Below are 171,369 nucleotides of genomic sequence, written 5' to 3' on the forward strand. Positions count from 1 at the left end.
CGGCACCCGCCGGCGGCTTCCGCGGCGGCGGCCCCGGGGGAGGTGGCTTCCGCGGTCGTCCCGGCGGCGGTGGCCGTCCCGGTCAGCGCGGGGGCGCGGCCGGCGCCTTCGGCCGTCCGGGCGGTGCGCCCAAGCGCGGTCGCAAGTCGAAGCGGCAGAAGCGCCAGGAATACGACTCGATGCAGGCCCCGGTCGTCGGTGGCGTGCGGTTGCCGCACGGCAACGGCGAGACGATCCGGCTGGCTCGCGGCGCGTCGCTGAGCGACTTCGCCGAGAAGATCAACGCCAACCCGGCCGCGCTGGTCCAGGCGCTGTTCAACCTCGGCGAGATGGTCACCGCGACGCAGTCCGTCGGCGATGACACCCTCGAGCTGCTCGGCAGCGAGATGAACTACAAGGTTCAGGTCGTCAGCCCCGAGGACGAGGACCGCGAACTGCTCGAGTCCTTCGACCTCACCTACGGCGAGGACGACGGCGACGAATCCGACCTCGTGAGCCGTCCGCCGGTGGTGACCGTGATGGGTCACGTCGACCACGGCAAGACCCGCCTGCTGGACACCATCCGTAAGGCCAACGTCGGCGAGGAGGAGGCCGGCGGCATCACCCAGCACATCGGCGCCTACCAGGTCAGCGTCGAGCACGAGGGTGAGGAACGGCTGATCACCTTCATCGACACCCCGGGTCACGAGGCGTTCACCGCGATGCGTGCCCGAGGCGCGAAGGCCACCGACATCGCCATCCTGGTGGTCGCCGCCGACGACGGCGTCATGCCGCAGACGGTGGAGGCCATCAACCACGCGCAGGCCGCCGACGTGCCGATCGTGGTGGCGGTCAACAAGATCGACAAGGAAGGTGCCGACCCGGCCAAGATCCGTGCCCAGCTGACCGAATACGGTTTGGTGGCCGAGGATTTCGGCGGCGACACCATGTTCGTCGACATCTCGGCCAAGCAGGGCACCAACATCGATCAGCTGCTCGAGGCCGTGCTGCTGACCGCCGACGCCGCACTGGATCTGCGGGCCAACCCCGACATGGAGGCCCAGGGCGTGGCGATCGAGGCACACCTGGACCGCGGCCGCGGCCCGGTGGCGACCGTGCTCGTGCAGCGCGGCACGCTACGGGTCGGCGACTCGATCGTCGCCGGCGACGCGTACGGCCGCGTGCGCCGGATGGTCGACGAGCACGGCGAGGACGTCACCGAGGCCCTTCCGTCGCGGCCGGTGCAGGTCATCGGCTTCACGTCGGTGCCAGGCGCCGGTGACAACCTGCTGGTCGTCGACGAGGACCGCATCGCCCGCCAGATCGCCGACCGGCGCAACGCGCGCAAACGCAACGCGCTGGCCGCGCGTTCGCGCAAGCGCATCAGCCTGGAGGACCTGGACAAGGCGCTGAAGGAAACCAGCCAGCTGAACCTGATCCTCAAGGGCGACAACGCCGGTACGGTCGAAGCCCTCGAGGAGGCCCTGATGGGCATCGAGGTGGACGACGAGGTGCAGCTGCGCGTCATCGACCGCGGTGTCGGCGGCATCACCGAGACCAACGTCAACCTGGCGTCGGCCTCGGACGCGATCATCCTCGGGTTCAACGTGCGCGCCGAGGGCAAAGCGACCGAGCTGGCCAACCGCGAAGGTGTGGAGATCCGCTACTACTCGGTGATCTACCAGGCGATCGACGACATCGAGAAGGCCCTCAAGGGCATGCTCAAGCCGGTCTACGAGGAGCGCGAGCTCGGTCGTGCCGAGATCCGCGCGATCTTCCGGTCGTCGAAGGTCGGCAACATCGCCGGCTGCCTGGTCACCTCGGGCGTCGTGCGCCGCAACGCCAAGGCGCGGTTGCTGCGTGACAACGTCGTGGTCGCGGAGAACCTCACGGTGTCCTCGCTGCGTCGGGAGAAGGACGACGTCACCGAGGTCCGCGAGGGCTACGAATGCGGCCTGACGTTGACGTACTCCGACATCAAGGAGGGCGACGTCATCGAGACATACGAGCTGGTCGAAAAAGAGAGGTCCTAGATGGCCGACCCGGCACGAGCACGCCGGCTGGCCAAACGAATCTTGACCATCGTCGCTTCGGCGATCGAGTACGAGATCAAGGATCCACGGCTGGCCGGGGTCACGATCACCGACGCCAAGGTCACCAACGACCTGCATGACGCCACGCTGTATTACACGGTGATGGGTCGCGCCATCGACGACGAGCCCGACTATGCCGGCGCCGCCGCGGCGCTGGACAAGGCCAAGGGGGTGCTGCGGAGCAAGGTCGGAACCGCCACCGGTGTGCGGTTCACCCCGACGCTGACCTTCGAGCGCGATACGGTGCCAGACACGGCGGTGCGCATGGCCGAGCTCCTCGAGCGGGCACGTGCTGCCGACGAGGATTTGGCGCGGGTTCGCGAAGGCGCCAAGCATGCAGGAGATGCGGACCCGTACCGTATCCCTGGGGTGGAAGACAGTGGGAGCCCGCAGGACCCTGAGGACACCGGTGACCGCGACCGACAAGATGACTGACGCCGTCGTCGCGGCGCGGCCGCTCGTCGACGCGCGGGAAGCCGCGGATCTGCTGTCGGCCGCCGGCAGCGTCAGCGTGGTCTGCCACGTCTATCCCGACGCCGACACGATGGGCGCGGGGCTGGCCCTCGCGCTCGTGCTGGACCAGACGGGCAAGGACGTCGAAGTCAGCTTCGCCGCCCCGGCCGAGTTGCCCGAGTCGCTGCAGACGCTGCCCGGCGGGCATTTACTGGTGAGCCCGGACGCGATGCGCCGCGACGCCGACCTGGTGGTCACCGTCGACATCCCGAGCGTGAACCGCCTCGGCGCATTGGCCGAGCTGGCCAAACCGGACCGCGAGGTGCTGGTCATCGACCACCACGCCTCCAATCGGCTGTTCGGCAGCGCCAACTACGTCGACGCGACGGCCGACTCGACCACCATGCTGGTGGCCGACCTGTTCGACGTCTGGGGTAAGCCGATCGACATCGGCGTCGCGCACTGCCTGTACGCGGGGTTGACCACCGACACCGGCTCGTTCCGCTGGGCCACCCCACGCGCCCACCGGCTGGCCGCCCGGCTGGTCGAGCTGGGCGTCGACAACGCGGCGATCAGCCGGGCCCTGTTCGACACACATCCGTTCGCGTGGCTGCCGATGCTGTCGCGGGTGTTGGGTTCGGCGCGCCTGGAGCCGGACGCGCTGAGCGGGCGCGGCCTGGTGTATGCCGTTGTGCCCTACCGGGAATGGGCCAACGCCCGACCGGAGGAAGTGGAAAGCATCGTCGACATCGTGCGGACCACCCAAGAGGCCGAGATCGCCGCGGTGTTAAAGGAGATCGAACCGGCGCACTGGTCGGTGTCGATGCGAGCGAAGACCTTCGATCTTTCTCCTGTCGCGAGCGCGTTCGGCGGCGGCGGACACCGGTTCGCCGCGGGCTATTCGGCCAACGGCACCGTGGACGAGGTCATCGCGGCGCTGCTCGCGGCAGTTGGCTGAGCCCGAAGGCGATCTGCCGGTCGCCGCCGCCTCCGGTCGCCGGATCGCGGCGCTGGCGCTGCCCGCGCTCGGTGTGTTGGCCGCAGAGCCCATCTATCTGCTGTTCGACCTCGCCGTGGTGGGCCGGTTGGGCGCACTGGCGTTGGCCGGGTTGGCGATCGGTGGGCTGATCCTGACGACCCTGAGCTCCCAGATGACGTTCCTGGCCTACGGCACCACCGCGCGCTCGGCCCGCTTCTTCGGCGCCGGCGACCGCGCCGCGGCGGTCGGCGAGGGGGTGCAGGCGACGTGGCTCGCGCTCGGCCTGGGCACGGTCATCGTCGCGGTGGTGCAGGTGTTCGCGGTGCCATTGGTGTCGGTACTGGCCGGGACTTCCGACGGCGGAGAGATAGCCGACGAAGCGCTGTCGTGGGTGCGCATCGCGATTGCCGGTGTGCCCGCGATCCTGGTGTCGGCGGCGGGCAATGGGTGGATGCGTGGGGTGCAGGACACCGTGCGGCCGCTGAAGTTCGTCGTGTTCGGGTTCGCGGTATCGGCGGTGCTGTGCCCGCTGCTGGTGTACGGCTGGCTCGGCATGCCGCGGCTGGAACTGGCCGGATCCGCTGTCGCCAACGTGGTGGGCCAGTGGTTGGCGGCGTTGTTGTTCTTCCGTGCGCTGCTGGTCGAGAAGGTGCCGTTGGGGATTCAGCCCGCGGTACTGCGCGCCCAGATCGTGATGGGCCGCGACCTCATCCTGCGCACGATGGCGTTTCAGGCCTGCTTCGTCTCCGCGGGCGCCGTGGCCGCCCGGTTCGGCGCCGCCGCGGTGGCCGCGCACCAGGTGGTGCTGCAGCTGTGGAATTTCCTTGCCCTGGTGCTGGATTCACTGGCCATCGCGGCGCAGTCGTTGGTGGGTGCCGCGCTCGGGGCGGGTCAACTCGCGCACGCGAAATCGGTGGCGTGGCGGGTGACGATCTTCTCCACGCTGGCGGCGTCGGTGCTTTCCATCGTGTTCGCCGTCGGCGCGTCGGTGTTTCCCGCGGTGTTCACCGACGACCGGTCGGTGCTCGACGCGATCGGGGTGCCGTGGTGGTTCATGGTGGCCCAATTGCCGGTTGCCGGAATCGTCTTCGCGCTCGACGGCGTGTTGTTGGGCGCCGGTGACGCGAAGTTCATGCGCAACGCGACGTTGACCAGCGCGCTGGTCGGGTTTCTGCCGTTGATCTGGCTGTCGCTGGCGTTCGGTTGGGGTCTGCTGGGCATCTGGGCGGGCCTGTCGACGTTCATGGTGCTGAGGCTGGCGTTCGTCGGCTGGCGCGCGTTCTCCGGCCGCTGGTTGATCCCCGGCACGGCGTAGCTTTTCGGCGCCGCCCCCTTTTTCGGCGAGCGTGCGTGTCTGCGGGCGACACGCCGGGTTCTTTCGCGAGTTTACGCACGCTCGCAGCGCCTGCGGGATCAGGGGATCCGGGCGATCGCGGCCCAGCCGAACTCGGTCGTCTTCACCGAGACGTCCCCGAACCCGGCCGCGCCCAACCGATCCGGCAGCGTCGTCGGATCCACCGGGTTGTACGTGTCGCCCTCGTGCGCGGCGGCCAGCTCGTCGCTGCCGAGGCTGTCGCTGGCGACCAGTGCCGCCCCGGGCCGCAGCACACGGGCGACCTCGGCGAACAGCCGGTCCTGCAGCTCGGCGGTGGGCATATGGTGAAGCATCGTGAAACATGCTGCGCCGGTGAAGGTTTGGTCGGCAAAGGCCAGCTGCGTCGCGTCGCCGTTGATGATCTTCACCGACGGGGTGTCGGCGAAGCGGTCGGTGAGCATCGCGGCGAGCTTGTCGTCGATCTCCACCGACGTCACCCGGGCGGCGACCTGGCCGAGGACGTCGGTGGTGGCGCCGTAACCCGGGCCGACCTCGAGCACGTTGTCACCGAGGTCGGTTTCGCCAAGCGCCCACGGCAGGATCACCTCGCGGATCAGCTGTCGCCATTCGTCGCTGCCGCAGTACTCGTGCAGTTCGTTCACGACCGCAGCCTACGAGCGTGCGCGAAATCGCGAAAGAACTCGGCGTGTCGCCCTCAGACGCGCACGCTCGCGCCGAATCCAAATGGGGAAAACATCAGCGGACTTGGGAGCGGCCTCGCTGCAGCACGGCGTCGCGGTTGGCGGCGATGTCGTCGCCGCTGGCCGTGCGCATCCACTCCCGCGCCGAGGCCGCCTCGATCCACAACCCCTCGTTCGTCTGCGCCTCGTCGATTCGGTGGTACGACGCCAGCAGCGCCCGCACCGCCCGCTGGTTGTTGCCGACGATCGACGCCGCCACCCGCCGCGCGGTCGGCAGCAACTCGTCGTGCGGCACCACCTCGGTGACCAGCCCCGCGCGCAGCGCGTCGGCGGCCGAGAGGTAGTCACCGGTCAGGCTCATCCGCCGGGCCATCCCGACCCCGACCTTCTGCGGCAGCCGCACCGACAGCCCCCAGGTCGGCAGCAGCCCGACGCGGGCGTGGGTGTCGGCGAAGCGGGCCTGGTCGGAGGCGACCAGGATGTCGCAGTACAGCGCGATCTCCAGGCCACCGGTCACCGCGGCGCCGTTGATCGCGCCGATCACCGGCTTGGTCATCGCCGGCCACTTCGGCGAGATGTCGGGCAGGTCCGTGGTTCCGCCGAGCTCCTTGAGATCGAGGCCCGCGCAGAACACCGGATCGGCGCCGGTGACGATCACGACGTCGACGTCGTCGTCGGCCTCGGCGTCACCCAGCGCGCCGAAGAAGCGTTTGCGCAGCTCAGCCGACAGTGCGTTGCGGGACTGCGGCCGGTTGAGCGTCAACGTGCGCACGCGGTCCACGGTGTCGATGAGCAAGATGTCCGGCGTTTCTGAGGTGACCATGCCGCTGAACATATCGTGGAGCCATGTGCCGAAACATCACCGAGCTACGCGGCCTGCAGCCGGCCGCGACCGCCGAGGAGATCGAGGCGGCCGCGCGCCAGTACATCCGCAAGGTCAGCGGCATCACCCGGCCCACCGCGGCCAATGCCGACGCCTTTGAGGCCGCGGTCGCCGAGGTCGCCGAAACCACCACGCGGCTGCTGGCGGGGCTGCCGCCGCGACGCCAACCGCCCAAGACCGTGCCGCCGCTGCGCAGGCCCGAGGTGCGGGCGCGCCTCGCCGCCAAGGCGCCGTGACCCGGCCCGCGCTCAAGGAGTGGAGCGCGGCGGTGCACGCGTTGCTCGACGGCAGGCAGACCGTGCTGCTGCGCAAGGGCGGCATCCACGAAAAGCGGTTCGCGGTCACCGCGTCGCGGTTCCTGCTGTTCCCGACCGTCGCGCACAGCCACGCCGAACGGGTGCGGTCCGAGCATCGCGAACTGCTCGACGCCGCGGCCGCCGACAGCACCGAGGACTCGGTGGTGATCCGCGCCGGCGCCCGCGTCGTCGCGGCGGTCGAAGTCAACCAGCCCGAAGCGCTGGAAGACATTGCGCCACTGCATATCTGGACCGACGAATCGGTGCGCGCCGATCGGCTCGACTTTCGGCCCAAGCATCGCCTCACGGTCCTGGTGGTGCAAGCGAGCCCGCTGGCCGAGCCGCTGCGGCTGCCCCGCACACCCGACTACGCCGGTTGCATCAGCTGGGTGTCACTGCCGGTCGACACGAGCTGGGCCGAGCCGGTACACGACGACGCCACGCTGGCCGAGGTGGCCGAGCGTGTGCGCCGCTCAGTCGGCTGACGGCGGCCGTGATCCGGCGGGCAGCACCAGCCGCGACGCGCCGTCCCCGAGGTGCACCGTATGGGTGGCTGGTACCAGTCGGCGGCTCGACAGGACCGGCTCGTCGGTGCCCAGGTTGCGCACGAAACGCGGATGCGATCCACCCGCGACCAGCACCCGGATGCGTGATCCGGCGCGGAACCGATGCGCGATCGCATCGAGCTCGATGCGCACCGTCGCGGAATCCGGTGCGCCCCTGACGTATCCGTCGCTGACGTTTCGGGACCGACCCTTGGCGTCGACCTCGCTGATCCGGACGAACAGATCGTTGTGCGGGTTGTCGCAGCTGTGGGCCAGCTCGAGGACCGGCGTGCCGGCGACGTACAGGTCGGCGGGCAGCCGGTCACCGGTGAAGCTGAGCACGTCGGGGCGCTGCGCCAGCCTGTCGTCCCTGCGGTAGCCGCCTTCGGGTGCGAGCAGCCGCCCGCCGATGGTCGGGGTCGGGTCGGCGGGATCGTAGGTGAACGTCGACGGCGACGCGGTTTCCGGTGGCACCGTGTCGCCGAGCCGGCCGCCGGGCTGCAGATATCGCACCACCTCGGGCATGGCCGGCGGCCACTGCGGCAGGTCGGTCCAGCCCGCACCGTTGACGTGGATGCGCACCGGTTGGGGCCGGGTGCTGGGGCGGCCCGCGAGATGGCTGCCGAGCCAGTCCAGCGATTCGCGGATGACGGTCGGGGCCGCCTTGGTCGTCAGGTGCGTGTGCGTCCACGGCCCGAGGGTCAGCCCGACCTCGACGCCGCGCTCGTGCAGGCGCTGATACTGCGTCATCGTCTGCTCGAGAAACAGGTCCTGCCAGCCGCTGATGAGCAGCACCGGAATCTCGGCGCGCTCCAGCGCCTGATGCAGCCGCATCGACGACCAGTACGGGTCGTTCGGCTCGGTGTGCGCCAACCAGTCCTCGAACCACGACGCGCCCGTGCCCAGCAGCTTGCGGGCGGCGTCGCCGAGCGGCAGTCCGCTAGTGGCGCGCGCCAGCGCGCGGCGGGCGTTGAGCTGCCTGATGAGCAGCCGGATCCGGGCCGGGTCCTGCTGACGGGCGACCAGGTCGCTCCAGCCGAGAAAGTCGTTGAGGCCGAACGAACCCGGCCCCCAACGCGGTCCGCTGGTGTCGTGCGGCCCGACGGTGATGACGGCGGCCTTCATCTCCGGTGGCGGGTCGACCAGCAGCGCCCACTGGGTGAAACCCAGATACGACAGCCCGATGGTGCCGAACGAACCGGTGAACCAAGGCTGTTCGCGCAGCCACGCCACGGTGTCGGCGCCGTCGGTGATCTCGTGCGACATCGGGGTGAACTCGCCCCCAGAGCCGTAGGTGCCGCGCACGCTCTGGAGGAGCACGTGATAGCCGCGGGCGGCATACACCCCCGCGAACAGTGCCGAGAACGGAAAGCCCCGGCCGTAAGGACACCGGACCAGCAGGGTACCGGCCGGGTCGGGCGTCGCGGGCGCATAGTGGTCGGCCACCAACTCCACCCCGTCGCGCATCGGCACCCGCACCCGGGTCACGGTGAAATCCGCCGTGTGCGGCGGCAGGCGCAGCAGGCGCGCCGCCGTGCGTCCGGCCAGCCGGCTGGCTTTCGAGCGGGGTTTAGCGATTGCTGGGGAGGAGACTACGGTCACTCCACAGAGGTTATACAGGGGTCAGCGTCGTCAGGCTGAATCGCCTTCACCACCTGGGCCATCAGCCACTCGATCGCGCCGGTGGCGTCCTCCCCGCGCAACCCCCACCCGCCGACGAGCCGTTCGTAGGACGCCGGACTCCACAGCACGTCGAGCAACCCGGCCATCGTGTTCCGCTGCGCGTCCGGCAGTTCGGGGGCCGCCTCCGACACCACGCGCCGCAGCGCCTCGCGTCGGCGCTCATCTGAGCTGACGAACGCCGAATCGCGGGGTGTCGGAAGCGATTCCCGGACCGAGAACCGCTGCAGGGACGCGAAGACGCGCCGGGTCACCTCGCCGAGATTGGCGAGGGTGACGTCCTCGTAGCGCACGCCCGCCTCGGCCTCGAGTCGCGCCATCACCGCGTCGTGCAGATGGCGTTCGGTGGGGAAGTGCCGGTACACCGTGCGCTCGCCCACGCCCGCGCGCTCGGCCACCGCGCGGAACGTCAGCCCGCGCCAGTCCCAGCTCTCGAACTCGTGCACCAACTCGCTGCCCGCGGCGACGATGCGTTCGCGGGTCTGGGCGGCCTTCTGTGCGCGGGCCCGGTTGTCGTAGGCGCGGCGCGGGACCGTTGACGAATCGACCATAATCGTGACAGTGTACTGTCACGAATTCGTGGGAGGTCACTGTGGCATCAGCGAAGGAGCTGATGGCGGCAGCCGTCAGCCGCACCGGCTGCGACGACTTCGGTGACGGCGCCTTCCGCGAGGGGCTGGAGCTACTCACCGGTGCGCTGCGGGACGAGGCCCGGCTCAACCCGCGCGGAGAAGGGTTCATCTACCAACGCATCGGGCTGCACCTGTGTCAGCGGCTGCAGGTGGAGCACTGGTATCGCCGGCATCCCGAGATCGACGACGAGCGCATCGTCGCGCCGCTGTTCGGGCTCGGTCTGCCGCGCACCGGCTCCACCGCGCTGTCGTTTCTGCTCGCCCAGGACCCGCAGGTGCGGTATCTGCGCAGCTGGGAGTCCGCGCAGCCGTGCCCGCCGCCGTCGACCGTCACCGGCGACGACCCGCGCATCCCGCCCGACCAGCGCGCGCCGATCGCCGGCAGCCGCCGCCACGTCCCCAACGACGTGCACGGGCCGATGGAATGCCTGGAGTTGATGGCGCTCGACTTCAAGTCACAGATCTTCCAGGCCTACGCACAGATCCCGTCCTATTCCGAATGGCTGGTCGACCAAGCCGATTTCACGTCCACCTACCGCTACCAACTGCGCGTGCTCAAGCTGCTGCAGTGGGGCCAGCGCACCCGGCGGTGGCGGTTGAAGTCGCCTGCGCACGTGCTCTCGCTGCCCTATCTGAACGGGGTGTTCCCCGACGCCCGGTTCGTGATGACGCACCGCGACCCCACCGACGTGATGCTGTCGGTGGCCGACGTGTACGCCGACATCGCCGGCGGGTTCACCGATCACCTCGACACCCGCTACCTCGGCCGGCTCAACGTCGCCCAGTGGTCGACGGGCATGCGGCGGGTCATGGCGTTTCGTGCCGGCGGTGCCGAAGACCGCTTCTACGACATCGACTTTCGCGCGATGCAGGACGACCCCGTCGGCGAAGTGACCAGACTGTACGCGTGGCTCGGTGAACCGGTCTCCGAGGAGTTCACCGCACGGATGCGGGCGTGGTGGGCGGAGAACGCCGAGAAACGCGAACCTCATCCGAAGTCGGATCCCGAGGTGTTCGGGTTGGACGCCGACGCGATCCGGCCGTTGTTCGCCGACTACGTCAACCGCCACGTGCCCGCGGAAGGGGAACGCGCATGACGACTCCCAGTGCCGGCGACCTGAGCGGCGGCATCGACCCCGCCCGTGAGTTCGTGTTCGCCACCCGCCCGGACAACCCGGAGATGCGGGATTCGGTGAGCTTCTGGGTGTTTGACGACGGTGGCGAGGTCGGACTGCCCCGCATCGGGATCGAGGCGGTCGCGTCGAGCTGGGAATCGCACAGCGTGCAAGTCAATGTCGCGTTCGCCGACGGCACGGTGTACCGGTTGCGCGACGACGCCGCGAGCAGGCCGGTCGAGGGCGCGACGGGTGAGCCGACGGTGCTGGGTGCCGGTCCGCTCGCCTTCGAATGCGTGGCTCCGTTCGACGTGTGGACCATGACCTTCGACGGGCAGGCGGTGCAGACGTCGTCGGCCGAGCTGGCCGCGGGACGCAAGGACGGTCCGCTCGTCGATCTTCGGTTCGAGGTCGAGGCCACGATGGCGGTGCCGCCGTGGGTTCAGGGCGCGATGCACGCCGCTGCCGAAAAGCAGTTGAGGACGACGGTCGTCGGTGACCTCATGGGCGGCGCGCGCTACGAACAGCTCTTCCGGGCGACGGGCACGGTAACCGTGGCCGGCCGGCGGCACGCGATCTCCGGCAGCGGGTTGCGGATCCGGCGCCAGGGGGTGCGACGGCTGGAAGGTTTCTGGGGGCACTGCTGGCAGTCGGCGGTGTTCGACAGCGGCCGGGCGTTCGGCTACATCGCCTATCCGCCGCGACCCGACGGCCAGCCGAACTACAACGAGGGCTACCTGTACCTCGGCGCCGAGGCGGGCGACGGCAAGCTCATTCCCGCGCGCGTCGTCGAGGCGCCGTGGCTCCGCCGGTTGCAGGCCCGCGGCGAGGACGTCTCCGTGGTGCTGGAAACCGACCGCGGCACCGTGCGGATCGAGGGCGAAACCGTGTTATCCACCCACGACATCACCGATCCCAGCGAGATCCCCGCCGAGCACCTCGCCAAGATGGCCGACTGGAGCTTCCCGGCGCTGCAGCAGGCGGGCGCGCGGTACCGCTGGGACGGTGAGGAGACGATCGGCATGCTTGAGCGCTCCAGCCCCACCGACCAGCTGGACGACCGCTAGAACACGTAGTGCGGCACCAGTTCGTGGGCGCGCTGCAGGTTGGTCTGCATGCAGTCCGGATCGGGCTCGGAGTAGATCGGCGAGTAGAACAGCGACTGCTGCAGCACGCCGTAGCTGGTGTCGAACGCGATCATGCAGGTGATCCACCAGCGGTTGTTCCAGTCCGTGGGCTTCATGATCCACCACTGCGCGGCGCGGTGCCCGTCGATGTCCAGCTCGACCGCGTCGGGCGGCAGGGTCTCCTCGTAGGTGCGCCAGACGATCGCCTCGACGGCCATCTGGTAGTTCCCGGCGTCGTACTTGCAGCGCAGCTGATCCTCCGGAACCGGCGGGGTGAAGGCCAGACCCAGGCCCTGCACCACGTCGAGCGGAATCTCGGTGCACGGATTGAACGGCGACGGATCGATCGTCTCGACAACCGGCCACTTGATCGTGGTGGTGACGTTCGTCATCGGCAGGTCCGCCGAGCGCACCTGGGTCGGCCGGCCGGACGGGTTGGTCTGCCAGACCACGATCACCGCCGCGAACAGCGCACATGCCGCCGCGGCAAGGCGCAGTTTGGCGACCATCACACCTCCTGCTCGTCGAGGCGGCCACGTCGCCGCCCGCTGTCCGACCTTGCCGGGAGTGTAGCGGTGCCCGCTGCGCCCCCGACGGATAAACAAGAACATGTTCTAGTTGCCGGACGGGCGCGGCACCCGCGGGCGAACAGCGGCCGCGACCGCGCAAGTAGGCTGGTCGGCTGTGACCCGCGATGGCCGACGACCCACCCTCTGGGCGATCAGCGACCTTCACACCGGTCACACGGGCAACAAACCGGTGACCGAGGCGCTGCACCCGGCGACCCCCGACGACTGGCTGATCGTCGCGGGCGACGTCGCTGAGCGCACCGACGAGATCCGGTGGGCACTGGATCTGCTGCGTAAGCGGTTCGCCAAGGTCATCTGGATCCCGGGCAACCACGAGCTGTGGATCACCAACCGCGACCCGATGCAGATCTTCGGCAAGGCCCGCTACGACTACCTCGTCAACATGTGCGACGAGATGGGCATCATCACCCCCGAGCATCCGTATCCGGTGTGGACGGAGGGCGGCGGCCCGGCCACCATCGTGCCGATGTTCCTGCTGTACGACTACACGTTCCTACCGGCCGGTGCGGCCACCAAGGCCGAGGGCCTGGCCGTCGCGCGCGAACGCAACGTGGTCGGCACCGACGAGTTCCTGTTGTCGGCCGAGCCCTACGCCACCCGCGACGCGTGGTGCCGCGAGCGGGTGGCCTACACCCGCAAGCGACTCGAGGACCTCGACTGGATGACGCCGACGGTGCTGGTCAACCACTTCCCGCTGGTCCGCGAACCGTGCGAGGCGATGTTCTATCCGGAGTTCTCGCTGTGGTGCGGCACCACCGCCACCGCCGACTGGCACACCCGCTACAACGCGATCTGCTCGGTGTACGGGCACCTGCACATCCCGCGCACCACCTGGTATGACGGCGTCCGCTTCGAGGAGGTGTCGGTCGGCTACCCGCGGGAGTGGCGGCGCCGCAAGCCGTATCGCTGGACCCCGCGTATCCGGCCGGCTACCTCAACGAGTTCGGCGGCCACTTCGAGATCACCCAGGAGATGCGCGACAACGCCGCCAAGATCGGCCAGCGCATCAGGGCGAGGCGGTCATGACGACGACGGCCACCTTGTTGTCGGGTGTGCTGCCCGCGTCCATCCCCGAACTCGCCGCCGCCGAACGGTACGACGACCCGGCCGAGATCGCGCCGCTGCCGGAAGAGGAGCCGCTGATCGCGCGGTCGGTGCCCAAGCGGCGCAACGAGTTCATCACCGTGCGCCACTGCGCCCGCCAGGCGCTCAGCCAGCTCGGTGTGGGCCCGGTCCCGATCCTCAAGGGGGACAAGGGCGAGCCGCGCTGGCCCGACGGCGTGGTCGGCAGCCTGACCCATTGCGAGGGGTTCCGCGGTGCTGCCGTCGCCAGACAGGGCGCGGTGCGCTCGGTGGGCATCGACGCCGAACCGCACGGGGTGCTGCCCGACGGCGTGCTCGACGCGATCAGCCTTCCGGCCGAGCGAGCCGAACTGGCCGAGCTGCCCGCCGGTCTGCACTGGGATCGAATCCTGTTCTGCGCCAAGGAGGCGACCTACAAGGCCTGGTTTCCGGTGACCCGCCGGTGGCTCGGGTTCGAAGATGCGCACATCGTCTTCGACGTCGACGCGAGCGGCAGCGCGGGCCGATTCGTCTCGCGGATCCTCATCGACCCGGCCGCGCTGAGCGGCCCGCCGCTGGAGATGCTGTCGGGCCGCTGGTCGGTGCGGGACGGTCTGACGCTCACCGCCATCGTCTTATGACCGAGGCGGGTCTTGTCATCGTCGACAAGCCGGCGGGAATGACCAGCCACGATGTGGTCGGCCGCTGCCGGCGCATCTTCGGCACCCGCAAGGTCGGGCACGCCGGGACTCTCGATCCGATGGCGACCGGCGTGCTGGTCGTCGGCATCGCGCGCGCCACCAAGATCCTCGGCCTGCTGACGACCACCGACAAGTCGTATGCGGCCACGATCCGGCTGGGCCAGACGACGTCCACCGAGGACGCCGAAGGTGAAGTGCTGCAGACGGTTTCGGCAGCCGACGTCAGCGACGCCCGGATCGAGGCCGCGGTGGCGGCGCTGCGCGGTGAGATCGAGCAGATCCCGTCAGCGGTCAGCGCGGTCAAGGTCGGCGGGCAGCGGGCCTACAAGCTCGCCCGCGAAGGACAGCCCGTCGAGTTGGCCCCGCGCAAGGTCAGGATCGACCGGTTCGACGTGCTCGAAATCCGCCGCCAAGACGGGCTCGTCGACGTCGATGTGGAGGTGACCTGCTCCAGCGGCACCTACATCCGGGCGCTCGCCCGTGACGTCGGCGCCGCGCTGGGCGTCGGCGGCCACCTCGCCGCGCTGCGCCGCACCCGGGTCGGCAAATTCGGGTTGGACCAGGCGCGCAGCCTCGACGCCCTCGCCGATGAACCGCGGCTGTCGTACTCGCTCGACGAAGCGTGCCTGCTGTCGTTTCCGCGCCGCGACCTCACAGCCGAGGAGGCCGAGTCCGCCAGCCACGGCCGGGCCCTGGCCCCCGCCGGCATTGACGGCATCTACGCGGCCACCGCCCCCGACGGACGCGTCATCGCGTTGTTGCAGGACCGGTCGGCACGCACGAAATCCGTCGTCGTGCTGCGCCCCGCGACCCTGTAGAGCACGGGACACTTCGGCATTCGCGGGCGGGAACAGGCTTACGGGCGCATACTGACGCCGCCTGCTACAGACGGGAGCCGAGATGGCCTCTCCATACAAGCTGCTGCAGATCGCACTCGGCGTGTTCGGCGTGGTGGCGATCGCCCTGTACCCGCTGGCCGCACTGTGGCCGTCGGGGTGGGCGTGGCATCACGGCCCGCCTCACCATTCCGATTACTTCATGATGATTGTCGGCCTGTACGTGACGCTCGGGGTGTTCGCGTTGTGGGCGGCCCGAAATCCACGCGCGCACGTCAGCCTGATCTGGTTCGTGGTGTGGTCCAGTGCCGTTCACGCGGCGATCATGGCCGTGCAGTCGGTGCGGGGCGAGCAGGACATGGGACATCTGGTGGGCGATGTGCCCGCACTGGCCTTGGCCGCGATCGTCCTGGCGGTGCTGGTGCGGGCCGCAGGTCTGCGGGTCGGTGACGACTGGGCTCCGCACGTCGGCGCGGCTACGGACGAGGCTCGCCCGTGAGCTGCTGATCCAGCCAGCTCTGCAACTGCGCGAGCGGCACAGCGCCGGTCAGTCGGCCGATCTCGCGGCCGTCGCGGTGCAGGATCAGCAGCGGAATGCCCTGAACGCCGAAGCGGGAGGCCACTGTGGGCGCCTCGTCCACGTTCAGCTTGACCACCTTGAGCCGGCCGGCGCGTTGACGGGCGAGCTGTTCGAGGGCGGGCGCCACGGCACGACACGGGCCACACCACGGCGCCCAGAAGTCCACCAGCACCGGCACCGACGACTGCAACTCGGCATCGAAGGTCTCAGCACCGGCCTCGACCAGCCACGGCAACGGCTTTCGGCAGTTTCCGCAGCGAGGCGTCCCGCGCGGCGTCGGGCGCACCCGGTTGCCCTTTCCGCAGTCGGGGCAGGTGATGATCGAAACCGCCTGTGCCGTGGGGCCGGTCGCGTTGCCGCTCATCGCCGCCCGCTTCGCCGCAACGCCCACTGCAGCTCACCGATGCTCGGTTGCACCACCAGCTCACCACCGATGTCGACCACCGGGTTGACCACTCGGCCCCCGGTCATCCACGCCAGCTGGGAATGGACCTCGGGGTGCTGGTCGAGATCGACGTAGCGGTAGGGGATTGCGCTGCGGTCGAGGTAGCGGCGCACCATCTGGGTCAGCGCACACCAGCGTCGGCCGTAGACGACGACGGGACGGAGCGCCGGTGCCGCCATGCGACCGCGCGGAGCAACCGTGGAAAGCATCGTCATTGCCTCATACCTCCTTTCACGCCGTCAGCCGCTCGGGTCGGTCGGCGCGGGCGGCATCGACGGCATCCAGTAATTCATAGATGTCCGGGACGTGGTGCAGGTACGGCGAGATGTGGCTGTAGGAGATATGCCCCTGCGGGTCGATCACGTAGATCGCGCGCTCGCTGAAGCCGTCGCGGTCGCGCCAGACGTGGTAGCGGCGCGCCACCTCCCCCTTGGGGTGGAAGTCCGACAGCAGCGGGATCGACAATCCGCGGGTGGCGGCCCACGCGCCATGACTGTAGATGCTGTCGACCGAGATGCCGAGGACCTGCGCATCCCTGGCCTCGAACTCATCGATTTCCTGCTGGTAGAGGTCGAGTTGCTGGCTGCATCCCGGGCTCCAGTCCAGCGGGTAGAACACCAGCACGACGGGCCGGCCGCGGTGGTCGCTGAGCCGAATCACGTTGCCGGACGCGTCCGGCAGCGCGAAGTCGGGTGCCGGGGTGCCGACCGGCAGCGGCTGGTTGACGGCCTCACCCTCCATCGGGGGCGCGTCCTGCCACAGGTCCGCGATGTCGTGGGCCGTCACTGCGGTGGCCATGCCGGTGGCTGACGCACGGTCACGCCGGATGCTGCGCCACATCCCATGACGATGCCGTGCAGGACCGACAACGCCTTTTTCTCCGCACCCTCGGGTATCTCGGATGCCAAATGAGCGAACTGCTGCTTGAGTTCGCCCAACGCTTGAGGAAAACCGTTGCTACGCAAGCTCATCACCTCCCTCGCAGTGGTCATGAACTTCAAAAGTCGTGTGGCGGTTGGTGCGCCGACGCTTGAGTCGGCCAACCCATCGACTGTTGACGGAATCCGGCAGGGGAGTATTCCCCGGCAGCGGCCGCCTTGGTCGAGATAACCTGCGGCACTCGGAATTACACGATGTACACGATGCGTTTTGCTTGACGAGGCTTCATTGGTTCAGGAAGGGGGACGTCGACGTGGCTGAAGACCGCCCCGCTGCTCGGTTTGCCGACGGGACAGGCGGGCCTGTTCTGACGCACCCGCCGGTGGCGCGACGCATCGCGCGGACCGCGTGGATCGGCTAACCGATCACCCAGATCGCCTCTGCGGCGGGGCTGCCCAGATCCACCGTGGTGCCGGGATCGTTCTCGCCGGCGTCGGCGGGCTTGACGGCCACCGAGATCATGCCCGCGAAATCGAGGCGGGCCAGCACCTGCAACCGTGAGTCCAAACTGATGCCGACGCTGTCGAAGTAGCGCAGCATCTCCGGGTCCGCGTCGGAGATGCGGGCCACGGTGCCGGTGTCCCCGTCGTCGCAGACCGACAACTGCCGCGCAGGCGGCGTCGGCACCCGCCCGTCGGGGGCGGGAATCGGGTCGCCGTGCGGATCGCGGGTGGGATACCCGAGCTTGGCGTCGATGCGGTCGAGCATCCGGTCCGAGACCGCATGCTCGAGCACCTCGGCCTCGTCGTGCACCTCGTCCCAGCTGTAGCCGAGTTCACGCACGAGGAAGGTCTCCATGAGCCGATGCCTGCGCACCATCGCCAGCGCCGCCGCGCGGCCGGCGTCGGTCAACGTCACCGCGCCGTACTTCTCGTGGTTGACCAGCCCCTGGTCGGCCAGTTTGCGAATCGACTCCGACGCGGTGCTCGCCGATACGCCGAGGCGCTCGGCCAACAGCTTGGTGCTGACCTTTTCCAGCGACCACTCCTGGACGGTCCAGATGACCTTCAAATAGTCCTGGGCAACCGTCGTCAGGTCACGCGCATCGCCGGCGACACTCACAGTCAGAAAGTTTAGGCAATCATCACCTCATCTGGGGATCTCGCGAAGCCGGGCGGCATGGCGGGCCGTAGGCTTGCCACTGTGCAGCGCTGGCGCGGACAGGAGGATATCCCCACCGACTGGGGCCGATGCGTCATCACGATCGGTGTGTTCGACGGTGTGCATCGAGGGCACCAGGAGCTGATCAAGCATGCGGTCAAGGCCGGTCGCGCCCGCGGCGTGCCGACCGTGTTGATGACGTTCGATCCCCATCCGATGGAGGTCGTGTTCCCGGGCAGCCATCCGGCGCAGCTGACCACGCTGACCCGGCGTGCCGAACTGGTCGAGGAACTCGGCATCGACGTGTTTCTGGTGATGCCGTTCACCGCCGACTTCATGAAGTTGACCCCGGAGCGCTACGTCCACGAGCTGCTGGTCGAGCGTTTGCACGTGGTCGAGGTGGTGGTTGGAGAGAACTTCACGTTCGGCAAGAAGGCCGCGGGCAACGTCGCGCTGCTGCGCAAGGCCGGCGAGCGGTTCGGCTTCGCGGTCGAAAGCATGTCGCTGGTCTCGGAGGTGACCGAACACGACGGCGACGAGGTCGTCACGTTCTCGTCGACCTACATCCGCTCGTGTGTGGACGCCGGTGACGTCGTCGCCGCCGCCGAGGCGCTCGGCAGGCCGCACCGCGTCGAGGGAGTGGTGGTCCGCGGTGACGGGCGCGGAAAGGTACTCGGCTTTCCCACGGCCAACGTGGCACCGCCGATGTACGCGGCCATCCCCGCCGACGGCGTGTACGCCGCATGGTTCACCGTGCTGGGCCACGGCCCGATCGCCGGCTCGGTGATCCCGGGGGAGCGGTATCAGGCCGCGGTGTCGGTGGGCACCAATCCCACGTTCTCCGGACGGACGCGCACGGTGGAGGCATTCGTGCTCGACACCAACGCCGACCTGTACGGCCAGCACGTCGCGCTGGACTTCGTCGCGCGCATCCGCGGCCAGGAGAAGTTCGACAATGTCGAGGATCTGGTCGAAGCGATGGGCGCCGACACCGAGCGGGCCCGCTCGATCCTGGCAGCGCACTAGCGTCTCTGTCTCGGTCGTGGCGACGGCACCCCACTGTCCGTCGCGAGTTTCCTGTCGCGAGATGTACACCATGGTCGTGATCTGGCGCTGATAGCAGCCCTGTTGTACGTTTCGCGAGCGTGTCGCCGCGCTCGGCGGATTTCGCCGGCATAACCGCCCGCTGCTAAACTCCACAGCCGACCCGGCGTGCGCTGCAGTTCGCGGTGGCCACCCGGAAGAGACCTGTCGCGGACCGATGGATATGGAGTTACTTCGTGGCGCTCACCGCCGAACAGAAAAAAGAGATTCTCAGCCAGTACGGCCTGCATGAGACCGACACCGGCTCACCGGAAGCCCAGGTCGCGCTGCTGACCAAGCGGATCACCGACCTGACCGAGCATCTGAAGGTGCACAAGCACGACCACCACTCCCGGCGGGGCCTGCTGCTGCTGGTCGGCCGCAGGCGCCGGCTGCTGAAGTACGTCGCCCAGGTCGACGTGGAGCGGTACCGCTCGCTGATCGAGCGGCTCGGCCTGCGTCGCTGACCTCCCACCGGCCACATTGGCCGCCCAATTGGCCGCCCATACTTCGCCGTACCTGCGGCAATGTAGGATGGATGAGTTCACAAAGCCATCCGGCTCGAACGTCAGGGTGCGGTTTTCGCAGTTCCGCGCAAACCGCTCCCGCGCGTCATATCGCGAACCCGCCTGATCGCGCGGTCTTCGGTAGTGGCTGCCGGGTTCCCCAATCCGGGGTAGACCGGCAGCTTCGACTGATGGCCGTAGCCGCATCCAGGCCGATGGTTTTCACGCTGTGATGTCGCGAAACAGCTGAAAAGAATCCAGAGAGGCCATACGGACGCATATGTCTGTAGTTGAAATCGAAGACGGCGTGTACGAATCGACCGCCGTGATCGACAACGGGAGCTTCGGCACCCGCACCATCCGTTTCGAAACCGGTCGGCTGGCCCAGCAGGCCGCCGGCTCCGCCGTCGCCTACCTCGACGACGAAACCATGCTGTTGTCGGCGACCACCGCCAGCAAGAGCCCGAAGGAGCACTTCGACTTCTTCCCGTTGACGGTCGACGTCGAAGAGCGCATGTACGCCGCGGGCCGTATCCCCGGCTCGTTCTTCCGCCGCGAGGGCCGCCCGTCCACCGACGCGATCCTCACCTGCCGGCTGATCGACCGCCCGCTGCGCCCGTCGTTCGTCGACGGCCTGCGCAACGAGATCCAGATCGTCGTCACCGTGATGTCGCTGGACCCCAACCAGCTCTACGACGTGGTGGCGATCAACGCCGCGTCGATGTCCACGCAAATCGCCGGGCTGCCGTTCTCCGGCCCCATCGGCGCTGTGCGGGTGGCGCTGGTCGAGGGCACCTGGGTGGCGTTTCCCACCGTCGAGCAGCTCGAGCGCGCGGTGTTCGACATGGTCGTAGCCGGCCGCGTCATCGCGGGCGCCGGCGAGCAGGATGGCGAGGTCGCGATCATGATGGTCGAGGCCGAGGCCACCGACAACGTCATCGAGTTGATCGAGGGTGGCGCCCAGGCGCCGACGGAATCCGTTGTCGCCGAAGGGCTCGAGGCCGCCAAACCGTTCATCAGGACGCTGGTGCGCGCCCAGCAGGAGCTGGCCGAGCGCGCCGCCAAGCCCGTCGGTGAGTACCCGGTGTTCCCCGAGTACGCCGACGACGTCTACGACTCCGTCGCCGCGGTGGCCCACGACGCGTTGGCGGAGGCGCTGACCATCCCCGGTAAGAAGGAGCGCAACGACCGCACCGACGAGATCAAGGCCGAGGTGCTCGAGCGGCTGGCCGAACAGTATGCGGGCCGCGAGAAGGAGATCGGCGCCGCGTTTCGGTCGTTGACCAAGAAGCTTGTGCGCCAACGCATCTTGACCGACCATTTCCGTATCGACGGCCGGGGTGTCACCGATATCCGCGCGCTGAGCGCAGAGGTGGCCGTGGTGCCGCGCGCACACGGCAGCGCCCTGTTCGAGCGGGGTGAGACGCAGATTCTCGGTATCACGACGCTGGACATGATGAAGATGGCCCAGCAGATCGACTCGCTGGGGCCGGAAACCACCAAGCGCTACATGCATCACTACAACTTCCCGCCGTACTCGACCGGCGAGACCGGTCGGGTCGGCTCACCCAAGCGGCGCGAGATCGGCCACGGCGCGCTGGCCGAGCGGGCGTTGGTGCCGGTGCTGCCCAGCATCGAGGAGTTCCCGTACTCGATCCGTCAGGTGTCGGAGGCGTTGGGCTCCAACGGCTCGACGTCGATGGGCTCGGTGTGTGCGTCGACGCTGGCGCTGTTCAACGCCGGCGTGCCACTGAAGGCGCCGGTCGCTGGCATCGCGATGGGTCTGGTGTCCGACGACGTCGAGGTGGAGGGGCCCTCGGGCACCATCATCGAACGCCGCTTCGTGGCGCTGACCGACATCCTCGGCGCCGAGGACGCGTTCGGCGACATGGACTTCAAGGTGGCGGGCACCAAGGATTTCGTCACCGCGCTGCAGCTGGACACCAAGCTCGACGGCATCCCCTCGCAGGTGCTGGCCGGCGCGCTGGATCAGGCCAAGGACGCCCGGCTGACGATCCTCGAGGTGATGAACGAGGCGATCGACGGGCCCGACGAGATGAGCCCGTACGCGCCGCGGATCACCACGATCAAGGTGCCGGTCGACAAGATCGGCGAGGTGATCGGGCCCAAGGGCAAGGTCATCAACCAGATCACCGAGGAAACCGGTGCGCAGATCTCCATCGAGGACGACGGCACCGTGTTCGTCGGGGCCACCGACGGCCCGTCGGCGCAGGCCGCCATCGACAAGATCAACGCGATCGCCAACCCGCAGCTGCCCAAGGTCCACGAGCGGTTCCTCGGCACGGTGGTGAAGACCACTGACTTTGGTGCGTTCGTCTCGTTGCTGCCCGGCCGTGACGGGCTGGTGCACATCTCCAAGCTCGGCAGGGGCAAGCGCATCGCGAAGGTCGAGGATGTGGTCAAGGTCGGCGACAAGCTGCGCGTGGAGATCGCCGACATCGACACCCGGGGCAAGATCTCGCTGATCCTCGTCGAAGAAGACTCGGAGGGATCCGACTCGGAGACCACGCCGGCAGATGCCACCACGGGCAGCAGCTAGGGCGTTGCGCCGGGTCGGAGACGACGAGGAGTCATCGGCCCGGCACCTCTCCACCGTCCGCCGCACCCTCCTGCCCGGTGGGTTGCGCGTGGTCACCGAGTACCTCCCGTCCGTGCATTCGGCCTCGATCGGGGTGTGGGTCGACGTCGGGTCCCGAGACGAGGGGCCCACCGTCGCCGGCGCCGCGCACTTTCTGGAGCATCTGCTGTTCAAGTCGACCCCGACGCGCACGGCCGTCGACATCGCCCAGGCCATGGACGCTGTCGGCGGTGAGCTCAACGCGTTCACGGCCAGGGAGCACACCTGCTACTACGCGCACGTGCTCAACACCGACCTGGAACTGGCCGTCGACCTGGTCGCCGACGTGGTACTGCGCGGCCGCTGCGCGCAGGACGACGTCGAGGTCGAACGCGACGTCGTGCTCGAGGAGATCGCGATGCGCGACGACGACCCGGAGGACACGCTCGGCGACGTCTTCCTGTCGGCGATGTTCGGCACGCATCCGGTCGGCCGGCCCGTGATCGGCAGCGTCGCCTCCGTCTCGGCGATGACCCGCGCGCAACTGCATTCGTTCCACGTGCGCCGCTACACCCCGCAGCGGATGGTGGTGGCGGTCGCCGGAAACGTCGACCACGACGACGTCGTCGCGTTGGTGCGCAACTACTTCGGGCCTCGGCTGGTGCGCGGCCGAAACCCGGTGCCGCCGCGCAAGGGCACCGGCCGGGTCGGCGGGCAGCCCAGCCTGCGACTGGTCAGCCGCGACGCCGAGCAGACCCATCTGTCGCTGGGGGTGCGGACCCCGGGACGGCACTGGGAGCACCGCTGGGCGCTGGCGGTGCTCAACAACGCGCTGGGCGGCGGCCTCAGTTCGCGCCTGTTTCAGGAGATCCGCGAGAGCCGCGGGCTGGCGTATTCGGTGTATTCGACCGTCGACACGTTCTCCGACAGCGGGGCGCTGTCCGTGTACACCGCGTGCCTGCCCGAGCGTTTCGACGACGTGGTCCAGGTGACCACCGACGTGCTGCAGAAGGTGGCGCGCGACGGCATCACCGAAGCCGAGTGCCGGATCGCGAAGGGCTCGCTGCGCGGCGGGCTCGTTCTCGGGCTCGAGGACTCGGGCTCGCGGATGAACCGCATCGGCCGCAACGAGCTGAACTTCGGCGAACACCGCACCATCGAACAGACCCTCGCCAAGATCGACGCCGTCACCGTCGACGAGGTGAACGCGGTGGCCCGCCGGCTCCTGACCCGGCCTTCCGGGGCGGCCGTGCTGGGCCCGCAACGGTCGAAAAGATCGTTGCCGCAGCCGCTTCGGGCGATCGTGGGCTGATCGCCTAGGCTGGGGCCGATGACACGAGTCTCTCGGCGCCGCGTGCTGATCGGCGGAATGACGCTCATGGCGACTGCGGCCACTGCCCCCAAACTCGTGGTGGCCGACCCGGTCCCGACCGTCGAGGCCCGGATCGCGGCGCTGGAACGTCAGCACGGCGCGTTGATCGGTGTCTACGCCTCGAACCTGGATCTCCAACGGACGGTGGCGCACCGGGCGCAGGAGCGGTTCGCGATGTGCTCGACGTTCAAGACCTACGCGGCCGCCCGGGTACTGCAGATGGCCGAACGCGGCGAATTGTCGCTGGAGCAGTCGCTGTTCGTCGACCCGGCCGACATTCTGATCAACTCTCCGATCACCGAGGCACGGGCCGGCGGGGAGTTGACGCTCGCCGAACTGTGTCAGGCGGCGTTGCAGCGCAGCGACAACACCGCGGCAAACATGCTGTTGGCGACGCTGGGCGGTCCGCAGGCCATCACCGCGTTCGCACGCAGCATCGGGGATTCGGAGTCCCGGCTGGACCGCTGGGAGACCGCGTTGAACTCGGCGATCCCTGGTGACCCACGCGACACCAGCACCCCGCAGGCGCTCGGCTCGGGCTACCGCAACCTGCTTGCCGGCGACGCCCTCGCCCCGCCGCAACGCAGCCGCCTCGAGGACTGGATGCGGGCGAACCAGACGTCGAGCATGCGGGCGGGTCTTCCGGACGGCTGGACCAGCGCGGACAAGACCGGCGGCGGCGATTACGGCAGCACCAACGACGTGGGCATCGTGTACGGACCCGACGGTCAGCGGGTACTGCTGGCCCTGATGACCCGTTCGCAGACAAGCGATCCGAACGCCCCAGGTCTGCGCCCGCTGATCGGCGAGCTGACGAGTCTGGTTCTGCCGGCGCTGTTGGCCTGACGAAACCAGCGCCGCCCGGCCTCCCCTCCTGGCCGGGGGCGAACTGGTTTGAGCGGCTGTCCCCCCATACGCGGATCAACGCGTCAGCCGCTGACACCAACGTTATGACAGGCGCGGCTTGGAGGAATCGGGCAAAACCCTACATTTCTGAGCCGTTGACCCTTACGTCAGCAAAGTCACGGCCGGCGGATCGGGCCTAGACCAGTACAGATGCCGGATCGGTGTGCGGCATGGCGAGGGCCTCGGCGACCTCCTCGGAAAGCAGCGCACCGTCGTGCACGGCCAGTCCTCTGGCCAGGGCGGGATCGGCCCGGCAGGCCGCCCGCCAACCCGAGCCGGCCAGCCGGAGGACATAGGGCACGGTGGCGTTGGTCAGCGCGAACGTCGCCGTGCGCGGCAGCGCGCCGGGCATGTTGGCCACGCAGTAGAAGACGGTGTCGTGGACCGCGTACGTGGGGTTGTCATGGGTGGTCGGCCGCGAGTCCTCGAAGCACCCGCCCTGGTCGATGGCGATGTCGACGAGCACGGCGCCGGGCTTCATCCGCGCGACGGTGGAGTTCGTGACCAGCTTGGGCGCCCTGGCCCCGGGGACCAGCACCGCGCCGATCACCAGGTCGGCGCGTCGGACCGCGTCTTCGAGGTCGAATGTCGACGAGTGCCGGGTCTGGATGCGGCCGCCGAACTCGGCGTCCAGCGCGCGCAACCTGTTCAGGTCGACGTCGAAGACGGTGACCTGCGCGCCCATCCCGGCGGCGACGCGGGCGGCGCTGTAACCCGCTGTGCCCGCACCGATCACGACAACGTCGGCCGGCGCGACCCCGGGCACACCGCCCATCAGCACGCCGCGGCCGCCGTGGCTGCGCATCAGGTGATAGGAGCCGACCTGCGCGCTCATCCGTCCGGCGACCTCGCTCATGGGCGCCAGCAGCGGCAGGGCGCCGTCGGCCGTCTGCACGGTTTCGTAGGCGATCGCGGTGACCCCGGAGGCCAGCAGGACCTCGGTCAACGTCTTCGACGCCGCCAGGTGCAGGAAGGTGAACAGTGTCTGGCCGCGGCGGATCCGGTGGAACTCGGGCTCGACCGGCTCCTTGACCTTCAGCATCAGGTCCGCCGCGGCCCACACCCCGTCCGCACTGTTGATCAGTTGAGCCCCGGCGTCTTTGAAGTCCGCATCGGAGATCGCCGAACCTTCGCCCGCACCGGCCTGCACGAGCACCTCATGGCCGCTGCGGACCAACTCGGCGACCCCGGCCGGGGTGATGGCGACCCGGAATTCGTTGTTCTTGATCTCGGTGGGCACCCCGACGCGCATGACCGCTCCTTCGACCGCTCGCTGAGGACAAGTATGAAGAAACTGCGAAATAGCAGCAACAAATCCGATGATATTTCCATAAACTACGGCTATGAGCGTCGAGAATTCGAGCAGCACGGCGCAGCGGCGGCGTCAGCCGAAGAATCTTCAGCCCGCGGCGATCGACGACATCGACCGCCGGATTCTGACCGCGCTGCACACCGACGCACGGATGTCCAACAACGCGCTGGCCGAGCAGGTCGGGATCGCTCCGTCGACCTGTCACGGCCGGGTACGGCGCCTGCAGGAGATGGGGGTGATCCGCGGCTTCCACGCTGACATCGATCCGGCATCGATCGGTCTTCCGCTGCAGGCGATGATCTCGGTCAGCCTGCAATCCAACGCGCGGGGCAAGATCCACAGCTTCATCGAGCAGATCCGTCTCATGCCGCAGGTGATGGACGTCTACTTTCTGGCCGGCGCAGACGATTTCATCCTCCATGTCGCCGCGCGCGACATCGAGGACCTTCGGTCGTTCGTGGTGGAGAACCTCAACGCCGACGCCGACGTCGCCGGCACTCAGACGTCGCTGATCTTCGAGCACCTGCGCGGTGCCTCGCCGTTGTAGTTCGCCGAATGCCTTATGCGCCGGTGAGTTCGGGATGGAACGCGGTCACCATCCGGCGTAGGCCGTCGCGCCAGTCGACCGTCGTCCTGGCGCCGGTGAGCTCTTGTAACTTCGTGATGTCGACCGGGTTGCCGCGCAGCGCCTGCTCGCTCTCCTCGAAGATCGGCTCACGGCCGACCAGTGAGCCCAGGTAGGTGCACCACTCCTGAAGGCTGACCAGCTGGTCACCGGCCCAATTCAGCGTGGTCGCCGGGACAGACGCGACCTCGAGCAGTTTCGGGATGGTGGCGATGATGTCGTCTTCGTGGATCGGGTTGTACTGCGCCGCCTCACCCGGTGGGACGGGGATCGGCATCCCGGCGAGGATCATCTCCATGTGGAAGAAGGGCCAGCCGCCGTTGTCGCCGTACGGGACGTTGAGCCGTGCGATGGTGGTGGGCACGCCGAGCGCACGGGCCATCGACCGGGCGACGACTTCGCCGGCGATCTTGGAGATGGAATACGTTGGGAACAACGCCTTGTGGTTGTCGCCGAGCGCGGCCCCCTCGCTGCGCGGCTCGTCGTCGGGCGGGTCGTAGACCGCCGCCGACGAGCAATGCAGAAACGCTTCGGCATCTGGGCAGTGCGCCATGAGCAGACCGACCGATTCGGCGTTGGCGGCCAGGTCTTTATCCCATCTGCCGCTTTTGGCGACGGCGAAGTTCAGGACGTAGTCGAAATCCGAGGGCACCTCGGTGAAATCGCCGGCGGCCAGGTTCACCGTCACGCATCGCACGCCCGCCAGCTCGAGGCGGTCCCGCGCCGCGGGATCGGTGAACCGGGCGATGCCCCAGACCTGGTTGTCCGCCGAAAGCGCTTGGGCGACCGGGGCCGCCACCTGACCGGTGACACCCGAGACCAGAATCTTGGCGTCGCGCATGCGGTGATGGTAGAGCGACCGGTCCGTCCGCGCCCCGGAAAAGGCCGGCGTCCCCACCGAAACCTCGGTGGGGACGCCGATTGTGGGGTGGGCTAGCCGTTCGAACCGCCGCCGCCATCGGAACTGCCGCCGCCGCCCGAGCCGCTACCGCCGTCGCCGCCGGCACCGCCTCCGCCGCCGAGGCCCCCGGAGCCGCCGTCGCCGCCGTTGCCACCGTTGCCGGGTCCGGTGCCGGTGCTGCCGCTGCCGCCCGCGCCGCCGGCTCCGCCGTTGCTCACCAGACCGCCGCCGTCACCTCCGCTGCCGCCGTTGCCGCCGGTGCTGTCGCCGGCATTTCTCGAGGAGGCGTCGCCGCCGTCGCCGCCGGTGCCGCCCCCACCGAGCAGGCCGCCGCCGCTGCCGGCGTCACCGCCGTCACCGGCTGAGGAGTCGCTGGCCGCCCCGGTGCCGGTGCTGGTCGCGTCGCCGCCTTCACCACCGTCACCGCCGGTGCCGAGCAGGCCGGTATGGCCGCCGTCGCCGCCGTCGCCGCCATTGGTCGCGCCGATCGAGGTGGCGTCACCACCAGTGCCGCCGTCGCCGCCGCTGCCCAGCACACCGGTGTTCGCGCCGTCGCCGCCGTTGCCGCCGGTGGCGGTGCCGGTGGTGCTCGTCGCGCTGCCGCCGTCGCCGCCATTGCCCGACGGGCCGAGCACGATCGAACCGTCGCCCGCGTTGCCGCCGTTGCCGCCCGTGGCGTTGTTGAAGTTGGTGCCGGCGTCGCCACCGTCACCGCCGTCGCCGCCGGTGCCGAGCAGGCCGGTGTGGCCACCGTCGCCGCCGTTGCCACCCGTGGCGGGCCCGACGATCACGCCGTTGCTGTCGCCACCGTCGCCGCCGTCGCCCGCGTTGCCGAAGACGATGCCCGAGTTTCCGCCGTCGCCGCCGTCACCACCTGGGCCCAGCAGCCCGGCGCTGCCCGAGCCGCCGTCGCCACCGCTGCCGAGCAGGATGCCGCCGTTTCCGCCGTCGCCGCCGCCGCTGCCTGGGGCCAGCGGGTTTCCGGCACCGCCGTCGCCGCCGTTGCCGATCAGGCCGGCATTGCCGCCGTCGCCGTCGAACAGCGAGCTGCCGCCGCTGCCGAGGAGCAGGCCGCCGTTGCCGCCGTCGCCCGCGAGTGAGATGCCGCCGTTGCCGATGAGGACGGCGCCGTTACCGCCCGTCCCGGTGCCCGACGCCCCGCCCTGCCCGAGCAGCAGGCCGCCGTTGCCGCCGTCGCCGTTGACCGACGATCCGCCGCTGCCGAACAGCAGGCCGCCGTTGCCGCCGTTGCCGTTCACCGATGACCCGCCGCTGCCGATCAGCAGCCCGGCATTGCCGCCGTCGCCGTCGACCGACGATGCGCCGTTGCCGATCAGCGGCTTGAGCAGATTCTTGAGCAGGCTGCCCAGGAAGACCAGTTCGACATCACCTTGCGAGGTGGCGATGGTGGCGGGCGCGGCGATCGGCGTCGCGGGCGCGGTCAGCGCGGCGGTCAGTCCGGCGGCGCCCCCACCGGCAAGGACGCCGGCCGCAAGGGTGGCGGTCACCATCGTCCTCCTGGTGCTTGTCCTTGCGGTCTTGTTCCTGCCCTGTCTGGCCATCGGCTCTGGTCCTTTCGTTGCCCCGGCTGCGAAACGAACAGCTAACTGATTTCAGGAAGCGAGCAATATATTGCCATGCTTTCAGCGAAGTACCTAGCAAAACTCATTACGAGGTTGTCGGACTCGAATAATCGAACGCAACAAATGCGCCTGCAATCCTCGTATGGTGCTGACATACGGGTTGTTTCAACAGTTGTCACGGAATAAATAGCAATCGCCGTCAATTATCCGGCAACGGCGTCTTTCGTTATCCGGATCGCGCAGGCGGGTTCTCGATCCAGATCATGCTGCCATCAGGCAATCGCAAAGCAAACATTGTTTGACACTGTGGCAACGTTCGTTCCGGTATGGATCTGGGTGTGTCCACTCGGTGCTCCGGCCACCGACTGCCGCGTCGATAAGGTGTCTGCATGCGAGTCGGAGTGCTGGGAGCCAAAGGCAAGGTCGGTGCCACGATGGTTCAGGCGGTCCAGACCGCCGAGGACCTGACGTTCACCGCGGGCGTCGATGCCGGCGACCCACTGAGCCGACTCGTCGACACCGACACCGACGTGGTGATCGACTTCACCCATCCCGACGTGGTGATGGACAATCTGAAGTTCTTGATAGACAACGGTATTCACGCGGTCGTCGGCACCACCGGCTTCACCGACGAGCGGCTGGCCCAGGTGAGGACCTGGTTGGCCGAGAAACCGGACGTCGCGGTGCTGATCGCACCCAACTTCGCGATCGGCGCGGTGCTGTCGATGCACTTCGCGCGCCAGGCGGCCCGCTTCTTCGAATCCGTCGAGGTCATCGAGCTTCACCATCCGCACAAGGCCGACGCGCCGTCGGGTACCGCCGTGCGCACGGCCCGGCTGATCGCCGAGGCCCGAAAGGGCTTGCCGCCCAACCCCGATGCCACCAGCACCGCCCTCGACGGTGCGCGCGGCGCCGACGTCGACGGCATTCCGGTGCACTCGGTGCGGCTCGCCGGGCTGGTCGCGCACCAGGAGGTGCTGTTCGGCACGCAGGGGGAGACGCTCACGATCAGGCACGACAGCATCGACCGGACGTCATTCGTGCCCGGAGTGCTGCTGGCGGCACGCCAGGTGGCCGACCGCCCCGGGCTGACGATCGGCATCGAACCGCTGCTCGACCTGGAATGACCGAGGGTGGGCGCGTCCTGCGCATGCAGCTGCTCATCGGCTTCATGTGCCTGGCGCTGGTCGTCTACTTCCTGTTGCTCGGCCGCATCTCGATGGCGTTCATCGGCACGGGGGAGACCGCGGCCATCGGCCTCGGCCTTGCGCTGATGGCGTTTCCGATGATCGGGTTGTGGGCCATGGTCAGCACACTGCGCAGCGGACTGGCGCATCAGCGACTGGCGCGCATCGTCCATGACGAAGGAATGGAACTCGACGTCAGCTCGCTGCCGCGGATGCCCTCGGGACGGATCCAGCGCGAGGCGGCCGACGAATTGTTCGTCACCGTGCGCCGGGAACTGGAGAACGACCCGGACGACTGGAGGCGCTGGTATCGGCTGGCGCGCGCGTACGACTATGCGGGTGACCGCCGCCGCGCGCGGGAGACGATGCGGAAGGCGGTCGACATGGAGGCGCGCTCAACGTGACCAAGACTTTGCTCGTCGTGCACCACACCCCGTCGCCGGGCACCCGCGAACTGCTGGAGGCCGTCCTCGACGGCGCCAAGGACCCCGACATCACCGGCGTCGACGTCGAGGTCCGCCCCGCATTGGCCGCGACGCTGCCCGACATGCTCGACGCCGACGGCTACCTGTTCGGCACCACCGCCAATTTCGGATACATGAGCGGCGCGCTCAAACACTTCTTCGACACCGTCTACTACCCGAGCCTCGATCACGTCGCCGGCCGGCCGTACGGACTGTGGGTACACGGCAATAACGACACGGCGGGTGCGGTCAACGCGGTAGAAAAGCTTGCGACCGGGCTGGCGCTGGCCAAGTCCGCCGATGCGCTCGAGGTCGTCGGTGCCATCGACCGCGGGGTGCGCGAGCGCGCCTACGAGCTCGGCGGCACGCTGGCCGCGACGCTGATGGAAGGGTAGACATGCCGGGAATCGCCGAATTGGCCTTGGGCGCAGCACCTATCGCCGGCGGTGCCATGCTGGGCGTGATCGCGGGCAATCTCAAACCCCCCGACGTGCGCGGGCAGATCATGAAGGACTTCGACCTGCTGGAACGCATCCCGGCGGACCAGGTGGAGCGGCGCGCCCGGCTACAGGCCAGCATCGATGAGCGCATCGACGACCTGATCTCGGCCGGGGAGCGCAGCCGCGAACTCCGCGAAGCGGCGTTGTCGTACAAGGGCAACTGGCGCGACATCGTGGTGTTCCTCTGCGCGGTGCTGTTCACCATCGTGTGGTGGAACGTCAGCCACGACCGGTCCAACTGGCTGGTGATGTTCATCGCGATGATCGTGCTGTCTGTCGCGGCAGGCATCTACGCCGGACGAGGGGTGTTGCGCGCGGTGCGCACGTTCCTGCACAGGCCGGACGGCGACGATCAGTAGTGGTAGGTGTCCGACGGCGCCGGAATGTGTGCGGGGTCGTCGATGTCGTCGAACTCGGACACCTCGATACCGTAGGCGCGGGCCAGATCCAGGATCTTGTTCGCCCGGGCGATGCGGGGCAGGTCCGAGCCGTTGCGGATCTCGCCGCCGTCGCGCTCGAACTCGATGAAAAACTCCTTGGCCCAGGCGATTTCATCCGGCGACGGCGAAAGACCCTCGTTTACCGTCAAGCACTGCTCCGGGGTGAGACAGATCTTGCCGGTCATGCCGAACTCGACTGACACCGCCGTCGCCTCGCTGAGCACCAGCGCGCTGTGCCCGACGGTCGGCCCGTCGATCGCACTCGGCAGGTGTGCGGCCTTGGCGGCGATGGTGAATCGCGACCTGGCGTAGGCGAGCGTGGTGGGGTTCTCGCCGAAACCGGTGTCCCGGCGGAAGTCGCCGATACCGAACGCGAGCCGGAAGGTGCCCTTGGCCGCGGCGATCTCGGTGATGCGCTCCAGCCCGCGCGCGGTCTCCACCAGTGCGACGATCGGCACGTTGGGCAATCGATTGGCGGTTTCGGTGACATGGTCGACGGATTCGACCATCGCCAGCATCACGCCGCCGACCGACGTCCCGGCCAGCATCTCCAGATCGTCGGCCCACCACGGTGTGCCGAAACCGTTGATCCGTACCCAGTCACTGTGGCCCTCCGACAGCCACCGGACCACGTTGTGGCGGGCGGTCACCTTGTCCTTGGGGGCGACCGCGTCCTCGATGTCGAGGACGACGATGTCGGCGCGCGACTTCGCCGCGGGTTCGAACCGCTCGTACTGTGCGCCGTTCACCAGCAGCCAGCTGCGGGCGAGCACCGGATCGATGCGGTACCCGACCTCACTGCCGGCCGGTTGGTCAGGCGTTTCCTGGTCGTGCATCTGCTAATCGTCGCGTATCGCTCGGGCGCGATCGCGTCAGGGTCGGCCGAAGGGTCAGTTCGGCAGCGCCGTCTTGAACAGGTCCTGCAGCGCGACCCAGTGCCGTTCGGCGGCCTCGGGGTCGTACGGGGCGTTGTCGGGAACGGCGAAACCGTGGCCCGCCGGGTAGAACTCGACGGTGTGGGTGACGTTCGCGTCGGTCAGCGCCTGGTCCAGGATCTCGGCGTGGCGGGGCGTGAAGCCCTGGTCATTGGCGGCTCCGGCGACGTACACCGTGGCCTTGATCCGGTCGGCGAGCAGGTGCGGGCTGGTGGGCTCGTCGGTGACCAGGCCGCTGGCGTGGAAGGACCCGGCGGCGGCGACCCGGTCGGGCACCCGGCCGGCCACGATGATCGACGCGCGTCCACCCATGCAGTAACCGCACACGCCGAACGCGTCGCCCTTGACCTCGGGGCGCGCGGCCAGGAAATCGAAGAACGCGGTCGCGTCGGCGGCCATCATGTCGGGCGTGATGCTGCCGATCATCCGGAACAGCCGTGAGCGCTCCTTGGGGTCGTTGAATACCGTCTTCATGTCGAACGGCGCCCAGTCGCCGTGGCGGTAGTACACGTCGGGCAGCAACACCGCGTGGCCGAAACCGGCGAGCCGGGCCGCCATGTCCTGGAAGACGTCGCGCACCCCGCCGGCGTCGACGTACATGACGACGCCCGTCCACGGGCCGCTGCCGTTGGGGGTGTGCAGGGTGACGGGGCAGGTGCCGTCAGCAGTGGTGATGGTCGTGGAGATACTCGGCATGGCTTCCGTTCTACTCGTTCGTTTCGGACTAGGCTGGCGGACGTGCCGATCGCAACGCCCTATGAGGATCTTCTGCGCCTGGTGCTCGAGCACGGCACGCCGAAATCCGACCGCACCGGCACCGGCACCCGCAGCGTGTTCGGCCATCAGATGCGCTACGACCTGGCCGCCGGGTTCCCGCTGATCACCACCAAGAAGGTGCACACCAAGTCGGTGATCTACGAGCTGCTGTGGTTTCTGCGCGGCGACTCCAACGTCCGGTGGCTACAGGAGCACGGCGTCACCATCTGGGACGAATGGGCAAGTGAGACAGGTGATCTCGGGCCAATCTATGGCGTTCAGTGGCGGTCGTGGCCGACCCCGTCGGGTGAGCACATCGACCAGATCAGTGCCGCGCTGGACCTGCTCAGGACCGACCCCGATTCGCGTCGCATCATCGTCTCGGCGTGGAATGTCGGCCAGATCGCCCAGATGGCGCTGCCGCCATGCCACGCGTTCTTCCAGTTCTACGTCGCCGACGGCAGGCTGAGCTGCCAGCTCTACCAGCGCAGCGCCGACCTGTTCCTCGGTGTGCCGTTCAACATCGCCAGCTACGCGCTGCTGACCCACATGATGGCGGCGCAGGCCGGGCTGGAGGTGGGCGAGTTCATCTGGACCGGCGGCGACTGCCACATCTACGACAACCACGTCGAGCAGGTGCGGCTGCAGCTCAGTCGCGACCCGCGCCCGTATCCGGAACTCGTTCTGGCGCCGCGGGATTCGATCTTCGACTACACCTACGAGGACATCGCGATCCTCAACTACGATCCGCACCCGGCGATCAAGGCCCCGGTTGCGGTATGAGGCCTGCTTGCAGGGCCGAATGAGGTCGTCTGACGTCGGCCTGATCTGGGCCCAGTCGACTTCCGGGGTCATCGGCCGCGACGGCGGCATCCCGTGGCGGCTGCCCGAGGACCAGGCCAGGTTCAAAGAGCTGACGATCGGTCACACGGTGGTGATGGGGCGGTTGACCTGGGAGTCGCTTCCGGCGAAGGTGCGTCCGCTGCCGGGACGTCGCAACGTTGTTCTCACCCGGCGCGCCGACTATGTGGCCGACGGCGCCGACGTGGTCGCCGGCCTCGACGCCGCGCTCACCGGCGAGACTTCCTGGGTGATCGGCGGGGCGGAGGTGTACGCGGCCGCGCTGCCGCTGGCCACGCGCTGCGAGGTCACCGAGGTGGAGATCGACCTTCCGCGTCGCGACGGCGACGCGGTGGCGCCGGTGCTCGACGAGGGATGGGTCGGCGAGACCGGGGAGTGGCAGACCAGCAGGTCGGGGCTGCGCTACCGGTTCTACAGCTACCGGCGCGCGTAACCGTCGCCAGCGGTGTCGGTGGCGTCCTGCAGGATGGCGACGTGGCGACCAAACTCACGGCTGCCCAGGCGCGCCGCATCGCCGTCGCGGCGCAGGGCTTCGCCGAGCCCAGACCGCAAGGCCCGGTCAGCCGCGCCCACCTGCGCCTGCTGATCTCCCGCATCCAGGTGCTGCAGCTGGATTCGGTGTCGGTGGCGGTGCGCGCACATTACGCGCCGGTGTTCAGCCGGCTCGGGCCCTACGACCGCGATGTGCTGGACCGGGCGGCGTGGCGCCACACCGGCCGCTCGCCGCGGCTGCTCGTCGAGTACTGGGCGCACGAGGCCGCGCTGATGGCCGTCGAGGACTGGCCGTTGCTGCGGTGGCGGATGCGCGAGTACACCCACGGCCGGTGGGGGACGCACATCGTCAAGAAGAACCTGCGGCTGGCGGAGAAGGTCCTCGCGGCCGTCGAGGAGCTCGGTCCCTCGACGGCCGGGCAGATCGAGGCGCACCTGGGGGCCGAACAGCGCGGCCGCAAGGGGCCCTGGTGGGACCGCAGCGACACGAAGTGGGTGACCGAGGCGCTGTTCGCCTCGGGGCAGTTGACGACGGCCACCAGGGTGGGCTTCGCGCGGCACTACGACCTCACCGAACGAGTGCTGCCGCCGGAGGTGGTCGCCCGCCAGGTCGCCGACGACGACGCGGTGCGGCAGCTGGTGTTGCGCGCGGCCGGCGCGCTGGGCGTGGCCACCGAGGCCGACCTCCGCGACTATTTCCGGCTCTCGCCGCGGCAGTCCAAACCGGCGGTCGCCGAGCTGGTGGCCGCCGGTGAACTGGAGGCTGTCGAGGTGGAGGGGTGGCAGGCTCCGGCGTATCTGCGGGCCGGTCAGAAAGTGCCGCGGCAAGACCGGGGCACGGCGTTGCTATGCCCGTTCGACCCGTTGATCTTCTTCCGGCCGCGGGTTGAGCGGCTGTTCGACGGATTTCGGTACCGCATCGAGATTTATACGCCGGCGGCCAAGCGCCAGTACGGGTACTACGTGTGGCCGTTTCTGCTCGACGGGATGTTGGTGGGCCGCGTCGACCTGAAAGCCGACCGCGCCAACGACGCGTTGCACGTCGTCGGCGCGTTCACCGAACCGCAGCAGAGGTCATCGCGGATGGCCGGGCCGCTGGCAGGTGAGCTGCGCACGATGGCGACCTGGCTGAACCTGTCGGAGGTCACCGTGGGGGCCAAGGGCGAGCTGGCGGCGCCGCTCGCCGCGGCCCTGCGGTGAAGCTCAGACGCAGTCCGCGCAGATGGTCTGACCGCCGGTCTTCAGCGCGAGCCGGCTTCGGTGCTGCACCAGGAAGCAGCTCGAGCAGGTGAACTCGTCGGCCTGCTTCGGCAGCACGCGGACGGTCAGCTCCTCACCCGAGAGGTCGGCGCCGGGCAGGTCGATCGAATCGACGGGATCGCCGTCGTCGACGTCCAGCACTGCAACATCGACCTGGCGCCGCCGCGCTGCGATTTCCTGAACCGACTCATCGGCGACGTCGTCGGTTTCCTTGACGCGAGGTGCGTCGTAATCCGTGGACATTCGTCACGCTCCTCATCGCTGTTGCGAACAGTGCTTGATTAACACCGGCTGGGATCCGCTTTGTTCCCCGTCCGGCGCGGGTTGAAACCCGACTCGGCAGAACCACTGCCCGAGCAGGGCAAAGCCGCCACGTTAGGGTGTGCGCGTGGCCGAGACCACGCCGCTACGCGTGCAACTGATCGCCAAGACGGAGTTCCTGGCGCCCCCCGACGTGTCCTGGAGCACCGACGCCGAGGGCGGGCCGGCGCTGGTGGAGTTCGCCGGCCGGGCCTGCTACCAGAGCTGGTCCAAGCCCAATCCGCGCACCGCCACCAACGCCGCCTACGTGCGGCACATCATCGACGTCGGGCACTTCTCGGTGCTCGAGCACGCGTCGGTGTCGTTCTACATCACCGGCATCTCCCGGTCGTGCACCCACGAGTTGATCCGACACCGCCACTTCTCCTACTCGCAGCTGTCCCAGCGCTACGTCCCCGAGCACGACTCGCAGGTGGTGGTCCCGCCGGGCATGGAGGACGATCCCGAGCTGCTGGAGATCTTCACCGCCGCCGCCGATGCCAGCCGTGCGGCCTACGTGGAGCTGCTGAGCAGGCTCGAGGAGAAGTTCAAGGGCGACCACCCAGGGGAGAACCTCGGGGCGCTGCGGCGCAAACAGGCCCGTCAGGCGGCGCGCGCGGTGCTGCCGAACGCGACCGAGACACGCATCGTGGTCACCGGGAATTACCGCGCCTGGCGGCATTTCATCGCGGTGCGCGCCAGCGAGCACGCCGACGTGGAGATTCGCCGGCTCGCCGTCGAATGCCTGCGCCAGCTGATCGATGTGGCGCCCCAGGTGTTCGCCGATTTCGAGATCACCACATTGGCGGACGGGTCAGAGGTGGCCACTTCGCCGCTAGCCACGGAGGCGTAGCCGGAGCCGGCCCGACTTCAGCCACGGAGGCGTAGCCGGAGCTGGCCCGACTTCAGCCACGGAGGCGTAGCCGGAGCCGGCCCGACTTCAGCCACGGAGGCGTAGCCGGAGCTGGCCCGACTTCAGCCACGGAGGCGTGGGTAGCTATCGGCTGAAGTTTGAGGTCGAGCGAGTATCTTAGTGCCGTGAGCACCAGCGCATTAGACGTCACCGGCCAGGTGGGTACCGTGCTGACCGCGATGGTGACTCCGTTCAAGCCCGACGGATCCCTGGACACCGACACCGCCGCGCGGCTGGCGACCCGCCTGGTCGACGCCGGCTGTGACGGGCTGGTGTTGTCGGGCACCACCGGTGAGTCCCCGACGACGACCGACGACGAGAAGGTCGCGCTGGTGCGTACCGTGCTGGAGGCCGTCGGTGACCGGGCCCGGATCATCGCCGGGGTGGGCACCTATGACACCGCGCACACTGTGCGGCTGGCGAAGGCCTGCGCCGCCGAGGGAGCGCACGGGCTGCTGGTGGTGACGCCGTACTACTCTCGGCCGCCGCAGTCGGGTCTGGTGGCGCACTTCACCGCCGTGGCCGACGCGACGCCACTGCCCGTGGTGCTCTACGACATTCCGCCGCGGTCCATCGTGCCGATCACCTGGGACACGCTGCGTACGCTGGCCCAACATCCCAACATCGTCGCGGTCAAGGACGCCAAGGGCGATCTGCACGGCGGCGGACAGATCATGGCCGAGACCGGCCTCGCCTACTACTCGGGCGACGACGCGCTGAACCTGCCGTGGCTGGCGATGGGCGCGGTCGGTTTCATCAGCGTGTGGGGCCACATGGCCGCGAGCCAACTCCGAGACATGCTGACCGCGTTCAACTCTGGTGACGTGGCCACCGCGCGCAAGATCAGCGTCGCCCTCGGGCCGCTCAACAGCGCCCAGACCAGGCTCGGTGGCGTGACCTTGGCCAAGGCGGGGTTACGGTTGCTGGGCTTTGAGGCAGGCGATCCGCGGCTGCCACAGATGCCCGCCACCGCCGCGCAACTCGAGGAGCTGGCCGCCGACATGCGGGCGGCTGCGGTGCTGCGGTAGTGAACGAAGAACTTCAGCCACCGGGGCCGCTGGCCCCAGGCGCGCTGCGGGTGACCGCGCTGGGCGGGATCAGCGAAATCGGCCGCAACATGACGGTTTTCGAGCATCTGGGCCGGCTGTTGATCGTCGACTGCGGAGTGTTGTTCCCCAACCACGACGAACCGGGCGTCGACCTGATCCTGCCCGACCTGCGCCTCATCGAGGACCGGCTGGACGAGGTGGAGGCGCTGGTGCTGACCCACGCCCACGAGGACCACGTCGGCGCGATCCCGTTTCTGCTCAAGCTGCGGCCCGACATTCCGATCGTGGGGTCGAAGTTCACGCTCGCGCTGGTCGCCGAGAAGTGCCGGGAGCACCGCATCAAGCCGGTGCTGGTCGAAGTGGCTGCCGGACAACGCAGTACACACGGCGTGTTCGAATGCCAGTACTTTCACGTCAACCACTCGATACCCGGGTGTCTGGCGATCGCGATCCACACGGGCGCGGGCACCGTGCTGCACACCGGCGACATCAAGCTCGACCAGCTGCCGCTGGACGACCAGCCGACGGACTTACCCGGCTTGTCGCGGCTCGGCGATGCCGGGGTGGATCTGTTCCTCTGCGACTCGACGAACTCCGAGATCCCCGGGGTGGGGCCGTCGGAGAGCGAGGTCGGCCCGACACTGCACCGGTTGATCCGGGGTGCGACCGGCCGGGTGATCGTGGCCTGCTTCGCGTCGAACGTCGATCGGGTGCAACAGATCATCGACGCGGCGGTGGCGCTGGGCAGGCAGGTGTCGTTCGTCGGGCGCTCGATGGTGCGCAACATGGGCATCGCGCGCGAGCTGGGCTATCTGCGCGTCGACGACAAGGACGTGCTCGACATCGGCGCGGCCGAGATGATGCCGCCGGAGCGGGTCGTGCTCATCACCACCGGAACACAGGGCGAGCCGATGTCGGCGCTGTCGCGGATGTCGCGTGGCGAACACCGCAGCATCACGCTGACCGCGGGCGATCTGATCATCCTGTCGTCGTCGCTGATTCCCGGCAATGAGGAGGCTGTCTACGGGGTGATCGACGCGCTGGCGAAGATCGGCGCTCGTGTCGTGACCAATCAGCAAGTGCGCGTGCATGTTTCTGGACACGCCTACTCCGGCGAGCTGCTGTTTCTGTACAACGCGGTGCGGCCGCGCAACGTGATGCCGGTGCACGGCACGTGGCGGATGATGCGCGCCAACGCGGCGCTGGCGGTGCGCACCGGCGTCGACCCCGACGCGGTCATGCTCGCGGAGAACGGTGTCAGCGTCGACCTGGTGGGCGGCCGGGCGTCCATCGCCGGGGCGGTGCCGACCGGAAAGATGTTCGTCGACGGGTTGGTCACCGGCGATGTCGGCGACGCCACGCTGGGTGAGCGGCTCATCCTGTCCTCGGGTTTCGTCGCGGTGACGGTGGTGGTGCACCGGGGCACGGGGCGTGCGGCCGCGCCGGCGCATCTGCACTCGCGAGGGTTTTCCGAGGACCCCAAGGCGTTGGAGCCCGTGGCGCGCAAGGTCGAGGAGGAGCTGGAAGCACTTGCCGCCGACAACGTCACCGATGTCGCGCGGATCGCTCAGGCGGTGCGTCGCACGGTCGGCAAGTGGGTGGGGGAGACGTACCGGCGTCAGCCGATGATCGTGCCGACCGTCATCGAGGTCTGATTCTTCTCTGCGCCCCTCTCTGCGCCGAAATAGCATTCCGGGTCGTCGTATCGACTAAATCGCGACCGTGGCTGCTATTTCGGCGCAGAGGCCGCCGCGCAGAAACCTTTCGGCGCAGAGGCCGTCGCTCAGCGCTTGTTGACCGAGCCGGCGTCCACCGGCAACGCCACCCCGGTCACATAACGCGCCGCGTCGGAGACCAGCCACGCCACCGCGTTGGCGATGTCCTCGGCCTGCAGCACCTGCACCGGCAATGCGTTACCCATGTCCTGGGGCGTCTTCTCGGCGATGCTGCCCAACCACTGCCGCGTGGCCTCGTTGTTGATCATCGGGGTGTCCACGCCGGCCGGATGTATCGAGTTGACCCGGATACTGTGTTGGGCAAGCAGATTGGCATAGAGCCGCATCAACCCGACGATGCCGTGCTTGGCCGCCACGTACCCGATCGCGCCGGGATCGTCGCTGCCGACGCCGATCAGCCCGGCCACCGAACTGGTGAGCACGATCGACCCGCCGTCGGCCTGCTGCACCAGCGTCGGGATCGCGACCTCGACGGTGTGGTGCACGCCGGTGAGGTTGACGTCGATGACGTCGCGCCAGCCGTCGGCGCCGGACTGCATGGGTGCGATGCCGGCGTTGGCGACCACGATGTCAAGCCGGCCGAGCGCGTCGACCCCGGACTGCAGCGCTGAGGCCAGCCCGGTCTGGTCGCGAACGTCGGCCTCGCGCGCCACGATTCGCGCGCCGGTGTCCTCGACGAGCTTGACGGTCAGCGCGAGATCGTCAGCTGTGGCAAGGGGATAGGGCACCGACGTGATCTGGTCGCAGATGTCGACCGCGATGATGTCGGCGCCTTCGGACGCCAGCTTGACCGCCTCCGCGCGGCCCTGCCCGCGAGCCGCGCCCGTGATGAACGCGACCTTCCCGTCGAGGGAGCCCATCAGCTGCGCAGCTGGCCCTTGGCGGGATCTCCAGCGACGACCGGTTGCAGCATCTTGATGTCGGGCGCGCCGTCCAGATGTTCGCCGACCGTGCCGAACAGTGTCGCGACCGCGGGCGCGGCGCTGTGGGCCTGCAGCGCATCGGCATCGGCCCACTGTTCGACGAACACGAACGTCCCGTCGGCCTCGTGCAACGCATACAGCTCGCAGCCGGGTTCCTGATGCACCGCCTCGACGGCCTTCTTGCAGGCATCGCGCACGGTGTCCACGGACTCCGGCTTGGCGGTCATGGTTGCGACGATGACGATCGGCATGGGCGATGAACTCCTCGATGAGTGCTGCTGGACGAGTGCACAGCCTACTGCCCGTCGTTCAGAGCACGTCCACCCAGATCGTGAAGGCGGCCACCGCCACCGCCAGCACCACCAGCCCGACGGTGTCCGTCGTCGCCAGTCGGCTGGGTTCCGTGCGGCTCAGCCGCACCTCGCGGGCGATGAGGAACAACGGAAACGCCACGCTGATCGCGATCAGAAATCCGCCGACGATGTAGGCCCAGACGTACTTCACGCCGTGCTTGCGGGCCTCGGCCACCATGAGGACCGCGGCTGCGAGCAGGAACAGCGCGATGTCGGCGGTGATCGACCGCGACGCGGGGTTGGCCTTGGTGTCCTCCCAGAACACCCGCAGCAGGTCGGCGCCGTGGCCGGAGTAGGCCAGGTTCTGGCTCCAGGTCGCGATCAGGGCGGCGACGGCGATAGCGGCGTAAACAGCGCAAAGTGCCTTGCTGGAGGTGGGCATACCGGCCCGGATATCGCTGGCGGTCATGGTTCGGCACGGTATGCCTGCTCGGTGCCGAACAGATACCCTTTTGTGACCAGTGTGGCAGATGTTGTATCTGGGACTAGTGCGACTAGGCTTGCATGCATGGCTAGTAAGACCGTCGCGCGCTCTGGCACCCGTTCGACCAGGTCAAAGGCCGGTTCACGGAGCGGGTCGCGGTCGACGCCGCGGCGCAAGCCGGCGCCCCGCCGCAATCCGTCACCGATCGCGACGGCCGGCGCCGCGGTGGGTCGCGGCGTCCGGGCGGGCTGGCTGATGCTGGCCAAGGGGGTCGGGTCGACGGCCCGGTCGGTCGGCCGGGCGCGTGAGCTGGAGCCCGGCCACCGTCGCGACGGGATCGCGCTGGCCCTGCTGGGCATCGCGGTGGTGATCGTCGCGAGTTCCTGGTTCGACGCCGCCCGACCTGTGGGGGAGTGGATCGACACCTTCCTGCGGGTGCTCGTCGGTTCCGCGGTGGTGGTGCTGCCGATCGTGCTGGTGGCGGTGGCGGTGCTGCTGATGCGCAGCGAACCGGACCCCGACACCCGGCCCCGGCTGGTGCTCGGCGCGGCGATGATCGCGCTGCCCGCGCTGGGGTTGTGGCACCTGTGGGCCGGCTCGCCCGCCGATCCCGCGGCCCGTCAGCACGCCGCCGGGTTCTTCGGGTTCGCCATCGGCGGCCCGCTCTCCGACGGGCTCACGGCGTGGATCGCGGCGCCGCTGTTGTTCATGGGCGTGTTGTTCGGCGTGCTGCTGGTCACCGGCACCACCATCCGTGAGGTGCCGTCGACGTTGCAGATGATGTTCTCCACGCGCGGATTCCGCGACGAGCATGACGACGAGTACGACGACGACATCGACCTCGCCGAGCAGCCCGAGGACTTCTCCGACGGCTACTACGACGATCCCGCCGGCTACAGCGACGACGGGGCACAGCCGTGGCCGGCCGGCACGCCCATGGACAACTACCCGATCGACGACGAAGCGCCCACCGTTCCGGAGCCGACCGTCCGCACCCGCAAGAAGAAGCCCGCCAGGAAACAGGCGCTGTCCCTGGACCGCGTGGTCGACGGCCCCTACACGCTGCCGTCGCTGGACCTGCTGGTCGTGGGCGATCCGCCCAAGCGGCGCAGCGCGGCCAACGACCGGATGGTGGACGCCATCAACGAGGTCCTTCAGCAGTTCAAGGTGAACGCCTCGGTCACCGGCTGCACCCGCGGCCCGACCGTGACCCGGTACGAGGTCGAGCTGGGCCCCGGCGTCAAGGTCGAGAAGATCACAGCGCTGCACCGCAATATCGCCTACGCGGTCGCCACGGAGAGCGTGCGCATGCTCGCGCCGATCCCGGGCAAATCGGCGGTGGGCATCGAGGTGCCCAACACCGACCGGGAGATGGTGCGCCTGGCCGACGTGCTGACCGATCCGTCGACCCGCGCCGACCATCACCCGTTGGTGATCGGGCTGGGCAAAGACATTGAGGGCGAATATATTTCGGCTAATCTCGCCAAGATGCCGCACCTGCTCGTCGCCGGCTCCACCGGCTCGGGCAAGTCGAGTTTCGTCAACTCGATGCTGGTTTCGCTGCTCGCGCGGGCGACACCCGAAGAGGTCAGGATGATCCTGATCGACCCCAAGATGGTGGAACTCACGCCCTACGAAGGCATTCCGCACCTGATCACGCCGATCATCACCCAGCCGAAGAAGGCCGCCGCCGCGTTGGCGTGGCTGGTCGAGGAGATGGAGCAGCGCTACCAGGACATGCAGGCCTCGCGGGTGCGCCACATCGACGACTTCAACAAGAAGGTGCGTTCGGGCGAGATCACCACCCCGCTGGGCAGCCAGCGCGAGTACAAGCCGTATCCGTACGTGGTGGCGATCGTCGACGAGCTGGCGGACCTGATGATGACCGCTCCGCGTGACGTCGAAGACGCCATCGTGCGCATCACGCAGAAGGCCCGCGCGGCGGGCATCCATCTGGTGCTGGCCACCCAACGGCCGTCGGTCGACGTGGTCACCGGCCTGATCAAGACGAACGTCCCGTCCCGGCTGGCGTTCGCGACGTCGTCGTTGACCGACAGCCGCGTGATCCTCGACCAGCAGGGCGCCGAGAAGCTGATCGGCATGGGCGACGGCCTGTTCTTGCCGATGGGCGCCAACAAGCCGATCCGGTTGCAGGGGGCCTTCGTCGGCGACGACGAGATCCACGCCGTGGTCACCGCCTGCAAGGAACAGGCCGAGCCCGAGTACACCGAGGGTGTCACCACCGCCAAGACCACCAGCGAGCGCACCGACGTCGACCCCGACATCGGTGACGACATGGACATCTTCCTGCAGGCCGTCGAGCTGGTGGTGTCCAGCCAGTTCGGCTCGACGTCGATGTTGCAGCGCAAGCTGCGTGTCGGGTTCGCCAAGGCCGGGCGGTTGATGGACCTGATGGAGACCCGCAACATCGTCGGGCCCAGCGAGGGCTCCAAGGCCCGCGAGGTGCTGGTCAAGCCCGACGAGCTGGCGGCCACGTTGGCGTCGATCCGCGGGACCGACGCCGGCGACGACGACACCGACTGACGCCGCCGGACGCCGAGATCGACGTTCTGGTGGATTCCACTCGCTTTTTCCCGCCCGTTCGTCCCTTTGGGCGTCAAAGTCAACAGTCAGAGCGTCAGCAGCATGCGCGTGTTGCCCAGGATGTTCGGCTTCACATAGGAGAGATCGAGAAACTCCGCGACACCGGTGTCGTAGGACCGGCACATCTCCTCGAAGACCTCCGCGGTCACCGGGGTGCCGTCGATCTCGGTGAACCCGTGCTTGCTGAAGAACTCCACCTCGAAGGTCAGCACGAAGATGCGCTTCAGACGCAACTCCCGGGCCACCTCGAGCAGCCGATCGACGATCGCGTGCCCGATGCCGCGGCCGAGGGCCTTCGGATGTACCGCCACGGTGCGCACCTCGCCGAGGTCAGACCACATCACGTGCAGGGCCCCGCAGCCGATCACCTCGTCGTCGATCTCGGCCACCCAGAACTCCTGGACCGCCTCGTAGAGCGTCACCAGGTTCTTCTCCAGCAGGATTTTGCCGGCGTAGATGTCCACCAACGCTTTTATCGCGGGCACGTCCGACGCCCGGGCCCGCCGCACAACGACCCGACCGGAATCTGCGCTCACAGGTGGAGAGTATCGGTTTGAGCAACCGATATTCTGTGGCGGTGTCGGGCCAACCTCATACTGATCCGCTGGTTCCGCGCGCCCGAGTGGCCAACGTCGCCAACGTGCTCACCGGTGTGCGCATGGTGTTGGTTCCGGTGTTCCTGGTTTTGCTGTTCGTCGGCGACGGTCATGAAACCTTCTGGCGGATAGCTGCATTCGTGGTGTTCACCATCGCGGTGATCACCGACCGGTTCGACGGCGCGTTGGCGCGCAGCTACGGCATGGTCACCGAGTTCGGCACGCTGGCCGATCCCATCGCCGACAAGGCCCTGATCGGCGCCGCGCTCATCGGGCTATCGCTCCTCGGCGATCTGCCGTGGTGGATCACCGTGGTCATCCTGGCGCGTGAGGTCGGCATCACGGTGCTGCGCTTCGCCGTGCTGCGTCACGGCGTCATCCCGGCCAGCCGCGGCGGCAAGCTGAAGACGCTGGTGCAGGGCGTGGCGATCGGCCTGTTCATCCTGCCGCTCTCGGGTCCCTGGCTGGCCGGCGCGTGGGTGGTGATGTGGGCCGCGATCGTGTTGACCGTGCTCACCGGGGTCGACTACGTCATCTCCGCGGCCAGGGATTCCCGAGCCCGGGCCTGATTTCACGACCGATTTCGCGCCGTTCGGGAACCAACCCGGCGGTGCATAGCGTTGCTTAGTAGGACCCCCCGGCCTGAGCTGATAAGGAGAGCACGATGACGGCATTGCTGCGCGAGGTGATCGGCGAGGTGCTGCGTCGTGCCCGCATCGAACAGGGGCGCACGCTTCGCGAGGTCTCCGACGCCGCCCGGGTCAGCCTCGGCTATCTGTCCGAGGTGGAACGCGGCCGCAAGGAAGCCTCCAGTGAACTGCTCAACGCCATCTGCGGCGCCCTGGACATCCCGTTGTCGCGGGTGCTGGCGGACGCCGGCGAGGAGATGGAGCGCGCCGAGCTGGCCGCGATGGCAGGTGCCGGCGCCGCCCACATCGACGAGAGCACCAAAGTCGTCATTCCTCAGGTCGTGTCGATGGCTGTGGCCTGAGCGGGTTCCGACGACTGTCTGGGTGTGGCGATCGGTGCCGACCCGATAGATTGGGCAGCACGGTGACCCGAGGCGCCGGCGAGTCCGAGACAACCACAGACATGAAGGCGGAATGATCCATGGCCAATCCGTTCGTCAAGGCGTGGCGCTACCTGATGGCGCTGTTCAGCTCCAAGGTCGACGAGTACGCCGATCCGAAGGTGCAGATCCAGCAGGCCATCGAGGAGGCGCAACGCCAGCACCAGGCCCTGACGCAGCAGGCCGCCCAGGTCATCGGGAACCAACGGCAGCTGGAGATGCGGCTCAACCGCCAGCTCGCCGACATCGAGAAACTGCAGGTGAATGTGCGGCAGGCGCTGACGCTGGCCGATCAGGCCACCGCGGCCGGTGACGCCGCCAAGGCCACCGAGTACAACAACGCCGCCGAGGCGTTCGCCGCCCAGCTGGTGACCGCCGAGCAGAGCGTCGAGGACCTCAAGGCCCTGCACGACCAGGCGCTTCAGGCGGCCGGTCAGGCCAAGAAGGCCGTCGAGCAGAACGCGATGATGCTGCAGCAGAAGATCAGCGAGCGCACCAAGCTGCTGTCGCAGCTCGAGCAGGCCAAGATGCAGGAGCAGGTCAGCGCGTCGCTGCAGTCGATGAGCGAGCTCGCCGCGCCCGGCGCCACCCCCAGCCTCGACGAGGTGCGCCAGAAGATCGAACGCCGCTACGCCAACGCCATGGGTTCGGCCGAACTGGCGCAGAACTCGGTGCAGGGCCGGATGCTCGAGGTGCAGCAGGCCAGCGTGCAGATGGCCGGCCATTCGCGGCTGGAGCAGATCCGCGCGTCGATGCGCGGCGAGCAGCTGCCTGCCGGCGGCACCGCGACGCCCGCACCGGCGCAACCGGCCGCCGATCAGCAGGCGAAGCCGGAAAATCCGCTGTCACAATAGTTTTCGTAAGGAAGCACAGTGAGCCAACGCGCGAGTCGACCGGAGGCTTGGCGGTCGCTGGTGCAGCGCGGCGTCGACACCGCCGCCGAGTGGTCCGATGTGCTGGCCGAAAAGCTCAACGCCGCATCTGATCCGCGCGCCAAGCTGCTGCGCAAGCGGCGCTGGGCGTTGCGCCTGACGGTGTTCTTCACCGTGTCGTGCGTGTTCTGGATCGGGGTCACGGCACTGCTGGCGTCGTGGAGCACGCCGTTCTGGGTGCTGTTCATCCCGGCGCCCATCGCCGCGGGCGCGGCGTTCCTGGCCACCCTGTCGTTCCTGAGGTATCGCTGGCTGCGCCGCGAGCCGTTGCCGCCACGGCGATCTCGCGCCGCGCGCCGGCTGCCGCCGTGGGGCTCGGCGGCGCGGCAGCCGATGGCCGCGCTGGCCGCCTCCGAACGCGGTCTGTTCTCGCTGCTGGGCGTCATGGAGCGGGGCCGCATGCTGCCGCCCGACGAACTGCGCGAGCTGACCGCCGCCGCCGATCAGACGGCCGCGACCATGGCGGCCACCGCCACCGAGGTGGTGTCGATGGAGCGGGCCGTGCGGTCGGCGCCGCAGTCGCGTGCGCACCTGGCTCCCACGATCCAGGCGTTCACTGCGCAACTGCACCAAGGCGCGCGGCAGTACAGCGAGATGGTCAACGCCGCAGCGCAATTGGTCTCCGCGGTGAACGCCGGACCGATGTCGAGCTCACCGATGTCACAACAGCGGTACCGCGACGAACTGTCCAACGCCACCGACCGGCTGATCGGATGGGCGCAGGCGTTCGACGAACTGGGTCAACTGCGCGGCGCGTAGCCGCTCAGATGTCGTGTGAGCTCGGCGGTCCCGAACGCGGGCCGTAGCGTTCGATGTACGCCTGATGCATGTGGGCTTTCTTGCGGCGCGAGATCTCGTCGACGAGGCCGGGATCCAGGCCGTGCTTGGCCAGCATGTGCCGGCGCCACACCTTGTTGAGGGCGTGCGAGAAGTAGACGAACGGGATCAGGATCGGCAACGTCATCGACAGGTGCACGACGAACGTCGTCGGGATCAACCAGAACGGCGCCAGCACCAGAAACGCGGGGATGAAGACGCGGATCATCATGCGGCGCGTCGCACCCTCGCCGGCCAGGTCGTTGCGGACCCAGTCGCGCATCGAGTCGGGCAGACGCCGGCCGTAGCTGTAGCCGATGTACTCCCAGAGGTTGGGCCGCACGCGGGGGGTGGTGGTACTCATGTCGACCACCGATGCTACCGGCCCGCCCTCACATGCTCGGACGCAGTGACGGGAACACCGCGGCGACCAGGCCGCGGACCGTGCCCTTGAGGAAGTCCAGCGTGTCGAAGTAGTCGCGCCACAGTGTGATGCGCCCGCCGTGCACCTCGAACACACCGCACACCCAGAACTGGATCCGGATCGGGCCGAACTCCAGCGCGTCGGTGCGCTCGGTCAGCACCGCGTTGCCTTCCGCGGCGATGCGGTGGATCTTCACCTCGAAGCCGATACGGCCGTGACCGCGCCGCAGCAGGCCGATGATGCGCTGCCGACCGCGGATCGTGGGATACCCGACGTTCTGCCACTCGATTCCGTCGGCGAGCAACCGGTCTAAGGTGTCGAAGTCCTCGTCTTGCAGCGCGTAGAGAAAGGTCTCCACCGTGCGCACGTTGTCGAGGTCAGCTCTGAGTTCGGCGGCCTGGTCGGTCATGCTGCCAGCCTAATGCGAACGGCCTGTGGCACGGTAGGGCAATGCGCGTCGCCGTGGTTGCCGGACCCGATCCCGGCCATGCCTTCCCGGCCATCGCGTTGTGCCTGCGCTTTCTGGCCGGCGGAGACGCGCCGACGCTGCTGACCGGCAAAGAATGGCTGGACACCGCGCGGGCCGTCGGGGTAGACGCCGTGGAGCTGCTCGGACTTGACCCGACCGGTCTGGACGACGACACCGACGCCGGTGCCAAGATCAATCAGCGCGCGGCCCGCATGGCGGTGGAGAACGCGCCGCAGGTGCGTGCGCTCGGGCCGGATCTGGTGGTGTCGGACGCGATCACGGTCGCCGGCGGGTTCTGCGCCGAACTTCTGGGCCTGCCGTGGATCGAGTTGAACCCCCACCCGTTGTACCGGCCGTCGAAGGGGCTGCCGCCGGTGGGCAGCGGGCTGGCGCCCGGGGTGGGCGTCCGTGGCCGGTTGCGCGACGCGGTGATGCGCGCGCTGAGCGCCCGGTCCTGGCAAAAGGGGCTACGGCAACGAGCGGCGGCCCGCGTCGAGATCGGCTTGCCCCCAGAGGATTCCGGGCCACTGCGACGGCTCATCGCGACACTTCCGGCGTTGGAGGTGCCGCGGCCCGATTGGCCTGCCGAGGCGGTGGTGGTCGGCCCGCTGCACTTCGAGCCGACGTCCTCGGTGCTGACGGTGCCGCCCGGGGCGGGCCCGGTGGTGGTCGTCGCACCGTCCACCGCGACGACGGGCACGCGTGGCCTGGCCGAGGTGGCGCTGCAGGCGTTGACGCCGGGGGAGGGGCTCCCGGAGGGGGCACGCGTGGTGGTCTCGCGGCTGACGGGGCCCGACGTGACGGTGCCCCCGTGGGCGGTCGTCGGCCTGGGACGCCAGGACGAGTTGCTCGCGAATGCCGACCTGGTGATCTGCGGCGGCGGTCACGGCATGGTGTCCAAGGCGCTGTTGGCCGGGGTGCCGCTGGTGACGGTGCCCGGCGGCGGTGATCAGTGGGAGATCGCCAATCGTGTTGTGCGACAGGGCAGTGGACAGCTGGTGCGGCCCCTGACCGCGGAGGCGCTGACATCAGCGGTCAACGAGGTGTTGTCAACGCCGCGCTATCGGGGGGCCGCGCGTCACGCCGGTGCCTCGATCTCCGAGGTCGAGGATCCGGTACGTGTGTGCCAGAACGCTCTCACGTAAGTTGGATTCGTGCGGTTGACGGAATTCCACGAGCTGGTCGAGGGACAGTTCGGCCCGGTCCGGGGCGCGTCGATCATCGTCGACCACGTGCTCAGCCAGTTGGGTGGACGCACCGCGGCGCAGGCCATCGAGGACGGCGTCGACCCGCGGGAGGTCTGGCGCGCGCTGTGCGCGGACTTCGACGTCCCGAAAAACCAGTGGTGACGGGACAGCCGCGAGTGTGCGGATTCATACGCGTGCCTCGGCGTGTCGCGGATGAAACCGCACACTCGGCCTAGCTATTCCGACCCCTTGCGGCCCTCGTACGGCGGCACCTCCGGCTCGACATCGCGCGGCGGCTCGTTGGTGAAGCTCGTTTCGAAGTCGGGCTTCTCGTCGCTTCCGTAGCTGGGAACGGACTCGTCACCTTGGTATTCACCCGACGGGCGATCTGCGGGCCCTCCCGACGGCACATCCGAACCGGTGTCTCGTGATCCCTTGTCCTCCGGCTCTGTCATGACCATTACTCCTCACCCTTCGCCGCATGGGCTGCGGCGATGCTCTCGATGGGTTCTCGCTAGCCGCGGCGGCCCAGCACCAGCGCTGTCTCGCGGTGTAGCCGGCCGAAGTTGTAGTAGGCGGCGCAGGCGCCCTCGGCGGACACCATGCAGGTGCCGATCGGCGTCTCCGGGGTGCAGGCCGTGCCGAACACCTTGCACTCCCACGGCTTGATCACGCCCTTGAGGACCTCGCCGCACTGGCACGCCTTGGGGTCGGCGACGCGCACGCCGGGCATCTCGAACGTCGCCTCGGCGTCGAACTGCGCGTAGTCGCGGTGAATCTTGAGCGCGCTCTGCGAGATGAACCCCAGACCGCGCCATTCGAAGTGTGGCCGCAGTTCGAACGTCTCGGCCATCAGCTTCAACGCCTGCGTATTGCCTTCGGGGCGCACCACCCGGGTGTACTGGTTCTCGACCTCGCAACGGTCCTCCCGGATCTGCTGCAGCAGCATGTGCACCGAGGCGAGGATGTCGAGCGGTTCGAACCCGGCGACCACGATCGGCTTGCCGTACACGTCGGGCACGAAGCGGTACGGGCGCAGACCCACCACCGTCGACACGTGCCCCGGCCCGAGGAAACCCGACAGCCGCAGATCGGGCGATTCGAGGATGGCTTTGATCGGCGGAACGATCGTGACGTGGTTGCAGAAGACGCTGAAGTTCGTCACGCCCAGCGCGCGTGCGCGCACCAGCGTCACGGCGGTCGACGGCGCGGTGGTTTCAAAGCCGACGGCGAAGAACACCACGTGGCGGTCGGGGTTGTCGACGGCCACCTTGAGCGCATCGAGCGGGGAGTAGACGAACCGTACGTCGGCGCCGCGGGCCTTGGCCGCGATGAGGGTGCCGTTGGATCCCGGCACCCGCATCATGTCGCCGAACGTCGTGAAGATGACGCCGGGCTGATCGGCCAGCCACATCGCGTCGTCGATCCGGCCCATCGGGATGACACACACCGGACATCCCGGTCCGTGCACCAGCTCGACGGATTCGGGCAGCAGGTGCTCGATGCCGTGCCGGTAGATGGTGTGGGTGTGCCCGCCGCACACCTCCATGAACTTGAACTCGTCGCCCCCGGCGAGCTCGGTGATCGATTTGACCAAGGCGCGGGCCGCTGCCGGGTCCCGGAATTCGTCGACGAACCTCATGTCAAGCCTCCCAGCCGATTTCGGACGAGGTGAACGCTTCGATCTCGGTCACGTAGTCGGCACCCATCCTCTGCACCTGGTCGAGGGTGATCTCGGCCTCGCGTTCGTCGATCTTGGCCATCGCGAACCCGACGTGTACCAGCACCCAGTCACCGACGCGCAGGTTGTCGTCGGCCAGCAGCCGCACGCTGATGTTCCGCCGCACGCCGTTGACGTCGACCTTGGCCAGGGACTGCTCGGCGTCGACGATGTCGACCACCTGGCCGGGAATGCCCAGGCACATCAGCTTCTCCCTCCAATTTCGGTTCAGCAGATTCGCGGCAGCGGATCGCCGACGAGCATGTCGACGATCCGGCTGCCGCCGAAAGAGGTTCGCAGAGCCACGATTCCGGGTGGCTCGGGCACGATCTCGCCGACGACGGCGGCGTCGGCCCCCCGGGGGTGGGCGCGTAACGCGGCGACGGCGGTCTCGGCTTCCTCCGCGGGTACGACGGCGACGAACTTGCCCTCGTTGGCCACGTACAGCGGGTCGATGCCGAGCATGTCGCACGCGCCGAGCACCTGCGGTGCGACGGGGATTGTGTCCTCGTCGAGGATCAGCGCGAACGGGCGGTCTTTGACCAGTTCGTTGGCCACGGTGCCGACCCCGCCGCGGGTGGCGTCACGCATCCACCGGGTCGACGGCGCCGCCGCCAACAGGATCTCCACCAGTTCGTGCACCGGCGCGGTGTCGGAGTCGATGTCGGCGTCGATGGCCAGATCGCCGCGGGCGAGCATCACCGCCATGCCGTGTTCCCCGATGGTCCCCGAAAGCAGCACGCGGTCACCGGGTTGCACCAGTTCACGCGAAAGCCTCCTGTGCGCGGGGATCACGCCGACCCCGGCCGTGCAGACGTAGACGCCGTCGGCGGCGCCCCTGCCGACCACCTTGGTGTCACCGGTGACGATCTGCACACCGGCCGCCGCAGCCGCTTCGCTCATGTCGGCGACGATTTCGCGCAGTTCGGCGATCGGGAAGCCCTCTTCGATGACGAAGGCCGCGGACAGCCACTGGGGCCGCGCGCCCGACACCGCGAGGTCGTTGATCGTGCCGTGTACGGCGACGTGACCGATCGAGCCGCCCGGAAAGCGCCGCGGCGAAACGACATACGAATCGGTGGAGAACGCCAGCCGCTCACCCGATGCGCTACGCAGCGTGGCCGCGTCGCCGAGCTGTTCGAGTTCCTCGTTGCGAAACGCCTCGAGGAACACCGCGTCGACCAGCGTCGCCGACGACTTGCCGCCCGCGCCGTGCGCCAGCGTCACCACGTCGTCGAGCAGGCGCGGCCGGCGCTGCCGCTGTCGGTCGATGCGTTCGAGCGCGCGGTCTTCACGTTCGGCCGCGCTCGCCGCCCTGTTGACTGTGCCGGTCATGTCGCGTGCGCTCCGTTGCGGGGACGGGCCATGTGTTCCTGGGCGACCGACCAGAGGCGGTAGCCGAGCATGGCGTGGCTTTCCTGGATGCGGTGGATGCTCTGTGAATGCACGGTGAAGCAGTGGTTGAGATCCTCGGCCTCGGCCATCCGCCCGCCGTCGTGGCCGGAGAACCCGATGGTCAGCAGACCGCGCTGGCTGGCCTCGGTGATGGCGGTCATCAAATCCTCCGAATTGCCCGAAGTCGACAGCGCGATCGCGATGTCGTGGCTGCGGGCGTGTGCGATGATCTGGCGCTTGAAGATCAGCTCGAAGCCGACGTCGTTGCCCAGCGCGGTGACCACGGCGTTGTCGGCGGCAAGCGACCACGCCGCGACCGGACGCCCCCGGGCCGGCCGGCTGAACAGCGATGCCAGCGTCGCGGCGTCGGTGGAGCTGCCACCGTTTCCGAAGGTGTAGAGCCGTCCGCCGCGGCGGAACCGGTCGGCCATCTCGGTGCCCGCCGCGGTCAGTGCGCGGTCGTATTCGTCCAGCGACGCGCGTTGCAGGCGGGCGCTTTCGGCGGCCTTGCCGCGCGCCGAGGCGCTCAGATCGTCCAGCAGGCTGGTGGCGTCGGTCTCTTCGGATTCGATGAACGGATACAGGAAGCCGGTGCTTTCAGGCTCGGTCATCGGGTCACCTCCTGGCCGATGTCGTCGAGGCGGGCGATGGCCGCCCCGGCGTGGACGAGCACGAGGTCGTTGACCGCGACGCCGCCGAGCAGCGTGACGTCCACCCATTCCTCGCCCTCGGCGGTGCGCACGAGGGCTTGATCGGTCGCGGTGATGGGTTCGAGAGACACCTCGGCGACCCGGCCCTGATCGCTGCAGGTGATGCAGACGTCGTCGGTGCAGTCGGTGGGTTTCAGCAGCCCGGGATGTTCGAAGCAGACGTGGGTGAGTTCCCAGAGCAGGTGATACATCAACACGAACGTTCCGGTGGCCGGCAGCATCGGATCGTCCGAGTCGATCCACAGAATGTGGTTGGCGGCACCGGCTTTCGGGCGTGGGCCGGAGCCGATCCACAGGGTCAGCACGCCCCAAGCCCGCGCGCGCCGCATCGCGTCGACGACGGCGGGTTCGTCGGCGGACGCGACCGCGATCAGCAGGTCACCCGGTCGGCTGGCGACCCGCGCCTGCGCCACCGGATCGGGTTCGACGAGCGCGACCGACGGCAGCGCCCGCTTGCCCATGATCACCGGATGGACGAACTCGACGGCGACGTGATGGGCGTGCGGTTCCCACTGCGGTGAGATGACCCAGAGGGTGGCGCCCTGGTGGAATCGCCGGGCCATGTCCAGCGCGGCCGCGGCAATGTCGGCGGACAGCGCGGCGTCGATGTATGACCCGCCCGGTAGCGTGGTGACGGTCATCGATCAACCCCCTTCTCCACAAGCGAATTGACGAGTTTCAGCGTGGTACCGGTGGCGGCTTCCAGTGCCGCGCATTCGGTTTCGGTCAGGGTTGCGCACACCCAGTCCCAGTGCGCCGAGACGACCGTGCCCGGCATCGGCGCGGAGGTCAGCGACACGCCGCCCTTCGCCCAGTGCACGGTTTCGCTCTCCGGAGCGCCGAGCACCAGCCTGCCGTCGTCGAACCGCAGGGGCCGTGACGAGATCACCGCGTGCTGGTCGTCGACGGATTCGACGGTGCCCCACCGGATACGGCAGCTCTGCATGACGGACACGGCGGTGCTCGCCTCGCGGCCGAGGAAACGCACCCAGGGGTAGACCACGAAGACGTGGAAGCTGTGATGCGCCAACACGTCCGCGCTGGGAGAGATCGCGTCGAGCAGGCCGGTGATCTGGCCCGTGAACGCCGAACGCAGCCGGGAGAGCAGTTCGGCGGGGTCCACCTTGTACAGGGCCGGACCGCCGACCCAGTAGCTGTCGACCACCGTGTCGTCCAGCGCATCGGATCCCAGCACGTCGGCGATGGCCCGCAGATACGGCCAGGCGCCGTCGAACTCGGCGGCGCGCGAGGCCAGCCCGGAGGTGCCGCCGCCGTCTGTCGGCCCGCAGTAGCCCAGTTCGTTCGGCGGGTAGGCATACCGACCGAACAGTGTCTGGCCCGCCGTCAACCCAGTCATCCGCAGGTACCCACCAGCAGTTGGCCCAGCGCGATGCCGCCGTCGTTCGGCGGCACCCGGTGATGGGTGATGGCTTCGAAACCGTTGTCCTGCAGTCCCTGCAGCGCGAGCCTCAACAGTGTCGCGTTCTGGAACACCCCGCCCGACAACACCACCGTCGGCGACACCTCCCGATGAGTGGACGCCAGACGCACGATCACCTCCGCGACGGCGCGGTGGAACCGCGCGCCGATGATCGCGGCGGGAACCGCGGCGCGCTGGTCGGCCACCACCGCCCGAAGCACCGGCGTCGGGTCGATCACGCCGTCGTTCAGGGCGAACGCGTAACACCCGGTGCCGCAGCCGACGCCGCGAGAGAGCCCTTCCAGCTCGATCGCCGCCTGCGCTTCGTAGGCGACCACCTGGCGCACCCCGGCCAGCGCCGACACCGCGTCGAACAGGCGACCGAAGCTGGACGTGGAGACGCAGCCGAAGCCGGTGACGACCTGACGGGCCAGGACGTCGCGTTCGTCGGGCGGGCACGCGGCGACGGGTGCCAGGTCGTCATCCCAGGCGATACCCGCGGCCCACAGGTGGGCGAGCGCCATGCGGTACGGGCGTCGCACGCTGATGTCGCCGCCGGCCATGGGCACGTATTTGAGGTGGGCGAGGCGTTGGAAGCCCTTGTAGCCGGCGAGCAGTACCTCTCCGCCCCACACCGCGCCGTCGGTGCCGTAACCCGTTCCGTCGAATGCGAAGCCGAGCACCTGCGCGGAATCGTCGAGCCCGTGTTCGGCCATCACCGCGGCGATGTGCGCGTGATGGTGTTGGACGGTGTGGACGGGCCGGTCTGCGGCGTTGCGCTCGGCCCACTGCGTCGACCGGTACAGCGGGTGGGCGTCGGCGACCAAAACCTGTGGCGTGACCGCGGTGAGCGCCTGCAGGTGCCGCCGGGCCGAATCGAACACCGACAACGTCGCCAGATCGTCCATGTCGCCGATGTGCTGGCTCAGCCACGCGTACCTGCCGTCGGCGACCGCCATCGTGTTCTTCAGGTCGGCGCCGACGGCCAGGGTGGGCGGCACCGGCACGGGCAGCGCGATCGGCAGCGGCGCATATCCGCGTGAGCGCCGCATCGGCACCTCGCGGCCTGCCACCACGCGGATGACGGAGTCGTCGCACGGCACCAGGATCGCACGGTCATGCATCAGCCAACCGTCGGCGAGATGCGAAAGCCGGTCGAGCGCGTCCTCGTCGGTGAAACAGATCGGCTCTCCGGTCAGGTTTCCGGACGTCATCACCAGCACGGCCGGTCCGGGTGGGTCGCCGGGCAGCCCGAACAGCAACGGGTGCAACGGCGCGTAGGCCAGCATTACGCCCAGGTCCGGGTTGTGCGGGGCGACCGCCTCGGCCACGGCGGCCTCGGGCCGCCGCGGCATCAGCACGATCGGGCGTTGGGGACCCGACAGCAGCCGCGCCGATGCGTCGTCCACCTCCGCGATGGCGCGGGCGGTGGCCAGGTCGGGCACCATGACGGCAAACGGCTTGTCGCCGCGGCGTTTCCGCAGCCGCAGCTCGGCGACCGCGTCGGCGTTTCCCGCGTCACAGGCGAGGTGGTAGCCGCCGATGCCCTTGACCGCCAGCACGCCGCCGTCGCGCAGCAGTTCCCGGGCCGCCCGCAGCCCGGCCTCACCGCTCAACGACCTGCCGGACCCGTCGCGGTAGGTCAGCGTGGGCCCGCAGTCCGGGCAGCAGATCGGCTGGGCATGGAACCTGCGGTCGCCGGGATCGTGGTATTCGTGGGCACATTCCGCGCACATCTCGAAGGCGGCCATCGTGGTGGACGCGCGGTCGTACGGCAGCGAGCCGATGATCGTGAAGCGGGGTCCGCAGTTGGTGCAGTTGATGAACGGGTGCCGGTAGCGCCGGTCGGCGGGGTCGGCTTGCTCGGCGGCGCACTGCGCGCACATGGCGACGTCAGGTGATGTCAGGGTCCGGCCGCCGTCGCTGCGCGACGTGTCGGAGATGACGAACCCGGTGCCGCCGACCAGCGCCACCGGCCTGGTTTCGACGGATTCGATCACCGCCAGCGGGGGCGGCCGGTCACGCAGCCGGCGCAGGAAGTTCTCGACGTCGTCGGCGTCGCCCTCGACTTCGATGACCGCGCCGGAGCTGTCGTTGCGCACACAGCCGGCCAGGTTCAGCGCCGCCGCGCACGAGTACACGAACGGCCGGAAGCCCACCCCCTGCACCACGCCGTGCACGTCGACACGCAACCTCACCCTGCCGGTCATGGCGGGTCCTCGGTGTCCTGCCCCCTGCCCATCAGCTGCAGGCCCGACATCGCCGCGTCCGCACCGGCCTTGTCGGTCTTCTCGACGACGAAGCCCATGTGGATGATCACCCAGTCGCCGGGGTGAAACGTCTCCTCCGGCAGCATCCCGACGTTGACCTTGCGCTGCTCGCCTGCGACGTCGACGAGGGCCAGTTGATCGCCGTAGCCGGCCAGCATGTGCACGACCTGTCCCGGTATTCCCAGGCACATGGTTCAGCCTCCCCTCACGGCGGAGCGCGCGGAGAGGTCGGCGACCGCGTCGATCACGGCCTGTATAGCGCCGGGAACGGCGGCCTCGACCGCGTCGGACAGGCCGATGCCCTCCTCGAGGCTGGCTGCCTCGCAGCCGATCACCACCGTGTCGGGCGGGGTGCCGCCCAACGCGGTCAGGGTGGCGAACACCGCTTGCGGATCCATCGCGTGCCCGTCCAGACCCGAAGCGGCGGTGAGGCTTTCGTGGTCGGCGGCAAAGACGTGCAACGTACCGGGCGCGCCTCGGCTCGGAATGGCGTCGACGAGCACCAGGGCGGCACATCCGTCCAGCAGGTCATACGCCAGGTGCACGCCGCGGATTCCGTAGTCGACGATGCGAACTCCCGGCGCTGCGACGTGCTCGGGAACACGGCGGATCACCTCGGAGCCGAACCCGTCGTCGCCGAGGAAGATGTTGCCGATCCCGGCAACCAATATCCCCAGGGGTGCCGACACCTGGTTACATCCGGCGCATCTTGAGGTAGCGCTGTGCATCTGGGATCGACCTGATGCCCAGCACGACCGCGACGAGCACGACGGCGGCGGCGAGACCGACGGCGACCCAACCCACTACTTCCATTTCGGACTCCCTTCGAGCGGTTCGACTTCATCGGGGGCGAAGTACAGGGACCGGCCGTACCAGTCGTGCATGTCGGCGGCCGGATCGTCGTCCAGCACGACGCCGATGTGCTGAGCGCCGTCGACGTCCTCGTGCACCGAGGTGACATGCGCGATCCGGTTGGCGTAGAACAGATCCTGTGCGTCGGCCCGACGCGACGGCCGCAGCCGTACCCGGCTGCCGCGCGCCACCGGTACGCCGTTCACCAGCACCGCATCTGTTTCCGGGCGCACAGCGGTATCGGCTGACGGGTCCCACCAGTTCACGCCCGCGGGCACCTCGGGAACCAGGTCGGCATGCGGATCACGCAGCACGCCATGCAGATTCAGCATCGCCTCGGGCGACATCGAGTCGCAGCGGTCGATGATCTGGGCGGCCAGCGGATCGGTGGCGCGGGCTTGCGCCTTTTCCTCATCGGTCATCGTCATGACCCGAAGCGTGAGGATCTCGTCGATCTCGGTGGAGTCGTAGAGCGCGCCGGCGCTCTGTTCGGCGATCTGCGGATGGTCGTAGAGGATGATCGGCGACGCGAGCATGAGATGCCCGCTGCCCGGAGGTCCGGCGAGCACCGGAAAGCACCGGTGCTGACGCAGCCGCGCCACCGCGTCGGCGGCCGCATCGGGCGGGTCCAGCAACGAGATGAACTCGCCGCCGCTGACCTCGATGAGCAGGTGCGTGCCGATCAGTGAGGTGGCGATGGCCTGGTCCTTGTCGGCGACGGGAGTTGCGGTGTTGCGTACGTCGAACGTGAGCCGCAGCAAGTCACCATCGGGCTCGGCGGATATCGAGAGCAGACCGCGCAGCTGCCTGCGGGTGCGCACCAGCCGGCCGCCGTCGACGATTTCCACTTCGTTGCCTGCGGGGACGGCGATTTCGACAGTCCGGGGCAGGCTCGGAGCTCCGAACCGGTCGATGGGGATCTCGTGCTCGACGGCCTCGTCCCAGCGCAGCCACGTCTGTGCGCCCGCGGTGAGCTCCTCGACCGGCGCGAAACGGCCGTCACCGAGATCGCGTTCGGTGCCGCGGTGTTGCAGCTGCAGGAACCGAACCGCGCCCGAGATCCACGGCAGGCCGTGTGGGCGCAGCAGCACCTGGGCGGACAGCGAACTGTCCTCACCGACGCCGGTGTCGGCGGCCCCGGGTGGTCCGAGCACGCCGAACTGCCAGCGCGACTGATTCTTTCGCGAGCCGGCCCGATACGGGTAGAGCAGGTACCCCTCGTAGAGCACCGCATCGGCGACGGCGCGGGCCTGGCGCCACACCTGTGCCATGTCGGTGCTCACCGCGCACTCCTTGCCGAATTCTGCTCCAGTAGGGAGGTTATCGCCTCGTCGAGCCCGAGCAGTCCGCGCGACGTCCGATAGGCCGCCAGCGCGTCGATGGTGTCGTGGTCCAGCCGCAGCCACCCCGTGTTGGGGAAGTGCTGGCGGATCAGGTCGTGCCACACGGTCACCGGCATGTCGTAGCGCTCGTCGCGGTCCCACGGCACCTGGTGGACCACGAATCCTCGGTTGCCCGCAGTGAAAACCGTTCCGCTAAACAGGAACTGGAGCGGAACGGTGCCGTCGTGCAGCGCATGGAGGTACTTGGCGGCCGCCACTTCGAAGTCATACGTGCAGTAAATCGGCAACTGTATCTGGGTGGTGCCGGTGAAGCCCGGCACCATGGCGGTGGCGTGCTGCCACAGGAAGGTGTGCTGGGTGGCGGGCCACTGCTCTCGGGGCCCGAACAACTCCACGAGCGCGCCGGCTTCGTCGTCGGCGTACGTCCGGCGCGACGGTTCGATGCGCACCTGGCATTTCAGCGCGATCGCATGCACCGGTCCTTCGGCGACGGACGCGATGCCGATGCGGGCCATCAGGATCGGCGTCACCGAGTAGGGCTCCGGTGCGACGTCGAGGACGGCGAAACTGACGTCGCTCATGGCCGCTTCACCCGCCGGCTGCGCGCGTCGAGCAGCTCGAAGAACTCGTCGATGTAGGAGCGCACGTCCTGCCCACCGTCGAAGCCGCGCCACAATATGCGCAGCCGGCCGACGAACTCGTAGCAGGCATCGATCGGAAGCAGATAAGCCCGCGGCGCGCTGTCGTCTGCGGCTATCCGCACCAACAGCGCCTCGGTGTCTTCGGCCGGCATGTCCACCCGGGGGTCGGCCGCCTTCAGGTCGCTCCAGGCCGACAGATCCAACTCCGATTCGGTCGCACCGGCCGGTCCCGGATAGAACGCGACCGTGCGGCCCATCGCCGAGTTGTGAAAGAAGAACGCGAGACCGACCGGGATCTGCAGTGCGTCCCAGAGCGGTCGTTCCAACGAGAAGTCGTCGAACGCCAGGTAGCGGTCGGGAACGGCCCGGTAACGAAGCTCGGCCTCGGTGTCGGTGAACAGCAGATAGCAGCCGCGGCAGACGCACATCAACTGGCGGCCTTCCACGTTCACCACATGCTGGTGCTCATCGGCGATGGGTTCCGCGCACATTTCGCAGCGTTCGCCTGCCTGCGCCGGTGCCGGGCGACCGGCCCGGATCCGGGCCAGGACGTCGGTGACGCTGCCGGCGCCGTCCATCACGCCACCTCCTGCGGCACGGCCATCGACAGCACACCGTCGCGCACCAGCACCGGTACCGGCTCCAGGTAACTGTCGCCGCCGATGCCCGCGCCGGCGTGCACGGCGTCGAAACCGGCGCCGCACGCCGGGCATCTCAGCACGGCGCCGGAAAGGCGAGCACCCGTCAAAGTGGCGGTGCAACTAGGACATCGGTCCCGGTAGGCGTAGATGTTTCCGCCGAGCCGGCAGGCCAGCATCGTCACGCCCGCCACCAGGAACCCGCCGACTTCGCCGTCGGCCAATCCGCTCAGCTCGGGAACCGGCTGCCACGCGGTCGGCCGGTGCAGGCGGCTGATCAGCGCCTCGGCCGGAATCAGGTCCGGCCCGGAATCCGCCTCGGCGGCAATCACTTCGATCGAGGAGACCTCCGGCGCGGCCGCGCGCACCGAGTCCTCGACAGCCAATTCCAGGGTGACCGCGGAGGAGGGACAACTCCTGCAGCTGCCCTGGAACTGTAGCCGCACCGTGTAGCCGTCTGCGCCGGTGTCGATTCCGAGCAATGTGACGTCGCCGCCGTGCGAACCCAGGTATGGGCGCACGCCGTCCAGCGCCCGGGCCACCCGGTGCTCGACATCGTGGGGGTGCAAGCCGTGCACCAACAACAGGCTGGCGATAAGGTCGTCGGCCGCGAACCGGTCGGCGAGTTCCGGATAGGCGACCATCACCGCGTCCATCATGCGCTCGAACGCGGCCCCGTAGAGGTCGGTGACCTCACGGACCAACTGTTCGGCACGTTCCCGCGCCGCCGCACCGCCCGAAGACGCTGCGTCGAGCAGGGTTTGGATACGATCGCCCGCCGTGCGCCACTGCGCGTCGTCCTGGATTCCGTCCGGGCCTGGCAGTGTCGGCGCGGCCATGTCCTATTCCCCGGTGACGGACTGGGTGGGGGAGTGCAGGAGGTCCAGGCTCTTCCCCTTGCCCAGGTACATGTGCACACCGCACGGCAGGCACGGGTCGAAGCTGCGGACCGTGCGCATGATGTCGATGCCCTTGAAGTGCTCCCTGTCGTTCTCCTCGAAGATGGGTTGGCCCTGCACCGCGTCTTCGTACGGGCCTGGCGTGCCGTAGCTGTCGCGCGGGCTGGCGTTCCACGGGGTCGGCGGATACGGGTGGTAGTTGGCGATCTTGCCGTCGCGGATCACCATGTGGTGGCTCAGCACTCCGCGCACGGCCTCGGTGAAGCCGCAGCCGATACCCTCGTCGGGCACCTCGAACTTCTCACAGGTCTTGGTGCGTCCCGCGCGGATCTCCACCAGTGCCTTCTCGGCGAAGTGCAGTGCGCAGGCCGCCGCGTAGGCCTGGAAATAGGTGCGCGCGCGGTTGCGCTCGAGGGTGTTGCTGCCGTGCTGCGGGATCTTCCATTCGAGCTCGACGGGCCCCTTCAGGGCCGTCTTGGGCAGGTTGATCTGCACGCTGTTGCCGGTGGCCTTCACGTAGCCGATGTCCACCAGTCCTGCCAGCGCGGTCGACCACAGCCGCGCCAGCGGGCCGCCGCCGGTGTCCAGCGCCAGGTGGTCCGTGCCGTCGAACCAGCGCGGTGACATCACCCAGCTGTATTTGCCGTCGAAGTCACGCTTCTGGGGTTCCGGGTTGGTGTGCTGATTCCATGGGTGACGCCGGTCGATCGGGTTGCCCAACGGATCGGTCTTGACGAACATCGCCTGATCGGTCCAGTCGTCGTAGTACGAGTGGCCCAACAGGATTCGGATGCCGAGATTGATGTCCACCAGCGAGTGGGTGTGCAGCTTGCCGTCGATCACCACACCGGGCGTGACGAACATGGCGTCGCCCCAGCGCTCCATGTCCTTGTACTCGAAATTGCACACCTCGGGGTCCTGGAAGGAACCCCAGCAGCCCAACAAGGTGCGGCGCAGGCCCACCTGGTCGTAGCCGGGAAGGGCGTCGTAGAAGAAGTCGAAGAGGTCGTCGTGCATGGGCACGACCCGCTTCATGAATTCCACGTAACGCATCAGCCGCGTCATGTAGTCGGTCATCAGCTGGACCGTCGCGGTGACGCCGATGCCGCCGGGATAGAGCGTGGACGGATGGACGTGCCGACCTTCCATGAGGCAGAACATCTCTCGTGTCCACCGGCTGACCTGCAGCGCCTCCCGGTAGAACTCGCCGGTGAAGGGGTTGAGCGCACGCATGATGTCGGCGATCGTGCGGTACCCGTGCATGCCGGCGTGCGGCGCTTGGGTGTTCTCGGCCTTGGCCAGCACGCTGGGGTTGGTCTCCGAGACCATCTTCTCGCAGTAGTCCACGCCGACCAAGTTCTCCTGGAAGATGTTGTGGTCGAACATGTACTCGGCGGCCTCACCGAGGTTGATCAACCATTCACCCAGATGGGGCGGCCGCACGCCGTACGCCATGTTCTGGGTGTAGCAGGAGCACGTCGCGTGGTTGTCACCGCAGATGCCGCAGATGCGGCTGGTGATGAAGTGCGCGTCGCGAGGATCCTTGCCCTTCATGAAGATCGAATAGCCACGGAAGATCGACGACGTGCTGTGGCATTCGACGACTTCGCGGTTGTCGAAGTCGATCTTGGTGTAGATGCCGAGGCTGCCGACGATGCGCGTGATGGGATCCCACGCCATCTCCACGAGCTGGCCGGGTTCCCGCTTGACGTGTGATGGCTCGGGGATGGTCGTTGTCATCGAACTGTCTCTTTCGTTGATGAGATGCGCTGCGAAGCTTTCGACGAGGCAAGTGCCCGTGGGCGCCCCGCGGGGATCCGCACCTACCAGGTGCGGGTCGCCCCGGTGGTGAGTTGCGTGCCGGGCCGGCGCCACTTCGGTTCCTTGTCGACCGTGCGGCCCGTGATGTGGCGCAGGTTGCGAATCACCGAGCCGTACAGCCCCGACGCCGCGGTCGACACCTTGCCGCCTGGCGGCTCGTCCATGAACGGCATGAACTTGTCCGGGAAGCCGGGCATGGTGCAGCCGATGCAGATGCCGCCGACGTTCGGGCAGCCACCGATCCCGTTGATCCAGCCGCGCTTGGGCACATTGCACTTGACGACCGGGCCCCAACAACCCAGCTTGACAATGCATTTCGGCGAGCCGTACTCGGTGGCGAAGTCACCCTGCTCGTAGTAGCCGGCCCGGTCGCAGCCTTCGTGCACGGTCGCACCGAACAACCACTTCGGCCGAAGCCCGTCGTCCAGCGGGATCATCGGCGCCTGGTCGGTGGCCATGTACAGCAGATAGGTCAGGGTCTCGGCCATGTTGTCCGGGTGGGCCGGGCAGCCGGGCACGCACACGATCGGAATGCCGGCCTTGCTCTTCCAGTCCCACCCGAGATAGTCGGGCACGCCCATCGCGCCGGTGGGATTGCCCGCCATCGCATGGATACCGCCGTAGGTGGCGCAGGTCCCCACCGCGACCACCGCGGTCGCCTGGGGTGCGAGCCGGTCGAGCCATTCGCTTGTCGTTATCGGCTGGTTGGTCGTCGGGTCGTTGCCGAACCCGCACCAGTAGCCTTCGTTCTTGATCTTTTCGTTCGGTATCGACCCCTCGACGACCAGAACGAACGGTTCCAGCTCTCCTCTGTCCGCCTTGAAGAACCACTCGAGAAAATCGTCAGCGCCCCCGTTCGGTCCGCATTCGAAATCGATGAGGGGCCAATGGACGGCGATTTTCGGCAGACCGGGGAGCGCGCCGAGAGCGATCTCCTCGATCGTGGGTTGCGTGGCGGCAGTCAGCGCCACCGAATCGCCGTCACAACTCAATCCGGCATTGATCCAGAGAACGTGAATCAGCGCCTCTTCCGCTTTGACTGCTGCCTCGATCGGCATGTGCCACAGCTTTCTGGGGGCCGGGCTGGGGCCCTCACGACCGGGAGCCGGGCTGGGGCTCCCCTCGTCACAGCGACCTGCGCCCGACTTCTTGAGCGCTAACTTCTGGGTCTACTCCCGGGGTCAACCGTTGTCAACGGGTGATGGATGCATGACGACGTTTGTGCGATTGTCGATCCATCGGAACCACTGCGCGGTACCATCACCCCTAGTCGCCGACATCGGCAGGATCTCCACGCCCGGATTCACGGATCGCACGTAGCCGCAACAATTTTCAAGATCAAAGTCTACGTACGGAAGTAAGTCGATCTTGTTGACGATCACGAGCCCGGCAGCGGCGAACATGTGTGGATACTTCAGCGGTTTGTCGGTGCCTTCGGTCACCGAGATGACGACGACCTTGCTGTGCTCACCGAGATCGAACAGCGCCGGGCAGACGAGGTTGCCGACGTTTTCGATGAAGAGGATCGACCCCGGTTCGGGGTCGAGGGTCTGCAGAGCCCGGTGCACCATCGCGGCATCGAGGTGACAGCCGGCGCCCGTGTTCACCTGAACGGCACGCGCCCCGGTGGCTCTGATGCGCTCGGCGTCCAGCAGCGTCTCCTGGTCGCCTTCGATGACGGCCACCGGGTGATCGCGGTTGAGCTCGCGAACCGTGCGTTCCAGCAGCGTCGTCTTGCCCGCACCCGGCGAGCTGGTCAGGTTGAGGGCAAGGATGTCGCGTTCGGCCAGCCAGGCGCGGTTGTCCTCGGCCAACCGGTCGTTCTTCGCCAGCACCTTCTGCTCCAGGGAGACGGTCTCGGTGTGCACATGACCGTGCGGATGGGGGTGCTCGTGCGGATGGGGGTGCTCGTGCGGATGGGGGTGGTCCGCCAGGGTGATGGTCGGGCTCTCCTCGCCGCAGCCACATGTCGCGCACATGTTCAGCTCACCTCCATCGACAGGATCTTCAGGTCGCGGCCCGCGACCACCTCGACATCCGCACTGCCGCAGGGGCACAACAGGATCAAGTCGGGCAGTACGAAGTTCTCGCCGCAGGTGCGACAGCGCGCCGACCCGGGCTGGACGTCGAGGTCCAGCCGGGCGCCGTCGGCGACGGTGCCCTCGGTGGCCAGTTCGAAGCAGAACTGCATCGCATCGGGAACGACGGCGCACAGCGCGCCGACTTCCAGCCTGACGCTGTGCACTCGACGGCCCGCGGCGTGTTCACACACCGCGTCGACGACACTCTGCGTTATCGCCATTTCGTGCATGCGGGCCCCGTCCGGCCGGGATGACCCCACGATAGGCCGCGGGAACCGCCCAGGGCGAGCCGTCGACCACGGCGCCTTCTCAGGCGACGGCGTGTCACGCTTGAATCGAACAGGTGTTCGTCTATCGTGGGCAGTGTTCGACGGCTAGATGCTGGTCAGGCCGACTTGTCGGTGGCCGCCTCTAGCGTCATGGCCACCTGATCGAAACCGATCGCCGAACACCGGAACATCTAGAGGGACGGAGACCCACCCATGACGCAGGCACCTGACCGCGAGAAAGCCCTGGAGCTGGCGCTCGCGCAGATTGAGAAGAGCCACGGTAAAGGCTCGGTGATGCGCCTCGGCGAAGAGGTGCGCCAGCCGATATCGGTCATCCCCACCGGGTCGATCGCCCTGGACGTGGCGCTCGGCATCGGCGGGCTGCCGCGCGGCCGGGTCGTGGAGATCTACGGCCCCGAATCCTCGGGCAAGACCACGGTCGCGTTGCACGCCGTGGCCAACGCCCAGGCCGCCGGCGGCATCGCGGCGTTCATCGACGCCGAACACGCACTTGATCCGGAGTACGCCAAGAAACTCGGCGTGGACACCGACTCGCTGCTGGTGAGCCAGCCCGATACCGGTGAGCAGGCCCTGGAGATCGCCGACATGCTGATCCGGTCGGGCGCGCTGGACATCCTGGTCATCGACTCGGTGGCCGCGCTGGTGCCGCGGGCGGAGATCGAAGGCGAGATGGGCGACAGCCACGTCGGCCTACAGGCCCGGCTGATGAGCCAGGCGTTGCGCAAAATCACTGGTGCACTGAGCAACTCGGGTACCACGGCGATCTTCATCAACCAGCTGCGGGAAAAGATCGGAGTCTTCTTCGGTTCTCCTGAAACGACTACGGGCGGAAAGGCGTTGAAGTTCTACGCCTCGGTCCGCCTGGATGTCCGACGGATCGAGACCCTCAAGGACGGCACCGACGCGGTCGGCAACCGCACCCGCGTCAAGGTCGTCAAGAACAAGGTGTCGCCGCCCTTCAAACAGGCCGAGTTCGACATCCTGTACGGCAAGGGCATCAGCAAGGAAGGCTCGCTCATCGACATGGGTGTCGAGCAGGGCTTCATCCGCAAATCCGGTTCCTGGTTCACCTACGAGGGTGAGCAGCTGGGTCAGGGTAAGGAGAACGCCCGGTCGTTCCTGATGGAAAACGTCGACGTCGCCAACGAGATCGAGAAGAAGATCAAGGAAAAGCTCGGCATTGGTGCCGTGGTGACCGCTGATTTGGCCGATGACGAAGTCCTGCCCGCCCCAGTCGACTTCTGAGGTCTCCCGCGAGGAGCAGGCGCACAACGTCTGTCTGCGCCTGCTCACCGTGCGCGCACGTACCCGCGCCGAGTTGGCGGGGCAGCTGACCAAACGGGGTTATCCCGAGGACGTCACCGACCGGGTACTGGATCGCCTCGCGCACGTCGGTCTGGTCGACGACGCCGACTTCGCCGAGCAGTGGGTCCGGTCCCGGCGGCGTAACGCCGGAAAAGGTAAGCGGGCGTTGGCCGCCGAGCTGCGCAACAAGGGCGTGGACAACGAGGTGATCACCGCCGCGTTGGCCGACATCGACTCCGGAGCGGAGCGGGAGCGGGCCGAGGAGTTGGTGCGGGCGAGGCTGCGACGGGAGAAACTCGACGACGGCGATGACATCAAGGTGATGCGCCGACTCGTCGGGATGCTGGCGCGTCGTGGATACCACCAGACGCTGGCCGTCGACGTCGTCAACGCGGAGTTGGCCGCCGAACACGAGCGACGCCGGGTTTAGCATTCCGGCATGCTGCTCTCGGTGAAGCTGGCGCCGACCTTCGACTACCCCACGCTCGAGCAGTTCTGGCGTGCCGCCGACGGTCTCGGGTTTCCGGCGGTGTGGAATTACGACCATTTCTACGGTCTGGTCGACCCCGTCGGCCCCACGCTGGAGGGTTGGACCACGCTGGCGGCGATGGCCGTGGTGGTCAAGCGCGCCCGGGTGGGATGTCTGGTCAGCGGCGTGACCTACCGCAACCCTGCGGTGCTGGCCAAGATGGCGGTAACCGTTGACCACATCTCCGGAGGCCGAATGGATTTCGGCCTCGGTGCGGGGTGGCACGAAGCCGAACACCGCGGCTATGGAATCGACTTTCCCCGCCCCGGCGCCCGGGTGGAGATGCTCGATGAGGCACTCACCGTGATTCGACGGCTCTGGACCGAGGAGTCGGTCACGTTCATGGGACGGTTCTTCACGCTCACCGACGCGCGGTGCGAACCGAAGCCCGTCCAACGGCCCCATCCGCCGATCATCGTCGGTGCCGCGCAGCCCAGGATGCTGCTGGTGGCGGCACGCCATGCCGACGAATGGAACATGCCGTCGACCTCGCCGCAGGAATGGACCGCTGCCAACGATCACCTCGACGACGCATGCGCCGAACTGGGTCGCGAGCCGTCGTCGATCCGCCGAGGCGCGCAGTTGTTCTTGTACCCCGACCGTCCCGAACAGGTGGACGCGCAACTGAACAGCATCGCCGACTACGCCCAGGCCGGCTGCGAGCATATCGTGTTGTCGTTCTATCAGCCGCCGGGAGATGAGCTGCTGCGCCGCTGCGCCGAGCTGCTGTAGACACGAAAGCTCAACGGCAGCATGGTTATTCGCTGTCGCCCCCGTCGCCCCCGCCACCTCCGTCCTCGCGGTCGTGGCCGCCGTCGTCCCCGTCGGACTTGGCGTCGGACTTGGTGTCGGGTGTGTCGGCGGAGGCGTCGCTGTCCTCGCTCCGCGCTGACGGGCCGGAGAGGGCCTCGCGCACCTCGGCTATCGACCTCGGCACCCGGGGTTGTCTCGTCGTGGCGGTTGTGGCGGTGACGGGCGAGTCCTCGGTCGGTTCTTCGGCTTCGCCGCTGCTGTCTTCGGACGTCTCCTCATCGGAAGTCCCGTCAGCGGAGGGCTCTGTTGTCTCGGCGGGGGAGACGTCCACGTCCACGGACTTTCCAGTTTCGTCGGCGGCCGGCTGCGGTTCGACGGTGCGCAACAACGCCGGTTTCGCACTCGGTTGCGGGGTCGTTTCCGCAGCGACGACGGCCGACGCCGGCGCGGGAGCCTCAGCATCCTCGCCGAGGACGTCCCCGACGACGGTTTCGGCCACCGTGATGACGGCATGGGAGAACGCGACGACGCCCTCGACGATCAGGGACGCCACATCGAGGGCAGCGTTGACCAGTTGACCGAAAGGCCCATCTGCGATGACGTCAGGCAACCCGGCGACCAGATCGCGCATGAACTGAATCTGGAAGTTGGCCCAGTCCTCGGCGAACCCGACCAGCTCGCGGCCGGCCTCGAACTCGACGTCGGCGAAGTCACGCAGCGCGCGGCTGAGAGCGGTCGGCAGCGGCGTGCCGTTCCCGATGTCCTGCAGCAGGGCCCCGGCGATCGGGGGAATTCGCCCGAACAGTTCCGCACCTGTCACAAGGAAATCGGTGAGCAGCTCGATATGGAAGGTCGCCTGGCGATCGATGAGTACCAGCGGCGACGTGAGGGCATCGACGGCCGGCGGTGGCAGCAGTTGGGACTGTGCCGTGAGCGCGACGGCGCGGTGGTCGGGCTCGTCGAGTTCGGGCGGTGATATCGCCGCGGTCGACACGAGCCCGCTGACACCGATCACCGCGACCGCTGATGAGAGACACGAACGAATAGGCGCATTCATGGCAACTCCCCGGCGAGCACGGCAACCACTCTTGGGGCACGTACGAACCGGCTCGACGGTTCAATCACAGGGCCGAACGTTTTGAAGTTACGGGGCTGCCGGGCCCGGAACGACTTCCTGCTCGACGGCCTCGCTGTCGAGCGGCGCCGTCCCGCGGCGTGACCGGCGCATCCGGCCCTCCACCCAGGTCGCCAACCACGACAGGGTGAAGTTCACGCTGATCATCAGCACCGCGACGACCATCAAAGCGGGGATGTAGTTGCCATACGCCGCGCCGACCTGGGTGCCCTGGCGGACCAACTCGACGAAGGTGATGACGAAGCCGATCGAGGAGTCCTTGAGCACCACGACCAACTGTGAGATCAGCACCGGCAGCATCGACGTGATCGCCTGCGGCAACAGCACCGAGCGCATCGTCTGTCCCGAGGTGAGGCCCAACGCCGACGCGGCTTCCTTCTGTCCGCGAGGCAGCGCCGCGACACCGGCCCGCACGATCTCGGCGATCACCGCGCCGTTATACAGCGTGAGTCCGGTGATCACACCCGCCAGCGCCAGGTGCTCCCCGGGGAAGACGCCGTACAACGCGAACAGGAAGTAGGCGAAGATCATCATGATCAGCACCGGTACCGCGCGGAAGAACTCCACGATCACCGAGCACACCCACCGCACCGGAAGCGCGTGAGACATCCGGCCCACCCCGAGCACCAATCCCAGTACCAGCGCGAGCACGATCGACACGCCCGCGGCCGTAAGCGTGCCTTCGACGCCGGGCATGATGTAGGTCGTCCACAGGTTCGCCGTCAGGAACGGCTTCCACTTCTCGGCGCTGAGCTGGCCCTTGGCCTCCAGCTTCGTGTACACCACCCACAGCGCCAGCAGGGTGAGCACCACTGTGAGCACCGTGACGACGTGGTTGCGAATCCGCGCCCGCGGGCCGGGCGCGTCGAACAGCACCGAGCCGCTCACCGCACCACCGCCATCCGCTTTCCGAGCCACCCGAACACCAATCCCAGCGGCAGGGTCAGGATGACGAACCCGGCGGCGAAGATGGTGCCGATCACCAGCAGCGCCGCCTCGTTCTCGATCATCTCCTTCATCAACAGCGCCGCTTCCGCGACGCCGATCGCCGACGCGATGGTGGTGTTCTTGGTCAACGCGATCAGCACCGAACCCAACGGGATGATCACCGCCCGAAACGCCTGCGGTAACAGGATGATCCGCAGATTCTGCCCGAACGACAACCCCAGCGACCGGGCCGCCTCAGCCTGGCCCAGCGGCACGGTGTTCACTCCGGAGCGCAGCGTCTCGCAGACGAAAGAGGCGGTGTAGACCGTCAATCCGAGCACCGCGAGCCGAAAGTTACTGTCCTCGATCGACGTCAGCGAATTGGGATCCACCAGCGTGATGCCCAGCGTCTGCGATATCCCGAACGAACAGAACAGGATGATCAGCGTCAGCGGGGTGTTGCGCACCACGTTGACGTAAGTCGCACCGAGCCAGTTCAGCACCGGCACCGGGGCCAGCCGCATCGCGGCCAGCGCCGTGCCGAGCACAAGTGCCCCGACGGCCGAATAGACCGTCAACTGGATCGTGGTCCAGAACGCCTCGAAGATCTGGGCCTGGTACCTGGTGAAGATCTCCACGTGCGGCGAGGTGCGCTAGGCCTGGTCGATCGCCGGCGGTTGGGGAGCCGGCAGGCCCGACGCGCCAAGGTTCTTGTCCCAGGCCGCCTTCCACGCGCCGTCCTGCTCCATCTTCACCAGCGCGTCGTTGATCTTCGTTTGAAGCTCGGTGTCGCCCTTCTTCAGGCCGATGCCGTAGCGCTCCTCGGAGAAAGTGCCACCCACGAGCTTGAACGTGCCCGGGCTCTGGGCGGCATAGCCCGCCAGGATCACCTCGTCGGTGGTCACCGCGTCGACCGCGCCGTTCTTCAGCGCCTCGATGCACGCCGAATAAGTGTCGTACTGCTGCAACTGCACACCCGGATACTTGTCCTTGATGTTCTGCGCCGGAGTCGAACCCGTCACCGAGCACAGTTTCTTGTTGTTCTCCAACGACTCCGCGCCGACGATGTCGGTGTTGTCACTGCGCACCAGAAGGCTCTGGCCCGTGATCAGGTACGGCCCTGCGAACGACACCCTCTCCTTGCGGGAGTCGGTGATCGAGTACGTCGCCGCGATGTAATCGACCTGACCGTTGGCGATCAGCGTCTCGCGCTGCGCCGACGGGGCTTCCTTCCACTGGATCTGATCCTCGCTGTAACCGAGTTGCTCGGCGACATACCTGGCGACGTCGACATCGAATCCGGTCATCGAGCCGTCCGGGTTCTTCAGGCCCAGCCCCGGCTGATCGAACTTGGTCCCGATGACGATCTTGTCACCACCGCCACCACCGCAGGCCGCCAGCGGCAGCGCTACGGCGAGCACGACGGCCGCGACGACGCGCCTCGGAATGGATCGCATGGGTGAATCCTTTCGACTAGTGGTGCAGGATCTTGCCGAGGAAGTCTTTGGCCCGGTCGCTCTTGGGATCGGTGAAGAACTCCGATGGCGGGGCTGACTCGACGATGGCCCCGTCGCACATGAACACCACCCGGTCGGCCGCGCCCCGGGCGAACCCCATCTCATGGGTGACCACCAGCATCGTCATGCCCTCGGCCGCCAGCGAGGTCATCACGTTGAGCACCTCGTTGATCATCTCGGGGTCCAACGCGCTGGTCGGCTCGTCGAACAGCATCACCTTGGGGTTCATCGCCAACGACCGCGCGATGGCCACGCGCTGCTGCTGGCCGCCGGAAAGCTGCGCGGGATACTTGTCGGCCTGGTTGGCCACGCCGACGCGCTCCAGCAGGGCCATCGCCTTCTCGCGCGCCTCCCCTTTGGACGCCTTACGCACCTTTCGCGGCGCCAGCGTGACGTTCTCCAGGATTGTCTTGTGCGCGAACAGGTTGAACGACTGAAAGACCATGCCCACGTCGGAGCGCAGCTGGGCCAGTTTGCGGCCTTCTTCCGGAAGCACTTCGCCGTCGATGGCGATGGTGCCCGAATCGATGGACTCCAGCCGGTTGATCGTGCGGCACAACGTCGACTTGCCCGAGCCGGACGGCCCCAGCACCACGATCACCTGCCCACGCGCGACCTCCAGATCGATGTCCCTGAGCACATGCAGGTCGCCGAAGTATTTGTTGACGGACTGCATCGAGATCATCGGCACGTCGGATCGGATCGGATCGACCTCTTTCACATCCGACCCCGTGGATTCCATGGGTGCAGACCTTACCGAGGGAAGGCCCAGCATGCCCGGAAGTCGTCAATCCGCCCACGTCGCCGCGCAAGCCGGTCCGTACCATGGGGCCGTGACTTCGGTGGTTACCCAACACGCGACGACGGCCACGTCGGCGCGCGCGCACACGTCGGCGTCTCGCCGCGACGTGCGCACCTACCAGGTCCGCACCTACGGATGCCAGATGAACGTGCACGACTCGGAGCGGTTGGCGGGCCTGCTGGAAGCGGCCGGATACCGCAGGGCCGCCGCCGACGAGGACGCCGACGTGGTGGTGTTCAACACCTGTGCGGTGCGGGAGAACGCCGACAACAAGCTGTACGGAAACCTCAGCCATCTCGCGCCGCGCAAGCAGGCCGACCCCGACATGCAGATCGCCGTCGGCGGATGCCTGGCGCAGAAGGACCGTGACACGGTGCTGCAGCGGGCGCCGTGGGTCGACGTGGTGTTCGGCACGCACAACATCGGGTCGCTGCCCGTGCTGCTCGAGCGTGCCCGGCACAACAAGGCCGCCCAGGTCGAGATCGTCGAGGCGTTGGAGGAGTTCCCCTCCGCGCTGCCCGCCGCACGCGAATCCGCCTACGCTGCATGGGTATCGGTGAGCGTGGGCTGCAACAACACCTGCACGTTCTGCATCGTGCCCGCGCTGCGCGGCAAAGAAGTCGACCGCAGGCCCGGCGACGTGCTCGCCGAGGTGCAGTCGCTGGTGGATCAGGGTGTGCTGGAGGTGACGCTGCTCGGCCAGAACGTCAACGCCTACGGTGTGTCGTTCGCCGACCCTGAACAACCGCGTGACCGTGGGGCGTTCGCCAAGTTGCTGCGCGCGTGCGGCCGCATCGACGGCCTGGAACGGGTGCGGTTCACCTCGCCCCACCCGGCCGAGTTCACCGACGACGTGATCGAGGCCATGGCGGAGACCGCCAACGTGTGCCCCACGCTGCACATGCCGCTGCAGTCCGGCTCGGATCGTGTGCTGCGGGCGATGCGCCGCTCCTATCGCGCCGAGCGTTTCCTCGGCATCATCGACCGGGTCCGCGCCGCGATCCCGCACGCGGCGATCACCACCGACATCATCGTGGGTTTTCCCGGCGAGACCGAGGAGGACTTTCAGGCCACCCTCGACGTGGTGGCGCAGGCCCGGTTCGCCAGCGCGTTCACGTTCCAGTACTCCAAGCGGCCGGGCACGCCTGCGGCGCAGTTCGCCGATCAGATCCCCAAATCGGTTGTCAGCGAACGCTATCAGCGTCTGATCGAGCTTCAGGAGAAGATCTCGTTGGAGGAGAACCGGGCGCAGGTGGGCCGCAGCGTCGAGGTGCTGGTCGCCACGGGGGAGGGCCGCAAGGACGCCAGCACCGCGCGGATGTCGGGCCGCGCCCGCGACGGCCGGCTCGTGCATTTCAATCCGGCCGGCTACGAGATCCGGCCCGGTGACGTGGTCATCACGACGGTCACCGGAGCCGCACCGCACCATCTGATCGCCGATGCGCCGATCAGCACCCACCGGCGCACGCGCGCCGGTGATGCGCACGCCGCAGGGCGACGGCCCCGCACGGGCGTCGGCCTCGGGATGCCGGGCATCGGCGCGCCGACGCAACCCGCGACATCGACCGGGTGCGGCCGATGAGTACTCCCGACAACGGCAACTTCGATCAGTTCAAGGAGGACATCGAAGCCGCCGAACGCCGCATCGCGGGCGAAATCGACCCCGGGCCGCGGGCTTTGGTGATCGCCATCGCGGTCTTCGTGGTGCTGCTGTCCTTCGTGCTGCCGCACACCGGCGGCGCAGAGGGCTGGGACGTGCTCGCCAGTAGCGACGCCGCGACCGAGGCGGCCGTGTCGCTGCCGTCGCGCGCGTTCATCTGGGTCACCCTGGTGTTCGGGGTCGGCTTCTCGATGCTGGCGCTGTTGACCCGGCGCTGGGCGCTGGCGTGGGTCGCGCTGGCGGGGTCGTCGGTGGCGTGCGTGCTGGGCATGCTCGCGGTGTGGTCGCGGCAGACCGCCGCCGAACCGTACCCGGGGCCCGGGATCGGGCTCATCGTCGCGTGGCTGGCGGTGATCGTGTTGACCTACCACTGGGCGCGTGCCGTCTGGGCCCGCACCGCTGTGCAACTCGCCGCCGAGGAAGCGCGGCGCCAAGAGGCCGCCAGACGGCAGCAGAAAGGCCTGCTGGAGCGGTTCGACGACGACGGGAACGGTAACGGCAAGCCGACGAGCTAACGGGGTGGATGTGAAGCGCATCGGTATCGCCGTGACGGGTGCGACTCTGCTCATCGCGGGGTGCGCGGATCGGGGCGCTCAACCGCCGGCGGCGTCTCCGCCTCCGCCGAGTCCCGCCGCGACGGCGCCTGCCAGCACGCCAAACGCACCATTCGACATCAGTGTGGGCTTCGCCGATGTGGTCGAGCGCCTCAGCCCGAGCGTGGTGACCGTGCAGCGCGACGACGGCGCCGGCAGCGGTGTGGTGCTGCGTCCCGACGTGGTCGTGACGAACGCGCACGTGGTGGGTCAATCACGCACTGTGACAATACTTTTGGCCGACGGAGAAAGCTCGGCGGGCCAGGTGATCGGCACCGACAGGGTGACCGACCTGGCGGTGGTGCGCACCGAGCGCAAGGAACTGCCGGTGCCCGAGTTCCGCACCGACCTGCCGCGCCCGGGGGAGATCGCGGTGGCGATCGGCAGCCCGTTGGGCTTTCAGAACTCCGTCACCGCCGGCGTCATCTCCGGCCTGCACCGGGACATCCCCGGTTCGGCGGCGCAGACCCAGTCGTTGGTCGATCTGATCCAGACCGACGCGCCGATCTCGCCGGGAAACTCGGGTGGCGCCCTGCTCGACGCCGGCGGCCGGGTGGTCGGGATCAACGAGGCCTACATTCCGCCCGAGGTGGGCGCGGTGTCGTTGGGGTTCGCGATCCCCGCGGCCACCGTGCTCGACGTCACCAACCAACTGCTCGCCGACGGCCAGGCCACCCACCCGTATCTGGGTATCTCCACCAGCCAGGTCACCCCCGCCATCCAGCGCAGGTTCGGTGTGGACACCGAGCAGGGCGCGTTGGTCGTCGGTGTCGACCCCGGCGCGCCGGCCGCGGCCGCTGGGCTACGCCCCGGCGACGTGATCGTCGAACTCGCGGGCGAGCCCGTCGAAACCGTCGAGGACCTGCTTTCCGTGTTGCGTCAGACCCAGCCGGGCGCCGAAGAACCGGTGGTGTTCGTGCGCGGCGGCGACCGCATGGAGACGACGGTGACGATCGGCGCGCGCACCGGCTGAGCCGGCGGTAGGTTCTAGCGTCCCTTGCCCAGGGCTTCGGCGGCCGCATCGGCCCACTGGCGCCACTGCTCGGCGTTGGCCCGCGCCTCCGCGGCGTCCTTCTCCCGGCCCGCCGCCGCGGCCTTCTCCGCCTGGCGCTCGAATTGCTCTGCGCGAGCACGGAATTGGTCGGCGCGGGCCTGGGCCTCGGGGTCCACCCCGCGGGTCGGCGCATCACGGATCTTCTTCTCCACCGCGCGCAGTCGACGCTCCAGTTCGGCCGCACGCTCGCGGGGCACCTTGCCGATCGCGTCCCATTTCTCGCCGATCGCGCGCAGCGCGGCCCTGGCGGCGTCGAGGTCGGAGGTGTCGAGCTTCTCCGCCTCGGCCAGCAGCTTCTCCTTGGCCTCGGCGTTGGCGCGGAATTCGGCGTCGCGCTCGGCCGTCGCGGCGTTGCGTGCGGCGAAGAAGACGTCCTGGGCCGCCTTGAACCGCTGCCAGAGCGCGTCGTCGACGTCCTTGGCCGCCCGTCCGGCGGCCTTCCACTCGGCGAGCAACTCGCGGAACGCGGCGCTGGTCGGGCCCCAGTCGGTGGAGCTGGACAGTTCCTCGGCGCGCTCACACAGCGCTTCCTTGGCCTGGCGCGCGCTCGCCCGTTCCCGGTCGAGTTCGGCGAAATGCGATCCGCGCCTGCGGTTGAACGTCTCACGGGCCGCCGAGTAGCGCTTCCACAACGCGTCGTCGGTCTTGCGGTCCAGCCCCGTGATCGTGCGCCACTCCTCGAGGATTTCGCGCAGCCGGTCGCCGGCGGCCTTCCACTGCGTCGAGTTCGCGGCCAGATCCTCGGCCTCGGCGGCCAGCGCCTCCTTGCGGGCGGTCTGGGCGGCGCGGTACTCCTCGCGCCTGGCCTTCTCGGCCTGGGCGGCCTCGTCGGCGTGGTTGATGATCGCGGACAACCGGGCCGCCAGTGCGTCGACGTCGCCGAGCACATGTGCGGTCGGCAGCGACTCGGCGAGCGCGGTCGCCGCCGCCTTGATCTTGCGGGCGTCGCCGCTGCCCGACTCCAGCCGGGTCTCCATCAGGGCGACCTCGGTGTGCAGATCATCGAAACGCCGACCGAAATGGGCGAACGCCGCCTCGGTGTCGCCTGCCTGCCACGACCCGATGATCCGTTCACCCGAGCCCGTGATCAGCCACACCGTGCCGTCGGGGTCGACGCGGCCGAACCGGTGCGGATCGCTCGCTGGGGGCGCGACCACGGTCGGCGCCGGCCGGCCGGGCCGCGGCCCACCCGGTCGGGCGGTGGGCTTGGGCGGGAGAGAACCCGGGGTGGGTTTGGGCGGGAGAGAACCCGGCGTGGGTTTGGGCGGGGCAGAACCGGAGGCGGTCTCGGGCGAGGGGGTCTGGCCCCCCGGCTGGCTCGTCGTCATGTCCGTTTCCTCGTACCCTCCGCGCGTCACCGCGCACCTGCCGCGCAACGCGGCGCCTCATCGCTTCACCGCTATTCAAACAGGTTGCCGCGCCGCGTGCGCACGGCTTCGAGATGCACGCTCTAGCCTCTTCTGGACGACAACGACGAGGAGGGCGATGGTCGGCATCAGCGAGCCGAGCGATGTCGCCGCCCTGCTGGCCATCGGCGCCGCGGTGTTCATCGCGATCGGCGACGTCGTCCACCAGCGTCAAGCCCAGGAGGTGACCGACGAACCGGTCGGTCACACCGAGCTGTTCCTGCGGTTACTGCGCGATCGCCGGTGGTGGCTGGGCAGCCTGGTGGCCGCCGTCGGGTTCGGCCTGCAGGCCGCCGCGCTGGGTCTGGGTTCGGTGCTTCTGGTGCAGGCGCTGCTGGTGACCTCGCTGCTGTTCGCGCTGCCGTTGTCGGCGCGGCAGGCACATCGGCGGGTGACCCGCTGGGAGTGGACCTGGGCGGTGCTGCTCGCGGTCTCCGTTGCGGTCATCATCACCGTCGGCAACCCGACCGCGGGGCACGCCCGCGGATCGGTCGAGGTCTGGACCGCGGTGCTGGCGGTGCTCGGCCCGGCGCTGGTGCTGTGCGTGGTCGGCGCCAGGGTCCTGACGGGACCCGCGAGCGCGGTGCTGTTAGCCCTGGCCTCCGGTGCGCTGTGGGGGCTGTTCGCGGTGCTGACCAAGGGCGTCGTCCACCAGCTCGACTTCGGCAGCTGGGCCGGCGTGCTGGCGCTGCTGCGCGCGCCCGAGCTGTATGCGTGGGCGTCGGTGGCCATCGCGGGCACCGTGTTGCAGCAGGCGTCGTTTCGGGCCGGCGCGCTGACCGCGTCGCTGCCGACGATGACCGTGGCCGAGCCGGTGGTGGCGTCGGTGCTCGGCGTCGTCATCCTCGGGGAGTCGTTGCGCCGAGACGACGCCGGCTGGCTGGCCCTGGTCGTCGCCGTCGGCGTCATGGTGGTCGCGACGGCCGCCCTGGCCCGCGGCGAGGCGGCCAGCGTCGAGCGACCCGCTGTGCCGCATTAGCGTGGGGGCGTGTTGAGCGCGATCGCCATCGTTCCGTCGGCACCGGTCATGGTTCCGCAACTCGCTGCCGGCGCCGCCGCGGAGCTGGCGGATCTGCGCCAGGCGGCGATCACGGCAGCGGCCGCCCTGCCGACCCGCTGGATCGGGGTCGGGGTGGACCGCGCCGACGCCGTCGTCGCGCCGCACCGGCCCGGGACCTTCGCCGGCTACGGCGTCGACGTCCGCGTCACGCTGGCCCCCGACGTCGACGGGGAACCCGCTTGGCTGCCGTTGTGCGGGTTGATCACCGGGTGGCTGCGCGGTCAGGCCAACCCCGACGCGCACGCCGAGGTGCGGGTCTACGCCGAAGACCTCGGGGTCGACGCCGCGCTGGACCGGGGCCGAGCGCTGCGCGCCGAGATCGACGCCGCAACCGAACCCGTCGGCGTGCTCGTCGTCGCCGACGGCGCGCACACGCTGACCCCCAGCGCGCCGGGCGGATACGACCCGGATTCACTGCTCGTTCAGGCCGCGCTCGACGACGCGCTGGCCGGCGGGGACGCCGCCGCCCTGACCCGGCTGTCCGACGGCGTCGTCGGGCGGGTCGGCTATCAGGTGCTCGCGGGGCTGGCCGAGCCCGGCCCGGCCACCGCCACCGAGCTGTACCGCGGAGCGCCCTACGGGGTCGGCTACTTCGCCGGCGTCTGGCACTCATGACGCGACCGATCGCGATCGTCGGCCCGACCGGCACCGGGAAGTCGGACCTGGCGCTCACGCTGGCCGAGCGCGTCGGTGGCGAGATCGTGAACGCCGACGCCATGCAGCTGTACCGCGGGATGGACATCGGCACCGCCAAGCTGTCGGTGGCCCAGCGTCGCGGCATCCCACACCATCAGCTCGACGTGCTCGAGGTGACCGAGACCGCCAGCGTGGCGCGCTACCAGCAGGCCGCGGCCGCCGACGTCGAGGCCATCGCGGCCCGCGGTGCGGTGCCGATCGTGGTCGGCGGGTCGATGATGTACGTCCAGTCCCTGCTCGACGACTGGACGTTCCCGGCCACCGACCCGGCGGTGCGGGCGAAATGGGAACAGCGGCTCGCCGAGGTCGGTGTGGGCGCCCTGCACGCCGAACTGGAGCAGGTGGACCCCGCCGCGGCGGCGTCGATTCTGCCGACCGACGGCCGCCGCATCGTGCGGGCGCTGGAGGTGATCGAGCTGACCGGCCAGCCGTTCGCGGCGTCGTTCCCGGAGATCGGCGCACCGCGCTGGGACACCGCCATCATCGGATTGGATTGGGACACAGTCGTTCTCGATGAACGCCTGAAACGTCGCACCGACAAGATGTTCGCCGACGGCCTGGTCGACGAGGTGCTGACGCTGCTGGGTCGCGGGCTGCGCGACGGCGTCACCGCGTCACGCGCGCTGGGCTACGCCCAGGTCATCGCCGACCTCGACAGCGGCGGCGACGGCACGGGGGCCCGCGAGCCGACGTTCGTCGGCACCCGCCGCTACGTGCGTCGGCAACGGTCGTGGTTTCGCCGCGACCACCGCATCACCTGGCTCGACGGGGCCGCGACGGACAACGTCGACGCGGTTCTGCGGGTGTGGCGGCACGTATCCTGAGCTGGTGAGGTTCGCCAAGGGGCACGGCACACAGAACGACTTCGTGCTGCTCGAAGACCCCGACGCCGAGCTGGAGCTGACCCCAGCCGGGGTGACGGCGCTCTGCGACCGCCGCCAGGGTCTGGGCGCCGACGGCGTGCTGCGAGTCACCAGGGCGGGCGCCGCACAGCGCGCAGGCGTGCTCGACCGGCCACCCGAGGGCGTCGACGCCGACGACTGGTACATGGACTACCGCAACGCCGACGGCTCGATCGCGCAGATGTGCGGCAACGGGGTGCGGGTGTTCGCCCACTTCCTGCGCGCCGGCGGGCTGGAGACGCGCGACGAATTCGTCGTCGGCTCGCTGGCCGGGCCGCGTCCCGTGGTGCTGCACGAGTGGGACGGCACCACCGCGGACGTCACCGTGGAAATGGGCAAGGCCAACCACTTCGGCACGGGGGAGGCGATCGTGGGGGGCCGGCCGTTCGCGGGCCTGGCGATCGACGTGGGCAACCCCCATCTGGCCTGTGTGGACCCCGATCTGACGCTCGACGAGTTGTCCGCCCTCGATGTCGCGGCGCCCGTGTCCTTCGACAGCGCACAGTTCCCCGAAGGGGTGAACGTCGAGGTGTTGACCGCACCGGTCGATGGGACGATCTCGATGCGCGTGCACGAACGCGGCGTCGGCGAAACCCGTTCCTGCGGCACCGGAACCGTCGCGGCCGCCGTCGCCGCGCTGGCGTTCTCCGGCGCCACCACCGGGACACTGCGCGTGCGCATCCCCGGCGGCGAGGTGACCGTCACCGTCACCGACACCAGCAGTTACCTGCGCGGTCCGTCGGTGCTGGTGGCCCACGGTGAGATTTCGGGGGAATGGTGGCGCGCGTCGCAACGTTAATTGAGGTGCATGAAAAGTGATCTCCGTGCGAACCTTGATTCGCCTATGACGTATCCCGAATTTCCCGTCCACGACACCCCCAGCACGGGTGAGCTCGCGCTCGAAGACCGCACGGCGCTGCGCCGCGTGGCCGGATTGTCGACCGAACTGACCGATGTCTCCGAGGTCGAGTACCGCCAGCTGCGGCTGGAACGCGTTGTGCTGGTCGGCGTGTGGACCGAGGGCAGCGCGGCCGACGCCGAGGCCAGCCTCGCCGAACTGGCGGCGTTGGCCGAGACCGCAGGCTCCGAAGTGCTCGAAGGGCTGATTCAGCGCCGCGACAAGCCCGATCCCGCGACCTACATCGGCTCCGGCAAGGCGCAGGAGCTGCGCGAGGTCGTGCTGGCCACCGGCGCCGACACCGTCATCTGCGACGGTGAGCTCAGCCCCGCGCAGCTCACCGCGCTGGAAAAGGCGGTCAAGGTCAAGGTGATCGACCGCACCGCGCTGATCCTGGACATCTTCGCCCAGCACGCGACCAGCCGGGAGGGCAAGGCGCAGGTCTCGCTCGCGCAGATGGAGTACATGCTGCCGCGGCTGCGTGGTTGGGGTGAGTCGATGTCACGGCAGGCCGGTGGCCGCGCCGGCGGTGCCGGCGGCGGTGTGGGCCTGCGCGGTCCGGGTGAGACGAAGATCGAGACCGACCGCCGCCGTATCCGTGAGCGGATGGCCAGGCTGCGGCGCGACATCAAGGACATGAAGAAGGTCCGCGACACCCAGCGCAGTGGCCGCCGGCGCAGCGAGATTCCGTCGATTGCGATCGTCGGATATACCAACGCGGGTAAGTCCAGCCTGCTCAACGCGCTGACCGGTGCGGGTGTGCTGGTCGAGGACGCGTTGTTCGCCACGCTCGAACCCACAACGCGCCGTGGGGAATTCGCCGACGGTCGCCCGTTCGTGCTGACCGACACCGTCGGGTTCGTGCGGCACCTGCCCACCCAGTTGGTGGAGGCGTTCCGCTCCACGCTGGAAGAGGTGGTCGACGCCGATCTGTTGGTGCACGTCGTCGACGGCTCCGATGTCAACCCGCTGGCGCAGATCAACGCCGTGCGCGAAGTCGTCAACGAGGTGATCGCCGAGCGCAACGGAAAGGCTGCGCCGGAGTTGTTGGTGGTCAACAAGATCGACATCGCAGGTGATCTGGCGCTCGCCCAGCTGCGGCGCGCACTTCCGGATGCGGTGTTCGTCTCCGCGCACACCGGTGACGGGCTGGAGCGGCTGCAGCAGCGGATGGCCGAGCTGATCGCTCCGACCGACACTGTCGTCGACGTGACAATTCCTTATGACCGAGGTGATCTCGTGAACAAGGTGCACGCCGACGGCCGGATCGACGCCACCGAGCACACCGAATTCGGCACGAGAATCAAAGCGCGCGTGCCGGTTTCGTTGGCGGCCAGCTTGCGCGAATACGCCACGGCCTGACGGCGGATTCCGCGCACGAAAAGGGACGCGAAGGGCTCTGGCCCCGCGCGTCCCTTTCCCGTATGTCAGGCGATGACCGCTAGCGCTGCTCGGCCTCTTGGCGCTTCTCGGCGGTTTTGGCTGCGGCGCGAGCGCTTTCGGCTTCGGCTTCCTTCTGCGCGGCGTTGCGCTGTGCGTCGGCCTTGTCCTGCTGCGCCTGGCCTTCCTTGTACAGATCGTCGCGGCCGGTGACCGCGCCAGCGACCTCTTTGGCCTTGCCCTTGACGCCTTCGACAACCCCTTTGATGGCTTCCTCGGGGCCGCTGTTGTTCTTGTCCGACATGCTGTTCTTCCTCCCGGTGGGCTTGGACGTGACGGGTTATTTCCCGTTTTCCGCCAGCGGCTAAACCCGTCGTGTGCGACATCACCTCGCCCGGCTGTATTGCGCCGATTGCTGCGCGAGGGTCGTGGATCGTCGCGCAGCCATGTTGCAGATCTCGGAGGGTTGGGGGCCTCCAAAGGCGCATTTGCGACCAACCAGCTGGTCGGGTCGGCTAAATTGACGAAACGGAAAATTGTGCCCGGAGGTGTCCATGGCCGGCGTCGTGCAGTACGACCGAACCCTCTTCGAGCCCGAACATGACCTCTTTCGCGAGTCATACCGGGCGTTTCTGGAGCGTCACGTCGCACCGCATCACGAGCAGTGGGAGAAGGGCAAGATCGTCGACCGCGGCGTGTGGCTGGAGGCCGGCAAGCAGGGCTTCCTCGGGATGGCCGTGCCCGAGGAGTACGGGGGAGGCGGCAACCCCGACTACCGCTACAACATGGTCGTCGTCGAGGAGACCACCGCGGGCGGCTACAGCGGTCTGGGTTTCGGCCTGCACAACGACGTGGTGGCCCCGTACCTGATCAAACTCACCAACGAGGAGCAGAAACAGCGGTGGCTGCCGCAGTTCTGCACCGGTGAGCTGATCACCGCGATCGCCATGACCGAACCGGGCACCGGAAGCGACCTGCAGGGCATCAAGACGCGCGCCGTTCGAGACGGTGACCACTACATCCTCAACGGCGCCAAGACGTTCATCACCAACGGCATCAACGCCGATCTGGTGATCGTGGCCGCATGCACCGATCCGGACAAGGGCGCCCAGGGATTCTCGTTGCTGGTCGTCGAGCGCGGCATGGCGGGATTCGAGCGTGGCCGCAAACTCGACAAAATCGGGTTGGACGCCCAAGACACCGCGGAATTGTCGTTCACCGACGTGCGGGTGCCGGTGGAGAACCTGCTCGGTGAGGAAGGTCAGGGCTTCGTCTACCTGATGCAGAACCTGCCGCAGGAGCGGATCGGGATCGCCGTGATCGCCGCTGCGGCGATGGAGTCGACACTGGCGCTCACTCTGCAATATGCCAAGGAGCGCAAGGCATTCGGGCGTCCGATCGGCAGCCTGCAGAACAGCAGGTTCCTGCTCGCCGAACTCGCGACCGAAGCCACGGCGGTGCGGATCATGGTCGACGAGTTCGTCCAACTTCATCTGTCCGGCAAGCTGACTGCCGAGCAGGCCGCGATGGCGAAATGGTATTCGACCGAGAAGCAGGTGTATTTGGTCGACCGGTGCCTGCAATTGCACGGCGGATACGGCTATATGCGGGAATATCCGGTTGCTCGTGCGTATCTGGACTCTCGGGTGCAGACCATTTACGGCGGCACGACCGAGATCATGAAGGAAATCATCGGCCGCAGCCTCGGCGTCTGACCAGCGCGGATCGGGGCTGGGGCCTCGGCGATGGCGGTGATGACCGCGTCGAACGGATGATTCTTCGGCGGTCTTCGATCGGACACGACTTGCGAGGTGTTCGGAACTTTCGCGCCCCGGCAGGTATTTTCTCTCGAAGGTCAGCTTGTTTTTTGGTTGTTGACGCCAATTGAGGGCGCGGTACCGAATCAAGAATTACGCGCCGACCGCGGGAGGATCGGATGAGCGGGCACGGGACCCGGCGTATGAGACGGATCGGCCCCTTGGTCGTCGGGCTGTTGTCGGTGACGGCGATGGTGCTGACGGCCCCGGTCGCATTTGCCCAGCCGGAGGTGGAAGCCAACGACGCGATCACCGCGGCGTGGGAGGCCAACGGCGGCGACGGCGGTGCGCTCGGGCCGAGGCAGGGCGAGGTCTATGCCGTCGGCGACGGTTTCGCCCAGGACTTCGTCGCCGGCAAGATGTTCTTCACCCCGGACACCGGCGCGCACTTCATGCAGGGCGCGATCCTGGAGAAATACGAGTCGCTGGGTGGCCCGGCCGACAGCGACCTGGGTTTCCCCACCATCGACGAGGGACCCGGACGCGCGCCCGGCAGCCGCAACTCGACGTTCAGCGCCAGCGACAACCCAGTGATCTTCTGGACCCCCGACACCGGCGCCAGGGTGGTTCGCGGCCCGATCAACGCCGCGTGGGACAGACTCGGCGGATCGTCCGGAGCTCTCGGGGTGCCCGCCGAGGACGAGCGGTACCAGGGCGACGTCGTCAGCCAGAGATTCACCGGCGGCGAGCTGTCCTACAACACCAAGACCAAGACCTTCACCACCGTGCCGCCGGAACTGGCCGGCCAATTGGAAGGCCTGGAGGTTCCGGATGACCCGGTCGCGTCCATCAACGCGGCCAGGCGCGCCGCGGGTGGAGCGATGGGACCGCTGGGTGCCGCGGAGGGGCCGCCCTACCAGATCGGGGCGGACGGGCTCGGCCAGAACTTCGCCGGTGGCAAGATCTTCTACTCCCCGGACACGGGTGCCAACGTTCTCACCGGCCAGGTGCTCGACAAGTACGAGAGCGTCGGCGGACCCGAGGGCGATCTCGGGTTCCCGGTCACCGGTGAGGTCGACGGCGGGATCACCAACAGCCGGATGAGCACGTTCGCCGCCGAGGACAAGCCGGTGATCTTCTGGACGCCCGACTACGGCGCGGTCATCGTGCGCGGAGCGATGAACGCGGCGTGGGACAAACTCGGCGGCGGGCAGGGACCGCTCGGGGCGCCCATGTCCGACCAGACCGAGAATGGCGACGTCGTCTCCCAGCGGTTCAGCGGTGGCGTCATCTCGTGGAACCGGTCGACGAACTCCTTCAAGACCGAGCCGGCCAACCTGGCGTCGGAGCTGGCCGGCCTGCAGGTGCCCGGCCAGGACGCGCCCGCGGCGCCCGGACCGCAGGCCGCCGACGGCAAGGGTTTTCAGTGGAGTTGGTGGTGGCTGCTCGCCATCGTGCCCGCCCTGATCCTGATCGGGCTGGTGGTCTTCGCGGCGCTGCGCAATCGGCGGGGCCGTGACGACCAATTCGCGCCGGGCCCCGGCGGGTTCGAGGACGGCGGGCACGACGGCCGCTACGACGACGGCCGCTACGACGACGAGGCGCGGATTGGCGCCGAGGAGGACGCTGCCCCCGCCTACGGTGCCGCCGCGAGCGCCCCGCAGCCTGGGGTGTTCGGCGACGACTACGACGCGGCCCTGTTCGGGGACCGGTACACGCGTGAGGGTCTGGGTTCGCTGTCCTCGACACCTGAGCAGGCGTCCACCTCCGAGCCCGCGTCGAGCCCGTGGGAGGCGCCGCTGCCCGCGGAGGTCGGCGTCGAACCCGAGGCCGAGCCAGAGGTCGAGGCCGAACAGGGCGAGCAGCCGGCGGCAGAACTCGATGAAGAAGAAGATCCCGACAACGTCGACACCGCGCCGACCCCGGTACCCACCGCGGCCGAACGCAGCTCCCTGACCGACACCGGCAGGCACGCCCGCATCGATCCCGACGAACCCGAACCGGCGCAGCCGGCGTTTCGTCTTTCGCTCGACAGCTCGGGCGACGCCCCGGAGGGATATCCGATCAAGGCGGACACCAAGTCAGGACGCTACTGGCTGCCCGACAGCGCCCACTACGACGAGGCTGAGGCCGAAATCTGGTTCACCAGCGAGGAATTCGCTCGCGCCAACGGGTTCGTACCCGGGGATTAGGACGGTCCGTCAGACCTTGCGGATCACGGTGACGACCTTGCCGAGCACGGCCGCCTCGTTGCCGGGGATCGGGTCGAACGCCGGGTTGTGCGGCATCAGCCACACCTGACCGCCGGTGCGCTTGAACGTCTTGACCGTGGCCTCCCCGTCGATCATCGCCGCGACGATGTCCCCGTTCTCGGCGACGTTCTGCTGACGCACCACCACCCAGTCGCCGTCGCAGATCGCCGCGTCGACCATCGACTCGCCGACGACTTTGAGCAGGAACAGCGATCCCTCGCCGACGAGCTCGCGCGGCAACGGGAACACGTCCTCGACGGCCTCCTCGGCCAGGATCGGGCCGCCGGCCGCGATACGGCCCAGCACCGGAACGAACGTCGGCTCCGGTAGCGCGTCGGACCCCGCCACGTCGGTGACCGGATGCGTCACGTTGTCGTCGGCGCCGCGCACGTCGACCGCCCTGGGCCGGTTGGGATCGCGGCGCAGGTACCCCTTGCGCTCCAGCGTCCGCAGCTGGTGAGCCACCGACGACGTGGACGTCAAGCCGACCGCATCACCGATCTCCCTGATGCTCGGGGGGTAACCGCGGCTGGTGACCGACGCGCGGATGACCTCCAGGATGGTGCGCTGACGCTCGGTCAAACCCGTGTCCGGGTGTCGGCGCCCGCCGGTGCTTTCCGTCCCGCCCGGGGAATCGCTGCTGGAATCCATGGCGCCGAATGTAACGCGCCGGCGCCGAATAATCAAACATGTGTTCGACGCGTGTCGCGCCGGAGGCCGACGACTTTTCCGCCGCCGAGAAATGTCAGAGGGTCCCGATATCGTTTGCAACAGTTCGATCACACGTTCTATTAATCGAACACCTGATCGACTATCTTCGAACACAAGAGCGAAACGTGCGGACCGGAAGGCAGGAAGATGACGATCATCGAGACCCGGAAGATTCAGGCGGAACCCGTGGTCAGGCCGGGAACCCGGCCGTCCGGTGCGCGCCGCAGGCCGGCGACGCGGCGGCCGCGGATCAGATACCGGGGCACCGGCGTCGTGATGTCGCGGGCGCCGCACCGGCGTCGCCCGATCACCCCGGCCACCACGGTCCTGCTTTCCCTGGTGGCAGCGGCCATCACGGTGTGGCTGGGCCTGGTCGCCCAGTTCGGCGGCGTGGTCGGGAACCCCGACGCCGTGCCGGAGCGGCTCGCCGTGGTCCAGGTGCACACCGGGGAGACGCTGAACACGGTGGCCAAGCGGGTCGCCCCCGACGCCCCCGTCGCCGCGGTGGCGGAGCGGATCCGCGAGCTCAACGAACTCGACTCGGCTGCGCTGTACGCCGGTCAGACACTCATCGCGCCGATCGGCTGACCGCGCCGTGTGCGGGGAAATGCCGTGTGGCACATCGACGTTCATCGACGTCGCGGCACGGTACGCCAAGATCGCCCCGATTCTGGGCTGTCGGGGTATGACGCAGGTACGCTCAATGTCGTCCCAGGTAGTCGTGTATTGGCGTGGCGAAGGAGCGGTGATGCACTGTCCGTTCTGTCGTCACCCCGACTCGCGGGTGGTCGATTCCCGTGAGACCGATGAAGGCCAGGCCATTCGGCGCCGCCGCTCGTGCCCGGAGTGCGGCAGGCGGTTCACCACGGTGGAGACCGCCGTGCTCGCGGTGGTCAAGCGCAGCGGTGTCACCGAGCCGTTCAGCCGGGAAAAGGTCATCAGTGGTGTCCGGCGTGCGTGTCAGGGCCGCCAGGTCGACGACGACGCGTTGAACCTGCTTGCGCAGCAGGTCGAGGACACCGTCCGGGCGGCCGGGTCACCCGAGGTGCCCAGCCACGACGTCGGGCTGGCCATCCTCGGCCCGCTGCGAGAACTCGACGAGGTGGCGTACCTGCGGTTCGCCTCCGTCTACCGCGGCTTCAGTTCGGCAGAGGACTTCGAACGCGAGATCGAGGCGCTGCGCGCGCACCGCAAGGCTCCGCAGCACTCCGCCGGCTGACGCCCCGGGGCGCCGCTCAGTCGATTTCGCGGGTGCCGTCGTAGACGACGCGCCCGGCGATGCGCACCCAGCCCTCAGCGCTCCATCGGGTGAAGATCTCCGAACCCTTGCCCTGCACGATCGTCAGGTCGCGGCTGAGGTAGTCGGTCATGCGCACCGCGGCCGATCCGGTGGCCTCGTCCTCCGGCACGCCGAGGTCGGTCGCGAACATTCGCGACCGCACCACTCCCTTCTCCCGGTCCACCCATGCCCACAGGTAGTGGTTGACGTCGTCGGGGTAGTCCGAAGGGTCGGCGGCCAGCACCTCCTCGGTCGAGGTGAGGTCGTGGATGGCGAACTCCGGAGCCCACTCCGAGCGGGCGCTGACGGCGGTGAGACCGTCCTCATGGGCCACCTGGACGATGCCGGCCGGCACCTGCAGAGTGTGCACCGGTGTGCCCTGCTCGCGCAGCCACCACGCGGCGCCGACAGTCGGATGCCCCGCGAAGGCCAACTCGCTGGCCGGTGTGTAGATGCGCGCGTGCGTGGTGTTGGTTCCCGGCTGCGGGCGATCGACGAACACCGTCTCGCTGTAACCCAATTGGGTCGCGATCCGTTGCCGATCGCCCGGGTCCACGGTGCTGGCGTCGACGACACCGAGCGGATTTCCGTGCTTGCCGTCCTGGTCGGTGAAAACGCGCAACACCGTCACGTCGATGGCCATGCGCCGATGCTACTTTGTGTCGGCCGCGCGTCCGCGCCGCGTCGACTCAGGTGGCGCTGCGCTCGTCGGTGTCCATCGCGTCGAGCACCGCGGTGCGGGTGTCGGCCGAGCCGGAGATGGTGTGCTCGCTGGCGCCGGCCCGCAACAGACCGCGCAGGAACTCCGGGTCATACACCGGCGGTTCCGTGGAATCGATGAACGTCTCGACGGCCTCGACGAAGCGGTCGGGGTCGTCGTGGAACGGGAAATGGCTGGAGCCTTCGAAGATCTCCAACACCGAACCGGGCATCGCGGCGTGGGCGAGCAGGGCGTGGCTCACCGGGATCACTGAATCGTCTGTGCCCCAGATCAATTGCACCGGAACCGACTGGGTGAGATAACAGCGGTCGAGCATGGTGACGACCTGGCCGCGCCAGTCGACCACCGCGCGCAGCGTGCGGGTGAACGCCGACGACGCCGTCGGCTCGGGTAGATCGGCCAGGATGCGCAGCATGTTGGGGATGTCGCGGCCCAGCCCGGTCGAGCCGAACAGCGCCCCCGCCGCCCGGCCCATCGCCTGGATCGTGGGCAGCACCAGGGGCAGGCGAAGCAACCCAAGCGCCTCGCCGGCCATCGGCAGGGACGCGAACCGCAGCGCCAGGTTGACGTCCTTGGTGACCCCGCCGCCGGCGACGAGGATCAGCCGGTCGACGAGTTGGGGGTACTGGTAGGCGAACTGCATCGCCACCCCGCCGCCGAGCGAGTGCCCGATCACGGTCACCCGTTCGATGTCGAGCACGCTGAGCAGGTCGCGCATGCCGTTGGCGTAGGCGGCCACCGAGTAGTCCGCGCGCGGCTTGTCGGATCTGCCGTGCCCCAGCAGATCAGGGGCGATGACGGTGAACCGCTGCGCAAGCTTGGACTGCACCGCGCTCCACGTGGTTGAGTTGTCGCCGATGCCGTGGATCAGCAGGATCGCCGGTCCCGACCCGGCGATCCGGAAGGCCCGCCGATATCCGTGGATCGTGCGGTATTTCAGCGATGGCGTCAGGTCCCGCACCGAGCGCAGGTTGGGCTTTCGAGCGGCCATTGCGACAACTTAACCGGCCGCTGGCGACCGCGCTATCGGAGGTCGTCGCCGTCGCGGAACGGGTCCTTGGATTTGTCGCCGGCCTGTTGGGCCAGGAATCGTTCGAACTCGGCGCCGAGCTCGTCGCCGCTGGGCAGATCCTCGTCGTGCGCCAGCAGCGACCGGTTCTCCTGGGCCGCGACGAACGCGTCGTACTGGCGCTCCAATGCGCTGACCACCTGCGCGACCTCGGCACTGCCTTCGACTTGCTCGTTGATCTTGTCGAGCACCTCGGCGCCCGCCTTGGCCAGGGCGTCCAGCGGGATCTGCAGCGAGCCGCTTCTGGCGGCCTCGGCCAGCAGCGCCTCGGCGGCCGGGGGATAGGCGGTCTGCGCCAGGTAGTGCGGGACGTGCACGGTGAACCCGACCGCCTCGTGGCCGTGCTGGGACATCCGGAACTCCAGCAGGTTCGACACACTGGCCGGCACATGCACCTCGCCCACCCACGGCTGGTGGTCGGCGATCAGCTCCTTGTCGCTGGAGTGTGCGGTGAGCGTGATCGGCCGCGTGTGGGGGACGGCCATCGGGATGGTGCCCAGCCCGATCACCCGGCGCACCCCGAGCCGCTCGGCCAGCAGCCGCACCGCGGTGATGAACCGCTCCCAGCGCAGGTCCGGTTCCAGCCCGGCGAGCAGCAGGAACGGGGTGCCGACGCTGTCGTGCAGCGCGTAGAGGTTGAGCTCCGGGTCCTCGTAGTTGGTGAAGTGGTCGGTCTTGAAGGTCATCAGCGGACGGCGGGAGCGGTAGTCGAGCAGCTCATCGATCGCGAACGACGCCACCAACTCGGTGTCGAGGGTGTTCTTGAGATGCTGGGCGGCCAGCCGGATGGCGTGCCCGGCGTCGGAGAAGCCTTCCAGCGCGTGAATCATCACCGGACCACGGCCGTCCGCAGAGGACAGCTTGGGCGCCGGGAACTCCAGCTCGTACATGCCGGTCTGCTCGGGCTGGTACTGCTGTTCGGGACTCCCTTGACTCTCTGTCATGCTTTCGTCTCCTCACCGCGGTGCCAAGACATTAACGCTTCCTATCGTGACAACTAACTTCTGCCACCTTGCGTTCCCGCCGCGTGCCGTTCCCATTCATCTGCGGAAGTGGTTCAACGCCCACAGCTTGTTCATCACGTCCAGGGCGGCGACCTTGTAGGCCTCCGAGAACGTCGGATAGTTGAACACCGCGTCCACGAGGTATTCCACCGTGCCGCCGCAGCCCATCACCGCCTGGCCGATGTGCACCATCTCGGTGGCGCTGGTGCCGAAGATGTGCACCCCGAGCAGCTTGAGGTCATCGGTGGACACCAGCAGCTTGAGCATGCCGTAGGAGTCGCCGGCGATCTGCCCGCGCGCCAACTCGCGGTACCGTGCCACCCCGACCTCGTACGGCACCGCCTTGTTCGTCAGTTCCACCTCGGTGGCCCCGACGTAGGACACCTCCGGAATGCAGTAGATGCCGATCGGCTGCAGATCGGTCATGCCCTTGGCGGGCTCGCCGAACGCGTGATAGGCGGCCAGCCTGCCTTGGTCCATCGAGGTGGCGGCCAGCGCCGGGAACCCGATCACGTCGCCGACGGCGTAGATGTGGTCGACCTTGGTCTGGTAGTTGCTGTCGACGTGGATGCGGCCGCGGTCGTCGGTCTGAAGCCCCGCGTTGCCCAGATCGAGGTGATCGGTCTGGCCCTGTCTGCCCGCGGAGTACATCACCGTCTCGGCCGGGATCTGCTTGCCGCTGGCCAGGGTGGTGACGGTGCCCGCGGAGCCGACGTCGACGGCGGTCACCTCCTCGCCGAACCGGAACGTCACCGCGAGATCGCGCAGGTGAAACTTCAGCGCCTCCACGATCTCGGGGTCGCAGAAGTCCAGCATGCTGCCGCGCTTCTCGACGACAGTGACCTTGGTGCCCAGCGCGGCGAACATCGACGCGTACTCGAGGCCGATCACCCCGGCGCCGACCACCACCATCGTGGACGGCAGCGATTTGAGGTCCAGGATGCCGTCGGAGTCCAGCACCCGCTCCTCGTCGAACTCCACGCCGGTCGGGCGGGCCGGTTTGGTGCCCGTCGCGATGACGATGTAGTCGCCGCGGACCGTGGTGCGTTCCCCGCGGGTCGGTTCCTCGACCAGCACGGTGTGCGCGTCGACGAAGCGGCCGTGGCCCTGGATCAGGTCGATGCGGTTGCGCATCAGCTGGGAACGGACGACGTCTTGTTCCTTGCCGATCACGTGGGTGGTGCGGGCCAGCAGGTCGGCGGGGGTGATCTTCTCCTTGACGCGGTAACTGCTTCCGTACAGCTCGCGCTGGCTCAGCCCGGTGAGGTAGATGACGGCCTCGCGCAGCGTCTTGGACGGGATCGTGCCGGTGTTGACGCAAACCCCGCCCAGCATTCGGCCTCGTTCGACGACTGCGACCGCCTTGCCCAGCTTCGCCGCGGCGATGGCGGCCTTCTGGCCGCCGGGACCGGAACCGATGACGACGAGGTCGTACTCCAGCATTGAACCCACGGCACCCATAGCAAAAGGTGTACGCGGGTCGTGCGGATCTTGCACGGTGACTCGCGTGAATTCATGATCTCTTCAGCCGCGGCGGTGGCGCGCGCCTTTTGGCCGGCCGGCCGCGGCGATGAGACGATGACCGCGATGATCAACACGCGGGCGTGGTGGGTGTACGGATGTGCGCTGGTCATGGCGTCGACGGTGCTCACAGGCTGCGGTCGGGTGGTGGTCGGGACCGCGCGTCTCGCCGATTCCGCGCCGGTGCCGATCGACGAGCTGTTGATCGAACCGGCGCGCTTTCCCGCGCAGTATCCGGCCGCGGTGCTCGACGGCACCGCGGTGTATCGGGCGCTGAACGACATCGACGGCGTCGCGCCCGGGTCGGTGGTCACGCCGGCGGATTGCGCGCCCCCGCCGCTGGAGTCGCACCGCAGCGTGGCCGCCGAAGGCATCGACAGCGCGACGGCCAGCAGCCTGATCGTCGCGGTCACCCGTCCGGCGGCGGACCTGCGGGCACGAGGTGAGCAGCTGCGCAGGTGCGCGTCGTTCACCACCGCGCATCACGGCGTCACCTCCGACGTGACGGTGACGATGCTGCCCAGCCCGCCGGTCGATGCCGACGACAGCTTCGCCGTCGACCAGACCGTCACGCCACAGTCGGACGGCCCGGTGCGCCGGACGCTGACGTTCACCGCGCAGATCGGCGACACCCGGGTCAGCGCCACCTGGCTGCACCAGGGTGACGCCCAGGACCCCGACACCGTGTCGCTGCACACGCTCTTCAACGACGCGGTGTTGAAGGTGCGGCGCAGCGTCTAGGTCGACGCTCGTTCATCCCCAACCGCGAATTCATCCCCAGCCGGCCCGCTGCGACGCCCCGAACCGGCGGAACCCGTCGGTTTTCTGGCGACGGTGGGCATATGACCACATCGCAATCACCCGATTTCCACCTCAACCGACCCGGCGTGCTGATCGCCGCCCTGCCCGCCGTGCTCGGCTTCGTGCCGGAGAAATCTCTCGTGCTGGTGACCGTCGAACGCGGCGCGTTGGGCTGCGTCATGAGGGTTGATCTGTCAGACGAGTTGCCCGTCGAACACATCGCCGAGGTGGCCGCCGCGGCGCGGCCGGACGCGGCGATCGTGGTGGTGGTCGACGAGCAAGGCGCGAACTGCCGCCTGTGCAACGACGATTACCGCGAGTTGGTCGGTGAGCTGGCGACCGCGCTCGCCGGGCAGGGCATCGAACTGCTCGCCGCGCATGTGGTCGACCGCGTGGCTGCCGGCGGTCGGTGGCACTGCGTCGACGGCTGCGGCAGCGCCGGGGTCATCGAGGACCCGTCGGCCTCGCCGCTGGCGGCCGCGGCCGTGCTGGACGGGCGCAGGCTCTACGCGCGCCGGGCGGAACTGCAGGACGTCATCGCGATCCGCGATCCCGCGCGCGCCGCGGCGCTGGCCGGGGTCATTCGCCACGACAGCCGCCGCACCGACGCGAAAGCCCGAAGCGACGTCGAGGCCGCCATCGAAGCGGCCGCAAAGGTCGCCGACGGAGACGACCTGTCCGACGCGACCCTGGCGCGGCTGGCAGCGGCGCTGACCGATACCACCGTGCGCGACACGCTCTACGCGTTGGCGGTGGGGGAGAGCGCCGGTCAGGCCGAGTCGTTGTGGGCCGAACTGTCGCGGCGGCTTCCCGAACCCTGGCGGGTCGAGGCGCTGGTGCTGCTGGCCTATTCGGCGTACGTGCGCGGCGACGGCCCGCTGGCGGGGGTGTCGCTGGAGGCCGCGCTGCGCTGCGACGCCACCCACCGAATGGCGGGAATGCTCGACACGGCGCTGCAGTCGGGGATGCGGCCCGAACAGATCCGCGAGCTCGCCGCCACGGGGTTACGGCTGGCCGACCGCCTGGGCGTGCAGTTACCGCCCAGACGCGTGTTCGGGCAGCGGGCCGGTTAGACCTTCTCGACCTTCACGGCATGGGCCATCTGGTGGGGCAGTTCCACCTGCTCATGGCCGGGGATCACGATCATGACCCCGCCGTTGCCGCTGGTCTGCGCGGTGACGCGCGCGTTGGGCACCACGCCGGCGTCCTTGAGCCGGCCGATCAGGTCGGCGTCGCCCTGGACGTGCTCGGTCAGTCGGCGCACGACGACGGCGACGGGCATCCCGGCCGGAAGCTCGGTGAGCCGGACCAGGTTGGCCTGCTCGGCGGAGGTCGATCCGGTCAGGCCCAGCTCGGACAGACCGGGGATCGGGTTGCCGAACGGCGAGGTGGTCGGGTTGTTGAGCACCCGCACGAGCCGGCGCTCGACGTCCTCGCTCATCACGTGTTCCCAGCGACACGCCTCGGCGTGGACCTCTTCCCACGGAAGGCCGATCACGTCGACGAGCAGCCGCTCGGCCAGCCGGTGCTTGCGCATCACGGCCACGGCCAGCTGGCGGCCCTTCTCGGACAGTTCCAGATGCCGATCACCGGCGACCTGCAGCAGGCCGTCGCGTTCCATCCGCGAGACCGTCTGGCTCACCGTCGGGCCGCTTTGCTCGAGACGCTCCGCGATGCGCGCACGCAGCGGCACCACGCCCTCTTCCTCGAGGTCGTAGATCGTCCGCAGGTACATCTCAGTGGTATCGACAAGATCGTTCATGGCACCCTCCGTTACGGCGAGTCTACCGGCTTAGCTGGAGAAACTGGGGTCTTACAGGCCGCCGCGACGGGCCTGGCCCCAGACGAGACAAGCCCGCCGAAATAATCGGCGGGCTTGTCTGCGGGGTGGCTAACTGGCGTAGGAGCGCAACCGGTCGGCGCGTTCGCCGTGCCGCAGCTTGGCCATGACCTCACGCTCGATCTGGCGCACCCGCTCACGCGACAGGCCGAACAGCTTGCCGATCTGGTCCAGCGTGCGCGGCTGACCGTCGTCGAGCCCGAAGCGCAGCCGGATCACCTGCTGCTCGCGCTCGTCGAGGGTGGCCAGCACGTGCCGGATGTCGGTGTGCAGCAGTTCGGAGATCACCGCGTTCTCGGCCGACATGGCCTCGGCGTCCTCGATGAAGTCGCCCAGCGGGGCTTCCTCGTCGGTGCCGACCGGCATGTCCAGGCTCACCGGGTCGCGGCTGTGCTCGAGCAGGTCGGTGATCTTCTCCACCGGGATGCCGGATTCGGCGGCCAGTTCCTCGTCGGTGGCCTCGCGGCCCAGGCTCTGGTGCAGCTCACGCTTGATCCGGGCCAGCTTGTTGACCTGCTCGACCAGATGGACCGGCAGCCGGATGGTGCGGCTCTGGTCGGCCATGCCGCGGGTGATGGCCTGACGGATCCACCACGTGGCGTACGTCGAGAACTTGAATCCCTTGGCGTAGTCGAACTTCTCCATCGCGCGGATCAGACCGAGGTTGCCCTCCTGGATGAGGTCCAGCAGGGGCATACCGCGGCCCGTGTAACGCTTCGCCAGCGACACCACGAGGCGCAGGTTGGCCTCGAGCAGATGCCGGCGTGCTGCCTCACCGTCGCGGACCACGGCGGCAAGATCACGTTTGCGGTTCTCGCCCAAGCGCTTCCGTGTTTCGAGCAGGTGCTTGGCGTAAAGCCCTGCCTCGATACGCTTTGCGAGTTCGACCTCATCGGCGGCATTGAGCAAGGCCGTTTTGCCGATGCCGTTGAGGTACACGCGCACGAGATCAGCGGCCGGACTCTGGGCGTCCAGGTCCTGGTCAACGCGGCTTGAGGTGGCATTTGCCATGACGGCCTCCTGATCGGGTCGAACTGTCATGAGCTACAACGCCCACGTGTTCGAAAGAGTTCCCGGCGTTCGGCCGGTTCACACGCGTTGATCAGCGGTTTGTCTGCGGCGACCTGAGAATGTGCTGAGAATCAGCCCAGCAGCTGATCAGCCGGGAACATCCCCTCGGCGGTCGTCGCCGTTCGCTTGCGGTGCCGGGTGGGGCGATGACCATTCGCCGCTTTCGATGGCGGGCCGTTCCGCCGACGGAAACGCCTCCGAGTGGGGCGGGGTCGGGCTGTATCGGCGTGGCTCGTCGGCGCGGCGCGGCGGCCGGTCGTTGGCGATCAGCACCGCCATCCACGGCAGCGGGATCGAGATCACAATGATCGCCAACGAAATCAACCCGTTGTGCCAGATGCCGTATGCGACCGCGGCCAACACCAATGCCGGTATGCGAACCGACATCAGCGTGAGGTACTTCCGCACACGCTGCCGGTGCTGTTCCTCGTAGGCGGGGGCGGCTCGGGTGATCAAGACGGGCCGACCGTCGTCGTCGAAACTCAGCTCGTGGCCGTGTTTCATACCTCCACTGTTTCACACCTCTCGTCTGTTGTACGGGTTGGATCTGGAGAAGGCAGAATGGATATATGCGAACCCAGACCATTGAACGCACCGACACCGAAGAACGCGTCGACGACGGCACCGGAGACGACACCCCGAAGTACTTCCACTACGTCAAGAAGGACAAGATCGCCGAGAGTGCGGTCATGGGTACGCACGTGGTCGCGCTGTGCGGTGAGGTCTTTCCCGTGACGAAGTCGGCCAAGCCGGGCTCTCCCGTCTGCCCGGAGTGCAAGCGGATCTACGAGAAGCTCAAGACGTAGGCCGGTCGGCGACCGGTTCCGGGTCCGCGTCGACGGCCGGTGGGCCGGCTGGTCTCTCGCCGGCGCCGTTGAGCGCCTCGGCCTTGGCCGCCAGCCACCACCGGAAACGTTTGGCGTGGGTGTCCGGCGCCGGCCATTCCTCCTGGACCGCGGCGTTGAGTTCGGCGCCGATCATGATCGCGAAGCCGAGGAAGAACGCGAACAGCAGGAAGGCGATCGGCGTGGCGAGGGCGCCGTACGTGTAGCCGGTCGCGGTGATCCACGTCAGATAGAACCGCAGCCCGAAGGTGGCCAGCAGGAAAACCACCGTCGCGAGCAGCGAGCCCAGTAGCAACCGGTGTGACGGCAGCGGCCTGGGCAGCGACACCCGGTACAGGATGGTCATCCCGACGATCAGCCCGAGCACCAGCGCGGGGTAGTAGCCGAACCGCAGCGCATGGTCCCAGTTGTCGGGAAGGAACTCGGCGATCTTGCGCGGCCCCAGCGCGATGAACGGGGCCATGATGATCGCCGCGACCAGCATCACCACGTAGAGGCCGAGCGCGTAGAACCGCTGGCGCACCGGATGGCGAAGCGGCGTCTGATCGTGGGCCTCGGTGATCGAGTCGACGAACGAGGAGATGGCCGAGGACCCGGCCCACAGCGAGATCACGAAGCCGAGGGACACCACCTCGCCGCGGGCCCCTTGGACGATGTCGCGCACGGTCGGCTCGATGATCTCGGCGACGACGTTCGACGAGAAGAACCTGGCCGCCGTGTCGATGATCTGGGCTTCGATGGTGGGCAGTGTCTCCGGGCCGAACAGCGGCGCGACGTAGGCCAAGCTGCCGAGCATCCCCAGCAGCAGAGGCGGCAACGACAGCGCGCTCCAGAACGCCGCCTCTGCCGACTCCGAGAAGATCGAGTCATCCCAGCTTTTCGCAAGCGTGCGCTTGACGACATGCCAGATGTGGTGACGCGAGGGCCGTACTGGGAGAGGCTGGTCATCTTTCATGACCAGTCCAGCATTGCTGACGACGGCTGATCGTGGCCAACACGGCAGAAGCCGTGTCGTGGGATCAGACCTCCACCGGGCTCTTTTCAAGCACGGCGGCCAACTCGATCAGCTTCGATTCATGCTTGTTGGCGTGGTGCTGGCAGAACAGCAGCTCGGCACCAGATGGAAGCTTCGCGCGCACCCGCGCAGCGGCGCCACACCGGTCGCAGCGGTCAGCCCGGGTCAACTCGGGGCTGGTGAGCGTTGCGTTCATGGCGACCTCCGTATTGCTTCGCGTGGCTTCCACTGTCTCAGACGTTTCGGCTTCCGGCGTTGTTCCCTAATGGTTACCGGTGTGTCGCGTCTCACCGTTACGCCGCGCCGTTGAGACGGCAGGCTGACCATATGCCATCGCAGCCCGATGCGCTTGTTCACCTCTGCGGCGCCGACGACTGGCGGGCGGCCCAGACCGCGGGCGAGCTGCGGCCGGCCTCGCTGGAGACGTCCGGGTTCGTGCATCTCTCGAAACCCGAGCAGGTGCATCTGCCGGCCAACCGGCTCTACCGCGGTCGCACCGATCTGGTGCTGCTGCGCGTCGACCCCGCACGTCTGTCCTCTCCGGTTCGCTGGGAACCCGGCGTTCCCGCTGATCCGATGGGGATGGAGTTCCCACATTTGTACGGTCCATTGCCTGTCGAGGCTGTGATCAGCGTCACGCCGTATCTGCCGGATGCCGCCGGGCGGTTTGCCGCGCTCGGGCCGTAGGGACCGGCACACCCCCGCTACGTACACTTACAAATCGTGGGCATTTTGTTAGGCCTGGCGCCGTGGATCGTCTACTGGGTTCTCGTCGGCAATGTGCCGTTCGCCGTCGCCGTGCTGATCGCGCTGGCGGTGGCCGTCGCGGCTTTCGCCGTCGGGCAGATGCGCGGAGGACCGGGCCGCGAGCTCGAAATAGGTGCTCTCACAACGTTTCTCGTGCTGACCGTGGTGACGTTCGTGGTCAGTGAGACGTTCACGCAGAAGTGGATGCTGCCGTTGAGCATCCTCGGGGCCCTCATCACGGCGCTCGTCGGCGCGCTGATCGGCAAGCCGTTCGTGCGTGGGTTCGCCGAGGCGGGGCAGCAGCCGCACGTCGTCAAGAGCGATCTGTTCGCGAAGGTCACCACCACGCTGACGTGGATCTGGGTCGGGGTGTTCGCGAGCATGACGGTCTCGGCGGCGATCCCGCCGATCGTCACCGGTGACGCGTCGATCCTCGATCGCGGCGCCCCGCTCTCGTACGTCTGCTACTGGGTCGTCCCGGCCGTCTTGTTGGCAGGCGCCGCGTTCGCGACCCGGGTGCTGCCCGACCGCATCGCCTCAGGCGCCGACGACATCGTCCGCAAGACCACCTTCGTCGCGTTCGCCGAATCCGAGATCGATCAGTTGATGTATCTGGCCACCGAGCACGCCAACCGCGAGGCGGGGCCGGGCAAAGAGGCCTACGACATCAAGATCGGCAGCAAGGGCACCCCGTTGACGGGCGACGAGACCCGCGAATCGTGGCCGTCGACGTACAAGGTGCGCGACAAGAGGCGCTGAGTCCGCGGGAGGCCGGCGCCCCGTCGCAGTGCGCGAAGACGGCTAGTCCAGGTAGTCGCGCAGCACCTGCGAACGGCTCGGGTGGCGCAGCTTGCTCATGGTCTTGGACTCGATCTGGCGGATGCGCTCGCGGGTGACGCCGTAGACCTGGCCGATCTCGTCGAGCGTGCGGGGCTGGCCGTCGGTGAGGCCGAACCGCAGCCGCACCACTCCCGCCTCGCGCTCGGACAGCGTCTCCAGCACCGACTGCAGCTGGTCCTGCAGCAGCGTGAAGCTCACGGCGTCGACGGCCACGACCGCCTCGGAGTCCTCGATGAAATCGCCCAGCTGCGAATCGCCTTCGTCGCCGATGGTCTGGTCCAGCGAGATCGGCTCACGCGCGTACTGCTGGATCTCCAGCACCTTCTCCGGCGTGATGTCCATCTCCTTGGCCAGCTCTTCGGGCGTGGGCTCGCGGCCCAGGTCCTGCAGCAGCTCGCGCTGGATGCGGCCGAGCTTGTTGATCACCTCGACCATGTGCACCGGAATGCGGATGGTGCGGGCCTGGTCGGCCATCGCGCGGGTGATCGCCTGGCGGATCCACCACGTGGCATAGGTGGAGAACTTGTAGCCCTTGGTGTAGTCGAACTTCTCCACTGCACGGATCAACCCGAGGTTGCCCTCCTGGATCAGGTCCAGGAACGCCATGCCGCGACCGGTGTAGCGCTTGGCCAGCGACACCACCAGACGCAGGTTCGCTTCCAGCAGATGGTTTTTCGCGCGGTCACCGTCGCGGCAGATCCACATCATGTCGCGGCGCTGGGCGGTGGTGAGCTTCTCGCCCTTCTCGGCGTACTCGGTCATCAGCTGGGTGGCGTACAAACCCGCCTCGATGCGCTTGGCGAGCTCGACCTCTTCCTCCGCGTTGAGCAGCGCGACCTTGCCGATCTGCTTGAGGTAGGCACGCACCGAGTCCGCCGAGGCAGTCAGCTCGGCATCCTTACGCGCTTGCCGCAGCGCCTCGGATTCCTCTTCGTCCCAGACGAAGTCGCCCGATGCCTTGTCCTTCTCCGAGGGCTCGGCGATCTCTTCGTCGTCCTCGTCTTCGTCGGCGGCGCCCTCTTGGGCGGTGGCGGCAGCCGGCGCGGCTTCCTCGGTGTCGTCGGCGTCGAGGTCCTCGAGCTCGAGATCGGCGGCGTCGACCTCTACGTCGAGGTCCTCGCCGGGCTCGACGTCAAGGTCTTCGGTGGTCTCGACGTCCTCGGTGGCGACGTCGTCGACTTTGGTCTCGGCCGCGGTGGCCTTCTTGGCGCGGCCACGAGTGGTCGCCGCGCCGGACTTGGGCTTGGCCGACCGCGACGCCGGCTTCGCCTTGGCGGCGGCCTTGGCGGGGGCGGTTTTGGCGGGGGCGGCCTTGGCCGCTTTGGCCGTCCGGCCCTTGGACTTGGTGGCCTTCTTGGCCGGCGGCGAACTGTTGGCTGCCTTCTTCGCGGCCCCGGTACCGGTGGACTTCGCCGGAGCCTTCTTGGCGGGGGTTTTGGTAGCGGTGCGCTTTACCGGCTCGTCGGTTGCCGGGCTTGCCTTTGTCGCTGCCACGTACACCCTTTCGTCTCGCATCTCTTCTTCGCTGGCGAGGCTCCACGCGAAGCGCGGGGATGCGTGCACCATCGAAGAGCGTTGGCTGTCGAATATTGGCGGTTGATTTCGCCGCTATCCGGTATGCGGCCGCCGACGACCATTGTAACGACACTGTCCGAGGCAACCGTCCTGAGCGGCAAATTCACCTCGTCGGGCGCGTCTACTCGACGGTAGCTGTGACGTCGACCTCAGCGGCCATCGCGGCGCCGACGATGCCCGCGGTGTTGCGCAGCGAGGCGGCCACCACCGGGGTGCGGTTCTGCAGCAGCGGAATCCACTTGTCGGCTTTGCGGCTGATCCCGCCGCCGGCGATGAACAGATCGGGCCAGATCGCGTTCTCGATGGCTACCAGGACTTTCGTCACCTCACGGGTCCAGCGCTCGTAGCTCCAGCGCTTCTTCTCCTTCACCGAGGACGCCGCGCGGTGCTCGGCTTCCTTGCCGCCGACCTCGAGGTGGCCGAACTCGGTGTTGGGCAGCAGCGCGCCGTTGTGGATCACCGCGGAACCGATGCCGGTGCCGAAGGTCAGCAGCACGATCACCCCGGTGTTGTCGCGTCCCGCGCCGTACTTCTCCTCGGCGAGTCCCGCCGCGTCGGCGTCGTTGAGCACGGTGACGGGCTGGCCGTCGAGGTGGGCGGTGATCACGTCGCGCGCGTTGACGCCGATCCAGGCCTTGTCGACGTTGGCGGCGGTGTGCACGATGCCGTCGACCACGACCCCGGGGTAGGTGACGCCGACCCGCTCGGTCCAGCGGAACTCGCGCACCACCGCGGCGATGGTCTTGGCGACCGCGTCCGGAGTCGCGGGTTGCGGCGTGGGGATCTTGAACCGCTCTCCGATCAGCGTGCCGGTGTCGAGGTCGACGATGCCGCCCTTGACGCCGCTGCCACCGACGTCGACTCCGAAGCCGCGACGGGGCTTTCCTCCGTTGGTCGAGGGGTCGGTGGGTGGGGAATCGGTGGCGGTCATGGGCGCTCCTCTACGAGGCCGGCAGATGCCTCACTGTCCGTGCGTTCCCACACCTTAGTGGCTTGGCTTAGCGTGCGCGGTGCTGTCGGGCGACCGGAACTGTGCTGCGATAGGGACGTGATCGAAGACAACTCCGACCCGGTGCAGTTGCGCTCGGTCGCCGAACAACTGGCCGGCGAGGCCGCGGCGTTCGTGTCACGCCGCCGCGCCGAGGTGTTCGGCGACACGGCCGCCCTGCCCGAGACCGCGTCCTCCGTGCGCGCCAAGAGCACCCCGACCGACCCCGTCACCGTCGTGGACACCGAGACCGAACGGCTGCTGCGGGAACGGTTGGCGGTGCTGCGTCCGGGCGAACCGGTTGTCGGCGAGGAAGAGGGCGGATCACTCGCCGCCGCGAAGGGGCAGTACACCTGGGTGCTGGACCCCATCGACGGCACGGTGAACTTCGTCTACGGGATCGAGGCGTACGCGGTGTCGGTCGCGGTCCAGCGCGACGGCGCGTCGGTGGCCGGTGCGGTCGCCGACGTGCCCACCGGTGCGCTGTACTCGGCCGCGGTCGGTCACGGGGCGCGGCTGCAGCGTGGCGGCGTGACGAGCCCGCTGCGGTGCAGCAGCGCGACCGAATTGTCAATGTCGTTGGTGGGCACGGGATTTGCCTATGATGCCGAGCATCGGCGACGGCAGGCCGAACTCGTCGCCAAGATCGTGCCCATGGTGCGCGACGTGCGGCGCATCGGCTCGTGCGCCCTGGATCTGTGCATGGTGGCTGCGGGAAGACTCGACGCCTATTACGAGGAGGGCGTGCAGCTTTGGGACTGGGCGGCAGGTGCGCTGATCGCCGCCGAGGCCGGCGCGACCGTGCGGCTGCCGCCGGTGGATCTCCCCGCCGACCAACCCGGGGGGATGATCGTGGCCTCCGCGCCCGGCGTCGCCGACGCGCTCAGCGCCGCGCTGGGCCTCGCGTAGGGATTTCGGTGCGTTTGGTCACGCTGAGCGTGACGAACCACGCCGAAATCGCCGTCAGCAGGCCGCGGTGTGAATCTTGGACAGCAGGGACGAATCGGCCGGTTGGGTGGCGTCCGGGCGCAGGCTGGCCAGCATCGCCTGGATGTCGTCGCCGGTGCTGAGCTCGGTGAACTCGGTGCCCAGCGCCAGATCCACCGTGTCGTCGGTGCGGTCGTCCTGGAACAACTCGGTGCAGGGCGCGACCAGCCACACGGCCGCGGCCGCGGAGCGCCCAGCCGGACCGAACCGGATCTGGCCGTGGCAGGTGAGCCGGGTGCTGGCGTAGATCGCGTCGTTCTCCGCGGTCGGGTCGGCAAAGCCCAGGTCGCGCAGATCGCCGGCCACCTCGGCGGCCTGTCCGCCCTGACCGCTGGCGTTGAGCACCCGGATCTTCGTGTCGGCGAGCTTGGCCGGCGCCACCTCGGTCATCTCCGAACGCGAGACCTGCACACCCAACGACGGGGGCGGCGGCGCGTCGGGGTCCGTCGCCACCGGCGGAGGGTTGCACACGGTCGCCTCGCGGACGTCCGCGGGCCGGTTCAGGGCGACCACCCAGATCACCATCGTCACGAGCGCCAACACGGCGAACATCACGATGGCCGGCACGTAATGGCGCCGACGAAACGGGCGTCCGTGCCTGTCGAACGCGGTGCCCTCGGTGATTTGCGCGACCACGACTGCACTCTAGAGGCAATGGTCTAGAGTCCCTCGGGCGACGTCCCCTAGAATGTGATGTAACTCACACTGGAACGTGTGCCATTCCGGGCACGAATCATTTGGTGGATGCGTTCGACGCTGGTACAAAGCCTTGCTGCAACGTTTATCGGAGGGGACGAGATGGCTACCGATTACGACGCCCCACGGCGAACCGAGACCGACGATGTCTCAGAGGACTCGCTCGAGGAGCTGAAGGCGCGGCGCAACGAGGCCCAGTCTGCGGTCGTCGATGTCGACGAATCGGAGTCCGCTGAGTCCTTTGAGCTGCCAGGCGCTGACCTATCCGGCGAGGAACTGTCCGTGCGCGTCATTCCGAAGCAAGCCGACGAGTTCACCTGCTCCAGCTGCTTCCTCGTGCATCACCGCAGCCGACTGGCCAGCGAGAAGAACGGTTTGATGCTCTGCACCGACTGCGCGGCCTGACGGGTGCGGTCGAGGGGGTCGGAATCACCGCGGTCCGCGCAGCGCGGACAGCACACGGTCCGGATGACGACAGCTCACCAGCCAGTACGGCGTGGGATCGTCGGGATCATCGAGAACCAGAAGAACCATGGGGCCCACCCACGCCCGATGCATGACGAACGCCGCGGGATCCAGTTGGCGGCCCAACGCCGCGGACTTGGCGCTGCGCGGCACTTCGGCCATGCGCGAGACCACGCTCATCGGCAGGTGTGCCGCGCCCACCCACAGCTCGGTGTCGTCGGCGCTGCTGACGACTCGCACCTCGGTCTTGCCGAGCCACAGCAATACGACGGCCGCGACTGGCAGCAGCACCGCGAACGGCAACCAGTTCGGCAGGTTTGGTATGCCCTGGTTGAACTCGAGGGCGAGCAAGGCGCCGAGCCCGAGGCCCGGCGGCCACCACCACCAAGGCACCCACAACCGTTCCCGGTAGCGCACGGTTTGCGACGTGGCACGCGTGTCCGACACGCGGCCAAGGGTAATCTCTGACGTCGTGTCCACCACTCTGGCCGTCGTGCGTCTGGACCCCGATCTGCCGATGCCCAGCCGCGCCCATGACGGCGACGCCGGTGTCGACCTCTTCAGTGCGGTCGATGTCGAACTCGCGCCCGGTCAGCGCGCGCTCGTCCCGACAGGCATCGCGGTCGCCATCCCGCACGGGATGGTCGGCCTCGTCCACCCCCGGTCGGGTTTGGCTGCCCGCGTTGGGCTTTCGATTGTCAACAGCCCGGGTACCATTGACGCCGGCTACCGCGGTGAGATCAAGGTGGCGCTGATCAACCTCGACCCCCAGGCGCCGATCATCGTGCACCGTGGCGACCGGATCGCACAGTTGCTCGTGCAGCGCGTCGAACTGCCCGAGTTGGTGGAGGTGACGTCTTTCGACGAGGCAGGCCTTGCTGACACTTCCCGTGGCGACGGTGGCCACGGTTCCTCCGGCGGACATGCGAGTTTGTGATGGCATTCGGTAAACAAGACAACGACGACGACACCCGCGACGAGGCTGGCGCAGCGCCGGACGACACCGACGACGAGCCCGACGGTCCCTTCGACATCGACGATTTCGACGACCCGGGGGTGGCCACGGTGGGGCGGCTGGATCTGGGTTCGGTACTGATCCCGATGCCCGAGGCGGGCCAGGTCCAGGTGGAGCTCAGCCCGCAGGGCGTGCCCAGCGCGGTCTGGGTGGTCACGCCCAACGGCCGTTTCACCATCGCCGCGTACGCAGCGCCGAAGTCGACGGGACTCTGGCGCGAGGTGGCCGCTGAACTGGCCGAGTCGCTGCGCAAGGACGTCCCGTCGGTGAGCATTCAGGACGGCCCGTGGGGGCGCGAGGTCGTCGGCGTCGCGGCGGGGGACCCGAACCAGGCCGGTGTGGTGCGGTTCATCGGCGTCGACGGCTACCGCTGGATGATCCGCTGCGTCGTCAACGGCACCCAGCAGAACATCGACGCGCTCGCCGAGGAGGCACGAAATGCCTTGGCCGACACCGTAGTTCGCCGTGGCGCCACCCCGATGCCGGTGCGTACCCCGTTGACCATCGAGCTTCCCGGCCCGATGGCCGAGCAACTGCGCGCCGCTGCGGAGCAGGCCGCCGCCCAGCAGGCGCAGCAGGCCGGTCAGCGGCCGCCGCCTGAGCCGGCGGCGCGCCGCAGCGAGCAGGGCTCGGCCATGCAACAGCTGCGCACGATCACCGGCGGCTAGCGATGTCGGTGCACTTCGTCACGCTCACCGTGACCAAGTACGCCGAAATCGCACGCTTGTAGCGCTGTCAGACACGCCGCGCCGAGCACCGCCGGGTCGGCGCCCATCTCGTCGAGCGTGACGGTGCGCAGCGCGGCGCGCGGCGCGGCCGCGACCCACTGCTCGGCGACCTCGACGGGATGGACCGGGTCGTCGGTGGCCGCGGCGACTCCCATCGGGACGGCGAGCGTCGCCAGCTCCTCGCAGGTGGGCGAAACATAGCGGGCAGCCTCCTCCATCGCGTCGGGCAGCGACGGCCACTGCCCGGCCCACGACCGGGCCAGTTCGTCGGCCAGCCACTGCGGGCTCGACGCCCGCATCGTCGCGGTGGCCGCGTGGAGGCCCTGCTCACGCAGCGACTGGGCGGAATGGCGTGCGGCCATGGCGGCCGGCGCCGTGTCGGGCGCGCCCGTCCACGCGGGCAGCGCGGCCAGCACGGCGACCGTCAGCTCCGGATGCCGCAACGCCCACTCGGTGGCCACCGCCGCGCCGATCGACACCCCGCCCACGGCGATCGCGCCCGCCCGTGCGGCGTCGTCCAGCGCAGCGCGATAGCCCTCGACCAGCCGCTCCGGTCGCGGCGCGGGGGTGACGATCACCGCGCCCGCTTCGCGCAGCGCGCCCGCAAATGCCCGGTAGACGTAGTCGTCGTCGGAGCCGGTACCGGGCAGCACAACCGTGGTCACCCCACGCAGATCGACGGCCATCAGACGATCGTGCCCTGTCGCGAAATTGCCCCGCGTGGCGAGGCGGTCGTCACATGGCAAATCGGATCCAACAGGTCTACGGTGGCGTTGGTTGGGGTAGATCTACGGTAGATCTGCGATAGGTCAGGAGACGCCATGGCTACGGCCGAGGGGTATCTGCGCCGGCTCACACGGCGGTTGACGGAGGACCCGGAGCAACTCGATGCCGAAGAACTCAGCGATGAAGCCGCCAGCACCGGCGCGCAGAAGGCCATCGACTGTCAGCGCGGTCAAGAAGTGACGATGATCGGCACACTGCGCAGCGTGGAGTGCAGCGGCAAGAGCGGCACCGGCGGCGTCAAGGCCGAACTGTTCGACGGCACGGACTCGGTGATGCTGGTCTGGCTGGGCCAGCGTCGGATACCCGGAATCGAGTCGGGCCGGACCCTGAAGGTGCACGGCCGGATCGGCAAGCTCGACAACGGCGCCAAGGCCATCTACAACCCGCATTACGAGATCCAGAAGTGAGCGAGCCCGGAACCGTACCGGGTGAACCGAGCAGCAGAGTCAACGCCCTCCTCGCCCAGGTCGGCGGGGTCAGCGGGCTGATCTACTCCTCGCTGCCGGTGGTGGCGTTCGTTCCGGTGTCCTCGCTGTTCGGGCTCGTCCCCGCGATCGTGTCGGCGCTCGGGGTGGCCGCGGCCGTCCTGGTGTGGCGGCTGGTGCGTCGCGAGAGCGCGCAGCCGGCGATCTCCGGCTTCTTCGGCGTCGCCATCTGCGCGCTGATCGCCTACGTGATGGGGGAGTCGAAAGGTTACTTCCTGCTCGGCATCTGGACGTCGCTGCTGTGGGCGTCGGTGTTCGGGCTGTCCGTGCTCGTGCGCAGGCCCGTCGTCGGCTACATCTGGAGCTGGGTCAGCGGCCACGACCGCGGCTGGCGCGACGTGCGCAAGGCGGTACTGGTGTTCGACGCCGCGACGACGGTGTGGGTGCTGGTCTTCGCCTCGCGGTTCCTCGTGCAGCACCATCTCTACGGCGCCGACCAGACGGGTTGGCTAGGCGCCGCGCGCATCGCGATGGGCTGGCCGCTGACCGCCGTCGCCGCGCTGGTCACCTATCTGGCGATCCGCTCGGCGCAGCGCGCCATCCGCGCCCATGAGGCCGCGCTCGCCGACACCGCGGCCGACGCCACGCGCGCCGAGCGCGACGACGTAGCGGATGCCCGCTGATTCCGACGGCACCGACCGGCCGCTGATCGCGGTCGCCGTACTGTCCTCGTTCGTCGCGTTTCTCGACGGCTCGGTGGTCAACCTCGCGCTGCCCGCGATCAGCCGCGAGTTCGGTGCCGGGCTGGCGCTTCAGCAGTGGGTGGTCGACGGCTACCTGCTCACCCTCGGCGCGCTGATCCTGGTCGCCGGCGCCGTCTCCGACCAGTTCGGCCGGCTGGCCGTACTGCGCACCGGTCTGGTCGTGTTCGCGGTCTCTTCGGTGCTGTGCGCGGTGGCGCCCACCGGCTCGGTACTGGTCGCCGCGCGCTGCCTGCAGGGCATCGGCGCCGCGTTCCTGGTGCCCAGCTCGCTGGCGATGATCAACGCCCGGTTCTCCGGCGCCGCCCAGGCGCGGGCGATCGGGACGTGGACCGCTTGGACGGGAACGGCTTTCGTGATCGGGCCGCTGCTTGGCGGGGTGCTCGTCGACGCGCTGAGCTGGCGGTGGATCTTCGGCGTGAACATCGTGCCGCTGGCCGTCACGCTGTACCTGACCACGAAACTGTCCGCCGCGACTGAGAGCGACGGTCGGCGGCGGGTGGACGTCATCGGGGCCCTGTTGAACGCCTGCGGGCTCACCGGTGTGGTGTTCGCGCTCATCGAGGGCCAACGGCTTGGCTTCTCGCATGCGATGGTGGCGGTGAGCCTGCTGGCCGGATTGGCGTGCCTGTGCGCGTTTCCGTGGTGGGAGCGCGTCACCACGCATCCGATGATGCCGTTGCAGATCTTTCGCGCCCGCAACTTCGCCGTCGGCAACCTGGCCACCGTGTTTCTCTACGCGGGGGTGTCGCTCGGCATGCTGATCGTCGCGTTGTTCCTTCAGGAGACCGCTGGGCTGTCGGCGACGCAGGCGGGGCTGGCCACCCTGCCGGTTCCCGTGCTGTCGTTCCTGCTGGCCCGTCGTTTCGGCGTGCTTGCGGGCAGGTACGGGCCTCGACTGTTCATGGCCGTCGGCCCGATGATCGCGGCACTGGGCTATGTGCTGATGACCGCGTCGCGCCAACCCTTCGACCTGTGGACCCAGATGCTGCCCGGGCTGGTGGTCTTCGGGCTCGGGCTCACGATCACGGTGTCGCCGCTGACGGCCGCCGTGCTCGCGGCGGTGCAGCCGTCGCAGAGCGGCATCGGCTCGGCGGTCAACAATGCCATCTCGCGCATCGCGGGTCTGATCGCGATCGCATTCACCGGTGTGATCGTCGGCGACACAGTCGATTTCGACGGTTTCCGAAGCGGCGCGGTGGTCACCGCCGGCCTGTTGGCGCTCGCGGGTGTCGTTTCGGCGCTGGGCATCCGCAATGCGCAGAGCGACGTGGGCAGTGTCGACGCCGGCGCGACGGCGCGCTGTCACGACCGTCCGGCCCCTCCGCCGGTGTGCATCGCCAACGGTTCCCCCTCGCGAGCAGACGCATACACCCCCTGAAACCGCCCGATATGGGGGTTTTCGCGTCTGCTCGCGGGGAGGGCGCTGGGCGCGCTGCCCTCAGCGCGGCTGCGGATTGAGCAGGAGCGTCTTCAGGTCGTCCTCGGCTTCGGCCACGGCGACGAACAGCAACTCGTCGCCGCCCTCCAGCGGCTCGTCGGATTCGGGCACGATAACCCGCGGGCCGCGCAGAATCGTCACCAACGCGCAGTCTCGGGGCAGCTCCAGGCGTTTGACCGGCTTGCCGCCCCACGGGGTGTCGTCGGGCAGCGTGATCTCCACGAGGTTGGCCTGGCCCTTGCGGAACTCCATCAGCCGCACCAGATCCCCGACGGCGACGGCCTCCTCCACGAGCGAGGCCAGCATGCGCGGTGTGGACACCGCGACGTCGACGCCCCAGCTCTCGTCGAACAACCACTCGTTGCGGGGGTCGTTCACCCGCGCCACCACCCGCGGCACCGCGAACTCGGTCTTGGCCAACAGGCTCACCACGACATTGACCTTGTCGTCACCGGTGGCGGCGATCACCACGTCGAACTCCTCGAGCTTGACCGACTCCAACAGGGTGAGCTCGCAGGCGTCCCCGAGCCGCCACTGGGCGGCGGGCACCGCGTCGACGTCGATGTGGTCGGGGTTGCGTTCGAGCAGCGTGACCTCGTGCGCACCGACCAGCTCGCGGGCGATGGAGCGGCCGACGGCGCCGGCCCCGGCGATGGCGACTTTCATAGTTCTCTAGCCCTCGATGTCCTCGCTGGGCGGCAACGCCGCGATCGCCAGCGCCTCGGCGATGTGCCCGGCGATGGCGGCCATGAACACCTGGTCGCCGGCCTGGATGACGGTCTTCGCGTCGGGCAACACGCCCTCCCCGAACCGGATCAGGAATGCCACCCGCCCGCCGGTGGCGGCCTCCAGATCGGTCATCCGGCGGCCCACCCACTCCTCGTGCAGGGCCAGCTCGGTCACACCGACATTGCCCGTGGGATCGCGCCATTTCGCGGTCTCGGTCTCGCGGGTGAGCACGTTGAGCAGCCGGTCCGTCGTCCACGGCACGGTGGCCACCGTCGGGATGCCCAGCCGCTCATACACCGCCGCGCGTTTGGCGTCGTAGATGCGTGCGACCACCCGTTCGACGTGGAACGTCTCGCGCGCCACCCGCGCCGAGATGATGTTGGAGTTGTCGCCCGAAGACACCGCGGCGAACGCGCCGGCCTCCTCGATGCCCGCCCGCAGCAGCACGTCGCGGTCGAATCCCATGCCGAGCACCCGCTCGCCGGGAAATTCAGGGGACAGTCGGTGAAACGCGGTGCTGTCGCGGTCGATGACCGCCACGTCGTGTCCGATCCTGGCCAGGCTGTCCGACAGCGAAGCCCCCACCCGGCCGCAGCCCATCACCACTACCCGCACTTCACGGTCCTTCCTGTTCGAACCCGCGCAGTCGGAACGCTACCGCTTTCCGACGGTTACCGGCCTTCGGGCTTACTCTTGGCACTCGTGTCCAAGCTTTCGACCGTGGCACGACGGTTGGTTCTCGGCAGACCGTTCCGCAGCGACAGGATCTCGCACACCCTGCTGCCCAAGCGGATCGCCCTTCCGGTGTTCGCCTCCGACGCCTTGTCGTCGGTGGCCTACGCGCCCGAAGAGATCTTTCTGGTCCTCTCGGTCGCCGGTCTCTCCGCGTACTCGATGACGCCGTGGATCGGGCTCGCGGTCGCGTTCGTCATGTTGGTCGTCATCGCCAGCTACCGGCAGAACGTGCACGCCTACCCGTCGGGCGGCGGCGACTACGAGGTGGTCACCACCAACCTGGGGCCCACCGCCGGACTCACCGTCGCCAGCGCGCTGCTGGTCGACTACGTGCTGACCGTCGCGGTGTCAATGTCCTCCGCGATGTCGAACATCGGTTCCGCGGTGCCGTACGTCAACCATCACAAGGTGTTGTTCGCCGTGATCGCGATTCTGCTGTTGGCAGCGATGAACCTGCGCGGAATCCGGGAATCGGGCACCGCGTTCGCGATCCCGACGTACGCCTTCATCATCGGCATGTTCATCATGCTCGGCTGGGGATTCATCCAGATATACCTGCTCGGTGAACCGCTGCAGGCCGAGTCGGCGGCTTTCGAGATGAAGCCCGAACACGGCGACGTTCTCGGGTTCGCGCTGGTTTTCCTGGTCGCACGGGCGTTTTCGTCCGGCAGCGCCGCGCTGACCGGCGTCGAGGCGATCAGCAACGGGGTGCCGGCGTTTCAGAAACCCAAGTCGCGCAACGCCGCCACCACGCTGGCGATGCTGGGCGCGCTGGCGATCACCATGTTCATGGGCATCATCATGCTGGCCAAACAGACCGGAGTGCAGATCGCCGAGCGCCCGCATGAACAGCTGATCGGCGCACCGCCCGACTACCACCAGAAGACAATGGTGGCCCAGTTGGCCGACGCCGTCTTCCATGACTTCTCGTTCGGTCTTTTGTTGATCGCGGTGGTCACGGCGCTGATCCTGGCGCTGGCGGCCAACACCGCCTTCAACGGGTTTCCGGTGCTGGCATCGATTCTGGCTCAGGACCGTTTCCTGCCCCGGCAGCTGCACACCCGCGGCGACCGGCTGGCGTTCTCCAACGGCATCCTGTTCCTGGCCGTCGCGGCGATCGCGTTCGTCGTCGCGTTCCGCGCACAGGTGACCTCGCTGATCCAGCTCTACATCGTCGGGGTGTTCGTCGCGTTCACGTTCAGCCAGATCGGCATGGTGCGGCATTGGACTCGGCTGCTGCGCACCGAGACCGACGCCGTCACCCGCCGCAAGATGATGCGGTCGCGGGCGATCAACACCGTCGGGTTCGTCTGCACCGGAACGGTGTTGGTCGTCGTCGTGGTGTCCAAGTTCGCCGCGGGCGCGTGGATCGCGATCCTGGCGATGGCCGCGTTGTTCGTGCTCATGCGGCTCATCCGGCGCCACTATGTCACCGTCGCACGCGAACTCGAGGAACAGGAGGACCAAGCCGGCGACTTGGTGCTGCCCAGCCGCAATCACGCGATCGTGCTGGTGTCCAAGCTGCACCTGCCGACCATGCGGGCGCTGGCCTACGCCAGGGCCACCCGCCCGGACGTGCTGGAGGCGATCACCGTCAGCGTCGACGACGCCGAGACGCGCGCGCTGGTGCACAAGTGGGAGAACAGCGACATCAGCGTCCCCCTCAAGGTGATCGCGTCGCCGTACCGCGAGATCACCCGCCCCGTTATCGATTACGTCAAGCGGGTGACCAAGGAGTCACCGCGCACCGTGGTGACGGTGTTCATTCCGGAGTACGTCGTCGGCCACTGGTGGGAGCAGGTGCTGCACAACCAGAGCGCGCTGCGGTTGAAAGGCAGGCTGTTGTTCGAGCCGAATGTGATGGTGACCTCGGTGCCGTGGCAACTGAGTTCCTCGGAGCGACTCAAGACGTTGCAGCCGCACTCCGCGCCGGGCGACGCACGCAGGGGCTTTCTGGAGTGAGCGACGCAGTCGACGCGCCCGGGGACGACCTGATCCTGACCACCGGGCCCGCGGCCAACGGCGGCAGCTGTGTGGCCCGCCACGACGGCCGGGTGGTGTTCGTCCGGTATGCGCTGCCGGGGGAGACCGTGCGGGTCCGCGTCGTCTCCGATCACGGAAAGTACTGGCACGCACACGTCGTGGAGGTGCTCGAGCCGTCGGCTGATCGTGTCGATTCCATCTGCCCGATCGCCGGTGTCGACGGCGCGGGGTGCTGCGATATGGCGTTCGCCTCCCCGGAGGCGCTGCGTCGGCTGAAAGGCTTCGTGGTCGCCAACCAGCTGGCCCGGCTCGGCGGTTTCCACTGGCTCGATGAGGACCAGGCCGTCGCCGAACCGGTGGGCCGAGCGGGTACGACGGGTTGGCGGACCAGGGTGCGGCTGCACACCGCGGCCGACGGCCGGCTGGGATTTCACCGTTATCACAGTTCGGAAGTCGTCACCGAACTCGGTTGTGCGCAACTGCCGGCCGGCATGGTCGACGGTCTGAACGACCGGGCGTGGCCACCGGGGGCGCAGGTGCACGTCGCACTCGACGACGACGGCCGCCGCCACGTCGTGCAGTCCGGGCCCCGCACCGAGCGCCGGGCCGCGACCCGAGTGATCGAGGGCGACTACGAAGCCGTGCAGCGGGTCGGGCAGCGAACCTGGCGGGTGCCGGTGACCGCGTTCTGGCAGGCCCATCGCGACGCGGCACGGGTCTACAGCGAGGTGGTGGCCGACCTCGCACAACTGGACTCGGGAATGACGGCGTGGGACTTGTACGGGGGCGCAGGAATTTTCGCGGCGGTGCTGGCCGAGGCCGTCGGCGACAGCGGCAGGGTCGTCACGGTCGACACATCGCGAGGGTCGTCGCGCGCGGCGCGTGCGGCACTGGCCGATATGGGTTGGGTGTCGGTGGTCACCGATTCGGTGCGCCGGGCACTGCTGGCGCAACGGCAACGCGCCGACGTCGCGGTTCTCGACCCGCCGCGCTCGGGTGCGGGCCGTGAGGTGATCGCACTGTTGGCCCAGGCGGGCGTGCCCCGGGTGATCCACATCGGGTGTGAGGCGGCCGCGTTCGCGCGCGACGTCGGGCTCTACCGGGGCCACGGGTACACGGTGGAGCAGGTGCGGGTGTTCGACTCGTTCCCGCTGACTCATCACGTCGAAAGTATCGCGGTGCTGACCCGCTGAGCGGGGTCAAGATCGTCGCTGGCACAGCGGAACTGGGGCCGACGGGGCGCGCGTCGACCGGCGAATTACCAGGCTGGCTTTTATTTTTTTCTGGGGTATGGTCGGGATCGGTGATGGTTGCCACTGTGAAAAGGAGCAACGATGGCTAAACAGACTGCGAAAAAACCCGGGAAGTCGATTAAAGAGCGGCGGGCGGAGAAACGAGCCAAGGCTGCGGCCTCCGAGGAATTCCTTCCGAAGCGCAAGCGTTCATCTCGGTCCTGAGTGGTCTGAACTGCACACATCATCGGCTCTGAGACTTGCTTTCAGAGCCGATATTTAGTGTGTGGGGTAAATCGACGGCACCGGATCGGCGTAAATCGCTCGCACAGGTCAGGGTCCACAAGATAAGAAATTTTCGGTCGCGCAGTTACGTTTGAATTGTTTGAGATACCACGCCGTCGCGTGGAAATTCACCGTTTTGAATTAGCTAAGACAAGAAAGAAGGGACGTACGGAAGTGGACGCCGTGACGAGGCGCGTGGACCGGTCGGGCGAAGCTGCGGCACCTGAGCTGGAAACCGAGATGGACATGCTCGAGGCTTTGATCGAGGCATGCGACGACGCGGCGAACCTGTCGACGGCCGGAGAACGCAGCGCGGCGTACCGCGAGGGCCACTCTGCGGCACTTCGCTATGCGCGCATCTGCGTCCTGGACCAGATGGCAAGCGCGGCCATGGATTTCACGGACACATCGGACAACGGCGAACATCGGTCGGAACGTCATCGGGCCAGGACACTGGCCGCGCTCCGGACAATCTCGCAGAGGTTGTCCGACGCGCTGCACACAAACCCAGAGGACGATGTCGCAGCGGGCTACCGGGATGGCATCCTGATTGCGCTCGACCTCACCGAAGAGCAGGAGCGCGCTGTGCAACGAGAACTCGGTTGCGCAACGCTCACGGGATAGCCGCTCGCCAGCGGCACAGCAGTGCTGGACTCAGCACGCACGACGAGAATGGAGTCTCAGGTGGCAGTCCGAGAGATCGGCACGTCGCCAATTGTGTTCGGTCAGGCGACGGAGCTTTATGAGTCAATTGCCGCGGAGTTCCGCCGCCATGGCGTCGCCGGCGCGGCCGAGGCGCTCATCGCGATCGTCGACGATGAGCTGATCAACTCCAAGCGGCAGGAGAAAGCGAGCGAGACCCAGATCTGCGACCGCGTGACCGACACCGCGATCGCGACCGGTGTTCAGCGGCTGCTGGTGGTGTGCGACGTGCGGCGAATTCCGGAGCACAAGCACGGACATGCCGCCGATTGGGTGCGGCACTTGGCGCACCGGATCAGCTACGAGTGCTCGATGAACGGGTTGCAGGACCTCGCGACGTCGATCGCGGTTGTACGCACCGATGGCGATGCGCACCGCATTTCTCGAGCAGTTGTGGACTGGTACAAGGGCATTCGGCCGGCCGGCGGCTGGTTCGGAAAGCCTGGGAGCGGCGCCGACGCCTGAGAACGTTTTGCTCGGGACCACGCCGGGTACGTCGGCGGGGTGCAGACGTTCCTGCCGTACCCCGGCTTCGACGCTTCCGCGCGTGTGCTCGACCGGCGCAGACTCGGTAAGCAGCGGGTGGAGACCATCCAGGTGCTGCGCGCGCTGACGGTGCCAGGTTACGGCTGGCGCCACCATCCCGCGGCCGCGATGTGGGCGGGATACGAGGAGGCACTGGTTCGTTACGGCCTCGACGTGTGCGCTGTGTGGTGTGAGAGCGGTGCCGCCGACACGTGCGCGGCAACCCTTGCCACCGACTTGACGAAGGGCACGGGGCTGACCGTGGTACGGACCCAGAAGAAGTTGGCCGCCGCCGACGAACTGCCACCGTGGTTGGGCGACAAGGAGTTTCATCGCAGTCACCAGTCGTCGTTGGTCCGCAAGGATCCCGGCCACTATCGGCAGTACTTCGGCGATGTGCCCGACGACCTGCCCTACGTGTGGCCGTCGTCAGACCGGGAGCGCCGGATTCAGAGCTAGCGGCTCGGTCGATGGGGCGGATTGCCCGCCGAACGGCGCATGGTCAGGCGGAGGCTGTTGCGCGCCCACCGCATCGCGGAGCGCTGGGGCGGATAGATCTCGGCGGCCAGGGCGGCTTTCCTGCCGCGGTGCAGCATCACCGCGTCGGGGGAGAAGCCGCCGTTGCGAATCGGACTGGGCGGCAAGGCCGCCGAGTCCGCGACCTGCCAGCGTGACCCCGCCTCGATGAGCGACTGATGCTTGTTGGGGTAGTAGTCCGCGCGCCCGGACAGGGCCAACCCGCTGGCGCCGATGGCCGCGGCCAACAGATGCGGGTGAAACCGCGTACTGACCCACATCTGGTCCGCGTTGGCGGGCAGGCCGTCGTTCCAAACGGTGGTGAACGGGACGAAGACGGCGCCGGGCAACAGGTGTGCCACCCGGTCGTACACGATGCGGTCCGCACCGGGGATGCCCTCGACGACCGCGACGTCGTGGCCGGCCACCCCCCAGTTCTCGATGAGCCCGGCAATCGCGCTGGCGAGGCCGTCGATGCCCTGGCCGTCGGCGAAATCATCCATCAGATCGGATTGCAGACAGAACACCATCGACCGCCGCGCGGCCTCGGAGGTGGTGTCGTACACGCCGTCCTCGCCGATGCCCAACCACGCGTCGTCGCCGGTGAACGTGTACGAACCGCTAGACCCCGCAAGCGATTCGGCCGATCGTGCGTCGCGGACGTCGAAGACCGCGAACCGGGACTGCAACTCCCGGAGCAGGTTGAGCCGCTCGCTTTCGCCGACCGGCACCAGGCCCTGGCCGGTGGCCAGCGCCCGCCCTCCGGAACGGTCGGCCGCCGCGGCGGCTGCCGCCAGCAGCGCCACGTGATGCGGCCACACGGTGTTGATGTAACCGCCCCCGACGAGGTGCACGGTGTGGGCGCGGGCCAGCAGCTCGATGCCCGAGACGATCCGCGGCATCCGGCCCGGGTTGTTGATCACGTCCTGTGCCACGGCGGCGGCTTCGGACGGGGCAAGGGGAGCGGTCTCGAAGCAGATCCGCCATATCGTGTCGACGAACGTCATCCGCGGGTGGCTGCCCTGCAGCAGCACGGCGGCCTGGCCCGGGGTGTGGCAGTCGACGACAACGTCGGCGTGCGGGCGCACGACGGCGAGGTGGCGCAGCCACGCACGGAGGATGAACTCATCGCCGTAGTTCGGATTGCCGCCCGGCGCAACGAGATAGATCAGTTCTTGGCGATTCTGCGCGCGCACCGCCGTCGCCCGTGGCTGCGATGTGGCTGGACGCACCGGCGACCTCTCTCGTCGAAGACGGCATGAATCGACTGACCCATCTCGCATGTGACAGATCGATGCCGACCAGACTTCCCGGCGCGCCGCCACAGAGAATAGCCGATTGCATTCAAGCCCACGTTGGCAATGAGCACCCCCGAATCCATGCAATAAAGTTGAGGCAGGTGTGCCGGGAAGTCTGGTCGGCGATCATTCGTTGACCCTCGCCACAGATCGGATTCGTCGTGACCGCCAACGCGCCCCACCGGCCCCCACGGCCGACGCTGCTCTCACGGGGTTCGTGGGCCGAGACCAAGCGCATCGCCTCGATCCTGCGTAAGGAAACGGTCGGCGGCGCGATCCTGCTGGTGGCCGCGGCCGTCGCCTTGATCTGGGCCAACTCGCCGTGGGCGGCGAGTTACTTCGCGCTCCGCGATTTCGAGATCGGCGGTGATCTCGTCGGGCTGCACCTGGACCTCACCGTGGGCACCTGGGCCGCCGATGGCCTGCTGGCGCTGTTCTTCTTCGTGGTCGGACTGGAGCTCAAGCGCGAGTTCGTGGCCGGTGACCTGCGTGATCCCACCCGCGCGGCGTTACCGATCGCCGCCGCCGTCGGCGGGATGGTGGTGCCGGCGCTGATCTTCGTCGCGGTGACCTTCCACGTGGGCGACGGCGTGACCCGAGGCTGGGCCATCCCCACCGCCACCGACATCGCGTTCGCGGTCGCCGTGCTGGCGGTCATCTCCACGCACCTGCCGTCGGCGCTGCGCACGTTCCTGTTGACCCTCGCGGTCGTCGACGACCTGCTCGCGGTGCTGGTGATCGCGGTGTTCTACACCGAAGAAATCAACTGGGCGCCGCTGCTCGGGGCGTTGGTGCCGCTGACCCTGTTCGGCGTGTGCGTGCAGCGCCGGATCCGGTCGTGGTGGCTGCTCATCCCGCTCGCGCTGGCGACTTGGGCGCTGATGCACGAATCGGGCATCCACGCCACCGTGGCCGGTGTGCTGCTGGGTTTCACGGTGCCCGTGAATCGCTCCGAGGCCGCCGGAGGGCCCGAGGCCGGGCCCGGTCTCGCCGAGCACTTCGAACATCGCCTGCGGCCGCTGTCGGCGGGTGTCGCGGTGCCGGTGTTCGCCTTCTTCGCCGCCGGCGTCGCGATCGGGGGCGTCGAGGGCCTCACTCGGGCGCTGGGCGACCCGATCACGCTGGGCATCGTGCTCGGTCTGGTGCTCGGCAAACCCGTCGGCATCTTCCTGACGACGCGAGTGCTGGCCGCGGTGAGTCGGGCCAACCTCGACGCCGCCATCCGCTGGATCGACGTGTTGGGGATCGGCATGCTGGCCGGCATCGGGTTCACCGTGTCGCTGCTCATCGGCGACCTCGCGTACGGCCTGGGTTCCGAACGTGACGAGTTCGTGAAGATCGGCGTCCTGACCGGGTCGGTGTGCGCCGCGCTGCTGGCTGCTGTCGTGCTGCGGCTGCGCAACCGGCAGTACCGCGCCATCCACGAGCTGGAAACCGCCGACGCCGACTACGACGGTGTGCCCGACATCTACCAGGCTCGACAGGACTGACGCCGATACCCCTGCGTACACTGACGGAATGCTTGAACAGATCCGCGGTCCCGCCGATCTGCAGCACCTGTCGCAATCGCAGCTAAGCGATTTGGCGCAGGAAATCCGGGATTTCCTGATCCACAAGGTGGCTGCGACCGGCGGGCATCTCGGCCCGAACCTCGGCGTGGTGGAGCTCACCCTGGCCCTGCACCGGGTGTTCGACTCGCCGCACGACCCCATCGTCTTCGACACCGGGCATCAGTCCTACGTGCACAAGATGCTGACCGGTCGGTGCCACGATTTCGAAACGCTGCGCAAGAAGGGCGGCCTGTCGGGCTATCCCTCGCGCGCCGAGAGCGAGCACGACTGGGTCGAGTCCAGCCACGCCAGCGCGGCACTGTCCTACGCCGACGGGCTGGCCAAGGCGTTCGAGCTGTCCGGCTACCGCAATCGGCGCGTCGTCGCCGTGGTCGGGGACGGCGCGCTCACCGGCGGGATGTGCTGGGAGGCGCTCAACAACATCGCCGCCGCCCAGCGCCCGATCGTGATCGTCGTCAACGACAACGGCCGCAGCTACGCGCCGACCATCGGCGGCTTCGCCGAACACCTGGCCAGGCTGCGGCTGCAACCCGGCTACGAGAAGGTGCTCGAGGAGGGCCGCAAGGCCGTCCGGCGCGTGCCGATCATCGGCGAGTTGTGCTACCAGGGCATGCACAGCATCAAGGCGGGCATCAAGGACGCGCTGTCGCCGCAGGTGATGTTCACCGACCTCGGCCTGAAGTACGTCGGCCCGATCGACGGCCACGACGAGCAGGCGGTGGAGAACGCGCTGCGCAGCGCGCGCGGCTTCAAGGCTCCCGTGATCGTGCACGTCGTCACCCGCAAGGGCATGGGATACGCGCCCGCGGAGAACGACGAGGCCGACCAGATGCACGCCTGCGGCGTCATCGATCCCGAGACCGGGCTGGCGACGTCGGTGTCGGGTCCCGGGTGGACGTCGGCGTTCTCCGACGCGCTGATCGGCTACGCCAGCCGGCGCCGCGACATCGTGGCCATCACCGCCGCGATGCCGGGCCCCACCGGGCTGACGCCGTTCCGGCAGCGCTTTCCGGACCGGTTCTTCGACGTCGGCATCGCCGAACAACACGCGATGACGTCGGCCGCCGGCCTGGCGATGGGCGGCATGCACCCGGTGGTGGCGATCTACTCGACGTTCCTCAACCGCGCGTTCGACCAGGTCATGATGGACGTCGCGCTGCACAAGCTGCCGGTGACGATGGTGCTGGACCGCTCCGGGATCACCGGGGCCGACGGCGCCAGCCACAACGGCATGTGGGACCTGTCGATGCTGGGCATCGTGCCCGGCATCCGGGTCGCCGCGCCGCGGGACGGCACCCGGCTGCGCGAGGAACTGGGTGAGGCGCTCGACGTCGACGACGGCCCCACCGCCATTCGGTTCCCCAAAGGCGATGTGGGCGAGGACATCCCGGCTCTCAAACGGCGTGACGGCGTGGACATCCTCGCGGTGCCCACCGACGGGCTGGCCGAGGATGTGCTGTTGGTGGCCGTCGGGCCGTTCGCGTCGATGGCGCTCACGGTTGCCGAGCTGCTGCGCAACCAGGGCATCGGGGTGACGGTGGTCGACCCGCGCTGGGTGCTGCCGGTGCCCGACGTCCTCGCCGAGCTGGCCCGCTCCCACAAACTGGTGGTCACCGTCGAGGACAACGGCGTGCGAGGCGGAATCGGCTCGGCGGTGTCGGCGGCGTTGCGCAACGCCGAGGTCGACGTGCCGTGTCGAGACCTCGGCTTGCCGCAGCAGTTCTTCGAGCAGGCCTCTCGCGGGGAGGTGCTGGCCGACGTCGGCCTGACCGACCGTGACATCGCCCGTCGGATCACCGGCTGGGTGGCCGCCCAGGGCGCCGCCGTGGCCGAGCGTGAGGTCAGCGAACAGAACTGAGCCCCTTCACTTTGGGCGCGAGCGTGCGTGTCTGAGGGCGACACACCGGGCAGATTCGCGAGTTTGCGCTCGCTCGTCGGCCCGCCGGGCAGCGCGATCTATTTACGCGAGCAACAATATAGGCGTGTGTCGCAACTGCATGCTCGTGACGGCGATCGGCCAGTACGTCGGTGAGGGGTCGGGCGCGCCGGCGGCATCACCGAACCCGCAGGGCAGCCCGGGCGCCATCGTCTTTCGTGGCGGGGCGGTGTACACCCTCGATCCGGCCCGGCCGTGGGCCGAGGCCGTCGCGGTGCGCGACGGGCGCATCGTCGCGGTCGGATCCGACGCCGACGTGGCCGACGCCGTCGGAGCCGATGCTCGCGTCGTCGAGCTGGCCGGACGGATGGTGCTTCCGGGTTTCATCGAGGCCCACATCCATCCGCTCGTCGGCTCGTTCTTCACGCCGGGCGTCGACCTGCAATTACCGTCACGGGACGACGCGCTGGCCGCTATCCGACGGCACGCCGAGGCCAATCCCGACGGGCCGGTGCGCGGATTCGGTTGGCGTGTCGACATGTTCGGCCCCGACGGGCCCCACCGCGCCGAGCTGGACGCCGTCGTCGGAGACCGCCCGGCGCTGATGTTCGCCATCGACGCCCACAGCGTGTGGGTCAACAGCAAGGCCCTCGAGGTCGCCGGCATCACCCGCGACACCCCCGACCCCGTGCCCGGGTTCAGCTACTACGTGCGCGACGCCGACGCTGAGCCGACCGGCTACGTGCTGGAGCTGCCCGCGGTGCTCGGGATCGTCGACGCGATCGAACCGATGACCAAGGACGTGCTGACTCGGCTGCTCGGCGAGTGGGCGCCACGGGCGGCGGCGGCCGGTATCACCGCGGTGTTCGACGCCGGCCTGCCGCCGGGAGCCGACGATCCCGCCGAGCTGGTCTCCGTGTACACCGACCTGGAAGCCCAAGGGCGGCTGCCGTTTCGCGTCGTCGCCTCACACATCGTCAAGGCACCGCCCGTCGACGACGCGGTGACACGGGCCGTCGCATTGCGGCACCGCTTCGACACCGCACTGGTCAAGGGCGGCGTCTTGAAGATCCTCGGCGACGGCACCGCCGAGGGCTACACCGCCCACCTGCTGCAGCCCTACGCGGATCGACCGGATTGCGTTGGCAGCTCACCATTTTCAGAGGAAGACTGGCAGCGGATGGTGGTGGAGGCCGACGCCGCGGGCATCGATGTGCACATCCACGCCATCGGCGACCGTACGGTGCGCACCGCGCTGGACGCCATCGAGGCGGCGGTCAAACAGAATCCGCCGCGCGACCGTCGGCACGCGATCGCGCATCTGGTGACGGTCGACCGGGCCGACGTACCGCGCTTTGGCGAGTTGAGCGTCATCGCGCAGTTCTCGGGCAACTGGATGTCGGCCGATGCCAGCACCGTCGACATCGCGCTCGAGCGTTACGGCCAGGAGCGCCAGCGCGAGTTCTTCCGGGTGCGTGCGCTGATCGACGCCGGTGCCACAGTGGCCTTCGGAACGGATTGGCCTGCAGCAGGATACTTTTCGACGTACAAGCCGCTCGACGCCATTCAGGTGGCGGTGACCCGGCAGCTCATCGGCCATCCCGATGCCGACCTGCTGGAGCCCATCGATCAGCGTCTCGACCTCGACCAGGCCCTGCACGCGGCGACGATGGGCCCGGCGCGCCACCTGCGTCTCGACGACGTCGTGGGCTCGCTGGAGGTGGGCAAGTGCGCCGACCTGGTGGTGTTGGGCCGCAACCTCTTCGACATCGATCCGCACGACATCGCGTCGACTCCGGTGGAGATGACGGTGATGAACGGGCGGATCACCCACGAGTCGACAGGGTAGAACTCGTCGGCTACGGGTTCTCGGTCAGCGCTTCGGCCAGGACCGGGACGACGAGACGGCGCTGCCAGGCCCGTGCCTCCGCGTCGCGCAGGAACGCGTCGATGACGGCCGCGGTGTCTTCGGGGTTCTCGGGAGGCTGCCAGTCCCAGCACAGCCGGCGCACCACCTCGGGGGTGAGCAGGTTCTCGCTGGGCACCGAGACCTGCTCGGACAGTTCGTTCAACGCGGCGCGCACCGCGTCCAGCCGGGCCGCGGCCTCGGGTTTGCGCCGGGCCCACCGCGACGCGGGCGGGGGGCCGTTGGACGGTTCCTGCGGGTCCGGCGGCTCCTTGGTGGCGCGTGCGCGGGCCAGCGCGTCCAGCCAGACCTGGGCGCTTCGGCGCTGACGCGGCCCGCCGAATATCGGTAAGGCGGTCAGCTTCTCGACGGTGTCGGGATCGGCGGTGGCGGCGTTGATGATCGCGGAGTCGGGCAGGATGCGTCCCGGCGCGATGTCGCGGCGCTGGGCGATGTGGTCACGGGCGATCCACAGTTCGCGCACAGCGGCGAGCGCGCGCGGGTCACGCACCTTGTGGATGCCCGACGTCCGCCGCCAGCGGTCCCGGCGGGTCGGTGCTGCCTCATACTTGCGGAGGTGCTCGAATTCCTCTGCGGCCCAATCGGTCTTGTGTTGTTCCTCGAGCACCGCGGCGATCGCGTCGCGCAGGTCAAGTAGCACCTCGACGTCCAGCGCGGCGTAGTTCAGCCACTCGGGTGGCAGCGGCCGTTTGGACCAGTCGGCCGCGCCGTGGCCCTTTTTCAGATGCAGGTGCAGCAGTCGCTGCACCATCGCGGCGAGGTTCACCTTCTCGAACCCGGCCAGCCGACCAGCCAGCTCCGTGTCGTACAGCGCAGGGGGTCTCATGCCGAGCTCGGCGAGACAGGGCAGGTCCTGATCGGCCGCGTGCAGCACCCACTCGTCGGTGGTGAGCACCTCGGCCACCGGCGCCAGCGTGGCAACCGGGTCGCCGCCGTGGTTGACCGGGTCGATGAGCACGGTTCCCGCTCCGGCGCGACGGATCTGCACCAAGTACGCGCGGTTGGAGTACCGAAAGCCCGACGCCCGCTCGGCGTCCACCGCGAACGGTCCGGTGCCGGAATCCAAAAGCTCAGCGGCCCTGCCGATTTCGCTGCGGCTGGCGGCCAGTTCGGGCACCCTGTCACGCGGGGCCAGCAGCGGTGTGGCTTCCTGCTCCTGTTCGGCGTCGGCCTCTTGCGGCTCCGTCATCGTCACGCGCGGGTGCGTGAGTTCAGATCGGTCACCCCCGCCGGTGGTAGGCCGGCGGCGTGCTCGAGTACCTCACAGAACGCTTCGACATGCGGCCCCAGGTCCAGGCTGGTCGCGGTCCACGACGCCCGCAGTTCGAGCTGATGGGCGCGCGGCGGACCGGAGATGTCGCCGTACCGCACCGACGTGGTCGCGGTGACCGTGCCGCCCAGCGCGGTGACGTGCCCCTCGCGCGCCGACAACGCGTCGACCAGCCAACTCCACGCCACCTCCGGCAGCAGCGGGTCCACCGCCTCGCTGGAGTCCAGGTCGGCCTGGATGTAGGCGACCAGCCGCATCGTGCCGTCCCAGGCGTCGGCGCCCTCGGGGTCGTGCAGCAGGATCAGCCGTCCGAACGCGTCGCCCTCCGAGCGTTCGGGCACGATCGCGGTCTCGGGATGGCGGACCTCCGCGCCCAGCGCATAACTGAACGGCGCCAGCCGTTGAGGCGGGCGGATCGGGCCGAGCTCGATTTCCTCACGCACGGTGGTGGCGTTCATTGCCGCCACCGCTTCGCGGAACTGGGCCGGTTCGGCGGTGGTCATTTTCTCGACGCTAGCCCATTTGGCTTGGTGTGTGCGCAGGCGCGCCGATCTTGACCGGCAGTGGCGGCCGCGTCAACGGACGCACAGGGGTGCGACGGCCTGTTCTCCCTGGTCAGCAGGCCGCCGCACCGGATCTGCGCACGGTCAGCGTGCCGGGGGCATCAGCACCGTGTCGATCATGTACACCTGGGCGTTCGCCGTGTCGACACCGCCGCAGACCACGCCGGCGTCGTTGACCCGCAGGTCGTCACCGGAGCCCGTGACGGTCACGTCCGCGCCTTGCACGGTGGGATGTGTGCCGACCACCTGGTCGGGCGTCGCCTGGCCGGGCACCACGTGATAGGTGAGGATGCTCGTCAGCAGGTCCGCGTCGGTCTTGAGCGTCTCCACCGTTTGTGGGGGCAGCTTGGCGAAGGCCGCGTCGGTGGGGGCGAAGACCGTGAACTCGGCGCCGTTGAGGGTGTCGACGAGGTTCACGTTCGGGTTGAGCTGCCCGGACACCGCCTGCGTGAGCGTCTGGAGTATCGGGTTGTTGGACGCCGCGACGGTCACCGGGTCCATGGCCATGCCCTCGACCGAACCGGGACCGGTGGGCACCTGCTGTGCGTAACCGGCGCAGTCGGGCCCGACCAGGTTGGCGGCCGGTTCGACCGCGACCGGCGCGGCAGCCGACGTCGTCGGTTCGGCGGGGCCCGGAGAAGCCATCTCCGAGGTGCTGTTGTCGCTGCATCCCGACAGTGCCAGAACCGCGGCCACCGATAAACCCGCGATCGCAGCGGTGCCGTAGTGGACATTGCGCATGGCATTACTCCCTTGTGTCAGACGGCCTTCCCGCCGTCGGTGAAATCGATCAACAGTGATTCGGAGCGGATGCGCATTCGGATGGGTCGTTGCGCCAAGAGATTTCAGACAACGGTGAAGACGATCGAGTGCCAGCCGGTCGCGCCGTCGGGCGTGGGCCCGGGGGTGATCACCCCGAGGCGCTCTTCGGCCTGCATGTTGTCCTCGGCGTCGACAGCACGGCACGCCACCTTGTGTTGTCCTGGCGTCAGAGCCTTGGCGAGCCGAAACATCCGCCACGTGTTGGGATTTACCGCGACGCCCAGCTCGGCAGGCTCCCATTCGCCGTCGTCGAAGCGCACCTCTACTCGCTTGATCCCTCGGCCCTGCGCCCACGCCGTACCCGCAACGGTGACGTCGGCCCCGGGCACTTTCTGGAACGCGCCGGGCGCGTCGATGCGCGACGAGAGCTTGATCGGTGCGACGCCGGGAGGCTGCCCGTCCCAGCCGCGTCGGACCCAGTACGGCTTGACGTCGTAGGTCGCCAGCTCGAGCTCGGTGACCCACTTGGTCGCCGACACATAGCCGTACAGCCCGGGAACGACGGTGCGCATCGGAAAACCGTGCTCGGGCAACAGCGGCTCCCGGTTCATGCCGATCACCAACAGGGCGCCGTCGGCGTCGCGAATCGCCTGCAGCGGGGTGCCCACGGTGAACCCGTCGACCGAATGCCCGACCATCTGCGTCGCACCGGGCTGCACGCCTGCCTGGTCGAGCAGCGTGATCAACGGCACGCCAACGAAATTCGCCGTCGACACGTAGGGGCCACCGACCGGATTGGACACGCACGTCAACGTGATGGTCTTCTCGACCAGCGGCATGCTCCGGATCTCTTCGAACGTGAACGACATCGGCCGGTCGACCATCCCGGTGATGGCCAGCACGGCGTCCTCGGCGCGCAGCCGCGGCACGGCCAGGTTGATGTCGATGCGATAGAAGTCGGCGATCGGTGTGATGAAGTGCGGTGTGCCCAACTCGGGAAACGCCGCACCGCGCGGGATGGGTGGGGCGGGCACCGCGGGGACGAGAGCCCCGATCGCACGGCGCGACGCCTCCACACCGCTGCGACCGGCAAGGGCGAACCCGCCCGCGCCGGTGACCGCCGTGCCGGCCGCCACGCCCAGCGCGCCGACGAGAAACCGGCGTCGCTGAAACGGTCGGAGCAGGGGAGAGGCGGCGCCGTCGGCCTCGTCGGCGCCGGGTACCCGGGCCCGCCGCAGCAGCCACCCCAACACGGCGAGACCGGCCAGCAGCGCGGCGACGGGCGCAAGCAGCCCGAGTCGGCGACTCGACTGTTCGTATACGGCCGCACCGCCGACCGCGCCCAGCACGCCGACGGCCGCCAACCCGATCGAAGGGGCTCGGCGGGCGATCAGCCCGATGGCGGCACCCGCCAGCACCAGCATGACCGCCATCCCGATCAGCAGGGCGGCCTTGTCGTTGGTGCCGAAGCGTGCGATCGCGAAGTCCTTGACCGGCGCGGGCGTGCGATCGATGGCGGCGTTGCCGACGGCGAGAAACGGCGAGGCGTCCGCAACCCGCAACACCCCGGCCGCCAGATGGCCGACCGCGAGCGCAGCGCCGACCGCCAGCACCCCGCTGGTAGCGGCCGCACCGACACCGACACGCGAAACCCTCGCCATGTCGGGTATTCGTCGCCGGTCGCGGTGTGGATGGAACCGGCCCGCGATCGGCTCCGAATAACAGGTGTGCAAACGGATGCGTTGGTGACTACGGCCCCGCCACCAGTGGCTAAGCTTCCGACCGTGGCCGTTGACCTCGGCGAACTGCTGCGCCGGGTGGCGCGGCAGGACGACGACGCGTTCGCGGCCTTCTACGATCTGACCCGGGCCCGGGTGTTCGGGCTTGTCGCCAGGGTGCTGCGCGACACCGGATACAGCGAGGAGACCCTGCAGGAGATCTACCTGCAGGTCTGGCGCAGCGCGGACAGCTATGACCCCACCTCCGGCTCGCCGCTGGCGTGGCTGATGACGTTGGCGCACCGCCGCGCGGTCGACCGGGTGCGCTCCGAACAGGCCGGCAGCCAACGCGAATCCCGTTACGGGGCAGCCAATGTCGAGGTCCCGTCGGATTCCGTTGCCGATTCGGTTATTTCGAGTGAGGAGCGACGCCAGGTCGCCGACTGTCTCGGCTCGCTGACCGACGCGCAACGTGAGTGCATTCAGCTCGCCTACTACGAGGGGCTGACCTACGCTCAAGTGTCCGAACGATTGTCGGCGAACCTCGCGACGATCAAATCGCGGATGCGTGACGCCATCCGCGGCCTTCGTAAGTGCCTGGGGATCGCATGACCGAGCCGACCGACGAGCTGATCGCCCTCGCGACGCCGTATGCGCTGCACGCGATGTCCGATGCCGAGATCGCCGACGTCGAGCGCCGGGTGGCTGCCGCGCCCGCGGACGTCGCCAAGGCCTTCGCCGACGAAGTCCGCGCGGTGCGCGAGACGACGGCGGCGATGTCGGCGGTCACCGCCGTCGAGCCGCCGGATCACCTGCGCGAGAGCGTGCTTGCCGGTGTCGCCGCCGAGCCGGTCCGCCTGCCACCCCGCAGGAGACGTTGGCAGACCGCGCTGCTGGTCGCCGCTGCGGTGGTGGCGATCGGGCTCGGTGCGCTCGGCGTCGGCCTGGCACTGCGGCCCGCGGCCACGCCGTCGACCATCGAGCAGGTGTTCGCCGCTCCCGACGTGCGCACGGTGTCTGGGCCGGTTCCGACCGGCGGCACCGCGACCGTCGTGTTCTCGCGCGAGCGCAACGCGGGGGTGCTGGTGATGAACAACGTGGCGCCACCTGCGCCGGACACGGTGTACCAGATGTGGCTGATCGACGACGACGGCCCGCATCCCGCCGGCACCATGGACACCGTCGCACCGTCCACGACAGCGGTTATTTCCGACCTCGGCGCGTCGCAGACCTTGGCGTTCACGGTGGAACCGCCCGGCGGGTCGCCGCAACCGACCACACCACCGTTCGCGGAATTGCCGCTGAGCTAGGGCCCGCGCCGTCGCGCAATTGGGGTCCGGACCCGCCCTCATGGCAGCATTGAGGGCGATGACTACCCGCCGTAAGCTGCCCGAGTCGCCGTATCTGGCTGCCGTGTCCGGCCGCAAACCGAGCCGTGTGCCCGTGTGGTTCATGCGGCAGGCGGGCCGTTCGCTGCCCGAGTACCGGGCGTTGCGGGCGAAGAACACCATGATGCAGGCCTGCTTCGACACCGAGCTGATCACCGAGATCACGCTGCAGCCGGTGCGCAGGCACGGCGTGGACGCCGCGATCCTGTTCTCCGACATCGTGGTGCCCTTGCGCGCGGCGGGCATCGCATTGGACATCGTGCCCGACGTCGGCCCGGTGATCGATCACCCGATCCGCACGATCTCCGACGTCCACGCGATGAAACCGCTTGACCCGCAACAGATCACCGCGATCACCGACGCGGTGAAGCTGCTGGTCGAAGAACTCGGTGACGTGCCGCTGATCGGATTCGCCGGCGCCCCGTTCACGCTGGCCTCCTACCTCATCGAGGGCGGGCCGAGCCGCCAGCACGAACACACCAAGGCGATGATGCTCGGCGAAACCGAGGTCTGGCACGCCCTGATGACCGCGTTGACGGACCTCACCATCGCGTTCCTGCAGGCCCAGGTCAGCGCGGGCGTGGACGCCATCCAGGTGTTCGACTCATGGGCCGGCACGCTGTCGCTGTCCGACTACCGCAGCTATGTGCTGCCACACAGCACCCGGGTGTTCGCCACGCTGGCCGACGCCGGCGTGCCGATGACTCATTTCGGGGTGGGCACCGCCGAGCTGCTGGGCGCCATGTCCGAGGCCGTCTCACACGGCGCACCGGCCGTCGTCGGCGTCGACTGGCGCACCTCGCTGACCGACGCCGCCGCCCGCGTGCAGCCGGGCACGGCGCTTCAGGGCAACCTCGACCCGGTGGTGATGCTGACGGGCTGGCCGGTGGTCGAGCGGGCGGTGCGCGCCGTCGTCGAGGACGGCCGCCGCGCGGTCGACGCCGGCGCCGCCGGTCACGTGTTCAACCTCGGCCACGGTGTGCTGCCCGCCACCGACCCGACGGTGATCACCGACGTGGTGGATCTGGTGCACACGCTGTGAGCCGGTCGTATTGCGTTGTCGGCGGCGGTATTTCGGGCCTGGTCGCGGCATACCGGCTACGGGTCGCGGCGGGGCCGCACGCGGCGATAACGCTGTTCGACCCGGCCGACCGGCTGGGCGGGATACTGCGCACCGAGCGAATCGGCGGGCAGCCGATGGACGTCGGCGCGGAGGCGTTCGTGGCGCGGCGGCCGGAGGTGCCCGCGCTGCTGGCCGAGCTGGGGTTGGCCGACCGGCAGATCGGCACCACCGGGGTGCGGCCGCTGGTCTACAGCCAGGCCCGCCTGCACCCGCTGCCGTCCGACACCCTGCAGGGCATTCCGACCCACCCGTCGGCGTTGGCCGGTCTTGTCGACGACGCCGCCCTGGCCCGCATCGCCGACGAACGCACCCGCCCGCTGCGCTGGCGCGCCGGCGACGATCCCTCGGTCGCCGAGCTCGTCGGGAGCCGGTTCGGCGACCAGGTGCTGACCCGCTCGGTCGAACCGCTGCTGAGCGGGGTGTATGCGGGCTCGGCGGCCACCATCGGGGTCCGTTCCGCGTTTCCGGCGCTGGTCGCGGCGCTGGATCGGGGTGCGCGCAGCCTGACCGACGCGGCGTGCGAGGCGCTGGCGGCGTCGACGGTGCCGCGCGGCGCCCTGGTCTTCGGCGCCGTGGAGGGCGGCTACACGGTGCTGGTCGACGAGCTCGTCCGCCAGGCGAATGTGCACTGGCTACAGGTCAGTGCGGAAGCGGTGCAGCGGTCACCGCACGGCTGGGAAGTGGTCGACGACGAAGGAACGCGGCATCACGCCGACGCGGTCGTGCTCGCGGTGCCCGCACCGCGGTTGGCGCATCTCGTCGCCGAGGTCGCGCCGCGCACCGCCGCCGCGGCACGGCGCATCGGGGTGGCGTCGACGGCGATCGTGGCGCTGGCCCTGCCGGGCGGCACGCCGCTTCCGCAGCACTCTGGGGTGCTGGTCGCCAGCGGAGAACGACTGCGCGCCAAGGCGGTCACGCTGTCGACCCGCAAATGGGGACCGCGGGGAAACGTCGAACTGGTGCGGCTGTCGTACGGCCGGTTCGGCGACGATCTGGCCCGCAGCGTCGGCGACGAGGAACTGCTGGAGTGGTCGGCACTGGACCTGCACACGCTGTTCGGCATCCGCGTGGATCCGGTGGATCACCGCGTGCAGCGGTGGATCGACGCGATGCCGCAGTACGGACCCGGGCACCTCGACCTGATCGCGGACCTGCGGGCGGGTTTGCCGCCGGGGCTGGCGGTGGCGGGCGGCTACCTCGACGGCATCGGTGTGCCCGCCTGTGTGGCGGCCGCCACCAGGGCGGCGGCGTCGCTGCTCACCCCGCGCGTGGCACGATAGGGGTATGACCAAGCTCGATTACGACGCACTCAACTCCATCCTCCGCTACCTGATGTTTTCGGTGTTCTCGGTGAAACCGGGGGCGCTCGGAGAAGAGCGTGCGGGCGTGATCGACGAGTTCTCGACGTTCCTCAAACAGCAGGAGGAGCGCGGCGTCGTGGTGCGAGGCGTCTACGACATCGCCGGCATGCGCGCCGACGCCGATTTCATGTTCTGGACGCACGCCGACAACGTCGAGGCGCTGCAGGCCACCTACTCGGATTTCCGCCGCACCACGACGTTGGGGCGGGCCAGCACGCCGGTGTGGAGCAACGTCGCGCTGCATCGCCCCGCCGAGTTCAACAAGAGCCACATTCCGGCGTTTCTGGCCGGCGAGGAACCCGGCAACTACATCTGCGTGTACCCGTTCGTCCGGTCCTACGAGTGGTACGTGCTGCCCGACGAGGAACGCAAGCGGATGCTGGCCGAGCACGGCATGGCCGCGCGTGGCTACAAGGAGGTGCGGGCCAACACGGTGCCGGCGTTCGCGCTGGGCGACTACGAGTGGATCCTGGCGTTCGAGGCGCCGGAGCTGCACCGCATCGTCGATCTGATGCGCGATCTGCGCGCCACCGACGCGCGTCTGCATGTGCGCAAGGAGACGCCGTTCTTCACCGGCCCGCGGGTCAGCCCGGAGCAGCTGATCGCCGCTCTGCCGTAACCAGCTTCTCTACGCCGAAATAGCGTTCCGGGTCGTTCCGGCCGCGCAATCGCGACCGTGGCGTCACGCTCGCGTCAGGTCTTGGGCACCAGCCGCAGCGAGATCGAGTTGATGCAGTACCGCTTGTCGGTGGGGGTGGGGTAGCCCTCGCCCTCGAACACGTGGCCCAGATGGCTGTGGCAGTTGGCGCAGATCACCTCGACGCGGCGCATGCCCAGCGAGTTGTCCGGCCGCAGGATCACCGCGTCGGAGTCGGCCGGGTCGAAGAACGACGGCCAGCCGCAGTGCGACTCGAACTTCTCGGTGCTACGGAACAGTTCGGCGCCGCAGGCCCGGCACGCGTAGACCCCTTCGGTCTTGGTGTCGGTGTACTCGCCGGTGAACGGTCGCTCGGTGCCGGCCTCACGAAGCACGTGAAACTCTTCCGGCGTGAGCTTCTTGCGCCACTCGTCGTCGGTGAGCTGCAGTTTGGGAGCCGGTGTGGTCATAGCTCCACGTTAGCGTTTTCGGCGCGCTAACCGTCGCCGGGCGTGGATGCGCGCGCCGACATCGCGGGCTCGCGAAGCTCCTTCATCCACGGCGGGTCGATGCCGTCGTCGAGTCGATCCTCGTCCTTGGCGTCGAGGTAGCGGAACAGCAGCACGCAGAACACCACCACCATCACCAGCGACCAGCCGTAGGTGATCTTCAGGTACTCCAACGCGCGACCCGTCGTGGGCCAGTGGCCCAGCAGCCAGCGGTCCATCGTCATGAACCCGTAGATGCCCAGCCACGCCGGCCAGTTGCGCAGCACCGAGTTCGGCAGCACCACCGTCATCAGGAACGGGAACAGCATCATCGAGTAGTAGCCCTGTCCCAGCGACAGCACCAGCCACGACGTGGTGAGCAGCACGCCAGAGGAAGTCAGCATCCAGAACATCTGGTCGCGGGTGCTGTAATAGCGGTACAGCAGCCACAGGCTGATCGCGCCCAACACCACAAAGGTGATGCGCAGCAACATGATCAGCCACATCGGCAGCCCGTAGTACACCCCGTTGCCCAGGATCGAGCTGTTGAAGTAGTCGCGGGTGGACATGATGTAGGGCAGCGTGCGGGTGACGAAGTTCATCGGGTCGCTGATCAACGGCCACGCCGCGAGGTTGAACACCACCGGCACCGCGAACGCCGTCACCAACGACCGCCACTGCCTGTTCACGAGCGGCAGCAACAGCAGCGGCGCCAGTAGGGGTTTGACCACCAGCGTCAACCCGATCGCGACGCCGGCCCACCACTCGTGGCTTCGCACCCCGTCGAGCAGCCACCGGAAGAACAGCACCTCCAACAGCAGCAGAACCCCGTTGATGTTGCCGAAAACCAGGGTGTTGGTGACGCTTTCGGTGCAGAACATCGCCAGCAGCAGTGCGGGCGCGGCCACCGAGGCCAGCGTGAACTTGAACAGCCGCAGCAGAAAGTAGGCCGCCAGCACGATCGCCAGCGTGTTGAAGAAGATGAACCAGTACCGCGAGGCCTCAACCGGCAAATAGCCGAACGGCGCCATGATCAGCGTGCCGCCCGGCGGATACAGGTAGTGCGGGTCGACGTGGTGGAACTGCGCGTTGTAGATGTCCTGGCCCATCTTGAAGGCCACCACCGCGCGGTAGACCGGCCCGAAGTCGTCGGTGATGTAACCGTTGGTGGCCAATACGTAACTGCGGTGGATCACCGCCATGATCGCGATCGGCCACAGGACCGAGCGCAACACGGACGCCGTGCTCGGCGGAGAGGTGCGAGGACGGAAAGCGGCCAGGACAAGATCACGCACGAGCGCACCGTACACCGAGGCCATCGGCGCGAGCGGTCAGGCCGGGCAGAACGTGTCGGTCTCGGGCAGGTTGCCGGTGTCCAGATAACCGATCACCGGTGGCAGCGCGCACGGCGAATAGATCGACGCGCCGTGCCCGATGCCCTGCCACATCACCCGCCGGTTGGGCGATCCCGCGTTGATCGCCGTGGCCGCGACCGCCGCGACGCCCTCGTTGCCGACGATCGGGTCGTTCTGGGTGCCGAGCAGCAGCACGGGGATCTTGAGGTTCTTGGGCTCCTCGGGCGCCGAGCCGCTGGGCCAGCTCAGGCACTGCACGAGTTCGAGGGCGCCCACCCGGCCGAACTGCGGGTACAGCTTGTCCCACTCCACGACCAGTTCGCGGACCCGATCAGGTGTCGGGCGGCTGAGCGAGTCGCTGCAGCGGTTGACGAACTGACCGTCGGTGTCGCGCAACGTCTCGGCACGGTCGATCAGGGCAGACATCGGCCCGGGGTCGCCGTCGCGGGCCGCGGCCACCGCCGAACCCAGCGCGTTGGTGGCGTCCACCCGGTCGCCGCGCGGATAGGCCAGCGCGGTGGAGATCGCGTTGGCGACCGCCGCGACGGACGCTCCGGCCGGTCCGCGTCCCTCACGCGCGTCGTCGAGAAGCGCGTCGACGGCGGCCTTCGGGTCCGGCGCCAGCGGGCAGTTGGCCGCCGCGCATTGCGCCGCCCATGCGTCGAGCGCGGCCTGTTCGCCCTTGACGCGTTGCTCCATCGCGGCCTCGGCGGCGATGCCCAGCGGCAAGGGGGAGTCCAGCACCAGCCGGCCGACCTTGTTGGGATGGCTTCCGGCGTAGGCCAGCGCCACCTGGGCGCCGTTGCCGATGCCGAGCAGCGCCAGCGTCGGCACGTCCCACGTGGAGCGCAGCCGCTCCAGGTCTTCGGCGGCGTGGGCGTTGGAGTACGCCGAGTCGCCGGGGGCGATGGAGTCGGTGCAGTTGGTCGTGGCCTGCTGGACGATCTCGCGCAGGTTGGCGACCGGGTCGTCGCCCGACTGGAACTGCGCCTGATCGGCCATCTGCTGGCGGTCGAACAGGTCACGGCATTCCAACGGGCTCCACATGCCGATGCCGCGACGGTCGACGGCCACGATCGGGTGGCTCTTGAGCAGGTCGGTGCCCGACCGCGCCAGCCAGACCGGCAACTGGTGCGACGACGGCAGGTTCGTGCCCGTGGTCATCACCAGCGGGCCTGCGTCCTCAGGGGTTTCCGGGCTGCGGGCGCGTACCACCCCGATGCTCACCGTGCCCGCCGCGCCGTTGATCGGGTCCAGGTCGGCGTCGTAGCTTGCGCAGTCCAGCGTGACCCCGGGGACCGCCGGAACCCCGGCTTCGCTGAACACCCGCGAGGTGCACTCACGCCACGTCAACTCGTTCTTCGGGGCCTCGATCGGCGGCGGACCCGCGGGCGCCTCGGTGGTTTCGGGCTGGCCCTGCGGACCGGCGCCGGAATCGGTGGCGAAGCGCGGGTTGGCGGCCAGCCCGGGGGAACAACCGGCGATGACCGCCGCGACGGTAGCCAGGCTCAGGGTCCCGACCAGCTGTTTACGCCGATGCATGCCGACCACAGTACTGACGCGGGCGCTCAGTCCGCCCGCACGTAGCGCGTGTAGAGGTAGCCCGCGTCGTCGCAGAGCAGGTGCGCCGGGCGCATGCGGGTGCGCACCTCCCCGGGTGCGGTGACGATGCGCGGGGCCGGCCCGCCGACCAGCATCGGCGCCACCGTCAGGCAGAGCTCGTCGAGCAGGTCGTTCTCGACGAACATGCCCAGGACCTGCGGCCCGCCTTCGCTGAGCACCCGGTACAGCCCGCGGTCGGCCAGGGTTTTCAGCAGCGTGGCGGGGTCGACGCGATCGGTGTGCGGTCCGGATGTGTTGATCACCTCGGCGACCGCGCTCAACCTACCTCGGGTCTTCTGGTAGGCGTCGGCGCAGGTGAGGATCAGCGGGGGGACGTCGGTGCGGGTGAAGAAGCGGGCGTCGGGGTCGAGGTTGCCGGATCGGGTGACGACGGCGATCGGCGGCACCTCGGCCTGGCCGCGGCGCTGCCGGGCGCCGCGGTGCGCGACGGGCACTTGCACGCCGGAGTAGTTCTCGACGCGTACGGTGGCCGCGCCGACGACGACGACGTCGGCCGCGTAGCGCATCAACCGGAACAGCACGCGATCGCCGGCGTCGGCCATTCCGCCGGCTTTGCCGTCGGCGGTGGCGGCGCCGTCGATGCTGGCGATCATGTTGCCGCGCACCCAGCAGCGCTGCAGATCGTCGCGATAGGCGTAGAAGTCGGACACCCGGCCGTCGTCGACGCTGTCGGTGGGTCCCAGGACGCTGAACTGCACGCCCGCGGCGGTATCGGACATGAACACGATCGAAGCACGCCGATAGGGTGCGTGCATGCACGGGTCCAGCGGTCTGCAACGTCTGGTCGACCGGCACCCCGACGTCACCCCGGAGCGGTTGATCGCCCAACTCATTCCGCCACCGACCTTCTCCGACGTCAGCTTCGACACCTACATTCCCGATCCGGCCGAGCCTTCACAGGCCGCTGCGGTCGAGGCGTGCCTGCGGTTCTGCGCGCGGGCCGTGGAGCGGCGGGCGGGCAAGAAGAAGTTGTTCGGCCGCCGCGAGGTGCTGCCCGGTGTCGGGCTGTATCTCGACGGCGGGTTCGGGGTCGGCAAGACGCATCTGCTGGCGTCGTCGTACTACCGCCTGCCCGGGCCGAAGGCGTTCGCGACTTTCGGCGAATTAACCCAACTGGCAGGGGTTTTCGGCTTCACCGAATGCATCGAGCTGTTGGCCGACTACGTGGTGGTGTGCATCGACGAGTTCGAGCTGGACGATCCGGGGAACACCACGCTGATCTCGCGGCTGCTGTCGGCGCTCGTCGAACGCGGGGTCTCGGTGGCGGCCACCTCCAACACGCTGCCCGAGCAGCTCGGCGAGGGCCGGTTCGCCGCACAGGATTTTCTGCGTGAGATCCACACGCTGGCAGCGATTTTCGACACCGTGCGCATCGACGGGCCCGACTACCGGCACCGCGGCCTTCCGCCCGCGCCAGAGCCGCTCACCGACGACGAGGTGGCGCGGCGCGCCGCGCAGGTACCCGGTGCGACGCTCGACGAGTTCGACGCGCTGTGCGCGCATCTGGCCACCATGCATCCGTCGCGCTATCTCACGCTGATCGAGGATGTCTCTGCCGTGTTCGTCACCGGCGTGCACCCGCTCGAGGACCAGAACGTCGCGCTGCGGCTGGTGTCGCTGACCGACCGGCTGTACGACGCCGGCATTCCGGTGAGCGCCTCGGGCGCCAAACTCGACACGATCTTCAGTGACGACATGCTCGCCGGCGGTTTCCGCAAGAAGTACCTGCGCGCGACGTCACGGCTGCTGGCGCTGTCCCGGGACCCTTCTTCGGGCGAGCAGACGTGAAAACCCCCTAAATGGCCTGTGCTGAGGGGTTTTCGCGTCTGCTCGCGCTCAGGAAAGCTCGCGCACCATCACGAAGTCGTTCTCGATCGCGGCGCCGAGCCGAAAAGTCTTGGTGCCGTTGATGCGAAACCCGTGCTTGGCGTAGAAGCGCTGAGCCCGCTCGTTCTGCTGGTTGACACCGAGCCACACGCAGACCGCGCCCCGCTCGGCGGCCTCGGCCAACGCCGCGTTCATCAGCGCCGCCGAAACGCCGAGGCCGTGGCTGTCGGGCAGCACATACAGCTTGGACATTTCGACGGCAGGCCTTAGGGGAACCGCGCGCTGGACGTCGTCGTCATCGGGCACACCGCGAATCAGCATGACGTATCCCACGATTCGGTCATCCTCGCGCGCCACCAGCACGGTGCGGTCGGGATCGGCGAGGTACTCGCGGAACCGGTCTTCCGACAAGTGCTCGGCGATGAATGCGGCGATGTTCTCCGGCGTCACCGACGGGGGACAGGCCAGCGGAAAGGTCGTGGCCGCCACGCCGGCGAGGTCGACGAGATCGGCTTCGGTGGCCGCGGTGACGTCAATGCCCAAGTGTCAGGACACGTTCCACTGCGCCAGGTGCTTACCGGTGACCTTGTCGATGAGCACCACGTTGGAGATCAGGTCGCGGTAGCAGTCCCACCACACGCCGCCGCTGACCGTGGATCCGGCGGGGGCGTCGTTCAGCGCGCGCTGCAACGAATCCGGCGCATCGGTGTTGCGCGGTTCGTAGGCGTCGCCCGTCGCGGTGACACCGCGGAACTGGTAGGTGATCGCCTGCGCGTACGGCGTGGGCACCGCAATCGGATGCACGGTGATGTCACCGCGCCAGACCTCGTAGCGCGGCGCCCGCGGCGGATAGCCGAAACCGGGCGGGATCGGCGAGGGGGCGATGCCGTGCACGGTGATGTCGGCGACCAGGCCCTCGAAGTCCACCCGCAGCGTCTCGCCGAGGCGCCCGATGGGCGTCGTCGCGGCGGAGGCGGGGGTGGCCACGACGACGGCGGCGGCCGACATCGCCGCGATCAGGAGCACGAACCAGCGACGCATGGCGGAAATGATCGCACACACTGAAACGTGTTACAGCCGGTTGCCGCGCTCAGCCCTTGGTGAACGGTTCGAGCGCGGTGACCAGGTCGGCTTCGAAGCGGTCCCGGTCGACGCCGAGCCGGTGCAGCACGCCGTCGTCGTCCTCGGCCTCCAGCAGCGCCAGCAGAATGTGTTCGGTGCCAACGTAGTTGTGGCCCAGGCGAAGTGCTTGCCGGAACGTCAGCTCGAGCACCTTCTTGGCGGCACCGTTGAACGGGGTCAGCGCGGGCAGCTCGCCCTCGGTGCGCGCAGGAAGCTCGACGGCGCCGGACACGGCGTCGGCGTCGATCCCTTGGCCGGCGAGCAGTTTGACGGCCAGGCCCTGGGAGTCGGCGAACAGGCCGAGCAGCAGGTGATCCGGCGTGATCTCGGTGTTGCCGGCCTCCTGCGCCTTGTTCTGGGCGGCCACGATGACGTTGCGCGCCCGGGGGGTGAACCGGCTGAAGCCGGCGTTGGGATCGAGCGCGTCGGCCTTGGGCACAAAACGCTTCTGGGCGGCCTGTTTGGTGACGCCCATGCACTTGCCGATCTCGGTCCACGAGGCCCCCGACCGGCGGGCCTGGTCGACGAAGTGGCCGATCAGATGGTCGGCGATGTCGCCGAGCGCTTCGGCGGCGAGCACGGCGTCGGTGAGCTGATCGAGGGGCTCGCTGTGCACCTCTTTGATGACCTCGATGAGGTCGTCGAGGCGGACGGGATTGTGGATCTTGGCGGCCTTGGTCATGTGGTCAACTCTAGGTTGACGCAGCATCTTGGTCAACCACAGGTTGACGCCAAGATGCTCGCAAAAACGTGACATGGTCCACGAATCGTTTTTGCTGGTGCCGAGGCGGGTATCCGACGCGCCAATATGGGGAAGACAGTCAGAGCCTCAGGCACGCAGCCGGCGCTGCTGCGACGCGCCATCGACTTCATTCACGAGAACGCCGATAATGACATCTCGCTCAGCGATATTGCCGCAGCCGTCAACGTCACGCCGCGCTCGGTGCAGTACACGTTTCGCCGATATATGAACACCACGCCGCTGGAATATCTGCGCCGCGTTCGGCTTTGCCACGCGCACCGCGATTTGCGGAAGGCCGACCCAGCCGTCGACACGGTGATGGCCATCGCCGGTCGCTGGGGCTTCGCCCACGCGGGCCGTTTCAGCCGGCTCTACAAGCAGACCTTCGGGCAGTCGCCAAGCCGGACGCTGCGGGACTGAGCTATCTCGGGAAGAACCCGGCGCGCGTGAAGAAGCCGGGCTGCCAGCCCTCGGCGCCGCGGCACAGCAGGGGACGCCCGTCGGGGGCCTGGGCTGCCGACTGCGGTTTCGGGCAGGGCGAACCGATCTCCTGGACGCCGTACAACTGGTAGGCCGCGACCCAGAACCCGGTGTACACCGGTGGCCACTGGTTCTCGATCCAGCGACACTGCAGGACCTCGCCGCCGGGACCGCGGCCGAACGTGAAGAGCTCCATGTTGGTGCAAGGCCCGGCGAGGCGGGCGTCGTAGTTCATGCCCGGAACGTCGCTGGGGTAGCGGCCCGACTTGTCCAGGTACATCAGATCGTCGTCGGCGGATGCGGCGGGAGCCATGCTGATGGCGGCACCGGCGACAGCCACAGCGGCGAGGAGTTCGCGAATCATGTCCACCCTTAGGTCGTCATGTTCTGTCTGTGCAGAACACTAGTAGGTGAGGCGGCCTCGACGTGTGCTTTCGCGGTTGCGCGGTTCCCGGCGGGTCATGTCCGGGCCAGTTTGACCGCCAGGGGGACGTCGACGCGCTCGTGCTGGCCGTCGATGCGGAACCGGTAGAGGTGGTGGCCCCCGCCGGGGTCGATGGGCAGCACCAGCGACGGCATGCACATGAACTTCATCGGTGCTTCGACGGTGAAGCTGGAGGTGTGGGTGGGCAGGCGGTGCGCGTTGGGGCCCTCTGCGTCGATGACCAACGAGTAGGTCTCTCCGATGTCGGCGGCGTCGACATCGCAGAGCACCACGACGTCGGTTTGGAAGGCGGACGCGGTGGGCGCGACGGTGGTGCTGGCCCAGAATCCGCCGGAGAGGTTGAGCATGCCGTCAGCAACCTCGACGCGATTGGCAAAGAAGGCCGCGGTTAGCCGCATGAGGAAAACCTACCTGCTTCTGTGGTGGGGTCAGCGTTCACACGCTATGCCGTCGCCGTCGCCGTCGAGGCCGGAACGGTAGCCGGGGTCACCGACACGCAGGGGCGCCGCGCCGGCCGCGCGCGCCGCGGCGCAGTTGGGGTAGTAGACCGAGGCCGACGGCGGCGGTGGCGCGGCGCTCGGAGGTGGGGCCGGCTCGAGGAAGGGCCGGGGCTGGGTCGCTGCGGGCACGGTGTCGGCTGGTGAGGTGAGGCCGTTGCAGGGCGGCCCCCACAGGCCGCGGCGGGCGTCGCGGGCTTCGCGTTCGGCGGCGACGATCGCGTCGTGGCGGCTGACCGGCCGTCCGCCGTAGACGTAGCTGCGCGCGGCGCCGGCGCGGGCGGCCTCCACCGCGTAGTCGAAGCCGTCTTCACGCACGAGGTAGGCCAGGGTGCGGCCGTAGCGGTCGGTGCGGTCCTGGGTCGGATCCGTCACGATCGCCACCCGCTGGCCGAGCATGGTCGACCTTGCGAACTCGGTGGCCTCCGGGCCCCAGCACTCGATGGGGGAATTGGGCTTCTTGGTTTCCGGGGTGTCGATGCCGAGGATGCGCACGCGCAACCGGCCGCGAACCTCGTCGCGGATGTCGATGGTGTCGCCGTCGACGACGCGGAGGACGACGGCGGTGGCGTCGACGGGTTGCGCGGTGGCGGGCGGCGCGGTGACCGTGGGCAACGCGAGGGCGGCAGCCGCGGCGATGACGGCGACAAGACGGTAAATCGCGGTGCTCACAAGGCCATAGCTAACCAGGATTCGATCATCGCAGGGTTGCGTATGGATACCGCGTGCCCGCGGGTGGCCACCCGTGTTCACAGTTTGCGGCCGGCTAACGCGGGCAGAAGGCAAAGGGTTGACAGCGGCTTGTGACACACGTCACGTATGGCGCTGACCTGGGCGAGCAGATCACCGAGATGCCGCTTAGCCCTGCGAAGTGGTTTCGCCCCGTGATCGACGGGCAACAAGCAGGGCACAAGCAGCGGAACCGGCGACCAGCCGGGGTATCAGCCACTCAAGGAGAGAAATGAAGAAGCCATTAGTCGTCGGAGCCACCACGTTGACCCTGTTGTTCGGTGGAGCCGGCGTCGCGACTGCGACGACCCTCGAAGCACCCGCGACGACGACCACCACGGTGGCGCAGCAGGCCCAAGACGACGACAGCGGCGACAACGGCCTGTGGGGGCTGTTGGGTCTGCTGGGCCTGGCGGGCCTGATCGGACTCAAGCGGCGCAAGGATGCTGACTATCCCGCGAACCGTGGCGGCGGCACCGTCACCAACCCGCGCGCATAGCGTCAAACTGAGCGAGAAGAATTCCCCGCCGGATCGGCGGGGAATTCTTTGTCTGGCGACCCGAGCTTCAGCAATTGCCCAGCCTCCGTAGCGCTTTCGCCGCTGGACAAGGTTCTGCGTGCTGTTGTCTATGGTCGTGTTGTCGCGCTGACGATGGCGCCGATGGGCGCCGCGGCGACCGTGGTGAACGGTGTGACGATGGGGAAATCCGGGTTCATGGACCGGATTTCGGTGCAGCGGATGATCGTGGCCAGCGCGAGGGTGGCTTCGAGCATGGCGAAGTGATCGCCGATGCAGGAGCGTGGTCCCGCGCCGAACGGCAGGTATTGCCAGCGGTCGCGGCCGTCGGAGTTCTGTGGGCTGAAGCGGTCGGGGTCGAACTCCAGCGGGCGGTCCCACAGCGCGGGATCGCGGTGAAGGGCATAGATGCCCACCACCACCATGGTGCCGGCCTCGACGCGGTAGCCGTCGACTTCGACGTCCTGCACCGCCATCCTGGCGGTCGCCGCTCCGGGCGGGCACAGCCGTAATGCTTCGTGTAGCACCTGAACGGTGTATCGAAGGGCGGGCACGTCGTCGGGTGTCAGCTCGCGATCGCCGACCGCGAGAGCCTCGGCGCGGACCTTGTCCTGCATGTCGGGATGGCGACCCAGCGCCCACATGGCGTAGGTCAGCGTGGTCGCGGTCGTATCGTGGCCGGCCAACATGAAAACGATGAGCTCGTCGCGGATCTCGTCGTCGGACAATGCCCGACCGGTGGCGGGATCGCTCGCTGCGATCAGCGCATGCACCAGCGGTGCGTCGCGGGTCGGATCGGTACGACATGCCTGAAGGATGTCGTCGGCAAGCCGGTGCAGCGTCTCGCTGGCGATGCGTGCCCGCCGGCGCGCACGGGTCGGTAGCCAGCGCGGGGTGTTGATCGGCCGCATCGCCCGATCGGCGATGTACGTGAGCGCCACTTGCAGCGATTCGGCGATGGCCTCGGAGTGTGTGTCCAAGTCGATCCCGAGCACCGAGCGGCCCAGCGCTCGCAGAGTCAGCTTGCGAGATTCGGTATCCACGTCCACTTCGGTGCCGTCGGCCCAGGTGTCGGCCACGGTCTGCGCGGCATCGGCCATGTGTCCGGCGAACTCGCGGACGTGCTGCTTGGTGAAGATCGGCTGCACCGACCGTCGGCGCGGTAGCCACGCCTCATGGGTGAGGTCGAAAAGGTTCGGGCCGAGCAAGTGGCGCATCTCTGCATGCACACGCGTCTTTTCGAAGAGTCCGCCACCCCGCCCGAGGACGTCGCGGGCGCCCTGCGGCGAGGTGGTGACCACCACCGGAGGCGCAATTCCCTTGGGCGCCAGCGTAAGCCGGGTCACCGGTCCGCCCGCGTCGCGCAACACCTCCAACCCGCTGTGAAACGTCCGAAGGGCATTCACCTGCTGCCGGCGGGGCAAGGGATTCCTCGGTGCCGGCGGCAGTGTGCGCAGATCGGCTCGTTCGATCGTCTCGACCATGGTCAGCTCCCCTCGATGTGTGCCGGAGTAGTGGCCTGATCGAGGGTGCTGCCGCGGTATGCCGCGGGCCTAGCGTAGTCGACTACTCGAATTTATCGGCCTGGTCAAAATGCACTTGAGCTGGGATTTGCGACCGGTTGCCCCGCTCGCCGAGTTCCGCAGAGGGATTCGCGTAGCCGACTACTCTAGGCGCCCCCCTCGGCGCAGCCAAATACTTCTTTTCGCCGGTCTCGATGCGCGGCGGATGCGGCTGTCCACTTCGAGGGGCCCGCCGCGCTACCGGTGACGACGAGGTTAGGAGTTCAGCATGCCGGTACTCGGAGAGCGCGCAATCGTTCTGGGGGCGAGCATGAGCGGACTGCTCGCGGCCAGGGTGCTGGCCGGCTGCTATCGGAGCGTCACGGTGGTCGAGCGTGATGCGCTGCCCGACGAACCGACGAACCGGCGGGGGGTGCCGCAGGGCCGCCACGTCCATGCCCTGCTGGCGCGCGGCGCCAAGACGTTGGATGAGCTGTTCCCCGGGATCCTCGATGAATTGGTCGCCGACGGCGCTCCGGTGTGGGACGACGCCGAGTACTCCCGGCTTTACGTCTCCCTCAGTGGGCACGTGATGCCACGATCCGGCAAGGCCGTTATCGATCCGAAGGCGGACGCGATGTATCAGCCGAGCAGACCAATGTTGGAGTGCCATGTCCGGCGGCGGCTGCGTGCTCTCGAGAACGTGACGATCGTCGATGGCCACGACGTGGCGGAGTTGACCGCGACGCCAGATCGCAAGCGGGTCACCGGCGTTCGGGTGGTGCAGCGAGACGGCCGAACCGAGAAGGACCTGACGGCCGATCTCGTCGTCGACGCCATGGGCCGGGCTGCCCACACACCGGCCTTGCTGGAAAGCCTCGGGTATGGGCGACCGGCTGAGGACCACATCGTCACGCACACGACGTATGTGAGCCAGATGCTGCGGATCCCGCCGGGGACTGTGAAGGAGATGATGACGCTGATCGGGGCCGCCCCTGGCAGGCCGACGGGAGCGTTTCTGGTCGGCTACGAGAACAACGTGTGGATCTTCACTGTTTTCGGGATGGTGGGGCACCAACCGCCCCGCGATCTGGCCGGCATGGTGTCCTTCGCGCGGGACTACGCTCCAGCGCACGTGCTGGCGGCGGTGCACGGAGGTGACCCCGTAGAGCCGGTGGTGCAGCACCGGCTGCCGTCGAGCCAGTGGCGGCGCTACGACAAGATGCGGCGCTTCCCCGAAGGGCTGGTGGTCACCGGGGATGCGATGTGTAGCTTCAATCCGGTTTACGGCCAAGGGATGTCGGTCGCGGCGATGGACGCTCTGGCATTGCGCGACGCGTTGCGCCGCGGGGCCTCCGGCCTGTCGCGGCGCTACTTTCGAGCCGCGGCGAAATCGATTGGGGTGGCCTGGCGCCTGGCCGCAGGGTCTGACCTGGCTTTTCCGGAGGTGGAGGGGCGACGAACGCGCGCGATGCAGCTGACGAACCGGTTCTCCGAGTGGGTGCTGACCGCCTGTGAGACCGACCCCGTGGTCCATGCCCAGTTCTTCAGGGTGGTCGGCCTGGTTGAGCCGCCGTCACGCCTGTTCGACCCGTCGTTCATCTATCGGGTTGCGGCCGTCAACCGGCGTCGTCGGCGACGCGCATCGCAGCCCGAGCCGCCTCAGCTAGCGGGCGTCGTGGACGGCGTGACGCTGTGACCCGAGAGCGTTGGGCGCGAACGGCAGGGAGCGCGGACACGGTGAGCACCTCGCGCCGCAGCGCTCGCCCACGGCGGTCAAACACATCCTCACGCGGCGGCGGCGTGCGAGGATGGCGCTCATGACTGTCGTTCTGGTGCACGGTAATCCAGAAACCGACGCGATCTGGGGCCCGCTGATCAATGCCCTGGGACGCAAGGACGTGATGTGCCTGTCACCGCCGGGGTTCGGCGCCCCGCTACCTGAAGGATTCTCGGGGACATACCTTGCGTATCGCGACTGGCTGGAGGACCACTTGGAGGGCATTGACCAGCCGGTCGACCTCGTGGGACACGACTGGGGCGGCGGCCATGTGGTGAACGTGGTGATGCATCGCCCGGAACTGGTGCGCAGCTGGGCAAGCGATGTCGTCGGGTTGTTCGACCCCGACTACGTATGGCACGACCTTGCCCAGGTGTGGCAGACGCCGGGCGAGGGGGAGAAGCTCGTCGACGAGCTGCTAGGAGGCACCGTTCAGGACAGGGCCGAACGGATGGCCACGTTCGGCATTCCGTTGGACATCGGGTTGAAGATCGCGCCGGCTCAGGGTCCGGAGATGGGGCGGGCGATCCTGCAGCTGTATCGCTCGGCTGCACAACCCGCGATGGCGGAGGCCGGCCGCGACCTGGAGAACGCGGCGGCCAAACCGGGCCTTTCGCTGCTGGCGACCGAAGACCCGTACATCGGCTCAGACGAGACTCGGCGCCGGGCGGCGGAGCGAGCGGGAGCCCGCACCGAAGTGCTCGACGGACTGGGCCACTGGTGGATGGTGGAGGATCCGGCTCGCGGAGCAGCGGTGCTCAGGGATTTCTGGGATTCACTCGGCTAGCGGCGTCCTAGCTATCGTCTTGGCCAGGCTGAGATGCGAAGCCCCTTCATCCCAGGCGGGCCGTTCGTGATAACGCCGACTCTAGAAACGTAACTTGACCTGCACAAACTGTGGTGCGCGATACTGGGATTGAACCAGTGACCTCTTCCGTGTCAGGGAAGCGCTCTCCCGCTGAGCTAATCGCGCCGGGGTCCTTCGTTGAGGTGGAGACGGGAATCGAACCCGTGTGCACGGCTTTGCAGGCCGTTGCCTCACCACTCGGCCACTCCACCGCTGGGGTTGATGCCACCGCACCTTCGAGCGGATGACGGGATTCGAACCCGCGACCCTCACCTTGGCAAGGTGATGCGCTACCAACTGCGCTACATCCGCGCGCCACGAACGACACGTCGCCCGTCGCGAAGCACGACGATAGTCCACGCAGGCGTACCTGCACAAATCCCGAGACGGCGTCGTCGCGTCGCCGCTCGGGTCACCCACCAGACTAGCCGTAACTCACGACATCCGGCCGAGAAGCGCTGGCCCGTACCGCCATCCCGTGCTTGATCGCGGGCCGCCGGCGCAGTGGCCTCAGGCCCGCGAACCGCCAGCAAGACGGCCTCGGCGATTCGGGCCGGTACCCTCGAACGTGCTAGTCTTCGACGTCGTTCGACCTCTCGGGGTCGGGCCTGCCGGTCTCGTAGCTCAGCGGGAGAGCGTCCGCCTCACACGCGGAAGGTCACTGGTTCGATCCCAGTCGGGACCACCCCCCCTTATTTCCTGCGCGCTCCCAGTGTCGGCGCCGCCAAATCACGATCCCGACCACCAGCGCGAGCACCGCAGCCACGGCGATCGGCACCGTGCGCGACGGGTTGTCGGTGGCGGTGTGCCTCAGCGCATCGGCCTTCTCCACCACCCGCTCCTTGGTGTCGGCGGCCTTCTGCTTGGTGCGTTCCTTGACGTCGAGCTTCGACGACAACGCCTGCACCGTCTGGCTCAGCTCGGCGCGGGTCTGCTCGATGTCGGCCTCGATGTCCTCGATCCCCGCCGAGGGGCCCGGCTCGGGGCGAGTGGAATCAGGGGTGGTCATGACCGTGCCCCTTTCAGCTCGTCGATGTCGGCTTTCACCGTCTCGACCGTCCGAGGTACCGCCGGGGTGACTTCGTCTGTCTGTTTGCGTCCCACCAGCGCGGCGATACCGGCAGCGACGAACAGCACGCCGCCGACGATCAGCGCGGCCGCCCACACCGGCAGCACCAGCGCCAGCGCGGCGATGCCAGCCGTGATGAACGTCGCGATCCCGAAGAAGGCCAGCAGGCCCGCGACGCTGAACAGGCCGGCGCCGATGCCCGCGTGCTTGGCCGACTCCTGGAACTCTTTCTGCGCTAGCCGCATCTCGTCGCGGACCAGCCGCGACGTTTGCCTCGACAACTGACCCATCAACTCGCCGATCGACGCGTCGGCGGTGGGCCTGGATTCCACAGCCATCAGATATCAGCCCCTGACCTAGTAGCTCTGCCTGGAACAGAAATGCCCTCTTGTCAACGAACGAAACGTTGAACGCGGGCCGTCGTGGTCTGGAGGGCACAGTTCGGCGTCGCCGTCGATGACGAGAGCGACTCTTGTTGGCAACGGTTGGATAACCAAAAGCGCTGCAACTAGGCGATTTCCATCACATCACGCACCCTCGTTGGGTGCCAGGCAGGCGGAATGACACTCGACGCTCCCATGCGGGTCACCATTTGGAAACGGTGCGGTGCGGCGTGGCGTGTCGCCCGAAATTACGTGCTGATAATTAACGCGGTCGCATAGCCGCGACTCCGGTATGGCATGCAGTTCTGCTGCATGAGTGATGCGGAATATCTAAGTGTGAATGAAGGGATCGACGTCGATGACGGTCTTTGATCGAGTCAACATCACAGCCGTTGTTGGGGCTGGGTTGTGCGGGGTAGCCATGGCGTTGAGCCCGGCGGCTTCGGCCGTCCCCTTTATGACCGGGGGCTACGAATGTGTTGAGACATCAGCCGGCGAGGCTCCGGCGCCCGCGGGCGCCTGCCTGCCGCTGACCGATATGGCCGGTGTGCCAATGGCATTGCCCGGGCCGGTTCCGGTCGCACCACCGCCGGTGATCCCGCCGCCACTGGTTCCACCCCTAGTGCCGCCGCCGCTGGTGCCGCCGATTCCGCCGCCAGTGGTGCCGCCGCCGGTCGTGCCGCCTCTTGTTCCTCCGGTGGCCGCGGCGGGTGCTCCGCTGGCTCCGCTTCCCGTTGGCGCACCGCTGACGGAGATGGCAGGCGCCAGCGGCAAGGGACAGCCGACGGGTCCGGCTCCGGCGGACGCGCCACAGCCCGGCCAGCCGATCATGCCCGGACCGGCGAGCTGACCGCACCCAACTAACCCTGTACCGACTTTGGCCCGGTGGCGAGCGACAACTCGTCACCGGGCCAAATTCTCTGCACACCAATAGGTTTCACGTCGACGCGCCTCGTCGATGAGCGTCGCGCGACTACGCGAATCCACCGCATCACACGCGGACTGGAAACTAAACCTGTTCTACAACAGATTTGCTACAGCGATCTGCCTCTGTGAGCTCGCTGGCCGCTGAATGGCGCATCACAGTCACCCAGCGTTTCGGTGTCTGATTCGCGGGCCGTGGCCGAACCGTGACTGAGACTTAACCGAATTGCCCACGCGCCCTTACCCATCCAATGGTGTTGCCGGCCATAGCATCTTATTAACACGAGAGAAATTTCGAGGGAGCCCAAATTCGTGCGTGGGGTTGTTCGGTGTCTGCTTGCTGCCATCGTGGTCGCTACCAGCGTGGTCGCCGGCCCGGCTCAACAAAGCCTGGCGGCGGCCAACCGGTCGTTGACCAACGTCATTACCTCGATCCTGCCGTCGCCAAATCAGGTGGTCGGCGTGGCGCATCCGGTGGTGGTGACGTTTCGCGCGCCGATCTTTGACAAGCGTGCAGCCGAACAGGCCCTCAACATCACCTCGTCACCGCCCATGACGGGCAAGTTCGAGTGGCTCGAGACCAACGTCGTGCAATGGAGTCCCGACGAGTTCTGGCCCGCACACAGCACGGTGGCGCTTTCGGCGGGCGGCGTGAAGACCAGCATCGTGACCGGTGCCGCCGTCGTCGCCGTCGCCAACATCGCCGAGCACACGTTCACGGTGACCATCGACGGGGTCGAGCCGGAGACCCTGCCGGCGCCGCACCACCGCCCGCACTTCGGCGAACCGGGGGTGTTCCCGGCGACCATGGGCAGAGAGAAGTACCCCACGCCGGTCGGCACCTTCCCGGTGCTGTCCAAAGACCGTGACGTGGTTATGGATTCGAGCAGCGTCGGCATTCCTGTCACCGCCGAGGACGGCTACCACCTGACCGTCGACCACGCCGTCCGCCTCACCCAGCGCGGCATCTTCGTGCACTCGGCCCCGTGGGCCGTCAACGCGATGGGATACGAGAACACCAGCCATGGTTGCATCGGGCTGAGCCCCCACGACGCCGAGTGGTACTTCGACGTCGTCAAGGTTGGCGACCCGGTGATCGTGCAGGAGAACAACGTCGAGATTCCGCGTCCGGTTGCACCGCAAGCTCCGGCCGAAGTTCCCCGGATCGTTACTGGCTGACAGGCGGTGAAACACGCTGTGCTGAAACTCAGAGCGCCCGCAGATACCGCTCCGTGACGACCCGCTGGACCAGCGACGTCAGCGGTGACGCCAACCGGCTCCACCAGGTGGCGTGCCGTGAGAATGCCGTCACCTCCGAATACACCTCGTCACTGTCGGGGTCGTAACGGACCAAGAACAACTCCTCACCGGATTCGGCGTGGCCCGGCAGTGTGCCGTAGGCGAAACCGCGCCGATCGGGTTCGTCGACCACGTAGACCACCCGACACGGCGCCCGCACCGGTCCGAGGTGAACGATCACCTCCGAGCCCACCTGCGCGACGTCCGTCGTCGCCTCAACCCTGATTCCGGCCCCGCGCAGCATGCCCCAGCGCATCCCCGCCGCGGCGGCCTCCTCGAAACGGTTACGGCCCCGGCCGATGACCGCGCGCTTCTGCACGTGCTGATAACCCTCCGGCAACGGTCCCGCCGTGGTGCCCACCTCGGCGTAGGTCAACGGCAGCGACGCCAGCTCACTCAGCTTCACCCTGGCAGACGCTACCGGCGGACCCCGCTTCCTTCGCCGAGTGTGGGCTTACCGCACGCCAGACCGCGGGAACCCGTGACACGACCACACATTCGGCGCGGCGGGGCCGCACTCGGCGCCACGGGGTCCACGAACCGCGGCGTACGTTCGGGTTATGAGCACAACGAGCATCGCGCAGGCATCGGGAACGTTCACCCTCGGCGGCGACTTGACCATCAACCGCCTCGGCTACGGCGCCATGCGGCTGACCGGCAAAGGCACCTGGGGCCCGCCGGAGGACCGCGACGAGTGCCTCCGGGTGCTGCGCCGCGCCGTCGAGTTGGGGGTCAACTTCATCGACACCGCCGACTCCTACGGGCCCTATGTCTCGGAGGAGCTGATCCGTGAGGCCCTGCACCCCTACGACGGGGTGGTGATCGCCACCAAGGCGGGTCTGCTGCGCACCGGGCCGGACGTGTGGCCGGTGCTGGGCTACCCCCCGTACCTGCGTCAGGAATGCGAGATGAGCCTGCGCCGCCTCGGCGTCGACACCATTGACCTGTTCCAGCTGCACCGCATCGACGACAAGTTCCTGCTCGAGGATCAGCTGGGCGAGCTGGTCGCGCTGCAGCAGGAGGGCAAGATCCGCCACATCGGGCTCTCGGAGGTCACCGTCGAGCAGCTCGAGGCCGCGCAGAAGGTCGCCGACATCGTGTCGGTGCAGAACATGTACAACCTCACCATGCGTACCGCCGAACCGGTGCTGGAGGCCTGCGAAGCCCAACGCATCGGGTTCATCCCGTGGTTTCCGCTGGCCGCCGGGCCGTTGGCGGCGCCCGACGGGCCGCTGCAGCGCATCGCCGCCGACCACGACGCGTCCCCGTCGCAGCTGGCGCTGGCGTGGCTGCTCAAACGCTCCCCGGTGATGCTGCCGATCCCCGGCACCTCCAAGGTCGCCCATCTCGAGGAGAACGTCGCCGCGGCGGCGATCGAGCTGTCCGACGACGAGTTCGAAACGCTGAGCAAAGCCGGTTCCGCCGAATAACGCCGCAGGCAATACGGTGGGCGGGTGAGCATCGACGCGCATCCCGGTGGCGGGTTCAATCCGCCGCAGCCCACCGCCAAGGGCGGCCCGGACTACGGCAGGTTCGTCGAAGGGGTTCGCACACTGCAGGACCACGCCCGCGCGGTCGACGCCCCCGACGAGGTGATCACCGAGGCCGCCGACCTACTCGACAAGCTCTCCCAGCTGCTGGCGCCCTACGAGGTCGACGAGTGGACGTCGCCGTCGGGCCGGCGCCTGGACCTGCCGAACCGGGGCAGCGTGCTCGGCATCCCGGGGGAGTACCACAAGACCGACGCCGGGCGGGTCGGCGGCGTCGTGCGCTTCCGCCGGTTCCACCTCGGCCGCAACGGCGCCGTGCACGGCGGGTGCATTGCCCAGATGTTCGACTCCGTCCTGGGCTACGCCGCGTTCCGGCTGACCGACGGACCGTACCAGCGCACAGCGTTCCTGCACGTCAACTACCGCAAGATCGTGCCGATCGAGAAGGAACTGCAGGTCGACGCCGGCATCGAACGCGTCGAGGGCCGAAAGATCTTCATCGAGGGCCGGGTGCTCGACGGCGACACCGTGCTGGCCGACGCCGAGGCGCTGTTCGTCAAGCTCAAGCCGGGCCAACCGTGACCGACCAGCAGGACCAGCAAGACCAGCGGGTCAACCGCTTCCTGCGGTGGCGTGAGCGGCTGCGCCGACGCCGCCGGATCGACTTCGCGTACCGGATCACTGTCGGGATCGTCGGCCTGCTGGTGCTGGCCGTCGGCATCGTGGCGATCCCGTATCCCGGGCCGGGCTGGGCCATCGTGTTCGTCGGGTTGGGCATCCTGTCCACTGAGTTCATGTGGGCGCGACGCGCGCTTCTCCTGGTCCGCAGGCGCTACGACGAGGTGATGACGTGGTTGCGCGGTCAGCACTGGACCGTGCAGGCGCTCGGCGGCGTGTTCACCGCGCTGGTCGTGGTGGTGACGCTGTGGCTGCTCGGGGCGCTGGCGTGGGGCGCCGGACTGGTCGGCATCGAGTGGACCTGGCTGAACAGCCCCATTGGCTTGGGATCCTGAGCGAGCGCCTAGATAGCATGGTCGCGTCCTGAGTTGGTTGGAAATTTGCTTCGAGAACCTGGAGAGTCACCGATGAGCGCCGCCGTCAACCACGCCCCTGCAGCCCCGATCCGGGTGGCTGCCGGGACCACCGCGGGCGCGGCGGTTCGGGAGGCGGGTCTGCCCAGCCGCGGCGCCCCCGACGCGATCGTCGTCGTGCGCGACCCCGAGGGCCGGCTGCGTGACCTGTCGTGGACGCCGGACTCCGACGTCGAGGTGACGCCCGTGGCCGCCAACACCGAGGAGGGCCGCAGCGTGCTGCGCCACTCCACCGCGCACGTGCTCGCCCAGGCGGTTCAGGATCTGTTCCCCGAGGCCAAGCTCGGCATCGGCCCGCCGATCACCGACGGCTTCTACTACGACTTCGACGTCGAGCGCGCGTTCACCCCAGAGGATCTCGAGGCGCTCGAGAAGCGGATGCGCCAGATCGTCAAGGAAGGCCAGCTGTTCTCGCGGCGCGTCTATGAGTCCAAAGAGCAAGCGCGAGAAGAACTTGCCAACGAGCCCTACAAGCTCGAACTCGTCGACGACAAGTCCGGCGACCCAGAGGTGATGGAGGTCGGCGGCGACGAGCTCACCGCCTACGACAACCTCAATCCCCGCACCAAAGAACGGGAGTGGGGCGATCTGTGCCGCGGGCCGCACATTCCGACCACCCGCTTCATCCCGGCGTTCAAGCTGACCCGCACCTCGGCGGCCTACTGGCGCGGCAATCAGAACAACCCCAGCCTGCAGCGCATCTACGGCACCGCCTGGGAGTCCCAGGAAGCCCTCGACCGCCACCTGGAGCTGATCGAGGAAGCCCAGCGCCGCGACCACCGCAGGCTCGGCGCCGAACTCGACCTGTTCAGCTTTCCCGACGAAATCGGTTCCGGCTTAGCCGTTTTCCACCCCAAGGGCGGCATCATCCGGCGTGAGCTCGAGGACTATTCGCGGCGCAAGCACAGCGAGGCCGGCTATCAGTTCGTCAACACCCCGCACATCACCAAGGCCGAGCTGTTCAAGATCTCCGGTCACCTGGACTGGTACGCCGACGGCATGTTCCCGCCGATGCACCTCGACGCCGAGTACAACGAGGACGGCACGGTGCGCAAGCCGGGCCAGGACTACTACCTCAAGCCGATGAACTGCCCGATGCACTGCCTGATCTTCAGGTCGCGCGGGCGGTCCTATCGCGAACTGCCGTTGCGGCTCTTCGAATTCGGCACCGTCTACCGCTACGAGCTCTCCGGCGTCGTCCACGGGCTGACCCGGGTGCGCGGGCTGACGATGGACGACGCGCACATCTACTGCACCCGCGACCAGATGCGCGGCGAGCTGACCTCGCTGCTGCGGTTCGTGCTGGATCTGCTCGCCGACTATGGCCTGACCGAGTTCTACCTCGAGCTGTCCACGAAGGACCCGGAGAAGTTCGTCGGCTCCGACGAACTCTGGGAAGAGGCCACCGCGGTGCTCGCGGAGGTGGGTGAGGCCTCCGGCCTGGACCTGGTGCCCGATCCCGGCGGCGCGGCGTTCTACGGGCCGAAGATCTCGGTGCAGGTCAAGGACGCGCTGGGGCGCAGCTGGCAGATGTCGACCATCCAGCTGGATTTCAACTTCCCCGAGCGTTTCGAGTTGGAGTACACCGCCGCCGACGGGACCCGGCAGCGGCCGGTGATGATCCACCGTGCGCTGTTCGGGTCGATCGAGCGGTTCTTCGGCATCCTCACCGAGCACTACGCAGGCGCATTCCCGGCGTGGCTGGCGCCGGTGCAGGTGGTCGGCATCCCGGTCTCCGACGACCACATCCCGTACCTCAACGGCGTTGCCGCGCAACTGAAACTGCGCGGCATCCGCGCCGAGGTGGACAGCAGCGACGACCGGATGGCCAAGAAGATCGTCAACCACACCAACCAGAAGGTGCCGTTCATGTTGGTCGCCGGCGACCGCGACGTGGAGGCTGGGGCGGTCAGCTTCCGCTTCGGCGACCGCACCCAGCTCAACGGGGTGCCGCGCGACGACGCGATCGAAGCCATCGTCAACTGGGTGGCGAGCCGGGAAAACGCCGCTCCCACCGCGGAACTACTCAAGGTGGGCAACAAGTCGTGACCAGTGACGAAAGCCTGCGCGACCAGCCGGCAGCCGAACTGGACGACGATCGCACGATCGTCGACCACGGCGTCGGTGAGCCCGACCACCTGCAGCGGCTGTGGACGCCGCACCGGATGAGCTACATCGCCGAGACCCCGGCGCAGCGCGAAAAGAGCGGTGGGTCAAGGCCGTTCACCGAGATCCCGACGCTCTCCGATGAGGACGGTCTCGTGGTGGCCCGCGGCGAGCTGGTGTACGCGGTGCTCAACCTCTACCCGTACAACCCCGGCCACCTCATGGTGGTGCCCTACCGGCGGGTGTCGGAGCTGGAGGACCTCACCGAGGCCGAGAGCGCCGAGCTGATGGCGTTCACCCAGAAGTCGATCCGGGTGATCAAGAGCGTCTCGAACCCGATGGGCTTCAACGTCGGGCTCAACCTGGGCAGGGTCTCGGGTGGTTCGCTGGCCGAGCACCTGCACATGCACGTGGTGCCGCGCTGGATCGGCGACGCGAACTTCATCACGATCATCGGCGGCGCCAAGGTGGTGCCGCAGCTGCTGCGCGAGACCCGTCAACTGCTGGCAACGGAGTGGGCAAAACAGAAGTGAGCAACTTCTACCTGATGACCCGCGCGGCTTACGAGAAGCTCAGTAAGCCGATCGCCAAGGCCGCGCTGCGGGCGGGCCTGACCCCGGACATGATCACCATCTTCGGCACGGCCGGCTCGGTGCTGGGCGCGCTGATCCTGTTCCCGATCGGCCAGTTGTGGTGGGGCGCGGTCGCCGTGTGGTTTTTCGTGCTCGCCGACATGCTCGACGGCGCGATGGCCCGGGAGCGCGGCGGCGGCACCCGGTTCGGTGCCGTGCTCGACGCCACCTGCGACCGCATCGGCGACGGCGCGATCTTCTGCGGGCTGCTGTGGTGGGCCGCGTTCGGCCTGCACAGCACCTCGCTCGTGGTGGCGACCGCGATCTGCCTGGTCACCTCGCAGGTCATCTCCTACATCAAGGCCCGCGCCGAGGCGAGCGGGCTCTCCGGGGAGGGCGGGCTGATCGAGCGGCCCGAACGGCTGATCATCGTGCTCGTCGGGGCCGGCGTCTCGGACCTGCCGTTCTTTCCGCAGCCGTGGGCGCTGCACGTGGCGATGTGGGTGCTGGCGATCACCAGCCTCATCACGCTCGGGCAGCGGGTGCACAGCGTGCGCACCTCGCCCGGCGCGATGGATCTGCTGACCAAACCCGACGCCCGCGAACCCCACCCGCCGGGGGAGGACCCGGCGTGACGAGCACTCAGCCGGGACCGCAGTCGGGCAACCCGTTGAGCGGACGGTTGACGGACTGGGGCTTCGCGGCCGGCTGGCGCCTGGTGCGCGCCATGCCGGAGGTCGTGGCGCGCAACGCGTTCGGCGCGGGGGCGCACTATGCCGCGCGCGGCGGTGGCCCAGAACAGCTGCGCAAGAACCTGGCCCGCGTCATCGGCGTCACCCCCGACCGGGTGCCGGACGGATTGATCCGGGCGTCGCTGGCGTCGTACGCGCGGTACTGGCGCGAGGCGTTCCGGCTGCCGACCATGGACCACGAAGCGCTCGGCCGCGAGCTTTTCGTGCACGACGTCGACCGGGTGTGGGCGGCGCTGGAACACGGCCGCGGCGTGGTGCTGGCGCTTCCGCACTCCGGCAACTGGGACATGGCCGGGGTGTGGCTGGTGCAGAACCACGGCCCGTTCACCACCGTCGCCGAACGCCTCAAACCCGAATCGCTGTACAACCGGTTCGTGGCCTACCGGGAGAGCCTGGGGTTCGAGGTGCTGCCGTCGTCCGGTGGCGAACGCCCTGCGTACGAGATCCTGCGCGAACGGCTGTCCGACAACCGGATCGTGTGCCTGATGGCCGAACGGGACCTCAGCCGCAACGGTGTCCAGGTCGACTTCTTCGGCGAACCGACCCGCATGCCCGCCGGATCGGCGAAGCTGGCCATCGAGACCGGGGCGGTCCTGTTGCCTGCGCACTGCTGGTTCGAGGGGGACGGTTGGGGCATGGGGGTGTATCCGCCGGTGGACACCTCGTCAGGGGACGTCACCGTCATCACCCAGGCGCTGGCTGACCGGTTCGCCCGCAACATCGCCGCGCACCCGGCAGACTGGCACATGATTCAGCCGCAATGGCTGGCCGATCTGCCCGCCGAGCGGCGCGCCAAACTGGGAGCGAACTGATGCGGATCGGCATGGTGTGCCCGTATTCGTTCGACGTGCCCGGCGGCGTGCAGTCCCACGTCCTGCAACTGGCCGAGGTGATGCGCGGCCACGGGCACGAGGTCAGCGTGCTGGCGCCGTCGTCGCCGGATGTGACCCTGCCGGACTACGTGGTGTCCGGCGGCAGGGCGGTGCCGATCCCGTACAACGGTTCGGTGGCGCGCCTGCGGTTCGGCCCCGCCACCCACCGCATGGTCAAGCGCTGGCTGGCCGAGGGCGATTTCGACGTGTTGCACCTGCACGAACCCAACGCTCCGAGCCTGTCGATGCTGGCGCTCAACATCGCCGAAGGCCCGATCGTCGCGACCTTCCACACCTCGACGACAAAGTCGTTGACGCTCAGTGTGTTCGAACCGATCCTTCGACCCATGCACGAGAAGATCGTCGGCCGTATCGCGGTGTCCGAACTGGCCCGGCGGTGGCAGATGGAGGCGTTGGGCAGCGACGCGGTCGAGATTCCCAACGGGGTCGATGTCGAGTCGTTCGCGTCCGCCCCGCTGCTGGACGGTTATCCGCGGCCGGGCAAGTCGGTGCTGTTCCTCGGCCGGTTCGACGAGCCCCGCAAGGGCATGGCCGTGCTGCTGCGGGCCCTGCCGACGCTGGTCGAGCGGTTCGAGGACATCGAGATCCTCATCGTCGGCCGCGGCGACGCCGACCAACTGCGCGAGAACGCCGGGAAGCTGGCCCGGCACCTGCGGTTCCTCGGGCAGGTCGACGACCGCGAGAAGGCGTCGGCGATGCGCAGCGCCGACGTCTACTGCGCGCCGCACACCGGCGGCGAGAGCTTCGGCATCGTGCTCGTGGAGGCGATGGCGGCCGGCACCCCGGTGGTGGCCAGCGACCTCGACGCCTTCCGGCGGGTGCTGATGGACGGCGCGGTCGGCCGGTTGGTCCCCGTCGACGACTCCGCCGCGCTCGCCGAGGGCCTGATCGAAATGCTGGAGAACGACACCCGGCGCGAGCGCTACATCGCGGCGGCATCGGATGCGGTGCGGCGCTATGACTGGTCGGTGGTGGCCCGCCAGATCATGCGGGTCTACGAGACCGTGGCGGGGGCGGGGATCAAGGTGCAGGTGGCGAGTTGACCATCACCTGGGTCGTGGTGATCACGCTCGCGGTCCTGGTCGTGGTGTTCCTCGCGATCGGCGGATGGGCGCTGCAGACGGCCAACCGGCTCGACCGCCTGCATGTGCGCTACGACCTGTCCTGGCAGGTCCTGGACGGGGCGCTGGCGCGCCGGGCCGTCGTCGCCCGTGCGGTGGCCGCCGACGCCTACGGAGGCGGGCCACAGGGCAAGCGGCTGGCGGCGCTGGCCGACGCGGCCGAACGTGCTCCCCGGTCGACGCGCGAGGTCGCCGAGAACGAGCTGTCCGCTGCGCTGGCGATGGTGGATCCGGCGTCGGTGCCCGTCGCTCTGGTCGCCGAACTCGCCGACGCCGAGGCCCGGGTGCTGCTGGCGCGCCGCTTCCACAACGACGCCGTCCGCGACACCCTCGCGCTGCGGGAACGTCCGGCGGTGCGGTTGCTGCGGCTCGGCGGGACCGCCGCGCTGCCAACGTATTTCGAGATCGCCGAACGGGCGGATACCACGTCGGGAGTGAGTCGGCGCCTTTCGGCGCGGGTCGTGTTGCTGGACGAGTCCGGCGCGGTGCTGCTGTTGAGCGGATCCGACCCGGCGTTCGTCGGCGCCGCGCGCGACCCGGCGCCGCGCTGGTGGTTCACGGTCGGCGGGGCCGTACAACAGGGTGAGACGCTGCAGGGGGCCGCGGCACGCGAAGTGGAAGAGGAAACGGGGCTGCGGGTGGAGCCCGACCAGATGATCGGGCCGGTGTGGCGGCGCAACGCGGTGATCGACTTCAACGGGTCGGTGATCCGCAGCGAGGAGATGTTCTTCGTGCACCGCACCCGCCGGTTCGAACCCTCGCCGGCCGGGCGAACCGGTCTGGAGCGGTCCTACATTCACGGCTACCGCTGGTGCGATGAGACAATGATCCACGAGTTGGTCGCCAGCGGGGAAGCTGTGTACCCCGTGCAACTCGGCGAGCTGCTGGCTCAGGCCAACGAACTGGCCGACGAGCTGGCCGACGCGCGGGACACCGTGCCGCGGCGGCAGCTGCAATCGATTCGCTGATGCTGCGAAATAAACGCATTTGCGGCCGCCATTACAGTGGATCAGTAGCGATCTGGAGGAGATAGCAGTGGAAACCGCGGCGAACGACGGGTCCGTGTCGCAGACCGGCACCGCACGAGTCAAGCGCGGCATGGCCGAAATGCTCAAGGGCGGCGTGATCATGGACGTGGTCACCCCCGAGCAGGCGCGCATCGCCGAGGGGGCGGGCGCGGTGGCCGTGATGGCCCTCGAACGCGTACCTGCCGACATTCGCGCCCAGGGCGGGGTCGCGCGGATGAGTGATCCTGATCTCATCGAGGGCATCATTTCGGCGGTCACGATCCCGGTGATGGCCAAGGTCCGCATCGGCCATTTCGTCGAGGCGCAGATCCTGCAGAGCCTCGGCGTGGACTACATCGACGAGTCCGAGGTGCTCACCCCCGCCGACTACGCCCACCACATCGACAAGTGGAAGTTCACCGTGCCGTTCGTGTGCGGGGCGACCAACCTCGGCGAGGCGCTGCGCCGCATCACCGAGGGCGCGGCGATGATCCGCTCCAAGGGCGAGGCCGGCACCGGCGACGTCTCCAACGCGACCACCCACATGCGTCAGATCGGCGGCGAGATCCGGCGTCTGACGTCGATGTCCGAAGACGAATTGTATGTCGCCGCAAAGGAATTGCAGGCGCCCTACGATCTGGTGGTCGAGGTGGCGCGGGCCGGGAAGCTGCCGGTGACGTTGTTCACCGCGGGCGGCATCGCGACCCCCGCCGACGCGGCCATGATGATGCAGCTCGGCGCGGAGGGCGTGTTCGTCGGCTCCGGCATCTTCAAGTCCGGCGACCCGGCGGCCCGCGCCGCCGCGATCGTCAAGGCCACCACCTTCTACGACGACCCTGACGTGCTGGCAAAGGTGTCACGCGGGCTCGGGGAGCCGATGGTCGGCATCAACGTCGAGGACGTTGCGGCCCCGCATCGGCTCGCCGAACGCGGCTGGTAAACACATCTCGTGTCGATCGAACAGATCCTCGACCTCGAGCAGCTCGAGGTCAACATCTACCGCGGCGGTGTCTTCAGCCCCGAATCCGGTTACTTCCAACGGACATTCGGCGGACACGTGGCCGGCCAGTCGCTGGTCTCGGCGGTGCGCACCGTGGATCCGCGGTTTGAGGTGCACTCCCTGCACGGCTACTTCCTGCGGCCGGGTGACGCCCGCGCCCCGTCGGTCTACATCGTCGAGCGGCTGCGCGACGGCGGGTCGTTCGTCACCCGCCGCGTGAACGCCATCCAGCACGGCGAGACCATCTTCTCGATGTCGGCGTCGTTTCAGACCGACCAGAGCGGTATCGAGCACCAGGACGCCGTACCCGTCGCGCCGCCACCCGAGGACCTGCCGAGCTTCATCTCCCAGGGCGCGTTCGACGACGCGGGGTTCGCGCAGTTCGCCGAGTGGGACGTGCGCCTGGTTCCGCGCGATCAGCTCACGCTGTTGCCCGGCAAGGCGTCCCAGCAGCAGGTGTGGTTCCGCCACCGCGACCCGCTGCCCGACGACCGCGTGCTGCACATCTGCGCGCTGGCCTACATGAGCGACCTCACCCTGCTGGGTTCGGCGCAGGTGAACTATCCGGAGGTACGCCAGCACCTGCAGGTCGCCTCGCTGGACCACGCCATGTGGTTCATGCGCTCGTTCCGGGCCGACGAGTGGCTGCTCTACGACCAGTCTTCGCCGTCGGCCTCGGGCGGACGGTCACTGTGCCAGGGCAAGATCTTCAACCAGTACGGCGACATGGTGGCCGCGGTGATGCAGGAGGGGCTGACCCGCTACAAGCGCGACTACAAGCCATGAGTACGCCGCACGTCGGTGTGCTGGCACTGCAGGGCGACACCCGTGAGCACCTCGCCGCGCTGCGCGAAGCCGGCGCCGAGGTGTCGACCGTGCGGCGGTTGAGTGAGCTGGAGCGGGTGGACGCGTTGGTGATCCCGGGCGGGGAGTCCACCACGATGAGCCATCTGCTGCGGGAACTCGAGCTGCTCGAACCGCTGCGCGCCCGGCTGGCCGAGGGGATGCCCGCCTACGGATCGTGTGCGGGCATGATCCTGCTGGCGTCGGAGATCCTGGACGCCGGTGCCGCCGGACGCGAGGCCACGCCGTTGAAGGCGATCGATATCACCGTGCGGCGCAACGCTTTCGGTCGCCAGGTCGATTCGTTCGAGGGTGACATCGCGTTCGACGGGCTCGACGGGCCGGTGCACGCGGTGTTCATCCGAGCGCCGTGGGTGGAGCGCGTCGGGCCGGGCGTGCAGGTGCTCGGCGAGGCGGCGGGCCACGTCGTCGCGGTGCGGCAGGGCCGCATGCTCGCGACGGCGTTTCATCCGGAGATGACCGGCGACCGCCGCATCCACAAGCTGTTCGTCGACCTGCTCTCCTGAGTGATTTCGGCGCGCTTATGCCCCGTGACGGGCTGTCAGCGCGCCGAAATCGCCGGTCAGCGCAGCGGCAGGCCGGTGACCGCGCGGCCGATCACCAGGCGCTGGATCTCGCTGGTGCCCTCGAAGATCGTGAAGATCTTCGCGTCGCGGTGCATCCGCTCGACCGGGTAGTCGCGCGTGTAGCCGTTGCCGCCGAGGATCTGGATGGCCTCGTCGGTGACATAGACCGCGGTCTCGCTGGCGACGAGCTTGGCCATCGAGCCCTCGGCGTTGTCGAACGACTTGCCGTTGCGGGCCATCCAGCCCGCGCGCCACACCAGCAGCCGCGACGCGTCGATGCGCGACTTCATGTCGGCCAATTTGAAGGCGATGGCTTGGAATTCGGCGATCTTGCGGCCGAATTGCTCGCGCTGCAACGCGTAATCCAGCGCGTACTCGTAGGCCGCGCGGGCGACACCGACGGCCATCGCGCCGACGGTCGGGCGGGTGCGCTCGAAGGTGGCCAGCGCGGCCTGGCTCTTGGCGCTCTTGCCCTCGCGGGCCCGCGCGATGCGTTCCTCGAACTTCTCGCGGCCGCCGACGATGAGCCGGCCCGGGATGCGCACGTCTTCGAGCACCACCTCGGCGGTGTGCGAGGCCCGGATGCCGTGCTTGAGGAACTTCTGGCCCTGCCGGAACCCGGGGGTGTTGGGCGGGATGATGAAGGTGGCCTGGCCACGGGTGCCGAGCTCGGGATACACCGAGGCCACGACGACGTGCACCTCGGCGATGCCGCCGTTGGTGGCCCAGGTCTTGGTGCCGTTGAGCACCCACTCGTCGGTGGCCTCGTCATAGCGGGCGCGGGTGAGAATGGCGCCGACGTCGGACCCGGCGCCCGGTTCCGACGAACAGAACGCGGCGACCTTGGGGTCGTTGACCGTGCCGAACATCTGCGGCACCCATTCGCCGATCTGTTCGGGGGTGCCGTTGGCGGCCAGGGAGGCCGCGGCCAGCCCGGTGCCCAGGATCGACAGCGCGATTCCGGCGTCGCCCCAGAACATTTCCTCGAACGCGGTCAACATGCCCAATCCGGACGGCTCCGCGGACTGCTCGGCGAAGAACTCCATGGAGTAGATGCCCACCTTGGCGGCTTCCTGGATGATCGGCCAGGGCGTCTCTTCGCGTTCGTCCCACTCGGCGGCGGCCGGTCGGATCACGTCGGCGGCGAAGTCATGCACCCAGTCCCGGACATGGATGAGGTCGGGGGAGAGCTCCAACGAGAACGACATGGCAAGCATCTTACTGCTGAGTAAGTTCGATGTGAAACCGGGGCGGCAACTTGGCGCGCGGACGTTCGGAGGTGTGATCGGATGCGGGGGTGACCCTCATCGAGGTGGAGCCGCAGCCGCGCATCGACACCCTGGTGCGGCTGGCCGACGGCGGCGAGGCGCGCCGCACCGACTACACCGGCACGGCCTGGCTCGACGGCAAACCCCAGGTCAGCGGGCTGACCCTACGCAGGGCGCCGAACGCGCCGAAGGGCATCCGGGTGCCCAACTTTCAGACGGCGTTCTTCGTTCCCGATTGTCTGCCGTATGCCCGGGGTGCGCTGGGAAACGCGACGCTGACGGCGTCGGTGGCGCTTCGCGCGTCGGGGGAGACGGCGGCCATCGTCCACGCCGCGGCCACCTTCACCGACGACCCGTCGGGTGCGCCGACGTGGATCCAGGTGCACCTCGCCGGCCACATCGGCTGGCCCGCCGCCGTCGACTACCGAATCGTCGCGGTGACGCCGCCCGACGCTGTGCGGTGACACGTCAAAGTCCCACGTAGACTCGTCGGGCGGACTCAACGCACGAAACTTGGCGCGGAAGCGCGCACGAAAGAGGTACGACCTGAATGAGCGGCCATTCCAAGTGGGCCACCACCAAGCACAAGAAAGCCGTCATCGACGCCCGCCGCGGCAAGATGTTCGCCAAGCTGATCAAGAACGTCGAGGTGGCGGCGCGGGTCGGCGGCGGTGACCCGGCCGGCAACCCGACGCTGTACGACGCGATCCAGAAGGCGAAGAAGAACTCGGTCCCCAACGACAACATCGAGCGGGCCCGTCGCCGCGGGGCCGGTGAGGAAGCCGGCGGCGCCGAGTACCAGAACATCACCTACGAGGGCTACGGCCCCAACGGCGTCGCGGTGCTGATCGAGTGCCTCACCGACAACCGCAACCGCGCGGCCAGCGAGGTCCGGGTGGCGATGACCCGCAACGGCGGCAACATGGCCGACCCCGGGTCGGTGGCGTATCTGTTCTCCCGCAAGGGCGTGGTCACCCTCGACAAGGACGGCCTGAGCGAGGACGACGTGTTGACCGCCGTGCTCGAGGCCGGCGCCGAGGAGGTCAACGACCTCGGCGACAGCTTCCAGGTGATCTCCGAGCCCGGCGATCTGGTCGCGGTGCGCACCGCACTGCAGGACGCCGGCATCGACTACGAGTCGGCGGAGGCCGGTTTCGAACCGTCGGTGACCGTGCCCGTCGACCTCGAAGGTGCGCGCAAGATCATGAAGCTGGTCGACTCGCTCGAGGACCTCGACGACGTGCAGGAGGTCTACACCAACATGGACATCCCCGACGACGTCGCGGCCGAGCTCGACAGCGAGGACTGACTCCTCCCTTTCCGCCGAGACCGACGTTTTGGTGGATTTCGCTCGCACTTTTCGACCAATTCGTCCCGTTCGGCGTGAGGAACGCAGCCCCGAGCGTGTCCTGCCCGGCGGTGTCGACTTCTCCGGCTAAGCTCTCGAACAAGTGTTCACAGAAGGAGCGGCCGTGCGGGTGATGGGCGTCGATCCCGGGTTGACGCGCTGCGGCCTGTCGGTCATCGAGGGCGGCACGGGCAGGCAAGTCATCGCGTTGGACGTCGACGTCGTTCGCACCCCCTCCGACCAGGCGCTGCACCACCGGCTGCTCACCATCAGCGACGCGGTCGAGTACTGGATGGACACCCACAAACCCGACGTCATCGCGATCGAGCGGGTGTTCTCCCAGCAGAACGTGTCGACCGTGATGGGCACCGCGCAGGCCGGCGGGGTCATCGCGTTGGCTGCGGCCAAACGCGACATCGATGTGCACTTCCACACGCCCAGCGAGGTCAAGGCCGCTGTCACCGGCAACGGCAACGCCGACAAGGCGCAGGTCACCGCGATGGTCACCAGGATCCTCGCGCTGCAGACCAAGCCGACGCCCGCGGACGCCGCCGACGCGTTGGCGCTGGCCATCTGCCACTGCTGGCGCGCCCCCATGATCGCGCGGATGGCCGCCGCCGAGGCGCTGGCCGCCGAGCAGAAACGCAAGTACAACGCGAGGTTAAAGGCCCAGCAGGCCGCCCAGCAGGCCAAAGTGAGAGCAGCACGATGATCGCATCCATTCGCGGCGAGGTCCTCGACATCGCCCTCGACCACGTCGTCATCGAGGCGGCCGGGGTGGGCTACAAGGTGATGGCGACACCGTCCGCGCTGGCCACGTTGCGCCGGGGCAGCGAAGCGCGGTTGATCACCGCGATGATCGTGCGCGAGGACTCGATGACGCTGTACGGCTTTCCCGACGGCGACGCCCGCGACCTGTTCCTGACGCTGCTCGGCGTCTCCGGAATCGGGCCCTCCATCGCGCTGGGTGCGCTCGCCATGTACGACGGACCCACCCTGCGCCAAGCCATCGCCGAGAGCGACATCACCGCGCTGACGCGAATTCCCAAGGTGGGCAAGAAGACCGCCGAGCTGATGGTGCTCAGCCTGCGGGACAAGATGGGTGCGGTCACGCCGACGGGCGCCGCCGCGGTGAACGGCCACTCGGTGCGCGGCCCGGTGGTGGAAGCCCTTGTGGGCCTTGGCTTTGCCGCCAAGCAGGCCGAGGAGGCCACCGACAAGGTGCTGGCCAACGACCCCGAAGCCACCCAGTCCAGCGCGCTGCGCGCGGCGCTGTCGATGTTAGGTAAGAAGTGAGCCGGTTCGACGAGTCCGAGGAACCCGACGAGCGGGAGGTGTCGCCGGCGCTGACGGTCGGGGAGGGCGACATCGACGCCAGCCTGCGCCCGCGCTCGCTCGGCGAGTTCATCGGCCAGCCCCGGGTACGCGAACAGCTGCAGCTGGTCATCGAAGGCGCCAAGAACCGCGGCGGCACACCCGATCACATCCTGCTGTCCGGGCCGCCCGGGCTGGGCAAGACGTCGCTGGCGATGATCATCGCCGCCGAACTCGGCTCGTCGCTGCGGGTCACCTCCGGGCCCGCGCTGGAGCGGGCGGGTGATCTGGCGGCGATGCTGTCCAACCTCGTCGAGCACGACGTGCTGTTCATCGACGAGATCCACCGCATCGCCCGCCCCGCCGAGGAGATGCTGTATCTGGCGATGGAGGACTTCCGCGTCGACGTCGTGGTCGGCAAAGGCCCTGGAGCGACGTCGATTCCGCTGGAGGTCGCGCCGTTCACGCTCGTCGGCGCCACCACCCGCTCTGGCGCGCTGACCGGCCCGTTGCGCGACCGGTTCGGCTTCACCGCCCACATGGACTTCTACGAACCGGCCGAGCTCGAGCAGGTGCTGATGCGTTCGGCCGGCATTTTGGGCATCGAGTTGGGCGCCGACGCGGGCGCCGAGATCGCCCGGCGTTCCCGCGGAACGCCGCGCATCGCCAACCGGCTGCTGCGCCGGGTCCGCGACTACGCCGAGGTACGGGCCGACGGGGTCATCACCCGCGACATCGCCAAGGCGGCGTTGGAGGTGTACGACGTCGACGAACTGGGCCTCGATCGGCTCGACCGGGCGGTATTGTCGGCGCTCACAAGAAGTTTCGGCGGCGGCCCGGTCGGCGTGTCGACATTGGCCGTCGCGGTGGGGGAGGAGGCCACCACGGTCGAGGAGGTGTGTGAGCCGTTTCTGGTGCGGGCGGGAATGATCGCCCGCACCCCGCGTGGCCGGGTGGCCACCCCGCAGGCGTGGACGCACCTGGGGATGACCCCGCCGACCAGGGTCAGCGGCTTGGGCCAGCCGGGACTGTTCGAGTAGGGGATCGCGATGGGCAGCGGAACGATACGGCTCGGCGGGCTGTGCGGAATCGCATCGGCGGCCGCGATCGTCCCTGCCTACCTCATCGGATCTCCCGAGGCCCCCGCGGATGCCGGCGGCGCGCGAGCCTACTTCGACAGCGCCGCAGCGTTTCTCACCGCCAACGGCACGTTGCCGGTCGCGCACATCGTGCTCGGCATCTTGTTCCTCGGCGTGCTCATGGCCACGCTTCGGTCAGCCACCGGCGCCACGGGCGCGTTCTACACCGCGGTCATCGGTGCCTCGGTGTTCGTCGCGCTGACGGCCGCGGGCCTGGCCGCCGAGGTGGCCGTGCCGGCGGCCGTCGTGCAGTTCGACGACCTGAGCGTCGTCGAGTACGCGCAGCCGTACCTCGGGTTGGCGGCTTGGCTGTACCACTACAGCCAACTCGGCGCTGCCGCAGTGATTTTCGCGACCGCGTACGTGGTCTGGCGCACCGCGGTGCTGCCGAAATGGTCGGCGGCGCTGGGCGTACTCGGCGTGCCCGCGCTGCTGCACACCTGGATCGGGCTGCCCGGCGCCTTCAGCACGGTCGTGTGGATGGCGTTGACCGGCCTGCTCATGCTGGCGATACCACCGATCGTGCGGGTGGAGAGCGTCGGCGTGTGAAGGGTTTCGCCGCGCTCACCCAAGGTCTGTTCGCGCTGCTCACGGTCGTGCTGCTGGCGTTCGCTGTGCCGCTGTAGCGGCGCCGAAGTCAGCGGATCGCGGGTACCGCGCGCTCGGGGGCGGCGCGGCCGGCGAGCACCTCGACGGCGGCCGTCGCGTCCGGAACGGAGATCAGCAGGTCACGGGTCGCCGCGAGCGCCTGCGGGGACGGTTCGACACCGCCGACCGCGGCCGCGAGGTCGAGCAGATGCACGGTGGCCTCCATCAGCGCGGTCTCGGTGATCACCGCGAGCGTGGTGCTGCCCACGTACGGATAGGCAATCACGGTGTTTGCCGGCACGGCGGTCGCGCGCAGGGTGCGGGCGGACTCGGCGAACCGACGCGCCGCCGCCTCCGGAGTCAACGCCGCGGCGTCAGACCTGGCCTGTTCGGCGAGGCTGCCGGCGTTCGTGTTGGCGACCCCGTCGGGTGCGTTGAAGCGCCGCAACAGCACCGCGGCGTCGGTGACCGCTGCCGGCGGGTCGACGACCGCTTCGGCGAGCCGGGCGAACATCGCCGGATCCGGGCAGACATGGGCGAGCAGCGCCGCGACATCCCAGTCCTCGCAGCGGGTGGGCGTCGCCCATTCCTCGGCGCTGAGCCGGCTGCACCGACGAGCCCAACGCTCCCACGTGTCGGCCAGCACTTCCCGCGCCGCCTCACCGTCAAGCCGCATACCGCCCAACGTAGCGATGTCGGGTTACGCGGGCGTCGACGCGGGTAATCAGCCGGGGATCAAGGAGGCATCATGACCGATACTCGTGTACCCACCAGGGGCGGCCGACTGCACATGCGACGCAGTCGGGGCGCCGCAAGCGGTTTGCTGTTAATTCTCTTGGGTGCGTGGGGTGCGCTCATTCCGTTCGTCGGTCCGCTGTTCAATTTCGCGTTCAGCCCCGACCAGGCGTGGACGTGGACCACCGGACGGGGCTGGCTGGAGGTGCTACCCGGGGCGGTGACCGCGCTGGGTGGTCTGATGCTGCTGGTGTCACGTAACCGGGCGACGGCCATGTTCGGCGGCTGGCTCGCCGTTGCCGGCGGTGCTTGGTTCGTCATCGGGCGTGCCCTGGCAGGCCCGCTCGGAATCGGCGATGCCGGTGCGCCGGTCGCGGCCACCGAGGCCAAGCGGGTGGCGCTGGAGCTGACGTACTTCTACGGCCTGGGCGCGCTGATCGTGCTCCTGGGCGGCGCCGCGCTCGGCCGCATCTCGGTGCGCAGCGTGCGTGACGTCGAGTGGGCGGACCGTACGACGACCGCGGTCGCCGAGCCCGCGCCCGCCGCAGCGGTACCCGCCGACCGGTCTGAGCCCGCGATGGCGGATCAGCGCACCGAGGTCATCGGGCCGACCGCGGATTCCGCGCAACCGCGCCGTCGCAGCTGGCGCAACATGTTTCGCAGCAACGGCGGCCAGCGCGGACAACGCCTCGCCCACCGGTAGCAGCCGCGCCCGGTGATCCGGGCGGCACAAGGTGTCCCATGCCCCACGGCATCGGGACACCTTGTGTGTCAGCGACGTCAAGCGGTGACGTGGATCCCACCGTCACTCCGGGTGGGACGAGGCTCACGCGCGCGCTGTGATCTGCGTGACGGCATCCCGTGAATCGGGAAGATAGCGTGGCTATCTAAACGTTGTGGCGAAGGTACGCCGCTAATCGCTTTTCCGATTCGTCCGAGGAGGCCAGCATGCCTGAATGGCCTGGCATCACCGATTCCATTGTCGCACGCCAGAATTCAGCCACCGCACTGTGCGAGGCATTCGGTTTCCCCGAAGAGGACTGGCCGTTGTTCGCCCGGTGGGCCACCGCGCCGATGTCGCCGCGAGACGAAGAGGCGCTGTATCAGTACGTCGACCTCAAGATCGCCGAACGGTGCTGGAAACCCACTGACGACCTGTTGTCGAACCTGATCGACGTCGAGGTCGACGGTGTCGAGCTCACCGTCGACGACATCTACCGCTTCGTGGCCACGCTGCTGACCGACGGCGTCTTCTGAATCAGGCGGGCTGACCCGTATAGGCCATCACGTGCTTGACGCGGGTGTAGTCCTCCAAGCCGTACATCGACAGGTCCTTGCCGTGGCCCGACGACTTGAACCCGCCATGGGGCATCTCGGCCACCAGCGGAATATGGGTGTTGATCCACACGCAGCCGAAGTCCAGCGCCGCCGAGACCCGCAGCGCCCGTGACACGTCGCGGGTCCACACCGAAGATGCCAGACCGTAGTCCACACCGTTGGCGCACGCCACCGCCTGCTCCTCATCGGCGAAGGACTGCACGGTGATGACCGGGCCGAAGATCTCCTGCTGACTGAGCCGGTCGTCGTGGCGCAGCCCGCCGATCACCGTCGGCTCGACGTAGAAGCCCTGCCCGCCCTGCCGTCCGCCGCCGGCGGCCACGGTGGCGTGCGACGGCACGTCACCGAGGAACCCGAGCACCCGCTCGAGCTGGTTGGCGTTGTTGACCGGCGGCACCCAGGCGTCCTCGTCGTCGGCCGGCCTGCCGAACGTGGTCGTCGCGCCGCGTGCCTGTTCGGCCAGCGCGTCGGTCAGGTCGGCGGCGACGTTGGCGCCGGCCAGCACCCGGGTGGCCGCGGTGCAGTCCTGGCCGGCGTTGAAGTAGCCCGCTGTGGCGATGCCTTCGGCGGCCGTCGCGACGTCGCAGTCGTCGAACACCAGCACGGGCGCCTTGCCGCCCAGTTCCAGATGCGTGCGCTTGAGATGTCCGCCCGCGCTGACGGCGACCGCTCGGCCCGCGGCCACCGAACCGGTGATCGAAACCATCTGCGGCGTCGGATGCGCGATCACCGCGGCACCGGTGTCCCGGTCGCCGCAGACCACGTTCAGCACGCCGGGTGGAAGATGACGTGACGCGATCTCGGCGAGCATCACCGTCGTCACCGGGGTGGTGTCGCTGGGCTTGAGCACGACCGTGTTGCCCGCGGCGATCGCGGGCACGAACTTCCAGACCGCCATCATCATCGGGTAGTTCCACGGCGCCACCTGGCCGATCACGCCGACCGGCTCGCGGCGGATCCACGAGGTGTGGTCGGCCATGTACTCCCCGGCGGACTTGCCCTCCAACACCCGCGCGGCACCGGCGAAGAACCGAATCTGGTCGACCATCGGCGGGATCTCCTCGGCCATGGTGACGTGATTGGGCTTGCCGGTGTTGCGGCCCTCGGCCTCGACCAGATCCTTCGCGTGCTTCTCGACGTCGTCGGCGAAGTCGAGAAGCGCCTTCTGCCGGGTCGCCGGGGTGGTGCGCTTCCAGTCGGCGAACGCCTTGGCCGCCGCGCCGTAGGCGCTGTCGATGTCGGCTTCGGAGGAGATCGGGGCGGTGCCGTACTGCTCGCCGGTGCTCGGGTCGACGAGCGCCACGGTGGCCCCACTTGCCGACTCGACGCGCTCGCCGCCGATGAAGTTTCCAACGCGCAACGGATCGGCCATCGGAGAGCTCCTGTCGTCAGCGGTCGGTGAGGATCAGCACGAGCACACCTCGGATTCACCGATTCGATCACACATCGAGCGGGTTGGCGACGGGATCACCGGCCATACCGGCAGGCGGCGACGGATTTCGTCGTACGGGGCGGGACGGCAGGTGCGTGCATTCAGCGGCACCGGGCACAATGGCACACTGGTCATTTACGAGGCGCTTGGCCTGCCGTCTGCGCGCCGTGACCGCAAGACCTAACGAAAGACAATTACCTTCATGGATCTCGTCATCTTTTTGCCCCTGCTCATCGTGCTGGGCGCGTTCATGTTCTTCGCGTCGCGGCGTCAGAAGAAGGCGATGCAGGCCACCATCGACCTGCACAATTCGCTTCAGGTCGGCGATCGGATTCACACCACGTCCGGGCTGGAAGGCACCATCGTCGCCATCACCGACGACGACATCGAGTTGGAGATCGCCCCCGGGGTCGTCACGACCTGGATGAAGCTCGCCGTTCGGGACCGCATCGAGGACGACGACGACTTCGATGAGGACGACAGCGCGGAACCGACCGCCACCGAACTCACCGAGAGCCCCAACACGAAGACTGACAACTGAGGACTCAGCAAGAGCACGTACGCTTTGCGGTGCTGACGAACTGACCTCAAGGAGACCCTGAAACGTGGCATCGTCTTCGGCGCCGGTGCACCCTTACCGCTATCTGACGCTGTTCTTGGCGTTGCTCATCGGCGCTTACTGCCTTGTCTTTCTGACAGGGGACAAGCAGGCGGCGCCCAAACTGGGCATCGACCTGCAGGGTGGCACCCGCGTGACCCTGACCGCGCGCACCCCGGACGGATCGCCGCCCACCCGCGAAGCGCTCAACCAGGCCCAGCAGATCATCAACGACCGCGTCAACGGTCTCGGCGTCTCGGGTTCCGAGGTCATCATCGACGGCAACAACCTGGTCATCACCGTGCCCGGCAGCGACACCAGCGACGCGCGCAACCTCGGCCAGACCGCGCGGCTCTACATCCGGCCGGTCATCCACGCCATCCCCGCCATGACGGAGCCGCCGCCATGGGAGTCGCCCCAAGGCGCACCGCCCGCCGCACCCGGCGGCGTTCCGGGGATGCCCGGCATGCCGCCGATCGCCCCCGCGGAACCGGGTGCTCCACTGCCCGCCGAGGGTGGTCAGCCGCCCGCCGACAGTGGGCAGCAACCCGCGCCCGCGCCGCAGCCGCGTCCCTATCCAGACCAGCCGCCGGCGCAGCCCGCACCGCCACCACCGCCGACGCCGGGCACCCCGGCGCCGTCGCCCAGTCCCGCGCCCAGCCCGGCCCCGCC

At 68.3% G+C, this 171,369-nt stretch carries 189 protein-coding genes, 4 tRNA genes and 2 pseudogenes; 105 read left to right on the forward strand and 90 right to left on the reverse strand.

What is annotated here, in order from left to right; all coding sequences use genetic code 11:
- The 4 genes from infB to MELE44368_RS02375 form a co-directional block, all read left to right on the forward strand.
- The coding region (infB, locus tag MELE44368_RS02360) for a translation initiation factor IF-2 (protein WP_128107016.1) at positions 1–2,012 on the forward strand (2,012 nt) is incomplete at its 5' end.
- Positions 2,013–2,507: a 30S ribosome-binding factor RbfA gene (gene rbfA, locus MELE44368_RS02365; RefSeq protein ID WP_128107017.1), complete on the forward strand. Its 495-nt coding sequence runs from the start codon at positions 2,013–2,015 to the stop codon at positions 2,505–2,507.
- Positions 2,482–3,483, forward strand: coding sequence for a DHH family phosphoesterase (locus MELE44368_RS02370; RefSeq protein ID WP_164890010.1), 1,002 nt, complete (start codon positions 2,482–2,484; stop codon positions 3,481–3,483). Before rbfA ends, MELE44368_RS02370 begins: the two co-directional genes overlap by 26 nt.
- The gene (locus MELE44368_RS02375; RefSeq protein WP_128107018.1) at positions 3,476–4,819 is read left to right on the forward strand and encodes an MATE family efflux transporter; all 1,344 of its coding nucleotides are present in this window, start codon (positions 3,476–3,478) and stop codon (positions 4,817–4,819) included. The genes MELE44368_RS02370 and MELE44368_RS02375 overlap by 8 nt, the downstream gene beginning before the upstream one ends.
- A 98-nt stretch (positions 4,820–4,917) precedes the next feature.
- On the opposite strand, the gene MELE44368_RS02380 is transcribed toward MELE44368_RS02375, so the two are convergent.
- Entirely contained in the window at positions 4,918–5,481 is a 564-nt protein-coding gene (locus MELE44368_RS02380; protein WP_128107019.1) for a class I SAM-dependent methyltransferase, read from the reverse strand.
- A gap of 94 nt (positions 5,482–5,575) precedes the next feature.
- A complete protein-coding gene (locus MELE44368_RS02385) occupies positions 5,576–6,343 on the reverse strand; it encodes an enoyl-CoA hydratase (RefSeq protein ID WP_128107020.1) in 768 nt (255 codons plus the stop codon).
- Positions 6,344–6,366: 23 nt separating this feature from the next.
- Here MELE44368_RS02385 and MELE44368_RS02390 point away from each other — a divergent pair, with 23 nt between their 5' ends.
- Together MELE44368_RS02390 and MELE44368_RS02395 are read left to right on the forward strand one after the other, a co-directional pair.
- The gene (locus tag MELE44368_RS02390; protein ID WP_046753079.1) at positions 6,367–6,639 is read left to right on the forward strand and encodes a DUF2277 family protein; all 273 of its coding nucleotides are present in this window, start codon (positions 6,367–6,369) and stop codon (positions 6,637–6,639) included.
- Positions 6,636–7,184 carry a DUF1802 family protein gene (locus tag MELE44368_RS02395; protein ID WP_128107021.1) on the forward strand — a complete coding sequence of 183 codons (549 nt, stop codon included), beginning with the start codon at positions 6,636–6,638 and terminating at the stop codon, positions 7,182–7,184. Before MELE44368_RS02390 ends, MELE44368_RS02395 begins: the two co-directional genes overlap by 4 nt.
- Here MELE44368_RS02395 and MELE44368_RS02400 read toward each other — a convergent pair.
- Positions 7,173–8,846 carry a CocE/NonD family hydrolase gene (locus MELE44368_RS02400; RefSeq protein ID WP_128107022.1) on the reverse strand — a complete coding sequence of 558 codons (1,674 nt, stop codon included), beginning with the start codon at positions 8,844–8,846 and terminating at the stop codon, positions 7,173–7,175. The two genes, MELE44368_RS02395 and MELE44368_RS02400, sit on opposite strands and share 12 nt — an antisense overlap.
- Positions 8,843–9,475, reverse strand: a complete 633-nt coding sequence (locus tag MELE44368_RS02405; RefSeq protein ID WP_128107023.1) for a TetR/AcrR family transcriptional regulator — start codon at positions 9,473–9,475, stop codon at positions 8,843–8,845. Before MELE44368_RS02405 ends, MELE44368_RS02400 begins: the two co-directional genes overlap by 4 nt.
- 41 nt (positions 9,476–9,516) lie before the next feature.
- Between MELE44368_RS02405 and MELE44368_RS02410 the strand changes: the two genes are divergently transcribed.
- Positions 9,517–10,653 carry a sulfotransferase family protein gene (locus tag MELE44368_RS02410; RefSeq protein WP_128107024.1) on the forward strand — a complete coding sequence of 379 codons (1,137 nt, stop codon included), beginning with the start codon at positions 9,517–9,519 and terminating at the stop codon, positions 10,651–10,653.
- On the forward strand, positions 10,650–11,738 hold the full coding sequence (locus MELE44368_RS02415) for a DUF7064 domain-containing protein (protein ID WP_128107025.1): 1,089 nt from the start codon (positions 10,650–10,652) through the stop codon (positions 11,736–11,738). The genes MELE44368_RS02410 and MELE44368_RS02415 overlap by 4 nt, the downstream gene beginning before the upstream one ends.
- On the opposite strand, the gene MELE44368_RS02420 is transcribed toward MELE44368_RS02415, so the two are convergent.
- On the reverse strand, positions 11,735–12,307 hold the full coding sequence (locus MELE44368_RS02420; protein ID WP_128107026.1) for a DUF3558 domain-containing protein: 573 nt from the start codon (positions 12,305–12,307) through the stop codon (positions 11,735–11,737). The genes MELE44368_RS02415 and MELE44368_RS02420 overlap by 4 nt on opposite strands.
- 175 nt (positions 12,308–12,482) lie before the next feature.
- On the opposite strand from MELE44368_RS02420, the pseudogene MELE44368_RS02425 reads away from it, so the two are divergent.
- From MELE44368_RS02425 to MELE44368_RS02440, 4 genes and pseudogenes are all read left to right on the forward strand, one after another.
- Positions 12,483–13,414, forward strand: a pseudogene (locus MELE44368_RS02425) (metallophosphoesterase family protein).
- The gene (gene pptT, locus MELE44368_RS02430; RefSeq protein WP_128107027.1) at positions 13,411–14,091 is read left to right on the forward strand and encodes a 4'-phosphopantetheinyl transferase PptT; all 681 of its coding nucleotides are present in this window, start codon (positions 13,411–13,413) and stop codon (positions 14,089–14,091) included. Before MELE44368_RS02425 ends, pptT begins: the two are co-directional and overlap by 4 nt.
- Positions 14,088–14,969 (forward strand): tRNA pseudouridine(55) synthase TruB, encoded by an 882-nt coding sequence (truB, locus tag MELE44368_RS02435; protein WP_128107028.1) that lies wholly within the window; start codon positions 14,088–14,090, stop codon positions 14,967–14,969. Before pptT ends, truB begins: the two co-directional genes overlap by 4 nt.
- 82 nt (positions 14,970–15,051) lie before the next feature.
- Positions 15,052–15,486, forward strand: a complete 435-nt coding sequence (locus tag MELE44368_RS02440; RefSeq protein ID WP_128107029.1) for a DUF6632 domain-containing protein — start codon at positions 15,052–15,054, stop codon at positions 15,484–15,486.
- Here the strand turns inward: MELE44368_RS02440 and trxC are convergent.
- The 5 genes from trxC to mntR all read right to left on the reverse strand — a co-directional run bounded on the left by trxC (position 15,464) and on the right by mntR (position 18,013).
- Positions 15,464–15,931 carry a thioredoxin TrxC gene (gene trxC, locus MELE44368_RS02445; protein WP_128107030.1) on the reverse strand — a complete coding sequence of 156 codons (468 nt, stop codon included), beginning with the start codon at positions 15,929–15,931 and terminating at the stop codon, positions 15,464–15,466. The genes MELE44368_RS02440 and trxC overlap by 23 nt on opposite strands.
- Positions 15,928–16,227: a glutaredoxin family protein gene (locus MELE44368_RS02450; protein ID WP_206613654.1), complete on the reverse strand. Its 300-nt coding sequence runs from the start codon at positions 16,225–16,227 to the stop codon at positions 15,928–15,930. The genes trxC and MELE44368_RS02450 overlap by 4 nt, the downstream gene beginning before the upstream one ends.
- A 16-nt stretch (positions 16,228–16,243) precedes the next feature.
- The gene (locus tag MELE44368_RS02455; RefSeq protein ID WP_206613655.1) at positions 16,244–16,810 is read right to left on the reverse strand and encodes a peroxiredoxin; all 567 of its coding nucleotides are present in this window, start codon (positions 16,808–16,810) and stop codon (positions 16,244–16,246) included.
- Positions 16,795–17,004 (reverse strand): hypothetical protein, encoded by a 210-nt coding sequence (locus tag MELE44368_RS26530; protein WP_206613656.1) that lies wholly within the window; start codon positions 17,002–17,004, stop codon positions 16,795–16,797. Before MELE44368_RS26530 ends, MELE44368_RS02455 begins: the two co-directional genes overlap by 16 nt.
- A 304-nt stretch (positions 17,005–17,308) precedes the next feature.
- Positions 17,309–18,013: a manganese-binding transcriptional regulator MntR gene (gene mntR / locus MELE44368_RS02460; protein ID WP_128107031.1), complete on the reverse strand. Its 705-nt coding sequence runs from the start codon at positions 18,011–18,013 to the stop codon at positions 17,309–17,311.
- Between the two features lie 81 nt (positions 18,014–18,094).
- Here mntR and MELE44368_RS02465 point away from each other — a divergent pair, with 81 nt between their 5' ends.
- From MELE44368_RS02465 to bla, 5 genes are all read left to right on the forward strand, one after another.
- The gene (locus MELE44368_RS02465; RefSeq protein ID WP_206613657.1) at positions 18,095–19,078 is read left to right on the forward strand and encodes a bifunctional riboflavin kinase/FAD synthetase; all 984 of its coding nucleotides are present in this window, start codon (positions 18,095–18,097) and stop codon (positions 19,076–19,078) included.
- A gap of 254 nt (positions 19,079–19,332) precedes the next feature.
- A complete protein-coding gene (rpsO, locus tag MELE44368_RS02470; protein ID WP_128107033.1) occupies positions 19,333–19,602 on the forward strand; it encodes a 30S ribosomal protein S15 in 270 nt (89 codons plus the stop codon).
- Positions 19,603–19,921: 319 nt separating this feature from the next.
- Complete coding sequence (locus tag MELE44368_RS02475) at positions 19,922–22,201, forward strand: polyribonucleotide nucleotidyltransferase (RefSeq protein ID WP_128107034.1); 2,280 nt, start codon at positions 19,922–19,924, stop codon at positions 22,199–22,201.
- On the forward strand, positions 22,179–23,531 hold the full coding sequence (locus MELE44368_RS02480) for a M16 family metallopeptidase (RefSeq protein ID WP_128107035.1): 1,353 nt from the start codon (positions 22,179–22,181) through the stop codon (positions 23,529–23,531). The genes MELE44368_RS02475 and MELE44368_RS02480 overlap by 23 nt, the downstream gene beginning before the upstream one ends.
- An 18-nt stretch (positions 23,532–23,549) precedes the next feature.
- On the forward strand, positions 23,550–24,437 hold the full coding sequence (gene bla, locus MELE44368_RS02485) for a class A beta-lactamase (RefSeq protein ID WP_128107036.1): 888 nt from the start codon (positions 23,550–23,552) through the stop codon (positions 24,435–24,437).
- Positions 24,438–24,633: 196 nt separating this feature from the next.
- Here bla and ald read toward each other — a convergent pair whose 3' ends face one another.
- Positions 24,634–25,749: an alanine dehydrogenase gene (ald, locus tag MELE44368_RS02490; protein WP_128107037.1), complete on the reverse strand. Its 1,116-nt coding sequence runs from the start codon at positions 25,747–25,749 to the stop codon at positions 24,634–24,636.
- A 91-nt stretch (positions 25,750–25,840) separates the two neighbouring features.
- Here ald and aldR point away from each other — a divergent pair, with 91 nt between their 5' ends.
- Entirely contained in the window at positions 25,841–26,356 is a 516-nt protein-coding gene (gene aldR, locus MELE44368_RS02495; protein ID WP_128107038.1) for an HTH-type transcriptional regulator AldR, read from the forward strand.
- 13 nt (positions 26,357–26,369) lie between these two features.
- Here aldR and MELE44368_RS02500 read toward each other — a convergent pair whose 3' ends face one another.
- Positions 26,370–27,275, reverse strand: coding sequence for an NAD-dependent epimerase/dehydratase family protein (locus tag MELE44368_RS02500; protein WP_128107039.1), 906 nt, complete (start codon positions 27,273–27,275; stop codon positions 26,370–26,372).
- Between the two features lie 92 nt (positions 27,276–27,367).
- Positions 27,368–28,843 carry a PE family protein gene (locus MELE44368_RS27285; protein ID WP_128107040.1) on the reverse strand — a complete coding sequence of 492 codons (1,476 nt, stop codon included), beginning with the start codon at positions 28,841–28,843 and terminating at the stop codon, positions 27,368–27,370.
- 464 nt (positions 28,844–29,307) lie between these two features.
- On the opposite strand from MELE44368_RS27285, the gene dapB reads away from it, so the two are divergent.
- The 4 genes from dapB to MELE44368_RS02525 are packed head-to-tail and all read left to right on the forward strand — an operon-like array spanning position 29,308 to position 31,428.
- Positions 29,308–30,045, forward strand: coding sequence for a 4-hydroxy-tetrahydrodipicolinate reductase (gene dapB, locus MELE44368_RS02510; RefSeq protein WP_128107041.1), 738 nt, complete (start codon positions 29,308–29,310; stop codon positions 30,043–30,045).
- Complete coding sequence (locus tag MELE44368_RS02515; RefSeq protein WP_128107042.1) at positions 30,042–30,509, forward strand: tetratricopeptide repeat protein; 468 nt, start codon at positions 30,042–30,044, stop codon at positions 30,507–30,509. The genes dapB and MELE44368_RS02515 overlap by 4 nt, the downstream gene beginning before the upstream one ends.
- Positions 30,506–30,964, forward strand: a complete 459-nt coding sequence (locus tag MELE44368_RS02520; RefSeq protein ID WP_128107043.1) for a flavodoxin family protein — start codon at positions 30,506–30,508, stop codon at positions 30,962–30,964. Before MELE44368_RS02515 ends, MELE44368_RS02520 begins: the two co-directional genes overlap by 4 nt.
- Before the next feature lie 2 nt (positions 30,965–30,966).
- On the forward strand, positions 30,967–31,428 hold the full coding sequence (locus tag MELE44368_RS02525; protein WP_128107044.1) for a hypothetical protein: 462 nt from the start codon (positions 30,967–30,969) through the stop codon (positions 31,426–31,428).
- Here the strand turns inward: MELE44368_RS02525 and MELE44368_RS02530 are convergent.
- Complete coding sequence (locus MELE44368_RS02530) at positions 31,422–32,345, reverse strand: HpcH/HpaI aldolase/citrate lyase family protein (RefSeq protein ID WP_128107045.1); 924 nt, start codon at positions 32,343–32,345, stop codon at positions 31,422–31,424. The genes MELE44368_RS02525 and MELE44368_RS02530 overlap by 7 nt on opposite strands.
- A 54-nt stretch (positions 32,346–32,399) precedes the next feature.
- A complete protein-coding gene (locus tag MELE44368_RS02535) occupies positions 32,400–33,140 on the reverse strand; it encodes a dienelactone hydrolase family protein (RefSeq protein WP_128107046.1) in 741 nt (246 codons plus the stop codon).
- A gap of 42 nt (positions 33,141–33,182) precedes the next feature.
- Between MELE44368_RS02535 and MELE44368_RS02540 the strand changes: the two genes are divergently transcribed.
- From MELE44368_RS02540 to MELE44368_RS02550, 3 genes are read left to right on the forward strand one after another with little or no spacing between them, the layout of a single operon-like run.
- The gene (locus MELE44368_RS02540) at positions 33,183–33,983 is read left to right on the forward strand and encodes a thymidylate synthase (RefSeq protein WP_128107047.1); all 801 of its coding nucleotides are present in this window, start codon (positions 33,183–33,185) and stop codon (positions 33,981–33,983) included.
- Positions 33,984–34,002: 19 nt separating this feature from the next.
- Complete coding sequence (locus MELE44368_RS02545) at positions 34,003–34,494, forward strand: dihydrofolate reductase (protein ID WP_128107048.1); 492 nt, start codon at positions 34,003–34,005, stop codon at positions 34,492–34,494.
- Between the two features lie 41 nt (positions 34,495–34,535).
- Positions 34,536–35,753, forward strand: a complete 1,218-nt coding sequence (locus tag MELE44368_RS02550; RefSeq protein ID WP_241566448.1) for a winged helix-turn-helix domain-containing protein — start codon at positions 34,536–34,538, stop codon at positions 35,751–35,753.
- Positions 35,754–35,756: 3 nt separating this feature from the next.
- Here the strand turns inward: MELE44368_RS02550 and MELE44368_RS02555 are convergent, their stop codons facing one another.
- A complete protein-coding gene (locus tag MELE44368_RS02555; protein ID WP_128107050.1) occupies positions 35,757–36,056 on the reverse strand; it encodes a DUF4193 domain-containing protein in 300 nt (99 codons plus the stop codon).
- Positions 36,057–36,201: 145 nt separating this feature from the next.
- On the opposite strand from MELE44368_RS02555, the gene thyX reads away from it, so the two are divergent.
- The 3 genes from thyX (at position 36,202) to MELE44368_RS02570 (ending at position 39,730) form a co-directional block, all read left to right on the forward strand.
- Positions 36,202–36,966, forward strand: coding sequence for an FAD-dependent thymidylate synthase (gene thyX, locus MELE44368_RS02560; protein ID WP_128107051.1), 765 nt, complete (start codon positions 36,202–36,204; stop codon positions 36,964–36,966).
- Between the two features lie 239 nt (positions 36,967–37,205).
- A complete protein-coding gene (gene dapA / locus MELE44368_RS02565) occupies positions 37,206–38,054 on the forward strand; it encodes a 4-hydroxy-tetrahydrodipicolinate synthase (RefSeq protein ID WP_241566458.1) in 849 nt (282 codons plus the stop codon).
- Positions 38,054–39,730, forward strand: coding sequence for a ribonuclease J (locus MELE44368_RS02570; protein ID WP_128107053.1), 1,677 nt, complete (start codon positions 38,054–38,056; stop codon positions 39,728–39,730). Before dapA ends, MELE44368_RS02570 begins: the two co-directional genes overlap by 1 nt.
- Before the next feature lie 128 nt (positions 39,731–39,858).
- On the opposite strand, the gene MELE44368_RS02575 is transcribed toward MELE44368_RS02570, so the two are convergent.
- The 3 genes from MELE44368_RS02575 to MELE44368_RS02585 are packed head-to-tail and all read right to left on the reverse strand — an operon-like array spanning position 39,859 to position 41,496.
- Positions 39,859–40,671, reverse strand: coding sequence for a mycofactocin-coupled SDR family oxidoreductase (locus MELE44368_RS02575; protein ID WP_128107054.1), 813 nt, complete (start codon positions 40,669–40,671; stop codon positions 39,859–39,861).
- Entirely contained in the window at positions 40,671–40,985 is a 315-nt protein-coding gene (locus tag MELE44368_RS02580; RefSeq protein WP_128107055.1) for a putative quinol monooxygenase, read from the reverse strand. Before MELE44368_RS02580 ends, MELE44368_RS02575 begins: the two co-directional genes overlap by 1 nt.
- A 58-nt stretch (positions 40,986–41,043) precedes the next feature.
- A complete protein-coding gene (locus MELE44368_RS02585) occupies positions 41,044–41,496 on the reverse strand; it encodes a DUF2834 domain-containing protein (RefSeq protein ID WP_128107056.1) in 453 nt (150 codons plus the stop codon).
- Between the two features lie 99 nt (positions 41,497–41,595).
- Between MELE44368_RS02585 and MELE44368_RS02590 the strand changes: the two genes are divergently transcribed.
- Positions 41,596–44,055 (forward strand): FtsK/SpoIIIE family DNA translocase, encoded by a 2,460-nt coding sequence (locus MELE44368_RS02590; RefSeq protein ID WP_206613659.1) that lies wholly within the window; start codon positions 41,596–41,598, stop codon positions 44,053–44,055.
- 86 nt (positions 44,056–44,141) lie between these two features.
- Here MELE44368_RS02590 and MELE44368_RS02595 read toward each other — a convergent pair whose 3' ends face one another.
- Complete coding sequence (locus tag MELE44368_RS02595) at positions 44,142–44,624, reverse strand: amino-acid N-acetyltransferase (RefSeq protein WP_128107179.1); 483 nt, start codon at positions 44,622–44,624, stop codon at positions 44,142–44,144.
- Positions 44,625–44,692: 68 nt separating this feature from the next.
- Between MELE44368_RS02595 and pgsA (MELE44368_RS02600) the strand changes: the two genes are divergently transcribed.
- The 4 genes from pgsA (MELE44368_RS02600) (at position 44,693) to pspM (ending at position 47,471) form a co-directional block, all read left to right on the forward strand.
- A complete protein-coding gene (gene pgsA, locus MELE44368_RS02600) occupies positions 44,693–45,280 on the forward strand; it encodes a CDP-diacylglycerol--glycerol-3-phosphate 3-phosphatidyltransferase (protein ID WP_128107058.1) in 588 nt (195 codons plus the stop codon).
- 95 nt (positions 45,281–45,375) lie between these two features.
- Positions 45,376–45,702 (forward strand): transcriptional regulator ClgR, encoded by a 327-nt coding sequence (clgR, locus tag MELE44368_RS02605; RefSeq protein ID WP_046753649.1) that lies wholly within the window; start codon positions 45,376–45,378, stop codon positions 45,700–45,702.
- Positions 45,703–45,821: 119 nt separating this feature from the next.
- Positions 45,822–46,634: a phage shock protein PspA gene (gene pspA / locus MELE44368_RS02610; RefSeq protein WP_046753648.1), complete on the forward strand. Its 813-nt coding sequence runs from the start codon at positions 45,822–45,824 to the stop codon at positions 46,632–46,634.
- An 18-nt stretch (positions 46,635–46,652) separates the two neighbouring features.
- Entirely contained in the window at positions 46,653–47,471 is an 819-nt protein-coding gene (gene pspM, locus MELE44368_RS02615) for a phage shock envelope stress response protein PspM (RefSeq protein WP_128107059.1), read from the forward strand.
- A gap of 4 nt (positions 47,472–47,475) precedes the next feature.
- On the opposite strand, the gene MELE44368_RS02620 is transcribed toward pspM, so the two are convergent.
- Both MELE44368_RS02620 and MELE44368_RS02625 read right to left on the reverse strand, forming a co-directional pair.
- Entirely contained in the window at positions 47,476–47,892 is a 417-nt protein-coding gene (locus MELE44368_RS02620; RefSeq protein ID WP_128107060.1) for a DUF5313 domain-containing protein, read from the reverse strand.
- Between the two features lie 28 nt (positions 47,893–47,920).
- Positions 47,921–48,361 (reverse strand): limonene-1,2-epoxide hydrolase family protein, encoded by a 441-nt coding sequence (locus MELE44368_RS02625; RefSeq protein ID WP_128107061.1) that lies wholly within the window; start codon positions 48,359–48,361, stop codon positions 47,921–47,923.
- Positions 48,362–48,402: 41 nt separating this feature from the next.
- Here MELE44368_RS02625 and MELE44368_RS02630 point away from each other — a divergent pair, with 41 nt between their 5' ends.
- Positions 48,403–49,566 (forward strand): glycosyltransferase, encoded by a 1,164-nt coding sequence (locus MELE44368_RS02630; protein WP_128107062.1) that lies wholly within the window; start codon positions 48,403–48,405, stop codon positions 49,564–49,566.
- A 9-nt stretch (positions 49,567–49,575) separates the two neighbouring features.
- Positions 49,576–49,770 (forward strand): DUF3046 domain-containing protein, encoded by a 195-nt coding sequence (locus MELE44368_RS02635; RefSeq protein ID WP_128107063.1) that lies wholly within the window; start codon positions 49,576–49,578, stop codon positions 49,768–49,770.
- Positions 49,771–49,844: 74 nt separating this feature from the next.
- On the opposite strand, the gene MELE44368_RS02640 is transcribed toward MELE44368_RS02635, so the two are convergent.
- The 19 genes from MELE44368_RS02640 to hypA form a co-directional block, all read right to left on the reverse strand.
- Positions 49,845–50,063, reverse strand: coding sequence for a hypothetical protein (locus MELE44368_RS02640; protein ID WP_164890009.1), 219 nt, complete (start codon positions 50,061–50,063; stop codon positions 49,845–49,847).
- Positions 50,064–50,122: 59 nt separating this feature from the next.
- Positions 50,123–51,250 carry a hydrogenase formation protein HypD gene (gene hypD / locus MELE44368_RS02645; RefSeq protein ID WP_128107064.1) on the reverse strand — a complete coding sequence of 376 codons (1,128 nt, stop codon included), beginning with the start codon at positions 51,248–51,250 and terminating at the stop codon, positions 50,123–50,125.
- Between the two features lies 1 nt (position 51,251).
- On the reverse strand, positions 51,252–51,533 hold the full coding sequence (locus MELE44368_RS02650; RefSeq protein ID WP_128107065.1) for a HypC/HybG/HupF family hydrogenase formation chaperone: 282 nt from the start codon (positions 51,531–51,533) through the stop codon (positions 51,252–51,254).
- Positions 51,534–51,556: 23 nt separating this feature from the next.
- Positions 51,557–52,663, reverse strand: a complete 1,107-nt coding sequence (gene hypE / locus MELE44368_RS02655; RefSeq protein WP_128107066.1) for a hydrogenase expression/formation protein HypE — start codon at positions 52,661–52,663, stop codon at positions 51,557–51,559.
- Positions 52,660–53,334, reverse strand: coding sequence for a D-sedoheptulose-7-phosphate isomerase (locus MELE44368_RS02660; protein ID WP_128107067.1), 675 nt, complete (start codon positions 53,332–53,334; stop codon positions 52,660–52,662). The genes hypE and MELE44368_RS02660 overlap by 4 nt, the downstream gene beginning before the upstream one ends.
- Positions 53,331–54,074, reverse strand: a complete 744-nt coding sequence (locus tag MELE44368_RS02665; protein WP_128107068.1) for a HypC/HybG/HupF family hydrogenase formation chaperone — start codon at positions 54,072–54,074, stop codon at positions 53,331–53,333. The genes MELE44368_RS02660 and MELE44368_RS02665 overlap by 4 nt, the downstream gene beginning before the upstream one ends.
- Positions 54,071–54,790: a DUF6390 family protein gene (locus MELE44368_RS02670; protein WP_128107069.1), complete on the reverse strand. Its 720-nt coding sequence runs from the start codon at positions 54,788–54,790 to the stop codon at positions 54,071–54,073. Before MELE44368_RS02670 ends, MELE44368_RS02665 begins: the two co-directional genes overlap by 4 nt.
- A complete protein-coding gene (hypF, locus tag MELE44368_RS02675) occupies positions 54,787–57,063 on the reverse strand; it encodes a carbamoyltransferase HypF (protein WP_128107070.1) in 2,277 nt (758 codons plus the stop codon). The genes MELE44368_RS02670 and hypF overlap by 4 nt, the downstream gene beginning before the upstream one ends.
- Positions 57,060–57,314: a HypC/HybG/HupF family hydrogenase formation chaperone gene (locus MELE44368_RS02680; protein ID WP_128107071.1), complete on the reverse strand. Its 255-nt coding sequence runs from the start codon at positions 57,312–57,314 to the stop codon at positions 57,060–57,062. The genes hypF and MELE44368_RS02680 overlap by 4 nt, the downstream gene beginning before the upstream one ends.
- Positions 57,315–57,317: 3 nt before the next feature.
- On the reverse strand, positions 57,318–57,812 hold the full coding sequence (locus tag MELE44368_RS02685; protein WP_235674432.1) for a hydrogenase maturation protease: 495 nt from the start codon (positions 57,810–57,812) through the stop codon (positions 57,318–57,320).
- A 4-nt stretch (positions 57,813–57,816) separates the two neighbouring features.
- The gene (locus MELE44368_RS27460) at positions 57,817–57,936 is read right to left on the reverse strand and encodes a DUF6893 family small protein (RefSeq protein ID WP_407664936.1); all 120 of its coding nucleotides are present in this window, start codon (positions 57,934–57,936) and stop codon (positions 57,817–57,819) included.
- Positions 57,927–59,246 carry a hypothetical protein gene (locus MELE44368_RS02690; RefSeq protein WP_128107180.1) on the reverse strand — a complete coding sequence of 440 codons (1,320 nt, stop codon included), beginning with the start codon at positions 59,244–59,246 and terminating at the stop codon, positions 57,927–57,929. Before MELE44368_RS02690 ends, MELE44368_RS27460 begins: the two co-directional genes overlap by 10 nt.
- A gap of 8 nt (positions 59,247–59,254) precedes the next feature.
- Complete coding sequence (locus tag MELE44368_RS02695; protein ID WP_128107073.1) at positions 59,255–59,899, reverse strand: DUF6084 family protein; 645 nt, start codon at positions 59,897–59,899, stop codon at positions 59,255–59,257.
- On the reverse strand, positions 59,896–60,537 hold the full coding sequence (locus tag MELE44368_RS02700) for a DUF5947 family protein (RefSeq protein WP_128107074.1): 642 nt from the start codon (positions 60,535–60,537) through the stop codon (positions 59,896–59,898). The genes MELE44368_RS02695 and MELE44368_RS02700 overlap by 4 nt, the downstream gene beginning before the upstream one ends.
- A complete protein-coding gene (locus MELE44368_RS02705) occupies positions 60,537–61,436 on the reverse strand; it encodes a NifU-related iron-sulfur-binding protein (protein ID WP_128107075.1) in 900 nt (299 codons plus the stop codon). Before MELE44368_RS02705 ends, MELE44368_RS02700 begins: the two co-directional genes overlap by 1 nt.
- Positions 61,437–61,439: 3 nt before the next feature.
- Positions 61,440–63,236 (reverse strand): nickel-dependent hydrogenase large subunit, encoded by a 1,797-nt coding sequence (locus MELE44368_RS02710; protein WP_128107076.1) that lies wholly within the window; start codon positions 63,234–63,236, stop codon positions 61,440–61,442.
- A gap of 83 nt (positions 63,237–63,319) precedes the next feature.
- Positions 63,320–64,375, reverse strand: coding sequence for an NADH-quinone oxidoreductase subunit B family protein (locus MELE44368_RS02715; protein ID WP_128107077.1), 1,056 nt, complete (start codon positions 64,373–64,375; stop codon positions 63,320–63,322).
- A 123-nt stretch (positions 64,376–64,498) separates the two neighbouring features.
- The gene (gene hypB / locus MELE44368_RS02720) at positions 64,499–65,296 is read right to left on the reverse strand and encodes a hydrogenase nickel incorporation protein HypB (protein ID WP_128107078.1); all 798 of its coding nucleotides are present in this window, start codon (positions 65,294–65,296) and stop codon (positions 64,499–64,501) included.
- A gap of 2 nt (positions 65,297–65,298) precedes the next feature.
- Positions 65,299–65,628 carry a hydrogenase maturation nickel metallochaperone HypA gene (gene hypA / locus MELE44368_RS02725; protein ID WP_046753229.1) on the reverse strand — a complete coding sequence of 110 codons (330 nt, stop codon included), beginning with the start codon at positions 65,626–65,628 and terminating at the stop codon, positions 65,299–65,301.
- A gap of 252 nt (positions 65,629–65,880) precedes the next feature.
- On the opposite strand from hypA, the gene recA reads away from it, so the two are divergent.
- The 3 genes from recA to MELE44368_RS02740 are packed head-to-tail and all read left to right on the forward strand — an operon-like array spanning position 65,881 to position 68,254.
- Positions 65,881–66,933 carry a recombinase RecA gene (gene recA, locus MELE44368_RS02730; RefSeq protein ID WP_128107079.1) on the forward strand — a complete coding sequence of 351 codons (1,053 nt, stop codon included), beginning with the start codon at positions 65,881–65,883 and terminating at the stop codon, positions 66,931–66,933.
- Positions 66,899–67,423 (forward strand): recombination regulator RecX, encoded by a 525-nt coding sequence (gene recX / locus MELE44368_RS02735; RefSeq protein WP_128107080.1) that lies wholly within the window; start codon positions 66,899–66,901, stop codon positions 67,421–67,423. The genes recA and recX overlap by 35 nt, the downstream gene beginning before the upstream one ends.
- Before the next feature lie 9 nt (positions 67,424–67,432).
- Entirely contained in the window at positions 67,433–68,254 is an 822-nt protein-coding gene (locus MELE44368_RS02740; protein WP_128107081.1) for a TIGR03560 family F420-dependent LLM class oxidoreductase, read from the forward strand.
- Positions 68,255–68,279: 25 nt separating this feature from the next.
- Here MELE44368_RS02740 and MELE44368_RS02745 read toward each other — a convergent pair whose 3' ends face one another.
- The 5 genes from MELE44368_RS02745 to MELE44368_RS02765 form a co-directional block, all read right to left on the reverse strand.
- The gene (locus tag MELE44368_RS02745; protein WP_128107082.1) at positions 68,280–69,332 is read right to left on the reverse strand and encodes a hypothetical protein; all 1,053 of its coding nucleotides are present in this window, start codon (positions 69,330–69,332) and stop codon (positions 68,280–68,282) included.
- Positions 69,333–69,419: 87 nt separating this feature from the next.
- On the reverse strand, positions 69,420–70,298 hold the full coding sequence (locus MELE44368_RS02750) for an amino acid ABC transporter permease (RefSeq protein WP_128107083.1): 879 nt from the start codon (positions 70,296–70,298) through the stop codon (positions 69,420–69,422).
- The gene (locus tag MELE44368_RS02755; RefSeq protein ID WP_128107084.1) at positions 70,295–70,975 is read right to left on the reverse strand and encodes an amino acid ABC transporter permease; all 681 of its coding nucleotides are present in this window, start codon (positions 70,973–70,975) and stop codon (positions 70,295–70,297) included. The genes MELE44368_RS02750 and MELE44368_RS02755 overlap by 4 nt, the downstream gene beginning before the upstream one ends.
- 15 nt (positions 70,976–70,990) lie before the next feature.
- Positions 70,991–71,794, reverse strand: a complete 804-nt coding sequence (locus MELE44368_RS02760; RefSeq protein ID WP_128107085.1) for a glutamate ABC transporter substrate-binding protein — start codon at positions 71,792–71,794, stop codon at positions 70,991–70,993.
- 16 nt (positions 71,795–71,810) lie between these two features.
- A complete protein-coding gene (locus MELE44368_RS02765; protein ID WP_128107181.1) occupies positions 71,811–72,539 on the reverse strand; it encodes an amino acid ABC transporter ATP-binding protein in 729 nt (242 codons plus the stop codon).
- Between the two features lie 88 nt (positions 72,540–72,627).
- Here MELE44368_RS02765 and miaB point away from each other — a divergent pair, with 88 nt between their 5' ends.
- The 3 genes from miaB to MELE44368_RS02780 are packed head-to-tail and all read left to right on the forward strand — an operon-like array spanning position 72,628 to position 75,882.
- Positions 72,628–74,238: a tRNA (N6-isopentenyl adenosine(37)-C2)-methylthiotransferase MiaB gene (gene miaB / locus MELE44368_RS02770; protein WP_276050854.1), complete on the forward strand. Its 1,611-nt coding sequence runs from the start codon at positions 72,628–72,630 to the stop codon at positions 74,236–74,238.
- On the forward strand, positions 74,235–74,831 hold the full coding sequence (locus MELE44368_RS02775) for an Rv2732c family membrane protein (protein ID WP_206613660.1): 597 nt from the start codon (positions 74,235–74,237) through the stop codon (positions 74,829–74,831). Before miaB ends, MELE44368_RS02775 begins: the two co-directional genes overlap by 4 nt.
- 10 nt (positions 74,832–74,841) lie before the next feature.
- Positions 74,842–75,882: a S1C family serine protease gene (locus tag MELE44368_RS02780; RefSeq protein ID WP_128107087.1), complete on the forward strand. Its 1,041-nt coding sequence runs from the start codon at positions 74,842–74,844 to the stop codon at positions 75,880–75,882.
- Between the two features lie 14 nt (positions 75,883–75,896).
- Here the strand turns inward: MELE44368_RS02780 and MELE44368_RS02785 are convergent, their stop codons facing one another.
- On the reverse strand, positions 75,897–77,291 hold the full coding sequence (locus tag MELE44368_RS02785) for a DUF349 domain-containing protein (protein ID WP_128107088.1): 1,395 nt from the start codon (positions 77,289–77,291) through the stop codon (positions 75,897–75,899).
- 157 nt (positions 77,292–77,448) lie between these two features.
- Here MELE44368_RS02785 and MELE44368_RS02790 point away from each other — a divergent pair, with 157 nt between their 5' ends.
- From MELE44368_RS02790 to hflX, 5 genes are read left to right on the forward strand one after another with little or no spacing between them, the layout of a single operon-like run.
- On the forward strand, positions 77,449–78,348 hold the full coding sequence (locus tag MELE44368_RS02790; RefSeq protein WP_128107089.1) for a DMT family transporter: 900 nt from the start codon (positions 77,449–77,451) through the stop codon (positions 78,346–78,348).
- 9 nt (positions 78,349–78,357) lie between these two features.
- Positions 78,358–79,044 carry a class III extradiol ring-cleavage dioxygenase family protein gene (locus MELE44368_RS02795; protein WP_128107090.1) on the forward strand — a complete coding sequence of 229 codons (687 nt, stop codon included), beginning with the start codon at positions 78,358–78,360 and terminating at the stop codon, positions 79,042–79,044.
- Positions 79,041–79,949, forward strand: coding sequence for a tRNA (adenosine(37)-N6)-dimethylallyltransferase MiaA (gene miaA / locus MELE44368_RS02800; protein WP_128107091.1), 909 nt, complete (start codon positions 79,041–79,043; stop codon positions 79,947–79,949). Before MELE44368_RS02795 ends, miaA begins: the two co-directional genes overlap by 4 nt.
- Positions 79,950–79,953: 4 nt before the next feature.
- Entirely contained in the window at positions 79,954–80,826 is an 873-nt protein-coding gene (gene dapF, locus MELE44368_RS02805; protein WP_128107092.1) for a diaminopimelate epimerase, read from the forward strand.
- A gap of 45 nt (positions 80,827–80,871) precedes the next feature.
- Positions 80,872–82,287: a GTPase HflX gene (gene hflX / locus MELE44368_RS02810; RefSeq protein WP_128107093.1), complete on the forward strand. Its 1,416-nt coding sequence runs from the start codon at positions 80,872–80,874 to the stop codon at positions 82,285–82,287.
- A gap of 79 nt (positions 82,288–82,366) precedes the next feature.
- Here the strand turns inward: hflX and mbp1 are convergent, their stop codons facing one another.
- A complete protein-coding gene (mbp1, locus tag MELE44368_RS02815) occupies positions 82,367–82,609 on the reverse strand; it encodes a microaggregate-binding protein 1 (protein WP_128107094.1) in 243 nt (80 codons plus the stop codon).
- 250 nt (positions 82,610–82,859) lie between these two features.
- Here mbp1 and MELE44368_RS02820 point away from each other — a divergent pair, with 250 nt between their 5' ends.
- Together MELE44368_RS02820 and MELE44368_RS02825 are read left to right on the forward strand one after the other, a co-directional pair.
- The gene (locus MELE44368_RS02820; protein ID WP_128107095.1) at positions 82,860–84,020 is read left to right on the forward strand and encodes an acyl-CoA dehydrogenase family protein; all 1,161 of its coding nucleotides are present in this window, start codon (positions 82,860–82,862) and stop codon (positions 84,018–84,020) included.
- Between the two features lie 221 nt (positions 84,021–84,241).
- Positions 84,242–86,254 (forward strand): LGFP repeat-containing protein, encoded by a 2,013-nt coding sequence (locus MELE44368_RS02825; RefSeq protein ID WP_128107096.1) that lies wholly within the window; start codon positions 84,242–84,244, stop codon positions 86,252–86,254.
- 9 nt (positions 86,255–86,263) lie between these two features.
- Here MELE44368_RS02825 and lexA read toward each other — a convergent pair whose 3' ends face one another.
- On the reverse strand, positions 86,264–86,965 hold the full coding sequence (gene lexA, locus MELE44368_RS02830; protein WP_128107097.1) for a transcriptional repressor LexA: 702 nt from the start codon (positions 86,963–86,965) through the stop codon (positions 86,264–86,266).
- A 207-nt stretch (positions 86,966–87,172) separates the two neighbouring features.
- Between lexA and MELE44368_RS02835 the strand changes: the two genes are divergently transcribed.
- Both MELE44368_RS02835 and nrdR read left to right on the forward strand, forming a co-directional pair.
- The gene (locus MELE44368_RS02835) at positions 87,173–87,613 is read left to right on the forward strand and encodes a LysM peptidoglycan-binding domain-containing protein (RefSeq protein WP_128107098.1); all 441 of its coding nucleotides are present in this window, start codon (positions 87,173–87,175) and stop codon (positions 87,611–87,613) included.
- Positions 87,614–87,773: 160 nt separating this feature from the next.
- Positions 87,774–88,244 carry a transcriptional regulator NrdR gene (nrdR, locus tag MELE44368_RS02840; RefSeq protein ID WP_046754362.1) on the forward strand — a complete coding sequence of 157 codons (471 nt, stop codon included), beginning with the start codon at positions 87,774–87,776 and terminating at the stop codon, positions 88,242–88,244.
- Between the two features lie 16 nt (positions 88,245–88,260).
- On the opposite strand, the gene MELE44368_RS02845 is transcribed toward nrdR, so the two are convergent.
- From MELE44368_RS02845 to sthA, 4 genes are all read right to left on the reverse strand, one after another.
- Entirely contained in the window at positions 88,261–88,947 is a 687-nt protein-coding gene (locus MELE44368_RS02845) for a PhzF family protein (RefSeq protein WP_128107099.1), read from the reverse strand.
- Between the two features lie 46 nt (positions 88,948–88,993).
- Complete coding sequence (locus MELE44368_RS02850; protein WP_128107100.1) at positions 88,994–90,016, reverse strand: alpha/beta fold hydrolase; 1,023 nt, start codon at positions 90,014–90,016, stop codon at positions 88,994–88,996.
- A 32-nt stretch (positions 90,017–90,048) separates the two neighbouring features.
- Entirely contained in the window at positions 90,049–91,038 is a 990-nt protein-coding gene (locus MELE44368_RS02855) for a proteasome assembly chaperone family protein (protein ID WP_128107101.1), read from the reverse strand.
- A gap of 96 nt (positions 91,039–91,134) precedes the next feature.
- Positions 91,135–92,541: a Si-specific NAD(P)(+) transhydrogenase gene (gene sthA / locus MELE44368_RS02860; RefSeq protein WP_128107183.1), complete on the reverse strand. Its 1,407-nt coding sequence runs from the start codon at positions 92,539–92,541 to the stop codon at positions 91,135–91,137.
- 72 nt (positions 92,542–92,613) lie between these two features.
- On the opposite strand from sthA, the gene MELE44368_RS02865 reads away from it, so the two are divergent.
- Both MELE44368_RS02865 and MELE44368_RS02870 read left to right on the forward strand, forming a co-directional pair.
- Positions 92,614–93,360, forward strand: a complete 747-nt coding sequence (locus MELE44368_RS02865; RefSeq protein ID WP_241566452.1) for a hypothetical protein — start codon at positions 92,614–92,616, stop codon at positions 93,358–93,360.
- 101 nt (positions 93,361–93,461) lie between these two features.
- Positions 93,462–94,493 carry a DUF4192 domain-containing protein gene (locus MELE44368_RS02870; RefSeq protein ID WP_128107102.1) on the forward strand — a complete coding sequence of 344 codons (1,032 nt, stop codon included), beginning with the start codon at positions 93,462–93,464 and terminating at the stop codon, positions 94,491–94,493.
- Here the strand turns inward: MELE44368_RS02870 and MELE44368_RS02875 are convergent.
- From MELE44368_RS02875 to MELE44368_RS02885, 3 genes are all read right to left on the reverse strand, one after another.
- Positions 94,490–95,182, reverse strand: a complete 693-nt coding sequence (locus tag MELE44368_RS02875) for an iron-dependent transcriptional repressor DtxR (RefSeq protein ID WP_128107103.1) — start codon at positions 95,180–95,182, stop codon at positions 94,490–94,492. The genes MELE44368_RS02870 and MELE44368_RS02875 overlap by 4 nt on opposite strands.
- 129 nt (positions 95,183–95,311) lie before the next feature.
- Positions 95,312–96,271 carry a sigma-70 family RNA polymerase sigma factor SigB gene (sigB, locus tag MELE44368_RS02880; RefSeq protein ID WP_128107104.1) on the reverse strand — a complete coding sequence of 320 codons (960 nt, stop codon included), beginning with the start codon at positions 96,269–96,271 and terminating at the stop codon, positions 95,312–95,314.
- 147 nt (positions 96,272–96,418) lie between these two features.
- Positions 96,419–96,835: a DUF3099 domain-containing protein gene (locus MELE44368_RS02885; RefSeq protein ID WP_128107105.1), complete on the reverse strand. Its 417-nt coding sequence runs from the start codon at positions 96,833–96,835 to the stop codon at positions 96,419–96,421.
- 65 nt (positions 96,836–96,900) lie between these two features.
- Here MELE44368_RS02885 and MELE44368_RS02890 point away from each other — a divergent pair, with 65 nt between their 5' ends.
- Positions 96,901–97,137 (forward strand): DUF3039 domain-containing protein, encoded by a 237-nt coding sequence (locus MELE44368_RS02890; RefSeq protein ID WP_128107106.1) that lies wholly within the window; start codon positions 96,901–96,903, stop codon positions 97,135–97,137.
- Here the strand turns inward: MELE44368_RS02890 and MELE44368_RS02895 are convergent.
- Positions 97,127–98,131 carry a YihY/virulence factor BrkB family protein gene (locus MELE44368_RS02895; protein ID WP_128107107.1) on the reverse strand — a complete coding sequence of 335 codons (1,005 nt, stop codon included), beginning with the start codon at positions 98,129–98,131 and terminating at the stop codon, positions 97,127–97,129. The two genes, MELE44368_RS02890 and MELE44368_RS02895, sit on opposite strands and share 11 nt — an antisense overlap.
- A 64-nt stretch (positions 98,132–98,195) precedes the next feature.
- Positions 98,196–98,387: a DUF7455 domain-containing protein gene (locus tag MELE44368_RS02900; RefSeq protein ID WP_128107108.1), complete on the reverse strand. Its 192-nt coding sequence runs from the start codon at positions 98,385–98,387 to the stop codon at positions 98,196–98,198.
- A gap of 131 nt (positions 98,388–98,518) precedes the next feature.
- Between MELE44368_RS02900 and MELE44368_RS02905 the strand changes: the two genes are divergently transcribed.
- Both MELE44368_RS02905 and MELE44368_RS02910 read left to right on the forward strand, forming a co-directional pair.
- Positions 98,519–98,878, forward strand: coding sequence for a DUF952 domain-containing protein (locus MELE44368_RS02905; protein WP_128107109.1), 360 nt, complete (start codon positions 98,519–98,521; stop codon positions 98,876–98,878).
- A gap of 36 nt (positions 98,879–98,914) precedes the next feature.
- Entirely contained in the window at positions 98,915–99,697 is a 783-nt protein-coding gene (locus MELE44368_RS02910) for a hypothetical protein (RefSeq protein WP_128107110.1), read from the forward strand.
- A 42-nt stretch (positions 99,698–99,739) separates the two neighbouring features.
- Here the strand turns inward: MELE44368_RS02910 and MELE44368_RS02915 are convergent, their stop codons facing one another.
- Together MELE44368_RS02915 and ppgK are read right to left on the reverse strand one after the other, a co-directional pair.
- Complete coding sequence (locus tag MELE44368_RS02915) at positions 99,740–101,272, reverse strand: RNA polymerase sigma factor (protein ID WP_128107111.1); 1,533 nt, start codon at positions 101,270–101,272, stop codon at positions 99,740–99,742.
- Positions 101,273–101,474: 202 nt separating this feature from the next.
- Complete coding sequence (gene ppgK / locus MELE44368_RS02920) at positions 101,475–102,284, reverse strand: polyphosphate--glucose phosphotransferase (protein WP_128107112.1); 810 nt, start codon at positions 102,282–102,284, stop codon at positions 101,475–101,477.
- A gap of 117 nt (positions 102,285–102,401) precedes the next feature.
- Here ppgK and MELE44368_RS02925 point away from each other — a divergent pair, with 117 nt between their 5' ends.
- Positions 102,402–103,250: an inositol monophosphatase family protein gene (locus tag MELE44368_RS02925; RefSeq protein WP_206613661.1), complete on the forward strand. Its 849-nt coding sequence runs from the start codon at positions 102,402–102,404 to the stop codon at positions 103,248–103,250.
- A 54-nt stretch (positions 103,251–103,304) separates the two neighbouring features.
- On the opposite strand, the gene cei is transcribed toward MELE44368_RS02925, so the two are convergent.
- Positions 103,305–103,964 (reverse strand): envelope integrity protein Cei, encoded by a 660-nt coding sequence (cei, locus tag MELE44368_RS02930; protein ID WP_128107113.1) that lies wholly within the window; start codon positions 103,962–103,964, stop codon positions 103,305–103,307.
- 162 nt (positions 103,965–104,126) lie between these two features.
- Between cei and MELE44368_RS02935 the strand changes: the two genes are divergently transcribed.
- Positions 104,127–104,429 (forward strand): DUF4193 domain-containing protein, encoded by a 303-nt coding sequence (locus MELE44368_RS02935; RefSeq protein ID WP_128107186.1) that lies wholly within the window; start codon positions 104,127–104,129, stop codon positions 104,427–104,429.
- Between the two features lie 24 nt (positions 104,430–104,453).
- Here MELE44368_RS02935 and MELE44368_RS02940 read toward each other — a convergent pair whose 3' ends face one another.
- Positions 104,454–104,936, reverse strand: a complete 483-nt coding sequence (locus MELE44368_RS02940; protein WP_128107114.1) for a DUF3093 domain-containing protein — start codon at positions 104,934–104,936, stop codon at positions 104,454–104,456.
- 25 nt (positions 104,937–104,961) lie between these two features.
- Between MELE44368_RS02940 and dut the strand changes: the two genes are divergently transcribed.
- A complete protein-coding gene (dut, locus tag MELE44368_RS02945; protein WP_046752361.1) occupies positions 104,962–105,426 on the forward strand; it encodes a dUTP diphosphatase in 465 nt (154 codons plus the stop codon).
- Positions 105,426–106,172 (forward strand): DUF3710 domain-containing protein, encoded by a 747-nt coding sequence (locus tag MELE44368_RS02950; RefSeq protein WP_164890014.1) that lies wholly within the window; start codon positions 105,426–105,428, stop codon positions 106,170–106,172. The genes dut and MELE44368_RS02950 overlap by 1 nt, the downstream gene beginning before the upstream one ends.
- Here the strand turns inward: MELE44368_RS02950 and MELE44368_RS02955 are convergent.
- Positions 106,169–106,918, reverse strand: a complete 750-nt coding sequence (locus MELE44368_RS02955; protein ID WP_128107116.1) for an alpha/beta fold hydrolase — start codon at positions 106,916–106,918, stop codon at positions 106,169–106,171. The genes MELE44368_RS02950 and MELE44368_RS02955 overlap by 4 nt on opposite strands.
- Before the next feature lie 135 nt (positions 106,919–107,053).
- Here MELE44368_RS02955 and MELE44368_RS02960 point away from each other — a divergent pair, with 135 nt between their 5' ends.
- The 3 genes from MELE44368_RS02960 to MELE44368_RS02970 are packed head-to-tail and all read left to right on the forward strand — an operon-like array spanning position 107,054 to position 109,585.
- Positions 107,054–107,425, forward strand: coding sequence for an OB-fold nucleic acid binding domain-containing protein (locus MELE44368_RS02960; RefSeq protein WP_128107117.1), 372 nt, complete (start codon positions 107,054–107,056; stop codon positions 107,423–107,425).
- Positions 107,422–108,126, forward strand: coding sequence for a DUF3159 domain-containing protein (locus MELE44368_RS02965; protein ID WP_128107118.1), 705 nt, complete (start codon positions 107,422–107,424; stop codon positions 108,124–108,126). Before MELE44368_RS02960 ends, MELE44368_RS02965 begins: the two co-directional genes overlap by 4 nt.
- Positions 108,116–109,585, forward strand: coding sequence for an MFS transporter (locus tag MELE44368_RS02970; protein WP_128107119.1), 1,470 nt, complete (start codon positions 108,116–108,118; stop codon positions 109,583–109,585). The genes MELE44368_RS02965 and MELE44368_RS02970 overlap by 11 nt, the downstream gene beginning before the upstream one ends.
- A 60-nt stretch (positions 109,586–109,645) precedes the next feature.
- Here the strand turns inward: MELE44368_RS02970 and MELE44368_RS02975 are convergent, their stop codons facing one another.
- Positions 109,646–110,311, reverse strand: a complete 666-nt coding sequence (locus MELE44368_RS02975; RefSeq protein ID WP_128107120.1) for a potassium channel family protein — start codon at positions 110,309–110,311, stop codon at positions 109,646–109,648.
- A 6-nt stretch (positions 110,312–110,317) separates the two neighbouring features.
- A complete protein-coding gene (locus MELE44368_RS02980) occupies positions 110,318–110,989 on the reverse strand; it encodes a potassium channel family protein (protein WP_128107121.1) in 672 nt (223 codons plus the stop codon).
- Between the two features lie 78 nt (positions 110,990–111,067).
- Between MELE44368_RS02980 and MELE44368_RS02985 the strand changes: the two genes are divergently transcribed.
- The 5 genes from MELE44368_RS02985 (at position 111,068) to MELE44368_RS03005 (ending at position 116,295) form a co-directional block, all read left to right on the forward strand.
- Positions 111,068–113,071, forward strand: coding sequence for an APC family permease (locus MELE44368_RS02985; protein WP_206613662.1), 2,004 nt, complete (start codon positions 111,068–111,070; stop codon positions 113,069–113,071).
- Positions 113,068–114,285 (forward strand): class I SAM-dependent RNA methyltransferase, encoded by a 1,218-nt coding sequence (locus MELE44368_RS02990; RefSeq protein ID WP_128107123.1) that lies wholly within the window; start codon positions 113,068–113,070, stop codon positions 114,283–114,285. The genes MELE44368_RS02985 and MELE44368_RS02990 overlap by 4 nt, the downstream gene beginning before the upstream one ends.
- Before the next feature lie 498 nt (positions 114,286–114,783).
- The gene (locus MELE44368_RS02995; protein ID WP_241566453.1) at positions 114,784–115,233 is read left to right on the forward strand and encodes a hypothetical protein; all 450 of its coding nucleotides are present in this window, start codon (positions 114,784–114,786) and stop codon (positions 115,231–115,233) included.
- Between the two features lie 60 nt (positions 115,234–115,293).
- On the forward strand, positions 115,294–115,776 hold the full coding sequence (locus MELE44368_RS03000; protein ID WP_128107124.1) for a hypothetical protein: 483 nt from the start codon (positions 115,294–115,296) through the stop codon (positions 115,774–115,776).
- A 39-nt stretch (positions 115,777–115,815) separates the two neighbouring features.
- Positions 115,816–116,295, forward strand: a complete 480-nt coding sequence (locus tag MELE44368_RS03005) for an MSMEG_6728 family protein (protein WP_128107125.1) — start codon at positions 115,816–115,818, stop codon at positions 116,293–116,295.
- Here MELE44368_RS03005 and MELE44368_RS03010 read toward each other — a convergent pair.
- On the reverse strand, positions 116,292–117,584 hold the full coding sequence (locus MELE44368_RS03010) for a polysaccharide pyruvyl transferase family protein (RefSeq protein WP_206613663.1): 1,293 nt from the start codon (positions 117,582–117,584) through the stop codon (positions 116,292–116,294). The genes MELE44368_RS03005 and MELE44368_RS03010 overlap by 4 nt on opposite strands.
- Before the next feature lie 227 nt (positions 117,585–117,811).
- Here MELE44368_RS03010 and nhaA point away from each other — a divergent pair, with 227 nt between their 5' ends.
- From nhaA to MELE44368_RS03025, 3 genes are all read left to right on the forward strand, one after another.
- Positions 117,812–119,140 (forward strand): Na+/H+ antiporter NhaA, encoded by a 1,329-nt coding sequence (gene nhaA, locus MELE44368_RS03015; RefSeq protein ID WP_241566454.1) that lies wholly within the window; start codon positions 117,812–117,814, stop codon positions 119,138–119,140.
- Positions 119,141–119,168: 28 nt separating this feature from the next.
- Positions 119,169–121,079 carry a 1-deoxy-D-xylulose-5-phosphate synthase gene (dxs, locus tag MELE44368_RS03020; RefSeq protein WP_128107128.1) on the forward strand — a complete coding sequence of 637 codons (1,911 nt, stop codon included), beginning with the start codon at positions 119,169–119,171 and terminating at the stop codon, positions 121,077–121,079.
- A 124-nt stretch (positions 121,080–121,203) separates the two neighbouring features.
- Positions 121,204–122,946: an amidohydrolase gene (locus MELE44368_RS03025; protein WP_128107129.1), complete on the forward strand. Its 1,743-nt coding sequence runs from the start codon at positions 121,204–121,206 to the stop codon at positions 122,944–122,946.
- A gap of 10 nt (positions 122,947–122,956) precedes the next feature.
- On the opposite strand, the gene MELE44368_RS03030 is transcribed toward MELE44368_RS03025, so the two are convergent.
- The 4 genes from MELE44368_RS03030 to MELE44368_RS03045 all read right to left on the reverse strand — a co-directional run bounded on the left by MELE44368_RS03030 (position 122,957) and on the right by MELE44368_RS03045 (position 127,280).
- A complete protein-coding gene (locus tag MELE44368_RS03030; RefSeq protein WP_128107188.1) occupies positions 122,957–124,213 on the reverse strand; it encodes an HRDC domain-containing protein in 1,257 nt (418 codons plus the stop codon).
- Positions 124,214–124,215: 2 nt separating this feature from the next.
- Complete coding sequence (locus tag MELE44368_RS03035; protein WP_128107130.1) at positions 124,216–124,797, reverse strand: DUF3000 domain-containing protein; 582 nt, start codon at positions 124,795–124,797, stop codon at positions 124,216–124,218.
- A 144-nt stretch (positions 124,798–124,941) separates the two neighbouring features.
- Positions 124,942–125,598, reverse strand: coding sequence for a fasciclin domain-containing protein (locus MELE44368_RS03040; RefSeq protein ID WP_128107131.1), 657 nt, complete (start codon positions 125,596–125,598; stop codon positions 124,942–124,944).
- A gap of 104 nt (positions 125,599–125,702) precedes the next feature.
- The gene (locus MELE44368_RS03045; protein ID WP_128107132.1) at positions 125,703–127,280 is read right to left on the reverse strand and encodes a molybdopterin-dependent oxidoreductase; all 1,578 of its coding nucleotides are present in this window, start codon (positions 127,278–127,280) and stop codon (positions 125,703–125,705) included.
- 123 nt (positions 127,281–127,403) lie between these two features.
- Between MELE44368_RS03045 and MELE44368_RS03050 the strand changes: the two genes are divergently transcribed.
- Genes MELE44368_RS03050 through hemQ form a run of 5 tightly spaced genes read left to right on the forward strand, consistent with a single transcriptional unit; the run spans position 127,404 to position 131,828 of the window.
- Positions 127,404–127,949 carry a sigma-70 family RNA polymerase sigma factor gene (locus MELE44368_RS03050; protein ID WP_409366093.1) on the forward strand — a complete coding sequence of 182 codons (546 nt, stop codon included), beginning with the start codon at positions 127,404–127,406 and terminating at the stop codon, positions 127,947–127,949.
- Complete coding sequence (locus tag MELE44368_RS03055) at positions 127,946–128,647, forward strand: anti-sigma factor (protein ID WP_128107134.1); 702 nt, start codon at positions 127,946–127,948, stop codon at positions 128,645–128,647. The genes MELE44368_RS03050 and MELE44368_RS03055 overlap by 4 nt, the downstream gene beginning before the upstream one ends.
- A gap of 58 nt (positions 128,648–128,705) precedes the next feature.
- Positions 128,706–129,767: a uroporphyrinogen decarboxylase gene (gene hemE, locus MELE44368_RS03060; RefSeq protein WP_128107135.1), complete on the forward strand. Its 1,062-nt coding sequence runs from the start codon at positions 128,706–128,708 to the stop codon at positions 129,765–129,767.
- Positions 129,764–131,128: a protoporphyrinogen oxidase gene (locus MELE44368_RS03065; RefSeq protein ID WP_128107136.1), complete on the forward strand. Its 1,365-nt coding sequence runs from the start codon at positions 129,764–129,766 to the stop codon at positions 131,126–131,128. Before hemE ends, MELE44368_RS03065 begins: the two co-directional genes overlap by 4 nt.
- Before the next feature lie 4 nt (positions 131,129–131,132).
- Positions 131,133–131,828, forward strand: coding sequence for a hydrogen peroxide-dependent heme synthase (gene hemQ / locus MELE44368_RS03070; protein ID WP_128107137.1), 696 nt, complete (start codon positions 131,133–131,135; stop codon positions 131,826–131,828).
- A 74-nt stretch (positions 131,829–131,902) separates the two neighbouring features.
- On the opposite strand, the gene msrB is transcribed toward hemQ, so the two are convergent.
- Genes msrB through MELE44368_RS03090 form a run of 4 tightly spaced genes read right to left on the reverse strand, consistent with a single transcriptional unit; the run spans position 131,903 to position 136,031 of the window.
- Positions 131,903–132,316, reverse strand: a complete 414-nt coding sequence (msrB, locus tag MELE44368_RS03075) for a peptide-methionine (R)-S-oxide reductase MsrB (protein ID WP_128107138.1) — start codon at positions 132,314–132,316, stop codon at positions 131,903–131,905.
- 26 nt (positions 132,317–132,342) lie between these two features.
- Positions 132,343–133,653, reverse strand: a complete 1,311-nt coding sequence (gene aftC, locus MELE44368_RS03080) for an arabinofuranan 3-O-arabinosyltransferase (protein ID WP_128107139.1) — start codon at positions 133,651–133,653, stop codon at positions 132,343–132,345.
- A gap of 12 nt (positions 133,654–133,665) precedes the next feature.
- Positions 133,666–135,231: an alpha/beta fold hydrolase gene (locus MELE44368_RS03085; RefSeq protein ID WP_128107140.1), complete on the reverse strand. Its 1,566-nt coding sequence runs from the start codon at positions 135,229–135,231 to the stop codon at positions 133,666–133,668.
- Between the two features lie 26 nt (positions 135,232–135,257).
- A complete protein-coding gene (locus MELE44368_RS03090; RefSeq protein ID WP_128107141.1) occupies positions 135,258–136,031 on the reverse strand; it encodes a pyrimidine reductase family protein in 774 nt (257 codons plus the stop codon).
- A gap of 34 nt (positions 136,032–136,065) precedes the next feature.
- Here MELE44368_RS03090 and zapE point away from each other — a divergent pair, with 34 nt between their 5' ends.
- Positions 136,066–137,100, forward strand: coding sequence for a cell division protein ZapE (gene zapE, locus MELE44368_RS03095; RefSeq protein ID WP_128107142.1), 1,035 nt, complete (start codon positions 136,066–136,068; stop codon positions 137,098–137,100).
- 48 nt (positions 137,101–137,148) lie between these two features.
- Here zapE and MELE44368_RS03100 read toward each other — a convergent pair whose 3' ends face one another.
- From MELE44368_RS03100 to MELE44368_RS03110, 3 genes are read right to left on the reverse strand one after another with little or no spacing between them, the layout of a single operon-like run.
- Positions 137,149–137,682 (reverse strand): GNAT family N-acetyltransferase, encoded by a 534-nt coding sequence (locus MELE44368_RS03100; RefSeq protein WP_128107143.1) that lies wholly within the window; start codon positions 137,680–137,682, stop codon positions 137,149–137,151.
- A 3-nt stretch (positions 137,683–137,685) separates the two neighbouring features.
- A complete protein-coding gene (locus MELE44368_RS03105; RefSeq protein ID WP_128107144.1) occupies positions 137,686–138,180 on the reverse strand; it encodes a hypothetical protein in 495 nt (164 codons plus the stop codon).
- 49 nt (positions 138,181–138,229) lie between these two features.
- Positions 138,230–138,943 carry a Clp protease N-terminal domain-containing protein gene (locus tag MELE44368_RS03110; protein ID WP_128107145.1) on the reverse strand — a complete coding sequence of 238 codons (714 nt, stop codon included), beginning with the start codon at positions 138,941–138,943 and terminating at the stop codon, positions 138,230–138,232.
- 126 nt (positions 138,944–139,069) lie between these two features.
- On the opposite strand from MELE44368_RS03110, the gene MELE44368_RS03115 reads away from it, so the two are divergent.
- Positions 139,070–139,423: a helix-turn-helix transcriptional regulator gene (locus MELE44368_RS03115; protein ID WP_128107146.1), complete on the forward strand. Its 354-nt coding sequence runs from the start codon at positions 139,070–139,072 to the stop codon at positions 139,421–139,423.
- A 1-nt stretch (position 139,424) separates the two neighbouring features.
- Here MELE44368_RS03115 and MELE44368_RS03120 read toward each other — a convergent pair whose 3' ends face one another.
- The 3 genes from MELE44368_RS03120 to MELE44368_RS03130 form a co-directional block, all read right to left on the reverse strand.
- Complete coding sequence (locus tag MELE44368_RS03120; RefSeq protein WP_128107147.1) at positions 139,425–139,847, reverse strand: hypothetical protein; 423 nt, start codon at positions 139,845–139,847, stop codon at positions 139,425–139,427.
- Positions 139,848–139,942: 95 nt separating this feature from the next.
- On the reverse strand, positions 139,943–140,326 hold the full coding sequence (locus tag MELE44368_RS03125) for a hypothetical protein (protein ID WP_128107148.1): 384 nt from the start codon (positions 140,324–140,326) through the stop codon (positions 139,943–139,945).
- A 30-nt stretch (positions 140,327–140,356) separates the two neighbouring features.
- Entirely contained in the window at positions 140,357–141,097 is a 741-nt protein-coding gene (locus MELE44368_RS03130) for a thermonuclease family protein (RefSeq protein WP_241566456.1), read from the reverse strand.
- 289 nt (positions 141,098–141,386) lie between these two features.
- Here MELE44368_RS03130 and MELE44368_RS03135 point away from each other — a divergent pair, with 289 nt between their 5' ends.
- The gene (locus MELE44368_RS03135) at positions 141,387–141,653 is read left to right on the forward strand and encodes a WGxxGxxG family protein (protein ID WP_128107149.1); all 267 of its coding nucleotides are present in this window, start codon (positions 141,387–141,389) and stop codon (positions 141,651–141,653) included.
- A gap of 128 nt (positions 141,654–141,781) precedes the next feature.
- On the opposite strand, the gene MELE44368_RS03140 is transcribed toward MELE44368_RS03135, so the two are convergent.
- Complete coding sequence (locus tag MELE44368_RS03140; RefSeq protein ID WP_128107150.1) at positions 141,782–143,155, reverse strand: cytochrome P450; 1,374 nt, start codon at positions 143,153–143,155, stop codon at positions 141,782–141,784.
- 307 nt (positions 143,156–143,462) lie between these two features.
- On the opposite strand from MELE44368_RS03140, the gene MELE44368_RS03145 reads away from it, so the two are divergent.
- Together MELE44368_RS03145 and MELE44368_RS03150 are read left to right on the forward strand one after the other, a co-directional pair.
- Entirely contained in the window at positions 143,463–144,872 is a 1,410-nt protein-coding gene (locus MELE44368_RS03145) for an FAD-dependent oxidoreductase (RefSeq protein ID WP_128107151.1), read from the forward strand.
- 121 nt (positions 144,873–144,993) lie between these two features.
- Positions 144,994–145,740, forward strand: coding sequence for an alpha/beta fold hydrolase (locus MELE44368_RS03150; protein WP_128107152.1), 747 nt, complete (start codon positions 144,994–144,996; stop codon positions 145,738–145,740).
- 111 nt (positions 145,741–145,851) lie between these two features.
- Here MELE44368_RS03150 and MELE44368_RS03155 read toward each other — a convergent pair.
- From MELE44368_RS03155 to MELE44368_RS03165, 3 genes are all read right to left on the reverse strand, one after another.
- Positions 145,852–145,926, reverse strand: a tRNA-Val gene (locus MELE44368_RS03155).
- Between the two features lie 15 nt (positions 145,927–145,941).
- Positions 145,942–146,012, reverse strand: a tRNA-Cys gene (locus MELE44368_RS03160).
- A 27-nt stretch (positions 146,013–146,039) separates the two neighbouring features.
- Positions 146,040–146,112 (reverse strand) — tRNA-Gly (locus MELE44368_RS03165).
- Between the two features lie 301 nt (positions 146,113–146,413).
- On the opposite strand from MELE44368_RS03165, the gene MELE44368_RS03170 reads away from it, so the two are divergent.
- Positions 146,414–146,485, forward strand: a tRNA-Val gene (locus MELE44368_RS03170).
- On the opposite strand, the gene MELE44368_RS03175 is transcribed toward MELE44368_RS03170, so the two are convergent.
- Together MELE44368_RS03175 and MELE44368_RS03180 are read right to left on the reverse strand one after the other, a co-directional pair.
- A complete protein-coding gene (locus tag MELE44368_RS03175) occupies positions 146,459–146,809 on the reverse strand; it encodes a DUF3618 domain-containing protein (protein ID WP_128107153.1) in 351 nt (116 codons plus the stop codon). The genes MELE44368_RS03170 and MELE44368_RS03175 overlap by 27 nt on opposite strands.
- On the reverse strand, positions 146,806–147,207 hold the full coding sequence (locus MELE44368_RS03180) for a phage holin family protein (protein ID WP_206613664.1): 402 nt from the start codon (positions 147,205–147,207) through the stop codon (positions 146,806–146,808). The genes MELE44368_RS03175 and MELE44368_RS03180 overlap by 4 nt, the downstream gene beginning before the upstream one ends.
- A 403-nt stretch (positions 147,208–147,610) precedes the next feature.
- Between MELE44368_RS03180 and MELE44368_RS03185 the strand changes: the two genes are divergently transcribed.
- Together MELE44368_RS03185 and MELE44368_RS03190 are read left to right on the forward strand one after the other, a co-directional pair.
- Positions 147,611–148,102 carry a hypothetical protein gene (locus tag MELE44368_RS03185; RefSeq protein ID WP_128107155.1) on the forward strand — a complete coding sequence of 164 codons (492 nt, stop codon included), beginning with the start codon at positions 147,611–147,613 and terminating at the stop codon, positions 148,100–148,102.
- 386 nt (positions 148,103–148,488) lie between these two features.
- The gene (locus MELE44368_RS03190) at positions 148,489–149,355 is read left to right on the forward strand and encodes a L,D-transpeptidase (RefSeq protein WP_128107156.1); all 867 of its coding nucleotides are present in this window, start codon (positions 148,489–148,491) and stop codon (positions 149,353–149,355) included.
- A 28-nt stretch (positions 149,356–149,383) separates the two neighbouring features.
- Here MELE44368_RS03190 and MELE44368_RS03195 read toward each other — a convergent pair whose 3' ends face one another.
- Positions 149,384–149,881: a DUF1990 domain-containing protein gene (locus MELE44368_RS03195; RefSeq protein WP_128107157.1), complete on the reverse strand. Its 498-nt coding sequence runs from the start codon at positions 149,879–149,881 to the stop codon at positions 149,384–149,386.
- Positions 149,882–150,035: 154 nt separating this feature from the next.
- Here MELE44368_RS03195 and MELE44368_RS03200 point away from each other — a divergent pair, with 154 nt between their 5' ends.
- The 12 genes from MELE44368_RS03200 to pdxT all read left to right on the forward strand — a co-directional run bounded on the left by MELE44368_RS03200 (position 150,036) and on the right by pdxT (position 160,877).
- Positions 150,036–150,905, forward strand: coding sequence for an aldo/keto reductase (locus tag MELE44368_RS03200; RefSeq protein WP_128107158.1), 870 nt, complete (start codon positions 150,036–150,038; stop codon positions 150,903–150,905).
- Between the two features lie 24 nt (positions 150,906–150,929).
- Complete coding sequence (locus tag MELE44368_RS03205) at positions 150,930–151,547, forward strand: PaaI family thioesterase (RefSeq protein ID WP_409366094.1); 618 nt, start codon at positions 150,930–150,932, stop codon at positions 151,545–151,547.
- A complete protein-coding gene (locus tag MELE44368_RS03210) occupies positions 151,544–151,978 on the forward strand; it encodes a TIGR02611 family protein (protein ID WP_128107159.1) in 435 nt (144 codons plus the stop codon). Before MELE44368_RS03205 ends, MELE44368_RS03210 begins: the two co-directional genes overlap by 4 nt.
- A 72-nt stretch (positions 151,979–152,050) precedes the next feature.
- Entirely contained in the window at positions 152,051–154,105 is a 2,055-nt protein-coding gene (thrS, locus tag MELE44368_RS03215; RefSeq protein ID WP_128107160.1) for a threonine--tRNA ligase, read from the forward strand.
- Complete coding sequence (locus MELE44368_RS03220; RefSeq protein WP_277749988.1) at positions 154,102–154,695, forward strand: ATP adenylyltransferase; 594 nt, start codon at positions 154,102–154,104, stop codon at positions 154,693–154,695. Before thrS ends, MELE44368_RS03220 begins: the two co-directional genes overlap by 4 nt.
- Entirely contained in the window at positions 154,692–155,369 is a 678-nt protein-coding gene (gene pgsA, locus MELE44368_RS03225) for a phosphatidylinositol phosphate synthase (RefSeq protein WP_128107161.1), read from the forward strand. The genes MELE44368_RS03220 and pgsA (MELE44368_RS03225) overlap by 4 nt, the downstream gene beginning before the upstream one ends.
- The gene (locus MELE44368_RS03230) at positions 155,366–156,298 is read left to right on the forward strand and encodes a phosphatidylinositol mannoside acyltransferase (RefSeq protein WP_128107162.1); all 933 of its coding nucleotides are present in this window, start codon (positions 155,366–155,368) and stop codon (positions 156,296–156,298) included. Before pgsA (MELE44368_RS03225) ends, MELE44368_RS03230 begins: the two co-directional genes overlap by 4 nt.
- Positions 156,298–157,422, forward strand: a complete 1,125-nt coding sequence (locus MELE44368_RS03235) for a glycosyltransferase family 4 protein (protein WP_128107163.1) — start codon at positions 156,298–156,300, stop codon at positions 157,420–157,422. Before MELE44368_RS03230 ends, MELE44368_RS03235 begins: the two co-directional genes overlap by 1 nt.
- 2 nt (positions 157,423–157,424) lie before the next feature.
- Complete coding sequence (locus MELE44368_RS03240; protein WP_128107192.1) at positions 157,425–158,468, forward strand: NUDIX hydrolase; 1,044 nt, start codon at positions 157,425–157,427, stop codon at positions 158,466–158,468.
- Between the two features lie 67 nt (positions 158,469–158,535).
- Entirely contained in the window at positions 158,536–159,447 is a 912-nt protein-coding gene (pdxS, locus tag MELE44368_RS03245) for a pyridoxal 5'-phosphate synthase lyase subunit PdxS (RefSeq protein ID WP_046751670.1), read from the forward strand.
- Positions 159,448–159,456: 9 nt separating this feature from the next.
- A complete protein-coding gene (locus tag MELE44368_RS03250) occupies positions 159,457–160,293 on the forward strand; it encodes an acyl-CoA thioesterase II (RefSeq protein WP_128107164.1) in 837 nt (278 codons plus the stop codon).
- Positions 160,290–160,877 carry a pyridoxal 5'-phosphate synthase glutaminase subunit PdxT gene (gene pdxT / locus MELE44368_RS03255; RefSeq protein WP_128107165.1) on the forward strand — a complete coding sequence of 196 codons (588 nt, stop codon included), beginning with the start codon at positions 160,290–160,292 and terminating at the stop codon, positions 160,875–160,877. Before MELE44368_RS03250 ends, pdxT begins: the two co-directional genes overlap by 4 nt.
- A gap of 56 nt (positions 160,878–160,933) precedes the next feature.
- Here the strand turns inward: pdxT and MELE44368_RS03260 are convergent, their stop codons facing one another.
- Positions 160,934–162,145, reverse strand: coding sequence for an acyl-CoA dehydrogenase family protein (locus MELE44368_RS03260; protein ID WP_128107166.1), 1,212 nt, complete (start codon positions 162,143–162,145; stop codon positions 160,934–160,936).
- A gap of 89 nt (positions 162,146–162,234) precedes the next feature.
- Here MELE44368_RS03260 and MELE44368_RS03265 point away from each other — a divergent pair, with 89 nt between their 5' ends.
- From MELE44368_RS03265 to MELE44368_RS03290, 6 genes are all read left to right on the forward strand, one after another.
- A complete protein-coding gene (locus MELE44368_RS03265) occupies positions 162,235–162,669 on the forward strand; it encodes a hypothetical protein (RefSeq protein ID WP_128107167.1) in 435 nt (144 codons plus the stop codon).
- Between the two features lie 86 nt (positions 162,670–162,755).
- Positions 162,756–163,514, forward strand: coding sequence for a YebC/PmpR family DNA-binding transcriptional regulator (locus tag MELE44368_RS03270; RefSeq protein WP_128107168.1), 759 nt, complete (start codon positions 162,756–162,758; stop codon positions 163,512–163,514).
- A 163-nt stretch (positions 163,515–163,677) separates the two neighbouring features.
- Positions 163,678–164,265, forward strand: a complete 588-nt coding sequence (gene ruvC, locus MELE44368_RS03275; protein ID WP_128107193.1) for a crossover junction endodeoxyribonuclease RuvC — start codon at positions 163,678–163,680, stop codon at positions 164,263–164,265.
- Positions 164,262–164,849 carry a Holliday junction branch migration protein RuvA gene (gene ruvA, locus MELE44368_RS03280; RefSeq protein WP_128107169.1) on the forward strand — a complete coding sequence of 196 codons (588 nt, stop codon included), beginning with the start codon at positions 164,262–164,264 and terminating at the stop codon, positions 164,847–164,849. The genes ruvC and ruvA overlap by 4 nt, the downstream gene beginning before the upstream one ends.
- Entirely contained in the window at positions 164,846–165,907 is a 1,062-nt protein-coding gene (ruvB, locus tag MELE44368_RS03285) for a Holliday junction branch migration DNA helicase RuvB (RefSeq protein ID WP_128107170.1), read from the forward strand. The genes ruvA and ruvB overlap by 4 nt, the downstream gene beginning before the upstream one ends.
- 9 nt (positions 165,908–165,916) lie before the next feature.
- A complete protein-coding gene (locus tag MELE44368_RS03290) occupies positions 165,917–166,555 on the forward strand; it encodes a hypothetical protein (protein ID WP_128107171.1) in 639 nt (212 codons plus the stop codon).
- Positions 166,556–166,643: 88 nt separating this feature from the next.
- Here MELE44368_RS03290 and MELE44368_RS03295 read toward each other — a convergent pair whose 3' ends face one another.
- Positions 166,644–167,270 (reverse strand): maleylpyruvate isomerase N-terminal domain-containing protein, encoded by a 627-nt coding sequence (locus MELE44368_RS03295; protein ID WP_128107172.1) that lies wholly within the window; start codon positions 167,268–167,270, stop codon positions 166,644–166,646.
- 72 nt (positions 167,271–167,342) lie between these two features.
- On the opposite strand from MELE44368_RS03295, the gene MELE44368_RS03300 reads away from it, so the two are divergent.
- Both MELE44368_RS03300 and MELE44368_RS03305 read left to right on the forward strand, forming a co-directional pair.
- Positions 167,343–168,032, forward strand: a complete 690-nt coding sequence (locus MELE44368_RS03300) for a hypothetical protein (protein WP_128107173.1) — start codon at positions 167,343–167,345, stop codon at positions 168,030–168,032.
- A 245-nt stretch (positions 168,033–168,277) separates the two neighbouring features.
- Positions 168,278–168,586 carry a cytochrome P450 family protein gene (locus tag MELE44368_RS03305; RefSeq protein WP_128107174.1) on the forward strand — a complete coding sequence of 103 codons (309 nt, stop codon included), beginning with the start codon at positions 168,278–168,280 and terminating at the stop codon, positions 168,584–168,586.
- A 1-nt stretch (position 168,587) separates the two neighbouring features.
- Here MELE44368_RS03305 and MELE44368_RS03310 read toward each other — a convergent pair whose 3' ends face one another.
- Entirely contained in the window at positions 168,588–170,039 is a 1,452-nt protein-coding gene (locus MELE44368_RS03310) for an aminobutyraldehyde dehydrogenase (RefSeq protein WP_128107175.1), read from the reverse strand.
- Between the two features lie 262 nt (positions 170,040–170,301).
- Between MELE44368_RS03310 and yajC the strand changes: the two genes are divergently transcribed.
- Entirely contained in the window at positions 170,302–170,640 is a 339-nt protein-coding gene (yajC, locus tag MELE44368_RS03315; RefSeq protein WP_128107176.1) for a preprotein translocase subunit YajC, read from the forward strand.
- A gap of 64 nt (positions 170,641–170,704) precedes the next feature.
- Positions 170,705–171,369, forward strand: a pseudogene (locus MELE44368_RS03320) (protein translocase subunit SecD); the annotation flags it as partial.

Origin of the sequence: Mycolicibacterium elephantis DSM 44368 (assembly GCF_004014805.1) — a bacterium.
GTDB classification, from domain to species: Bacteria; Actinomycetota; Actinomycetes; order Mycobacteriales; family Mycobacteriaceae; genus Mycobacterium; species Mycobacterium elephantis.

Coding starts and splice junctions, on each gene's coding strand:
- MELE44368_RS03105 (WP_128107144.1), bottom strand. CDS start 138,180: ATGCGTCGCTGGTTCGTGCTCCTGATCGCGGCGATGTCGGCCGCCGCC.
- MELE44368_RS02555 (WP_128107050.1), bottom strand. CDS start 36,056: ATGTCCACGGATTACGACGCACCTCGCGTCAAGGAAACCGACGACGTC.
- MELE44368_RS02865 (WP_241566452.1), top strand. CDS start 92,614: ATGATCTCTTCAGCCGCGGCGGTGGCGCGCGCCTTTTGGCCGGCCGGC.
- MELE44368_RS02450 (WP_206613654.1), bottom strand. CDS start 16,227: ATGACGATGCTTTCCACGGTTGCTCCGCGCGGTCGCATGGCGGCACCG.
- MELE44368_RS02705 (WP_128107075.1), bottom strand. CDS start 61,436: ATGGCCGCGCCGACACTGCCAGGCCCGGACGGAATCCAGGACGACGCG.
- MELE44368_RS02665 (WP_128107068.1), bottom strand. CDS start 54,074: ATGACCGTCACCACGCTACCGGGCGGGTCATACATCGACGCCGCGCTG.
- MELE44368_RS03030 (WP_128107188.1), bottom strand. CDS start 124,213: ATGACGGAGCCGCAAGAGGCCGACGCCGAACAGGAGCAGGAAGCCACA.
- MELE44368_RS27460 (WP_407664936.1), bottom strand. CDS start 57,936: ATGGAAGTAGTGGGTTGGGTCGCCGTCGGTCTCGCCGCCGCCGTCGTG.
- MELE44368_RS02905 (WP_128107109.1), top strand. CDS start 98,519: ATGCCATCGCAGCCCGATGCGCTTGTTCACCTCTGCGGCGCCGACGAC.
- MELE44368_RS02640 (WP_164890009.1), bottom strand. CDS start 50,063: ATGACAGAGCCGGAGGACAAGGGATCACGAGACACCGGTTCGGATGTG.
- mbp1 (WP_128107094.1), bottom strand. CDS start 82,609: ATGTCGGACAAGAACAACAGCGGCCCCGAGGAAGCCATCAAAGGGGTT.
- MELE44368_RS02960 (WP_128107117.1), top strand. CDS start 107,054: ATGGCTACGGCCGAGGGGTATCTGCGCCGGCTCACACGGCGGTTGACG.
- pspA (WP_046753648.1), top strand. CDS start 45,822: ATGGCCAATCCGTTCGTCAAGGCGTGGCGCTACCTGATGGCGCTGTTC.
- trxC (WP_128107030.1), bottom strand. CDS start 15,931: ATGAGCGGCAACGCGACCGGCCCCACGGCACAGGCGGTTTCGATCATC.
- MELE44368_RS03180 (WP_206613664.1), bottom strand. CDS start 147,207: ATGGCTGTGGAATCCAGGCCCACCGCCGACGCGTCGATCGGCGAGTTG.
- MELE44368_RS03135 (WP_128107149.1), top strand. CDS start 141,387: ATGAAGAAGCCATTAGTCGTCGGAGCCACCACGTTGACCCTGTTGTTC.
- MELE44368_RS02710 (WP_128107076.1), bottom strand. CDS start 63,236: ATGACAACGACCATCCCCGAGCCATCACACGTCAAGCGGGAACCCGGC.
- hypA (WP_046753229.1), bottom strand. CDS start 65,628: ATGCACGAAATGGCGATAACGCAGAGTGTCGTCGACGCGGTGTGTGAA.
- MELE44368_RS02545 (WP_128107048.1), top strand. CDS start 34,003: ATGAGGTCGTCTGACGTCGGCCTGATCTGGGCCCAGTCGACTTCCGGG.
- MELE44368_RS03110 (WP_128107145.1), bottom strand. CDS start 138,943: ATGACCAAGGCCGCCAAGATCCACAATCCCGTCCGCCTCGACGACCTC.
- ald (WP_128107037.1), bottom strand. CDS start 25,749: ATGCGCGTCGGGGTGCCCACCGAGATCAAGAACAACGAATTCCGGGTC.
- dapB (WP_128107041.1), top strand. CDS start 29,308: ATGCGAGTCGGAGTGCTGGGAGCCAAAGGCAAGGTCGGTGCCACGATG.
- MELE44368_RS02530 (WP_128107045.1), bottom strand. CDS start 32,345: ATGCACGACCAGGAAACGCCTGACCAACCGGCCGGCAGTGAGGTCGGG.
- MELE44368_RS03305 (WP_128107174.1), top strand. CDS start 168,278: ATGCCTGAATGGCCTGGCATCACCGATTCCATTGTCGCACGCCAGAAT.
- MELE44368_RS02440 (WP_128107029.1), top strand. CDS start 15,052: ATGGCCTCTCCATACAAGCTGCTGCAGATCGCACTCGGCGTGTTCGGC.
- MELE44368_RS02890 (WP_128107106.1), top strand. CDS start 96,901: ATGCGAACCCAGACCATTGAACGCACCGACACCGAAGAACGCGTCGAC.
- MELE44368_RS02690 (WP_128107180.1), bottom strand. CDS start 59,246: ATGGCACAGGTGTGGCGCCAGGCCCGCGCCGTCGCCGATGCGGTGCTC.
- MELE44368_RS02585 (WP_128107056.1), bottom strand. CDS start 41,496: ATGACCGCCAGCGATATCCGGGCCGGTATGCCCACCTCCAGCAAGGCA.
- ruvA (WP_128107169.1), top strand. CDS start 164,262: ATGATCGCATCCATTCGCGGCGAGGTCCTCGACATCGCCCTCGACCAC.
- pdxT (WP_128107165.1), top strand. CDS start 160,290: ATGAGTACGCCGCACGTCGGTGTGCTGGCACTGCAGGGCGACACCCGT.
- ppgK (WP_128107112.1), bottom strand. CDS start 102,284: ATGACCGCCACCGATTCCCCACCCACCGACCCCTCGACCAACGGAGGA.
- hypE (WP_128107066.1), bottom strand. CDS start 52,663: ATGACCGGCACAGTCAACAGGGCGGCGAGCGCGGCCGAACGTGAAGAC.
- zapE (WP_128107142.1), top strand. CDS start 136,066: ATGCACGGGTCCAGCGGTCTGCAACGTCTGGTCGACCGGCACCCCGAC.
- lexA (WP_128107097.1), bottom strand. CDS start 86,965: ATGGATTCCAGCAGCGATTCCCCGGGCGGGACGGAAAGCACCGGCGGG.
- MELE44368_RS03175 (WP_128107153.1), bottom strand. CDS start 146,809: ATGACCACCCCTGATTCCACTCGCCCCGAGCCGGGCCCCTCGGCGGGG.
- MELE44368_RS02825 (WP_128107096.1), top strand. CDS start 84,242: ATGAGCGGGCACGGGACCCGGCGTATGAGACGGATCGGCCCCTTGGTC.
- MELE44368_RS03125 (WP_128107148.1), bottom strand. CDS start 140,326: ATGCGGCTAACCGCGGCCTTCTTTGCCAATCGCGTCGAGGTTGCTGAC.
- MELE44368_RS03085 (WP_128107140.1), bottom strand. CDS start 135,231: ATGCATCGGCGTAAACAGCTGGTCGGGACCCTGAGCCTGGCTACCGTC.
- hypF (WP_128107070.1), bottom strand. CDS start 57,063: ATGACCGGCAGGGTGAGGTTGCGTGTCGACGTGCACGGCGTGGTGCAG.
- miaA (WP_128107091.1), top strand. CDS start 79,041: ATGACGCGACCGATCGCGATCGTCGGCCCGACCGGCACCGGGAAGTCG.
- MELE44368_RS02740 (WP_128107081.1), top strand. CDS start 67,433: ATGCTGCTCTCGGTGAAGCTGGCGCCGACCTTCGACTACCCCACGCTC.
- miaB (WP_276050854.1), top strand. CDS start 72,628: ATGCCCGGAAGTCGTCAATCCGCCCACGTCGCCGCGCAAGCCGGTCCG.
- MELE44368_RS02680 (WP_128107071.1), bottom strand. CDS start 57,314: ATGTGCCTGGGAATACCGGGACAGGTCGTGCACATGCTGGCCGGCTAC.
- MELE44368_RS02820 (WP_128107095.1), top strand. CDS start 82,860: ATGGCCGGCGTCGTGCAGTACGACCGAACCCTCTTCGAGCCCGAACAT.
- nrdR (WP_046754362.1), top strand. CDS start 87,774: ATGCACTGTCCGTTCTGTCGTCACCCCGACTCGCGGGTGGTCGATTCC.
- MELE44368_RS02580 (WP_128107055.1), bottom strand. CDS start 40,985: ATGCCGATCGTCATCGTCGCAACCATGACCGCCAAGCCGGAGTCCGTG.
- MELE44368_RS03040 (WP_128107131.1), bottom strand. CDS start 125,598: ATGCGCAATGTCCACTACGGCACCGCTGCGATCGCGGGTTTATCGGTG.
- MELE44368_RS02975 (WP_128107120.1), bottom strand. CDS start 110,311: ATGAAAGTCGCCATCGCCGGGGCCGGCGCCGTCGGCCGCTCCATCGCC.
- recX (WP_128107080.1), top strand. CDS start 66,899: ATGACGAAGTCCTGCCCGCCCCAGTCGACTTCTGAGGTCTCCCGCGAG.
- MELE44368_RS02480 (WP_128107035.1), top strand. CDS start 22,179: ATGCCACCACGGGCAGCAGCTAGGGCGTTGCGCCGGGTCGGAGACGAC.
- MELE44368_RS03300 (WP_128107173.1), top strand. CDS start 167,343: ATGACCGATACTCGTGTACCCACCAGGGGCGGCCGACTGCACATGCGA.
- MELE44368_RS02620 (WP_128107060.1), bottom strand. CDS start 47,892: ATGAGTACCACCACCCCCCGCGTGCGGCCCAACCTCTGGGAGTACATC.
- pptT (WP_128107027.1), top strand. CDS start 13,411: ATGACGACGACGGCCACCTTGTTGTCGGGTGTGCTGCCCGCGTCCATC.
- MELE44368_RS02895 (WP_128107107.1), bottom strand. CDS start 98,131: ATGAAAGATGACCAGCCTCTCCCAGTACGGCCCTCGCGTCACCACATC.
- MELE44368_RS26530 (WP_206613656.1), bottom strand. CDS start 17,004: ATGACCACTGCGAGGGAGGTGATGAGCTTGCGTAGCAACGGTTTTCCT.
- MELE44368_RS03150 (WP_128107152.1), top strand. CDS start 144,994: ATGACTGTCGTTCTGGTGCACGGTAATCCAGAAACCGACGCGATCTGG.
- MELE44368_RS02885 (WP_128107105.1), bottom strand. CDS start 96,835: ATGAAACACGGCCACGAGCTGAGTTTCGACGACGACGGTCGGCCCGTC.
- sthA (WP_128107183.1), bottom strand. CDS start 92,541: ATGCTGGAGTACGACCTCGTCGTCATCGGTTCCGGTCCCGGCGGCCAG.
- MELE44368_RS02525 (WP_128107044.1), top strand. CDS start 30,967: ATGCCGGGAATCGCCGAATTGGCCTTGGGCGCAGCACCTATCGCCGGC.
- MELE44368_RS02955 (WP_128107116.1), bottom strand. CDS start 106,918: ATGGCCGTCGATCTGCGTGGGGTGACCACGGTTGTGCTGCCCGGTACC.
- yajC (WP_128107176.1), top strand. CDS start 170,302: ATGGATCTCGTCATCTTTTTGCCCCTGCTCATCGTGCTGGGCGCGTTC.
- MELE44368_RS02575 (WP_128107054.1), bottom strand. CDS start 40,671: ATGGGCTCCCTCGACGGGAAGGTCGCGTTCATCACGGGCGCGGCTCGC.
- MELE44368_RS03270 (WP_128107168.1), top strand. CDS start 162,756: ATGAGCGGCCATTCCAAGTGGGCCACCACCAAGCACAAGAAAGCCGTC.
- MELE44368_RS02670 (WP_128107069.1), bottom strand. CDS start 54,790: ATGACTGGGTTGACGGCGGGCCAGACACTGTTCGGTCGGTATGCCTAC.
- MELE44368_RS02500 (WP_128107039.1), bottom strand. CDS start 27,275: ATGCGCGACGCCAAGATTCTGGTCTCGGGTGTCACCGGTCAGGTGGCG.
- MELE44368_RS02870 (WP_128107102.1), top strand. CDS start 93,462: ATGACCACATCGCAATCACCCGATTTCCACCTCAACCGACCCGGCGTG.
- MELE44368_RS02420 (WP_128107026.1), bottom strand. CDS start 12,307: ATGGTCGCCAAACTGCGCCTTGCCGCGGCGGCATGTGCGCTGTTCGCG.
- hemE (WP_128107135.1), top strand. CDS start 128,706: ATGACTACCCGCCGTAAGCTGCCCGAGTCGCCGTATCTGGCTGCCGTG.
- MELE44368_RS03145 (WP_128107151.1), top strand. CDS start 143,463: ATGCCGGTACTCGGAGAGCGCGCAATCGTTCTGGGGGCGAGCATGAGC.
- MELE44368_RS03120 (WP_128107147.1), bottom strand. CDS start 139,847: ATGATTCGCGAACTCCTCGCCGCTGTGGCTGTCGCCGGTGCCGCCATC.
- clgR (WP_046753649.1), top strand. CDS start 45,376: ATGACGGCATTGCTGCGCGAGGTGATCGGCGAGGTGCTGCGTCGTGCC.
- MELE44368_RS02590 (WP_206613659.1), top strand. CDS start 41,596: ATGGCTAGTAAGACCGTCGCGCGCTCTGGCACCCGTTCGACCAGGTCA.
- MELE44368_RS02715 (WP_128107077.1), bottom strand. CDS start 64,375: ATGCCGATCGAGGCAGCAGTCAAAGCGGAAGAGGCGCTGATTCACGTT.
- MELE44368_RS02855 (WP_128107101.1), bottom strand. CDS start 91,038: ATGACAGAGAGTCAAGGGAGTCCCGAACAGCAGTACCAGCCCGAGCAG.
- MELE44368_RS02455 (WP_206613655.1), bottom strand. CDS start 16,810: ATGGCCACCGCAGTGACGGCCCACGACATCGCGGACCTGTGGCAGGAC.
- MELE44368_RS03045 (WP_128107132.1), bottom strand. CDS start 127,280: ATGGCGAGGGTTTCGCGTGTCGGTGTCGGTGCGGCCGCTACCAGCGGG.
- MELE44368_RS02390 (WP_046753079.1), top strand. CDS start 6,367: ATGTGCCGAAACATCACCGAGCTACGCGGCCTGCAGCCGGCCGCGACC.
- aldR (WP_128107038.1), top strand. CDS start 25,841: ATGAGCGTCGAGAATTCGAGCAGCACGGCGCAGCGGCGGCGTCAGCCG.
- MELE44368_RS03090 (WP_128107141.1), bottom strand. CDS start 136,031: ATGTCCGATACCGCCGCGGGCGTGCAGTTCAGCGTCCTGGGACCCACC.
- aftC (WP_128107139.1), bottom strand. CDS start 133,653: ATGGCCTCGGTGTACGGTGCGCTCGTGCGTGATCTTGTCCTGGCCGCT.
- MELE44368_RS02415 (WP_128107025.1), top strand. CDS start 10,650: ATGACGACTCCCAGTGCCGGCGACCTGAGCGGCGGCATCGACCCCGCC.
- MELE44368_RS02935 (WP_128107186.1), top strand. CDS start 104,127: ATGGCTACCGATTACGACGCCCCACGGCGAACCGAGACCGACGATGTC.
- MELE44368_RS02660 (WP_128107067.1), bottom strand. CDS start 53,334: ATGACCGAGCCTGAAAGCACCGGCTTCCTGTATCCGTTCATCGAATCC.
- MELE44368_RS02700 (WP_128107074.1), bottom strand. CDS start 60,537: ATGGACGGCGCCGGCAGCGTCACCGACGTCCTGGCCCGGATCCGGGCC.
- MELE44368_RS03200 (WP_128107158.1), top strand. CDS start 150,036: ATGAGCACAACGAGCATCGCGCAGGCATCGGGAACGTTCACCCTCGGC.
- thrS (WP_128107160.1), top strand. CDS start 152,051: ATGAGCGCCGCCGTCAACCACGCCCCTGCAGCCCCGATCCGGGTGGCT.
- MELE44368_RS02950 (WP_164890014.1), top strand. CDS start 105,426: ATGGCATTCGGTAAACAAGACAACGACGACGACACCCGCGACGAGGCT.
- MELE44368_RS02775 (WP_206613660.1), top strand. CDS start 74,235: ATGAGTACTCCCGACAACGGCAACTTCGATCAGTTCAAGGAGGACATC.
- MELE44368_RS02900 (WP_128107108.1), bottom strand. CDS start 98,387: ATGAACGCAACGCTCACCAGCCCCGAGTTGACCCGGGCTGACCGCTGC.
- MELE44368_RS02745 (WP_128107082.1), bottom strand. CDS start 69,332: ATGAATGCGCCTATTCGTTCGTGTCTCTCATCAGCGGTCGCGGTGATC.
- MELE44368_RS02695 (WP_128107073.1), bottom strand. CDS start 59,899: ATGAGCGACGTCAGTTTCGCCGTCCTCGACGTCGCACCGGAGCCCTAC.
- MELE44368_RS03140 (WP_128107150.1), bottom strand. CDS start 143,155: ATGGTCGAGACGATCGAACGAGCCGATCTGCGCACACTGCCGCCGGCA.
- MELE44368_RS03055 (WP_128107134.1), top strand. CDS start 127,946: ATGACCGAGCCGACCGACGAGCTGATCGCCCTCGCGACGCCGTATGCG.
- MELE44368_RS02535 (WP_128107046.1), bottom strand. CDS start 33,140: ATGCCGAGTATCTCCACGACCATCACCACTGCTGACGGCACCTGCCCC.
- MELE44368_RS02970 (WP_128107119.1), top strand. CDS start 108,116: ATGCCCGCTGATTCCGACGGCACCGACCGGCCGCTGATCGCGGTCGCC.
- MELE44368_RS03235 (WP_128107163.1), top strand. CDS start 156,298: ATGCGGATCGGCATGGTGTGCCCGTATTCGTTCGACGTGCCCGGCGGC.
- MELE44368_RS02385 (WP_128107020.1), bottom strand. CDS start 6,343: ATGGTCACCTCAGAAACGCCGGACATCTTGCTCATCGACACCGTGGAC.
- sigB (WP_128107104.1), bottom strand. CDS start 96,271: ATGGCAAATGCCACCTCAAGCCGCGTTGACCAGGACCTGGACGCCCAG.
- MELE44368_RS03185 (WP_128107155.1), top strand. CDS start 147,611: ATGACGGTCTTTGATCGAGTCAACATCACAGCCGTTGTTGGGGCTGGG.
- rbfA (WP_128107017.1), top strand. CDS start 2,013: ATGGCCGACCCGGCACGAGCACGCCGGCTGGCCAAACGAATCTTGACC.
- MELE44368_RS02405 (WP_128107023.1), bottom strand. CDS start 9,475: ATGGTCGATTCGTCAACGGTCCCGCGCCGCGCCTACGACAACCGGGCC.
- MELE44368_RS02625 (WP_128107061.1), bottom strand. CDS start 48,361: ATGACCGACCAGGCCGCCGAACTCAGAGCTGACCTCGACAACGTGCGC.
- MELE44368_RS03290 (WP_128107171.1), top strand. CDS start 165,917: ATGGGCAGCGGAACGATACGGCTCGGCGGGCTGTGCGGAATCGCATCG.
- MELE44368_RS02630 (WP_128107062.1), top strand. CDS start 48,403: ATGCGCGTCGCCGTGGTTGCCGGACCCGATCCCGGCCATGCCTTCCCG.
- MELE44368_RS03035 (WP_128107130.1), bottom strand. CDS start 124,797: ATGACCACCGCCGAACCGGCCCAGTTCCGCGAAGCGGTGGCGGCAATG.
- hemQ (WP_128107137.1), top strand. CDS start 131,133: ATGACCAAGCTCGATTACGACGCACTCAACTCCATCCTCCGCTACCTG.
- MELE44368_RS02875 (WP_128107103.1), bottom strand. CDS start 95,182: ATGAACGATCTTGTCGATACCACTGAGATGTACCTGCGGACGATCTAC.
- MELE44368_RS02850 (WP_128107100.1), bottom strand. CDS start 90,016: ATGGCCGCTCGAAAGCCCAACCTGCGCTCGGTGCGGGACCTGACGCCA.
- MELE44368_RS03260 (WP_128107166.1), bottom strand. CDS start 162,145: ATGTCGTTCTCGTTGGAGCTCTCCCCCGACCTCATCCATGTCCGGGAC.
- hflX (WP_128107093.1), top strand. CDS start 80,872: ATGACGTATCCCGAATTTCCCGTCCACGACACCCCCAGCACGGGTGAG.
- hypB (WP_128107078.1), bottom strand. CDS start 65,296: ATGTGCGCGACATGTGGCTGCGGCGAGGAGAGCCCGACCATCACCCTG.
- MELE44368_RS02475 (WP_128107034.1), top strand. CDS start 19,922: ATGTCTGTAGTTGAAATCGAAGACGGCGTGTACGAATCGACCGCCGTG.
- MELE44368_RS02835 (WP_128107098.1), top strand. CDS start 87,173: ATGACGATCATCGAGACCCGGAAGATTCAGGCGGAACCCGTGGTCAGG.
- dxs (WP_128107128.1), top strand. CDS start 119,169: ATGCTTGAACAGATCCGCGGTCCCGCCGATCTGCAGCACCTGTCGCAA.
- MELE44368_RS02845 (WP_128107099.1), bottom strand. CDS start 88,947: ATGGCCATCGACGTGACGGTGTTGCGCGTTTTCACCGACCAGGACGGC.
- hypD (WP_128107064.1), bottom strand. CDS start 51,250: ATGAGGTTCGTCGACGAATTCCGGGACCCGGCAGCGGCCCGCGCCTTG.
- MELE44368_RS02515 (WP_128107042.1), top strand. CDS start 30,042: ATGACCGAGGGTGGGCGCGTCCTGCGCATGCAGCTGCTCATCGGCTTC.
- MELE44368_RS03115 (WP_128107146.1), top strand. CDS start 139,070: ATGGGGAAGACAGTCAGAGCCTCAGGCACGCAGCCGGCGCTGCTGCGA.
- MELE44368_RS02790 (WP_128107089.1), top strand. CDS start 77,449: ATGGTCGGCATCAGCGAGCCGAGCGATGTCGCCGCCCTGCTGGCCATC.
- bla (WP_128107036.1), top strand. CDS start 23,550: ATGACACGAGTCTCTCGGCGCCGCGTGCTGATCGGCGGAATGACGCTC.
- recA (WP_128107079.1), top strand. CDS start 65,881: ATGACGCAGGCACCTGACCGCGAGAAAGCCCTGGAGCTGGCGCTCGCG.
- msrB (WP_128107138.1), bottom strand. CDS start 132,316: ATGACCACACCGGCTCCCAAACTGCAGCTCACCGACGACGAGTGGCGC.
- MELE44368_RS02785 (WP_128107088.1), bottom strand. CDS start 77,291: ATGACGACGAGCCAGCCGGGGGGCCAGACCCCCTCGCCCGAGACCGCC.
- MELE44368_RS02765 (WP_128107181.1), bottom strand. CDS start 72,539: ATGATCTCGATGCAGTCCGTCAACAAATACTTCGGCGACCTGCATGTG.
- MELE44368_RS03295 (WP_128107172.1), bottom strand. CDS start 167,270: ATGCGGCTTGACGGTGAGGCGGCGCGGGAAGTGCTGGCCGACACGTGG.
- MELE44368_RS02650 (WP_128107065.1), bottom strand. CDS start 51,533: ATGTGCCTGGGCATTCCCGGCCAGGTGGTCGACATCGTCGACGCCGAG.
- truB (WP_128107028.1), top strand. CDS start 14,088: ATGACCGAGGCGGGTCTTGTCATCGTCGACAAGCCGGCGGGAATGACC.
- MELE44368_RS03310 (WP_128107175.1), bottom strand. CDS start 170,039: ATGGCCGATCCGTTGCGCGTTGGAAACTTCATCGGCGGCGAGCGCGTC.
- dapA (WP_241566458.1), top strand. CDS start 37,206: ATGGTGACTCCGTTCAAGCCCGACGGATCCCTGGACACCGACACCGCC.
- MELE44368_RS02760 (WP_128107085.1), bottom strand. CDS start 71,794: ATGCGATCCATTCCGAGGCGCGTCGTCGCGGCCGTCGTGCTCGCCGTA.